Source organism: Pantoea sp. B270 (assembly GCF_018726825.1).
Taxonomy (GTDB): Bacteria; Pseudomonadota; Gammaproteobacteria; order Enterobacterales; family Enterobacteriaceae; genus Pantoea; species Pantoea dispersa.
The window spans coordinates 680,697-904,173 of the sequence record NZ_JAHCSX010000001.1; the positions used below are offsets into that span (position 1 = coordinate 680,697).

General features: G+C 57.5%; 226 protein-coding genes, 3 tRNA genes, 1 other RNA gene, 2 pseudogenes and 1 other annotated feature (2 of these 233 only partly in view). Of the genes and pseudogenes, 122 read left to right on the top strand and 110 right to left on the bottom strand.

What is annotated here, in order from left to right; translation table 11 throughout:
- The 19 genes from KOL70_RS03310 to KOL70_RS03400 all read left to right on the top strand — a co-directional run.
- Window positions 1–915, top strand: partial view of a beta-ketoacyl-ACP synthase III gene (locus tag KOL70_RS03310; protein ID WP_021506407.1) — the 3' portion only. It extends 39 nt beyond the left edge of the window; the window shows 915 of its 954 coding nt (coding positions 40–954); its start codon lies off the left edge, out of view; the stop codon is at window positions 913–915.
- Window positions 916–931: 16 nt separating this feature from the next.
- Window positions 932–1,864 (top strand): ACP S-malonyltransferase, encoded by a 933-nt coding sequence (gene fabD / locus KOL70_RS03315; protein WP_215480203.1) that lies wholly within the window; start codon window positions 932–934, stop codon window positions 1,862–1,864.
- 10 nt (window positions 1,865–1,874) lie between these two features.
- Entirely contained in the window at window positions 1,875–2,609 is a 735-nt protein-coding gene (fabG, locus tag KOL70_RS03320) for a 3-oxoacyl-ACP reductase FabG (protein ID WP_021506405.1), read from the top strand.
- Window positions 2,610–2,762: 153 nt separating this feature from the next.
- Window positions 2,763–2,999: an acyl carrier protein gene (gene acpP, locus KOL70_RS03325; RefSeq protein WP_010617251.1), complete on the top strand. Its 237-nt coding sequence runs from the start codon at window positions 2,763–2,765 to the stop codon at window positions 2,997–2,999.
- Between the two features lie 85 nt (window positions 3,000–3,084).
- Entirely contained in the window at window positions 3,085–4,326 is a 1,242-nt protein-coding gene (gene fabF, locus KOL70_RS03330; protein WP_058769628.1) for a beta-ketoacyl-ACP synthase II, read from the top strand.
- A gap of 123 nt (window positions 4,327–4,449) precedes the next feature.
- Window positions 4,450–5,262, top strand: a complete 813-nt coding sequence (gene pabC, locus KOL70_RS03335) for an aminodeoxychorismate lyase (RefSeq protein WP_215480204.1) — start codon at window positions 4,450–4,452, stop codon at window positions 5,260–5,262.
- Entirely contained in the window at window positions 5,259–6,278 is a 1,020-nt protein-coding gene (gene mltG, locus KOL70_RS03340; RefSeq protein WP_058769629.1) for an endolytic transglycosylase MltG, read from the top strand. Before pabC ends, mltG begins: the two co-directional genes overlap by 4 nt.
- Window positions 6,268–6,903: a dTMP kinase gene (gene tmk, locus KOL70_RS03345; RefSeq protein ID WP_104092814.1), complete on the top strand. Its 636-nt coding sequence runs from the start codon at window positions 6,268–6,270 to the stop codon at window positions 6,901–6,903. Before mltG ends, tmk begins: the two co-directional genes overlap by 11 nt.
- A complete protein-coding gene (gene holB, locus KOL70_RS03350) occupies window positions 6,900–7,889 on the top strand; it encodes a DNA polymerase III subunit delta' (protein ID WP_215480205.1) in 990 nt (329 codons plus the stop codon). Before tmk ends, holB begins: the two co-directional genes overlap by 4 nt.
- Window positions 7,890–7,906: 17 nt before the next feature.
- On the top strand, window positions 7,907–8,698 hold the full coding sequence (locus KOL70_RS03355) for a metal-dependent hydrolase (protein WP_215480206.1): 792 nt from the start codon (window positions 7,907–7,909) through the stop codon (window positions 8,696–8,698).
- A 286-nt stretch (window positions 8,699–8,984) separates the two neighbouring features.
- On the top strand, window positions 8,985–10,418 hold the full coding sequence (gene ptsG / locus KOL70_RS03360) for a PTS glucose transporter subunit IIBC (RefSeq protein WP_021506398.1): 1,434 nt from the start codon (window positions 8,985–8,987) through the stop codon (window positions 10,416–10,418).
- A gap of 333 nt (window positions 10,419–10,751) precedes the next feature.
- Window positions 10,752–11,102 carry a purine nucleoside phosphoramidase gene (hinT, locus tag KOL70_RS03365; RefSeq protein WP_021506397.1) on the top strand — a complete coding sequence of 117 codons (351 nt, stop codon included), beginning with the start codon at window positions 10,752–10,754 and terminating at the stop codon, window positions 11,100–11,102.
- Window positions 11,103–11,120: 18 nt separating this feature from the next.
- Complete coding sequence (locus tag KOL70_RS03370; RefSeq protein WP_021506396.1) at window positions 11,121–11,486, top strand: YcfL family protein; 366 nt, start codon at window positions 11,121–11,123, stop codon at window positions 11,484–11,486.
- Window positions 11,487–11,496: 10 nt separating this feature from the next.
- A complete protein-coding gene (gene lpoB, locus KOL70_RS03375; RefSeq protein ID WP_021506395.1) occupies window positions 11,497–12,093 on the top strand; it encodes a penicillin-binding protein activator LpoB in 597 nt (198 codons plus the stop codon).
- A complete protein-coding gene (thiK, locus tag KOL70_RS03380; RefSeq protein WP_058780745.1) occupies window positions 12,080–12,895 on the top strand; it encodes a thiamine kinase in 816 nt (271 codons plus the stop codon). Before lpoB ends, thiK begins: the two co-directional genes overlap by 14 nt.
- Window positions 12,896–12,910: 15 nt before the next feature.
- Window positions 12,911–13,954, top strand: a complete 1,044-nt coding sequence (gene nagZ / locus KOL70_RS03385; RefSeq protein ID WP_215480207.1) for a beta-N-acetylhexosaminidase — start codon at window positions 12,911–12,913, stop codon at window positions 13,952–13,954.
- A 39-nt stretch (window positions 13,955–13,993) separates the two neighbouring features.
- Window positions 13,994–14,536 carry an alpha/beta hydrolase YcfP gene (gene ycfP / locus KOL70_RS03390; protein WP_021506392.1) on the top strand — a complete coding sequence of 181 codons (543 nt, stop codon included), beginning with the start codon at window positions 13,994–13,996 and terminating at the stop codon, window positions 14,534–14,536.
- A 212-nt stretch (window positions 14,537–14,748) separates the two neighbouring features.
- A complete protein-coding gene (locus KOL70_RS03395; protein WP_215480208.1) occupies window positions 14,749–16,053 on the top strand; it encodes an NAD(P)/FAD-dependent oxidoreductase in 1,305 nt (434 codons plus the stop codon).
- A gap of 293 nt (window positions 16,054–16,346) precedes the next feature.
- Entirely contained in the window at window positions 16,347–16,889 is a 543-nt protein-coding gene (locus KOL70_RS03400) for a glycine zipper 2TM domain-containing protein (RefSeq protein WP_031279257.1), read from the top strand.
- A 177-nt stretch (window positions 16,890–17,066) separates the two neighbouring features.
- Here the strand turns inward: KOL70_RS03400 and KOL70_RS03405 are convergent, their stop codons facing one another.
- The 4 genes from KOL70_RS03405 to KOL70_RS03420 all read right to left on the bottom strand — a co-directional run bounded on the left by KOL70_RS03405 (window position 17,067) and on the right by KOL70_RS03420 (window position 22,135).
- Window positions 17,067–17,495: a hypothetical protein gene (locus KOL70_RS03405; protein WP_215480209.1), complete on the bottom strand. Its 429-nt coding sequence runs from the start codon at window positions 17,493–17,495 to the stop codon at window positions 17,067–17,069.
- Window positions 17,492–18,193, bottom strand: coding sequence for a hypothetical protein (locus tag KOL70_RS03410; RefSeq protein ID WP_215480931.1), 702 nt, complete (start codon window positions 18,191–18,193; stop codon window positions 17,492–17,494). The genes KOL70_RS03405 and KOL70_RS03410 overlap by 4 nt, the downstream gene beginning before the upstream one ends.
- A gap of 102 nt (window positions 18,194–18,295) precedes the next feature.
- Entirely contained in the window at window positions 18,296–21,739 is a 3,444-nt protein-coding gene (gene mfd, locus KOL70_RS03415; protein WP_021506389.1) for a transcription-repair coupling factor, read from the bottom strand.
- Window positions 21,740–21,925: 186 nt separating this feature from the next.
- A complete protein-coding gene (locus tag KOL70_RS03420; protein ID WP_021506388.1) occupies window positions 21,926–22,135 on the bottom strand; it encodes a hypothetical protein in 210 nt (69 codons plus the stop codon).
- 248 nt (window positions 22,136–22,383) lie between these two features.
- Between KOL70_RS03420 and lolC the strand changes: the two genes are divergently transcribed.
- The 4 genes from lolC (at window position 22,384) to cobB (ending at window position 26,502) form a co-directional block, all read left to right on the top strand.
- The gene (gene lolC / locus KOL70_RS03425; RefSeq protein WP_132465185.1) at window positions 22,384–23,583 is read left to right on the top strand and encodes a lipoprotein-releasing ABC transporter permease subunit LolC; all 1,200 of its coding nucleotides are present in this window, start codon (window positions 22,384–22,386) and stop codon (window positions 23,581–23,583) included.
- Complete coding sequence (lolD, locus tag KOL70_RS03430; protein WP_021506386.1) at window positions 23,576–24,277, top strand: lipoprotein-releasing ABC transporter ATP-binding protein LolD; 702 nt, start codon at window positions 23,576–23,578, stop codon at window positions 24,275–24,277. The genes lolC and lolD overlap by 8 nt, the downstream gene beginning before the upstream one ends.
- The gene (gene lolE, locus KOL70_RS03435; RefSeq protein ID WP_021506385.1) at window positions 24,277–25,521 is read left to right on the top strand and encodes a lipoprotein-releasing ABC transporter permease subunit LolE; all 1,245 of its coding nucleotides are present in this window, start codon (window positions 24,277–24,279) and stop codon (window positions 25,519–25,521) included. Before lolD ends, lolE begins: the two co-directional genes overlap by 1 nt.
- 147 nt (window positions 25,522–25,668) lie before the next feature.
- Window positions 25,669–26,502: a Sir2 family NAD+-dependent deacetylase gene (cobB, locus tag KOL70_RS03440; protein ID WP_010617227.1), complete on the top strand. Its 834-nt coding sequence runs from the start codon at window positions 25,669–25,671 to the stop codon at window positions 26,500–26,502.
- 291 nt (window positions 26,503–26,793) lie between these two features.
- Here the strand turns inward: cobB and potD are convergent, their stop codons facing one another.
- From potD to potA, 4 genes are read right to left on the bottom strand one after another with little or no spacing between them, the layout of a single operon-like run.
- Entirely contained in the window at window positions 26,794–27,837 is a 1,044-nt protein-coding gene (potD, locus tag KOL70_RS03445; RefSeq protein ID WP_058759488.1) for a spermidine/putrescine ABC transporter substrate-binding protein PotD, read from the bottom strand.
- Between the two features lie 10 nt (window positions 27,838–27,847).
- Complete coding sequence (gene potC, locus KOL70_RS03450; protein WP_215480210.1) at window positions 27,848–28,621, bottom strand: spermidine/putrescine ABC transporter permease PotC; 774 nt, start codon at window positions 28,619–28,621, stop codon at window positions 27,848–27,850.
- The gene (gene potB, locus KOL70_RS03455) at window positions 28,618–29,469 is read right to left on the bottom strand and encodes a spermidine/putrescine ABC transporter permease PotB (protein WP_104092825.1); all 852 of its coding nucleotides are present in this window, start codon (window positions 29,467–29,469) and stop codon (window positions 28,618–28,620) included. Before potB ends, potC begins: the two co-directional genes overlap by 4 nt.
- Complete coding sequence (potA, locus tag KOL70_RS03460; protein ID WP_141495555.1) at window positions 29,462–30,577, bottom strand: spermidine/putrescine ABC transporter ATP-binding protein PotA; 1,116 nt, start codon at window positions 30,575–30,577, stop codon at window positions 29,462–29,464. Before potA ends, potB begins: the two co-directional genes overlap by 8 nt.
- A gap of 300 nt (window positions 30,578–30,877) precedes the next feature.
- On the opposite strand from potA, the gene pepT reads away from it, so the two are divergent.
- Window positions 30,878–32,104: a peptidase T gene (gene pepT, locus KOL70_RS03465; protein ID WP_021506380.1), complete on the top strand. Its 1,227-nt coding sequence runs from the start codon at window positions 30,878–30,880 to the stop codon at window positions 32,102–32,104.
- Between the two features lie 193 nt (window positions 32,105–32,297).
- Here the strand turns inward: pepT and KOL70_RS03470 are convergent, their stop codons facing one another.
- The 8 genes from KOL70_RS03470 to rluE all read right to left on the bottom strand — a co-directional run bounded on the left by KOL70_RS03470 (window position 32,298) and on the right by rluE (window position 40,184).
- The gene (locus tag KOL70_RS03470; protein WP_215480211.1) at window positions 32,298–33,419 is read right to left on the bottom strand and encodes a cupin domain-containing protein; all 1,122 of its coding nucleotides are present in this window, start codon (window positions 33,417–33,419) and stop codon (window positions 32,298–32,300) included.
- Between the two features lie 57 nt (window positions 33,420–33,476).
- Window positions 33,477–34,937 (bottom strand): two-component system sensor histidine kinase PhoQ, encoded by a 1,461-nt coding sequence (gene phoQ / locus KOL70_RS03475; RefSeq protein WP_021506378.1) that lies wholly within the window; start codon window positions 34,935–34,937, stop codon window positions 33,477–33,479.
- Window positions 34,938–34,940: 3 nt separating this feature from the next.
- Complete coding sequence (phoP, locus tag KOL70_RS03480; protein WP_010617222.1) at window positions 34,941–35,609, bottom strand: two-component system response regulator PhoP; 669 nt, start codon at window positions 35,607–35,609, stop codon at window positions 34,941–34,943.
- Between the two features lie 173 nt (window positions 35,610–35,782).
- The gene (gene purB, locus KOL70_RS03485; protein WP_215480212.1) at window positions 35,783–37,153 is read right to left on the bottom strand and encodes an adenylosuccinate lyase; all 1,371 of its coding nucleotides are present in this window, start codon (window positions 37,151–37,153) and stop codon (window positions 35,783–35,785) included.
- Window positions 37,154–37,197: 44 nt separating this feature from the next.
- Window positions 37,198–37,839, bottom strand: coding sequence for a high frequency lysogenization protein HflD (hflD, locus tag KOL70_RS03490; protein WP_021506376.1), 642 nt, complete (start codon window positions 37,837–37,839; stop codon window positions 37,198–37,200).
- 34 nt (window positions 37,840–37,873) lie between these two features.
- Window positions 37,874–38,986: a tRNA 2-thiouridine(34) synthase MnmA gene (gene mnmA, locus KOL70_RS03495; protein WP_021506375.1), complete on the bottom strand. Its 1,113-nt coding sequence runs from the start codon at window positions 38,984–38,986 to the stop codon at window positions 37,874–37,876.
- A gap of 41 nt (window positions 38,987–39,027) precedes the next feature.
- A complete protein-coding gene (locus tag KOL70_RS03500) occupies window positions 39,028–39,501 on the bottom strand; it encodes an NUDIX domain-containing protein (RefSeq protein WP_031279253.1) in 474 nt (157 codons plus the stop codon).
- Between the two features lie 44 nt (window positions 39,502–39,545).
- Window positions 39,546–40,184: a 23S rRNA pseudouridine(2457) synthase RluE gene (gene rluE, locus KOL70_RS03505; protein WP_215480213.1), complete on the bottom strand. Its 639-nt coding sequence runs from the start codon at window positions 40,182–40,184 to the stop codon at window positions 39,546–39,548.
- Window positions 40,185–40,315: 131 nt separating this feature from the next.
- Between rluE and icd the strand changes: the two genes are divergently transcribed.
- Window positions 40,316–41,566: an NADP-dependent isocitrate dehydrogenase gene (icd, locus tag KOL70_RS03510; RefSeq protein WP_010617214.1), complete on the top strand. Its 1,251-nt coding sequence runs from the start codon at window positions 40,316–40,318 to the stop codon at window positions 41,564–41,566.
- Between the two features lie 121 nt (window positions 41,567–41,687).
- Here the strand turns inward: icd and KOL70_RS03515 are convergent, their stop codons facing one another.
- The 3 genes from KOL70_RS03515 to KOL70_RS03525 all read right to left on the bottom strand — a co-directional run bounded on the left by KOL70_RS03515 (window position 41,688) and on the right by KOL70_RS03525 (window position 43,643).
- Window positions 41,688–42,944 (bottom strand): mechanosensitive ion channel family protein, encoded by a 1,257-nt coding sequence (locus KOL70_RS03515; protein ID WP_021506372.1) that lies wholly within the window; start codon window positions 42,942–42,944, stop codon window positions 41,688–41,690.
- Between the two features lie 84 nt (window positions 42,945–43,028).
- Window positions 43,029–43,421, bottom strand: coding sequence for a type II toxin-antitoxin system HicB family antitoxin (locus KOL70_RS03520; RefSeq protein ID WP_022548759.1), 393 nt, complete (start codon window positions 43,419–43,421; stop codon window positions 43,029–43,031).
- 39 nt (window positions 43,422–43,460) lie between these two features.
- Window positions 43,461–43,643 carry a type II toxin-antitoxin system HicA family toxin gene (locus KOL70_RS03525; RefSeq protein WP_058757609.1) on the bottom strand — a complete coding sequence of 61 codons (183 nt, stop codon included), beginning with the start codon at window positions 43,641–43,643 and terminating at the stop codon, window positions 43,461–43,463.
- A gap of 268 nt (window positions 43,644–43,911) precedes the next feature.
- On the opposite strand from KOL70_RS03525, the gene KOL70_RS03530 reads away from it, so the two are divergent.
- The gene (locus tag KOL70_RS03530) at window positions 43,912–44,109 is read left to right on the top strand and encodes a DUF6404 family protein (protein WP_215480214.1); all 198 of its coding nucleotides are present in this window, start codon (window positions 43,912–43,914) and stop codon (window positions 44,107–44,109) included.
- A 332-nt stretch (window positions 44,110–44,441) separates the two neighbouring features.
- Here the strand turns inward: KOL70_RS03530 and KOL70_RS03535 are convergent, their stop codons facing one another.
- Complete coding sequence (locus KOL70_RS03535; protein ID WP_021506368.1) at window positions 44,442–44,690, bottom strand: DUF883 family protein; 249 nt, start codon at window positions 44,688–44,690, stop codon at window positions 44,442–44,444.
- A 180-nt stretch (window positions 44,691–44,870) separates the two neighbouring features.
- On the opposite strand from KOL70_RS03535, the gene KOL70_RS03540 reads away from it, so the two are divergent.
- The gene (locus KOL70_RS03540; RefSeq protein ID WP_021506367.1) at window positions 44,871–45,077 is read left to right on the top strand and encodes a DUF2767 family protein; all 207 of its coding nucleotides are present in this window, start codon (window positions 44,871–44,873) and stop codon (window positions 45,075–45,077) included.
- Between the two features lie 24 nt (window positions 45,078–45,101).
- Here KOL70_RS03540 and KOL70_RS03545 read toward each other — a convergent pair whose 3' ends face one another.
- Window positions 45,102–45,650, bottom strand: a complete 549-nt coding sequence (locus KOL70_RS03545) for a hypothetical protein (RefSeq protein WP_215480215.1) — start codon at window positions 45,648–45,650, stop codon at window positions 45,102–45,104.
- 61 nt (window positions 45,651–45,711) lie between these two features.
- Window positions 45,712–46,041: a hypothetical protein gene (locus tag KOL70_RS03550; RefSeq protein WP_215480216.1), complete on the bottom strand. Its 330-nt coding sequence runs from the start codon at window positions 46,039–46,041 to the stop codon at window positions 45,712–45,714.
- Window positions 46,042–46,244: 203 nt separating this feature from the next.
- Here KOL70_RS03550 and KOL70_RS03555 point away from each other — a divergent pair, with 203 nt between their 5' ends.
- A complete protein-coding gene (locus tag KOL70_RS03555; protein ID WP_031279245.1) occupies window positions 46,245–46,424 on the top strand; it encodes a hypothetical protein in 180 nt (59 codons plus the stop codon).
- An 18-nt stretch (window positions 46,425–46,442) separates the two neighbouring features.
- Here the strand turns inward: KOL70_RS03555 and KOL70_RS03560 are convergent, their stop codons facing one another.
- Window positions 46,443–46,799, bottom strand: coding sequence for a DUF4186 domain-containing protein (locus KOL70_RS03560; protein WP_010617204.1), 357 nt, complete (start codon window positions 46,797–46,799; stop codon window positions 46,443–46,445).
- Between the two features lie 217 nt (window positions 46,800–47,016).
- Between KOL70_RS03560 and KOL70_RS03565 the strand changes: the two genes are divergently transcribed.
- The gene (locus KOL70_RS03565; protein ID WP_058780734.1) at window positions 47,017–47,400 is read left to right on the top strand and encodes a hypothetical protein; all 384 of its coding nucleotides are present in this window, start codon (window positions 47,017–47,019) and stop codon (window positions 47,398–47,400) included.
- 21 nt (window positions 47,401–47,421) lie between these two features.
- On the top strand, window positions 47,422–47,835 hold the full coding sequence (locus KOL70_RS03570) for a GNAT family N-acetyltransferase (protein WP_058757613.1): 414 nt from the start codon (window positions 47,422–47,424) through the stop codon (window positions 47,833–47,835).
- Here the strand turns inward: KOL70_RS03570 and KOL70_RS03575 are convergent, their stop codons facing one another.
- Together KOL70_RS03575 and ldcA are read right to left on the bottom strand one after the other, a co-directional pair.
- Entirely contained in the window at window positions 47,836–48,498 is a 663-nt protein-coding gene (locus KOL70_RS03575; protein WP_215480217.1) for an MBL fold metallo-hydrolase, read from the bottom strand.
- Window positions 48,499–48,521: 23 nt separating this feature from the next.
- Complete coding sequence (ldcA, locus tag KOL70_RS03580; RefSeq protein ID WP_215480218.1) at window positions 48,522–49,445, bottom strand: muramoyltetrapeptide carboxypeptidase; 924 nt, start codon at window positions 49,443–49,445, stop codon at window positions 48,522–48,524.
- A 163-nt stretch (window positions 49,446–49,608) separates the two neighbouring features.
- On the opposite strand from ldcA, the gene emtA reads away from it, so the two are divergent.
- Window positions 49,609–50,238, top strand: a complete 630-nt coding sequence (gene emtA / locus KOL70_RS03585) for a membrane-bound lytic murein transglycosylase EmtA (protein ID WP_072208977.1) — start codon at window positions 49,609–49,611, stop codon at window positions 50,236–50,238.
- 14 nt (window positions 50,239–50,252) lie between these two features.
- Here emtA and KOL70_RS03590 read toward each other — a convergent pair whose 3' ends face one another.
- Together KOL70_RS03590 and KOL70_RS03595 are read right to left on the bottom strand one after the other, a co-directional pair.
- Window positions 50,253–51,380, bottom strand: coding sequence for a mechanosensitive ion channel family protein (locus KOL70_RS03590; protein WP_215480219.1), 1,128 nt, complete (start codon window positions 51,378–51,380; stop codon window positions 50,253–50,255).
- An 89-nt stretch (window positions 51,381–51,469) separates the two neighbouring features.
- Window positions 51,470–52,204 carry a flagellar brake protein gene (locus KOL70_RS03595; protein ID WP_166709972.1) on the bottom strand — a complete coding sequence of 245 codons (735 nt, stop codon included), beginning with the start codon at window positions 52,202–52,204 and terminating at the stop codon, window positions 51,470–51,472.
- A 184-nt stretch (window positions 52,205–52,388) separates the two neighbouring features.
- On the opposite strand from KOL70_RS03595, the gene KOL70_RS03600 reads away from it, so the two are divergent.
- Complete coding sequence (locus tag KOL70_RS03600; RefSeq protein ID WP_021506355.1) at window positions 52,389–52,637, top strand: GlsB/YeaQ/YmgE family stress response membrane protein; 249 nt, start codon at window positions 52,389–52,391, stop codon at window positions 52,635–52,637.
- Between the two features lie 62 nt (window positions 52,638–52,699).
- On the opposite strand, the gene KOL70_RS03605 is transcribed toward KOL70_RS03600, so the two are convergent.
- Entirely contained in the window at window positions 52,700–54,796 is a 2,097-nt protein-coding gene (locus KOL70_RS03605) for a TonB-dependent siderophore receptor (protein ID WP_215480220.1), read from the bottom strand.
- Window positions 54,797–55,040: 244 nt separating this feature from the next.
- Entirely contained in the window at window positions 55,041–56,717 is a 1,677-nt protein-coding gene (gene treA, locus KOL70_RS03610; RefSeq protein WP_215480221.1) for an alpha,alpha-trehalase TreA, read from the bottom strand.
- 206 nt (window positions 56,718–56,923) lie between these two features.
- Here treA and ghrA point away from each other — a divergent pair, with 206 nt between their 5' ends.
- The 3 genes from ghrA to KOL70_RS03625 are packed head-to-tail and all read left to right on the top strand — an operon-like array spanning window position 56,924 to window position 59,204.
- Window positions 56,924–57,862: a glyoxylate/hydroxypyruvate reductase GhrA gene (gene ghrA / locus KOL70_RS03615; protein ID WP_125309314.1), complete on the top strand. Its 939-nt coding sequence runs from the start codon at window positions 56,924–56,926 to the stop codon at window positions 57,860–57,862.
- Between the two features lie 19 nt (window positions 57,863–57,881).
- Window positions 57,882–58,619, top strand: coding sequence for a phosphatase (locus KOL70_RS03620; RefSeq protein ID WP_021506351.1), 738 nt, complete (start codon window positions 57,882–57,884; stop codon window positions 58,617–58,619).
- A gap of 27 nt (window positions 58,620–58,646) precedes the next feature.
- Window positions 58,647–59,204: a molecular chaperone gene (locus KOL70_RS03625; RefSeq protein ID WP_021506350.1), complete on the top strand. Its 558-nt coding sequence runs from the start codon at window positions 58,647–58,649 to the stop codon at window positions 59,202–59,204.
- A 4-nt stretch (window positions 59,205–59,208) separates the two neighbouring features.
- Here the strand turns inward: KOL70_RS03625 and KOL70_RS03630 are convergent, their stop codons facing one another.
- On the bottom strand, window positions 59,209–60,570 hold the full coding sequence (locus KOL70_RS03630) for a CoA transferase (RefSeq protein ID WP_215480222.1): 1,362 nt from the start codon (window positions 60,568–60,570) through the stop codon (window positions 59,209–59,211).
- A 46-nt stretch (window positions 60,571–60,616) separates the two neighbouring features.
- Entirely contained in the window at window positions 60,617–61,501 is an 885-nt protein-coding gene (locus KOL70_RS03635) for a DMT family transporter (protein WP_166710260.1), read from the bottom strand.
- A gap of 186 nt (window positions 61,502–61,687) precedes the next feature.
- Between KOL70_RS03635 and KOL70_RS03640 the strand changes: the two genes are divergently transcribed.
- The gene (locus KOL70_RS03640; RefSeq protein ID WP_058780727.1) at window positions 61,688–62,401 is read left to right on the top strand and encodes a glutamine amidotransferase; all 714 of its coding nucleotides are present in this window, start codon (window positions 61,688–61,690) and stop codon (window positions 62,399–62,401) included.
- Here the strand turns inward: KOL70_RS03640 and KOL70_RS03645 are convergent.
- On the bottom strand, window positions 62,389–62,952 hold the full coding sequence (locus tag KOL70_RS03645; RefSeq protein WP_021506346.1) for a class I SAM-dependent methyltransferase: 564 nt from the start codon (window positions 62,950–62,952) through the stop codon (window positions 62,389–62,391). The genes KOL70_RS03640 and KOL70_RS03645 overlap by 13 nt on opposite strands.
- A 272-nt stretch (window positions 62,953–63,224) precedes the next feature.
- Here KOL70_RS03645 and KOL70_RS03650 point away from each other — a divergent pair, with 272 nt between their 5' ends.
- Window positions 63,225–64,745, top strand: coding sequence for an aldehyde dehydrogenase family protein (locus KOL70_RS03650; RefSeq protein WP_104092836.1), 1,521 nt, complete (start codon window positions 63,225–63,227; stop codon window positions 64,743–64,745).
- A 167-nt stretch (window positions 64,746–64,912) separates the two neighbouring features.
- Window positions 64,913–65,077 (top strand): hypothetical protein, encoded by a 165-nt coding sequence (locus KOL70_RS03655; protein ID WP_021506344.1) that lies wholly within the window; start codon window positions 64,913–64,915, stop codon window positions 65,075–65,077.
- Window positions 65,078–65,148: 71 nt separating this feature from the next.
- Here the strand turns inward: KOL70_RS03655 and fumA are convergent, their stop codons facing one another.
- Complete coding sequence (gene fumA, locus KOL70_RS03660) at window positions 65,149–66,792, bottom strand: class I fumarate hydratase FumA (protein ID WP_058769655.1); 1,644 nt, start codon at window positions 66,790–66,792, stop codon at window positions 65,149–65,151.
- Window positions 66,793–66,956: 164 nt separating this feature from the next.
- Window positions 66,957–68,468, bottom strand: coding sequence for an anion permease (locus KOL70_RS03665; RefSeq protein ID WP_058769656.1), 1,512 nt, complete (start codon window positions 68,466–68,468; stop codon window positions 66,957–66,959).
- A gap of 164 nt (window positions 68,469–68,632) precedes the next feature.
- On the opposite strand from KOL70_RS03665, the gene KOL70_RS03670 reads away from it, so the two are divergent.
- The 3 genes from KOL70_RS03670 to KOL70_RS03680 all read left to right on the top strand — a co-directional run bounded on the left by KOL70_RS03670 (window position 68,633) and on the right by KOL70_RS03680 (window position 72,870).
- Window positions 68,633–68,812: a hypothetical protein gene (locus KOL70_RS03670; protein WP_125309308.1), complete on the top strand. Its 180-nt coding sequence runs from the start codon at window positions 68,633–68,635 to the stop codon at window positions 68,810–68,812.
- A gap of 261 nt (window positions 68,813–69,073) precedes the next feature.
- A complete protein-coding gene (locus KOL70_RS03675) occupies window positions 69,074–71,854 on the top strand; it encodes a flavocytochrome c (RefSeq protein ID WP_021506341.1) in 2,781 nt (926 codons plus the stop codon).
- Between the two features lie 50 nt (window positions 71,855–71,904).
- Window positions 71,905–72,870 (top strand): FAD:protein FMN transferase, encoded by a 966-nt coding sequence (locus tag KOL70_RS03680; protein WP_215480223.1) that lies wholly within the window; start codon window positions 71,905–71,907, stop codon window positions 72,868–72,870.
- Here the strand turns inward: KOL70_RS03680 and dcuR are convergent.
- The 10 genes from dcuR to KOL70_RS03730 form a co-directional block, all read right to left on the bottom strand.
- Window positions 72,864–73,583: a two-component system response regulator DcuR gene (gene dcuR, locus KOL70_RS03685; RefSeq protein WP_021506339.1), complete on the bottom strand. Its 720-nt coding sequence runs from the start codon at window positions 73,581–73,583 to the stop codon at window positions 72,864–72,866. The two genes, KOL70_RS03680 and dcuR, sit on opposite strands and share 7 nt — an antisense overlap.
- A complete protein-coding gene (locus KOL70_RS03690) occupies window positions 73,576–75,210 on the bottom strand; it encodes a sensor histidine kinase (RefSeq protein WP_132462880.1) in 1,635 nt (544 codons plus the stop codon). Before KOL70_RS03690 ends, dcuR begins: the two co-directional genes overlap by 8 nt.
- 114 nt (window positions 75,211–75,324) lie before the next feature.
- Window positions 75,325–75,861 (bottom strand): peptide-methionine (S)-S-oxide reductase MsrA, encoded by a 537-nt coding sequence (msrA, locus tag KOL70_RS03695; protein ID WP_021506337.1) that lies wholly within the window; start codon window positions 75,859–75,861, stop codon window positions 75,325–75,327.
- A 333-nt stretch (window positions 75,862–76,194) separates the two neighbouring features.
- Entirely contained in the window at window positions 76,195–76,620 is a 426-nt protein-coding gene (locus tag KOL70_RS03700) for a hypothetical protein (protein WP_223815622.1), read from the bottom strand.
- 388 nt (window positions 76,621–77,008) lie between these two features.
- Window positions 77,009–78,277 carry a translesion error-prone DNA polymerase V subunit UmuC gene (gene umuC, locus KOL70_RS03705; protein WP_215480932.1) on the bottom strand — a complete coding sequence of 423 codons (1,269 nt, stop codon included), beginning with the start codon at window positions 78,275–78,277 and terminating at the stop codon, window positions 77,009–77,011.
- 227 nt (window positions 78,278–78,504) lie between these two features.
- Window positions 78,505–79,374, bottom strand: coding sequence for a manganese catalase family protein (locus tag KOL70_RS03710; protein WP_058757631.1), 870 nt, complete (start codon window positions 79,372–79,374; stop codon window positions 78,505–78,507).
- 36 nt (window positions 79,375–79,410) lie between these two features.
- Window positions 79,411–79,926, bottom strand: a complete 516-nt coding sequence (locus KOL70_RS03715; protein WP_058776506.1) for a ferritin-like domain-containing protein — start codon at window positions 79,924–79,926, stop codon at window positions 79,411–79,413.
- Between the two features lie 27 nt (window positions 79,927–79,953).
- The gene (locus KOL70_RS03720; RefSeq protein WP_215480224.1) at window positions 79,954–80,427 is read right to left on the bottom strand and encodes a ferritin-like domain-containing protein; all 474 of its coding nucleotides are present in this window, start codon (window positions 80,425–80,427) and stop codon (window positions 79,954–79,956) included.
- Between the two features lie 158 nt (window positions 80,428–80,585).
- Entirely contained in the window at window positions 80,586–80,753 is a 168-nt protein-coding gene (locus KOL70_RS03725) for a general stress protein (protein WP_021506330.1), read from the bottom strand.
- A gap of 317 nt (window positions 80,754–81,070) precedes the next feature.
- Complete coding sequence (locus KOL70_RS03730; RefSeq protein ID WP_215480225.1) at window positions 81,071–81,562, bottom strand: nicotinamide-nucleotide amidohydrolase family protein; 492 nt, start codon at window positions 81,560–81,562, stop codon at window positions 81,071–81,073.
- Window positions 81,563–81,794: 232 nt separating this feature from the next.
- Here KOL70_RS03730 and KOL70_RS03735 point away from each other — a divergent pair, with 232 nt between their 5' ends.
- From KOL70_RS03735 to KOL70_RS03760, 6 genes are all read left to right on the top strand, one after another.
- On the top strand, window positions 81,795–82,301 hold the full coding sequence (locus KOL70_RS03735; RefSeq protein WP_104186837.1) for a hypothetical protein: 507 nt from the start codon (window positions 81,795–81,797) through the stop codon (window positions 82,299–82,301).
- A gap of 12 nt (window positions 82,302–82,313) precedes the next feature.
- Window positions 82,314–82,775: a DUF421 domain-containing protein gene (locus KOL70_RS03740; protein WP_021506327.1), complete on the top strand. Its 462-nt coding sequence runs from the start codon at window positions 82,314–82,316 to the stop codon at window positions 82,773–82,775.
- 276 nt (window positions 82,776–83,051) lie between these two features.
- Complete coding sequence (locus tag KOL70_RS03745) at window positions 83,052–83,237, top strand: general stress protein (protein ID WP_071813571.1); 186 nt, start codon at window positions 83,052–83,054, stop codon at window positions 83,235–83,237.
- 473 nt (window positions 83,238–83,710) lie between these two features.
- Entirely contained in the window at window positions 83,711–83,956 is a 246-nt protein-coding gene (gene ycgZ / locus KOL70_RS03750) for a regulatory protein YcgZ (RefSeq protein ID WP_021506325.1), read from the top strand.
- Window positions 83,957–84,120: 164 nt separating this feature from the next.
- A complete protein-coding gene (locus tag KOL70_RS03755; protein WP_058769661.1) occupies window positions 84,121–84,411 on the top strand; it encodes a hypothetical protein in 291 nt (96 codons plus the stop codon).
- A 53-nt stretch (window positions 84,412–84,464) separates the two neighbouring features.
- Window positions 84,465–84,731: a biofilm development regulator YmgB/AriR family protein gene (locus KOL70_RS03760; RefSeq protein ID WP_021506323.1), complete on the top strand. Its 267-nt coding sequence runs from the start codon at window positions 84,465–84,467 to the stop codon at window positions 84,729–84,731.
- A gap of 31 nt (window positions 84,732–84,762) precedes the next feature.
- Here KOL70_RS03760 and KOL70_RS03765 read toward each other — a convergent pair whose 3' ends face one another.
- Both KOL70_RS03765 and KOL70_RS03770 read right to left on the bottom strand, forming a co-directional pair.
- The gene (locus KOL70_RS03765) at window positions 84,763–84,963 is read right to left on the bottom strand and encodes a hypothetical protein (RefSeq protein WP_104186835.1); all 201 of its coding nucleotides are present in this window, start codon (window positions 84,961–84,963) and stop codon (window positions 84,763–84,765) included.
- A 193-nt stretch (window positions 84,964–85,156) separates the two neighbouring features.
- Complete coding sequence (locus tag KOL70_RS03770; RefSeq protein ID WP_072208616.1) at window positions 85,157–85,456, bottom strand: hypothetical protein; 300 nt, start codon at window positions 85,454–85,456, stop codon at window positions 85,157–85,159.
- Window positions 85,457–85,737: 281 nt separating this feature from the next.
- Between KOL70_RS03770 and KOL70_RS03775 the strand changes: the two genes are divergently transcribed.
- Entirely contained in the window at window positions 85,738–88,089 is a 2,352-nt protein-coding gene (locus KOL70_RS03775; protein ID WP_215480226.1) for a phosphoketolase, read from the top strand.
- Window positions 88,090–88,136: 47 nt separating this feature from the next.
- Here the strand turns inward: KOL70_RS03775 and KOL70_RS23735 are convergent, their stop codons facing one another.
- The 6 genes from KOL70_RS23735 to KOL70_RS03800 form a co-directional block, all read right to left on the bottom strand.
- A complete protein-coding gene (locus tag KOL70_RS23735) occupies window positions 88,137–88,259 on the bottom strand; it encodes a hypothetical protein (RefSeq protein WP_255412066.1) in 123 nt (40 codons plus the stop codon).
- Window positions 88,260–88,337: 78 nt separating this feature from the next.
- Window positions 88,338–89,123 (bottom strand): hypothetical protein, encoded by a 786-nt coding sequence (locus tag KOL70_RS03780; RefSeq protein ID WP_058776510.1) that lies wholly within the window; start codon window positions 89,121–89,123, stop codon window positions 88,338–88,340.
- Window positions 89,123–89,320: a hypothetical protein gene (locus KOL70_RS03785; RefSeq protein ID WP_215480933.1), complete on the bottom strand. Its 198-nt coding sequence runs from the start codon at window positions 89,318–89,320 to the stop codon at window positions 89,123–89,125. Before KOL70_RS03785 ends, KOL70_RS03780 begins: the two co-directional genes overlap by 1 nt.
- Window positions 89,321–89,506: 186 nt before the next feature.
- Window positions 89,507–89,674 carry a general stress protein gene (locus KOL70_RS03790; RefSeq protein ID WP_021506316.1) on the bottom strand — a complete coding sequence of 56 codons (168 nt, stop codon included), beginning with the start codon at window positions 89,672–89,674 and terminating at the stop codon, window positions 89,507–89,509.
- 287 nt (window positions 89,675–89,961) lie between these two features.
- On the bottom strand, window positions 89,962–90,474 hold the full coding sequence (locus tag KOL70_RS03795) for a GNAT family N-acetyltransferase (RefSeq protein WP_021506315.1): 513 nt from the start codon (window positions 90,472–90,474) through the stop codon (window positions 89,962–89,964).
- A 228-nt stretch (window positions 90,475–90,702) separates the two neighbouring features.
- The gene (locus KOL70_RS03800) at window positions 90,703–91,278 is read right to left on the bottom strand and encodes a LuxR C-terminal-related transcriptional regulator (RefSeq protein WP_021506314.1); all 576 of its coding nucleotides are present in this window, start codon (window positions 91,276–91,278) and stop codon (window positions 90,703–90,705) included.
- A 287-nt stretch (window positions 91,279–91,565) separates the two neighbouring features.
- On the opposite strand from KOL70_RS03800, the gene KOL70_RS03805 reads away from it, so the two are divergent.
- Window positions 91,566–92,927, top strand: a complete 1,362-nt coding sequence (locus KOL70_RS03805; protein WP_215480227.1) for an esterase-like activity of phytase family protein — start codon at window positions 91,566–91,568, stop codon at window positions 92,925–92,927.
- 128 nt (window positions 92,928–93,055) lie between these two features.
- On the opposite strand, the gene attM is transcribed toward KOL70_RS03805, so the two are convergent.
- On the bottom strand, window positions 93,056–93,847 hold the full coding sequence (gene attM / locus KOL70_RS03810) for an N-acyl homoserine lactonase AttM (protein WP_150361704.1): 792 nt from the start codon (window positions 93,845–93,847) through the stop codon (window positions 93,056–93,058).
- Window positions 93,848–94,008: 161 nt separating this feature from the next.
- Here attM and KOL70_RS03815 point away from each other — a divergent pair, with 161 nt between their 5' ends.
- Complete coding sequence (locus tag KOL70_RS03815) at window positions 94,009–94,902, top strand: LysR family transcriptional regulator (RefSeq protein WP_141495618.1); 894 nt, start codon at window positions 94,009–94,011, stop codon at window positions 94,900–94,902.
- A 198-nt stretch (window positions 94,903–95,100) separates the two neighbouring features.
- On the opposite strand, the gene KOL70_RS03820 is transcribed toward KOL70_RS03815, so the two are convergent.
- Window positions 95,101–95,994, bottom strand: a complete 894-nt coding sequence (locus tag KOL70_RS03820; protein ID WP_215480228.1) for a dihydrodipicolinate synthase family protein — start codon at window positions 95,992–95,994, stop codon at window positions 95,101–95,103.
- 29 nt (window positions 95,995–96,023) lie between these two features.
- Window positions 96,024–96,710, bottom strand: a complete 687-nt coding sequence (locus KOL70_RS03825; RefSeq protein WP_215480229.1) for a phenylalanine--tRNA ligase beta subunit-related protein — start codon at window positions 96,708–96,710, stop codon at window positions 96,024–96,026.
- A gap of 44 nt (window positions 96,711–96,754) precedes the next feature.
- Between KOL70_RS03825 and KOL70_RS03830 the strand changes: the two genes are divergently transcribed.
- Window positions 96,755–97,357 (top strand): helix-turn-helix transcriptional regulator, encoded by a 603-nt coding sequence (locus KOL70_RS03830; RefSeq protein WP_059010376.1) that lies wholly within the window; start codon window positions 96,755–96,757, stop codon window positions 97,355–97,357.
- A 266-nt stretch (window positions 97,358–97,623) separates the two neighbouring features.
- Here the strand turns inward: KOL70_RS03830 and KOL70_RS03835 are convergent, their stop codons facing one another.
- Complete coding sequence (locus KOL70_RS03835) at window positions 97,624–98,403, bottom strand: SDR family oxidoreductase (RefSeq protein ID WP_058769672.1); 780 nt, start codon at window positions 98,401–98,403, stop codon at window positions 97,624–97,626.
- A 205-nt stretch (window positions 98,404–98,608) separates the two neighbouring features.
- Here KOL70_RS03835 and KOL70_RS03840 point away from each other — a divergent pair, with 205 nt between their 5' ends.
- Both KOL70_RS03840 and KOL70_RS03845 read left to right on the top strand, forming a co-directional pair.
- Window positions 98,609–98,935: a helix-turn-helix domain-containing protein gene (locus tag KOL70_RS03840; RefSeq protein WP_104186817.1), complete on the top strand. Its 327-nt coding sequence runs from the start codon at window positions 98,609–98,611 to the stop codon at window positions 98,933–98,935.
- A gap of 192 nt (window positions 98,936–99,127) precedes the next feature.
- Window positions 99,128–99,658, top strand: a complete 531-nt coding sequence (locus tag KOL70_RS03845; protein WP_141495529.1) for a GNAT family N-acetyltransferase — start codon at window positions 99,128–99,130, stop codon at window positions 99,656–99,658.
- A gap of 87 nt (window positions 99,659–99,745) precedes the next feature.
- On the opposite strand, the gene KOL70_RS03850 is transcribed toward KOL70_RS03845, so the two are convergent.
- The 4 genes and pseudogenes from KOL70_RS03850 to KOL70_RS03860 all read right to left on the bottom strand — a co-directional run bounded on the left by KOL70_RS03850 (window position 99,746) and on the right by KOL70_RS03860 (window position 102,410).
- On the bottom strand, window positions 99,746–100,225 hold the full coding sequence (locus KOL70_RS03850; RefSeq protein WP_215480934.1) for a glutathione peroxidase: 480 nt from the start codon (window positions 100,223–100,225) through the stop codon (window positions 99,746–99,748).
- 179 nt (window positions 100,226–100,404) lie between these two features.
- Window positions 100,405–100,500 (bottom strand): annotated as a pseudogene (locus KOL70_RS23545) (glutathione transferase GstA); the annotation flags it as partial.
- A gap of 203 nt (window positions 100,501–100,703) precedes the next feature.
- Entirely contained in the window at window positions 100,704–101,399 is a 696-nt protein-coding gene (locus KOL70_RS03855) for a penicillin-binding transpeptidase domain-containing protein (RefSeq protein WP_215480230.1), read from the bottom strand.
- Between the two features lie 720 nt (window positions 101,400–102,119).
- Window positions 102,120–102,410, bottom strand: coding sequence for a hypothetical protein (locus tag KOL70_RS03860; RefSeq protein ID WP_031279201.1), 291 nt, complete (start codon window positions 102,408–102,410; stop codon window positions 102,120–102,122).
- 374 nt (window positions 102,411–102,784) lie between these two features.
- On the opposite strand from KOL70_RS03860, the gene KOL70_RS03865 reads away from it, so the two are divergent.
- On the top strand, window positions 102,785–103,438 hold the full coding sequence (locus KOL70_RS03865) for a hypothetical protein (protein ID WP_058769674.1): 654 nt from the start codon (window positions 102,785–102,787) through the stop codon (window positions 103,436–103,438).
- A gap of 105 nt (window positions 103,439–103,543) precedes the next feature.
- Here the strand turns inward: KOL70_RS03865 and KOL70_RS03870 are convergent, their stop codons facing one another.
- Window positions 103,544–104,368 (bottom strand): DeoR/GlpR family DNA-binding transcription regulator, encoded by an 825-nt coding sequence (locus tag KOL70_RS03870; RefSeq protein WP_254185831.1) that lies wholly within the window; start codon window positions 104,366–104,368, stop codon window positions 103,544–103,546.
- An 84-nt stretch (window positions 104,369–104,452) separates the two neighbouring features.
- Here KOL70_RS03870 and KOL70_RS03875 point away from each other — a divergent pair, with 84 nt between their 5' ends.
- Complete coding sequence (locus KOL70_RS03875) at window positions 104,453–105,358, top strand: LysR family transcriptional regulator (RefSeq protein ID WP_058769675.1); 906 nt, start codon at window positions 104,453–104,455, stop codon at window positions 105,356–105,358.
- On the opposite strand, the gene umuD is transcribed toward KOL70_RS03875, so the two are convergent.
- Window positions 105,355–105,786: a translesion error-prone DNA polymerase V autoproteolytic subunit gene (gene umuD / locus KOL70_RS03880; protein ID WP_021506286.1), complete on the bottom strand. Its 432-nt coding sequence runs from the start codon at window positions 105,784–105,786 to the stop codon at window positions 105,355–105,357. The two genes, KOL70_RS03875 and umuD, sit on opposite strands and share 4 nt — an antisense overlap.
- A 358-nt stretch (window positions 105,787–106,144) precedes the next feature.
- On the opposite strand from umuD, the gene otsB reads away from it, so the two are divergent.
- From otsB to KOL70_RS03960, 16 genes are all read left to right on the top strand, one after another.
- Window positions 106,145–106,933 (top strand): trehalose-phosphatase, encoded by a 789-nt coding sequence (otsB, locus tag KOL70_RS03885; RefSeq protein ID WP_021506285.1) that lies wholly within the window; start codon window positions 106,145–106,147, stop codon window positions 106,931–106,933.
- Window positions 106,930–108,366, top strand: a complete 1,437-nt coding sequence (otsA, locus tag KOL70_RS03890; protein WP_021506284.1) for an alpha,alpha-trehalose-phosphate synthase — start codon at window positions 106,930–106,932, stop codon at window positions 108,364–108,366. Before otsB ends, otsA begins: the two co-directional genes overlap by 4 nt.
- 1,028 nt (window positions 108,367–109,394) lie before the next feature.
- Window positions 109,395–109,745, top strand: a complete 351-nt coding sequence (flhD, locus tag KOL70_RS03895) for a flagellar transcriptional regulator FlhD (protein ID WP_058769677.1) — start codon at window positions 109,395–109,397, stop codon at window positions 109,743–109,745.
- A complete protein-coding gene (flhC, locus tag KOL70_RS03900) occupies window positions 109,745–110,323 on the top strand; it encodes a flagellar transcriptional regulator FlhC (protein ID WP_021506282.1) in 579 nt (192 codons plus the stop codon). The genes flhD and flhC overlap by 1 nt, the downstream gene beginning before the upstream one ends.
- A 133-nt stretch (window positions 110,324–110,456) precedes the next feature.
- Window positions 110,457–111,344: a flagellar motor stator protein MotA gene (gene motA / locus KOL70_RS03905; RefSeq protein ID WP_021506281.1), complete on the top strand. Its 888-nt coding sequence runs from the start codon at window positions 110,457–110,459 to the stop codon at window positions 111,342–111,344.
- Complete coding sequence (gene motB / locus KOL70_RS03910; RefSeq protein ID WP_021506280.1) at window positions 111,341–112,372, top strand: flagellar motor protein MotB; 1,032 nt, start codon at window positions 111,341–111,343, stop codon at window positions 112,370–112,372. The genes motA and motB overlap by 4 nt, the downstream gene beginning before the upstream one ends.
- Window positions 112,373–112,382: 10 nt before the next feature.
- On the top strand, window positions 112,383–114,374 hold the full coding sequence (gene cheA, locus KOL70_RS03915) for a chemotaxis protein CheA (protein WP_168714941.1): 1,992 nt from the start codon (window positions 112,383–112,385) through the stop codon (window positions 114,372–114,374).
- A gap of 22 nt (window positions 114,375–114,396) precedes the next feature.
- Window positions 114,397–114,894: a chemotaxis protein CheW gene (gene cheW, locus KOL70_RS03920; protein ID WP_021506278.1), complete on the top strand. Its 498-nt coding sequence runs from the start codon at window positions 114,397–114,399 to the stop codon at window positions 114,892–114,894.
- Window positions 114,895–115,066: 172 nt separating this feature from the next.
- The gene (locus KOL70_RS03925) at window positions 115,067–116,740 is read left to right on the top strand and encodes a methyl-accepting chemotaxis protein (protein WP_021506277.1); all 1,674 of its coding nucleotides are present in this window, start codon (window positions 115,067–115,069) and stop codon (window positions 116,738–116,740) included.
- Between the two features lie 172 nt (window positions 116,741–116,912).
- On the top strand, window positions 116,913–118,574 hold the full coding sequence (locus KOL70_RS03930; RefSeq protein ID WP_215480231.1) for a methyl-accepting chemotaxis protein: 1,662 nt from the start codon (window positions 116,913–116,915) through the stop codon (window positions 118,572–118,574).
- A gap of 153 nt (window positions 118,575–118,727) precedes the next feature.
- Window positions 118,728–120,407 carry a methyl-accepting chemotaxis protein gene (locus KOL70_RS03935; RefSeq protein ID WP_058785637.1) on the top strand — a complete coding sequence of 560 codons (1,680 nt, stop codon included), beginning with the start codon at window positions 118,728–118,730 and terminating at the stop codon, window positions 120,405–120,407.
- A 104-nt stretch (window positions 120,408–120,511) separates the two neighbouring features.
- Window positions 120,512–121,387: a protein-glutamate O-methyltransferase CheR gene (cheR, locus tag KOL70_RS03940; RefSeq protein ID WP_031279190.1), complete on the top strand. Its 876-nt coding sequence runs from the start codon at window positions 120,512–120,514 to the stop codon at window positions 121,385–121,387.
- Window positions 121,384–122,433, top strand: a complete 1,050-nt coding sequence (locus KOL70_RS03945) for a chemotaxis response regulator protein-glutamate methylesterase (RefSeq protein ID WP_021506273.1) — start codon at window positions 121,384–121,386, stop codon at window positions 122,431–122,433. The genes cheR and KOL70_RS03945 overlap by 4 nt, the downstream gene beginning before the upstream one ends.
- Window positions 122,434–122,472: 39 nt before the next feature.
- Window positions 122,473–122,862, top strand: coding sequence for a chemotaxis response regulator CheY (cheY, locus tag KOL70_RS03950; protein WP_021506272.1), 390 nt, complete (start codon window positions 122,473–122,475; stop codon window positions 122,860–122,862).
- A 9-nt stretch (window positions 122,863–122,871) separates the two neighbouring features.
- The gene (gene cheZ / locus KOL70_RS03955; protein ID WP_058757663.1) at window positions 122,872–123,513 is read left to right on the top strand and encodes a protein phosphatase CheZ; all 642 of its coding nucleotides are present in this window, start codon (window positions 122,872–122,874) and stop codon (window positions 123,511–123,513) included.
- A 220-nt stretch (window positions 123,514–123,733) separates the two neighbouring features.
- Window positions 123,734–125,173, top strand: coding sequence for a YchO/YchP family invasin (locus KOL70_RS03960; protein ID WP_215480232.1), 1,440 nt, complete (start codon window positions 123,734–123,736; stop codon window positions 125,171–125,173).
- 93 nt (window positions 125,174–125,266) lie between these two features.
- On the opposite strand, the gene KOL70_RS03965 is transcribed toward KOL70_RS03960, so the two are convergent.
- Window positions 125,267–126,355: a porin gene (locus KOL70_RS03965; RefSeq protein WP_136547202.1), complete on the bottom strand. Its 1,089-nt coding sequence runs from the start codon at window positions 126,353–126,355 to the stop codon at window positions 125,267–125,269.
- A gap of 870 nt (window positions 126,356–127,225) precedes the next feature.
- Between KOL70_RS03965 and KOL70_RS03970 the strand changes: the two genes are divergently transcribed.
- From KOL70_RS03970 to spy, 6 genes are all read left to right on the top strand, one after another.
- Complete coding sequence (locus KOL70_RS03970) at window positions 127,226–128,446, top strand: aspartate aminotransferase family protein (RefSeq protein WP_215480233.1); 1,221 nt, start codon at window positions 127,226–127,228, stop codon at window positions 128,444–128,446.
- On the top strand, window positions 128,443–129,474 hold the full coding sequence (gene astA, locus KOL70_RS03975; RefSeq protein ID WP_215480234.1) for an arginine N-succinyltransferase: 1,032 nt from the start codon (window positions 128,443–128,445) through the stop codon (window positions 129,472–129,474). The genes KOL70_RS03970 and astA overlap by 4 nt, the downstream gene beginning before the upstream one ends.
- Window positions 129,471–130,940: a succinylglutamate-semialdehyde dehydrogenase gene (astD, locus tag KOL70_RS03980; protein WP_215480235.1), complete on the top strand. Its 1,470-nt coding sequence runs from the start codon at window positions 129,471–129,473 to the stop codon at window positions 130,938–130,940. Before astA ends, astD begins: the two co-directional genes overlap by 4 nt.
- The gene (gene astB / locus KOL70_RS03985; RefSeq protein WP_166710014.1) at window positions 130,937–132,265 is read left to right on the top strand and encodes an N-succinylarginine dihydrolase; all 1,329 of its coding nucleotides are present in this window, start codon (window positions 130,937–130,939) and stop codon (window positions 132,263–132,265) included. The genes astD and astB overlap by 4 nt, the downstream gene beginning before the upstream one ends.
- A gap of 45 nt (window positions 132,266–132,310) precedes the next feature.
- Entirely contained in the window at window positions 132,311–133,306 is a 996-nt protein-coding gene (astE, locus tag KOL70_RS03990) for a succinylglutamate desuccinylase (RefSeq protein ID WP_215480236.1), read from the top strand.
- Window positions 133,307–133,640: 334 nt separating this feature from the next.
- The gene (spy, locus tag KOL70_RS03995) at window positions 133,641–134,135 is read left to right on the top strand and encodes an ATP-independent periplasmic protein-refolding chaperone Spy (RefSeq protein WP_215480237.1); all 495 of its coding nucleotides are present in this window, start codon (window positions 133,641–133,643) and stop codon (window positions 134,133–134,135) included.
- Between the two features lie 78 nt (window positions 134,136–134,213).
- Here the strand turns inward: spy and cho are convergent, their stop codons facing one another.
- The 3 genes and pseudogenes from cho to KOL70_RS04010 all read right to left on the bottom strand — a co-directional run bounded on the left by cho (window position 134,214) and on the right by KOL70_RS04010 (window position 137,322).
- Window positions 134,214–135,074, bottom strand: coding sequence for an excinuclease Cho (gene cho, locus KOL70_RS04000; protein WP_088515872.1), 861 nt, complete (start codon window positions 135,072–135,074; stop codon window positions 134,214–134,216).
- Window positions 135,075–135,186: 112 nt separating this feature from the next.
- Entirely contained in the window at window positions 135,187–136,014 is an 828-nt protein-coding gene (nadE, locus tag KOL70_RS04005) for an ammonia-dependent NAD(+) synthetase (protein ID WP_021506261.1), read from the bottom strand.
- 117 nt (window positions 136,015–136,131) lie between these two features.
- Window positions 136,132–137,322, bottom strand: a pseudogene (locus KOL70_RS04010) (multidrug effflux MFS transporter).
- Between the two features lie 192 nt (window positions 137,323–137,514).
- On the opposite strand from KOL70_RS04010, the gene osmE reads away from it, so the two are divergent.
- On the top strand, window positions 137,515–137,850 hold the full coding sequence (osmE, locus tag KOL70_RS04015) for an osmotically-inducible lipoprotein OsmE (protein ID WP_021506259.1): 336 nt from the start codon (window positions 137,515–137,517) through the stop codon (window positions 137,848–137,850).
- Window positions 137,851–137,904: 54 nt separating this feature from the next.
- Here the strand turns inward: osmE and KOL70_RS04020 are convergent, their stop codons facing one another.
- From KOL70_RS04020 to hxpB, 4 genes are all read right to left on the bottom strand, one after another.
- Complete coding sequence (locus KOL70_RS04020) at window positions 137,905–138,291, bottom strand: DUF6515 family protein (protein ID WP_215480238.1); 387 nt, start codon at window positions 138,289–138,291, stop codon at window positions 137,905–137,907.
- A 197-nt stretch (window positions 138,292–138,488) separates the two neighbouring features.
- Window positions 138,489–139,880, bottom strand: coding sequence for an L-cystine transporter (locus KOL70_RS04025; protein ID WP_021506257.1), 1,392 nt, complete (start codon window positions 139,878–139,880; stop codon window positions 138,489–138,491).
- Window positions 139,881–140,066: 186 nt separating this feature from the next.
- Window positions 140,067–140,654 carry a metal-dependent hydrolase gene (locus KOL70_RS04030; RefSeq protein WP_021506256.1) on the bottom strand — a complete coding sequence of 196 codons (588 nt, stop codon included), beginning with the start codon at window positions 140,652–140,654 and terminating at the stop codon, window positions 140,067–140,069.
- Between the two features lie 201 nt (window positions 140,655–140,855).
- Window positions 140,856–141,524, bottom strand: coding sequence for a hexitol phosphatase HxpB (hxpB, locus tag KOL70_RS04035; RefSeq protein WP_058757670.1), 669 nt, complete (start codon window positions 141,522–141,524; stop codon window positions 140,856–140,858).
- A 144-nt stretch (window positions 141,525–141,668) separates the two neighbouring features.
- Between hxpB and KOL70_RS04040 the strand changes: the two genes are divergently transcribed.
- Window positions 141,669–142,205, top strand: a complete 537-nt coding sequence (locus KOL70_RS04040; protein ID WP_021506254.1) for a YniB family protein — start codon at window positions 141,669–141,671, stop codon at window positions 142,203–142,205.
- A gap of 4 nt (window positions 142,206–142,209) precedes the next feature.
- Here KOL70_RS04040 and KOL70_RS04045 read toward each other — a convergent pair whose 3' ends face one another.
- Together KOL70_RS04045 and ghoS are read right to left on the bottom strand one after the other, a co-directional pair.
- Entirely contained in the window at window positions 142,210–143,103 is an 894-nt protein-coding gene (locus KOL70_RS04045; RefSeq protein ID WP_058757671.1) for a fructosamine kinase family protein, read from the bottom strand.
- A gap of 90 nt (window positions 143,104–143,193) precedes the next feature.
- Window positions 143,194–143,484, bottom strand: coding sequence for a type V toxin-antitoxin system endoribonuclease antitoxin GhoS (gene ghoS / locus KOL70_RS04050; protein ID WP_215480239.1), 291 nt, complete (start codon window positions 143,482–143,484; stop codon window positions 143,194–143,196).
- A gap of 332 nt (window positions 143,485–143,816) precedes the next feature.
- Here ghoS and KOL70_RS04055 point away from each other — a divergent pair, with 332 nt between their 5' ends.
- The 15 genes from KOL70_RS04055 (at window position 143,817) to KOL70_RS04125 (ending at window position 157,695) form a co-directional block, all read left to right on the top strand.
- The gene (locus tag KOL70_RS04055; RefSeq protein ID WP_031279185.1) at window positions 143,817–144,578 is read left to right on the top strand and encodes a YdiY family protein; all 762 of its coding nucleotides are present in this window, start codon (window positions 143,817–143,819) and stop codon (window positions 144,576–144,578) included.
- A 246-nt stretch (window positions 144,579–144,824) separates the two neighbouring features.
- Window positions 144,825–146,753, top strand: coding sequence for a threonine--tRNA ligase (gene thrS, locus KOL70_RS04060; protein ID WP_021506250.1), 1,929 nt, complete (start codon window positions 144,825–144,827; stop codon window positions 146,751–146,753).
- 4 nt (window positions 146,754–146,757) lie between these two features.
- Window positions 146,758–147,300, top strand: a complete 543-nt coding sequence (gene infC, locus KOL70_RS04065) for a translation initiation factor IF-3 (protein ID WP_058757673.1) — start codon at window positions 146,758–146,760, stop codon at window positions 147,298–147,300.
- Between the two features lie 99 nt (window positions 147,301–147,399).
- Window positions 147,400–147,597, top strand: a complete 198-nt coding sequence (gene rpmI, locus KOL70_RS04070) for a 50S ribosomal protein L35 (RefSeq protein WP_006118955.1) — start codon at window positions 147,400–147,402, stop codon at window positions 147,595–147,597.
- Between the two features lie 168 nt (window positions 147,598–147,765).
- Window positions 147,766–148,122 (top strand): 50S ribosomal protein L20, encoded by a 357-nt coding sequence (gene rplT / locus KOL70_RS04075; RefSeq protein WP_010616241.1) that lies wholly within the window; start codon window positions 147,766–147,768, stop codon window positions 148,120–148,122.
- Window positions 148,123–148,237: 115 nt separating this feature from the next.
- Window positions 148,238–148,363: a sequence feature (Phe leader region), on the top strand.
- Window positions 148,243–148,287 carry a pheST operon leader peptide PheM gene (gene pheM, locus KOL70_RS04080; protein ID WP_121626058.1) on the top strand — a complete coding sequence of 15 codons (45 nt, stop codon included), beginning with the start codon at window positions 148,243–148,245 and terminating at the stop codon, window positions 148,285–148,287. (Overlaps the previous feature by 45 nt.)
- A 71-nt stretch (window positions 148,364–148,434) precedes the next feature.
- Window positions 148,435–149,418 carry a phenylalanine--tRNA ligase subunit alpha gene (gene pheS / locus KOL70_RS04085; RefSeq protein ID WP_021506248.1) on the top strand — a complete coding sequence of 328 codons (984 nt, stop codon included), beginning with the start codon at window positions 148,435–148,437 and terminating at the stop codon, window positions 149,416–149,418.
- A gap of 14 nt (window positions 149,419–149,432) precedes the next feature.
- Window positions 149,433–151,820: a phenylalanine--tRNA ligase subunit beta gene (pheT, locus tag KOL70_RS04090; RefSeq protein ID WP_215480240.1), complete on the top strand. Its 2,388-nt coding sequence runs from the start codon at window positions 149,433–149,435 to the stop codon at window positions 151,818–151,820.
- 4 nt (window positions 151,821–151,824) lie between these two features.
- The gene (ihfA, locus tag KOL70_RS04095; RefSeq protein ID WP_021506246.1) at window positions 151,825–152,127 is read left to right on the top strand and encodes an integration host factor subunit alpha; all 303 of its coding nucleotides are present in this window, start codon (window positions 151,825–151,827) and stop codon (window positions 152,125–152,127) included.
- Window positions 152,128–152,260: 133 nt separating this feature from the next.
- Complete coding sequence (gene btuC, locus KOL70_RS04100) at window positions 152,261–153,244, top strand: vitamin B12 ABC transporter permease BtuC (RefSeq protein WP_215480241.1); 984 nt, start codon at window positions 152,261–152,263, stop codon at window positions 153,242–153,244.
- A 39-nt stretch (window positions 153,245–153,283) separates the two neighbouring features.
- Window positions 153,284–153,829, top strand: a complete 546-nt coding sequence (locus KOL70_RS04105; protein WP_021506243.1) for a glutathione peroxidase — start codon at window positions 153,284–153,286, stop codon at window positions 153,827–153,829.
- On the top strand, window positions 153,829–154,575 hold the full coding sequence (btuD, locus tag KOL70_RS04110) for a vitamin B12 ABC transporter ATP-binding protein BtuD (RefSeq protein WP_058776255.1): 747 nt from the start codon (window positions 153,829–153,831) through the stop codon (window positions 154,573–154,575). The genes KOL70_RS04105 and btuD overlap by 1 nt, the downstream gene beginning before the upstream one ends.
- 64 nt (window positions 154,576–154,639) lie before the next feature.
- Window positions 154,640–155,098, top strand: coding sequence for an NlpC/P60 family protein (locus KOL70_RS04115; protein WP_021506241.1), 459 nt, complete (start codon window positions 154,640–154,642; stop codon window positions 155,096–155,098).
- Window positions 155,099–155,414: 316 nt separating this feature from the next.
- On the top strand, window positions 155,415–156,158 hold the full coding sequence (locus KOL70_RS04120) for an EAL domain-containing protein (RefSeq protein ID WP_021506240.1): 744 nt from the start codon (window positions 155,415–155,417) through the stop codon (window positions 156,156–156,158).
- 97 nt (window positions 156,159–156,255) lie between these two features.
- Window positions 156,256–157,695: a YdiU family protein gene (locus tag KOL70_RS04125; RefSeq protein WP_215480242.1), complete on the top strand. Its 1,440-nt coding sequence runs from the start codon at window positions 156,256–156,258 to the stop codon at window positions 157,693–157,695.
- Window positions 157,696–157,701: 6 nt separating this feature from the next.
- On the opposite strand, the gene KOL70_RS04130 is transcribed toward KOL70_RS04125, so the two are convergent.
- Window positions 157,702–158,748 carry a 3-deoxy-7-phosphoheptulonate synthase gene (locus KOL70_RS04130; protein ID WP_021506238.1) on the bottom strand — a complete coding sequence of 349 codons (1,047 nt, stop codon included), beginning with the start codon at window positions 158,746–158,748 and terminating at the stop codon, window positions 157,702–157,704.
- Window positions 158,749–158,898: 150 nt separating this feature from the next.
- Window positions 158,899–159,726 carry a pyruvate, water dikinase regulatory protein gene (locus KOL70_RS04135; protein WP_021506237.1) on the bottom strand — a complete coding sequence of 276 codons (828 nt, stop codon included), beginning with the start codon at window positions 159,724–159,726 and terminating at the stop codon, window positions 158,899–158,901.
- 448 nt (window positions 159,727–160,174) lie between these two features.
- Here KOL70_RS04135 and ppsA point away from each other — a divergent pair, with 448 nt between their 5' ends.
- Complete coding sequence (gene ppsA, locus KOL70_RS04140) at window positions 160,175–162,562, top strand: phosphoenolpyruvate synthase (protein ID WP_215480243.1); 2,388 nt, start codon at window positions 160,175–160,177, stop codon at window positions 162,560–162,562.
- A gap of 140 nt (window positions 162,563–162,702) precedes the next feature.
- Here ppsA and rprA read toward each other — a convergent pair.
- Window positions 162,703–162,810, bottom strand: an RNA gene (rprA, locus tag KOL70_RS04145) — antisense sRNA RprA.
- Window positions 162,811–163,140: 330 nt separating this feature from the next.
- Window positions 163,141–164,253: an AI-2E family transporter YdiK gene (gene ydiK / locus KOL70_RS04150; RefSeq protein WP_021506235.1), complete on the bottom strand. Its 1,113-nt coding sequence runs from the start codon at window positions 164,251–164,253 to the stop codon at window positions 163,141–163,143.
- A gap of 204 nt (window positions 164,254–164,457) precedes the next feature.
- Between ydiK and KOL70_RS04155 the strand changes: the two genes are divergently transcribed.
- On the top strand, window positions 164,458–167,511 hold the full coding sequence (locus tag KOL70_RS04155) for an FAD-binding and (Fe-S)-binding domain-containing protein (protein ID WP_141495510.1): 3,054 nt from the start codon (window positions 164,458–164,460) through the stop codon (window positions 167,509–167,511).
- Window positions 167,512–167,541: 30 nt separating this feature from the next.
- Here KOL70_RS04155 and KOL70_RS04160 read toward each other — a convergent pair whose 3' ends face one another.
- Window positions 167,542–167,946 carry a hypothetical protein gene (locus KOL70_RS04160; protein WP_021506233.1) on the bottom strand — a complete coding sequence of 135 codons (405 nt, stop codon included), beginning with the start codon at window positions 167,944–167,946 and terminating at the stop codon, window positions 167,542–167,544.
- Between the two features lie 390 nt (window positions 167,947–168,336).
- Here KOL70_RS04160 and sufA point away from each other — a divergent pair, with 390 nt between their 5' ends.
- The 7 genes from sufA to KOL70_RS04195 all read left to right on the top strand — a co-directional run bounded on the left by sufA (window position 168,337) and on the right by KOL70_RS04195 (window position 175,007).
- Window positions 168,337–168,711 carry a Fe-S cluster assembly scaffold SufA gene (sufA, locus tag KOL70_RS04165; protein ID WP_058776260.1) on the top strand — a complete coding sequence of 125 codons (375 nt, stop codon included), beginning with the start codon at window positions 168,337–168,339 and terminating at the stop codon, window positions 168,709–168,711.
- A 7-nt stretch (window positions 168,712–168,718) separates the two neighbouring features.
- Entirely contained in the window at window positions 168,719–170,212 is a 1,494-nt protein-coding gene (gene sufB / locus KOL70_RS04170; protein ID WP_021506232.1) for a Fe-S cluster assembly protein SufB, read from the top strand.
- A 39-nt stretch (window positions 170,213–170,251) separates the two neighbouring features.
- A complete protein-coding gene (gene sufC / locus KOL70_RS04175; RefSeq protein WP_021506231.1) occupies window positions 170,252–170,998 on the top strand; it encodes a Fe-S cluster assembly ATPase SufC in 747 nt (248 codons plus the stop codon).
- Window positions 170,973–172,250 carry a Fe-S cluster assembly protein SufD gene (gene sufD / locus KOL70_RS04180; RefSeq protein ID WP_215480244.1) on the top strand — a complete coding sequence of 426 codons (1,278 nt, stop codon included), beginning with the start codon at window positions 170,973–170,975 and terminating at the stop codon, window positions 172,248–172,250. Before sufC ends, sufD begins: the two co-directional genes overlap by 26 nt.
- Window positions 172,247–173,470, top strand: a complete 1,224-nt coding sequence (sufS, locus tag KOL70_RS04185) for a cysteine desulfurase SufS (RefSeq protein WP_021506229.1) — start codon at window positions 172,247–172,249, stop codon at window positions 173,468–173,470. Before sufD ends, sufS begins: the two co-directional genes overlap by 4 nt.
- Window positions 173,471–173,490: 20 nt before the next feature.
- Window positions 173,491–173,907, top strand: a complete 417-nt coding sequence (gene sufE, locus KOL70_RS04190; RefSeq protein WP_058780650.1) for a cysteine desulfuration protein SufE — start codon at window positions 173,491–173,493, stop codon at window positions 173,905–173,907.
- Window positions 173,908–173,969: 62 nt separating this feature from the next.
- Window positions 173,970–175,007 (top strand): L,D-transpeptidase family protein, encoded by a 1,038-nt coding sequence (locus tag KOL70_RS04195; protein ID WP_215480245.1) that lies wholly within the window; start codon window positions 173,970–173,972, stop codon window positions 175,005–175,007.
- A gap of 75 nt (window positions 175,008–175,082) precedes the next feature.
- Here KOL70_RS04195 and KOL70_RS04200 read toward each other — a convergent pair whose 3' ends face one another.
- From KOL70_RS04200 to KOL70_RS04225, 6 genes are all read right to left on the bottom strand, one after another.
- The gene (locus KOL70_RS04200) at window positions 175,083–175,319 is read right to left on the bottom strand and encodes a major outer membrane lipoprotein (protein WP_007374746.1); all 237 of its coding nucleotides are present in this window, start codon (window positions 175,317–175,319) and stop codon (window positions 175,083–175,085) included.
- A 305-nt stretch (window positions 175,320–175,624) separates the two neighbouring features.
- The gene (gene pykF, locus KOL70_RS04205) at window positions 175,625–177,037 is read right to left on the bottom strand and encodes a pyruvate kinase PykF (protein ID WP_215480246.1); all 1,413 of its coding nucleotides are present in this window, start codon (window positions 177,035–177,037) and stop codon (window positions 175,625–175,627) included.
- Between the two features lie 344 nt (window positions 177,038–177,381).
- Window positions 177,382–177,458: transfer RNA gene (locus tag KOL70_RS04210), tRNA-Val, on the bottom strand.
- 12 nt (window positions 177,459–177,470) lie between these two features.
- Window positions 177,471–177,547, bottom strand: a tRNA-Val gene (locus tag KOL70_RS04215).
- A gap of 3 nt (window positions 177,548–177,550) precedes the next feature.
- Window positions 177,551–177,627 (bottom strand) — tRNA-Val (locus tag KOL70_RS04220).
- Window positions 177,628–177,780: 153 nt separating this feature from the next.
- The gene (locus KOL70_RS04225) at window positions 177,781–179,154 is read right to left on the bottom strand and encodes an MATE family efflux transporter (protein WP_058769700.1); all 1,374 of its coding nucleotides are present in this window, start codon (window positions 179,152–179,154) and stop codon (window positions 177,781–177,783) included.
- A gap of 198 nt (window positions 179,155–179,352) precedes the next feature.
- Between KOL70_RS04225 and KOL70_RS04230 the strand changes: the two genes are divergently transcribed.
- Window positions 179,353–180,006, top strand: a complete 654-nt coding sequence (locus KOL70_RS04230) for a riboflavin synthase subunit alpha (RefSeq protein WP_104092871.1) — start codon at window positions 179,353–179,355, stop codon at window positions 180,004–180,006.
- A gap of 48 nt (window positions 180,007–180,054) precedes the next feature.
- On the opposite strand, the gene cfa is transcribed toward KOL70_RS04230, so the two are convergent.
- The gene (gene cfa, locus KOL70_RS04235; RefSeq protein ID WP_059011030.1) at window positions 180,055–181,203 is read right to left on the bottom strand and encodes a cyclopropane fatty acyl phospholipid synthase; all 1,149 of its coding nucleotides are present in this window, start codon (window positions 181,201–181,203) and stop codon (window positions 180,055–180,057) included.
- Between the two features lie 310 nt (window positions 181,204–181,513).
- On the bottom strand, window positions 181,514–182,716 hold the full coding sequence (punC, locus tag KOL70_RS04240) for a purine nucleoside transporter PunC (RefSeq protein ID WP_215480247.1): 1,203 nt from the start codon (window positions 182,714–182,716) through the stop codon (window positions 181,514–181,516).
- A gap of 109 nt (window positions 182,717–182,825) precedes the next feature.
- On the opposite strand from punC, the gene punR reads away from it, so the two are divergent.
- Window positions 182,826–183,737: a DNA-binding transcriptional activator PunR gene (gene punR, locus KOL70_RS04245; protein WP_059011034.1), complete on the top strand. Its 912-nt coding sequence runs from the start codon at window positions 182,826–182,828 to the stop codon at window positions 183,735–183,737.
- Here the strand turns inward: punR and purR are convergent.
- On the bottom strand, window positions 183,734–184,759 hold the full coding sequence (gene purR / locus KOL70_RS04250; protein ID WP_021506220.1) for an HTH-type transcriptional repressor PurR: 1,026 nt from the start codon (window positions 184,757–184,759) through the stop codon (window positions 183,734–183,736). The genes punR and purR overlap by 4 nt on opposite strands.
- A gap of 273 nt (window positions 184,760–185,032) precedes the next feature.
- Here purR and KOL70_RS04255 point away from each other — a divergent pair, with 273 nt between their 5' ends.
- Window positions 185,033–185,122, top strand: a complete 90-nt coding sequence (locus KOL70_RS04255; RefSeq protein WP_021506219.1) for a YnhF family membrane protein — start codon at window positions 185,033–185,035, stop codon at window positions 185,120–185,122.
- A gap of 56 nt (window positions 185,123–185,178) precedes the next feature.
- Here the strand turns inward: KOL70_RS04255 and KOL70_RS04260 are convergent, their stop codons facing one another.
- Window positions 185,179–185,970, bottom strand: coding sequence for a C40 family peptidase (locus KOL70_RS04260; RefSeq protein ID WP_215480248.1), 792 nt, complete (start codon window positions 185,968–185,970; stop codon window positions 185,179–185,181).
- A gap of 366 nt (window positions 185,971–186,336) precedes the next feature.
- Between KOL70_RS04260 and KOL70_RS04265 the strand changes: the two genes are divergently transcribed.
- The gene (locus KOL70_RS04265) at window positions 186,337–186,669 is read left to right on the top strand and encodes a Grx4 family monothiol glutaredoxin (RefSeq protein ID WP_021506217.1); all 333 of its coding nucleotides are present in this window, start codon (window positions 186,337–186,339) and stop codon (window positions 186,667–186,669) included.
- A 53-nt stretch (window positions 186,670–186,722) separates the two neighbouring features.
- Here the strand turns inward: KOL70_RS04265 and rnt are convergent, their stop codons facing one another.
- The 5 genes from rnt to eptA form a co-directional block, all read right to left on the bottom strand.
- Window positions 186,723–187,391, bottom strand: coding sequence for a ribonuclease T (gene rnt / locus KOL70_RS04270; protein WP_021506216.1), 669 nt, complete (start codon window positions 187,389–187,391; stop codon window positions 186,723–186,725).
- Between the two features lie 108 nt (window positions 187,392–187,499).
- Entirely contained in the window at window positions 187,500–187,907 is a 408-nt protein-coding gene (gene gloA, locus KOL70_RS04275; protein WP_215480249.1) for a lactoylglutathione lyase, read from the bottom strand.
- 101 nt (window positions 187,908–188,008) lie between these two features.
- On the bottom strand, window positions 188,009–189,106 hold the full coding sequence (locus tag KOL70_RS04280; RefSeq protein WP_215480250.1) for an alkene reductase: 1,098 nt from the start codon (window positions 189,104–189,106) through the stop codon (window positions 188,009–188,011).
- 49 nt (window positions 189,107–189,155) lie between these two features.
- Entirely contained in the window at window positions 189,156–189,752 is a 597-nt protein-coding gene (locus tag KOL70_RS04285; RefSeq protein WP_031279165.1) for a TetR/AcrR family transcriptional regulator, read from the bottom strand.
- Window positions 189,753–189,791: 39 nt separating this feature from the next.
- Window positions 189,792–191,429: a phosphoethanolamine transferase EptA gene (gene eptA / locus KOL70_RS04290; RefSeq protein ID WP_215480251.1), complete on the bottom strand. Its 1,638-nt coding sequence runs from the start codon at window positions 191,427–191,429 to the stop codon at window positions 189,792–189,794.
- Window positions 191,430–191,649: 220 nt separating this feature from the next.
- Here eptA and KOL70_RS04295 point away from each other — a divergent pair, with 220 nt between their 5' ends.
- The 4 genes from KOL70_RS04295 (at window position 191,650) to KOL70_RS04310 (ending at window position 194,047) form a co-directional block, all read left to right on the top strand.
- Window positions 191,650–191,889 (top strand): DUF1289 domain-containing protein, encoded by a 240-nt coding sequence (locus tag KOL70_RS04295; RefSeq protein WP_021506211.1) that lies wholly within the window; start codon window positions 191,650–191,652, stop codon window positions 191,887–191,889.
- A gap of 65 nt (window positions 191,890–191,954) precedes the next feature.
- Window positions 191,955–192,851: an aldo/keto reductase family oxidoreductase gene (locus tag KOL70_RS04300; RefSeq protein WP_021506210.1), complete on the top strand. Its 897-nt coding sequence runs from the start codon at window positions 191,955–191,957 to the stop codon at window positions 192,849–192,851.
- An 81-nt stretch (window positions 192,852–192,932) separates the two neighbouring features.
- Window positions 192,933–193,451 carry a superoxide dismutase family protein gene (gene sodC / locus KOL70_RS04305; protein ID WP_021506209.1) on the top strand — a complete coding sequence of 173 codons (519 nt, stop codon included), beginning with the start codon at window positions 192,933–192,935 and terminating at the stop codon, window positions 193,449–193,451.
- A 128-nt stretch (window positions 193,452–193,579) separates the two neighbouring features.
- Window positions 193,580–194,047: a hypothetical protein gene (locus KOL70_RS04310; RefSeq protein WP_021506208.1), complete on the top strand. Its 468-nt coding sequence runs from the start codon at window positions 193,580–193,582 to the stop codon at window positions 194,045–194,047.
- On the opposite strand, the gene KOL70_RS04315 is transcribed toward KOL70_RS04310, so the two are convergent.
- The 3 genes from KOL70_RS04315 to KOL70_RS04325 are packed head-to-tail and all read right to left on the bottom strand — an operon-like array spanning window position 194,048 to window position 197,156.
- Complete coding sequence (locus KOL70_RS04315; protein ID WP_215480252.1) at window positions 194,048–196,048, bottom strand: FUSC family protein; 2,001 nt, start codon at window positions 196,046–196,048, stop codon at window positions 194,048–194,050.
- 7 nt (window positions 196,049–196,055) lie between these two features.
- Complete coding sequence (locus tag KOL70_RS04320) at window positions 196,056–196,913, bottom strand: HlyD family secretion protein (protein ID WP_215480253.1); 858 nt, start codon at window positions 196,911–196,913, stop codon at window positions 196,056–196,058.
- Window positions 196,914–196,919: 6 nt separating this feature from the next.
- Entirely contained in the window at window positions 196,920–197,156 is a 237-nt protein-coding gene (locus tag KOL70_RS04325) for a DUF1656 domain-containing protein (protein WP_021506205.1), read from the bottom strand.
- A gap of 150 nt (window positions 197,157–197,306) precedes the next feature.
- Here KOL70_RS04325 and slyA point away from each other — a divergent pair, with 150 nt between their 5' ends.
- Complete coding sequence (gene slyA / locus KOL70_RS04330) at window positions 197,307–197,744, top strand: transcriptional regulator SlyA (RefSeq protein WP_010618966.1); 438 nt, start codon at window positions 197,307–197,309, stop codon at window positions 197,742–197,744.
- A gap of 41 nt (window positions 197,745–197,785) precedes the next feature.
- On the opposite strand, the gene slyB is transcribed toward slyA, so the two are convergent.
- On the bottom strand, window positions 197,786–198,253 hold the full coding sequence (gene slyB / locus KOL70_RS04335) for an outer membrane lipoprotein SlyB (RefSeq protein WP_021506204.1): 468 nt from the start codon (window positions 198,251–198,253) through the stop codon (window positions 197,786–197,788).
- A 285-nt stretch (window positions 198,254–198,538) separates the two neighbouring features.
- On the opposite strand from slyB, the gene anmK reads away from it, so the two are divergent.
- The 5 genes from anmK (at window position 198,539) to pdxY (ending at window position 203,004) form a co-directional block, all read left to right on the top strand.
- Window positions 198,539–199,660: an anhydro-N-acetylmuramic acid kinase gene (gene anmK / locus KOL70_RS04340; RefSeq protein WP_215480254.1), complete on the top strand. Its 1,122-nt coding sequence runs from the start codon at window positions 198,539–198,541 to the stop codon at window positions 199,658–199,660.
- Between the two features lie 9 nt (window positions 199,661–199,669).
- On the top strand, window positions 199,670–199,999 hold the full coding sequence (locus KOL70_RS04345) for an MliC family protein (protein WP_021506202.1): 330 nt from the start codon (window positions 199,670–199,672) through the stop codon (window positions 199,997–199,999).
- 20 nt (window positions 200,000–200,019) lie between these two features.
- The gene (pdxH, locus tag KOL70_RS04350; RefSeq protein WP_058769709.1) at window positions 200,020–200,676 is read left to right on the top strand and encodes a pyridoxamine 5'-phosphate oxidase; all 657 of its coding nucleotides are present in this window, start codon (window positions 200,020–200,022) and stop codon (window positions 200,674–200,676) included.
- 139 nt (window positions 200,677–200,815) lie between these two features.
- Window positions 200,816–202,090: a tyrosine--tRNA ligase gene (tyrS, locus tag KOL70_RS04355; protein ID WP_059011053.1), complete on the top strand. Its 1,275-nt coding sequence runs from the start codon at window positions 200,816–200,818 to the stop codon at window positions 202,088–202,090.
- A 53-nt stretch (window positions 202,091–202,143) separates the two neighbouring features.
- A complete protein-coding gene (gene pdxY, locus KOL70_RS04360; protein ID WP_058776274.1) occupies window positions 202,144–203,004 on the top strand; it encodes a pyridoxal kinase PdxY in 861 nt (286 codons plus the stop codon).
- A gap of 43 nt (window positions 203,005–203,047) precedes the next feature.
- Here the strand turns inward: pdxY and gstA are convergent, their stop codons facing one another.
- The 3 genes from gstA to dtpA form a co-directional block, all read right to left on the bottom strand.
- The gene (gstA, locus tag KOL70_RS04365) at window positions 203,048–203,653 is read right to left on the bottom strand and encodes a glutathione transferase GstA (protein WP_031279159.1); all 606 of its coding nucleotides are present in this window, start codon (window positions 203,651–203,653) and stop codon (window positions 203,048–203,050) included.
- A 73-nt stretch (window positions 203,654–203,726) separates the two neighbouring features.
- Complete coding sequence (locus tag KOL70_RS04370; RefSeq protein ID WP_058776276.1) at window positions 203,727–204,635, bottom strand: LysR family transcriptional regulator; 909 nt, start codon at window positions 204,633–204,635, stop codon at window positions 203,727–203,729.
- 122 nt (window positions 204,636–204,757) lie between these two features.
- A complete protein-coding gene (gene dtpA / locus KOL70_RS04375; protein WP_058757699.1) occupies window positions 204,758–206,263 on the bottom strand; it encodes a dipeptide/tripeptide permease DtpA in 1,506 nt (501 codons plus the stop codon).
- Window positions 206,264–206,927: 664 nt separating this feature from the next.
- On the opposite strand from dtpA, the gene KOL70_RS04380 reads away from it, so the two are divergent.
- On the top strand, window positions 206,928–207,614 hold the full coding sequence (locus KOL70_RS04380; protein WP_104186764.1) for a CTP synthase: 687 nt from the start codon (window positions 206,928–206,930) through the stop codon (window positions 207,612–207,614).
- A gap of 45 nt (window positions 207,615–207,659) precedes the next feature.
- On the opposite strand, the gene nth is transcribed toward KOL70_RS04380, so the two are convergent.
- The 9 genes from nth to ydgT all read right to left on the bottom strand — a co-directional run bounded on the left by nth (window position 207,660) and on the right by ydgT (window position 215,024).
- Window positions 207,660–208,292 carry an endonuclease III gene (nth, locus tag KOL70_RS04385; RefSeq protein ID WP_059011060.1) on the bottom strand — a complete coding sequence of 211 codons (633 nt, stop codon included), beginning with the start codon at window positions 208,290–208,292 and terminating at the stop codon, window positions 207,660–207,662.
- The gene (locus KOL70_RS04390) at window positions 208,289–208,990 is read right to left on the bottom strand and encodes an electron transport complex subunit E (RefSeq protein ID WP_058757701.1); all 702 of its coding nucleotides are present in this window, start codon (window positions 208,988–208,990) and stop codon (window positions 208,289–208,291) included. The genes nth and KOL70_RS04390 overlap by 4 nt, the downstream gene beginning before the upstream one ends.
- Window positions 208,987–209,619: an electron transport complex subunit RsxG gene (gene rsxG / locus KOL70_RS04395; RefSeq protein ID WP_127834759.1), complete on the bottom strand. Its 633-nt coding sequence runs from the start codon at window positions 209,617–209,619 to the stop codon at window positions 208,987–208,989. Before rsxG ends, KOL70_RS04390 begins: the two co-directional genes overlap by 4 nt.
- Window positions 209,620–209,621: 2 nt before the next feature.
- Window positions 209,622–210,680 carry an electron transport complex subunit RsxD gene (gene rsxD / locus KOL70_RS04400; protein WP_215480255.1) on the bottom strand — a complete coding sequence of 353 codons (1,059 nt, stop codon included), beginning with the start codon at window positions 210,678–210,680 and terminating at the stop codon, window positions 209,622–209,624.
- Window positions 210,681–212,978 (bottom strand): electron transport complex subunit RsxC, encoded by a 2,298-nt coding sequence (rsxC, locus tag KOL70_RS04405; protein ID WP_215480256.1) that lies wholly within the window; start codon window positions 212,976–212,978, stop codon window positions 210,681–210,683.
- Window positions 212,971–213,549, bottom strand: a complete 579-nt coding sequence (rsxB, locus tag KOL70_RS04410; RefSeq protein ID WP_021506189.1) for an electron transport complex subunit RsxB — start codon at window positions 213,547–213,549, stop codon at window positions 212,971–212,973. Before rsxB ends, rsxC begins: the two co-directional genes overlap by 8 nt.
- A gap of 1 nt (window position 213,550) precedes the next feature.
- A complete protein-coding gene (rsxA, locus tag KOL70_RS04415) occupies window positions 213,551–214,132 on the bottom strand; it encodes an electron transport complex subunit RsxA (protein WP_010618951.1) in 582 nt (193 codons plus the stop codon).
- 123 nt (window positions 214,133–214,255) lie between these two features.
- Entirely contained in the window at window positions 214,256–214,699 is a 444-nt protein-coding gene (locus KOL70_RS04420; RefSeq protein WP_058758460.1) for a DUF2569 domain-containing protein, read from the bottom strand.
- Between the two features lie 109 nt (window positions 214,700–214,808).
- Window positions 214,809–215,024 (bottom strand): transcription modulator YdgT, encoded by a 216-nt coding sequence (ydgT, locus tag KOL70_RS04425; RefSeq protein WP_010618950.1) that lies wholly within the window; start codon window positions 215,022–215,024, stop codon window positions 214,809–214,811.
- A gap of 674 nt (window positions 215,025–215,698) precedes the next feature.
- Between ydgT and ytfQ the strand changes: the two genes are divergently transcribed.
- The 4 genes from ytfQ to yjfF are packed head-to-tail and all read left to right on the top strand — an operon-like array spanning window position 215,699 to window position 220,222.
- Window positions 215,699–216,655 carry a galactofuranose ABC transporter, galactofuranose-binding protein YtfQ gene (gene ytfQ / locus KOL70_RS04430; protein WP_021506185.1) on the top strand — a complete coding sequence of 319 codons (957 nt, stop codon included), beginning with the start codon at window positions 215,699–215,701 and terminating at the stop codon, window positions 216,653–216,655.
- 54 nt (window positions 216,656–216,709) lie between these two features.
- A complete protein-coding gene (locus KOL70_RS04435) occupies window positions 216,710–218,230 on the top strand; it encodes a sugar ABC transporter ATP-binding protein (protein WP_021506184.1) in 1,521 nt (506 codons plus the stop codon).
- Complete coding sequence (gene ytfT, locus KOL70_RS04440) at window positions 218,223–219,239, top strand: galactofuranose ABC transporter, ATP-binding protein YtfT (RefSeq protein WP_058758461.1); 1,017 nt, start codon at window positions 218,223–218,225, stop codon at window positions 219,237–219,239. The genes KOL70_RS04435 and ytfT overlap by 8 nt, the downstream gene beginning before the upstream one ends.
- On the top strand, window positions 219,236–220,222 hold the full coding sequence (gene yjfF / locus KOL70_RS04445) for a galactofuranose ABC transporter, permease protein YjfF (RefSeq protein WP_021506182.1): 987 nt from the start codon (window positions 219,236–219,238) through the stop codon (window positions 220,220–220,222). Before ytfT ends, yjfF begins: the two co-directional genes overlap by 4 nt.
- A gap of 472 nt (window positions 220,223–220,694) precedes the next feature.
- Here yjfF and araA read toward each other — a convergent pair whose 3' ends face one another.
- Complete coding sequence (araA, locus tag KOL70_RS04450) at window positions 220,695–222,185, bottom strand: L-arabinose isomerase (protein WP_215480257.1); 1,491 nt, start codon at window positions 222,183–222,185, stop codon at window positions 220,695–220,697.
- Between the two features lie 11 nt (window positions 222,186–222,196).
- Window positions 222,197–223,477: the 3' portion of a ribulokinase gene (locus KOL70_RS04455; RefSeq protein ID WP_021506180.1), read on the bottom strand. It continues 405 nt past the right edge of the window; 1,281 of the gene's 1,686 nt are visible here — the last part of the coding sequence; its start codon lies off the right edge, out of view; its stop codon occupies window positions 222,197–222,199.

Consider the following 223,477-nt stretch of genomic DNA (forward strand, 5'->3'; position numbering starts at 1 on the left):
GAGCAGGTTCGCAGCAACGCGGACCTGGAAAAAATGGTGGAGACTTCGGACGAGTGGATTGTCACCCGGACCGGTATTCGTGAACGTCGCATTGCGGCACCGGATGAAACGGTGGCCAGCATGGGCTTCACCGCGGCCCAGCGTGCGCTGGAAATGGCGGGCGTAGCTGCCAGCGACGTTGGCCTGATCATCGTGGCAACTACTTCTTCCAGCCACGCCTTCCCGAGCTCAGCGTGCATGATTCAGCAGATGCTGGAAATCAACGACTGCGCCGCCTTCGATCTCGCAGCCGCCTGTGCCGGCTTTACCTATGCACTGAGCGTGGCCGATCAATACATCAAAAACGGTGCGGTGAAGCACGCGCTGGTGATCGGCGCGGATGTGCTGGCTCGCACCCTCGATCCTGACGATCGCGGCACCATCATCCTGTTTGGTGATGGCGCGGGTGCCGTGGTGCTCGGCGCAAGCGAAGAAGCGGGCATCCTCTCCACGCATCTGCATGCCGATGGCCGCTACGGTAAGCTGCTGACGCTGCCGTACCAGGATCGCGCGCATCAGGATGAGCCGGCTTACCTCACCATGGCCGGCAACGAAGTGTTTAAGGTCGCGGTCACTGAGCTGGCGCATATCGTCGATGAAACGCTGCAGGCGAATAATCTCGATCGTGAACAGCTTGACTGGCTGGTGCCGCATCAGGCCAACCTGCGCATCATCAGCGCCACCGCCAAAAAGCTCGGCATGGGCATGGATAAAGTGGTGGTGACGCTGGATCGACACGGCAACACCTCGGCAGCGTCGGTGCCAAGCGCGCTGGACGAAGCGGTACGTGATGGCCGCATCAAGCCCGGACACCTGATTTTGCTCGAGGCCTTTGGTGGCGGTTTCACCTGGGGCTCGGCGCTGGTTCGCTTTTGATTGACAGGAACGCAAGATGACGCAAATTGCTTTTGTTTTCCCGGGACAGGGATCGCAGACCGTCGGCATGCTGGCCGATCTGGCAGCGGAAAATCCACAGGTTGAAGCCACTTTCCGTGAAGCTTCTGACGCGCTGGGTTACGACTTATGGCAGCTGGTCCAGCAGGGCCCGGCTGAAGAGCTGAACAAAACCTGGCAGACCCAGCCGGCACTGCTGGCAGCCTCGGTCGCGATTTATCGCGTCTGGCAAAGCAAAAATGGCGCGCAGCCCGCGCTGATGGCCGGACACAGCCTCGGTGAATACTCTGCGCTGGTGTGTGCGGGCGTGCTGAATTTTGCTGACGCCATCAAGCTGGTTGAACTGCGCGGCAAACTGATGCAGGAAGCGGTGCCGGAAGGCACGGGCGCCATGCAGGCGATTATCGGTCTCGACGACGCGGCAATTCGCAAAGCCTGTGAAGAGAGCGCGCAGGGCCAGGTGGTTTCGCCGGTCAACTTCAACTCGCCGGGTCAGGTAGTTATCGCCGGCAATAAAGAAGCGGTTGAACGTGCTGGTGCCGCCTGTAAAGCGGCCGGCGCCAAGCGCGCGCTGCCGCTGCCGGTCAGCGTGCCGTCACACTGCGCGCTGATGAAACCTGCGGCGGATAAGCTGGCGGTGGCGCTGGAAAGCGTGATCTTCAATGCGCCGTCGGTACCGGTGGTCAATAACGTTGACGTTAAGTGCGAAAGCGACGCCGCGGCGATTCGCAGCGCGCTGGTGCGTCAGCTGTACAGCCCGGTGCGCTGGACTGAGGCGGTTGAGTTTATTGCTGCACAGGGCGTGACTGAACTGCTGGAAATCGGTCCGGGTAAAGTGCTGACCGGCCTGACCAAACGAATTGTGGACAGCCTGACGGCTGCAGCGGTGAACGATCCGTCGTCACTGGCTGCGGCGCCTGGCCAGGAATAAGAGGAAAATCATGAGCTTTGAAGGTAAAGTAGCGCTGGTGACCGGCGCCAGCCGCGGTATCGGACGTGCCATCGCGGAAACGCTGGCGGCACGCGGTGCAAAAGTGGTGGGTACTGCCACCAGCGAAAGCGGCGCGGAAGCCATCAGTGCTTACCTCGGCGACAAGGGCAAAGGTCTGCTGCTGAACGTGACCGATGCGGCCTCTATTGAGAGCGTGCTCGAGAAAGTTCGCGCCGAATTTGGCGAAGTTGACATTTTGGTCAATAATGCAGGCATTACGCGTGACAATCTGCTGATGCGCATGAAAGACGATGAGTGGGCGGATATCCTCGATACCAACCTGACATCGGTGTTCCGCCTGTCGAAGGCGGTCATGCGTGCCATGATGAAAAAGCGCGTGGGCCGTATCATTACCATCGGTTCGGTAGTTGGAACCATGGGTAACGCGGGTCAGGCAAACTATGCGGCAGCAAAAGCAGGTTTGATTGGCTTTAGCAAATCACTGGCGCGAGAAGTTGCGTCACGTGGCATTACCGTAAACGTCGTGGCTCCGGGCTTTATTGAGACGGACATGACGCGTGCACTGAACGAAGATCAGCGCTCGGGCATTCTGGCAGAAGTGCCGGCAGGTCGTTTAGGCGACCCGCAGGAGATTGCCAATGCTGTTGCATTCTTAGCCTCTGACGAAGCCGCCTACATCACGGGTGAGACGCTGCACGTCAATGGCGGCATGTACATGGTCTGATAATCACGAAATCATTTGCATTATCTGCGGTAAACACCGCAGAATAACGCAAAATCGTGGTTCGACCAGCCGGGATTTTGTTGCATCTTTTTCAACATTTTATACACTACGAAAACCATCGCGAAAGCGAGTTTTGATAGGAAATTAAATAGTATGAGCGATATCGAACAACGCGTTAAGAAAATCGTAGCTGAGCAGCTGGGCGTTAAAGAAGACGAAGTGGTTAACGGCGCTTCTTTCGTTGAAGACCTGGGTGCAGATTCTCTTGACACCGTTGAGCTGGTAATGGCTCTGGAAGAAGAGTTTGATACTGAAATTCCAGACGAAGAAGCTGAGAAAATCACTACCGTTCAGGCAGCGATCGACTATATCAATAACCATAAAGGTTAATGAATATCTTCAGGCGGTCATTCGACCGCCTGAGTTTTATGTTTGCCCCACATAGCGTCATTATTTCCCTCCCTGGAGGACGAACGTGTCTAAGCGTCGTGTAGTTGTGACCGGTCTTGGCATGTTGTCTCCTGTCGGCAATACCGTAGAGTCTACCTGGCGTGCTCTCCTTGCCGGTCAGAGCGGCATTAACCTGATCGACCATTTTGATACCAGTGCCTACGCAACGCGTTTTGCGGGTCTGGTGAAAGATTTTAACTGCGATGAATACATCTCGCGCAAAGATCAACGCAAGATGGATGACTTCATCCAGTACGGCATTGTGGCCGGTATTCAGGCTATGGCGGACTCCGGTCTGGTCGTAACCGACGAGAATGCCGGACGCATCGGTGCGGCTATCGGTTCCGGCATCGGCGGTCTGGGTTTGATCGAAGATAACCATACCTCGCTGGTCAATGGCGGTCCGCGCAAAATCAGCCCATTCTTTGTGCCTTCAACCATCGTTAACATGGTCGCTGGCCACCTGACCATTATGTACGGCCTGAAAGGCCCGAGCATCTCGATTGCGACCGCCTGTACGTCTGGCGTGCACAATATTGGTCACGCTGCCCGTATCATCGCGTACAACGACGCGGATGTGATGCTGGCCGGCGGTGCTGAAAAAGCCAGTACGCCACTGGGCGTGGGCGGTTTCGGCGCGGCGCGTGCGCTCTCTACCCGTAACGACAATCCGCAGGCGGCAAGCCGTCCGTGGGATAAAGATCGTGACGGTTTCGTGCTGGGCGACGGTGCCGGTATCGTGGTGCTGGAAGAGTACGAACACGCGAAGAAACGCGGTGCGAAGATTTATGCGGAAATCGTCGGTTTCGGCATGAGCAGCGACGCTTACCACATGACATCTCCACCGGAAGACGGTTCAGGTGCAGCCGCAGCGATGGTCAACGCGCTGCGTGATGCGCAGCTGGACCCGGCGCAGATTGGCTATGTTAACGCGCACGGCACCTCAACGCCGGCCGGTGACAAAGCCGAAGCGCAGGCGGTGAAGTCGGTGTTTGGTGCGGCCGCGCACAGCGTAATGGTCAGCTCGACCAAATCGATGACCGGTCACCTGCTGGGTGCGGCGGGCGCGGTAGAAGCGATTTACTCGATTCTTGCGCTGCGCGACCAGGCGGTTCCGCCCACCATCAACCTCGACAATCCTGACGAAGGTTGCGATCTGGACTTTGTGCCTCACACGGCGCGCCAGGTCAGCGGACTGGAGTACACGCTGTGTAACTCTTTCGGTTTCGGCGGCACCAACGGCTCGCTGATCTTCCGCAAGGTATAAGCGCTATCCAGCCGAACAGAGGCCCGCAATGCGGGCCTTTTTTATATTTTGTCACGCAGTGGCGTGGAATGTTACGCGCCACAGTGCTATTCAACGCTGACGCCAGCGGCAGAGGAGAAGCGCATGTGGATTAACGGAGTGGCACAGGACACCCTTTCTGCCCGCGATCGCGCGGTGCAGTTTGGTGACGGCTGTTTCACCACCGCGGCAGTCAGAGAGGGCCGTATCCAGCTGCTGGAGGCGCATCTGCAGCGTCTGCAGGACGGCTGCCAGCGTTTGCTGATGGCCGCGCCGGATCGCGCCTTACTGGCGGAGGAGATGCGCCGCGCGGCGGCGGGCCAGCGCGAAGCAGTGCTCAAAGTGATTCTGACGCCCGGCGCGGGCAGACGCGGCTACAGTCGCGCCGGCTGCACGCAACCCACGCGTATCATCGCGCTCGCACCCTGGCCACAGCACTACGCCACGTTGCAGCAGCAGGGCGCGCGGCTGGTGACCAGCCCGGTGCGGCTGGCGCAGAACCCGCTGCTGGCCGGCATCAAACACCTCAACCGGCTGGAGCAGGTGCTGATTCGCCAGCAGCTGGATGCGTGCGACGCAGACGAAGCGCTGGTGCTTGACACCGCCGGGACGGTAGTGGAATGCTGTGCGGCCAATTTATTCTGGCGCAGCGGTGAGGCCATTTTCACGCCGCGCCTCGCGCAGGCCGGCGTTGATGGCATCATGCGTCGTTATCTGCTGGCACAGCTGGCACAGGCCGGTTACGACTGCCAGCAGGTGGAGGCCAGCCGATCGGCGGTGTTAAGCGCCGATGAAGTGGTGATCTGTAACGCGCTGATGCCAGTATTACCCGTGCGGCAAATTGACGACGTCATCTTTTCCGCACGCACGCTGTACCAGCAACTGCTCGCCAGTTGCCAGACGATGGAAGCATCATGACCCGAATGAAAAAAATAGTTGCCGGCGCCGTAGTCATCGCTGGCCTGGCTGCCGCATTGAGCTACTGGCAGATTAAACGCTTTGCCGCGACGCCATTAACCATTCACCAGGAAACCCTGTATACCCTGCCGGCCGGTAGCGGTCGCGTGGTGCTGGAAGCGCAGCTTGAGAGCCAGCACATCATTCCGCAAAGCATCTGGTTTGGCCCGTTGCTGAAGCTGGAGCCCGATCTGGCTAACTTCAAAGCCGGGACGTATCGCCTTGAGACCGGCATGACGGTGCGCCAGCTACTGCAGTTGCTGGCCAGCGGCAAAGAGGCGCAATTTCCGCTGCGCTTTGTCGAGGGTTCCCGACTGAAAGAGTGGCTGGCTGAGCTGCGTAAAGCGCCATACCTTAAACACACGCTGCCGGATGATGAATTTGCCAGCGTTGCGGCCGCGCTTAAGCTTGATGTCAGCCAGCTGGAAGGCGGTTTCTATCCGGATACCTATCTGTATACTGCCAACACCAGCGATGTGGCACTGCTGGAGCGGGCGCACACGCGCATGAACAAGCTGGTGGATGAGATCTGGCAGGGGCGGATGGCCAGTCTGCCGTATAAAACACCGCAGCAGATGGTCACCATGGCGTCGATTATCGAAAAAGAGACCGGCGTCAGCGAAGAGCGCGCGCGCGTTGCTTCGGTATTCATCAATCGCCTGCGCACCGGTATGAAACTGCAGACCGATCCCACGGTGATCTACGGCATGGGCGACAGCTATACCGGTACGCTGACGCGCAAGGATCTTGAGACCCCGACCGCGTACAATACCTATACCATCAGCGGCCTGCCGCCGGGACCGATTGCCATGCCGGGGCGCGCCTCGCTGGAAGCGGCGGCTCATCCCGAGAAGACCAATTACCTCTATTTCGTCGCGGATGGCAAAGGCGGTCACACCTTTACCACCAATCTGGCCAGTCATAATAAAGCCGTGCAGGTTTACCGGCTGGCGATGAAGGAAAAAAATGAAAAGTAAGTTTATCGTCATCGAAGGGCTGGAAGGCGCCGGCAAAACCACCGCGCGTGAGGCGGTGGTTGCGGTCCTGCATGAGCAGGGCATTGAAGACGTGGTCTTTACCCGTGAGCCGGGCGGCACGCCTTTGGCCGAACAGCTGCGCGTGCTGGTGAAACAGGGCATTGATGGCGAACAGGTGAGTGATAAAGCCGAGCTGCTGATGCTGTATGCCGCGCGGGTGCAGCTGGTAGAAAACGTCATCAAACCGGCGCTGGCACGCGGTGCCTGGGTGGTGGGCGACCGTCACGATCTTTCGTCGCAGGCGTATCAGGGCGGTGGTCGCGGGCTCGATACCCAGCTGATGACCACGCTGCGCGATGCGGTGCTGGGCGATTTTCGTCCCGACCTGACGCTCTATCTCGACGTCACGCCGGAGATTGGCCTGCAGCGTGCCCGGGCGCGCGGCGAACTGGATCGCATTGAGCAGGAGTCGCTGAACTTTTTTACCCGCACGCGCGAACGCTATCAGGCGCTGGCCGCTGCCGATCCAACCATCAAAACCATCGATGCGACACAGCCGATTGAGAATGTGACAGCGTCACTTAAAGCCGTGCTGCGTCAGTGGCTGGCTGGTCAGGCGGCATGAACTGGTATCCGTGGCTGAACCGGCCGTACCGACAGATCATTGCCCGCCATCAGAGTGGACAGGCACATCATGCGCTGCTGATTCAGGCCATTGAGGGCATGGGCGACGATGCGCTGGTGTGGGGCGTCAGCCGCTGGCTGATGTGTCAGCAGCCGCAGGGACTGAAAAGCTGCGGTCAGTGTCACGGCTGCCAGCTGATGCAGGCGCACACCCATCCGGACTGGTATCGGCTGGAAGCGGAAAAGGGAAAAGCCTCGCTCGGCATTGATGCGGTTCGCGACGTCAGTGAGAAGCTGTACCATTTTGCCCAGCAGGGTGGCGCGAAAATTGTCTGGCTGCCGGATGCGACGCAACTGACCGAAGCCGCCGCCAACGCGCTACTAAAAACGCTGGAAGAGCCGCCCGCCAACTGCTGGTTTTTCCTCAGCGTGCGCGAGCCGTCGCGACTGCTGGCCACGCTGCGCAGCCGCTGTATGACATGGCATCTTTCGCCGCCGGAAGAGACGCACAGCCTGCAATGGCTGCAGAAACAGCAGCCGCAGCCGGAAGCGATTCTGCGCGCGGCGCTGCGTCTGAGCAACGGGGCACCTGCTGCGGCGCTGGCCTTGTTACAGCCGGACCGCTGGCAGGCACGGCAAACGCTGTGCGACAGCCTGAACAGCGCACTGAGCGGCGATATTCTGCAGCTATTGCCGGCGCTCAACAGCGACGATGTGGCGGTTCGCCTCGGCTGGCTGCTTTCGCTACTGGTGGATGCGATGAAGGTGCAGCAGGGCGCCAGCAACTGGCTGAGTAATGGCGATCGCCCGGACGTGGTGACGCAGCTGGCGCAGCAGTTCAGCAGCAGCGCGCTGAATGCGAGCGTGCAGCAGTGGCTGCAGTGTCGCGAGCAGCTGCTGCACGTGGCGGCGCTTAATCGTGAACTGATTCTGACCGACTGTCTGCTTGCCTGGGGACGTTTGCTGTCTCCCGCGACGGTCGGCTAAGGGTAAAAGAGAGATCTATGTTTATTGTTGATTCGCACTGCCATCTTGATGGCCTTGATTATGAAACCCAGCACCGCGATCTGGATGACGTGATTGCCAAAGCGGCGGCGCGGGATGTGAAATTCATGCTGGCGATTGCCACCACGCTGCCGGATTACTACAAAATCAAACAGCTGGTTGGCGATCGTGACAACATCGCGCTGGCCTGCGGCGTGCATCCGCTCAATCAGGAAACGCCGTATGACGTGGAAGAGTTTCGCCGTCTGGCGGCGGAAGAGCAGGTGATTGCACTGGGCGAAACCGGGCTGGATTATTTTTACCAGCAGGAGACCAAAGCCCAGCAGCAGGCCTCGTTCCGTGAGCATATCCGCACCGGCATTGCGCTGAACAAGCCGATTATTGTCCACACCCGCGATGCGCGCGAAGACACGCTGGCCATTCTGCGTGAAGAGCAGGCAGAGCGATGCGGCGGCGTGCTGCACTGTTTCACCGAAGACAAAGAGACGGCAGCGCAGCTGCTGGATCTTGGGTTCTACATCTCCTTCTCCGGCATTGTGACCTTCCGCAACGCTGAACAGATTCGCGAAGCAGCGCGCTATGTACCGCTGGATCGCATTCTGGTTGAAACCGATTCACCCTATCTGGCGCCGGTACCGCATCGCGGCAAAGAAAATCAGCCTGCCTTCACCCGCGACGTGGCTGAGTATATGGCCGTGGTGAAGGGCGTCGATCTTGCGACCCTGGCGGCCGCCACCACGGAAAACTTCTCCCGCCTGTTTAAGGTGCCGATGAGCCGACTCGGCGGCTAACGCGCTTTATTTCAAACTCTGTAATTAATCTGAAATCACTCATCTGCGCTGCGTGTTTCGCGGCGCAGGCAGTGATTTATTGCTGTTTATAGCAGCAAGTCAGTAAGAAATGACTGAAATTTCAGCGCTGTGTTTGGTGAAACGTGATAGCCGTCAAAGTAACGTGTCGTCATTTATTTTACCCTTCGTAATAAATCAAAAGACGCTCAGCGTCACCCCGGCTAAGGATCCTCCCCCTTTGCCATGCGCACTGCGCTAAAAAATGCACTCATACTCAGGAGCTTCTATGTTCAAGAACGCATTTGCGAACCTGCAAAAGGTAGGTAAATCGCTGATGTTGCCGGTATCGGTTCTGCCGATTGCCGGTATTTTGTTAGGTGTTGGTTCTGCTAACTTCAGCTGGCTGCCGGAAGTGGTTTCCCACGTGATGGCCGAAGCGGGTGGTTCGGTGTTTGCTAACATGCCGCTGATCTTTGCGATCGGTGTGGCACTGGGCTTTACCAATAACGATGGCGTGTCGGCGCTGGCCGCCGTGGTCGCCTACGGCATTATGGTGAAAACCCTGGCTGTGGTCGCGCCGCTGGTGCTGCATCTGCCGGCGGCCGAGATCGAAGCCAAACACCTCGCCGATACCGGGGTGCTGGGCGGCATTATTGCCGGTTCGATTGCAGCCTACATGTTCAACCGTTTCTACCGCATCAAGCTGCCGGAATACCTCGGTTTCTTCGCCGGTAAGCGCTTTGTGCCAATCATTTCCGGTCTGACCGCGATTTTCACCGGTGTGGTGCTGTCCTTCATCTGGCCACCTATTGGTACCGCGATTCAGGACTTCTCCCAGTGGGCGGCCTATCAGAACCCGGTGGTGGCGTTCGGTATTTACGGTGTGGTTGAGCGTGCGCTGGTGCCGTTTGGTCTGCATCACATCTGGAACGTTCCTTTCCAGATGCAGATTGGTGAATTCACCAACGCGGCCGGTCAGGTCTTCCACGGTGACATTCCGCGCTACATGGCGGGTGACCCGACTGCCGGTAAACTGTCTGGCGGCTTCCTGTTCAAGATGTACGGTCTGCCGGCTGCGGCTATCGCCATCTGGCATTCTGCTAAACCTGAAAACCGCGCCAAAGTGGGCGGCATCATGATCTCCGCCGCGCTGACCTCGTTCCTGACCGGTATCACCGAGCCGATCGAGTTCTCGTTCATGTTCGTGGCACCGATCCTGTACGTGATCCATGCCATCCTGGCGGGCCTGGCGTTCCCAATCTGTATTCTGCTGGGCATGCGTGATGGCACCAGCTTCTCACACGGTCTGATCGACTTCATCGTGCTGAGCGGCAACAGCAGCAAAATCTGGCTGTTCCCGATTGTCGGTATCATCTACGGTCTGGTGTACTACACCGTGTTCCGCGTGCTGATCGCAAAACTGAATCTGAAAACCCCGGGTCGTGAAGACACGGCGATGGAGCAGAGCAGCGCGACCGGCAGTGAAATGGCGGGCAAGCTGGTCACTGCGTTCGGTGGCAAAGAGAACATCACTAACCTTGATGCCTGTATTACCCGTCTGCGCGTCAGCGTGGCGGACGTAGCGAAGGTGGATCAGGCTGAACTGAAAAACCTCGGCGCGCGTGGTGTGGTGGTGGCCGGTTCCGGTGTGCAGGCGATTTTCGGCACCAAGTCCGATAACCTGAAAACCGAGATGGATGATTATATCCGCAGTATGTAAGTGACATGACGGCAGGCCGGGCCGGTGCGGTGAAGCGGCGTCAGATCGTAAAGACGCCAAAACCATCCCTGGGGCTCGGCCCGCGACATCCCTGTCGCGGGACGCTTTACTCCTCTACCGCCGCTTCACCGCACTGCAACTTCGGTGCGACAAAACCCCTCATCCGAGGGGTTTTTTATTTTACTGCCGCCAGACACCGCCGGCCGCGCCGCGCCAGCGTGAAAAAGTGATGCAAAGGCAGCCATTTAATGAAGAAAAGTGGTCCTGAGGTTGAAAGAAACGGAATTCCTCACGCATACTGCCTGACTGAACTCAGGCTTAAGGAACTGCACCATGGCTGAAGAAACCATTTTCAGTAAAATCATTCGTCGCGAAATTCCCGCCGACGTGGTTTATCAGGACGAACTGGTCACCGCCTTCCGCGATATCGCGCCCAAAGCGCCTACCCATATACTGATTGTCCCCAATGTACTGATTCCGACCGCCAACGATGTACAGGCGGCGCATGAGCAGGCGCTGGGCCGCATGGTTACCGCCGCCGCAAAAATTGCCCGTGATGAAGGCATCGCCGAGGATGGCTATCGCCTGATCATCAACTGCAACCGTCACGGTGGGCAGGAGGTTTACCACATTCATATGCACCTGGTCGGCGGACAGCCGCTGGGCCCGATGCTGGCCATCTAACCTCAGGCGGACCTTGTGATGCGTCAATGGCTGAGCGGCTTGCTGTTGCTGACCCTGGTGGGCTGCAGCAGCGATAAGCCGATGATCAACACCTCCCAGTCGCTGGTGATGGAGTCTGCCGTACTGTCGGCGGGCATCATCACCGATGAGCCCGCGCTGACCAGCCGCGACGGCCAGCAGCGCGCCGCCAGCGTGCTGCAAAATCTGCGTGAAACGCCGGTCACCGTGCACTATCGTTTCTACTGGTACGATGACAAAGGGCTGGAGATTGAGCCGCAGGAGCCGGCGCAGACTCAAACCGTACCGGCGCACGGCAGCGTAGAAGTGGCCTCGCAAATGGGTAACCCGACCGCCAGCAAGGTGCGTCTCTATCTTTATCTTTGAGGAGTAACCTGTGATTCGCAGTGTACAACGTTCCGGCGCGCTACTGTTTGCGCTGATGCTCACCGGTTGTGTGGTGAAACAACAAACCCCGGCGCCGGTTGAACCGACGCAGCCGACCACGCCAACCCAGCCAGAACAACCGCCCGCGCAGCCGGTGCCGCCGCCGCAAACTGTGCCGCAGCCGCCGAAGCTGAAAACCATCAACTGGAACGCCAGCGTCCAGCCGTTAGTCGCCAATATGGTGCAGTCGGCGGGCGTCAATCCGGGCAGCGTGCTGCTGGTGGATCGCATCAAAAACAGCACCAACGGCTCGCTGCAAACGGAAAAAGCCACGGCAGCGATTGAGAACGCGCTGGCGAATAACGGCAAGTTCAGCCTGGTCTCAAACGATCAGCTTAATCAGGCGAAGCAAACGCTCGGCCTGTCGCCAGAGGATAGCCTCAACTCGCGCAGCAAAGCGATTGGCCTGGCGCGCATCGTCAACGCGCAGTATGTGCTGTACAGCAACGCGCAGGGCGATGTGAAAGCTCCTGCGCTGCAAATGCAGCTGATGCTGGTGCAGACCGGCGAAATCATCTGGTCGGGCAACGGCGTTGCACAACCCTGATCCCCGGCTGCAGCATCTGGTTCAGCAACAATGGCCGACGGCGCAAGCTGCCGGTCATTTTTTCGCGCTGCCAGGACTGAGCGGTAACAGCGTGCAGGTACGCAGCGAGCAGGGCGATCTGCTGGCGCGCCGGACGCCGTCGCAGCCCATCCCGTTTGTCGATCGTCAGCGCGAATACCGCATCCTGCGTCAGTTGCGTACTACGGCGCTGGCGCCGCAGCCGCTGACGTGGCAGGCGCCGTGGCTGCTGCAGCGCTGGCTGCCGGGCGAGGTGCTTTCGCCGGATCAGTTCAGCGCGCAGCGCGCAGCGGTGCTGACGCTGCTGCTGCGCCTGCATCACCAGCCGCTGACCGGTTATCGCTTACGGCTGGCACCGTTGCTGCAGCGCTACTGGCAGCTGTGTCAGCAGCGGCACTGGCGCTGGCAGCGGCGCTTAAACCAGTTGCTGCAGCGCGGCGAACCGTCGCCGCTGCGGCTGGCACCGCTGCACATGGACGTCCACCCTGGCAATCTGATTGCCACGCCGGATGGCCTGCGTTTAATTGACTGGGAATATGCTGCGGATGGCGACGTGGCGCTGGAGCTGGCCGCTATCGGCGCGGTGGATGGCGCTGAACACGATTACTGGATAACCGACTATGCCGCCGAGGCGCGGCTGTCGGCCACGGCGCTGCGGCGTCAAAGCCGGCGCTGGCAGCCGTGGCTGCAGCTGCTGATGGCCAGCTGGTATCAGCTGCGCGCCGAGCAGAGCCATGACCAAACATTGCAACGGCTGGCGCAGGCCAGCTGGCAGGATCTTTAATTCAGGAACCGAAACATGACGATGACAACGCCCGGACCGCTGATGCTGGACGTCGAAGGCTACGAGCTGGACGCCGAAGAGCGCGAAATTCTGCAACATCCGCTGACAGGCGGACTGATCCTGTTCGCCCGCAACTTCCATGATGTTGCGCAGCTGGCGGAGCTGGTGCGCCAGATTCGCGCGGCGTCGCGCAACCGGCTGCTGGTGGCGGTTGATCAGGAAGGCGGACGCGTGCAGCGCTTCCGCGACGGTTTTACTCAGTTGCCTGCGATGCAATCATTCGCCGCGCTGCATGACATGGCACGCGCCGGCGAGCTGGCGCAGCAGGCCGGCTGGCAAATGGCGGCGGAAATGATCGCCATGGATATCGATATCAGCTTTGCGCCGGTGCTGGATATCGGCCACATCAGCGCGGCCATCGGCGATCGCGCTTTCCACGCCGATCCGGCGATTGCGCTGCAGATGGCGCGCCAGTTTATCCACGGCATGCACGAAGCCGGCATGAAAACCACCGGCAAGCACTTCCCGGGCCACGGCGCGGTCAGCGCGGATTCGCACAAAGAGACGCCGCGCGACACGCGCGATGCGGCCACGCTGCGCCAGCATGACATGGCAATCTTCCAGCAGCTGATTGATGAGCAGCTGCTGGATGCGGTGATGCCCGCGCATGTTATCTATACTGAAGTGGACCCGCTGCCGGCCAGTGGTTCGCCTTACTGGCTGCAAACGGTGCTGCGGCAGGAGCTGGGCTTCAACGGGGTGATCTTCTCAGACGATCTGTCGATGGAGGGCGCGGCGGTGATGGGCAGCTATGCGGAACGGGCTCAGCAGTCGCTGAATGCCGGCTGCGATATGATCCTGTTGTGCAATCAGCGTGCTGGCGCGGTGAGCGTGCTGGATAATTTGACGCCGATCCAGGCGACGCGCGTCACGCAGTTATACCATCAGGGACGTTTTGACCGTCAGAGTCTGCAGGCCAGCGAGCGCTGGCGGCAAAATCAGCGTCAGCTCAGTGACCTGCAGGATCGCTGGCTGGCGCACAAAGCGTCGGGCAGATAATCGCCGCTGCCCGGATCTCACTCCACGCTGAGGATAATCATGATCATCTATCTGCACGGTTTTGATTCCAACAGTCCGGGCAACCATGAAAAGGTGCTGCAGCTGCAGTTTATTGACCCGGACGTCAGACTTATCAGCTACAGCACCCGCCATCCGAAACACGATATGCAGTTTCTGCTGAAAGAGTGCGACAAACTGCTCCAGCAGGGCAGCGATGCGCATCCGTTGATTTGTGGCGTCGGCCTGGGCGGCTACTGGGCAGAACGCATCGGCTTCCTTTGCGGCATGCGCCAGGCGATATTCAATCCCAACCTGTTTCCTGATGAAAACATGGAAGGCAAGATCGACCGGCCGGAAGAGTATCTTGATATCGCCACCAAATGCGTCAGCAACTTCCGTGAAAAGAACCGCGACCGCTGCCTGACCATTTTGTCACGTCACGATGAAGCGCTGGATAATCAGCGCAGCGCGGCCGCCTTGCACCCGTACTACGAGATCGTGTGGGACGAGGAGGCCAGCCACAAATTCAAAAATATTGCCCCGCATCTGCAACGCATCAAAGCGTTCAAAACCCTTGCCTGAGTGCTGCTGCGCCGTGTGATGCGGCGCACAAAACGTGTAACATTCTGATAATGCAGTGCAAAGATTGATGTACATCAATTTTCTTATGTCCGGATGATTATGCCGTGCTATTCTGCCCTCAGCTCGCGATTAAATGTCGCCAACCCTATGTTTATTAAGGTTTTATATAACCATTAATTAACTTTTGGTTTACAACTTTGAGGGGGTCTTCATTGACTACAAGCATGGAAAAAATCGTCATCGTCGGTGGCGGTGCCGGAGGGCTGGAGCTGGCAACACAGCTCGGCCATAAACTCGGCCGCAAAAAAAAGGCGGAGATCATCCTGGTCGATCGTAACCACAGCCATCTGTGGAAACCGCTGCTGCATGAAGTGGCGACCGGTTCGATGGATGAAGGTATTGATGCGCTCAGCTATCTGGCGCATGCGCGCAACCACGGTTTCCAGTTTCAGCTGGGTTCGCTGACGCAAATTAATCGCGAAACAAAAACCATTGAACTGGCGGAGATCCGCGACGCGGAGGGTGGGCTACTGGTACCGCAGCGCGAACTGGCGTATGACCGTCTGATAATGGCGCTGGGCAGCACCTCGAACGATTTCGGCACGCCAGGCGTGAAAGATCACTGCATCTTCCTCGACAACCCGCATCAGGCGCGTCGTTTCCACAATGAGATGCTCAACCTGTTCCTGCGCTTCTCTGCCAGCGAAGGGCAGCTGCAGAAAGTCAATATCGCCATTGTCGGCGGCGGCGCGACCGGCGTCGAGCTGTCGGCAGAACTTTATAACGCAGTGAAACAGCTGCACAGCTACGGCTATAAAGGTCTCGACAGCAGCGCGCTCAACGTCACGCTGGTGGAGGCCGGCGAGCGTATTCTGCCTGCACTGCCACCGCGCATCTCCGCAGCGGCGCACCAGGAACTGAGCAAGCTTGGCGTGCGCGTACTGACGCAAACCATGGTCACCAGCGCAGCAGCCAACGGTCTGAATACCAAAGGGGGCGAATTCATCGAAGCCGATCTGATGGTGTGGGCGGCCGGTATTAAAGCGCCAGACTTCATGAAAGAGATTGGCGGGCTGGAGACCAACCGCATTAATCAGCTGGTGGTCAAAGAGACGCTGCAGACCACGCTGGACGACGACATTTACGCCATCGGCGACTGCGCCTCCTGCGCGCTGCCGGGCGGCGGATTCGTGCCGCCGCGCGCGCAGTCGGCGCACCAGATGGCGTCGCGAGCGCTGGAAAACATCCTCGCCCAGCGCAAAGGCAAGCCGCTCAAAGCCTACGTGTATAAAGATCACGGCTCGCTGGTGTCGCTGTCCCGCTTCAGTACCGTCGGCAGCCTGATGGGGAACCTGATGCGCGGTTCGATGATGGTGGAAGGGCGTATTGCGCGTTTTGTCTACATCTCCTTGTACCGTATGCACCAGATTGCGCTCCATGGATACTTCAAGACCGGTCTGATGATGCTGGTCGGCAGCCTCAACCGCGTGCTGCGTCCGCGTCTCAAACTGCACTGATCGCTGGCGGGCGGTCACCCCCGCCCGCTGCGTGCCCGGCTGCCGTAACCGGCTGATTGCCGTCAATCAGCGCCAGGTTACGGCGCAATGACACTGCCGCTCAGAACTCTCCTAAAAGCTGGTCCTGCTGGCTTTCCGCTGCGTTTCCTCCATTAATCTGATGTTGCATTTTCGGACCATCTGTAAAACTTATGCCAACGAACACGGCGCGGCGCGCACGCCGGTTATGCCTCGGTAACCCGGGATCGGGTTGCGGCAGGAATGCGCGGTAACAACTTCAGGAGGACATTCCTGTGAATAAATCAATGTTAGCGGGTATTGGAATCGGCGTAGCAGCAGCGTTGGGCGTGGCCGCCGTCGCCAGCATGGATGTGTTTGATCGTGGCCCGCAGTATGCTCAGGTGCTTTCGGCAACGCCAATCAAAGAGAGCATCAAGCAGCCGCGTCAGGAGTGCCGCAACGTTACCCTCACGCACCGTCGTCCGGTGCAGGATGAGAACCGCATCGCCGGTTCCGTACTGGGTGCCGTGGCCGGTGGGGTGATTGGTCACCAGTTCGGCGGTGGCCGCGGCCGGGATATCGCGACCGTAGCCGGTGCGCTGGCAGGCGGCTACGGCGGTAACCAGGTACAGGGTGCGCTGCAGGATCGTGACACATACACCACCAGCGAGCAGCGCTGCAAAACCGTGTACGATAAACAGGAAAAAATGCTGGGTTATGACGTGACCTATAAAATAGGCGACCAGCAGGGCAAAATCCGCATGGAGAATGACCCTGGCACCCGCATCCCGCTCGACCGTAATGGTCAGCTGATCCTGAATTCGAATCAGGCCTGATTGGGCAAAGCTACTTCACAGCAGCAGTAACAAAAAAAGCGCCGCAAGGCGCTTTTTTTACGTTGGTTTTTTAATTCAGGATGAAGAAAAGAGATCCGGAGCTTATACCTCATGACGAATTTCATCAGCTATCACCGGTCTGGCTTATTATCTGTTGGCAGGCATGTTATGAGGTAATCAGGTTCGCTTATCTACCATCGAAACGAGAACTGTGCGCGGTTGTTCCTCAATTTCAATCGACACGGTGACAAGCGGATCGTCGCCAGTCCAGCAGTCACCTGCGAAACTGCACGCTTCGCTTTGTTTGAAACCCTTTTCTTTCATAAACGCATTAATTTTATCTGCGTTGGTCGCGCCAATAAACCTCAGCTGAAAAATCAGTGCAGGGTTAGGACCTGATACGTTACTGTAATAAAAGCTATAGTTATCAGTAATGCGCGGCATCTTTTTGAGTAAATCAGGCGTATAAAAGTCGTAATCCAGCGTGTCGTGCTCTGTATAATTAGCGCTATCTGCAAACTCCATACGGAGATAATTCAAGCCATAGGCCATACCGACCACACACGCAATGAGAACGCAAAGTAGAATCCTGAGCGATTTTTTCATAGTTTTGAAATGCCCTTACCAAAATGGATAAAGCCACGGTCCGGGTCTATGATGCCAACATCTTCTGATGTCCACCGATTATAGGGCGTTACGCTTCGCATGAAGATCGGTAACTGACCAAAGTGAGGTTTGGCGTTAGGGAATTGAATAGGGTCAGGGAAAAGCAGTGGCTTAAAGGTTTCGTTTTTCCAGGAGCCAATTTTTCCATAATGGTCCCAGCGTCTTAATGCATCCGCCTGACTCACTGGTTTCAGGTGGCTGAAAATGCCGCTCATGCATGCCACAACCCGGTAAAAACCCAGGAGATCCGATACAAGGTCTTCGCCACTGAATCCGCTGTCAGTAGCCCAGCTAAAAGGGAAAGAATTCTGCAGCCCTTCAAACCTGCGCGCCAGCGTCATCATCATGGCAAGAGCTATGCTTTGCTTTTGGTGATATGACAGACCTTTTTTGAGACGCCAGGTAATTGATTTTCCCACAGTCAGGCGCCTTTTGAGGCCAGCCATTGATTGTTTATAGGTAACGTCATAGGTCAGGCCGCTCTGTGCTTCGCCGCACAGCATTTGCTCCCATAACTGTCTGATGTCATTGCCCTGGGCGTGACCGAGATCTATCCAGCCCAATACTTCTGTGTAAACCAGGCCGTAAGCACTTCTTTCTGCTTTACTGCCGTCAAGAATATCCTCTCGCCTGCTCATCATTGAGCTCCTTCCATGAATAAATCCTGTGATGCCATCCTTGTGATATCACAGGATCAAGCGGTGATTTAATTGTTTCCGCTAAGTTTGCGAGCTCGCTCCTTAAACCCGGTTCTTCGCCAGCTCGGCGACGAAATTCTGCACCCATTCCATGCGCGTTTTGCGTTCGCTGAGATCGCGGGTGAATTTCAGTCGCGTCGGGCCATCCAGCTTCCACTGCTTGGCATCTTTCTGCAGCAGGCCGATCAGCCAGCCGGGATCGACCTGATTCTGCGGCGCGAACTCAAAGAAGCCGCCTTTTTCGCTGGCTTCGATTTTGCGCAGCCCCAGCTGGCGCGCCACCAGGCGCAGCGCGGCGATGTCGAGCAGGTTACGCGCGGCGTCGGGCAGCTTGCCGAAGCGGTCAATCATCTCAATTTTCAGCTCGGCCAGCTCCTGTTCATCGGCCGCACTGGCGATGCGTTTATACAGCGACAGGCGCGTATTGACGTCCGGAATAAAATCATCCGGCAGCAGGGCAGGCATGCGCAGCTCAATCTCGGTCTGATTGCTGGTGAGATCTTCCAGCGACGGTTCACGTCCGGCCTTGAGTGCATCCACCGCGTTTTCCAGCAGCTCCATGTAGAGCGTGAAGCCAATGGTCTCCATCTGACCGCTCTGATCTTCACCCAGCAGCTCACCGGCACCGCGAATCTCCAGATCGTGCGTCGCCAGCGCAAAACCAGCGCCCAGATCCTCCAGCGAGGCAATCGCTTCCAGTCGCTTCTGGGCATCGGTGGTCATCGCTTTCGGGTGCGGCGTCAGCAGCCAGGCATAGGCCTGATGGTGCGAACGGCCGACGCGGCCACGCAGCTGATGCAGCTGCGCCAGACCGAAATGGTCGGCGCGCTCAATGATGATGGTATTGGCACTGGGCACATCGATCCCGGTTTCGATGATGGTGGTGCACACCAGCACGTTGAAACGCTGGTGGTGGAAATCGTTCATCACCCGTTCCAGATCGCGCTCGCGCATCTGACCGTGGCCGATGGCGATGCGCGCTTCCGGCACCAGCTCGGCCAGCCGCTGCGCTGCTTTCTCGATGTTCTCGACGTCGTTGTAGAGATAGTAAACCTGGCCGCCGCGCAGCACTTCACGCAGGATCGCTTCGCGCACCACCAGGCTGTCATACTCGCGCACGAAGGTTTTCACCGCCAGACGGCGCGCCGGTGGCGTGGCGATAATCGACAGATCGCGCATGCCGCTCATCGCCATGTTCAGAGTACGCGGAATCGGCGTTGCGGTGAGCGTCAGAATATCGACGTCAGCGCGCATCGCTTTAATGCGCTCTTTGTGACGCACGCCGAAACGGTGCTCTTCATCGACGATCAGCAAACCGAGATCGCGCCACTTCAAATCGCTCATCAGCAGCTTGTGGGTGCCGATCAGAATATCAATTTTGCCCTCGCTGGCCTGTTCCAGCACCTGCGCCTGCTCTTTGGCGCTGCGGAAGCGCGACAGCATCTCAATGCGCACCGGCCAGTTGGCGAAGCGGTCGCGGAAGTTATCGTAATGCTGCTGCGCCAGCAGGGTAGTTGGCACCAGCACCGCCACCTGTTTGCCGTTCTCCACCGCAAGGAAGGCAGCCCGCATCGCCACTTCGGTTTTACCAAAGCCAACATCGCCGCACACCAGGCGGTCCATGGCCAGCGGCTGGCACATATCGCTGAGCACGGCGTTAATTGCCTGCGCCTGATCCGGCGTGGTTTCAAACGGGAAACCCTCGCAGAACAGCTGATACTGCTCGCGGTCGTGCTTAAAGGCAAAGCCAGCCTTGGCCGCGCGCTGGGCATAGATATCCAGCAGCTCAGCGGCCACGTCGCGGACTTTCTCCGCCGCTTTCTGGCGCGCGCGTGACCAGGCATCGCTGCCCAGTTTGTGCAGCGGCGCATTTTCATCGGCGCCGCCGGCGTAACGGCTGATCAGATGCAGCGATGACACCGGAACGTAAAGTTTGGCATCGCCGGCATAAGAGAGCATCAGATACTCAGCCACGATACCGCCGGCTTCCAGCGTGGTCAGGCCGATGTAGCGCCCCACACCGTGTTCAAGATGCACCACCGGCTGGCCCGGGTGCAGCTCGGCGAGGTTACGAATCAGTACATCCGGATTGATGGTGCGGCGATTGTCCTGACGGCGGCGGCTGACGCGCTCACCCAGCAGATCGCTTTCGCAAATCAGCGCGCGCTGGCGCTGGGTGTCGATAAAACCGCGCTCGCTGGCGCCAATCATCAGGCTGTACGGCTGCTCATCGGCCTGCTCGAAGCGATCGATCGGCTGCGGGCGCAGTTTGATGCGGGACAGCAGCTCCTGCAGGCTTTCGCGGCGACCTTCGCTTTCTACTGAGAAAATCACCTGACCGGTAAACTGCTCGAGGAACTGACGCAGCAGATCGAGCGGCGCTTTGGCCTGCGCCTGCACCGTCAGCTCCGGCAATGGCTGATAGCCCAGATTACTGTTCGCGGCTTTCTCCGGCAGCGTCTCAGCGCTGAGCTGCATGCGCGGCCAGTTTTTCAGCTCGCTCAGCAGCGCATCCGGGCGGAGCCACAACGTGGCCGGTTCCAGCAGCGGGCGCATAGGATCGATGCGACGATTTTCATAGCGTGCGTTAGCATCCTGCCAGAAACGCTCAGCGCTGGCGTGCAGATCGCCGCTGTTCAGCACCAGCGTGCTGGCGGGCAGATAGCTAAACAGGGTAGGCAGTTCCTGCTCGAAAAACAGCGGCTGCCAGTACTCAATTCCGGCCGGCAGCGTGCCTTTGCTCACCTGCTGATAGACGTGCTCAGGTTCGCGCCGCACGTCGAAGGTTTCACGCCAGCGGCTGCGGAACAGCTCAATGGCTGCTTTGTCGGTGGGAAATTCATGCGCCGGCAGCAGGTTGATGGCGCTCACCGCCTCCAGCGTGCGCTGTGAATCGACGTCAAACAGGCGCAGGCTGTCGATCTCATCATCAAAGAAATCGATGCGGTAAGGCTGATCGCTGCCCATCGGGAACAGGTCGAGCAGCGCGCCGCGCGTCGCGTACTCGCCATGCTCCATCACCTGATCGACATGGCGATAACCGGCCTGCTCCAGCTGGTCGCGCAGGGCATCGCGCGACAGTTTCTGGCCCTGCTGCATTACCAGCGCATGGCCGTGCAGGAAGCTGTGCGGGCAAACGCGCTGCATCAGCGTATTGACCGGCAGAATCAGCATGCCGCGCGTCAGGGTGGGCAGCTGGTACAGCGTAGAAAGACGGGCGGAAATAATGTCCTGATGGGGCGAGAAGCTGTCGTAGGGCAGTGTTTCCCAGTCAGCAAGGTTGGTGACCGGCAGATCGGTAAACTGCCTGATCTCCTCCTGCAGCCGCAGGGCCGATTGCATATCCGGGGTGATCATTAACACCGGACCGCTGTGGCGTTCGGTGATGCTGGCACACTCAACCGCCTGCGCGGCGCCGACCAGCTGACCGAGCTGACGATGGTCGCCTGCTTTAGCAGGCAGGGTATAACGACGCTGTTCCGACATAAGGTCCGACATTCTCTCCTCAGTTTCCAGGGCGTCATCATTCCACATTCCGCCGTGAGGATCATCTCTCCTTTCTGAGTTTATGTCAGGGTGCATGAATGCGCACCTTACCTCAGCGGCACCCTGAAGGGCCGCCAGTATGGCCAGTTGCCAGGTCGTCATTGATGGCGACCTGGCCGCGTCACGTTATTTACTGGATTGCTGTGTGTAGTGCATGCGTGGACGATCCACATTGGCCCATGACAGCTCGCGCTCGACATGGTAGCTGTTGTTGCCATCGTCCCACTTCACATAATAACCGGTTAGCGCGTCTCCCTGCTCAAAGACATTGACCACTTCGCCTTTGATCTCGCCAGATTTATGTTTAACGATACTGCCTTTAGGAAACCTGCTCATGGTAAGAACCTCCGTACTGCGCTTACTGTGATGCGAAAACCGGTACTGCAAGCTAAGTCTAACCCACCTGCTGACGAATAATCGTACTAATAGCGTCACTATTTTGTCGTAATTTTGTGCATTGTCGCGCAGGAGGACGCATTTTGACGCAACTTTGCAACTGACTCAGCGGGTTAGAGGTTTCATAAAGCAGACGGCTCCTTTATCATCGCTCTACTTAATTTTGAGCAACGGCCAAGACGGATCTCATGTATCAACCAGTCGCGTTATTCATCGGTTTGCGCTACATGCGTGGACGTGCTTCAGACCGTTTCGGTCGTTTCGTCTCCTGGCTCTCGACTATTGGTATCACGCTCGGCGTACTGGCACTGGTGACGGTGCTGTCGGTGATGAACGGCTTTGAGCGCGAGCTGGAAGGCAACATTCTCGGCCTGATGCCGCAGGCGCTGGTGACCAGCGACACCGGCAGCATCAATCCGCAGCAGATGCGCGCGCAGGATCTCAAACTGCAGGGCGTGACGCGGATCGCACCGCTGACCACCGCCGATGTGGTGTTGCAGAGTGCGCGCAACGTGTCGGTGGGCGTGATGCTGGGCATCAATCCCGACGAACAGGATCCGCTGACGCCTTATCTGGTCAACACCCAGCAGAGCGTGCTGCAGCCGGGGCAGTATAAGGTCATTCTCGGTGAACTGCTGGCCTCGCAGCTGGGCGTGAAGCGCGGCGATCAGCTGCGCCTGATGGTGCCATCGGTCAGTCAGTTTACCCCAGTGGGGCGCGTGCCGAGCCAGCGCATCTTTACCGTTGCCGGTACCTACGCAGCCAATAGCGAAGTCGATGGCTATCAGATTCTGGTGAACCAGCAGGATGCCTCGCGCGTGATGCGCTATCCGCTCGGCAACATTACCGGCTGGCGCCTGTGGCTGGATAAGCCGCTGAATGTCGATGCGCTCAGCCAGCAGCCGCTGCCGCAGGGGCTGACGTGGAAAGACTGGCGCGAACGCAAGGGCGACTTGTTCCAGGCGGTGCGCATGGAGAAAAACATGATGGGGCTGCTGCTCAGCCTGATCATTGCCGTGGCCGCCTTCAATATCATTACCTCGCTGGGCCTGCTGATCATGGAGAAGCAGGCGGAAGTGGCGATCCTGCAAACCCAGGGCTTAACGCGGCGGCAAATCGTCGCGGTATTTATGGTGCAGGGCGCCAGCGCCGGTATTATCGGCGCGCTGCTCGGTACGCTGCTGGGCGTGCTGCTGGCCAGCCAGCTCAACAATTTAATGCCGGTGATCGGCCTGTTCCTTGATGGCGCCGCGCTGCCGGTAGATATCAATGTCTGGCAGGTGATCACTATTGCGCTGGTCTCGATGGCCGTGGCGCTGCTCTCTACCCTCTATCCGTCATGGCGCGCTGCCGCCGTTCAACCCGCTGAGGCTTTACGTTATGAGTAATACCCCTTTGTTGCAGTGTCGTGACCTGTGCAAACGCTATCAGGAAGGCAGCGTGCAGACCGATGTGCTGCGCAATGTGGCTTTTAGCCTGCAGCCGGGCGAACTGACGGCCATCGTCGGCAGCTCCGGCTCCGGCAAAAGTACCTTACTGCACCTGCTGGGCGGGCTGGATGCACCGACCTCCGGTGACGTGGTGTTTGACGGGAAATCGCTCAACGCCATGTCGTCGGCGGCCAAAGCAGAGCTGCGTAACCGTGAACTCGGCTTCATTTATCAGTTTCACCATTTGCTGCCGGACTTCAGCGCGCTGGAGAACGTAGCCATGCCGCTGCTGATTGGCAAAACCGGCAAAGCCGAAGCGGAAGCGCGCGCACGCGAGATGCTGGCGGCGGTTGGCCTGGAAAAGCGCGCGGCGCACCGGCCTTCTGAGCTGTCGGGCGGTGAACGTCAGCGTGTGGCGATCGCCAGGGCGCTGGTGAACCGGCCGCGGCTGGTGATGGCCGATGAGCCTACCGGTAACCTCGATGCGCGCAACGCGGACGCCATTTTTGAACTGCTCGGCGAACTCAACGTGCAGCAGGGCACCGCGTTTCTGGTGGTGACGCACGACCTAAACCTGGCGAAGCGCCTGAGCCGTCAGATGGAAATGCGCGACGGCCAGCTGAGCGATCACCTGACGCTGGGAGCGATCTGATGGCGTCCTCTTTATCCCTGCTGCTCGGGCTGCGCTTCAGCCGCGGCCGGCGGCGCGGCGGCATGGTGTCGCTGATCTCCATCATCTCGACCATCGGCATTGCGCTTGGCGTGGCGGTGCTGATCATCGGGCTGAGCGCGATGAACGGTTTTGAGCGGGAGCTCAACAACCGCATTCTGGCCGTGGTGCCGCACGGCGAAATTGAGGCGGTTAACCAGCCCTTTCGCAACTGGCAGCCGATGATTGCGCCCATCGAACAGGTGCCGGGCATCGCCGCAGCGGCGCCTTACGTTAACTTTACCGGATTGATTGAGAGCGGTGCGAAGCTGCAGGCGCTGCAGGTGAAGGGCGTTGATCCGCAGCAGGAGCCGCGCCTCAGCGCGCTGCCGCGTTTTGTCAGCGGCGATGCCTGGTCGCAGTTCAGCGCCGGCAGGCAGCAGATCATTCTGGGCGGCGGCATCGCCAAATCGCTCAACGTGAAGCAGGGCGACTGGATCACCATCATGATCCCGAATAATGATGGCGAGAACAAACTGCTGCAGCCAAAACGCATTCGTCTGCAGGTGAGCGGTATTCTGCAGCTGAGCGGCATGCTGGATCACAGTCTGGCGCTGGTGCCGCTGGCCGATGCGCAAAAATATCTGGATTTGGGCGACAGCGTCAGCGGCATTGCGCTGAAGATGAGCGATCCGTTCCAGGCACAGAAGCTGGTGCGCGATGCCGGCGAAGCCACCCACTCCTATGTCACCATCCGCAGCTGGATTGGCACTTACGGCTACATGTATCGTGATATCCAGATGATTCGCGCCATTATGTATCTGGCGATGGTGCTGGTGATCGGCGTGGCCTGCTTTAATATCGTGTCGACGCTGGTGATGGCGGTGAAGGACAAGAGCAGCGATATCGCCGTGCTGCGCACGCTTGGCGCGAAAGACGGCCTGATTCGTGCCATCTTTATCTGGTATGGCCTGCTGGCCGGGCTGCTGGGCAGCGTCAGCGGTGTGGTGGTCGGCGTGCTGGTGGCGCTCAATCTGACGCCGGTGATGCGCGTAGTGGAGCACCTTACCGGGCATCAGCTGCTGGCGGGCGATATCTATTTTATCGACTTTCTGCCGTCCGAGCTGCACTGGCTGGATGTGGCCATCGTGCTGGCAACGGCGATTGGCCTGAGCCTGATTGCCAGCTGGTATCCGGCGCGGCGCGCCAGCCGCATCGATCCTGCCCGCGTGCTGAGCGGTCAGTAAAGACAAAACACGCAGCCGCCTTCGCGGCTGCGCACATTTTCAGCGTCTGCGGCATGCAGCCGTCATACCCAGCCGCTATTATCGGGTCTGAGTAACCCGGAAAACACCCGCAGCGCGGCGTTCAGCGCCGCAGATTAAGGAGCCTTTATGCGCCAACCGCGCCGCCGCCTTCGACTCGCCCGCTACAAAAAGAACCGCCGCAAAGTGCATCAGCGCTTTCGCCAGCGCATCTTTGAGCGCGATCGTCAGGTCGAACTTGCCGCCCATCCGCAGCCGCACGTGGTGGTGCTGACCGGTGCCGGAATTTCGGCAGAATCCGGCATTCGCACGTTCCGCGCGGAAGATGGCCTGTGGGAAGAGCATCGCGTGGAAGATGTGGCGACGCCCGAAGGCTTTCGCCGCGATCCGGCGCTGGTGCAGGGGTTCTACAATGCGCGCCGGCGTCAGCTGCAGCAGCCAGAAATCCAGCCTAACGCGGCGCACAAAGCGCTGGCTGAACTGGAGCAGGTGCTGGGCGATAATTTCCTGCTGGTTACGCAGAATATCGATAACCTGCACGAGCGCGCCGGCAGCCAGCGCGTGCTGCATATGCACGGTGAGTTACTGAAGGTGCGCTGTGAGCACAGCGGTCAGGTACTGGCGTGGACGGAGGACGTCGGTCCGGACGATCGCTGTACCTGCTGCCAGTTCCCGTCGCGGCTGCGTCCGCACGTGGTGTGGTTTGGTGAAATGCCGCTCGGCATGGAGGAGATTTATCAGGCGCTGGAACAGGCCGATCTGTTTATCGCCATCGGCACCTCAGGCCACGTCTATCCGGCGGCAGGATTTGTGCACGAGGCGAAACTGCAGGGGGCGCATACCGTGGAGCTGAATCTGGCCCCCAGTCAGGTCGGTAACGAATTCGCTGAAGCACATTACGGCTTAGCCAGCGAAGTGGTGCCCGAATTCGTGCATACTTTTTTGCGCGGCTTGTATAAATAGTCAGCGTACTGCGCGTTTCCCCTCATCCCGGCCTTCTCCCGGCGGGAGAAGGGGAAAAACGCGCCGGACTGAAACTCAGGCTGAATCCAGTACGGTCTTTCCCACAGGCCGAATCCAGCACGAATGAACCCTCTCCCACAGGCTGAACCCGGCACGAATGAACCCTCTCCCAATGCCGAAACCAGCACGAATGAACCCTCTCCCAATGCCGAATCCTGCACAAATGAACCCTCTCCCTCTGGGAGAGGGCAGGGTGAGGGCCAGGCCGCACCGAATCCCCACCTCAGAACCTCACCGTCCCGCTTTCAGCTTCTGGAACAGCGTTTCGTACTGCACGCTGGCGGCACCGACATCGTTCTGCCACTCGCCGTTTTTGATCACTTCAGCCGGCGGATAGAGTGACGGATCGCTGGCCACCTCGGGCGGTAGCAGCTTTCTTGCCGCCAGGTTGGGCGTCGGATAACCGATGGTTTCCGCCACTTTAGCCGCCACATCCGGGCGCAGCAGGAAGTTAATCAGCTTCAGCGCGCCCGCTTTATTTTTCGCATTCGCCGGGATCGCCAGGTTATCCATCCAGAAAATCCCGCCCTCTTTCGGCCAGATAATCTGCAGCGGCGTGCCAGCCTGGCGCGCCACCCAGGCGGAGCCATTCCAGATCATGCCGACGTTGACTTCGCCTTCCATAAACGGATTACCGGGATTATCCGAGTTGAACGCCAGTACGTTCGGCATCAGCTTTTTCAGCTCTTCATAGGCGGCTTCAATCTGTTTTGGATCCTGCGTATTACCGGAGTAGCCGAGCTTGAGCAGCGCCATCTGGAACACTTCACGCGCGTCATCGGTCAGCAGCAGGCTCTGCTTATACTGAGGTTTCCACAGATCGGCCCATTGGGTCAGGGTTTTCGCATCCACCTCGTCGGTATTCACGCCAATCGCCGTTGCGCCCCAGATATAGGGAATGGAATAGTCGTTGTTCGGATCAAACGGCTTGTTCAGCAGGTCAGGATCGAGGTTGCGGAAGTTGCTCAGCTGTGACTTGTCGATCTTCTGCAGCATGCCCTCGTTGCGCATTTTGGCGATGAAGTAGGTCGACGGCACCACCAGATCGTAAGCGCCCGCTTTCCAGGTTTTCAGCTTGGCGTACATGCTTTCATTGGATTCATAGGTGGAATAAATCACTTTGATGCCGGTCTCTTTGGTGAACTGCTCCAGCAGCCCGGGCGGCACATATTCGGTCCAGTTATAGAAGTAAAGCGTGTTGTTGTCATCCGCCTGAGCGCTTTGCATACCCAGTGCCAGCGCCCCAGCCGCCAGCCAGTGAGACCACTTTTTCATCGGTTATCCTCTATTTGGTTTTATCACGCAGCAACAGCTGACTGGCTGCCACCAGCAGCAGCGACAGCAGCATCAAAATGGTAGCCAGCGCGTTCACCTCCGGCGACACGCCCACTTTCACCATGGAATAAATTTTCAGCGGCAAAATTTCGAAGCCGGGACCGGTGACAAATGACGACACCACCACATCATCCATCGACAGGGTGAAACTCAGCAGCCAGCCCGCGGCCACTGCCGGCAGCGCCAGCGGCAGCAAAATCTTACGTAGAATAGTCACTTCGCTGGCGCCGAGATCTTTTGCCGCCTCCAGCATGCGCACATCAAAGCCTTTCAGGCGCGAATAGACGGTAATCACCACAAACGGCAGGCAGAAAGTAATGTGTGAAAACAGCAGCGACCAGAAGCCGAGCGAAACCCCCAGCAGCATAAACAGCACCAGCAGCGAAATCGCCATCACGATATCCGGCGACATCATCACCACAAATAGCATACCGCTGACAAACGGCTTGCCGCGAAAACGATAGCGGTACAGCGCCACGGCGGTGAGCGAGCCGATCAGCGTCGCGCAACTGGCCGACAGCACGCCCATGATCAACGAATGCTGCGCCGCCTGAATCAGGCTGTCGTTATTGACCAGCAGGCGATACCACTGGGTGCTTAAGCCCTGCCAGTTGATGCCGAAGCGCGAGGCATTAAAGGAGTTGACGATCAGGATGATGATCGGAATGTAGAACCAGGCATAAATCACGGCCATGAAGCCGTAGCGTAATCCGCGCGCCATCATTGCAATGCCGCCTTGTGATTCAGCAGACGCGCTGCGCGCCAGTAAACCAGCAGCATCAGCCCCATCAGCAGCGTCATGACAATGCTGGTGGCGGCACCAAACGGCCAGTCACGAATATTGAGGAACTGGCTTTTGATTACGTTACCGATCAATAGGTTCTTTGCTCCGCCCATTAAATCCGCTACGTAGAACAACCCCATCGCCGGGATAAATACCAGTAGCGCGCCGGCAACGATACCGGGCAGGGTCAGCGGCAAAATGATACGGATGAAGGTCTGTAGCCTGCTGGCGCCAAGATCGCGCGCCGCTTCCAGGCAGGATTTATCCAGCTTCTCAAGGCTGGAGTAGAGCGGCAGTACCATAAACGGCAGCAGAATATAGATCAGCCCGAGGATCACCGCTTCCGGGGTAAACATGATGCGAAACGGCTTGTCGATGACGCCGAGCCACAGCAGAAATTCATTGAGCCAGCCGCGCGTGCTGAGAAAAATTTTCAGACCATAAATGCGGATCAGAGAGTTGGTCCAGAACGGCACAATCAGCAGAAACAGCATCAGCGGACGCAGACGCGCCGGCAGTCTGGTCAGGCACCAGGCAAAAGGGTAGCCGAGCAGCAGGCAGCACAGCGTGGCGATGCAGGCCATGTTGAGCGAGTGCAGCAGCACGTCGGCATACAGCGGATCGAGTAGCCGGCCGTAGTTGTTCAGGGTGAACACCATGCTGACAAAGTGCGCGTCGTCGCGCGTCAGAAAGCTGGTGACGAAGATCATCAGATTCGGCAGCAACACGAACAGCGTCAGCCAGCCGACGATCAGCGCCACAATGGCTTTCTGCAGACGATTACGCATCCGTTTCATACGGCAGCACCACCTCCCAGTTTGGCACCCAGCTGACCGCCATTTTCTGGTTCAGCGAGTGGTCAAAATCCGGATCATCCTCATTAAAGAACTCGCTGACGGTGAGCAGCTTGCCGTTCTCCAGTTCGACGGTGGATTCCAGCGTCATGCCTTTATAGTTGCGTTCGCGCACATAGCCGATCAGGTTTTCGCTGCGGCTGTCGTGATCGATCTCCTCGACGCGCAAATCTTCCGGTCGCAGCAGCACATGCAGCCGATCGCCGGGTTTGACCGGGAACGGGCAGTGAATATCACACTCGCGGCCTTCGACGCGAGCACGTACCTGCGGCGCGTGCGCGCTGCCGATCACTTCTGCATCAAACACGTTGATTTCGCCAATGAAGCGCGCCACAAACAGGTTCGCGGGCTCTTCGTAGATCTCGCGCGGCGTGCCGTCCTGCTCGATGCGCCCATCGCGCATCACCACGATGCGATCGGACATGGTCAGCGCTTCTTCCTGATCGTGCGTGACAAACACAAACGTGATGCCCAGCTTGCGCTGCAGCGCTTTTAGCTCGTTTTGCATCTGGCGGCGCAGTTTGTAATCCAGCGCGGAGAGCGACTCATCAAGCAGCAGCACTTTGGGCCGGTTGACCACCGCCCGCGCAATCGCCACGCGCTGCTGCTGGCCGCCGGAGAGCTGATGCGGCCGGCGCGCGGCAAAGCTTTCCAGCTGCACCATCGCCAGCGCCTCGTTGACGCGCTGCGTCAGCTCTGGCGTCGGGGTTTTCTGCATGCGCAGGCCAAACGCGACGTTTTCAAACACCGACATGTGCGGAAACAGCGCGTAGCTCTGAAACACGGTATTGATATGGCGATGCTCGGCGGGCGTTTCAGTGATGTCGCTCTCATCCAGATGGATACGTCCGCTGTCGGCGTTTTCCAGCCCGGCGATCAGGCGCAGAATCGTGGTCTTACCGCAGCCGGAGGGGCCAAGCAGGGTGATAAATTCGCCATGACCGATGGTCAGGTCAAAATCCGGGATGATGGTTTTGCCATCGAAAGCTTTACTGATGCCAGAAAGCGTAACCAGCGCCTGCTGCGCGCGTGTTTGCGTCATTTTAGTCACTCAGTCTGATGAGAATCAGGTTACAGCATAGCCGCCGGCGACAGCTTGCCGTGATGAAGGGCGCGATAATACCTGAAAAATGCGCCATTGCCATGTTCAGACACGGAATAACCTTGAAAAGTCTGCAAATTGCTGGAGTATGCTCATCGGGCCAGCCGGACGGGTGGCTGGCAGGGCGAATTTCAGCGCACGATTGGGCTGAGAGGGCTAACCTGAAGGATAATGATTTGACGCAACATGGCGATAATCAGGCCCCATGATAATAATGCAGGTTCTTTAGAGGGATGACAGATGGATCAATTACTTGAGCGTTTTCTCAGTTATGTGGCAGTAGAAACTCAGGCAAAACCTCAGGCGCGGCAGGTGCCGAGCAGCGAAGGGCAGTGGACGCTGGCGCGTCAGTTACAGGAAGAGCTTATTGCGCTGGGTTTTGTGGACGTCACCTTAAGCGATCATTGCTGTGTGATGGGCACCCTGCCGGCAAACGTCGACTGGCCGACGCCGGTGATCGGTTTTATTTCCCACATGGATACCTCGCCGGATTTCACCGCGAAAAATGTCAATCCGCAGATCATTGAAAACTATCGTGGCGGCGACATCGCGCTGGGCAACGGGGATGAAGTGCTCTCACCAGTGATGTTCCCGGTGCTGCACAAGCTGACCGGGCATACGCTGATCACCACCGACGGTAAAACGCTGCTGGGCGCTGATGATAAAGCCGGTATCGCTGAGATCATGACGGCAATGGCCGAGCTGGCCAAAGGGGATGTGCCGCACGGCGCCATTCGCGTGGCCTTTACTCCGGATGAAGAGATAGGTCGCGGCACGTCGCACTTCGACGTTGAAGGATTCGCGGCTGACTGGGCTTATACCGTTGACGGCAGCGATCTCGGCGAGTTTGAGTTCGAAAACTTTAATGCCGCGACGGCGCTGGTCAAAATCACCGGCAACAACGTGCATCCCGGCAGTGCGAAAAACGTGATGGTGAACGCGCTGGACCTGGCAATGCGTTTCCACGCCGAGCTACCTGCCAAAGAGAAACCGCAGTTTACCGACGGCTATGAAGGCTTTTTCCACCTGCACACTATTAAGGGATCGGTAGAGCACGCCGAGCTGATGTACCTGATTCGTGATTTTGATGCCGACAGCTACGAACAGCGTAAGCAGCTGCTGCAGGAGATTGGTCGCCGCGTCAGTAAAGGTCTGCAGGCTGAGTGCTCCATAAAGGTGGAGATCAGCGACAGCTATCGCAATATGCGGGAGAAGGTGGAACCGCATCCGCACATCATTGAGCTGGCGCTGCAGGCGATGCGCGACTGCGGTATCGAACCGAACGTGAAGCCGATTCGCGGCGGCACCGACGGATCGGCGCTGTCATGGAAAGGACTGCCGTGTCCGAATCTGTTTACCGGCGGCTACAACTATCACGGCAAGCATGAGTTTGCGTCGCTGAATGTGATGGCGAAGTCGGTTGAGGTGATCGTGCGCCTGGCCGCGCTCGCGGCGGAGAAGAAGTAGGGCGGAGAGGGGCTTGCCCTCACCCTAACCCTCTCCCGCCCACGGGAGAGGGGACCGATCGAGCGGGAATCAGGCTCTTCATTTGCCCATGCCGCCGCCGGCGCTTTACTGCAATCGTCGCGCGGTTTTCTCCCTCTCCCGCGGGCGGGAGAGGGCCGGGGTGAGGGAAACCGGCGCAGAGGACCTGATCAACTCAATCAGCAAAAAACCAGTACCCGCTGTTCACCAGTGCCGCCAGCTGAGCCAGCAGCGAAGGATCGTCCAGCGCATCGCCGAAATCTTCCAGCGTCAATACATGCTTGTGTGCCAACGCAGCCAGAACCGACGGATGCGCGCACTCGACGCGTTCACCGTTGACGTACACCGCGTCGCCCAGCGTCAGCACGCGCAGGCCGCCGAGGCGCGTCAGCGCATCACCCTGCTGCAGCGCGTCATAAATCTCATCCGGCTGATACGGCGGTTCCGGCGGTGCCACATCCAGCTCGTGACGCGACTGGGAAATAAATTCGCCAAACCACTGGGTAAACTGCTCCGGCTGATTAATCACATCCAGCATCACTTTGCGGATCCCTTCCACTTCCGACGGCAGAATCTGCGAAGGACAATCGCGCGCTGGCACATCCGGATCGCTGAAGCGGTAGCTGCCCAGCTCATGCGCCAGCATGTAATCCGCAAAGCCGCTGATCAGCTCGCGTCCGTTAGGTGCGCGGAAGCCGACTGAATAGTTGAGCGCGTTCTCCAGCGAATAGCCTTCGTGCGGAAAACCCGGTGGAATATACAGAATGTCGCCTGGTTCCAGCTCTTCATCGATGATGGCGTCGAACGGTTCAACCTGCAGCAGATCCGGATGTGGGCAGTGCTGTTTCATCGGCACTTTTTCGCCTACGCGCCAGCGACGGCGGCCAGTGCCCTGAATAATAAACACATCGTATTGATCAAAGTGCGGGCCTACGCCGCCGCCCGGCACTGCGAACGAGATCATCAGGTCGTCGATACGCCAGTCGGGCAGAAAGCGGAACGGGCGCATCAGCGCAGCAGAAGGTTCATGCCAGTGGTTCACCGCCTGGACCAGCAGCGACCAGTTGCTTTCACCCAAATGATCGTAGCTTTCAAACGGACCATGGCTGACCTGCCATTTGCCGTTGTTGTGGCTGACGAGGCGGCTGTCCACCTCGTTTTCCATTGCCAGACCGGCCAGCTCATCCGGAGAAATCGGATCAATGAAGTTTTTGAAACCCCGTTTCAGCACCACCGGGCGTTTTTGCCAGTAGCGCTGAATAAAGTCGGGCCAGTTGATGTCGAGCTGATAGTCCATGCGAGGATTCCGGTTAGGGCCATAATTGCTGCCAAGTATAACAGCCCGCGTCCGGTTCTACTCGCGGTGATGTTCAACTTCCTGCCGCTGAAAAATCACCTCCATGCGTGCGCCGCCGAGCGGGCTGGTCGTGGCGATTACCTGACCTGCATACTGCTCGAGAATATCGCGCACTACCGCCAGTCCCAGTCCCTGACCGGGACGCAGCGTATCGGCACGCTGGCCGCGCACAAAGATCAGATCGCGCTTGCTTTCGGGAATGCCGGGGCCGTCGTCGTCAATGAACAGATGCAGCGCGTTTTCCGTCTGGCGCGCGCTGACCTCAATAAATTCGAGGCAGTATTTGCAGGCGTTATCCAGCACGTTGCCCAGCACTTCCATAAAGTCATTTTGATCGCCGATAAAGGTCAGCTCCGGCGAAATATCCAGCGTGATCTCAACGCCCTTGCGCTGATACACCTTATTGAGCGCGGAACACAGGCTATCCAGCAGGGCCGAGACCGAATGCAGATCGCGCTGCAGCGGGTTGTGATCCGCCTGCATACTGGCGCGATGCAGGTAGTAGCCAATCTGCTGCGAGATGCGGCTGATCTGTTCGAGCATGACCGGCTCAGCCTGTTCGATGGTCAGCTCTTTGCCACCGCGCAGCGAGCGCAGCGTGCTTTGCAGCACCGCCAGCGGCGTTTTCAGGCTGTGCGTCAAATCCGACAGCGTGGTGCGATAGCGCGTGTAGCGCTGCCGTTCGTTGGTGAGCAACAGATTGAGATTGCGCACCAGGCTGCGCAGCTCCTGCGGCGGGTTGTCGTCGAGATTTTCCCGGTGGCCGGTTTCCAGCTCGCGCACCTGCGAAGTCAGGTGGCCAATCGGACGCAGGCTCCAGTGTGCCGCCAGCCACAGCAGCGGAATCACTAGCAGCAGATTGGCCGCCAGCACATAGCTAAACCACGACCACACCACGTCTGAGTGCTGCAGCTCCTGCGGGATCGAGTCCACCACCACAATGGTCAGCGCCGGGAGATTGGTGGTCGCGTCGTAGCGGTTGACCGCCACCGAGTGGGTGAAGGTGTCATTGCTGTCACTGTCCAGCGCGTGCAGTCGCTGCTGTGCCTGCGGATTGTTACCCATCGCCGCCATACTGGTGCGATTGCTGGTATCGATCTCGTAAAAGTCTGGCTTCATCAGCCAGTCGCGGCGAATGTTTTTACGAATTTCCGGCACGTCGCGCTGCTGCCACAGCAGCTTACCGCGCTCGTCATAGATGAACACCAGCGTCGGGAAATTGAGCGTCATGCGTTCCGGCTGGGCGATGGTGAGCTTGTTGTCTTTCCACTGCGCGAGGGTGAAGAACAGATTGCTCTCGCCGCGCATCACGCGATAGGTATTTTTATCAAAGCTGACGACGTAGCCAATGACCGCCACCATGCCATACGACAGCGACAAAAACAGCACGATCGCCGCCGTCGCCAGCAGGAAACGCGCGCGTAAGGAGAAAGGGCGCTGACGGCGGAGCAGCTTCATAAATCAGAGATCAAAGCGGTATCCCTGGCCACGCACGGTGTTGATCACTTCGGTCGGGTGCAGCGCGAGAATTTTTTTGCGCAGCCGGCCCATCAGTACATCAATGGTGTGGCTTTCGCGCAGTTCCGCATCGGGATACAGCTGCAGCATCAGCGAGTCTTTGCTGACCACTTTACCGGCATTGCGGATCAGTGTTTCAACAATGGTGTACTCAAACGCGGTCAGCTTGACCGGCGCGTCGTTCACCGTAAGCTCGCGGCGCGACAGGTCAACCTGGAACGGCGGCATGGAGATAATTTGCGAGGCGTGTCCGCTGTTGCGACGCATCAGCGCCTGTAAGCGGGCGGCGACCTCTTCAATGTGGAACGGCTTGGTCACGTAGTCATCGGCACCGGCTTCCAGCGCTTCAACTTTCGCCTGCCAGCCTTCGCGCGCGGTCAGCACCAGAATTGGCTGACGAATGGCATCGCCACGCCAGCGGCGAATCAGCGACATGCCGTCTTCGTCGGGCAGGCCAAGATCGACCAGCGCGATATCGGGAATGTGTTCCTGCAGGAAATAGTCGGCTTCTTTGGCGTCTTCGGCGGCATCCACCTGATGACCCATGTCACGTAACTGGACTGCGAGGTGATGGCGCAGCAGGGCATTATCTTCCACAACCAGAACACGCATAGAATTTCCTTACCTTCAACTCAGTGATGATGGCGAAAAGTATACGCTACGCCAGCTAAACCGCAGATTAACACTCCGCTGTGATGCACTGGCAGGGGAACCTCAGCCACCACGTGACGTGCATGACTGAGGTAACACCAACTTGCCATAGCCTGAGTTTTCAGAGCAAGGAATTACTTCAGGTCGTCAACCATCTGAATCGCGCGGCCGAGGTAGTTGGCTGGCGTCATCTGCTTCAGGCGCACTTTCTCTGCTTCCGGCAGTTCCAGGCTGTCGATAAACGCCTGCATACCGGCTGCGTCCACGCGCTTGCCGCGCGTCAGCTCTTTCAGCTTCTCGTACGGCTTTTCAATGCCGTAGCGGCGCATCACGGTCTGGATCGGCTCAGCCAGGACTTCCCAGTTGTGATCCAGCTCGTCCAGCAGGCGATCGCGGTTCACTTCCAGCTTGGAGATACCTTTCAGCGTGGCCTGATAGGCGATCAATGCATAGCCGACGCCGACGCCGAGGTTACGCAGCACGGTAGAATCGGTCAGATCGCGCTGCCAGCGTGATACCGGCAGTTTGCTGGCCAGGTGCTGCATCACCGCATTGGCCAGCCCCAGATTCCCTTCGGAGTTTTCGAAGTCGATAGGGTTAACCTTGTGCGGCATGGTTGAAGAGCCAATTTCGCCAGCAATGGTTTTCTGTTTGAAATGGTTCAGGGCGATGTAACCCCAGATGTCGCGGTCAAAATCAATCAGGATGGTATTGAAGCGCGCGATGCAGTCAAACAGCTCGGCGATGTAGTCATGCGGCTCGATCTGCGTGGTGTACGGGTTCCAGCTGATGCCCAGTGAGGTCACAAACTGCTCGCTCAGCTGATGCCAGTCCACTTCCGGATAAGCGGCGATGTGCGCATTGTAGTTGCCCACCGCGCCGTTGATTTTGCCCAGCACTTCCACCTTGCTAAGCTGACGCAGCTGGCGTTCCATGCGGTAGGCCACGTTGGCCATCTCTTTGCCCATGGTGGACGGCGTTGCCGGCTGACCGTGAGTGCGCGACAGCAGCGGAATGTTGCGATACTCCTGCGCCAGTCCCTTCACGGCGGTGATGATCTGGTTCCAGAACGGCACGATCACGTCGCGGCGTGCGGTTTCCAGCATCAGCGCGTGTGACAGGTTATTGATATCTTCGGAGGTGCAGGCGAAATGGATAAACTCAGACACCGCATGCAGCGCCGGCACGTTGGCCACTTTCTCTTTCAGAAAGTACTCTACGGCTTTCACGTCATGGTTGGTGGTGCGCTCAATGGTTTTGATACGCGCTGCATCTTCTTCGCTAAAACCGGCGACAATTGCATCAAGGAAAGCGTTTGCGTCGGCATCAAATGCAGGAACTTCCTTGATCTCTGCGGTCGCGGCCAGTTTCTGTAACCAGCGAACTTCAACCTCAACGCGGAATTTCAGCAAACCGTACTCGCTGAAAATCGCACGCAGCGGGCTGACTTTATCGCCGTAACGACCATCGACAGGTGAGACGGCGGTCAGAGAGGATAATTCCATCAGTGCAACTCCTGAATCGTTAACAATATAGGGCAGGGCGGCGCTTAATACGCCGGACCCAGCCGGGATAAAAGGGTTTTCGCTTCGCGCAGCAGACGCTGGCGCGCAAACATCAGCTGCAGACGACCGCCGCCGACCTGCTGCCACAGCACCGCCGCGCGGATACCGGCCAGCAGCGCAGCGCGAACTTTGCTCTGCACCTGCGAATTCTGCAGCACCTGCGGTGAGCCGGTCACCTGAATGCGCGGGCCGAGCGGGCTAATCACATCGACGTAAATGCCGGCCATAGCGCTGGTGATGGTGTCTGATTCCAGTTCGTAATGCGCCAGCTGACGATCAAGCTGGCCGATGCGCTGCGCCAGGGTGTTTAGCGCGGTTTTGTTACCGTGCAGTTTACGCTCCAGCACCATCAGGCTCAGGGTATAACGCGTCAGGTCGGCGCTGGCACCCTGCCGGCTGCCGCTGTTCAGCACCGCCATCAGCGCTTCCAGCCCGGGGCGCAGGTTGGCTTCATCGTTGCCAAACACCGCCAGCGTTGAGCCTGGATTTAAATCCAGCAGGCTGCGCAGCGACACCTGCAGCGCCGCGTTGTTGCAGTGCCCCTGGTGTGCCAGCTGCTGCACCAGATGGGCTGCCTGGCAAACGCCGGCCAGCGCCAGCGTTATCTCATAATAGTTTTTAGCCACGCTTCACTCCTGTAGACGCGTCGGCAGTGCCGACTCAGGCCTCTGTCAGCGGCAGGCGCTGTTCAATAATACCGCCACCAAGGCACACGTCACCGAGGTAAAATACCGCGGACTGGCCCGGAGTGACGGCCGCGACCGGCTCATCGAAACGCACTTCAATGCGATCGTCGCCGTGCGGAATGATCTCGCAGGGAATGTCGCTCTGACGATAGCGGGTTTTCACCGTGCAGCGTAGCGCTGCAGTCACTGGCTGGCGATCGACCCAGTGCAGCTGCTGTGCTATCAGGCCCACCGACATCAGGCGCGGATGATCGCCGCCCTGTGCGACAATCAGCGTATTGCGCGCGACATCTTTGTCGACCACATACCACGGATCGTCATTGCTCTCTTTGCGTCCGCCGATGCCCAGCCCTTTACGCTGACCCAGGGTGTGATACATCAGCCCCTGGTGTTCACCGACCACTTCACCGTCAACGGTTTCGATGACGCCCGGCTGGGCCGGCAGGTAACGACCGAGGAAGTCGCGGAATTTACGCTCGCCGATAAAGCAAATACCGGTGGAGTCTTTTTTCTTCGCCGTAATCAGATCGAGCTGTTCGGCGATGCGGCGCACCTCAGGCTTCTCCAGTTCGCCGACCGGGAACAGGCTCTGTGCAATCTGCTGGTGGCTGAGCGTGTAGAGGAAATAGCTCTGATCTTTGTTGCCGTCGAGACCGCGCAGCAGCTGGCTGGTGCCATTGACATCGGCACGGCGCACATAGTGGCCGGTGGCAATGTAGTCTGCGCCGAGATCGTCTGCAGCGAATTCGAGAAACGCTTTGAACTTGATCTCTTTGTTACACAGAATATCCGGGTTCGGCGTGCGTCCGGCCTTGTACTCTTCCAGAAAGTGCTCGAACACGTTGTCCCAGTACTCAGCGGCGAAATTGATTTTGTGCAGTTTGATGCCGAGCTTGTCACACACGGCCTGTGCGTCAGCCAGATCGTCAGCGGCGGTGCAATACTCCTCGCCATCGTCTTCCTCCCAGTTCTTCATGAACAGGCCTTCAACCTGATAGCCCTGCTGCTGCAGTAACCAGGCGGAAACGGAAGAATCGACGCCGCCGGACATCCCGACGATCACTTTTTTCTGGCTGTTGTCAGACATGACGCACTCTTGATTACGATAAAAACAGGCGGCGCATTCTATCACGCGGAAGCGTTGTGCGCACCCTCATGAAACGGCCACTGATACGGGGCTATCAGCTGCAGCGGATAGCGGGCCCCCTGCTGCCACAGCCGCACGCTTTCGGCCACCAGCGGCGAACGCAGCGTCTCTGCGCTGAGAATCTGCGCGGGCGACAGCCACCAGCAGCAGTCAATATCGCTGTCGTGTGGCGTGGTGGTCACGGTGGCAGGCAGATCGAGGCCAAACAGAAAACGCACAAAAGGTGTATGGTCCGGGGCGATCCACTGCTGCACGCCGAGAAAATAGTCGGGCTGCGCGCTGATGCCGGTCTCTTCGTACAGCTCACGTTGCGCGGCTTCCAGCAGCGTTTCATCGGCCTCAAGATGACCGGCCGGCTGATTCCAGGTAACGCGGCCGTCGACGCGCTCTTCTACCACCAGTAATTTGCCCTGCGCGTGCACCATACAGGCGACGGTTACATGAGGTTTAAACATCGTTCCTCCCAAATAGTTAACCTGACGTTATCGAAATGTATAAACTACGTCCGGTCGCTGATGTCGCGCCATTCGCCCGGTGCCAAATCCTGCAGCTGGTAATTACCCATGGCAAAACGGATCAGGCGTAACGTTGGAAAGCCAATGTGCGCCGTCATCCTTCGGACCTGGCGATTGCGCCCTTCATACAGCGTGATTTTCAGCCAGCAGGTGGGGATAGCTTTGCGCTCGCGAATCGGCGGGGTGCGCGGCCACAGCCATGCGGGTTCAGGCACCACTTCTGCGCCCGCCGGCAACGTCGGGCCATCGTTGAGGGTGATGCCACGGCGCAGGCGGGATAAATCTGATTCCTGCGGCACGCCTTCCACCTGAACGTAATAGATTTTGCCGGTGCGCTTGCCCGGCTGCGTCAGCTGCGCCTGCAGTGCGCCATCGTTGGTCAGAATCATCAACCCTTCGCTGTCGCGGTCGAGACGGCCTGCGGCATACACCTCGCTCACCGGCACAAAATCTTTCAGCGTGCGGCGGCCAGCCTCATCGCTGAACTGCGGCAGAACATCGAAAGGTTTGTTAAAGAGTATGACGCGACGCGGACCTTTTGGCCGCGTGTCACGCCGCGCGGGCTGGCGCGCCGGGGCAGCAGGGCGCTTATGCTGGTGAATTCGTTGAGAAGTTTTTCGCATGGGCTTTGCAGTTGGTAACAATCGGCGCATTATAGCGCGAAACTGCGGTGATTGGCGTGGCGGAAATATTCAAGTAGTATTGACGCGCATCTTACAAATCATTAACAAAAAATCGCTCGAAGGAGAGGTTAATGGAAAGCAAAGTAGTTGTTCCGGCGGAAGGTCAAAAAATCACCCTGGATCAGGGCAAACTGAATGTCCCGAATAACCCGATCATCCCCTACATTGAAGGTGACGGTATTGGGGTTGACGTTTCCCCGGTGATGCTGAAAGTGGTTGATGCCGCTGTGAAGAAAGCCTACAACGGCGAGCGAAAAATTTCCTGGATGGAAATTTACACCGGCGAAAAATCCGTCGAACTCTATGGCCAGGATGTCTGGCTGCCGCAGGAAACCCTCGATTTAATCAAAGAGTACCGCGTGGCCATTAAAGGCCCACTGACTACCCCGGTAGGTGGCGGTATTCGTTCCCTGAACGTGGCACTGCGCCAGGAACTGGATCTGTACGTGTGTCTGCGTCCGGTACGTTACTACAAAGGCACGCCAAGCCCGGTTAAACGTCCTGAAGATACCGACATGGTGATCTTCCGTGAAAACTCCGAAGATATCTATGCCGGTATCGAGTGGAAAGCCGGTACGCCGGAAGCGGACAAAGTGATCAAATTCCTGCGTGAAGAGATGGGCGTGAAGAAAATTCGCTTCCCGCAGCAGTGTGGTATTGGCGTGAAGCCGTGTTCAGAAGAGGGCACGAAACGTCTGGTGCGTGCCGCGGTTGAATACACCATCACCAATGACCGTGATTCCCTGACGCTGGTGCACAAAGGCAACATCATGAAGTTCACCGAAGGCTCTTTCAAAGACTGGGGCTACCAGCTGGTGAAAGAAGAGTTCGGCGGCGAGCTGATCGATGGCGGTCCGTGGATGAAGTTCAAAAACCCGAACACCGGTAAAGAGATCATCGTTAAAGATGTGATCGCCGACGCCTTCCTGCAGCAGATCCTGCTGCGTCCAGCCGAGTATGACGTTATCGCCTGTATGAACCTGAACGGTGACTACATTTCTGATGCCCTGGCGGCACAGGTAGGCGGTATTGGTATCGCACCGGGCGCCAACATCGGTGACGAGTGCGCACTGTTCGAAGCTACCCACGGTACGGCACCGAAGTATGCGGGCCAGGATAAAGTGAACCCAGGTTCCGTGATCCTGTCTGCAGAAATGATGCTGCGTCACCTGGAGTGGTTCGAAGCGGCTGACCTGATTGTTAAAGGCATGGAAGGCGCAATCGCTGCCAAAACCGTGACCTACGACTTTGAGCGTCTGATGGACGGCGCTAAGCTGCTGAAATGTTCTGAGTTTGGTGACGCGATCATCGCGAACATGTAATTTGCCCTGAGCAAATGCAACATGAAAGGGAGCCGCAGGGCTCCCTTTTTTTATGCTGGCAGCGGGAAGGACTTCTGTCACCGCCGGTTTGCCATGCATGACGACCGTGCGATGCGTGGCTTTATTCCGCCGGAGGCTGTAACTGACCGATCTGGCTATCGCGCGCCTGCGACAAACGCCAGAAATCATTGCCGGCCGGATGCTGGTAAATCCGCAGCGAAAACTGACCGACAATGGCGTAGATGAATTCAAATATCGCCGACTGGGAATTTTCGTAATCAACCCACAGTACCGAGGAGGTAAAGCAATAAACCTCTACCGGCAATCCCTCCGGTGAGGGTTTCATCGCGCGCACCACGATATACATATCTTTTTTAATATCGTCGCGCTGCGCCAGCCAGGCGGTGAGATAGTGACGGAACACCGTGAGGTTGGTGATGCCGTTTTCCGCAAACCAGCGGTCACCGACCACGCTGCTATCGCGGCCATCCATCAGGATTGAAAGCTGCTCACTGACGCCGCGAATCTGGCTCATCTGCTGCACCATTTGCTGATCGAGAAAGCGAATCGAGGTCTGGTCGAGATGAAAGCTGCGCATGATACGCCGCGCGCCGGAGGAGAACATCGCCTGCCAGTTGGTGTAGGTTTCGGTCAGGAAATTTTTGGTCGGGATCCGCGACAGCGTATTGTCCCAGTTGCGGATGGTAATGGTATGCAGAGCGATATCAATCACTTCACCGCTGATGCCGTTATCCGGCATTTCAATCCAGTCGCCGAGCTGCAGCACATCGTTCGATGACACCTGAATATTGGCCACCAGCGACAGCAGGGTGTGCTGAAACACTAACATCAATACCGCCGCGACCGCACCCAGACTGGAGATGATAATCACCGGCGATTTGTTCGACATGATAGCCAGAATCATGATGGCGGAAATGATGTGCACCAGGATCTTACCGATCTGGATATAGCCTTTTATCGAGTGGTTCTTACGCTTCGACTTACGCGAATAGGAGTTATTAACGATCTCCAGCACTTCGTTAAAGAACAGCGACAGATATACAAAAAACAGAATGCCGCAGATGGTTTTCACCGCGATCAGCAGATGCTCGGGCAGGTCCGGCATAAACTGCAGCAGGTAATAGACGGTGATCACCGGAATAAAATTCGACAGCTTTTCTGAGAGTCGGACGTCTTTATCCAGCGGCACCTGGTTTTTATGCGTGCTAAAGAACACGCGGCGCACCACTTTTACCACGAAGAACTTGCAGATCAGATGGGTGACCATGCCGGCAACCAGTAACAGCAGCAGGCTGAAGGTGGCGGAGAGCACCGTGTTGCCTTCAATAAACGTTTGTATGTCGCGTAAGTAATTCATTTTAACCACATGCCGGCCGGTTGAGGCGGGAATTCAAACATAAAGCGGCCACGGACGATAAGCGACGCGTGCGCAAAAGTGTTGCTACGAGACCAGCGCTTTGCGTGCCGCCTCGGCAAGAAAATGGCTGCGGCTGCTGTAGCGCGCGTTATTACTGACCATCTTATCGATCTTCTCAATCAGCAGATGCGGCATAGTGATATTGATGCGCTCGGATTTGCCCAGATAGCGGGTGACATCAATATCAACGTAGATCCACACGCCGGGCTGGCTAAATTCCTGCTGCCAGTGCTGCGCCGGCTCCGGAATCAATAAGCCTTTCTCCGCCATCAGTTCAAAGTGGGCATGCAGCGCAGATTGCGCATCCTGCAGCGTTTGCTCGGGCGTATCACCGGCAAAATAACAGCCGGTGACATCCGGGAAATAACCACTGGCCGAGCCGTCAGCGTCAATCTCTACCAAAGCGGGAAACAGCATCATGTCACCTCTGAGCAAGCGGAATAAAACCAGCATGGATCAATCCAGCCTGGCGTCTTTCAGAATCTGCATCAGCGTGCCTGTCTTCATGTCCTTCTGCGGATGCGGCACGGTGATCAGATGAGCAAAATCCGGATGTGAGAACTGATGATGACTGCCGCGTATGCGCTCCAGCTTCCAGCCATTCTTTTGCAGCAGTTTAATCAGCGTCGCGCTCTTCATCGGACTTCCTGTAGGTGAAATTATACACACAATACACACTGATGCAAGGCGGTCTCTGCCATCACATCGGCGGGTCATGGCCAAACTAACCGGGACGGCCGTGACAGGCACCCGTTGATGCTGCGTTCTGCGTGCTGTTTTCCACGGCTTTTTCCCGCTGCGATAGTGGTTTGCGTAAAACTTTGAAACAGTTAACATCCCGGCACCGGCGCGCGTGCCATTTGCTGGCTGAACCGCTATCTTCAGCCTTCATCAATCCGGAGGTGCTATGCAAGGTGTAATCAAGTTTGTAAAAGGCTGGCTGATTTTTTCCCTGCTGTGGGGCATTTTTATGTGGTTTGTATCCTGGCAGGCACAGGGCAAAACGCCGGGCATGATGATTGTCATGAGCCTGTATGCCGGTTTGATTTATCAGGCATTAATGACCATGGTGGCGCTTTACAAAGCGCGGCGCGCACAGGCCTGATTATTCACAACTGCCGACATAGCTTTGCGTCGCGCTGACGCTAATTTGCATGACATCCGGCAAGCTGAGCGCTCACTAATCAGCGTGTAAGGCGGGCAGGATGGGAAGAACGTTACTGACGGGATGGTTTTTATTGCTGCTATCACTGGCGGCCAGTGCACAATTACCGGTAGGGCCTGTGGTGATAGCGGGACAGCATGGGCGCCACCTTGCCGGGCACAGCAGTACGGCAGATGTCGCCGAAACGCCGGATGAACATATTCAGGAACGACGGGACGGCGTGCCGCAGCGGCATTGAGTATCGGGGCCGCACGGGCCCCGATCGCCGGGGATTATTTACGGCCCAGCAGGAAACCGACAATCACGCCGATGCTGGCGGCAACGGCCAGCCCGGTCGCCGGGTTGTCGCGTACCGATCTCACCACGCAGTCTGCTGCATCCTGCACCGCATAACTGGCCTGCGCCGGATAGCGTCGAGCGGCACCGCGTGCCTGATGGCGGCGTGAACCGGTGAACTCGCCAAATTTTTCCTGTACGGCACCCGCCGCTTCATTCAATTTTGCTTCCGCTTTATCGGTCATATTGACTCCCTGAGAGTGGTGAATGTCTCTTTCAGCGTAGACAGAGAAGTGCAGACCAGCAACCTGGTGGCTTTTCAGGATGTAACAGTGGTTTGCAGGAATCGGCATTGCTGTCCATACCTGGTAAGGACCACGCTAAGCTGCGCCAACCTCACGCAGCGCTCACTGAACGGAGGAGAAATGAAACGCGATATCCTGAATGAAGACGATTACGATGAAGTTTGCCGGGTGATTGGCGATGCGGTGATTGTCCTTTCCGAGTGCGGTCATGAAACCAGACGGGAGGAGATTGCCCGTTTGCTGCAGCGTACGCGCCACGATCGCGCCCACGACGAACGCGATGAACAGCGTATGCTCGAGCACGCGATTCGTCTGGTACGGCCGTAAGCGCAGGGCGTCACGCGGACGCCCTCACTGCTGGCCGCGATACGCCGGGTACCAGCTCACCAGGAAGTGGCGCAGATGATCAAAACACCATTCGGCATCGTCTGCCTGCTGGCAGTAATAGCGAATGGTGACCTTCTCATAGCGGCGATGGCGCTGCTGCAGCGGCGACCAGCTCCAGTCCAGCACCGCGCGCGCATAGTTGACCAGCGCGTCGCGCGGCATGCTGTGCTGCTGCTCCTGGCGGCGCAGATACATCTCAAAGAACTGATCGAGGCTCTGTGTCTCTTCGCTGCTACAGTCCAGCGTGGGGCGGAACGCCACATCGAGAAAGCCGCACACGCCGTCTGCGCGCTGCTGCCAGTCACAGGCCAGCGTCATAAACAGGCCATCCTGCAGATTGACCTCTTCCAGCAGACGACGCAAATTTTCAGAATGTTTACCGGCGGTGATCTCATCAATGCGATCGGTTTCCAGCGTCAGGTCAAAACCGCACGGGTTGACCGAGCCATCCGCGTCTCGGGTGGCCGGAAAGGGGAAATCGATATAACCGTTATTGTCCAGACTCTTTTCCATAATGCAGGTCCGCAGCATGACAAACGCTGACAATAAACCATCTGCGCGCGCCACGCACGGCTTATGGACACGTCCAGGTAATCATGGTGTTACGCGCCGGGTTGATCAGGCGGAACTGCTTGTCGCTGAGCCGCTGTGCATAAAAGCCTTCGGGCGTCACGGCAGAAGGGACATAGCGGAAACGGTCGGTGGAGTGCAGTGCGCCGCTGCTCATCGTTACGCCATCGCGCGCCACCGAAAACGAATTCACCAAATCGAAAATGCGCCCTTCGGTTTGGCCCAGCGACTGACCATAGAGCGTTGCGACCTCGCCGGGGCAATCGACGCCTTTCGGCGTGGAGCTGCAGCCAGCCAGCAGGATAACTGTGAGTAGAAAACTGAGTCTTAACATGGTCCTGTTCCTGGTGCATTCCCTGATTTATGCTGGCCTGACGATGCGCGCCACTGATCCGATCATAGCATGTCTGACGCCACTGCCCATTTGCCATTTGTTTAATCGTTAAGCGGTAAGCATGTAAAGGGGTGACTTTGCTAGCAGATAAACGTTATTCTTGCCAGCGTTGCGCACCAGGTAAGCAAAACAAGGGTAAATCCATGAGAGAAGAAGAAGCCAGTTTAATGATTCTTCAGCACGCGATTGATAAGTTAGACGCCGACAAAAAACAGCAGGTGATGAACTGCGTGACGGCGATCCATGAAGTTATGCAGCGTTTCGATCCAGACGATGCCGGACTGGCGCTGATGCTGGTGGCCGCGCAGGTCGCGGCAGAGTAGCTCCATCCCATCCCGGTCTTAACCATTTATTTCACCCACCAGCCAGCGGTGAATCACCCGCACCATATATTGCTGCTGCTCTGCCGTTAACGGCTGATGCGCAGCAATGCCATGCCATTTTGCCAGACAGCCGCGGCAGCAGGTTGCCGTGGCGTGCTGGGCGATAAATACCGGATGGCCGCGCATTGGCGTCTGTTTGCCATCATTCTTTGGTTCGGCTGCGGCCAGTCTTTGCTGGATAAAATCGGCCGCATGTTGATCGATCACCGCCGGGCCTTTCTCAATACAGTACTGCCGCTCTTTCGCGCCTAAATGGAAGCGGCGGCGAAACGGCGATTGCGCCAGCCGCGCGAATAATGCCTGTTCATCTCGCATAACATCCTCCTGACGCGATCTTAGCGCATTTTACTTAACTCGTTACAAAGATATCCCGATCGCATAAAACCTCACAAAATCAGCGATGTGGAGGCGTTCTTCCTGCCCGCAGTGGCTGACCCGCGGTCGCAGATTACCGCACCGGCGGCGGTTGTATGTTACCCTCTGGCCAATTAAATTCCTGTAAAATCATGATCTAACCTCAGTGGAGAACCCCATGAAGGCGATAACCCTTGCCGCGCTCCTGATGGCTTGCCAGATTGCCCCCGCGTGGAGCGAAAGCGAATTCCAGATTACCTGCCCGGGCCGCCCCACCATGACGGTATCGCGTGCCGCCTACGGGCTCAGCACGCTGATGTGGCCAACCCGGCATTTCCAGATTGCCGCCGGGCAGCAGCGCACGCATCTGCAGGACGGCGATAAGGTCGCCATTACCCGTTTCCGCAATGGCGATCAGCTGATCGTGAATAAAAACAGCGGCGAAACCTTTTTCGTCTACGCCGACAGCGATAAGCTGTTGCCCTGCAACCGCACGGAAAAACGCGATGCTGATATTCTGTCGCTGGAGCGCTACGACGACCGCCAGCACCCCTCTTCATAATGCCGCCACAAGGAGCCGACCATGCAATTAAGCGTTACGGATAGCGTCACGCATCAGGACCTGGATGAAATGCGCCTCGGCCTGAACGCCTTCAACAGCCGCTTTATTGACATCAATGAGATGAAAGCCATCGGTGTGTTCATTAAAGACGGCGCCGGGAAAAAGCTGGCGGGACTGACGGGCTCAACCTATGGCAACTGGTTACGTATTGATATGCTGTGGGTCAGCGATGGATTACGCGGGCAGGGCGCCGGCAGCCAGCTGATTCAGGCTGCCGAACAGGAAGCCCGCGCACGCGGCTGCCGTTACGCGCAGGTGGATACCGCCAGCTTTCAGGCGCGGCCGTTTTATGAAAAGCTTGGCTATACGCTACGTTTTAGCCTTGATCATTATCCGCGCGAACATCAGCGTCACTATCTGAGCAAGACGCTGTAATCACAGCAGTGGCTGCTGGCGCAGATCCAGCGGCGACTGTTCCGCTTCGTCAATCGCGGCCAGCCAGCTCTGTAAATCGACCTTCGCCCAGGAGAGATGTCCGCGCGTGGTGCTCATCAGCACTACATCCGGACGCAGCGAGCGGTACAGCTCCAGCGACTGCTGCAGCTCCGCAGGATTACTGTCCGGCACCAGCACGCTGATCCAGCGATGGTAATCCCGCGTAAGGGTGTCGCCGACAAACAGGTAGGTCTGGCCGAGCGGTGAGTGATACAGGTAGCTGCAGCTGCCCGGCGTGTGGCCCGGCGTGGGCAGCAGGTGAAAGTCGCCAAAGTGCACGTCCTGATGCGTGAAGGTTTCGTCCGGCTCAATCACCAGGCTCACCGGGCCGAGCGATCGGCTGTGGCAATACAGCGCACTATTGAAGCGCTGCTGAATGGCCCGCGCGCCCGGCGCGGCTTCGTGCCAGTGGGTAAAATAGTGGCGAATCACGCCGCCCGCGTCCGCGAGCACTTCATGATCCAGCAGCTGCTCAACGCGGCCAATTAACAGGTTGCCGCGCGGATGGCGCAGCATAAACCCGTGCATCATTAAATCATTTGCCGTCTCTTCGGCGGGAAATTCCGGCGTGGAGATCCACAAGTCATCGTACAGCGGCTTCAATAGCGGTCTCCTGCGGCAACACGTCAGCGCAACGCCGGATGGCCGGTAAAGGCTAACCGCGCGGCGCCCTGGTCAATCTCAAGCGTGGCGCTGGCGCCGAGCGGCAGCGTCACGGTATCGGCATCATGGCCAAACGGCAGATCGCTGATTACCGCAATCTGGTACTCATCACGCAACCGCTGCCACACCGTGGCGAAATCAAAGCCATTGTCGTAATCGGACAGGGCGGTGCTGGTGAAGCTGCCGGTGACAATGGCTCGCTGGCGCGCCAGAATACCGCTCTGCTGCAGCTGAATCAGCATACGCTCAATGCGGAACGGATGCTCATTCACATCCTCGATCACCAGAATGCCGTCTTCAATCTGCGGCAGCCACGGCGTGCCAATCAGGGAGCAGATCATCGCCAGATTGCCGCCCCACAGCGTGCCCTGCCAGCGGCCGCGATCCGGACTGGCGCTGTGCCACGCCAGATTGACTGTAGGAGATGTTAGCGCCTGCCAAAAGTGGCTGACGGTAAATTCAGATAAAGCCTCCGCGCCAAAATTGCCGGCCAGCATCGGTCCGCTGAAGGTGATCAGCCCGGTCTGCGCCAGCAGCGCCAGCTGAATAGCGGTGAAATCACTGTGGCCGCACAGCGCGACAGGCTGATTAAGCAGGCGACGCTGCAGCGCCACATAGTCGAGGTGATCGAGCAGGCGTGAGGCACCATAGCCGCCGCGCACCGCCAGTACGATATCCGGCAGCGACGCCAGCGACGCCAGTGCATTCACATCCTGCAGGCGCTGCGCGTCATCACCGGCGAAACGCTGCCAGCGGCGCGTAATGGCTTCCGGGTTTTGCAACTGATGGCCTTCCGCCTGCAGGCGCTCCACCGCGCGGCGGGCGGCGTCCTGATTGTGGCAATAACCGGAGGGGGCGATGAGGCGTATTGAACGAGGGGCGAGCATAACTTCCATCCTGCTGTCTGTTGGCCTGCCGATGATGACGAAATGCGTTACCGAAGTCACGGTAGCACAAGGTTTTTTACGTATTTAGGATAAACGGTAATTTTACCTTTTACCGTCATGGTTATGATAGCTTGCGCCAATCTTATAGCGGAACCGAAAATCAGTGAAAATTCGACTACTTATGCTGTCTGCTTTGCTGCTGGCTGGCTGTGCCAGCGAGCCGGAAAAACCGGTGACGCCGGAGAAGAATACGCCATTAACCCAGGCGCCGCCGTCGAAAGTGAATGATGCATGGTCACTGTTTACCGAAGATGCCGCCAGTCATTATGGCGTTGATGAGAAGCTGATCAGCGCCATTATTAGTGTCGAATCCGGGGGCAACCCAACCGTGGTAAGCCGTTCTAACGCGGTCGGGCTGATGCAGATCAAAGCCGCCACCGCCGGGCGCGAGGTGTATCGCGCACAGGGACGCCACGGCCAGCCGAGTAATTCCGAACTGCGCGACCCGGCGAAAAATATTGATATCGGCGCGGCCTATATCCGGATTCTGCAGGATTCCGCACTGGCGGGCATTCGCGATCCGCTGACGCTGCGCTATGCCACCATTGTTTCCTATGCCAACGGCGCCGGCGCGCTGCTGCGCACCTTCTCGCGCGACCGCGATCGCGCCATTGCAATGATCAACGCCATGACGCCGGATGAGTTCTACCAGCACGTGCAGAACAAGCATCCGGCCGCCCAGGCGCCGCGCTATCTGTGGAAAGTCACCACCGCCTATCGCACCATCGGCTAATACCGCTGGCGGGTTCAGTGCTGTGCGCGCTCTGCCGCAGCCTCATTTGAGGCATCGCTGAGGTTAATGCGCGGCAGCACGCCGCCGGTGAACTCCACGCGGCGCATCGGGAAGGCGAAACGAATCTGTTTCTGCTCCAGCTGCGCCATCAGTTGCAGGTTAATCTCCTGCTGGATGTCCATGTATTTGTTGTAATCGGCGCTCAGCACGAAATAGACCACCTCAAACGTCAGCTGCGATTCGTCAAACGACAGGAAATGGGCGCGATCGAAACGCGTGTCCGGCACGCCTTCAATGATGCGTTGCACCATGCCGCCAATCTGCCGCACTTTCTCCGCCGGCGTGCCGTAATTAATCCCGAACTTAAACACGATGCGCCGCTGCTGCATGCGTTTGTAGTTGTGGATGGTTTGCTGCAGCAGAATGGTGTTGGAGCAGACAATCTGTTCGCCGCCGAGACTGCGCAGCCGGGTGGTTTTCAGGCCAATGTGCTCAATGGAGCCAGCGATGTCGCCGAACACAATAAAGTCGCCGTGCTCAAAGGGCTTATCGAAGCCAATCGCCAGCGAAGCGAACACATCGCTCAGCACCGTCTGAATCGCCAGCGCGATGGCGATACCGCCGACGCCGAGGCTGGCCACCAGCGCGGTGATATTGATCCCCATATTGGAGAGGATCGCCAGCAGCATCATCACCCACACCACGACGCGCAGCAGAATACCTAGGATCACCGTGGTGACCGGATTGCGCACGTGCAGCGGATCGCGCAGCAACGAGTGCAGCCACAGGCGAATGCCGCCGTCGATCCACAGCGTGAGCTGCAGAATCAGCGCCAGGAACCAGCCGTGGGCGATGGCGACGCTCCAGCTGTCCGGCAGATCGACAAATTTCAGGGTGATCAGCAGCGAGAAGATCAGCAGCAGCAGCTGACTGGTGCTGCGCAGAATCTCCACCAGAATGCCGGTGAAGCGCACGTGGCGCTGTTCGCTGTAGTGGGCGATACGGTTAGAGACAAAACGAATGACGGTGCGCAGCAGCCAGTAAACAATCAGCGTGCCACACACGATAATGGCGCTATTAATCCAGAAGTTTTGATTGAGAAAGATAAGTTGTAAACGATGGGCAGAAAGCCAGTTTTCCATTGGGGAGAATCTCCTTGCTGGGAGCCGGTGAAAAGAATGTGCAAGGAGAAAGCATAGACTACGCTGGCGTCGCGCGGGACGCCGGCGGTTTACTGGAAGCGATTGGCCTTGTCGCGCGCCAGCCGCTCCAGCGCAAAAATCACCTGCTGCAGCTGACGCTCCTGCACCGGTTCGATGGCGGTAAAACGGAAGCTGAGTCGCGGCGTGATGCGGGTTTCGTTCTTGCTGGTCACGGTGCTGCGCTCGCCGATGTGTAGCAGCTGTGCGGTCACTTCGAACTGGCCATACTCGCCCAGCTCAACGCGCAGCTTTTTGAAGGTATCGCCACGGTTAAGACCTTCCGGCAGCGCCTCATCCAGCAACACGCCGACGCCGCCGAGCGACAGATCCTGCAGGCGAAAGCGCGCGGTGCTGCCGTCCGGCCACTGGCTGTGGCAGTAGAATACTGGTTCGAGCGGCGCGTTGACGCGAAAGAATTCCCGGCGCTGAATCTGCCACACCAGGTCGGGCAGCGCGGCGGCAAAGGCGGGCAGGCCGTCATAATCGATGCGGGTTAATTCCTGCAGCCCAAACTCCACTTTGGCACCGTGGGTTTCGGCCGCAATATTCACTTCGCCACCCTGCAGTGCCAAATCATTGTCCAGCGCGTTGCTGCCGAGATCAAAAATCACCCGATCTTCATCCGCAGCCAGCAGCCGGCTGATGAACTGACCACGGGAGAAATTGACCATCAGCAGGGTTTGATAACGCAACAAATCCTTCATCACGTTCAACACCGCCAGCGTACCGCGCTTGAGATATTGTTCTTTATCGGCGTCTTTCACGTCCTGCTCCACCTGTCCGATTGCTATTTTACGAGTGCCACTGCTCTTCGTCGGTTATCGACCGGGGCGGTAAAAGCTTTAGCCGGCGTGAACGAATTCATCATGATGTTGATGTAGCAGAGAAAAAATTCCCGGCTATACTTAGCGCGATGAACACCTTGATTCATAACGTAAGGAGCAGCAAATGGGTATTCTTTCATGGATTATTTTTGGTCTGATTGCCGGGATTATCGCTAAATGGATCATGCCAGGTAAAGATGGCGGCGGATTTATTTTGACCGTGGTACTCGGGATTGTCGGTGCGGTGGTGGGCGGCTGGATCAGTACCCTGTTCGGCTTTGGCCGGGTTGACGGTTTCAACTTTGGCAGCTTTGTGGTCGCGGTGATCGGTGCCATTGTGGTGCTGTGGATCTACCGTAAAGTCCGCAGCTGACGCCAAATCACGATTCAACAAGATCCGCAGTCCCGTCCGGGGCTGCGGATTTTTTTATGTCGTCAGAAATCGTAGCCGATTGTGGCGGTCAGCGTCCGCTCCGCGCCGCGATAGCAGTAACCGGTGCCGTAGCAGGCTGCCAGATACTTTTTATCCGTCAGATTGCGGGCATTCAGCTGCAGCCAGGCACCTTTCAGGCTCGACTGCCACGCGCCCAGATCGGCGCGCAGCGAGGCGTCAAACAGGGTCACCGACGGCAAACGGGTGGTGTTTTCGTTATCGGCCCACTGGCGGCCAATATAGCGCACCCCGGCACCCGCGCTCAGGCCGTAATCAAACTGATAATGCCCCCACAGCGACGCCATGCTATTTGGCGTGACGTACGGCGTATGGCCATCGTTGCCGTCCACGGAATCCTTAAAGCGCAGATGGTTGAGCGTATAACCGGCGACGGTGCTGAACCGTTCGGTCAGCTGGCTGCGCGCCTCCAGTTCAATGCCCTGTGCATGCACTTTGCCGGACGGGGTGTAGGTGCCGTCCTGCACGTTACGGTTGGCCACATCGTTCTGCGTCAGATCGTACAGGGCCACGCTGTAGAGATCGCGCGTGCCGTTCGGCTGGTATTTCACCCCGGCTTCATACTGTTCTGAGGTGGTCGGTTTTAGCTGATTCCCGTCGGGATCGGTCAGCGAAGCCGGGGTAATCGCCTGGCTCCAGCTGACGTACGGCGACACGCCGTTATCAAAGGCGTACAGCAGCGCGGCGCGGCCGCTGACGTGATCGTCCTGACGACGACTATTGCCATTCTCTGACACGATGCGGTCATAGCGACCAGACAAATCCAGATGCCAGCGCTGCCACGCCATCTCATCCTGCAGATAGAGGCCGCTCTGATAGTAGCGGCGCGTCTGCGCTGTCCAGAGGTAATCCGGCTGGCTGCCGATGGCCTCGCCGCTCCAGGCATTCAGCGGTGAGGCAGCGCCGCTGGCGTCGCTCAGATCATTTTTGTAGCGGTGATACTCCGCGCCGAGCGTGACGCGATGCTGCAGCGCACCGCTGGCAAACTCCGCCTGCAGCTGGTTATCAGTCGCCCACGCGCTGAGCGAAGAGCGCTCACCGGAGTAGTAGCGATTGAGCAGGTCCGGATTGTCGCTGTTCCAGCCAATCTGGTACACCTGGTCGAGCGCCACGTTGGAATGGCTGTAGCTGCCGGTGCTGTGCACCGACCATACCTCATCGAAACGGTGCGAAAAGTCGTAGCCGTAAATCTGCTCATGACGTTTGAACTGATCCAGCGCGCTGTCGCCCTCATAAAAGCCGTCGCTCAGCCAGCGGCCATTGTGGCTGTACAGCGTGCCTTCCGCCGGCACCGAGCCGTGATAGCCGCCTGAGGGATCTTTTTGCAGATAAGCACGCAGCAGCAGGCTGGTGTCTTCATCCGGCTGCCACAGCAGCTGGGGTGACAGCGCATATTTCTCTTCGCGCGTGTGGTCGTACTGGGTATCGCTGTTGCGCGTGATGCCGGTCAGGCGGTACGCCCATTGATCGTTAATCGCATCGGTGTAATCAAAGGCGGCGCTGTTGCTGGCATTGCTACCGGTGGCGAAGCGTAAATGGCCCTGTGAAGCAAACTGCGGTCGCTTCGTGACCATGTTCACCAGTCCGCCCGGCACCGTCTGACCATAAAGGGCAGAAGAGGGGCCTTTAATTACGTCGATGCGGTCAAGGAACCAGTTATCCACCTGCAGGATGTTGAAGCTGCCGCCGTCGCTCATCACGCGCAGACCGTCAAGGAAGGTGTTGTCGACGTCACCGCCGTGGAAACCGCGCAGCGAAATGGTGTCGTAACGCGTGGCCGCGCCACCAAAGTTGGTGAAAACCCCCGGGGTATAGCCCAGCGCCTGGTTCAGATCCTGCGCGCCCTGATCGTCAATCTGCTGACGCGTCACCACGGAAATGGACTGCGGCGTGGTGACGAGTGGACGATCGCTTTTCGTGGCGCCGCTGCGGGTGGCGAGATAGCCCGCCGTAGGCGAGGTGGCGCTCTCCTGCGGCTGTGCGGTGACCACCAGAGAGGGTTCGGCTACGCCGAGTGCCGGAAACGCCAGCGCCAGCGTGCACAGCAGCCGGCCACGGTTAAGGGGGAACAGCGCGGTCATAATGATTCCTTTGGCTGAGAACAAAAGCCGCACCATACCAGCGCGGCGGTTAATGATGAGAAAAAGAGTCATTTTAAGATTGAGAATTATTATCTTTTAGCAAGGGGTGTTTCAAGATGTAAAAGATAAGTAATGGAAAAGTGTGATGCGCAGGGGGATGCCGCAGCGCCGGGCGTGGTCATCGCCTGGCTGTGGCATCGGGCCTGAGAAGCAGGTGCGCACGGCGGCGCACCTGACGTCAGGGTTATTTCGCCGCGTTTAGCGTCGGCATTGAGGGGATGTCACGTGTGCTGTTACAGGTTTTATCTTTCGGACAATACTTATCCAGCAGCTTCAGCGTTACGCCGTTAGTCCAGCCAAAACCGTCCTGCAGCGGATACTCGCCACCGCCACCACCGCCCAGTTGGGCACCGTCGACCACATACTTCTCGACCAGTTTGTGCTCGCGATCGTAAGTCTGCTGCACATTTTGCAGGAAGCGCAGACCAATCTGCTGCGCCAGCTGGTTCTGCTTATAGTGCTCCAGACCTTCGACCGCTACCCACTGCAGCGGGGCCCAGCCGTTAGGCGCATCCCACTGCTGGCCGTTGTTTACCGTCGTGGTGACCAGCCCGCCCGGTTTCAGCAGCTGTTTTTCCACGGCGGCGGCGGTACGTTCCGCCTGTTTGTCGCCCGCCAGCTGCATATACAGCGGGAACAGCGTGGCGGCGGTGAGCTGATTGTGCACCTGCTTTTTCTGGAAATCGTAGTCGGCATACCAGCCCTGTTTGTCATCCCACAGGTAACGATTGATCGCCGCCTGGCGCTTCTCTGCATCCGCCGCAAACTGCTGCGCTTTATCATTCTGTTTTGCCAGCTTCGCGGCTTTCGCCAGCGTCTGCTCCAGGTGGAACAGCAGGCTGTTGAGGTCAACCGGGGCCAACTGGGTGGTGCGAATCGAGGCCAGATTGTGCGCATCGGTGAACCAGCGTGAGCTGAAGTCCCAGCCCGAGGCGGCGCCCGCGCGCAGATCGCGATACACCTGCTGTTTATTGCGCTCAGGCGCTTTTTTCGCGGTGTTGACATCGTCCAGCCAGGATTCGGTGCGCGGCACGTCACGGTCATCCCAGTAGCGATTGAGCAGGGTGCCGTCGCTCAGTTTCACCACGCGCTTGCTCGCCTGGCCGGCAGCCACCTTGTCGCTGTCCGCCATCCAGTAGTCATACTCTTTTTGCAGCTGTGGCAGATACTGGCGGTAGACATCGTCTCCCTTGTGGCTGGCCAGCAAATCCACCATCAGGCTGAAGAACGGCGGCTGCGAGCGGCTGAGATAATAGCTGCGGTTGCCGTTGGGGATGTGGCCGTACTTGTCCAGCTCGCTGGCGAAGTTGTCCACCATATCCTGCACCCGATCCCAGTGGCCGCTCTCTGCCAGCCCGAGCATGGTGAAGTAGCTGTCCCAGTAATAGACTTCGCGGAAACGCCCGCCTGGCACCACGTACGGTTTCGGCAGTGGCAGCAGCGAATCGTACTGGCTGGCCGTTGGCGTGCTGCGCGTCAGCACCGGCCACAGACCATTGATGTGCGCGCGCAGGCTCTGGCCGGCGGGCGGCACGTATTTATCCTGCGCTTTGGGCAGGGTGAAGTTGGTATCCACGAAGCGCCTGAGATCGAAATTACGCTGATTTTTCTGCATCTGCCAGTCGGCGAGAATCGACGCCGGGTCATATTTGGGGACCGCATCGGCAAAGGTTTTCTGGTCCGGATAAAATCTGGCCTGCTGCACGGCACTGAATAGTGGGCCGAGTCGCACATCCGGCGGCTGCGGCTGGGCGCTGAGCATGCGGCTGTTATCCTCAGCGTGCACAGCAGACGCGCTCAGCAGCGACGCGCTGAGCAATAGGGTAAGACGCGCAGGCGTAAACACTACATTTTTTATCATCGGTTTTTCTCCTTGTCCGAAAAGGTGGTGCGCTAACGCATTGACCACCCGAACAACTTTAGACGTTAACGCGCCGCTTAGCCTTTTGCAGCGGCGGAAATGTGAAGCCTTCGCGATTAATCGCCGGAAAATTGCGGTGCCGCGCGGGTTTTTACTTGCCCTGCGCCGCTATTTGACTGAGGCTGAAAGAAAAAAAGGAGAGCAGTATGGAGATCATCTGGTATCACCCGTCACTGAATCCGCAGCCGTGGCTGGACGGCATGCGCCAGCGACTGCCGGAAGTGCGCATCCGCCAGTGGCAGCCGGGCGACAGTGCGCCTGCCGACTACGCCATTGTGCGATCGCCGCCGGTGGAGATGCTGGCGGGACGGGCGTTGTGTGGCGTATTCGCCATGGGGGCCGGCGTGGACGAAATTTTGCGGCAGCTGCGCACGCACCCTGAGATGCTGGCTGACGCGGTGCCGCTCTACCGGCTGGAAGACACCGGCATGGCACGCCAGATGCAGGAGTATGCGAACTGGTGCGTGCTGGGCTGGTTCCGCCGCTTCGCCGACTATCACCAGCAGCAGCGACAGGCGCTATGGCAGCCGCTGCCGGACCGCGAACGTGCTAATTTTACCATTGGCGTGCTGGGGGCAGGCGTGCTCGGCCGCAGCGTGCTGGAGAGCCTGCGCCAGTGGGGCTTTCCGCTGCGCTGCTGGAGCCGCTCGCCGAAGCAGATAGCCGGTGTCACCACCTTTCACGGCCGCGACCAGCTGGCGGATTTTCTCGCTGACAGTCAGGTATTAATTGATTTGCTGCCCGCTACGCCGGAAACCAGCAATCTGATCGATAGCGCGTTTCTTAGCGCGCTACCGCGCGGTGCCTGTTTCCTCAATCTCGCGCGCGGTGCGCACGTGGTGGAGGCCGATCTGCTGGCGGCGCTGGAGAGCGGTCAGCTGGCCGCCGCAGCGCTGGACGTATTCCAGGTGGAACCGCTGCCGGCCGCGAGTCCGCTGTGGTCTCATCCGCGTGTCATGATTACCCCGCATAATGCCGCCACCACCTTGCCGCATGAGGCGATGGACTATATCGCCGGTGCCATCACGGCACTGGAGCAGGGCCAACAGCCGCGCGGTCTGGTCGATCGCCAGCGCGGCTATTAATTCAGCAGAGGAGAAGAGGATGTATCCCGTCGATTTACATATGCACACCGTGGCCAGCACCCATGCGTACAGCACGCTGCACGATTACGTCGCTCAGGCGAAACAGAACGGCCTGAAGCTGTTCGCCATTACCGATCACGGTCCGGACATGGCCGATGCGCCGCACTACTGGCATTTTGTCAATATGCGCATCTGGCCGCGCGTGATTGACGGCGTCGGCGTGCTGCGCGGCATTGAAGCCAACATCAAAAATCAGCAGGGTGAGATTGATTGCAGCGGGCCGATGCTGGATGCGCTGGATTTGATCGTCGCCGGCTTCCATGAGCCGGTCTATGCGCCGCGCGACAAGGCTCACCACACCGAAGCGATGATCGCCACCATGGCCAGCGGACTGGTGCACATCATCAGTCATCCGGGCAACCCAAAATTTCCGGTGGATATTCGCGCCATCGCGGAAGCCGCCGCGCACTACGATGTGGCGCTGGAGATCAACAACTCGTCATTTACCCATTCGCGTCCGGGCAGTGAACCTAACTGCCGTGCGATTGCGGAAGCGGTGCGTGACGCCGGTGGCCGGCTGGCGTTTGGCTCCGATTCGCACACCGCCTTTACCCTCGGTGATTTCGAACACTGCCTGCGTATTACGCGCGAAGTGGATTTTCCGCAGGATCGCGTGTTAAATGTCACGCCGCGTCGCCTGCTCGACTTTCTCGAACAGCGCACCGGCAAACACATTGCGGAATTTGCCGACTTTTAACTTTTTTGCCTCAAGGAATTCTGTTGCATGAATGAGTTTTCCATTCTCTGCCGCGTCATCGGCTCGCTGTTTAATCGCCAGCCGCAGGACCCGCTGCTGGTGCCGCTGTTCACCCTGCTGCGCGAAGGCAAACTGAAAGATCAGTGGCCGCTGGAGCAGGATGAACTGCTGACCCGGCTGCAGCAGAATAGCGATCCGCAGGCGCTGGCGGCGGATTACAACGCGCTGTTCGTCGGCAGCGACTGCAGCGTACCGCCGTACGCCTCACAGTGGCCGAACGGACCGCAGGAAGCCGAGGTGCGGGCGTTTTTAACCTCACGCGGTATGCCACTGAGCGAGTCGCCGGCCGATCACTTTGGCGTGCTGCTGCTGGCGGCCTCCTGGCTGGAAGATCAGTCTGCAGAAGATGAGGCGGCGGCCCAGCTGGCGCTGTTCGATGACTACCTGCTGCCGTGGTGCGGCGCCTTCCTCGGTAAAGTGGAAGCCCACGCCACCACCGCGTTTTATCGCACGCTGGCGGCGCTGAGCCGTGAGGCGATTCAGGCGATGTATGACGAACTGCGTGAAGAGGGCGACGACGCCTGAGTCGTCACCAGCAGGGATGGCTGCTGCCGGGCAGCTGCGCCGGTGAAGCGCACAGCATCGGCGTACCGGGCAGATAAGCCGCGGCGCGCAGGCGCTCGCCAATCCCCCAGCGATTGATCTCCAGCGCGCTCAGCGCATCGTGCGGCTGCGGCGTAATGCCGCGCTGTTCGCCTTGTGGCGCTGCGCCGTGCTGCTGAAGCAACAGCGCGGTGCGCGCCAGCGACAAACGCGCCTGCCAGCCGGTGCCGTTAACGTGGCGCTGGCGTAATCCTTCCAGCACCGCGGCCGCCATCATATAGCCGGTGGCGTGATCCAGCGCCTGCACCGGCAGCGGCGTCGGTTTAACGCCGGCCTGCCAGCGCATGCCCTGTTCGGCGATGCCGCAGGCCATCTGCACCAGGCTGTCAAAACCGCGCCGGTTGCGCCACGGCCCGTGCCAGCCCCAGGCGTTGAGGCTGACATCCACCAGCCCCGGCGCCAGCCGCTGACGGCTCTCCGCATCCAGCCCCAGCTTTTCCAGTGCGTCCGCGCGATAGCCGTGCACCAGCACATCCGCATGCTGCAGCAGCGTAATCAACTGATCGCGCCCGGCGCGGGTTGTGATATCCAGCTGCGCGCAGCGTTTGCCGCAGTTGATCTCCTCTTCCAGCGTCGGTTCACGCCAGCCGGGCGGATCGATGCGCAGCACCTGCGCGCCGAGGCTGGCCAGAAAGCGGGTCGCTACCGGTCCGGCAATGATGCGCGTCAGATCCAGCACCCGCACGCCCAGCAGCGGTCGCGCCGGCAGCAGCGCCCAGCCCGGCGTGGGCGCTTCGCCGGTTGCCCGTTGGGCAATCAGCGCTTCTTCGCTTACCGCCAGCCCCTGCGCGTGCTGCTGCCACTGCTGTGCGCTGCGCATCCAGGCGGCACAGCCGCCGGCGTCGACCACGGCCTGCTCCAGCGCGTGTCCCTGCCAGCGTGCCACCCCCGCCGCCAGCGATGACCGATCGGCGTGCTCGCCCAGCACGCTTGCCATGGCGGCGCGATGATGCGGTGCGTTGGTGTGCAGGCGGATCCAGCCATCCTCGCACGGATAGTCACCGGCCAGCGCGTCCCACTGGTCGGCTGGCGGACGGTTTAGCGGCGTCAGGCTGTGCTGAAACCAGCGCGAGGCCAGCCGGGCGTTGACGCTGACCGGGGCCGGACGCTCCAGCAGATCGCTCAGCGCCTGGCTGGCGAGGCCGATGCTGGTGGCGGCGAGTTCGCTAACGGCAAAAGCCGAGGGGAAGCTGTCGGTCTGAAGAAAGTGGATCGTCGGCGCGTGTTCCGCACCCCGCAATCCCTGCCACAGTTGCTGCCACAATGCGGCAGCGCGTTGAGAATCCATGCTAAACCTCCGGAAAACACGCGAGCTTCAAGCATAGCAGAGTGGATTAGCGGCGGCGCAGGCGCGGAAAGCGGGCATGCATGCGCAGGTTACGCAGGTTAATCACCGCAATCGCCGTCCCCAGCACCACCAGCGAGGCTCCAAGGATTTTGAAGCTGTTCATGCTGTCACCCAGCACCAGCACGCCCATCAGTACCGCCAGCACCGGCGTCAGCAGCGAGTAGGGCATGATCAGGTTGACGTTATATTTTTTCAGCAGCGCGTACCACAGCGTGTAGGCGACAATCGACGAGGCGAGGGCGCTGTACAGGATGCCAAACCAGCCGCGCCAGCCGGCCTGACTCAGCGCGGTAAACTGCTGCGATTCGGTCAGCCACGAGGCCGCGCCGACAATCGGCACTGCAAGGAAGGAGATCCAGCCGGTGAGCGTCAGCGGTTTAATCGGCGGCGACTTTTTCACAATCATGTTGCTCACCGCCCAGCCGGTGGCGCTGCACAGCAGAATACACAGCACCCACCACGCCGGAATTGTCGGGCTGCCGGAGAGCACCACCACGCCGGCCAGCGAGATGGCGATACCGCACAGCTGCACCAGCCGCAGTTTCTCCTTCAGCACCACCATCGCCAGCAGCATGGCAATCGGCGTGCCCAGCTGGACCACAATGGCGCCGGTGCCGGCATCGGTATAGCGCATGCCGACAAACAGCAGCGAAAAGTGCATGAAGCCAAAGGTAAACGCCAGCGTCAGCAGCCACGGCAGCTGGGCGCGCGTGATGCGGCAAAACGGCACCAGCACGATAGCCACCACCACAAAGCGCATCCAGGTCAGAAACAGCGGCGGAAGCTCCAGCAATCCCCACTTTATCGCCACGTTATTGAACGCCCAGATGCACACCACCATCAGAACCAGAAAAAAATGCCGCACCGCCACGCTGCTGTCCTTTGTTTTATTGATGTTGTCACCGTCTAATGATGGCACGAAGGCGATCGGTTGGCGCACGCGGGCGACGCTTTTTTTCGTAATGGCATTAGCTTATGCCGAAAAATCCAGGACAGGGGGCAAATTTACTGTCAGAGTGGATGTCCGAAACACGATCATTTGAGGACCGTATTCGGCATGACACAGACCCGCACCTTACCCCTTGCTTTAATTCAACTCGAAACGCCGCCGCCGCAGGTGGTGGCAAAAATTGGTGAACAACCACAGTGGTTTATTGCAGCCCTGGCGCTACAGCCGGATGATTATGTCATTGTGCGGCCGCATCTCGGGGAAGAGCTGCCGGCTTTCTCTGGCATCAGCGGTGCGATTTTCAGCGGTTCGTGGGCGATGGTGACCGATCACGCCGACTGGAGCGAGCGCACCGCCGCCTGGATTCGTGCGGCCATCGACGCGCAACTGCCGCTGCTCGGCGTTTGCTATGGTCATCAGCTGATGGCCTATGCGCTGGGCGGTAAAGTGGGCGATAACCCGAACGGCTGGGAGCGCGGGCTGAAAACCCTGACGCGCACCCCGCACCGCGATCCGTGGCTGGCACAGTTGCCGGAGGCCTTCCCGGCGTGGTTGTCGCACCGCCAGTCGGTGCTGGTACCGCCGCCGCAGGCGCAGGTGCTGGCGCGTTCAGCGCTGGATGGTTGCCAGATCCTGCGCTATTCGCCGCAGGCGCTGTCGGTGCAGTTCCATCCGGAGTTCGACCATAACATCATGACCGCCTGTCTGCCTTCCGGCGTCAGCGATGATGGCGCGCAGCTGTCTGGCGAAGACTGGGCGCGCGAGCTGCTGCAGCGTTTCTGGCAGCAGACGCGCCCGCAGGCGCAGGCTCAGGGCGCGTAATGCCGCGTGCAGCGATAAACCCAGGCGGGTGGCATATTTTTCAGCACCCGCTGGCGCTGCCAGGTGAAGTAGCGTGACAGGCTGGGCTGGGTCAGCGAGGTGTACTGAAACTGGACAAACACGCCGCGCGGTCCCAGTCCTTCATGTACCGCGCTGAGAATGGCGTCGCGTGTTGCGGGCGGCAGCGACAGCAGCGGCAGGCCGGAAAAAATCACGTCGTACTCTCCGGACAGATACTCTGCGGAGCAGGCGCGCACCTGCATGCGCGCATCGTTCCAGCGGCGTAACCCTTTTACCAGTTCGGGACTGATTTCAAACACATCCAGCTGCGCCTGCGGTGCCATATGTGCCAGCAGATGACGAGTCAGCACGCCGTCGCCGGCGCCCAGCTCGGCAATGCGCAGGCTGTGCTCCCAGTTGACCGTTTCACACATGGCGCGACACAGGGCGGCTGAAGAGGGCGTGATGCTGCCCATTTTGCGCGGATTGCGGATAAATTGCTGAACGAAGTTCGCTTTGGCGCGCATTACCATCAGGGCTGAAGCCAGCATCTTGTTCTCCTGTTCACGGGTCTGCTTCATATTGACCGCACAAATCGCACATGTTCCGCTTTTCCTCACGCTTATGGCCAAACTCGGAATTATCTGTCTGTGACAGGCGCAGGTTATGACGTGACGGCAGGACAGTTTCTTAACGCCCTATTTTCCTTCGATGCGGTCACAGTTTCCCGCTGAGCGATCTGACAGGCTGGCATTGTTCGCTCAATGTTAATAACAAGTTTAAATGTTGTTAATCGCCACTCTGTCCCGCAAGGAGAAACACCATGCGTTACGCTGCTCCGGGAGAAACCGGTTCTCTCATCCACCTGCAATCGCGTTATGGCAACTTCATCAACGGCGAATTTGTTCCGCCGGTAAACGGTAACTATTTTGTTAACACCACGCCGATCAACGGCTCGACCATCGGCGAATTTCCGCGCTCGGATAAACAGGATATCGACAACGCCGTCGCCGCCGCACAGGCCGCTGCGGACGCATGGGGCAAAACCTCGCCGCAGGCGCGTTCGCTGCTGCTGCTGAAAATTGCCGACCGGCTGGAAGCCAATCTGGAAGCCATCGCGGTCAATGAAACCTGGGATAACGGTAAGCCGGTGCGTGAAACCCTGGCGGCTGATTTGCCGCTGGCGGTTGACCACTTCCGCTACTTTGCCGGCTGCGTGCGCGCCCAGGAAGGCACCGCGGCAGAGATTGACGAGTTCACCGCCGCCTACCACTTTCATGAGCCGCTTGGGGTCGTCGGACAAATTATCCCGTGGAACTTCCCGCTGCTGATGGCGGCGTGGAAACTGGCGCCGGCGCTGGGTGCCGGTAACTGCGTGGTGCTGAAGCCCGCCGAACAGACGCCGCTCTCCATTACCCTGTTGATGGAGCTGATTAAAGACCTGGTGCCGCCGGGCGTGATTAACGTGGTGCACGGCTACGGCAAAGAGGCCGGCGAGGCGCTGGCTTCGCATCCGGGTATCGCCAAAATCGCTTTTACCGGATCGACCGCCACCGGCGGCCACATTCTTGAGCTGGCGGCAAAAAGCCTGATCCCGTCCACCGTCGAGCTGGGCGGCAAGTCGCCCAACATTTTCTTCGAAGACATCATGCGGGCGGAGGAGAGCTTCATCGAAAAAGCGGCCGAAGGCGTGGTGCTGGGCTTCCTCAATCAGGGCGAAGTCTGTACCTGTCCGTCACGCGCGCTGGTGCAGGAGTCGATTTTTGAGCCGTTTATGGCGGCGGTGATGAAGCGCATCCAGACCATTAAACGTGGCGATCCGCTCGACACTGAGACCATGATCGGCGCGCAGGCGTCGCAGCAGCAGTTCGACAAAATTCTCTCTTACCTGGAGATTGCGCAGCAGGAGGGCGCGCAGGTGCTGCACGGCGGTGGGGTGGAGAAAATCGGTGAAGCGTTTGCCAGCGGTTACTACATTCAGCCGACGCTGCTGAAAGGTGATAACAGCATGCGCGTCTTCCAGGAGGAGATTTTCGGACCGGTGGTCGGCGTGCTGACCTTTAAAGATGAAGCGGAAGCGATTGCCATCGCCAACGATTCGATTTACGGCCTCGGTGCGGGCGTGTGGACGCGCGATATCAACCGTGCTTACCGCGTAGGTCGCGCGATCAAAGCCGGTCGCGTCTGGACCAACTGCTATCACCTCTATCCGGCGCACGCCGCGTTTGGCGGCTATAAAAAATCCGGTATTGGCCGTGAAACCCACAAAATGATGCTCGATCACTATCAGCAGACCAAAAATTTGCTGGTCAGCTACAGCACGCAACCTCTCGGCTTTTTCTGATTTAACCGGCAGCGGTGCGCGCCGCTGCCGCCTTCATGGCAACGTCACACAGCCCTGTCACAGTGCTGACAGAAAAAACAGATTATTCCCCCTGTTATTAAGACGCGTCTTGTCGATATTAAGAGACGTGAGTTTATACAGTAACGCACCGTTTTTAAGGAGAGAAGATGAACACCCTGTACCACTTTCAGGAGCAGCACGACGAAGTGCTGGATGCGGTCGAAGAGAATATCATTACCGTAAATCTGCCGGGCCGCCAGGCAATCTACGTGATTGGCCAGAACGACGACGATGCCGATCTGTTGCTGGACGTGCAGCTGCGCGGTGTGTGAGCGCCGCAGGGTCTGGCAGACAAAAAAAATCCGCAGCTTTTACGCCGCGGATTTTTTTATAGCTGGCCGGCTTATTTCACGCAGGCAGCACACTGGTTGTGGATTTGCTGGAAGAAGTCGTTGCCTTTGTCATCCACCAGGATGAACGCCGGGAAGTTCTCCACTTCAATTTTCCAGATCGCTTCCATGCCCAGTTCAGCATACTCCACGCACTCCAGACTCTTAATGCTTTGCTGCGCCAGCACCGCCGCCGGGCCGCCAATACTGCCCAGATAGAAGCCGCCGTGTTTATGGCAGGCATCCGTGACCTGCTGGCTGCGGTTACCTTTGGCCAGCATCACCATGCTGCCGCCGTTAGCCTGCAGCAGATCGACGTAGGAGTCCATGCGGCCGGCGGTGGTCGGACCGAGTGAACCGGACGCGTAACCTTCCGGCGTTTTCGCCGGGCCTGCATAGTACACCGGGTGATCTTTGATGTACTGCGGCAGACCTTCGCCGTTGTCGATGCGCTCTTTCAGTTTGGCGTGCGCAATATCACGCGCCACGATGATGGTGCCGTTCAGCGACAGACGCGTCGCCACCGGGTAAGCGGAAAGCTGGGCGAGGATCTCGCTCATCGGGCGATTGAGATCGACGCTGACCACTTCGCCTTCGCCCTGCTGACGCAGCGCTTCCGGGATATAGCGACCCGGATTGTCTTCCAGCTTCTCGATCCAGATGCCTTCGCGGTTAATTTTGGCTTTGATGTTGCGGTCAGCCGAGCAGGAAACGCCCATGCCTACCGGGCAGGATGCGCCGTGACGCGGCAGACGCACCACGCGGATATCGTGAGCAAAATATTTACCACCAAACTGCGCGCCCAGGCCGAGTTTCTGCGAGGCTTCCAGCAGTTCCTGTTCCAGCTGCACGTCACGGAACGCCTGACCGTGTTCGTTACCTTCGGTCGGCAGCGAATCATAATAGTGGGTTGACGCCAGTTTCACGGTTTTCAGCGTGCTCTCAGCGGAAGTGCCGCCGATGACAAACGCAATGTGGTACGGCGGACAGGCCGCAGTGCCGAGCGACATCATTTTATCGATCAGGTAGTTTTTCAGCTTCGCTGGTGTGATCAGCGCTTTGGTTTCCTGATACAGATAAGTTTTGTTAGCAGAACCGCCACCTTTGGCGATGCACAGGAATTTGTATTCGTCGCCGTCAACGCTGTAGAGATCGATCTGCGCCGGCAGGTTGGTGCCGGTGTTGACCTCTTTGTACATATCGAGCGGCGCATTCTGCGAGTAGCGCAGGTTATCTTCGATAAAGGTGTTGTAAACGCCCTGAGACAGCGCAGCTTCATCGCCACCGCCGGTCCAGACGCGCTGGCCTTTTTTACCCATGATGATGGCGGTACCGGTGTCCTGGCAGGTCGGCAGCACGCCTTTGGCGGCGATTTCCGAGTTGCGCAGGAACTGCAGCGCCACGTATTTGTCGTTCTGACTGGCTTCATCGTCCGCCAGAATCGACGCCACCTGCTGCTGATGTGAGGCGCGCAGCATAAAAGAGGCATCGTGGAACGCCTGCTGTGCCAGCAGCGTCAGCGCTTTCGGGTCGACTTTCAGGACTTCTTCGCCGTCAAAGTTGGCCACCGAAACATGGTCGCGGCTCAGCAGATAGTACTCGGTATCATCTTTGGCGAGAGGAAAGGGATTCTGGTAGTAGAAGGGTTTGTTCGACATGTTGGCTCACTTAGCTTCGTGTTGCCCGCCAGCATGACGGGCGACAAATTAGGCGATCTGTTATTCGATTTTCTCTCGCCAGTCCGCGGCAAGAGCTGACTGGCGAGTATCATACCACTTTAACGTTGTTACGCGGCTGCGTTTTTAACATCAAAGCAACATCATCAGAACATCATCACCATCCACGGGTAGGCAATGACCATCAGCGCCACCAGGAACAGGGCACCAAAGATGGTACCGAGACGCCAGTAGTCTTTGGTTGGCAGGTAGCCGCTACCGTAGTAAATCGGGCTTGGGCCCGTGCCGTACGGGGTGATAATGCCCATCACACCCAGTGAGGTACACATCATCAGGCAGAACACCGGCATGTTGATGCCCGGAATCGAGGCGGCAATGGTCAGCATGGCAGGCAGCAGGGCGGTGGTGTGCGCCGTGGTGCTGGCGAACAGATAGTGCAGCAGGTAGAAGGCCACCAGCAGTACCACCGCGGAAACCTGCGGGTCGTAGCCGTGCAGCAGCAGCGCACCTTCTTTACCCAGCCAGGCGATGAAGCCTACGCGCGCCAGTCCATCAGCCAGCGCGACCAGCGTGGCAAACCAGGCAAAGGTGTTCCAGGCGGCTTTGTTGCTGGTGATGTCGTTCCAGTTCAGCACGCCGGTCCACAGCATCAGCACGATAACCAGCAGAGCGGCCATCGCCGGTTCAATCCACGCAGTGGCGAAGATCCACATCATCAGCGCGGCGACCACGAACACCAGCAGCAGAATTTCATTGCGCGACAGCGGACCCAGTTTCTCCAGCTCGGCTTTAGCCCAGCGTGGCACTTCGTCATTCACTTTTACTTCTGGTGGATAGAGCCAGTAAGCCAGCAGCGGCATGGTAAGAATCAGCAGGATCCCCAGCGGCAGGAAGGCGAGGAACCACATGCCCCACGAGATATCAAAGCCAACCACGCTTTTAACCAGCGCCAGCGCCAGCAGGTTAGGAGCCAGCGCGGAGAGGAACATTGAGCTGGTGATACAGGCGGCGGTGATAGCAACCCACATCAGGTAAGAACCAATTTTGCGTGCGCTTGGATCGTTAGGTTTAGAACCGTACAGCGGCGGCAGGTTGGCAATGATGGGATAGATCGTCCCGCCGCTGCGCGCGGTGTTGGACGGCGTAAACGGTGCCAGCAGCAGGTCGGCAAAGGTGATGGCATAGCCGAGCGTCAGGCTGCGACGGCCGAGATATTTCACCAGAATCAGCGCCAGGCGGCGACCGAACTGGGTTTTATCGTAGCCGGCGGCAAACATGAAGGCGCCGAAAATCAGCCACACGGTGGAGTTGCCGAAGCCGCTCACCGCCCATTTAAACGCCTGTCCAGCCGTTTTGAACTTCGGATCGGCCAGTTCTGCCGGGCTGAACAGCACGTACTGGCTGAACAGCGCGATGATCACCACGCCGGTCAGGCCGATGACCGCGCCCGGCAGCGGTTCGAAGATCAGGCCGACAATCACCCCGACGAAGATGGCGAAGAAGTGCCATGCATACGGTTCCAGCCCGGCAGGGGTGGGCACCAGCAGCAACAGCACGGCAACCACGATCGGCAGGCACAACATGACTAGCCGGTTCTTTTTCCCCGGTGCGGCAGGTGGCGCCTTTAGGGGTTCACTCTGGGTTGTTTGTGTATTCATAGTTTTGGTCTGCAAGTTATGGGAATGCGATTGACGGCCCGGTCGGGTTGATTTTTTTAGTTACGAAACGCTTGTAGCAGATCAACCGGGACGTTTTAAAGTGTCTTTTACATGAATCTTCGTTATTGCAATTTTGCTTCGCGAATTATCAATTGAATGACGCTATGATGCGATTAATTAAAATATCTATTTTGATCTGGATCAATAAAATTATTAGCGGGTTTTTTGTTTTAACCTTTTGCGCCGTAATAAATGAACCAACAGGTGTAAAATATGTGTTAAAAATGAACGGAGCGGCAAAAATACCGCCAGAATCGGGCGAAGGGCGCTTTTTATCTCTTTGATATTACGTCATTTGTTTTAAATGTAAGGAAAAAGTTGATTTTTGTCAAGTATTGGTTAAAACTTAGCGGAGCGCGGATTTCAGCAATGAGCAATAAAAAGTATTTTCACGCGTAAAACTTATATAACTAACATTCTGGGTTATGTAACTAAATAAAATGGTATATTTATGCCATGAAGTCGGACCACTTAAATTAATTATAAAGACCTCCGAACTGCCAAAGAATTGAATACACGATTTCTTAATTCTGGAGTTGCTCATCATGAATACGCTCACCCCGATTCTTAATCCGCTGACATTACCGAAAGGGGCGGTGCTGAAAAACCGCCTGGTGATGGCCCCGATGACCACCTGTACCGGCTATTACGACGGCGGCGTGACCAGCGATCTCGTTGAGTATTATCGCGTGCGTGCCGGCAGCATCGGCACCGTGATCGTCGAGTGCGCCTTTATCGATAACCGCGGTCCGGCGTTCCCGGGCGCTATCGGCATCGACAGCGACAACAAAATTCCTGGCCTGGCCAGAATCGCGCACGCCATCAAGTCTCAGGGTTCCAAAGCCATTCTGCAGATTTACCACGGCGGCCGCATGGTTGAGCCCGCGCTGATCGGCGGGAAAACCCCGGTCGCGCCCAGCGCTATCGCCGCGCCGCGTGAAGGTGCCAGCACCCCGCAGGCGCTGACGGCGGAAGAAGTGGAGGTGATGATCACCAAGTTTGGTGATGCGGTGAACCGCGCCATCAAAGCCGGCTTCGACGGCGTGGAGATCCACGGCGCTAACACCTACCTGATTCAGCAGTTCTACTCGCCGAACTCTAACCAGCGCGACGACAAATGGGGCGGCAGCCGCGACAACCGCGCGCGCTTCCCGCTGGAAGTGCTAGAAATCACCCACAAAATGGCGGAGCGCTTCGCCGCAGCGGATTTCATCATCGGCTATCGCTTCTCGCCGGAAGAGCTGGAAGTGCCCGGTATCCGCTGGGACGACACGCTGTACCTGCTGGAAAAACTGGCGGCGCGCGGGCTGGATTACGTGCACTTCTCCGTCGGCCAGCTGCTGCGTCCGTCGATTGTCGACACCCAGGATCCGACGCCGTTAATCAGCAAATACATTGAACAGCGCTCGGCGACGCTGGCGAAAGTGCCGGTGATTGGCGTTGGCGGCGTGGTGAACAAAGAGGATGCCGAACTGGCGCTGGCCTCGGGCTTCGATCTGGTGGCGATTGGTAAAGCCTGTATTGCCTATCCAGACTGGGCCGATCGCATCATCAAAAATGAGCACATGGATCTGTACATCGACAGCACCAAACGCGAAGCGCTGACCATTCCGGAACCGCTGTGGCGCTTCTCGCTGGTGGATGCGATGATCCGTGACGTCAGCGATGGCCATCGTAAGTACAAAGCCGGCGTTTACCAGGCGAAAGTGGAAGCCGAAGCGCTGAAGCTGAAAATCAACGTAACGCTCGACACCGACCGTATCACCGACATTTCGCTGGTGCCGGATCCTAACCTCGACGTCGATTTCACCAGCACCTTTGAAAGCCTGCGTGAACGTATTCTGGTGGCGAACAGCCCGCACGTCGATGCCATTACCGGCGCTACCACGCAGAGTGAGGCGCTGAAGAAAGCGGTATCGCGCGCGCTCACCACCTCCAGCAAAGAGTATGTGATTGAAGAGGGCGGCAATCCGAATGCGCCGGTCAATTACGATGTGGTGGTGGTGGGTACCGGCGGGGCCGGTCTGGCGGCGGCGATTCAGGCGCACGATGACGGCGCACGCGTGGTGATCATTGAGAAGATGCCCACCATTGGCGGTAACACCATCAAAGCGTCGGTGGGGATGAACGCCGCGGAAACCCGTTATCAGAAACTGAAAGGCATCGAAGACAGCAAAGAGCTGTTCTACGAGGAAACGCTGAAAGGCGGCAAGTTCAAAAACAACCCGGTGCTGCTGCGTGAGTTCGTTGAGCGTGCGCCAGAAGCCATTGAGTGGCTGGCGGCGAAAGACATTGAGCTGAGCGATATCACCATCACCGGCGGCATGAGCATTGACCGTACGCACCGTCCGGAAGATCGCTCGGCGGTGGGCGGCTTCCTGATTAGCGGCCTGGTGAAAAATGTTAACCAGCGCAACATCGAAGTGCTGCTGGAAACCTCGGTGGCCGAGATCCTGTTTGAAAACGGTGCGGTGACCGGCGTGAAAGTGGTTGATGAGTACAACGACAGCCGCATCCTGAATGCGAAAAGCGTGATTGTGGCCACCGGTGGTTTTAGCGCCAACCGCGAGATGGTGGTGAAATACCGTCCGGAGCTGGATGGTTTCGTTACCACCAACCACAAAGGCGCCACCGGCAGCGGTATCGCCATGCTGCAGAAAATTGGCGCCGAGACTGTCGACATGGGCGAAATCCAAATCCACCCAACCGTTGAGCAGACCACCTCGTACCTGATTTCCGAAGCGATGCGCGGCGGCGGGGCGATTCTGGTCAGCCAGGCCGGTAAGCGTTTCTACAATGAAATGGAAACCCGTGACAAAGTTTCTGCCGAGATTATCGCGCTGCCGGAAAAAAGCGCGTGGATCGTGTTCGATGAGCAGGTGCGTGCCAACAACAAAGCGGCGGACGAATACATCGCCAAAGGCTTTGTGATTAGCGCGCCGACGCCACACGAGCTGGCGGTGAAACTCAACATGGATCAGGAAACGCTGCAAAGCACGCTGGGCCGTTACAATGAGTTTGTGATTAACCAGAAAGACGAAGACTTTGGCCGTGCCACCGCGCTGCGTCATCCGCTCAATCAGGGGCCGTTCTTCGCGATTCGTATCGCACCGGGCGTGCACCACACCATGGGCGGCGTGACCATCAACACCGAGACCGCGGTGCTTGACGCGCAGAAACAGGTGATTCCTGGGGCCTGGGCGGCGGGTGAAGTGGTTGGCGGCATCCACGGTGCGAACCGCATCGGCGGTAACGCCGTCGCCGATATCATTATCTTTGGTATCAAAGCGGGCCGTAATGCCGCTAAACTGGCGTTAGGTAACTAAGCTATCACGATGCCCGCGCCCTGCGGGCATCGTTCTCTTGCGGGGCCACAATGACAAGCGACGCTGGCGTCCATTCCTATTCTGCCGTCCTCATGGGTTCGCCCATTCTGCTCAAACTGTTCGAAGACAATCCTACGCTGGCCAGCCAGGTCTTTCGCCTGATCAAACAGCAGGAAAACCTGTTTACCGTCAACCGCGCCGAATCCGAAGTGATGGCCATTAATCAGGCCGCCGGACGCCATCCGGTGGTGGTGAGCGCGCCGGTTTTTGCGCTGATTAGCGTGGCGCACGCGGTGAGCATCCTGCCGGACAGCGCGTTTAACTTCACCATCGGTCCGGTGGTGAAACGCTGGAAGATTGGTTTTCAGGGGCGTGAAGTGCCGCCCGCAGCGGAGATTGAGGCGCTGCTGCGCCTGACCGATCCGCATCAGGTGGTGCTCGATGCTGAACAGCGCTCGGTGTTTCTGCCGCTGCCGGGCATGGAGATCGATCTGGGCGCCATTGCGAAAGGCTACATCGCCGATGTGGTGCAGGCATTTCTGCGTCAGCAGGGTGTTGCGCAGGCGCTGATTAATCTCGGTGGCAATGTGCAGACGCTCGGCAGCCCGCCGCATCAGCCGCAGGGCTGGGGCATCGGGCTCAAAAAACCGTTTGGCCGGGACGATGAGCTGCTGGGTACGCTGCAGGTGCAGGGCAAATCGGTGGTGACGTCCGGGATTTATGAGCGCTACTTTGAACGCGACGGCCGCTGCTGGCATCACATCTTTGATCCGCGCACCGGTTATCCGCTGGACAATGCGTTATTGAGCGTGACGGTGATTGCCGATCGCTCGCTGGATGGCGATATCTATACCACGCTGCTGTACGGCATGGGCGTAGAGCAGGGACTGGCGTATCTCGCCGGCCAGCCTGATATCGACGCGGTGTTTGTCACCCGCGATCGGCAGATTATCTGCTCGCCGGCGCGCCATTTCCGCTTCAGCCAGCTGGATTTCAGCTGGCAGCTGCGTCACTGACAGTACTGCTGCAGCAGCGAATGGTACTCCGGCTGCAGGCGATAGCGATACACCGGGCGGCCGGTGGCACCGTAGTGAATGCTGGTAAACAGGATATTAATCTGCGCCAGCCAGATCAGGTATTTGCGACACGAAACGCGCGAAATGTTCACCTCTGCCGCCAGCTCGTCGGTGGAAAACTCATGGCCGGGATGGGCGTCAATCCACTGACATAGCGTGCGCAGCGTCTGCGGCGTTAAGCCTTTCGGCAGCCGTTTGTTGTCGTGCTGGGTGGCCGGGCTGCCGTGCATCAGCAGATCGAGGTCCGACTGCTGATAGTAGTGCTGGTTGTCCATCAGCGATTTTTTCTGCCGCCAGCCGGTCAGCGCCTCTTCAAAACGCGGGAACTGGAACGGTTTGATCAGGTAGTCGACTACGCCGTAGTGCAGCGAGGTTTTGATGTTCTCCGCGTCGGCCGCTGACGAAATGATGATCACTTCCACTGAACTCTGCGCCTGGCGCAGCTCTGGCAGCAGATCGAGCCCGTTCTCCTGCTGCATATAGATATCCAGCAGCACCAGGTCGATCGGCGTTTCGCTATTAAACAGGAACTCGCGCGCCTGCTGCAGCGTCGCGGCGGTACCCACGCAGTGAAAGCCCGGCACCTGGCCGATAAAGCTGCGGTTCAGCTCGGCCACCATGGCGTCATCGTCGACCACTAACACGTTAATCATGCGGTTTGGTTCCTCCATCCCACGGAAGTTGGACTAAAAATTGGGTGAACACGCCGGGCTCGGACTCCACGCTGACGCTGCCGCCGAGGTGCTCCGTCTGCTGTTTCAGCAGAAACAGGCCGACCCCGCGATCCTCGCCTTTGGTGGAGAAGCCCTTGTCGAACACGGTTGCCAGATGCTGCGGCGCAATGCCCGGTCCGTCATCGCTCACTTCACAGGTCAGCCAGCCGTTCTGGTAGTGCAGCATGACGTGGATTTCGCCCTCGGTCTGCTCACTCATCGCATCCAGCGCATTCTCCACCAGGTTGCCGACCACGGTGATCAGCGCCGCCATCTGCTGCTCGTTGCCGCTGTCCGGCAGGTAACTGGCATCGCTGATGGTCAGACGATGGCCGCAATCAGAGGCGCGGTTAATTTTGCTGAGCAGAAAACCGGCAATCACCGGTGATTTGATCTTCTCCAGCAGGAAGCCGATTTCCGTCTGATAGTTATTAGCGGTCTTCAGAATATAGGCTTCTACCTGCGCATAATTTTTCATGTGCAGCAGGCCGAGGATCACATGCAGCTTATTCATGAACTCGTGCGAGCGCTCACGCAGGGCATCAACATAGTTTACCATGCCGGTCAGACGCTGCATCAGCTGGCTGATTTCGGTCTTGTCCCTGAAGGTGCAGACCGCGCCGATAATGCGTCCCTGACTGCGCACCGGCACGGTGTTGCTCAGCAGCAGTCGGCCATTGACGTTGAGCTCCTCATCGCGCCGTGCGCGACCGCCGTTGAGCACTTCCTGCAGATGCTGGTCGATCACTGAGGCATCATAAATGCGCGCGGTACTCACTACGCTGCTGCCCATTTTATCGCTCAGCAGCTGGCGCGCCGCCTGATTGACCAGCGTCACCTCGCCCTGATCGTCCATCGCCACCACGCCTTCCTTGACGGAGTTAAGGATCGCCTGGCGCTGCTCAAACAGGGTGGAAATTTCGTATGGCTCGAGGCCGAACAGGATACGCTTCAGCACGCGCACCAGAATGAAGGTGCCAACCGCGCCGGCAAAAGTGCCGATCAGAATGGTCCACAGAATGCTCCAGCGACTCTGGTTGATCTGGTCGGTGACCGCCTCCAGCGAGATGCCGATAGCCACCACGCCAATCTGCCGCTGCTGGGCGTCATACACCGGGGTAAACACGCGCAGCGATTTGGCCAGCGAGCCCTGATTCACGGAGACATTCTCGTTGCCGCGCAGCGCCGGTTCGATGTCCGGGCCGATAAAGTGTTTGCCCACCAGCTCCGGATTACGGTGCGAGTAGCGGATGCCATCCATGTTGGTGATGCTGATAAACAGCAGATGGTTGCTCTCTTCCACCGCTTTGGCGATGGGCTGGATAGCGGCCCGATCGGGCGGCAGGCGCAGCGCCTGCTGAATTTCGGGGGATTTCGCCAGCGTGCGCGCTACCGCCATGGCTTTATCCTCCAGCTGGCTGCGCGTCGCGGCCCCAATCTGGAAGAAATAAAACATGTGTACGCTCAGCAGCACCAGCACAATCACCGCGCTGAGCATTAGCGTCACCAGGGTGTTGAGCTTCATCGGTCGCCTGCGCGCCGGCGTGGCTTGCTGTGGAGAGGTCATGATCGTGCTCTGCGGAAAACGGGGGGCTATTATGACGGATAATCCGCAGCGGGTCGCGCTAAATGCAGGAAGGCCGTCAGCGATGACGACCTTCCGTGGGGGAGAGCGGGCGGGTTAACCCTGTTTCACCCGGTTAGCGAAGCTTTTACGCAGTTTCTGCAGCTTCGGCGGGATCACCGCCAGGCAGTAACCGTTGCGCTGGCCGGCACCGTCCCAGTAATCCTGATGATAATCTTCTGCCGGGTACCAGGCTTTCAGCGGCTCGATGGTGGTCACCACCGGCACGCTGTGATCTTCCTGCGCGCGGGCAATTGCCGCAATCGCTTCGGCTTCCTGTTCCGCGTTAGCCGGGAAAATCGCCGAACGGTACTGGGTGCCGACATCATTACCCTGACGGTTCAGCTGGGTAGGATCGTGGGTGGCAAAGCTGATGTCCAGCAGATCGCCGTAGCTCACTTTCTCCGGATCGAAGCCTACGCGAATCGCTTCGGCGTGGCCGGTCGCACCGCTGCACACCTGCTCGTAGGTAGGATTAGGACGTTCACCGCCGGTGTAACCACTTTCGACTGACTCGACGCCAATCACATCTTTGAATACTGCTTCGGTGCACCAGAAACAGCCACCCGCGATAATCGCATATTCGGTTGCCATTGTTTTACTCCTGTCAGGGCGAAAGCGTTAGAGTGGGGGTTCAGCACGCTGAATTCAAGCCGCTTTCTGTTAACATTTCTGGCGCAACCCGGCGCGGCTTAGCCCGTAGCGCCTTGCCATTGCGCGCAGACGATCTGCGCCGCACGGGAAACGCCAGCCGATCTGCCAGCGGCGCTTTTACCTGCGTGATTAAACGTTATTCAGCGGTGAGATGTCGTGGTTTATTTTGCGCGTAATAGCCCGGATGATACGAAGCAGATAATATTCTTGTTTAAATAGAATAACGCGGCTCAGCTGAGCCGCATCAGGTAAATGACTTTCTGTCGGTGTGGATTAACGGATACTCCAGTAATCTACAATATCGCTATTATTAAAAGTGATATAGAGTCTATTACCGTGTATTTCAGTATTCCCACTACGTTTATCTGCCATTTTGCCTGCCGTAGAGGATACTTCACTTGCTGAGTTTGCCATACCTAACGCGCCGGATACGGCTCCCGCTCCCGGGATGTAGCCCAGCAGCGAAGAGGCGCTGCTGTAATCCGCATTTTTCTCGTAAATCCAGGTAGTGCCCTGAGAGGATTTTTGATTATCATCCGGGACACCATAAAGCTGCTGCACTTCCGCCTTGGTGGTTTTCCCTTCTTTAATGTGTGACTGAACGTAGGTCGCGCTGTATTTATCCTCACCCCCCGTCGACGAACATCCACTTAACAGGATAACGAGCATCACCATCAAACCCATAAGGTTAATTTTCATTTTTCCCTCTTTGTAAGTTTATTGTAAAGTCCAGATTTAAATATCACGGCCTTAATGGTTGCGCAATATTATAATGGTGCGCTTTATCTCATTTTGCTGATGCGGCAATTTTAATTATGGCTAACCTTTTGATATGGATTTGTTTTTGTTGTGATGCGCCGGCAATAAATTTTCATTGATTTTAAAATAGCGTCGGCCATTTAGGGCAGTGAAGTTTAAGCATTAAGTGCTGTATTCGTCAGCGCCCGATATTGATCAATTATCTGTAAATTAATTTCATCATTAATCGCGTATCGATTGGTGTGAATTATCAATTTTCTCTCCCGCCGCCTTGCGATTATTCCGCGCAGCGTGACAGGTTCAGGGTCGCCGCGGGAGAGAGATTAAGTCACTTTGCCTTCACGCGCGGCACGTCACTAATACGCGTGGTGTAAGCCGGAGACAGCATGTCGCGTTTCATCGCCCAGGGTTTCTGAATGCCCTGACCGGCAAACCACAAGGCACCGCGCTGGTGGGCGTTGATCTTATCCATCAGCGCCATCAGCTGATCGCTGTTACGGCGCGGCTGATAGTCAGCAAACATATCAAGCTGCGCCACCCCGTCGCTGAAAAAGTCGCCCAGCATTACGCCGCCTTTCAGGTAGCGCTTGCCGGGGATCCAGATGCGATCCAGGCAGTTGAGCGTGGCCTGAATGATGTCGCGGCTGTCGGCGGTAGGGGTAATCAGAGTCTGGCTGGCGGCATTGGCATAGTAGGGCTGATGCGGATCGTGCGGACTGGTGCGGATAAAGGTGCCGATGTAGCGGCAATACTGACGCTCGCTGCGCAGTTTTTCCGCTGCGCGTGCCGCATAGCTGGCGATGGCTTCGCGCATATCCTGATAATCGGTAATGCGATCGCCAAACGAGCGCGAGCAGAGGATATTTTGCCGGTGCGGAATCACCTCTTCAAACGCCAGGCACGGTTCGCCGCGCAGCTCGCGCACGGTGCGCTCCAGCACCACGCCAAAATGCTTGCGGATCAGCGCTGTGGGCGTCTCCGCCAGCTGCAGGGCGGTTTGAATGCCCATCAGGTTCAGCTTGTTCGATAAACGGCGGCCGACGCCCCACACTTCCTCTACGCCCACCCGCTGCATCAGGCCGCGCTGGCGCGCCGGATCAGAGAGGTCCATGACGTTTTCGGCTTTGGTCCAGCGTTTGGCCGCCCAGTTAGCCAGCTTGGCGAGGGTTTTCGTTGGCGCGATGCCGACGCCCACTTTCAGGTGCGTCTCTTTCCACAGGCAGTCACGTACCTGCTGTCCAAAGCGCGTCAGCGAGGTGTAGCCTTCAATTCCGCTGACATCAAGAAAGGCCTCGTCAATCGAGTAGACATCCACGCGCGGTGCCAGCCGGTCGAGCGTCTCCATCACGCGCGCCGACATGTTGCCGTACAGCGCATAGTTAGATGAAAACACCACCACCTGATGACGCATCAGCTCGTCGCGATGTTTAAACCAGGGCGCACCCATTTTGATGCCGAGCGCCTTCGCTTCGCGGCTCAGCGAGATAATGCAGCCATCATTGTTTGACAGCACCACGATCGGCCTGCCGCGCAGATCCGGGCGAAACACGGTTTCGCAGCTGGCGTAGAAAGAGTTTACGTCGACCAATGCATACATCATCGGCACCCTGAAAATACTGTATATAAAAACAGTATAGGTCAGATGCAGGAAAAATGAGAAGCAGAAATCGATCTGTCCGGCCAGGTTGCTGGTGGGGGAAAAGAACAGGGTGGGTACAGACATCAGGACGAAAAAAACGGCGTTCCCGTCAGGGGAAACGCCGTGGGCCAGGGGCCAGTTACTGCGCGAGAAAAAAACGTGTCACTGCCTGGTCTGACTGAACGTCAGGGCGCCTTCTTGCTGCCCGCTTCTGCTCCGGTAATCGGATCGATCAGCGGATCGGACGCGGTGCGTGCGGCCAGCGCATCGATGTCGCGCTGCTCATCCGGCGACAGCGTCACGGAGGGCAGACCATCGCCGCCATCCACCGCCGGCTGCGGATCGGCCACATAATCGAAGTTGTCATCGGAGTTCCAGCTACCGCGCACGTCATCACCTTCTGACATGTTGTAGTAGTTGTGCGCATACTGCTCAATTGGCGGCAGCTTGCCCGGTGGGAAGTTGTCGCGAATGGAGTACAGCGCTTTCTCAAACGAAAGCTGGTGCGCGGCTTCACGCGTCATCAGGAAGCCTAACGCATCCTTCACGCCGACATCGTCAGTGACGTTGATCAGGCGTTCATAGATGATTTTGGCGCGCGCTTCGGCGGCGATATTTGAACGCAGATCGGCCGTCACCTCCCCGATAGTATCCACGTAAGCCGCGGTCCACGGCACGCCGCCGGAGTTGGTCAGCGGCGGACCACCGCCATAAAGAATCGAAGTCAGATGGCTATCGTTACCGGCACCCGTGATTGAGCGATACAGTTCGCCTTCCTCTTCAGTGCCTTCGGCCAGCTTGCCTTTGGCGCCTTTATTGAGCATGCCAACCAGCGAGCCGATAATCTCAAGATGGCTGAGCTCCTCGGTAGCGATATCCATCAGCAGGTCGCGGCGTCCTAAATCCTCATCGCCCAGGCCCTGGGTAAAATAGCGCATGGCCGCAGCCAGTTCGCCCTGCGGACCGCCAAACTGCTCTAGCAGCAGATTGGCCAGGCCCGGGTTCGGTGCACTGACGCGCACCGTATACTGCAATTTCTTAACGTGTCGAAACATAGCTCACCTCAAAAAGTCTCTTACGAAAAGAGAAAATCAGCGTTTCGCTTTCGCGTCCGGGTCTTCGCTGCGCAGCAGGAACTGATCGGTCAGTTCAGGCATGTGCGTTAACATCCAGTCCGCCATCGCGATCTCCTGTTCACAGATCTGTTTGAGAATGGCCACGCTCTCCTGATCCCCGGCACGCGTGGCGGCGCTAATCAGGCTGGTGTAGCTGCCAATCTCGGCATTCTCGAACACGTAGCCGCTGATAGCGCCTTTCACCACTTCGTCTTCCGCGAAGGTACCGCCAAACGCCTGGCCCATGGCGGCCATTTTCCCCATCACGTCTTTCACGCTGGAGTGGGAAATACCGTGGCGGTCGAGAATGGATTCCAGCATAGACTGCTGCTGACGGGTTTCTTCGATATGCTGCTCAATGCGGGCCCGCAGCTGCGGGTAGTTTTCCAGGCGTTTTGCCATCTGCTCGAGCATGGTTTCGGCCTGTTTTTCCATGGCGTGAGCGTCGCGCAGCCAGTCGTGATAATGTGAGAGTGCGGATGTGGTCGTCATATCTACCTCCGTTGTACGGCAGTCGCGTTACTGTTTTTCCGCGATATCCGTGAGTTTTTCATCGGTGGATTTTTCTTCTGCCAGCGTGGCAGCCAGCAACTCTGCGGCCTGGTTCAGCTCCAGCTTTTTCGCCATGGCCACCAGCGTGCCGTAAGTGGCAATTTCGTAGTGCTCAACCTTCTGCGCTGCGCCGATCAGGCCAGCATCGCGCACCGGGCCGGCTTCGGTGGATTCAATCAGCTCCTGCGCTTCTTCGACCAGGCCTTCCAGCGCGTGGCACTTCATACGCATGATGCGCAGCTCATTGTGGCTTTCTACGACCTGATCGAGGCGCTCAATTTGTCCCTGGGTCTCTTCCAGATGTTGCTGAAAAGCGTTTTTTAAACTTTCATCGGAGGCTGCCCGGACCAGTTTGGGTAACGCACGGGTGATCTGTTTCTCCGCGCTGTAAACGTCCGAAAGATCGTGAATAAAAAGATCAAGTAGCGATTTAACTTTCATGGAATATTCTCCGAATCGGTGATTAACGGGAGGCTGAAGCCATTAAGTGATAACGCGATTAAAGAGAGGGAATGAAACGAAGCAATAAATCCCTGTCATCCTGTTGATGACGGAGCATTCCCTGCTCCGAGACATTCCTTACTCTGCGTTACAGCGCATCAGGAATCGCGATGGCTATTCTGTCCGCCTTTTTTGCCGGCTTCGGACGCTTTCTCACGGTCGTTTTTGAAATTACCACCGCTGTTTTGTCCGCCTTTTTTACCCGCTTCAGATGCTTTCTCTTTGTCTTCTGCGAAATTACCTGAACCGCCTCTATGCTCTGTCATACTATTACCTCGTGATGAGTAATAAATAACATGACGCATCTGCCGCCATGCATGTTTTGCACACTTAATACTAATGCAGGCTGCCTCACTGACAAGCGCGACGGCTTTATTTTTCACGCCTCGCTAACGCTATATTGATGAGAAGGCTGGAGATTGTGGTGTAAAATAACCACGCTATTTTTAGCGAGCCGGCCAATATTACGGTCTCGCTTTTAACCTGCCTGATGATTATTTATGCTCAACACATTTTCCTCCGGTGGGAATTTTATCCGCCCGTCTTATTTATTTACGTTTAATCATTGAACGGCGAAGCGGCGCTAAATAGCGTCGAGCAGACGGTTCAATTCCGCCAGACTAAAAAGGGTTGCTTTGCGCACCACTTCTTCACCTTCACCTGAAAACCACTGCCGGCTGGTGTGCACGCTGCCATCTGCCAGACACCATGCAAACCACACGGTGCCGGCTGGCGTGCCGTCCTCACCGCCGTCCGGGCCGGCATAGCCACTGACGGCAATAGCCAGCGTATCCCCGGAGAGCTTTTTCGCGCCGCAGGCCATCTCCCGTACCGCGGCTTCACTGACGGCGGTATCACGCGCCAGCGTCTCTGCGTTGACGCCCAGCACGCGCTGCTTCGCCTGATTGGTGTAAGTAATAAAGCCGCTGCTGTAAAAGCGGCTGCTGTCGCTGGCGGCCGCCAGCGCGGAACCGACCCAGCCAGAGGTGCAGGATTCGGCGGTGGTGACGCTCAGGCCGGCGGCCAGTAATTTATTACCCACTTCGGTCGCTAAATTAACCAGTTCTTCATCCATATTCTGTATCCCTTGTCAGAGTGAAATTAATAAACCCCGTCTCTGCCGCTGCTCATATGCATTGCCAGCGGCGTGCATCCGAATTATAGGAGTAATTTCTGCACCGCTGCTCAGCCGAATTAAACTGTTACCGAAGCTCCCGGCGTTTACCGCTAAGCTTAAAACTCAGAACGAAGAGGGAATAACCGGAGCGACATGATGTCAGCTAATTAATTGCAAGAGGAATAACACCATGAAGAAAGATGAGTTAGCCAGCCGTGATTATCCGGTACAGGAGGATATGCGCTGGCAACGCAGGGAGAGCGTTATACAGCGTATCGGTGAATACGTGCTGATAGTGATTGTGATCCTGGGTGCCTGCGGGCTGTTTTCCAAAGGCATATTAAGTGACGGGCAGGCGCAGTCGGCTGATGGTTCCGTCAGCCTGCGCTATGAACGTTTTGGTCGCATCGACAGCAATATGAACCTGCGGATTCGCGTGGCACCGCAGAGCGGCGAACGTTTCACCGTCACGCTGGGCAGCGGCGCGTTAGACGATTTGCAGATCCAGACGCTACAGCCACAGCCACAACAGGCCATTACGCGGGATAACACGCTGCAGCTGACTTACGCCGGCGAGGCGGCAGAAGGTCATGTGATCTGGCTGGGGATTCAGCCGCAGGCGGCGGGGCGGGTGGCGCTGAGTGTGCACGTCAATCATCAGGTACCGGTAAAGGTATCGCAGTGGATTTACCCGTAAAAGGAGAACGTTATGGAAACGGTATTACGCGCAGCCGCCATTTATCTGTTGTTAATGGTGGTATTTAAAATTGCTGGTCGACGCACGCTGCTGCAAATGACCTCATTCGATTTGATTCTGCTGCTGATTATTAGCGAAGCCACACAGCAGGCGTTGCTGGGTGATGACTTTTCCGTTACCGGTGCCAGCCTCACCATCATTACCTTAATCACTATTGATATTGTGCTGGGCAAACTCAAAGCGCGCTTTCCGCTATTCGAACAAATGGCGGAGGGAGGACCGCTGATTTTGGTGGAGCATGGCCGGATATTAACGCAGCGGCTAAAAATGTCGGGCATCAGTCGGGAAGATATCCTCGAGGCCGCGCGTTCAGGTCAGGGGCTGGAACGCATCGATCAAATTAAATACGCGGTGCTGGAAGTGAGCGGTCATATTTCCATCATCCCGGAAAATTCAGATAAAACTGAAAAATAGCAACAATCTCTCAATACTTGTTTGTGACAAAGATCACACTTTTGTTAATTAATTGATTTTATACCACTAAAATTATTTTGTACAAGTTTGAAAAAAAAATCTTTACAAGCAACCCGCTATAAGCGCAGCGGTGAAAATAACCATTTGCGCATGGCTTTTTGTCAGCGCAAATATGCATATTAAATGTTGTTTTATCTCCAATCCCATCCATATTGTTCCTGTGTGGAGATATTCTGTCGTTTAACTACTTAATTATTTTTATCAATGGGGTGACATATGACACAACGACGTGGTGGTGCAGGTAATTTTGCAGAAAATACCGAGCGTGCTCGCGAAGCGGGTAAAAAAGGCGGCAGCGTCAGCAGCGGGAATTTTAAAAACTGTCCTGAAAGGGCAGTAGAAGCGGGCAGACGCGGTGGAAAAGTAAGTCGTCGCGGCAAAACCGCAGCGGCGGAAGCTTAAACCGCCGTCTTTAATATAAATGCAGTCAGCGTAATCAGTTAGGCTACCCTGAGGCGGCTTAATCGGTAACGCAGCGGCGCAATTCAGGGAGTGGTCCATTGCGCCGCACGCATTTTATATCACCAGCTGCCGTGCTGCAGGGAACGAAAAAATGACGCGCGGTAATATCTGATAAGCGCAGCGGCTGCAACCACCAATAACGATTGTTAGCGCGAGAGGAAATAAGTAACAGGCAGATTAGGTGGCACTGATAACGAAGCGATACGTTATCGACTCATTATTAATGTGGACCTGATCGGGCGTTGACGATGTTAAAAAATTTCAATTTATGCATGGGTTAATAACTTTTCGGTAGCACTTTTTGCAACAAAAAAACCCCATTCTCTTGTTTATCCTCTTGTACAGATTTTGAAAAACTTGTACAACTTAGCCAGAACATTTTTCTGACAATTTAATGTTAACGGGAGTCACTTATGCGCCAGAACGGATACACTCCGAACTCAGTCGAGGCGATTGCCAACTATTTTAGCAAAGCCACGCTGCCTTCGCAGCAGGAGACGCTGGGCCAGGTCGTGGTCGAAATCCTGCGTGAAGGCCGTAATCTGAACCGTAAATCGCTGTGTACTAAGCTGCTGCGTCGTCTGGAGCTCGCTTCTACCACGGAAGAAGAGCACCATTATCACCAGCTGATTGGCCTGCTATTTGAACGCGAGAGCTGAGAGCGAAGCGAAAGCGTCCAGGTTGTACACACGAAAACGCCATTCTGATAACGTATCACTGCATGTATGACTTGTGACGGGCTGTATCGCGCCGCAGGATAGCGGCGCTGTTTTTCTGTCGCGTTCCCGGTCGGGGCAGGCAGCATGCAGAGATTTATTATGTTATGAACAGAAGCGAACACCAGACTCTTATTGATGAGATCATCGGCGAAGCGGCGTTAACGCTGCTGCAGCGCTCCGGGCCGGTCACCACCCAGGCGTTGCTTGATGAGCTCCACATTATGCAGCAGCAGGCCAGCGATGATGCGCAGGCGGCTGCGATTCGCACTGCAATCGATGAAGTCCGGTCGAGCATGACGGCTGGACAAAAGCGGCGTGGCGAACAATCGGATCGCGATAATGTGCATCCGCTGTTTGGCCACAACGGTCAGGGTGGCGGCAGCCGCAAGCACTGACTGACAGTTAAATTATAATCTGACTGTATTGCTCACAGTACGGGAAAAGAACGATGTCGGAGAATCACTCTCTCTATTCTGCGCTGCCGGACACGGAACTGGCGGCGCATTTTCGCGATGCCGGAGTGGCATTGAGTGAAGAGGCCGCGGTACTGAATGATGTCATTCGTAGCGTGCTGGCCAGCGAAGGCCGCGTCAGTAACAAATCCATCATTCTATGTCTGATTATGGCGCTGGAAGCGACACAGGACGAAGCGCAGGCAAGTGTGCTGCGCAGAACGCTGGAAATTGTGGTGGGTTATACGCCAGACGACGCCTGAGGTAGTGGTCCCCGCGCAGGCGGGGATCGGTTCAGTGCATAAGATCTGCCAGTAGCCTTATTGCGGCATCGCAGCGATGCCGGAAATCCTCATCACGCGCGTCTGCTTTCATCGTATGCAGCACCTGCGTCACGTCATGTATCCTGAACACGCTACCTTCCCTGATAAATTCCGTCACCGCGCTGCCTATCAGCGCATACAGATCCGGTGCAGGACGGTTAACTTGTTTCACGTCACCTCCGGGACTTGTATATCCGTACAGTGTTACACAGATGATAACAACCCAACACCTTTTTCTGCTGTGAGTGAAAATGGCACAGGTTATTAGTCAGACAGATTGCCAGGTGTTATCACGCTGCGCGAATAGTAATACGCTGCTGAAGCAGATTCATGCAACTAAAAAATGGTTGAGCATACCGATAACTCTATTTTAACGCTGCGCTTATTGCGCCCGGAACATTCACCGACACGCTGCGCGGCGGGCGGGAATTATCGCGCCTGCTGCGACCGAGATTAAATTTATGCAGCCAGCTGCGATACTGTCTGATTAATTCCTGTGCATTTTTTTCATCACTGGCGCGACAAATAAACAGCTGGCTCATGGTCTGGTGCTCAGCCGCCGTGGCGTAGATCTCGCAGGTCATCTCGCGTTGCTGCAGTTCAATCGCCGTAAAATGTAACTGCGGCCACTGCTGCAGTCGGTTAGCGAACATTTTGTAGTCCATTTTAGGATCCTTTTATTTTTCTATTTTCTACTGGTATTACCTGTAGAAGGCACAATAGACCAAAAGTGAAAAAGCGCCAGTTTTGCGGGTCACGACCCATTAAATAGTGCACAAAATGGAAAAAATATTTACGTGTACAGCTTTTACCGCTGCGCTTATATTTTCGTGAAAGATTGAATAAGCGCAGCGGTTAATAGCAACAGTGCAGAAATACCGTCTGGCTCGCAGCATCGCCTATCCTCTATTAGGGTTAACTGATGGCTAACCAAAGGAGAAGAGGCATGACCAATCCGAGTGCCGCCGATGAACTGGCGCTGATCGATCGCTACTGGCGCGCCGCCAATTATCTGTCCGTCGGGCAAATCTACCTGATGGCCAACCCGCTGTTACGCGAACCACTGCAGCCCGGGCATATCAAGCCACGTCTGCTCGGCCACTGGGGTACCACGCCCGGCCTGAACTTTATCTATGCGCACCTCAACCGCATCATCCGCCAGCGCGAGGTGGATCTGCTGTACGTCTGCGGCCCGGGGCACGGCGGGCCGGGGATGGTGGCGAACAGCTGGCTCGAAGGCAGCTACAGCGAAATCTATCCGCACGTCAGTGAAGATGCCGCCGGTATGCAGCGGCTGTTTAAGCAGTTTTCGTTTCCCGGCGGCATTCCCAGCCATGCGGCACCAGAAACGCCGGGCTCGATTAATGAAGGCGGCGAGCTGGGCTATTCGCTGTCGCATGCGTTTGGCGCGGTTTTCGATCATCCGCAGCTGATCGTACCCTGCGTGATTGGTGACGGCGAAGCCGAAACCGGGCCGCTTGCCGCCAGCTGGCACGGCATCAAATACCTCAATCCGCAGCGTGATGGTGCAGTGCTACCCATTCTGCATCTGAACGGCTACAAAATTGCCAACCCGACGCTGCTGGGGCGCAGCAGTGATGACGATCTGCAGCAGCTGTTCAGCGGTTACGGTTATGAGCCGCTGTTTGTCTGCGGGCACGATCCGGCCGACATGCACCAGCAGATGGCGGCAGCGCTGGATAACGCGTTTGATAAGATTGCCACTTATCAGCAGCAGGCGCGCAGCGGCCAGACAGAGCAGGCGATCCCGCGCTGGCCGATGATTGTACTGCGCAGCCCGAAGGGCTGGACCGGCCCGAAAGAGGTGGACGGTAAAAAGGTGGAAGATTTCTGGCGTGCGCATCAGGTGCCGGTGGCGGCGTGTCGCGAAGACGTGTCGCATCGGCAGGTGTTAGAGCAGTGGCTGCGCAGCTATCAGCCGGAAGATCTGTTTGACGAGGTGGGTAAACTCAGGCCGGAACTGCGTGCGCTGGCGCCGCAGGGGGATAAACGCATGAGCGCCTCGCCCTATGCCAACGGTGGCCGGCTGCGACGCACGCTCAACACGCCGGACATCCGCGAGTTTGCGCTCGACACCGGCGCGCCGGGCAGCCAGCGCGGCGAAGCCACTAAACAGTTCGGCCACTACCTCAGCGCGATTTTTCAGCGCAACGCCGATAACTTCCGGCTGTTCGGGCCAGATGAGACCGCCTCGAATCGCCTGACGCCGGTTTTTGACGTCACCAGCCGCAGCTGGATGGCAGATATCGAACCGTATGATGAGCAGCTGGCGCGTGACGGTCGGGTGATGGAAATTCTCAGCGAGCATCAGTGTCAGAGCTGGCTGGAGGGCTATCTGCTCACCGGTCGACACGGGCTGTTCAACTGCTATGAAGCCTTTATCCATATTGTCGACTCGATGTTTAACCAGCACGCCAAATGGCTGAAGGTGACGCGCAAGCTGGGCTGGCGTCAGCCGATCTCGTCGCTCAACTATCTGTTGTCTTCACATGTCTGGCGTCAGGATCACAACGGTTACAGCCATCAGGATCCCGGTTTTATCGATCACGTGGCGAACAAAAAGGCGGATATCGTGCGCATCTATCTGCCGCCAGACGCGAACACCCTGCTGTGGGTGGGTGATCACTGTCTGCGCACCTGGCATCGCATCAACGTGATTGTCGCCGGCAAGCAGCCGTCACCGCAGTGGCTGGACATCGACAGCGCCATTGCCCACTGCGAGGCGGGTATGGGCGAATGGCGCTGGGCGAGCGATGACGGCGAGCCGGACGTGGTGATGGCCTGCGCCGGCGATGTGCCCACCATGGAGACGCTGGCGGCGGTAGATCTGCTGCGAAACTATCTGCCCACGCTGCGCATTCGCGTGGTCAACGTGGTGGATCTGCTGGCGCTGCAGACGCAGCAGCAGCACCCGCACGGCAAGTCGGAAGAGGATTTCGATGCGCTGTTTACCCGCGACAAACCGGTAATTTTCGCCTTTCATGGCTATCCCAGCCTGATTCATCGTCTGACCTATCAGCGCAGCAATCACGCCAATTTCCACGTGCACGGCTTCAACGAAGAGGGCACCACCACCACGCCGTTTGATATGACGGTGCTCAACGAGCTGGACCGCTATCATCTGGCGCAGGCGGCGATTTTGCATGTGCCGGGCCTGGCCGATCGCCATCCTGAATTGCTCGACGACCTGCAGCAGCGCATCGCGGAGCACCATCGCTATGTGCGCGAATACGGTGAAGACGTGCCGGAAGTACGTAACTGGCTGTGGCCGGGCTAACCCGACCCGGGCGCGAAAAAAAACCGCCTGAAAAGGCGGTTTATGGTTTATTCGGCCTGTTTATCCCCGGATTCAGGCGCGCTGGTTTCGTCATCTTTCGGCTTCTGGTCGGGGCTGTTTTTACGCGGATCGTAATCCGGCTGGTCGCCGTGAACGGGACGATCGGTCATTGTATACTCCTTAACGGTTACCATGTGAACCCGCGCCACCGTTGCCAGCTGCGCGGATGTAAAGGGTGGCTGCGCGGCTCAGCCCGGAACATTCTGCCGCTTCTCTGTGTGCTGATGTTTCCCCATAGCCAGTGCGCTGGCGCTGGCCGGATCGAACAGCGACAGGCTTTCAATCTGGTCGACCATCAGCACCTTACGGAACTCCAGCGCGCTTTTGGGTTTGGAGACAAAGCTAATCTCGTGCTGGTGATACCAGCGACTGTAGTTATGCTCAATCGCCAGATTCAGCGTGCGCGAATCGCGGTAGCCGCTGAGCATCGGAATCAGCACGATATTGGCGGTGCTGGGATATTCAAAGGTGGCAGCGTGAATCATGCCGATGTAGATACGGCGCGATTTCAGCGTGACCCAGGCCAGTTCGCCTTCTTCCATGCAGTGCAGCAGCAGTTGTTCAATACCGTTAGAGCGGGACAGGCGCTGATATAGCTCTTTGCGACTGCCGGCGGTCAGCCGCGCGCTGCCGGAATTGGAACGATACACACAAAACAGCACGGCAAACGCCAGCATGATCACCACCGGTGCCTGAATGCCGAGAAAACTCCATGTCATGAAATCGACGTGCCAGCGCGCATGGAGATCGGCAGACAGCGCCAGGCTGTTATTGATGGCCGATGCCGCCAGCAGCAGCAGCCAGACCAGGCCGGTGGCGACCACGCCCTGAACGACAAAAATGCAGCCGTACAGCGCAATGAGAAAATAGACGTCCCAGCCAAAGGAGCGTTTTATTTTCAGGCGGCTGGACATATCGCGACTGGTGTACCAGTAGCCGCAGACCATCAGCACCATAAATATCGCGGTTCCCATCAGATATCCTTTAAGCGCTTAATATGATCGGCGAAGTCCTGCTGTACCTGCGGACTGAGGGGATTAACCGAAGCGTTACCGTCTTCGTCAATAATAATCCGGTCACCTTCCTGAATGGATTCACAAATATCCTGGCGGCTCATCACCTGCAGTAATGATTCCGGACTGGAAAAAAGAGAGGTAAAATAGTGCAATATCACGTCAGGCTGTTCCTGTAAGGCAATAAATAGTTAATTGATCATATAACGTTTTCTGCCAGATTCAGGCGGTTTCAGAGTTATCTGTTAAACGTGAGGAAAGTCAGCGCAGGGTAAGACAATAATCCGGGGGGTAACGGCGCGCTCCCTGCGCCATGGCCGCCTCATCCTGTGCTGGCCGGCTAATCACGAGCCGCGATTGCTGCTCTGACCGCCTTTTTTACCGGCTTCGGACGCTTTTTCGCGGTCGTTTTTAAAGTTGCCGCCGCTGTGCTGTCCGCCTTTTTTACCGGCTTCTGATGCTTTCTGTTTATCTTCTGCGAAATTACCTGAACCGCCTCGATGCTGAGTCATAATATATCCTCTTCATGAGTAATAAATAACATGACGTTGTTGCGCTGTCATGTGCGTGTTGCGTATTTAATAGTAATCGCTGGTGCTATTTCTGCAAGCGTGACGGCGCATAAAAAAGGGCGTTTTTATTTTTTATCTTAGTTTGTTGAAATAACAATAATTCTGCGCTGTCGCTGCGCTGTCGCTGCGCTTATTTAAAACTTTTGCGGCGGTGAAGTAATAAAATGAAACACTCCAGTGCACCCAACCGGCCGGGCCAGACAGCTGACCCGGCGCCGTGAGCCACGCTAAATAACCATGCCTAAAATCTGCAGGATGCTCTGTTGCGAAGCAGTAATAAAAGGAATGTCTTTGATGTGCTGCATGCCAAAGGCTTCATAAAATTTGCGTGCGCGCACGTTCTCGCCCATCACTTCCAGCCACAGATAGCCTTCCTGCTTATCGCGTGCGGCGTGGATAATGCTTTCGAACATGCGCCGGCCATAGTTTTTACCGGTTTCCTGCGGATTGAGGTAGAGCTTATTCAGCTGGGCACCGCTCATGCCGGAGTCCGGTACCGGCGTATTCCAGGTCACTTTGGCAAAGCCGATGGGTTTGTTGGTTTCGGCAATCAGCCAGCTTTCGTTGGGGGCCACCAGGCTGCTGCGCAGTTCGGCCAGGCCGTACTCTTTGTCGATGAATTCATCCAGCTCGGCTTCGGAGACCCACATATGTTTGAAGTGGGCGCTGTAGGTCATGCGCCCCAGCTGATGCAGCAGTTCGGCATCATCAGGCTGCGCGTTGCGTATGGTGAATTCCATGCCAGTCTTCCTTCAGTTTTTATGTTTTATCCTGCGTTACGGCAGAGTGGGGGTGTCAGCGGGCATCCTGCCCGTACAGGTGACCCGTCATTATGCGCGAATCAAACCGGGTGTCATCCCTTTTGCGGTAAGGATGTTGGCTGAATGTCTTGATTTTTTAACAGGAAAGGAGGCAGGCGCAGGATGTCCAGCGAGCTGAACATCCTGAATTGAGGCGGGAGGCGCGAATCAAAAGCCGTAGCTGGTGAGGCGATGGTAAAAATCCATGTGGTTTTTACAGCCCAGCTTGCGTGAGATGGTGTTCTTGTAGTGGCTGATGGTCTTATTGCTGAGGTGCAGCGCATGCCCGATCTCCGTCATGCGGCGCGGACCCGCCAGCCAGCGCAGCAACGTGAACTCGCGCTCGGTCAGCACATCGGCGTTGCCGTGCGGTGCGGCGGCAACGTTTTCCGGCGTCAGCACCGCACTGACCAGCGTCGCCAGCGGGCATTTTTTACTCAGGATCAGCGCTTTCTTCAGGTGGCGGGCCACGTAATTCAGCACGGCTTCATCGCTGATGTCGGTGAGAATCACCAGCTCGACGCCCGGTGTTTTGAGCTGCATCAGCAGCAGGCTACGCAGCGTCTCTTCCAGGTTTTTATTGGCAAAATGCAGCTCGCTGATCACCACGTTACGCCCGCGTCCGGTGGGGATCGGGTCATCCGGCGAGGTGAGCGTCAGGCAGCTTATCATCTGCCCGGAAAAGTAGAGGCGCAGACCTTCAGTAATCCAGCGGTCGCTATCCATAGTGAAGATGTTCAGCATTGTTTCCTCCTGTGCTCGCGGTTAACCCATTTGAACGGAAACCTCGCGGAGCCGATATCAGACGGCCTGCGTCAGGTTGTAGGAAAAGGCTGAGAAATGTCCGGGATGGCTGAGCTGCAGGGGGACAACATGAAAGCTGGTTCCTGATGAATGAAGCAAAATCGGTACGGTGGCGAACCGGGGAGATCGCCCGGGATGATGTCAGCTGCCACTGTTGCTCTGCAATTTCATTTTCCTGTCATTTTTAGTCTTTAGGGTGTCAGCTCCTCTGTATGGACATGAATAATATGAAAAGAAAAACGCTTCCCCTGGTTCTCGGTTGTACCCTCTCGTTATCCACGCTGGCGGCGCAGCCGCCAACCGAACGCTATAGCGTCACTTTTCCTCAGGGGACGCGCGTCAGCTACAGCGGTGCGTTCGCCAGCGCGTTTCCGGAGGGTTTGCCGGTGGGCATCGGTTCCGGTTTGCTGTTTACCGGCAGGCAGGGAGATACGCTCAACTTTGTGACCGTCACCGATCGCGGACCGAATGCCGACTCGCCTGACATGGGTAAACAGGAGTCGAAAATTTTCGTCACGCCGGACTTCGCGCCGCTGCTGATGAATATCCAGGTGAAGAACGGCAAAGCGCAGGCGACGGACGCCCGACCGCTGCACGACGCAAAGGGCAATATTAACGGCTTGCCGCTGCAGAATGGCGTCATCGGGTCAACCAATGAAATCGCGCTAAGCGATAAGTTGCACGTGCTGCAGGGCGATAACCGGGGTCTGGATACGGAAGGCATTACGCTGGACGGGAAGGGCGGATACTGGCTGTGCGATGAGTATGGTCCGTTCCTGATTAACGTTGATAAGCAGGGCAGGATCCTGGCGATTCACGGGCCGCAGGCCATGGAAGGGGAAAAATCGATCGCGGGTGGTCTGCCGAACGTTCTTAAATGGCGCCAGCCAAATCGTGGCTTTGAAGGGATCACGCGCATGCCGGATGGACGCATCATCGCCGCGGTGCAGAGTACGCTGGATATCAACGGGAAAAGTAAAAAGCAGGCACGCTTTACCCGCCTGGTGAGCTTCGATCCGGCCACCGGTAAAACCGCGATGTATGGTTACCCTATCGACAGCGAGGCGTACAGTAAAAACAGCGACGCGAAAATTGGCGATATCGTGGCGATCGATAATCAGCACATCCTGCTGATTGAGCAGGGCAGCGACAAAGACGACGCGATGCGTAACCTTATCTATAAGGTGGATCTCAGTCAGGCCACCGATCTGGCCACATTCGATAAGGCCGGTGACTACCCAGAGTTTGACGACGCAAAAACGCTGGCGCAGCGCGGCATCGTGCTGGCAACGAAAACGCGGGTGGTGGATCTGCGTCAACTCGGCTGGCAGCAGGAGAAGGCCGAAGGGCTGGCACTGATCGACAGCAACACGCTGGCGGTCATCAATGACAATGACTTCGGCGTGAAAATGGTGCTGCAAAATCCGGTGGAAGGTAAGAAGCGCAAGGATTATCGGGTCAACGACCAGGGGAAGCTGACGGTAGATGATAAGCCGGTTGCCACCACCATCAGCGTGAAGCCGCTGGATAAAGCCAGCTCGGACAGTGAGTTGTTTATCATAACGCTGGCGGAACCGCTGCAACCCTAGAGGCTGCCTTGCTGGCGCTGAACACCGGTGCCAGCACGAAAATGCTAATGGCTGAATGCCCCCCTTGCTTCATCGGGGGGGCATCGCGGACCCGGGTTTAATATGTAAAAGAATGAGTGAGCAATAATTCAACTGTACCAGGCTGGAGCAAGCCTGATTTTTCCCCACTCTTCAGGGTCATGACCGGGTATTAATGTCGCGTTAAATCGTTCGGTTAGCTGACGCAGTTTTCGGACGGACTGAGCGACATCCGTGGCTGACGTCATCAGTCCAGGGAGCGCCCTCTCATGGTAATGATCTAAGGTATAAGCCGCATCAATCGCCAGCATAAAATGTTTACCGCTGGGTAAGCTGATAAGAAAAGATTGATGCCCCGGGGAATGCCCTGGCGTGAAAACACACTTTATCGTGCCATCACCGTAAAGGTCATAGTTATCTTCAGGCAATCCGTTGAGAAAAAGCCAGTTGAGTTCAGGACGATCGTAATCGTGTCGGCAATAGGCGTCCGATGTAAACCAGTCAGGAGCTAAGGCATATTCAAACTCTCGCTTCTGAACCACATGAGTGGCATGGGGGAAGTGACCGATTGCGCCAGTGTGATCAGCGTGCAAATGGGACAGCACCACATAGCGGATCTTCTCTGGAGCGATGCCAAGCCTTTTAAGCTGTTCCAGACAGCCCTGTTCTTCTGACATCACCGGTTTAAACTGCTCTATACCCTTTCCCCAATAGGCAGCAGGGTTTTTCAATCCTGCTACAGCCAGACCACCGTCAATCAGGGTAAAACCCTCCGGATGGGTCAGCAGAAACCAGGGAACCGGAATTTCATAACGTTCGCCTGCGCCCTGATTCATCCGAATATGCTGATATTTACATTGCTGCGTTCCTGACTGGAACATGAAAAGTTTGATATCTGACATGGTTGTATTCCATCTAAAAATCAATTTTATAGATCAACATTTGCTGAATCCTTACCTGAACGATGAGTTTTCATCATCTCGTAGAAGAGCAGTAGATACCTGTATCGAATTACATTTATCGGCAAAACCAATATAATCGCTACATGGATCTCTTCTCTGCAATGCGCATATTCATCAGGGTGGTTGAGCGGGGCAGCATGTCGGCTGCAGCCCGCGATCTCGGCATTGGCCAGCCTGCCGTCAGTGAAAGAATTGAAAAACTGGAAGCACATCTTGGTACGCGTTTACTAAGGCGCAACACGCGGAATATGTCTCTGACACATAGCGGTAATGTGTTTTATGAGCGAAGTAAAACAGCGATTCAGGCGGCAGAGCACGCTCTTTCTGTGAATGAAGAAAATCAGGCTTTGCAAGGCAAAATCCGTATCGCGGCGCCTTATTCTGCCGGAGAAAGCTTGCTGATGCCTGCGTTGTTACAGCTTCAGATCAAACATCCGGAGCTGCAGATCGATGTCATTTTTAACGACCGTATCATCGATCCCGTCACTGAGGGGGTGGATATATCCCTGAGGCTGGGAGAGATCTCAGAAGGATTTTTTGTCGCACGTCCACTTGGTAGCGTGCACAGAGTGTTGCTGGCCTCTCCATCTTTGCTGGCTAAAATCGGTTATCCACGCTCTCCGGATGCGCTGGCTGATTATCCATTTGCTGCTGTTTCTGGTGTATTTGCCAGTAATCGCATTCCAATGCTCACCTCTGAAGCCCAACTCGTTAATGTTCCCGTCAACGTTAAATTTCAGTCCACGCACTGGAGAAGTGTACTCTCCTATTTATTAGCAGGACATGCCATTGGTGTTTTGCAATTTCCGGTATGCAGAAATGAAATTGCACAGGGTTCGCTCATCCCCATTTTAAGTCACTATCCGATCCCGCCTTTTAACGCCTGGTTGCTCCATCCACCGGCTGGCATGATGTCATATGAAACGCGAATTTGTGCAGGTCTGCTGGAGCGTTATCTAAAAACTTCTCTGTCTGAAATGATGGAATATGAATAACGTCTGCGCCTGGCACAAAGCAGATATGCTGGCAGGATAAGGTTCCGCTTTGAGCGGGAAGCAGTCATAACAACCTCACGCGTTGCACGGGTGAGTAAACCCACCCGGTCAGTGGCGGTAATGATCAAAGACCATCATCAAGGTTTTGGCCCTGCCAGATATTCAACTGCTCGGCGCAGGACCGATTCCGCCGGCGCGTTACTTCAGGTCCAGAGCGGCTATCACTGCTGCTACTTCTGCCACCTCTGCGGCCGATAAGGGTAACAGGGGACGAGGCAGGCAGTCGGCTTCGGTCAGCCGCAGTATGCCTGCTGCCGCTGCGATCACGCGGATACTTCCGCCATGCTTACGGAACAAATCCCATAAAGGTTTCAGGCGGTGAGTTAGGGCAGTAACGCGTTCAGCGTCGTTAATGGCTGCGGCTTGCGTAATTTGTTTAGCGGTTTCCGGGAAGATACCGCCGCAAACGGAATACCAGACTTCGCAACCGGCATTCAGCCCCAGCCCGGCACTGGCGTCACCACTAATACCCAGGGTCACGCCAGGACGAAGATGTTGTCGTAATGCAGCAACGCGTTCAGCTGCAGCGATGGGGGTATCCGGTACTCCCGGAATTTTAACTGAGCGAATCCCTTTTAGTGACGACAGCTGCCCGAGCAGTTCGTCGGTAAAGCGGAAATGCGTGGTTCCGGGGTTGTCATAAACACAAACCGGTACTGAAGCATGGCGGGTAACCGTCTCAAAGAGGGCATACACCTCTTCATTACGCAGCGGCTGGTAACTCATCGCCGGCAGCAGCAGCGCATCCGCGCCTGCGGACTGCGCATCTTCAGCCAGATGCAGTACGGCATCGGTGCTGATAGCACCCACGCAAACCATCACGGGAATCTCCCCGGCAACCTGACACGCCAGCGTTGCGCTGCGTTTGCGCTGTTCCCTGCTCAGGTAAGCATAGCTGCCGGTTGAACCCAGAACACCCAACGAATCGACACGGGCTGCCGTCAGGCGCGCCAGGATCTTCGTGAATCCCTGTTCATCGACACCACGCGCGGTGACAGGCGTTAACGGGAAAGCAGACAAGCCGGTGAACATGCAGAGACTCCAGAACTGAGTTAAAGGTGTTACTCGCCGATGAGGGTGACGTTACACTGCCGTCCGGGCATCATTTCTTCAAGGCCGTCGGTCAGCATCTTTCCAGCTTCATGCAGCTGCTCAGGCGGCATCTGCGGCAGACTTTCCAGAATAAACCACATGTGTTGCGCTTCAACGCTTAAGCGAGTCCTGATTCCCTGCCGCCAGTTCCAGCGACGGCAGGTTACGCCGGCATCATCACACCAGACGACTTCGCCAGGCGCAGGATATTCCACCGCCATAACCCCTTCTTTCATGGTATCAAAGGGTTCCGTGCCTGTTGCCACCGTCAGGCGAGGTGCACCCTTGTACGCGGCAATATTTTCTCCCCCTACGGGCACGGCATAACGCAGACTGACAGCGTTATAAAGATCAACGACCGGATCGAGCGCGGGCAGGGTGCCATCGCGAAGCACGCGTTTGCGTAGCGCCTCAGCAGAACAGGGCGTGCGTTTGGGTTTGGCACCAAATTTCTGAAACACATCGGCCCATGCGGCCAGATGGGATTCAGCCCAGTTGGGGGAATCTGACAGCACCGCCTCACAGGCCGCCTTCAGTGCCGTTACCCCGACGTGCGGATTCACGACAGGCGCTGCCTGTACACTGATGCTGAGCGCCCGAAAACCGGGGGCGATTTGATAGATTTCAGGGGAAATTGACGCAGATACGATTAACACGCGATAATCCTGTAATGACCATTTTATTTCATAATATCGACCCAATGACCAAAAAAGTCAATTTAGTGACCTTTGCCGGCGCAGATGTCAACACGGTTAACGAAGCCGTATCCCTGCGGATTAAGCAGTTTCGTAAACAAAGAAAAATTTCTCTCGATGAGCTATCCCGCAAAGCCAGTGTCAGTAAGGGGATGCTGGTAGAAATAGAAGGGTGTAAGGCTAACCCCAGCATTGCGCTGCTATGTCGGCTTGCTGCTGCCATGGGCGTGTCCGTGGCGGATTTTGTTGATGTCAGCGCCAGGCCTGATGTGCACATCATCGCTGATACGGACATCCCCGAACTCTGGACAGGAGACAAAGGGGGAAGCGCCAGGCTGCTGGCCGGCTCAGGTGGACCCGATATGCTTGAGCTGTGGCTGTGGGAAATGCGGCCAGGCGAAAAGTTTGAATCACCCGGGCATACCTCAGGCACGCTGGAGCTACTGCACGTAAAATCCGGAACCCTCACGCTTGGCGTGAAAGAGAGCGTATTTCAGGTAACGGCGGGATTTTCCGTTACAGCCAAAACCGATGTTCCACATTTCTACGCAAACCAGGGAGAAAACACGCTGAACTTTATCATGACGGTGAATGAAAAAGCGTCATAAGCGTTTTTTCAATAAACGGCCAAAGAAGCCCTGATTTGTGCGCAAATAATCATCCTTTGTTGTCGCTATTCATGTCCGTTTCTGCCACCAGGCGGACTGTGTATTCGCCATGAGCGAGGAGCGGATATTTGCGACAAAGAGTCGGGGAATATCACACAGCGGCCAGGTCGATATCGCACATGGCTTGATCTCATAGCCGCTGGCGCCTTATTAAGGTATATAAAATATCCGGATCGCTACCCGAATGGGTCGATGAGGATATCTGACTACACCGTTGGAATAGTGCCGCCATCGATGACAAATTCAGTACCGGTGATCGCGGCAGCATAAGAAGATGCGAGGAAGACAATGAGATTAGCTACCTCAATGGGTTGAGAAGGGCGTCCCAGCGGAATACCGCCAAGTGCCTTCATGATGATCTGCTTACCGCCTTCGTAATCTGTTCCTGCCTGCTGCGCCAGCCGTTCCGCCATGGCCACTGAAGCTTCGGTTTCGATCCAGCCGGGTGCCACGCGAACCACCCGAACCCCCTGCGACGCAACCTCTTTCGACAGGCTTTTACTGTAGGCTGACAGCGCCGCTTTCGCTGCTGCATAACCCGTGGTTGATTCTGGTAAGGGCAGTTCTCGCTGGATAGAAGTGACATGGATGATCACTCCGCCCCCCTGCTGCAGCATGGCAGGCAACAACGCACGATCTAAACGTACTGCGGGCAACAGATTAAGATTGAGCTCCTGTTGCCACTCCTCTTCACCCAATGCTGCAAAGCCACCACCGGGTGCGGTAGAACCGCCGGCCACATGAACAATGATGTCGACGCCTCCCAGATGTGTCTGAACGGCTTCCGCGACTGAGGTACACCCTGTAACCGTGGTCAGGTCTGCCGTTACGAAGGCGTCTGCCCTACATTCTGCGGATGCGTGGCGTGCGGTTGTTAATACTGTTGCACCCAGCTGTTTGAATAGCCCAACTACCGCTTTACCCACACCTTTGGTACCCGCAGTGACCAATATGCGTTTACCGTGGAAATCGAGATCACATGGCATTGGAGAATCTCCGGTCTGTTGATGTGGCAGTACCATAATCAGTAATGCTGGCAATATCGCCACCCTTGCTGAGCGCGAAGTCGTCATAAATAGCGAGCGGTAATGTGAATGGCATAGACCTGTACTCCCTTTGTTTACAGTACGGTCATATTCCACATAGACTGTTAAATTGACAAGTACGCACAAAAAAGTGAGTTACTGAATGATGAGTAAGTTATACAGTCCGGAATCAGCCGCAAGCGGAGTGGAGCAGGTTATTCAACTGCTGGAAGGGCGCTGGAAATTAATCATCCTTTTTCATCTGTTCGACGGCAAAGTACAGCGCTATTCAGATTTTGAAAAATTAATTCCCGGTATTTCGCAGAAGATGCTGGCGCAACAACTGAGACAGCTGGAAGCCGACGGTATAGTGTCGCGGATGGTGTATCCTCAGGTGCCACCAAAAGTGGAATATCGACTCACTGAATGGGGACAGGCACTTTGTCCTGCTCTTGATGCCATGCTGAAATGGGCGGAAAAACGCCCGACTTAACCGGCCAGGACGCTGATTCTGATCAAATTTAACCTGTTCAGGCTGGTGTTTAAGGTATAAAGCGTGCTTTTATTCGTAGTGACTGAGAATTTCATAAAATTAAATTTAACGTCCCTGTTATGAACCCGGGATTGCCCCGCGATAAAATAGTAAGAAAACGTGGTTTATAAACGGTAAGTTCAGGAGGTTTCTTTGCAGGCAGATACGACACGACTTCATCTACGAACGGTAATTGAATCTGACGCTGATGATCTTTTCAGAATTTATGGCGACCCTGCTACAAATACCTTCAATCCCGCAGGTCCGTATCCCGATATTGATTATGCACGTCAGGTGTTGGCTCGCTGGCTTCAGCACTGGGAAACGTACGGTTTCGGTAATTGGGCTATCGCGCTGACGGACAATCCGGGGAGAGTCATTGGTTTTGGCGGACTCAGCATCAGGAGCTATGCCGATTTATCAATCAATAACCTTGGATATCGCTTCTCTACAGAGGCATGGGGAAAAGGGCTGGCGACAGAGTTTGCTAAGTATACGGTCGACTATGGTTTTGGTGAAATAAAGTTGGCTGAAATATCTGCTGTAGTACGGGCAAATCATCTGGCCTCGCAAAAAGTTCTGACCAGGGCAGGATTGCAGTACTTACGAGAAATTCATGATGTGAAAAGTGCGCCCCCAAGCTTGCTTTTCACCTTGACTCAGGACAAGTGGAATAACAAATAAATATGCGGGGCACACTGTCTCCCGCCGGATACCATCAATTTCCGCTGTGCTCTAAAATTAATGCTGCGAATCCGGCAACGCTCCACCTTAAAGTGCAGCGATTATCGCGGCTTCCATTTTTTCCGGGGGCGTGATCGGTGCAAAGCGTTTCAGCGGCTGGCCGTCGCGTCCGATGAGAAACTTGGTGAAATTCCACTTAATCCGTCCGCCCAGCACGCCGGGTAGTTCCGCTTTCAGATAGCGAAATATCGGGTGCGCTGCGCTGCCGTTAACCTCGACTTTGCCGAACATCGGGAAGCTTACCCCGTAATTAACATGACAGATTTGTGAGATTTCATCAGCGTTTCCCGGTTCCTGCTTACCGAATTGATTGCAGGGATAGCCAAGCACCACCAGACCCTGTGCGGCATATTTCTGATAGAGCGCTTCAAGGCCGGCGTACTGGGGCGTAAAGCCGCAATGACTGGCGGTATTCACCACCAGAACCACCTTGCCAGCGTAGTCGGCCATAGAGATAGGTTGACCGGTCAGGCTGGTGGCCGAAAACTGATAAAAAGAAGGGGGCATGTCAGTGTCCTCAAAACAGCACAGGTTCGATGTTGATGTTGCCACGCGAGCCCGATAGCGGGCTTCATAGCCTGGCGCGCACAGCATAACTTTCTGCGCGTCGTTGTCACAATAACACTGACATCTAACCTTGCAGACAGAGCCTGATCGCCGGCACAAAACTCTGCCTGCCAGTCTCACTAAGACGCCTCTGCCAGCAACGCCGCCTGCACAGCTGGGCGCGCATTGATCCGTGCCATATACGCCAGTAGCGCAGGCCAGCGATTCAGCGTGAGTTTGGACTGGTGTGTTCGCCATCCGGTCAGTCTTCTGTTGCCGCGCAGTCACTGCTGACGACGCTGCGTAAAGAAAGATAAGCCACGGTCCAGAGGTCACTTTATTTGCTGGCTAACCGTCAGTTTCATAATGAAGGGCCTCGGCGCAATCTGTCAGCCGCATGAAAACCGGGAGGTTAATAAAAATCCGTGGCATCCGTGTGTTATGCCATCATGGCGCAATGACCGCCGACATACCAGCCATAGGCATGGTGCGGATCGTATTGATTCTTTTTCCCCGGTGAGCCGGTTCCTGTTTTGCCGTGCACTGTCCAGCCCTTAACGCTGACGTCGTAGCGGGTAATATTATCTGTCATGTCATAGGCATGCTTGTTTACGTGCAGCTCACGGTTAACGACTTTCCTTAAAAAGCCAATCTGCTGAACAGGTGAAATCTGCAGGGATGACATAACCCACACCCCATTCTGACCGGGGGCGCTGACGTCAACGGCGGAAACATCTTCGTTTCCGTAAGCAAACGCCTTTACATAGCCTTCAAAGCGATGTTGCCCAATCTTTTTAACAACCTGCTGCGAATACCAGAAGACCGAATATTTTAGCCACGCCGTAGGATCGATTTTATTCATCCAGTTTTTACCGCCCCAGTCCGGGTATCCTTGTTGGTAATCCCAGGCGGGTTCCTTTTCATTTTTCAGCACGCCGGCATCAAATCCCATCAGGCTAATGGCTATTTTAAAGGTGGATGCGGGTGTGACTTCTCTACTGCAGTCGTTGCCACTCTCCAGCAGGACTTTGCCTGATTCAGCGTCAACAATCAGGGTGCACAGGTTTTTGGCGAATGCCTGCTGTGAAAATAATATCGCAGCAACAGAGGCCATAACGGCCAGACGGGTTTTCATTGATGATTGAATCCAAAGTTAAATGCTAACGTAATTTACAACATGAGAAAGGGCACTGAACGCGGTCAGGCCGTGCATCAAGAGACTGGTCACGCCACATCCCTTTATTATCTGCAAATTATCGCGTCCGGTGTGCTTATTAATAACCCTGAGCAGGGGTAAATAAAAACGATTTAATCTGCGCCTGTTTTTTAGGAAAACTAAACGATGCGAAACCGCATTTCCGCGAGACAAGCGGTCCGAAACGACACTATTGCGGTCTGCATACCTGCGGCGTTTTTCGTCTCGACGGCGATATAAGCGGTAATTAATGGATTGTAGTCCTGCGCCTACATAACCGGTAAGCACATCCGATGGTCAGAGATATTAATACGTGACAAGCTTATCCGCAGTTCACGGCAATCCTCTGCCAGGCATAATGAGAATGTATTTTCAGGAGTGGTTATGCAGCCGGTTAAACGTTGGCAACGCGATGTCTGTCATTTAAATACCCGGGCGTTAACCTGGGTGGCGGCGGGCGCATTTTGCGCGGGCTGCTGGTTATTGATCAGCGTGCTGGTGCTAACCCTGTAACGCGTAGCCAGTGCGAAGAGAATTAGCGCCAGCCGGAAGGGAATCCGCACCAGGGCGTCAGGGATGAAATTTTTGTAGTGGTTGGGGGCGCGTTGCCCCCTTTTTTTTGCCTGCAGACAGGGGTAATGCAATGCGCAGCGCGTGCGATTACGGCCCGAGACGCAACGTTTCGGCGCGTTTTGCTGTCTCGTAAACGTATTGCAGCATCGGTTCTAAATCGGCATCCGGTCCGGCGCTGATAATTTTGCCGCGCAGCCATTCAATTTCACTGGTGATATCAGGATGAAAGATGGTGTTGTTTTGCGCGTTGCGTAACCACTTCAGCAAAAAGTTATTTTTCCCGCGTACGCCGCCGGACTTCTTGCTGTTCACATAGAGTTTTAACGCAACCAGAATGCAGTAATAGAAATGGACGCGCTGACTATAATTCTGCAACATCTCTTGGCTCTTCATCTGCCGTTTTTCACGCCCGCCAGTGTGCATTGATGTGAAAAGCAGGTCAAACATAATTGGCCGCGCGCCTGTCACAATTGCGAGCGCAACCAACATTTTAAGAATTTCTTTAGCAGCAGATAAATTGCGTCCGCCAGCAGCTGGATGCTTTACCGGGCAGAATAGCCTGTGATTATTTGTTAATAATCACAAAAAAGCACAGCCGTATCTGATAATTAGATAGATCCGATTCTCTAAATGAATTTCCCCTCCGCATCGCCATCTGCAACTCTGTTCTCCGCGCTGGCCACCCTTGCGTTTTACCGGCCGGTGAAATTTTTATTTGCATCAACATGGCTGTCATAAACAGGAGGTGAATTATGACAAAACCTGCTCTGGCGTTCGCTGCGGCCTTACTGGCGCTCAATGCCACCGCATCCGTTGCGGCTCAGCCGCATCACGTTTATACCAATAAAGATTTCTATAAAAATGGTGTCTTCCAGAAAGAGGTGGCGAAAGATGCAATAGCGCAACTGCTCGCTTCTTACGGTCATACGCTGACGCCGGCCATGCGCCAGCAGCTGTGGGTCAATGATTTCGGGCTGGGCGATTATCAGCATGTTGGCCTGGCCAGCATCACCTGGGTCAATAATCTGGATTACGGTTATTACGCTATGACCATGTATCTGTTGCCGAATCAGATGATTCCGGAGCATCGACACATGCCGATTAGCGCGCCGCCGGCACGTCCGGCAAAACATGAATCATGGCGCGTCCTCGATGGCTGGGTATATAACTTCTCAGAAATTGGCGCCGCATCAGCGGATATTCCGCCGACGCCGAAAAGTTTTGGTCCGGTGCAAAGCCACAATGTCGTCATTCAGCATCAGGGCGAAACGCTGTCGCTGAAAAAACTGGAAAGCTATCATTTCCTGATGGCCAACAGCAAAGGGGCGATTGTGGATGAATATGGCAACTGGCAGGATCGCCGCGGCTGGTTCAGCTCCAATCCTAAAGTCGCCCCTACGCCGTAAACCGTGCCCTGCGAGAGATAGTCGATGTGATTTCCCTGTAGCCACCGGAGGCGTTCGCGCCTCCTTTTTAATTAATGCTCTTTACCGGGATGCGCAGAGAGCCGCTCAGCCGCGGCGATTTACCCGGTGCAGACGAATACCACGCTGTTTCATCTCCTCAACGGCAGCACAGGGGCAATCGTCATCGGTGATCACACCGTCCAGCTGCTGCAGCTTACATACGGAATACACGCTGTAACGACCATATTTGCTGCTGTCAGCCACCAGATAACGCTGCGCTGAGGCGGCCAGCACCGCCTGATTCATCAGCAAGGTGTCTTCGTCGGGTGTCGAGAGGCCGTGCGTGACATCCCACGCGCTGGCGCTGAGGAAAGCCAGATCAATATTGAACGCGGCAAGGGCGGTCGCCGCCATGGCACCCACGCTGGCAATATGCCGTTTATCAACTTTGCCACCCGTATGAAATAGCGTGATGTGGCTGTGACGCATCAGCCAGGCGGCAATCGTAAAGTCGTTAGTCAGCACGGTGAGACTTACCTGATCGCCTAATGCACGCGCAATTTCATAGCTGGTGGTACCGGCATCGAGGTAGACCACCTGGCCATCCTGTACCAGCGATGCGGCATAACGGCCAAGGCTTTGTTTGGCGTGCACGTTCAGCTGTGCCTTCTCCACATACGGCAATGCCTGATGAACCACGGCAGGCAGCCTGGCGCCGCCGTGTATGCCGACCACCAAACCGGCATCCTGCAGGAATTTAATATCGCGGCGGATGGTCATCGCCGACACCGCCATCAGCGTGGCCAGTTCGTGAATGGTGGCCGATCGTTTCGCAAACAGGTAGCGATAAATAGCATCTTTTCGGTCTTCGGGCAGCATGATGAGCTCGGGGTTAAAAGTGACGTTTTGCCTGCCATGCCACGCGTGCATAGCATCCGGTACGGCAGCTTCGCTATGATAGCTCATCTGAAGTTGAATCAGATTCAACGTGGCAATGAGTCAGGAGATACGAAAATGCCCGCCCTGCAACGTAATGAACTGGCCGATCTGAATGTTTTTCTGCTGATTTGCCGGCGCAAGAGCTTCCGCCTCGCCGCGCTGGAACTGGGGGTCACCACGTCGGCCATCAGCCACACGTTGCGCAGTCTTGAAGCGCGTCTTGGCGTGCGCCTGCTCAACCGCACCAGCCGGGCGGTGGTGCCGACGGACGCCGGTGCCGCTTTTTTGCGCCATCTGGAAACCGGCTTTGCGCAGATTGAGCTGGCGCTGAACGATCTGCACCTGTACCGCGAATCACCCAGCGGCCGACTGCGGCTGAACATCCCGCGTGATGCCGGGCAGCTGCTGTTTCGGCCGATCCTGGCGCGCTTTATGGCGACCTATCCGGAGCTCAGTCTGGAAATTACGGTGGATAACAATCTGGTGGATATCATCGGCAGCGGCTATGACGCCGGGATCCGCTACGGCGCCAGCGTACCGAAAGATATGATCGCCATGCCGCTGACGCCCAAACTGCGCTGGATCGTGGTGGCGTCACCCGATTACCTGCGCGACGCGCCGCCGCTGCAGCATCCGGACGATCTGCGCAACCATCGCTGTATTCGCATGCGCCTTGGCAATGGCACGCTGTATAAGTGGCCGCTGGCGCAGGGCAAGGTGGCGTATGAGGTCGATGTGCCGGGCACGCTGACGCTCAATGAGAGCGACATGATTATTGATGCGGTCGCCGGCGGTTACGGTCTCGGCTACTGCCCGGAGCGCTATGTACAGGCGCAGCTGGCGAGCGGGCAGCTGGTGCGCGTGCTGACGGACTGGTGCAGTGAAGACGAACCGCTGGTGATGTATTACCCCGACCGTCGCCAGCTGCACCCGGGTTTACGCCGGCTGATTGAGATGATCCGCGCCGAAACGATGCGCTAACGCTGGACGCGTGCGGCGTAAATAATAAACGTCACCACGCCAAAAATTTCCAGCTCCTCCTCTTCACGCAGCCGGATGGGCTGATAGCGCGGATTCATCGGCATCAGCTGTACGCAGGGATGCGTCTGCAGCCGCTTGACGGTGAACTCGCCGTTGATGGCGGCGATCACGATGTCGTCGTGCCGGGCATTGAGTGAGCTGTCGACCACCAGCAGGTCACCTTCGCGGATATTGGCATCGCGCATTGAGTCGCCTTCGACGCGTACAAAATAGGTGGCGCTGGGGCGGGTCACCAGCAGCTCATTGAGATCAATCTGGCGCTCAATGTAGTCCTGAGCGGGCGAGGGGAAACCGCCGTGCACCGCGTCAAGGAATAGCGGGCGGGAGCGCGAAGGCGGTGAAAGCTGTGGCAAAAAGAAACGCGTCATAGCGAACATTCCATAGATACTGTTTTTATATACAGTATCAGGCGATTTTTGCTATGATCAAGTCTGCCCGCGGTAAAAAAAGCGAAGCGTATGAAAAACAGCAGAATTCAGTTTTTTGCCGCGCAAACCGCTGAAAAGTGCACTCTTCGCTAAGCACTCTGTGCGCCCGTCTGGCGAAACTTCAATTGTTGTCTACACTTAATGTTGCCGATGTTCGTAGTGCGGTTGCAGTGTTGATGAAAATTTCGTTTAGTTCTGGAGCGTTACCCTTTCGATTCCCGTGTTTACGGAAAAACCTCCTCACTTCCTGCCTGCCTGCGAACAGACTGCCCGTTTACGTTCAGATACAGGAGGAGACGTGACCCCTGCGGTTAATGAGAACAGCACCCTGCCGTCGCTAAGTGGCGGACTTTACGCCTTCTTTTTTGATGTTGACGGCACGCTGGCCGCGCTTCAGTCGCAGCCCGAGTCGGTTTCCATCCCCGCATCGGTGCGCCAGCATCTGCAACAAATTTCTAATTTAAGTCACGGCGCGCTGGCGCTGGTTTCCGGCCGTCCGATCAGCCAGCTGGATGAGCTGGTCGCGCCGCTGGAAGCCCCGGCAGCGGGCGTGCATGGCGCTGAGCGCCGCGATGCCAGCGGACATCTGCATCGTCAGTCGCTGCCCGATGAGGTGGCGCAAACGCTGCAGGTTGAACTGCAGCAGACGCTTGACCAGTGGCCCGGTACGCTGCTGGAAGTGAAAGGCATGGCCTTTGCGCTGCACTACCGCAACGCGCCAGAATATGAAAACGCCATCATGCAGCTGGCCGAAGAGGCGGTAACCCGCTTTCCGGCGCTGGCGCTGCAGCCAGGTAAATGTGTGGTGGAACTGAAACCGCAGGGCATCGATAAAGGTGCTGCGGTACGCGAATTTATGCAGGAAGCGCCATTTACCGGTCGCATTCCGGTATTTGTGGGCGACGATCTGACCGATGAGAAAGGCTTTCTTGCAGTCAATGCCATGCACGGCATCTCGGTCAAGGTCGGTGAAGGTCCAAGCCAGGCGCGCTATCGTCTGCCCGATGTGGCAGCGGTCTGGCACTGGCTGGAACAACTATTATTACAACTAGAACATGACAACGTCGGTAAGGAGTTTAGGTTATGAGTCGTTTAGTCGTCGTATCTAACCGTATCGCTATTCCTGATGGAAGCAAAACCAACGCAGGCGGTCTCGCCGTCGGCATTCTGGATGCGCTGCAGACCACCGGAGGATTGTGGTTTGGCTGGAACGGAGAGATCAGTGAGTTTTCCGGTGAAGAAGATGAGGAACTTACCCAGATCGAACAAGACGGCATTACCTATGCCTCATTCCCCCTCAATCAAAACGATTACGATCAGTACTACTGCCAGTTTTCGAATACGGTGATCTGGCCCGCGTTCCACTATCGCCTCGATCTGGTGCAGTATCAGCGTGAAGCCTGGGAAGGCTACTGCCGCGTGAATACCCTGCTGGCGCAGCGGCTGAAACCGCTGATCAAGCCGGACGATATCCTGTGGATCCACGATTACCACCTGCTGCCGTTTGCCGCTGAACTGCGTAAACAGGGCATCAATAACCGAATCGGATTCTTTCTGCATATCCCGTTCCCGACGCCGGAAATTTTCAATGCGCTGCCGCCGCATCAGGAACTGCTGGAAATGCTGTGTGAATACGATCTGCTGGGTTTCCAGACAGAATCCGATCGCGTGGCGTTTCTCGACAGCCTGAGCCAGCTGACGCAGCTGCAGAATAAAGGCGAGAAGAAGCATCGCGCCTTTGGCAACACCTTTATGACCGAGGTTTACCCCATCGGTATCGAGCCGGACAGCATTAAAGAGATGGCGGAAGGGCCGCTGCCACCGAAGATGGCCGCGATGAAGCGTGAGCTGGGCGATTTGCAGAATATTATCGCCTGTGAGCGTCTCGACTATTCCAAAGGCTTGCCGGAGCGTTTCCTTGCCTATGAAGCGCTGCTGGAAAACTTCCCGCAGCACCGCGGCAAAATCCGCTACTCACAGATTGCGCCGACCTCGCGCGGCGACGTGCAGGCCTATCAGGATATTCGTCACCAGCTGGAGACGGAAGCGGGGCGCATTAACGGTAAATACGGCACGCTGGGCTGGACGCCGCTCTATTATCTCAACCAGCATTTTGACCGCCGTCTGCTGATGAAGATTTTCCGCCTGACCGACGTGGGGCTGGTTACGCCGCTGCGTGACGGCATGAACCTGGTGGCGAAAGAGTATGTCGCGGCGCAGGATCCGGACGATCCGGGCGTGCTGGTGCTGTCGCGCTTTGCCGGAGCGGCCAACGAGCTGACTTCTGCGCTAATCGTCAACCCGTACGATCGTGATGATGTGGCGGCGGCGCTGGACCGCGCACTGACCATGCCGCGCACCGAGCGTATCTCGCGCTATAACGACATGATGGCCGTACTGCGTAAGCAGGACATTTCGCACTGGCGGGAAAGCTTCCTGAACGATCTGAACACGCTGCCGGCACGCAGCGCCAGCCACGGTAGCGATAACAAGGTCGCGACGTTTCAGAAGCTGGCGTAATTAGCCCCGCAAGGCGCGATTTTCCCCTCAGGCAATGCCTCTCCCGTACGCGGGAGAGGTATCCGTCAGACGACGCAGGCAGGACCATGCTGCGTAGCGTTTTCACGCGATACCCTCACCGGATGAAATCGATTTCATTTTGTTAAGCGCTAACCCGCTGACCCGGCACCAAAAAACGCACGAATTGGTTAAAATTAAGTCAGTTAATCACTGAAACGCTGAATTTTTTCTTCCGACCCTAAAGATTTGGCTGGCCAGGCCGATAGTTCTAATACATCAGTGTGTTAGTTAGTCAATTCATTCATATTGCTAATGTAACGTGCTGTTACATCCCTTGTGACTCGCTAAACCCTCCCTACAAACTCTTTACACACCACAAGCGCGCTGCATCCACTCTTCACGCTTCGCTAGCACAGCGCCATTAGTCCTGCATGGCAATATTCCCTGTAAGTGATTAATTTAAAAGCGAATAATTACAGCGATTTTTGGTGTTTTATGCTGCCTTTTTGGTTTATTTTGGGGCCTTGTCTTTGCCTAAAGCTAACGTAGCAGATAAAAGATCGTCCCATGGCGGCGATCTGCGACACACTTCAAAATTCAGACTTTTCCTGTGAAATATTAGCGAAACGTTTCAAAATCGCTCAAAAAAAGAACAACAGAAAAGCATTACTGAAGCTTCACTTGAAAAATTTGCCTTAAAAGTGTGACACAGATCACACTTTATCTAAAATTTCATACCAATCACGTTGTATGTCGAAATCAGACGATATAGATTTGCCTTGTTTTCAGATTAGTCTTAAAAAACTGTAAGCAGACGTCACGGAAGATGGTTACAACTCAAGAAAAGATTGGCCTGGAGTTTTGACTACTACTGATCAATATCCCGGTGGGAAGTGAAACAGTTCAGTACGCGTTGGCTTATGCCTGATTATTTTTTGCCATCTTTAGATTTACCAACCAGCAACCCGAACCATAGAACACTTAATTCTGTGGCCGTATATATGTCGCGTCTATCAGGATGGAAAAAAATGGGTACATCAGAATTACTAAAACACATATATGACATCAATCTGTCATATTTATTGCTTGCACAGCGTTTGATAAACCAGGAAAAAGCTTCAGCAATGTTTCGTTTAGGTATCGATGAGCCAATGGCGGATGCATTGCAGCAATTGACTTTACCTGAGATGGTAAAATTAGCGGAAACCAATCAACTGGTTTGCCAGTTCCGCTTTACCGATCACAATCTTATTAACCGTTTAACGCAGGAATCACGTGTGGATGATTTGCAGCAAATCCACACCGGTATTTTATTATCCAGCCGTTTATTGCGCAGCGCATCGAAAGACGATGCCTCTGCTAAAAAGAGGGCGGTATAATGACCGAAAAAAGTATCGTTCAGGAAGCGCGTGATATTCAGCTGGCAATGGAGCTGATTACATTGGGCGCACGACTGCAGATGCTGGAAAGTGAAACCCAGCTGAGCCGCGGTCGCCTGATTAAACTGTACAAAGAGCTGCGTGGTGCACCACCACCGAAAGGCATGCTGCCATTCTCTACCGACTGGTTCATGACCTGGGAACAAAATATTCATGCGTCGATGTTCTGCAACGCCTGGCAGTTTCTGCTGAAAACCCGGCTGAGCAGTGGCGTAGAGGCGGTTATCAAAGCGTATCGCCTGTATCTTGAGCAGTGTCCGCAATCGGACGAGGGCCCGCTGTTGGCGCTGACCCGCGCCTGGACCCTGGTGCGATTTGTTGAAAGTGGCATGCTGGAATTGTCTGACTGTAAATGCTGTGGCGGAAGCTTCATCAACCACGCGCATCAGCCGCCGGGCAGCTTTGTTTGCAGCCTGTGCCAGCCGCCATCACGTGCCGTAAAAAGACGTAAACTTTCTGCAGATTCTGCCGATACCTTTCCACAACTGCTGGATGAACAGGTTAAACGCGCCGTTTAAGTTTGTTCGCATCGTGGAAAGCATCCAGCAGCGGTTAATACCGCTGCTTTTTTTTTGCCCACACCCTGCGAATAACACCTGCGGCTCTCTGGCTTAACTTCCACCAACACGTTACGGACGTAAGGATGTTTTTGTGCTGATTATTGTGGGTTATATCGTAGTCCTCGGTTCCGTGCTGGGCGGTTACATGATGGTAGGCGGCCATCTGGGCGCGCTTTACCAGCCGTCGGAGTTGCTGATTATTGGCGGCGCCGGCATTGGTGCGTTTCTGGTGGGCAACAACGGCAAATCGATTAAAAAGACGCTAAAAGCGCTGCCTTTGTTAATGCGCGGCTCAAAATATAACAAAGCCGTATACATGGATTTAATGGCGCTGCTGTATCGCCTGATGGCGAAATCACGTCAGCAGGGCATGCTGTCGCTGGAACGCGATATTGAAGATCCCAGCCAGAGCGAAATTTTCGCTAACTATCCGCGTATTTTGTCCGATAAACCTTTAGTGGATTTTATTACCGACTATTTACGGCTGATGGTGAGCGGAAATATGAATGCTTTCGAGATCGAAGCCCTGATGGATGAAGAGATCGAAACCTATGAACACGAGTGCGAAGTACCAGCACAAAGCTTAGCGGCAGTCGGTGATGGCCTGCCGGCGTTTGGTATCGTCGCCGCGGTAATGGGCGTGGTGCACGCGCTGGCCTCCGCGGACCGCCCGGCGGCAGAACTGGGCGCGCTGATTGCGCACGCCATGGTGGGAACCTTCCTCGGTATTCTGCTGGCTTACGGCTTCATTTCGCCGCTGGCATCCGTGCTGCGCCAGAAGTGCGCGGAAACCACCAAGATGATGCAGTGCGTCAAAGTCACGCTGCTCTCCAGCCTGAACGGTTATGCGCCGCAGATCGCCGTCGAGTTTGGTCGTAAAACCCTATATTCCACCGAGCGTCCGTCCTTTACCGAGCTGGAAGAGCACGTGCGCAACGCGAAAAACCCGGCTAAGCAGACTTCGGATACGCCTTCATGAAGCACGGTAATCGCCCGATTGTGCTGGTCAAACGGCGCAAACATAAAAAGCATGAAGGCAGCCATGGCTCATGGAAGATTGCCTATGCCGACTTTATGACGGCGATGATGGCGTTCTTCATGGTGATGTGGCTGATCTCGATCGCCAATCCGCAGGAGCTGGTGCAGATTGCCGAATATTTTAAAACGCCGCTCAAGGTCGCCCTGACCGGCGGTCAGCGTAGCAGCGACAGCGAAAGTCCGATTCCCGGCGGCGGCGATGATCCGACGCAGAAGAAAGGCGAAGTGCAAAAACAGGTCGATATGGATGCGCAAAAACGCCAGCTGGATGACATTCGCCTGAACCGGCTGCGTGAAAAACTCGACCAGCTGATTGAGGCCGATCCGCGCCTGAAAGCGCTGCGTCCGCATCTGATCATCAACATGGTGGAAGAGGGGCTGCGCATTCAGATTATCGATAGCCAGAACCGCCCGATGTTTAAAACCGGCAGCGCCGAAGTAGAGCCGTACATGCGCGATATCCTGCGCGCCATTGCGCCGCTGCTGAATGATATTCCTAACAAAATCAGTTTGTCCGGCCATACCGATGACTTCCAGTACGCCAGCGGCGATCGCGGCTACAGCAACTGGGAACTGTCGGCGGATCGTGCCAATGCCTCCCGCCGTGAGCTGGTGGCGGGCGGGCTGGACGGCGGCAAAATGCTGCGCGTGGTCGGCATGGCCGACACCATGAAACTGAAAAACCGCGGCGCCAACGACGCGGTGAACCGTCGTATCAGCCTGCTGGTGTTGAACCATGACACCGAAGCGGCGATTGAAAAAGAGAATGCCGAGAGCGATGCCGTTCAGGTGAGTGACCCGGCGCAGATTTTACCTAGCATTACCGCACCGGCTGGTCCGGCGGCGCCAACTGCCCCCACGGGTTCTACCGCAGCACCGGCCACACCGGCAGCCGCGGCGAATCCGCCGGCAGCGGCACCGCCCGCCGCCAGCGCGGTGACACCAGACCAACCCTCACAGCCGAGGTGATCCCGTGAGCATGGACATCAGCGATTTTTACCAGACGTTTTTTGATGAAGCCGATGAGCTGTTAGCGGATATGGAGCAACACCTGTTGGGACTGGATCCCCAGGAGCCCGATTCCGAGCAGTTGAATGCCATCTTCCGCGCCGCCCACTCCATTAAGGGCGGAGCCGGTACGTTTGGCTTTACGGTTTTACAGGAAACCACCCACATCCTGGAAAACATTCTGGATGGTGCGCGCCGTGGCGAAATGCAGCTCAGCACCGACATCATCAACCTGTTTTTGGAAACCAAAGATATTATGCAGGAACAGCTCGATGCCTATAAAACCGCGCAGGAGCCAAACGCAGAAAGCTTTAACTACATCTGTGAAGCCCTGCGCCAGCTGGCGCTGGAAGCCAAAGGAATAGCCCCGCAAGCCGCCGCACCGGTGGTGGCGCTCGCCGACGTGGCAGCACCTGCCGCGCCCGCCAGCAGCGGCCTGCGCCTGCAGCTGATCAATCTGAAAGAGAAAGAGCCGGATCTGCTGCTGGAAGAGCTGGGCAACCTCGGCACCCTGACCGATGTGGTGAAAGGCGCCAGCTCGCTGGAAGCCACCATCGATGGTGTCGGCAAAGACGATATCGTGGCGGTGCTGTGTTTCGTGATTGATGAAGCGCAGATTCAGTTCCCGCAGGACGCCGCACCCGCCGCCGTTGCCGCCGCGCCAGTCGCAGAGGCCGAAGCCGCAGCGCCGGTGCAGCAAACGGCGACCGTCACCGACATTACCCCGGCGGTGAAGCGTGAGAGCAAGCGTGCTGCCGCGCCCGCCAAAAGCAGCGAATCCAGCAGTATTCGCGTGGCGGTGGAAAAAGTTGACCAGCTGATCAACCTGGTCGGCGAGCTGGTGATTACCCAGTCGATGCTGGCGCAGCGCTCCGGTGCGCTGGATCCGGTGGCACATGGTGACCTGCTCAACAGCATGGGTCAGCTGGAGCGTAACGCCCGCGACCTACAGGAATCGGTGATGTCGATTCGTATGATGCCGATGGAGTACGTGTTCAGCCGCTTCCCGCGTCTGGTGCGCGATCTGGCCAGCAAGCTGGGCAAAGAGGTTGAACTGACGCTGCTCGGCAGCTCAACCGAACTGGATAAGAGCCTGATCGAACGCATCATCGATCCGTTAACGCACCTGGTGCGTAACAGCCTCGACCACGGCATCGAAACCCCGGAAAAACGGCTGGCCGCCAGCAAAACGGCGGTCGGCAATCTGACGCTGTCCGCGGAACATCAGGGCGGCAACATCTGTATCGAAGTGATCGATGACGGTGCCGGCCTCAACCGTGAACGTATCCTGGCGAAAGCGCTCTCGTCCGGCCTGCCGGTCAGCGACAGCATGAGCGATGAAGAAGTCGGCATGCTGATCTTCGCGCCAGGCTTCTCGACCGCCGAACAGGTGACCGACGTATCAGGCCGCGGCGTCGGCATGGACGTGGTGAAACGTAATATCCAGGAGATGGGCGGTCACGTCGAAATCTCCTCGAAGCAGGGCAAAGGCACCACCATTCGCATTCTGCTGCCGCTGACGCTGGCGATCCTCGACGGGATGTCGGTGCGCGTGGCAGACGAAGTGTTCATCCTGCCGCTGAACGCGGTGATGGAGTCACTGCAGCCCACGGCTGAAGAGCTGAAACCGCTGGCCGGTGGCGAGCGCGTACTGGAAGTGCGCGGCGAGTACCTGCCGCTGGTTGAGCTGTGGAACGTGTTTGACGTGCAGAACGCCAAAACCGACGCCACGCAGGGCATCGTGGTGATCCTGCAGAGCGCAGGACGTCGCTATGCGCTGCTGGTCGATCAGCTGATTGGTCAGCATCAGGTGGTGGTGAAGAACCTGGAAAGCAACTACCGCAAAGTGCCGGGCATTTCCGCCGCCACCATCCTCGGCGATGGCAGCGTTGCGCTGATTGTCGACGTATCGGCACTGCAATCATTGAACCGTGAGAAGCGTGTGGCCGGTGCCGCAGCGTAACAGATAACGAAAGGGTAAAAAAATGACTGACATGGCAACCGTGACGAAAATCGCCGGCGAAACCGTCGGCCAGGAGTTCCTGGTTTTCACCCTCGGTGACGAAGAGTACGGCATCGATATCCTTAAAGTGCAGGAGATTCGTGGTTACGATCAGGTAACGCGTATCGCTAACACGCCGGAGTTCATCAAGGGCGTAACTAACCTGCGTGGCGTGATTGTGCCGATTATCGACCTGCGCGTGAAGTTCTCGCAGCCGGACGTGGAGTACAACGAAAACACCGTGGTGATCGTGCTGAATCTTGAGCATCGCGTGGTCGGCATCGTGGTGGATGGCGTGTCTGACGTGCTGTCGCTGACGCAGGATCAGATCCGTCCGGCACCGGAATTTGCCGTCACCATGTCGACTGAGTACCTCACTGGTCTCGGTGCGCTGGGCGAGCGTATGCTGATTCTGGTCGACATCGAAAAACTGCTGAGCAGTGAAGAGATGGCGCTGGTGGATACGCTGCGTAGCGCATAATCGTTCGCAGAGAGTCACGGGTCGCTGATGCGGCCCGTGACTATTACATCCTTTATTAAACCGTTATAAATCAATAGCAAAGCCCACAAATATTTCCTGCCCTCGCTCAATATTCCCGCCGCCAGGTCGATAACTGTATTGCACGATTTTTCTTCATTTCCCAGGGCAAACTATGTTTACGAAAATCCGCGTTGTGACCAGCCTGTTGCTGGTGTTGTTGGTGTTTGGCGTACTGCAGCTGGCTTCCGGCTCGCTGTTTTTCAAAGCGCTGAGTGACGACAAAAAAAGTTTCAATACCTCTCAGCTGGCGAGCAAAAACATTGCCGCCATCAATGATGCTTACATGAGCCTTAACCAAAGCCGCGTGATCCTGACGCGTATCCAGCTGCGTATTGCCACCAGTAAACTGACCGGCACCGAAGCTGACATCAGTACGCTGTTCGGGCAGAGCAGGACGTTCCAGCAGACGGCGCAGGACAAATTCACGCTGTTTAAAAACACGCCGGACACGCCGGGCCAGAATCTGCAGCTCAATCAGCAGCTGGAACAGACCTATAAAGCTTACGCCAGCGCACTGGCTGAGATGCAGCAGGTACTGCAGCACAACGATACCGCCGCAGCCGGAAAAGTACCGGTGGCCCCGACGCAAAGTGCCTTTCTGGAAAACTACACCCAATGGCGCGCCGATCAGGATCGTCTGACGGCGGCCGGCGTGGCGGCGAACAGCGCCGCTTACGAGCACATGATGTGGTTGCTGGGGCTGGTACTGGCGCTGGTGGTGGGCGTGATCGTGCTGTGCTGGTTCGGCCTGCGTAAGGTGCTGATTAAGCCGCTCAACGACAGCATCCAGCACATTGAACACATTGCGCAGGGCGATTTAACCCAGACCATCACCGTCGAAGGACGTAATGAAATGAGCCAGCTGGCGAGCAAGCTGCAGGAGATGCAGCAGGCGCTGGTGCGCACCGTCAGCAACGTGCGCGACGGCTCGGACGCCATTTTTACCGGCGCCAGCGAAATCTCCGCCGGCAATAACGATCTCTCGGCGCGTACCGAACAGCAGGCGGCGTCGCTGGAGCAGACTGCGGCCAGCATGGAGCAGCTCACCGCCACGGTGAAGCAGAACGCCGAGAACGCGCGGCAGGCCTCGCAGCTGGCGCTCAGTGCATCGGAAACCGCGCAGAAAGGCGGAGAAGTGGTCGAAGGCGTGGTGCGCACCATGCACGATATCGCCGGCAGTTCGAAGAAGATTGCCGACATTACCAGCGTGATTGACGGTATCGCTTTCCAGACCAACATCCTCGCGCTCAACGCCGCAGTCGAAGCGGCGCGCGCCGGGGAACAGGGCCGCGGCTTCGCGGTGGTGGCCGGTGAAGTGCGCAACCTTGCCCAGCGCAGCGCGCAGGCGGCGAAGGAGATCAAAGGGCTGATTGAAGACTCGGTGCGTCGCGTTGACAGCGGCTCACAGCTGGTCGGCACGGCGGGCAATACCATGGGCGAAATCGTCAATGCGGTGACGCGCGTCACTGACATCATGGGCGAGATCGCTTCGGCATCGGACGAGCAGAGTCGCGGTATCGATCAGGTCGGCCAGGCGGTGACCGAGATGGACCGCGTCACGCAGCAAAACGCCTCGCTGGTGGAAGAGTCGGCGGCGGCGGCGGCCTCGCTGGAGGAGCAGGCCAGCCGTCTCAGCCAGTCGGTGGCGGTGTTCCGCATTCCACGTGGCGCTCAGCCTGTCAGCAGCACGGGCGTGCGCCATCCGCAGATCGCCCCCCCGCAGGCCAGTGCGCCACGCAAAGCGCTGACCGCGCCGGTCAGCGACGCCAACTGGGAAACGTTCTAAGCTGAAACGGGAGCGGACAACGCGCCGCTCCCTCATCTCCTGCTTTTTTTACTTATAAAACGCTGTAAAAAAGCTTTAATTCAGCATTATCCCTCGTAAAGTCCGGTAAACCCTCTCAAATATTTAGCGCAGCGGTCGATAAACAGGGCGTAACCCCCTTTTTGGAGACACCATGTTAAAACGAATCAACGTCGTCACCAGCCTGATCGCAGTCCTGCTGGTGTTCGGTGCTATGCAATTACTGTCCGGCGGGCTGTTCTGGTCGGCATTACAAAAAGATAAAGAGGCGTTTGCTGTGGCACAAACGTCAAGTAATAACGTCGCTGCCATGTCCGATGCCTGGATTGAACTCAATCAAACCCGTACCGTGCTCAACCGCGCCATGCTGCGCATGCAGGGCAGCATGGCATCACAGACCAACGGCGGTCAGCTTAATGCACTGATCGCGCAGACGGAGAAACAGCTCGACACCGCGGCCGGCCACTATCAGCGTTATTACGATTTGCCAGCGACGCCGGGACTGTCTGATGCGCTGCGCGACCGGCTGGAAGCGGATTATGCCGCATTCAATAACGGCCTGAAGGCGATGCTGGCCCGGCTGAAAGCCAACGATCTGCAGGGCATGTTTGATCAGAACATCGAAGCCAAACAGGTCAAAATGAAAGCCACCTATGAAGAGTGGCGCAGCGCGCAGAGTGCTTTAGCCGCTGAGGGCGTGGCGCAGAACCAGCGTGCCTTCCACACCATGATGTGGCTGCTGGCGATTGTCGCAGTGATGGTGATCGCGGTAATCGTCGCCTGCTGGTTTGGCCTGAGCACGGTGCTGATTCAGCCGCTGCATCAGTTGCTCGGCCACATTCGCCATATCGCCGCAGGCGATCTGACGCAGACCATCACCGTTGAAGGGCGTAACGAAATGAGCCAGCTGGCCAGCAGTCTGCATGAAATGCAGCAGTCGCTGGTGCACACCGTCGGCAACGTACGCGACGGTTCGGACGCCATCTTTACCGGCGCCAGCGAAATTTCCGCCGGCAACAACGATCTCTCGGCGCGTACCGAACAGCAGGCGGCGTCGCTGGAGCAGACCGCGGCCAGCATGGAGCAGCTCACCGCCACGGTGAAGCAGAACGCCGAGAATGCCCGGCAGGCCTCGCAGCTGGCGCTCAGCGCGTCGGAGACCGCACGCAAAGGTGGCGACGTGGTCGAAGGCGTGGTGCGCACCATGCATGACATCGCCGGCAGTTCGAAGAAGATCGCGGATATCACCAGCGTGATCGACGGCATTGCCTTCCAGACCAACATCCTCGCGCTTAACGCGGCGGTCGAAGCGGCGCGCGCCGGTGAGCAGGGCCGTGGTTTTGCCGTGGTAGCGGGCGAGGTGCGCAACCTGGCGCAGCGCAGCGCGCAGGCGGCGAAGGAGATCAAAGGACTGATTGACGATTCGGTCAGCCGGGTTAACGCCGGTTCGCAGCTGGTCGGCACCGCAGGTGACACCATGCAGGATATCGTCGGTGCGGTGACGCGCGTGACTGACATCATGGGCGAAATCGCTTCGGCCTCGGATGAGCAGAGCCGTGGCATCGACCAGGTGGGCCAGGCGGTGACCGAGATGGACCGCGTCACGCAGCAGAACGCCTCGCTGGTAGAAGAGTCGGCCGCCGCCGCGGCCTCGCTGGAGGAGCAGGCCAGCCGCCTGAGCCAGTCGGTGGCGGTGTTCCGCATTCCGCGCGCGTCGGCAGCGGCCCCTGTGCGTCCCCCGCTGACCACGACACCGCCGGCGGCGCGCAAAGCCGCTGCGGCCCCGGTGAGTGACGGAAACTGGGAAACGTTTTAATCACTGCCTGAATCGTCCCCTCTCCCGCAGCGGGAGAGGGTCGCGTGGCTGGCCCTTCCCCGGTTTGCTGCTGGTCTTACCCCTTTCACCTCACATAAAGATCCGCGCCTGCGCGCCGATAACACCAGCGATCCGCCAATTAATGAGGTGTTTATGTTTAGTCGTGTTCGAGTGGTGTCCGGCCTGCTGTGCGTGCTGGCGTTATTTGCCTTACTGCAGCTGTTTTCCGGAGGAATGTTTTTTTCAACGGTGAAAGCCGATAAAGATAATTTTGCGTACAACCAACGTCTTAGCACCCTGCAGCGGGCGATGGGCACCTCATGGGTTTCGCTGGTACAGGCGCGTAACACGCTGAACCGTGCCGGTATCCGCTATCTGCTGGACAGTCAGCAGGCTGGCTCCGGTGCCACGGTAAAAGATCTGGTGGCGCTGGCCAATACGGAGCTGAAAACCGCCGATCAGAGCTTTGCCGAGTTCAACGCTAACCTGTCGGAAAAGGGCAAAAGCGCGGAGAACGTGCTGACGCTGCAGGCCAACTACAACGCGTTTCGCGGGGCGCTGGCCGAGCTGATTGATTTTCTCAGTGCCGGTAACTTTAAAGGCTTTGTCGATCAGCCAACGCAGGGTTTTCAGGACAAATTTGAAAAGGATTACAACGCCTGGCTCGCCTACAACATTGTGCTGGCAAAACAGGGCATCGACGCCAACGAGAGCGCTTACCAACACGCGATTATGCTGGTGGTCGGTACGCTGCTGGTGACGCTGCTGGTGATTGCGCTGGTGTGGAGCGGTATGCGTACGGCGCTGATCCGTCCGCTGCAGCAGAGCATTGAGCACATCCGCCATATTGCGCGCGGCGATCTGACCCAGCCGGTCGATCTCAGCGTGCGCAACGAAATGGGCGACCTGCTCAGTTCGCTGCAGCACATGCAGCAGGAGCTGGCGCGCACCGTACGTATCGTGCGCGACGGCTCGGACGCCATCTACACAGGCGCCAGCGAAATCGCCATGGGCAACAACGATCTCTCTTCGCGTACCGAACAGCAGGCCGCATCGCTGGAGCAGACCGCGGCCAGCATGGAGCAGTTGACCGCCACCGTGAAGCAGAACGCGGAAAACGCCCGTCAGGCGTCGCAGCTGGCGCTGAACGCGTCCGAAACGGCGCAGCAGGGCGGCAAAGTGGTCGATGGCGTGGTCAGTACCATGAAGGACATCGCCGGCAGCTCGAAGAAGATTGCCGATATCACCAGCGTGATTGACGGTATCGCCTTCCAGACCAATATCCTCGCGCTGAACGCCGCGGTGGAAGCGGCACGCGCCGGTGAGCAGGGGCGTGGTTTCGCTGTGGTCGCGGGCGAGGTGCGCAGTCTGGCCCAGCGCAGCGCGCAGGCGGCGAAGGAGATCAAAGGCCTGATTGAAGATTCGGTCAGCCGCGTCAATACCGGCTCGGTGCTGGTAGAGAGCGCGGGCGAAACCATGAGCGAGATCGTCAACGCGGTGACCCGCGTGACCGACATCATGGGCGAAATCGCCTCGGCTTCCGATGAGCAGAGCCGCGGTATCGACCAGGTTGGCCTGGCGGTGAACGAGATGGACCGCGTCACCCAGCAGAACGCCGCGCTGGTGGAAGAGTCCGCGACGGCGGCAGCGGCGCTGGAAGATCAGGCCAGCCGACTGAAACAGTCGGTGGCGGTGTTCAATATTGGTAAAGAATTTGTCGCCCAGGCCGTTAACGTAACTACAGCGCCAAAAATTGCGCGTCCGTCTGCACCGCAGGCGCTGGCGCCAGCGGCAGGAGCTCGTGGCGCTGACGATAACTGGGAAACCTTTTAACCCTTGTGGCCGCCGCAGGGCGGCCCGTGTGAATGGTGTGCACTGGCAGCACAGTAGCAACCGCAGTATCACAATTTAATCAGTTTGTTGCCGGGTGACCCGAAATGAAGAAATCGACGTTATTGGATCAAAATGAAGCCACGACGCTGCTCTCACAAATGGTGCAGCGCCTGCCGCTTTCCGATACACATTTTCGTCGTATCAGCCAGCTGATCTATCAGCGCGCGGGCATCGTGCTGGCCGACCACAAACGCGAGATGGTTTACAACCGTCTGGTACGTCGGCTGCGCATGCTGAATATTGATGATTTTGGTCGCTATCTGGCGCTGCTGGAGCAGGACCCGAACAGTGCCGAGTGGCAGGCGTTTATTAACGCACTGACCACCAACCTGACCTCATTTTTCCGTGAGGCGCACCACTTCCCGATTCTGGCAGAGCATGCGCGCAAACGCAGCGGCAACTACAGCGTGTGGAGCACCGCCGCCTCAACCGGTGAAGAGCCGTACTCGATTGCCATGACGCTGGCGGAAACGCTGGGCACCGGACCGGGGAAATTTTCCGTCCACGCCAGTGATATTGATACCCAGGTGCTGGAGAAAGCGGTAGCGGGCGTTTATCGCCAGGAGGAGCTGCGCACCTTATCGCAGTCGCAGCTGCAGCGCTTCTTCCTGCGCGGCACCGGTCCGCACGCCGGTATGGTGCGCGTGCGCAGCGAGTTGGCCAACATGGTGAACTATGCGCAGCTCAATTTACTGGCGCACGACTGGGCGTTGCCGGGGCCGTTCGACGCGATTTTCTGTCGTAACGTGATGATCTATTTCGATAAAGAGACGCAGGAACAAATTCTGCGCCGTTTTGTTCCCCTGCTGAAGCCGGGCGGTCTGTTGTTTGCCGGGCATTCGGAAAACTTCAGTCAGATCAGTAAAGAGTTCTGGCTGCGTGGACAGACTGTCTATGGACTGACCAAGGAAAGACGATGAGCAAAATCACCGTGATGTGCGTGGATGACTCCGCGCTGATGCGCCAGTTGATGACGGAGATCATCAACAGCCATCCCGATATGGAGATGGTCGCGACGGCGCCGGACCCGCTGGTGGCGCGGGATTTGATCAAACAGTACAACCCGCAGGTGCTGACGCTGGATGTCGAAATGCCGCGTATGGATGGCCTCGACTTCCTTGAAAAACTGATGCGCCTGCGGCCGATGCCGGTGGTGATGGTTTCGTCGCTGACCGGTAAAGGATCGGAAGTGACGCTGCGTGCGCTGGAGTTAGGCGCGGTAGATTTCGTCACCAAGCCGCAGCTCGGCATCCGTGAAGGCATGCTGGCCTACAGCCAGATGATTGCCGACAAGATTCGCGCCGCCGCGCGCGCCAAACTGCATGCGCGTGCCGCCACGCCGCAGCCGGTGATGCTGAAAGCGGGACCGCTGCTGAGCAGTGAAAAGCTGATTGCTATCGGCTCTTCAACCGGCGGCACCGAGGCGATTCGCCATGTGCTGCAGCCGCTGCCGGCCACCAGTCCGGCGCTGCTGATTACGCAGCATATGCCGCCCGGTTTTACCCGCTCGTTTGCCGAGCGGCTGAACAAGCTGTGCCAGATTACCGTGAAAGAGGCGGAAGACGGCGAGCGTATTTTGCCCGGTCACGCCTATATCGCGCCGGGCGCGATGCACATGGAGCTGGCGCGCAGCGGTGCCAACTACGTGGTGAAACTGAACGACGGACCGCCGGTGAACCGCCATAAACCGTCGGTGGACGTCCTGTTCCGCTCGGTTGCGGTCAACGCCGGGCGAAATGCAGTGGGGGTCATTCTGACCGGCATGGGCAACGACGGCGCGGCCGGGATGCTGGAAATGCACCGCGCCGGCGCGTGGACCATCGCCCAGGATGAAGCCAGCTGTGTGGTATTTGGTATGCCGCGCGAAGCGATAGCGATGGGCGGCACCAGTGAAGTGGTCGATCTGGGCCACATCAGCCAGCATATGCTGGCCAAAATTAGCGCCGGACAGGCATTGCGAATTTAACGAGCCGGTCCTGCCGGACAAGACAACACAGGAGTAGATATGGCTGATAAAAACATGCGCTTTTTGGTAGTGGACGACTTCAACACGATGCGTCGTATCGTCCGTAACCTGCTGAAAGAGCTGGGATTCAATAACGTGGAAGAGGCCGAGGATGGCGTCGACGCCCTGACCAAACTGCGTGCAGGCGGCTTCGATTTCGTTATCTCTGACTGGAACATGCCGAACATGGACGGTCTGGAACTGCTGCAGACCATTCGTGCTGACGCCACGCTGGGCAAACTGCCGGTGCTGATGGTCACTGCCGAAGCCAAGAAAGAGAACATCATCGCCGCCGCGCAGGCCGGTGCCAGCGGTTACGTGGTGAAGCCTTTCACCGCCGCCACGCTGGAAGAGAAGTTGGGCAAAATCTTCGAAAAACTGGGTATGTAAGGAGATGTGATGAGCGACCTTCCGAAACCAACTGAAGAAGCTTCGGCACACGAGATTATTGCCCGGATTGGCTCTCTGACACGTATGCTGCGTGACAGCCTGCGCGAACTAGGGCTGGATCAGGCCATTGCCGAAGCGGCAGAAGCGATTCCGGACGCGCGTGACCGTCTGGATTATGTGGTGCAGATGACCGCACAGGCAGCGGAACGTGCGCTGAACTGTGTGGAAGCGGCGCAGCCACACCAGGACCAGATGGAAGCCGGCGCCACCCAGCTGAAAGGCCGCTGGGATGCCTGGTTTGAAAACCCGATCGAGCTGGCGGATGCACGCGAGTTGGTTTCGGATACGCGCCAGTTCCTTGACGACGTTCCGTCTCACACGGCGTACACCAACAAGCAGCTGCTGGAAATCATGATGGCGCAGGATTTCCAGGACCTGACCGGTCAGGTAATCAAGCGCATGATGGATGTGATCCAGGAGATCGAACGCCAGCTGCTGATGGTACTGCTGGAGAACATGCCGGAAGCCAATGCGGCGGCACGTAAAGAGGGCAACAGCCTGCTGAACGGTCCGCAGATCCATGCTAACGCGCCAGGTGTGGTTTCCAGCCAGGACCAGGTTGACGACCTGCTGGACAGTTTAGGTTTTTAATGCTGATCGGGTGTTCAACCCGCATCCGAACCCTCTCCCGCCCGGGAGAGGGGACCGCACGACGTGTTTTCCCGTCTGATCGCCCTGCATGCCCTTGGGTGGCGTAAATTCTGAAACATAGCAAGACAAGTCCTACGTTGGCGCGAGGATATGTTAAGGTAACCTCGTACAGTTTTGTGAGCTACTTCAAATTCTAAACTGAAACGACTACTCTTTTGCTATGCTGCCATTGGTTCTGACCCGCAAAATTTTCGCTGCTGTAACCTTCGGGGCCCCTGTACTGGTGGCCGTTGCGCCTGCGCAGGCCTTCACTGGCAACAGCGACGTCTCCGCAACACCGTTTGCCGATCCGGCACGTTTCCAGAAAATCGCTGATGGATTACCGGCGCTGGGCTATCAGGACGATACATCGGCGTTCAGTAAAAAGCTGGCGGGCATTGCCAAAAGCATCGGCGAGGCCAGCCAGAACAGCGACAGCGATACCACGCTGGGTCAGCAGGCCGGTATCTGGGCGTTTAACCATTTTCGTGATGAGGTTGCCACCCGGGTGGCGGATGAAGGGCAGTCGCTGCTGTCGCCTTATGGCCAGGCACAGATCGATCTCAACGTCGATATGGAGGGCAACTTCAGCGGCAGCGGGGCTTCGCTGCTGACGCCATGGGCCGATCGCTACAATTACCTCACGTTCAGCCAGCTGGGCGTACACCAGACCGATGACGGGCTGGTGGGCAATGCCGGGCTGGGACAGCGCTGGGTGGCCGGCAGCTGGCTGCTGGGCTATAACGGCTTCGTTGATCGGCTGTTTGACAGCGGCTTGCAGCGCGCTTCGCTGGGCACCGAGGCCTGGAGCGACTACCTGCGCTTATCCGCCAACTACTACACGCCGTTGTCCGGCTGGCGCAATCGCAACCCGTTCCAGCAGCAGCGGCTGGCGCGTGGGTATGATGTCACTACCCAGGGCTATCTGCCGTTTTACCGCCAGCTGGGCGTGTCGGTCAGCTGGCAGCAGTATCTCGGCAACAATGTCGATCTGTTTAATTCCGGCAACAGCTACCACAATCCTTCAGCGCTGACGCTGGGCGTCTCCTACACGCCAGTGCCGCTGGTCACCGTATCGGCCAGCCACAAAACCAGTAATGAAGGCGAGAGCCAGGATCAGCTCGGCTTACGTCTCAACTACCGCTTTGGCGTGGCGCTCAGTCAGCAGCTCAATCCGGATAACGTCGCCGCCGCGCGTTCGCTGCGCGGTAGTCGCTATGATTTGGTCACGCGCAGCAATACGCCGGTGCTGGAGTTCCGCCAGCGTAAAACCCTGTCGGTATTCCTCGCCACGCCGCCGTGGCAGCTCAATGCGGGCGAGAGTTTGCCGCTGAAACTGCAGATCCGCAGTGCACATCCAATCAGTAAAGTCAGCTGGCAGGGCGATACGCAGGCGCTGAGCCTGACGCCGGGTGCCGATCCCAACGATCCACAGGGCTGGAGTATCATTATGCCGGCGTGGGATGCGTCGCCTGAGGCGAACAACAGTTATCGCCTGTCGGTGACGCTGGAGGACAGCAAGCAAAATCGCGTGACTTCCAACTGGATTACGCTGCAGGTGCAGCCGCCGGTGATGCTGGAGCAGGGGGGCGAAAACCGCTTCGACCTACTGGCGCCATAATCAGCGCGGCACCAGAGAAAAAGGGCAGCCGGAGCTGCCCTTTGCTGCATCCTCAGCCGACACTTGCCGGGATGCCATGAGGGTAAATCATCATCAGAACTGGTACACCAGACCGACCGCGGTAATATCGTCGGTTTTCAGGCGCAGCGCGTTGTCATCTTTCAGCAGGTTGATGCGGTATTCGCTGTAGACCGACATGTTCTTGTTGAAGTAGTAGGTGGCACCCACGGACGCGTATTTGAACAGCCAGGCGTCGCCGACGTTTTCAATATTTTTGCCCTTTGAGCTCACGTAGCCCAGCGACGGACGGAAACCGTTCAGGAACTGATACTGCGCCACGGCTTCAAAATTCACCGCTTTGTTGGCGAACCCGATGTTACCGATTGGCGTAGCGTTGTGGGATTCGCCGTAGATGGTCGCCAGATAGAGCTGGTTAGCATCATATTTCACCCCGGTTTCCCAGTGTTCGGCTTTCTCACCTCTGCCGTAAGTGGCAAGGTTTTGCGCGCTGACGCGATTGAGGCTGGCATAGGCGGCAACCGCGCTCAGGCCAAAGTCGGTGTCATACGAGGTGGAAAGGGCGAAACCATCACCGTTGGAGCGGCGTACCGCCAGGTTTGGCGTTGCCGCGCTGTCGCTGCGCTCGTTCTTGCCTTCGTACTGCGCTGCGACGTTCCAGCCTTTAACCAGACCGAAGAAATCTTTGTTACGCCAGGTCAGCACGCCGGTGGAGCGACCGGACAGGAAAGCATCGACATAACCGGAATCACCGCCGAAGAAAGGCAGCATATCGGTATAGCCCAGCACGTCATAAATCAGACCATAGTTACGGCCATAGTCGATCGAACCAAACTGCGCAAACTTCAGACCCGCATAGCCGAGGCGGGTTTTGTTACCGGCCTGGGCATCGGCACCTTCCGTGTTACGCAGGCTGAACTGCGATTGCCAGAAACCGTAGCCGGTCAGCTGATCGGTAATTTTGGTTTCGCCCTTAAAACCGATACGGACATACGATGAGGTATCACCATCATTGGTGGTGTCATCGGAGAACAGGTGCGACACGTTGATTTTGCCGACCAGATCCAGCTTGTTACCATCCTTATTATAGATTTCAGCGGCCTGAGCCACAGAAAATCCCAGCAGCAATGGCATGACCGCTGCCAGTAAAGTGCGCTTCATCATTTATATTTTTACCCTGTGTTATTTTTTAATTTTTTAAGCCCCTGGTGGGGTGACAAGAAAATGACACAAAAGGATAAAGATCAGTAGTGCAATAGTTGTAACAAATAATTTCTTATTGGCTATTTGTGCGATTTTTATACGCCAATTCCATTATTCGGAAATGGGGATCGCTTTTACTTATCATGATTAAGTGAGCGTTTAATCGACGATTAATATTTATATTATTGATAAGTAATGATTAAAGTAAGAGGGGTATGACTTAATAAAAATAGCGTTTTATTGCCTTAAATAGCACAAGCCTATGCCTTAAAGTTCAATGCTTATGAATCAAAGCAGGCTGATAGTCACCCCGTAAATTATCCGCATTGACGCACTGTGTCGTTTTATTTCAGGCTAAATAATATCCCGATCTTTAATACGTTTAATTACCGGCCAGCCTGGCGCAAGGTAGCCAAAATAAGTTAATCAGTTGTTACTTATAAGCGGCCGACCTGCACCACGCCGATGCCTGAACCGGGCTGTCACTTGCACCCGTTAAGCGCAGTGCGCCCCAAAATGGCGCAGCAGACGCCTCATTTTGGCGAAATATCTGCTGTGCGATCACAAAAGCAATATTTCATTTTGCGAATGCATAAATCTGCTAAACAAATTACTACGGTGCCGCTGTCATCGGATGGTTATTCACTTTTTATGCATTAAATGTGCATAGTGAAAGGGTGTAAATCATTGATATTTCGTTGTCTAACCTGATTTATGCATTTTTTCCTCTGGCTGGCACGTTAACTGCACTCTATAGTCGAGCTGCAACTCAGCAACTTTTAACAATTTTAAAACAAAAGCTTCACCCGAAGTGAGGCAGGAGAAATGGCTATGTCACTGCAGGTTTCACGTCACGATTTCGATCAATGGATGATGCCGGTTTATGCCCCTGCGGCTTTTGTGCCGGTGCGTGCCGAAGGTTCTACGCTGTGGGATCAGCAGGGCAAAGAGTACATCGATTTTGCCGGTGGCATCGCGGTGAACGCGCTTGGCCATGCCCATCCCGCGCTGCAGCAGGCACTGACCGAGCAGGCCGGTAAACTGTGGCACACCGGCAACGGCTACACCAACGAACCAATACTGCGCCTGGCGAAGCAGCTGATTGATGCCACCTTTGCCGACCGCGTGTTCTTTTGTAACTCCGGGGCGGAAGCCAACGAGGCCGCGCTGAAGCTGGCGCGTAAAGTAGCGCACGATCGTTTCGGTGCCGAAAAAAACGGTATCGTCGCCTTCACCAATGCCTTCCACGGCCGCACCCTGTTCACCGTTTCAGCCGGCGGACAGCCCGCCTATTCGCGCGATTTCGCCCCGTTACCGCCAGCCATTCAGCATGCCACCTTTAACGATCTGGCCTCGGCGGCGGCCTTAATTAATGACCAGACCTGCGCGGTCATCGTCGAGCCAATTCAGGGCGAGGGCGGTGTATTACCGGCCGATCCGGCGTTCCTGCGCGGACTGCGCGAACTGTGCGACCGCCATCAGGCGCTGCTGATTTTTGATGAAGTGCAGAGCGGCGTCGGCCGTACCGGCTCGCTGTATGCCTATATGCATTACGGCGTCACGCCTGATGTGCTGAGCACCGCCAAGGCGCTGGGCGGCGGTTTCCCCATCGGTGCGATGCTGACGCGTGAAGATCTGGCGCAGGTGATGGGCGTCGGCACGCACGGCACCACCTACGGCGGCAACCCGCTGGCCGGTGCGGTGGCCGGTAAAGTGATGGAGCTGATCAATCAGCCTGAGTTTATGGCTGGCGTTGCCGAGCGGCACCAGTGGTTTGTCACGGCGCTGCAGGAGATCAACCAGCGGCTGCCGGTGTTTAAAGAGATTCGTGGCCTGGGCCTGCTGATTGGCGCGGTGCTGAATGACGATTTTGCCGGTAAAGCCAAACAGTTCAACCTGACGGCGGCGGAAGAGGGCGTGATGGTACTGATCGCCGGTGCCAGCGTGGTGCGCTTTGCCCCGGCGCTGAACATCAGCGAGCATGAAGTAAAAGAAGGGCTGGCGCGCTTCGAACGCGCCTGCGCACGCGTGCTCAAAGGAGCCACATCATGATGGTGATTCGCCCCGTCGAACGTGACGATCTGCCGCAGCTGCTGGCGCTGGCGGGGAAAACCGGCGGCGGTCTGACCTCGCTGCCCGCTGACAGCGAGACGCTGAAGGCGCGCATTGAGCGCTCGCTGCAAACCTGGCAGGACGCGCTGCCGCGCGCCGAACAGGGCTACGTATTTGTGCTGGCGGATAGCAGTGACAATCGTGCCGTCGGCATCTGCGCCATTGAAGTGGCGGTAGGTTTGCAGGATCCCTGGTACAACTTCCGCGTCGGTACCCAGGTGCACGCCTCGAAAGAGCTGAACGTCTACGCCAGTTTGCCGACGCTGTCGCTGAGTAACGATCACACCGGCAGCAGCGAACTGTGCACGCTGTTCCTCGATCCTGACTACCGCGACGGTAAAAACGGTCATCTGCTGTCCAAGTCGCGCTTTCTGTTTATGGCGAATTTCCGCGAGCGCTTCATGAAGCACGTGGTTGCGGAGATGCGCGGCGTCAGCGACGAGCAGGGACATTCGCCATTCTGGGACAGCGTGGGCAGCCGTTTCTTCTCTATGGAGTTTCGCCAGGCCGATTTTCTCAGCGGCACCGGGCAAAAAGCCTTTATCGCTGAACTGATGCCCAAGCATCCGCTGTATATCCACTATCTGTCGGAAGCGGCACAGCAGGTGATTGGTGAAGTCCACCCGAAAACCGCGCCGGCGCGCGCGGTGCTGGAAGCCGAGGGTTTCCGCTATCTCAACTATATCGACATCTTTGACGGCGGCCCGACGCTGGAGTGTGAGATCGACCGCATCCGCGCCATCCGCAAGAGCAAAGTGCTGACCGCCAGCGAAGGCGAAGCTGAGGCGCACTGGCCGCTGTGTCTGGTGGCGAACTGCGACTATCAGCAGTTCCGCGTGGCGATGCTGCCGGTCGATATCGCATCCGGTCAGGTTCTGATTAATCAGCAGCAGCGCACCGCGCTGCGCTGCGACTATGGCGATTCGCTGCGGGTGGTTACCCTGGGTCGCGAGGAGAATAACGCATGACGCATTTTATCAACGGTGAATGGCAGCCGGGCAGCGCGGAGACGCTGAGTAAACACAATCCGGTGAGCGGCGAGATCTTATGGCAGGGCAACGCTGCTTCTGCGGCGCAGGTGGCGGCGGCCTGTGAGGCGGCTCGCGCGGCATTCCCGGCATGGGCACGTCTGCCGTTTGCTGCCCGCCAGGCGCGGGTAGAGGACTTTGCCCGTCTGCTGGAGCGGGATAAAACCGAGCTGGCGGCGATCATCGCACGTGAGACCGGCAAGCCGCGCTGGGAAACGCTGACCGAAGTGCAGGCGATGATCAATAAAGTGGCCATTTCGGTTAAGGCTTATCACACGCGCACCGGCGAACAGGCCGAAGGTGAGAGTTCACTGCGCCACCGGCCGCACGGCGTGCTGGCGGTGTTCGGCCCGTATAACTTCCCCGGCCATCTGCCGAACGGACATATCGTGCCGGCGCTGCTGGCGGGCAACTGCGTGTTGTTTAAACCGAGCGAACTGACCCCCGCCACCGCAGAGAAAACCGTGCAGCTGTGGCATGAAGCGGGCCTGCCGGCGGGTACGCTGGCGCTGTTACAGGGCGGACGTGATACCGGCCAGGCGCTGGCGCAGGCGGAGCAGATTGATGGCCTGCTGTTTACCGGTAGCGCGGCCACCGGCTATCACCTGCATCGCCAGTTCGCCGGACAGCCGGAGAAAATGCTGGCGCTGGAGATGGGCGGCAACAATGCGCTGATTGTGGAAGATCCGGCCGACATTGATGGCGCGGTGCATATCGCTATTCAGTCGGCGTTCATTACCGCCGGCCAGCGCTGCACCTGCGCGCGTCGTTTGCTGGTGAAACGCGGTGCGGCAGGCGATGCCTTCCTGCAGCGCCTGGTCGAGGTGAGTGCGCGCCTCAAACCGGCAGCGTGGGACGCCGAACCGCAGCCGTTTATGGGCAGCGTGATTTCGCCCGCCGCCGCCGGACAGATCTTCGCCGCCTGGCAGCAGCGGGTTGCGCTGGGTGGCAAGGTGCTGCTGGCGATGCACTGGCCGGATCGCGACAGCGCGATTATTACGCCCGGCATCATCGACATGACCGGCGTCGCCGGACTGCCTGACGAAGAGGTGTTCGGACCGCTGCTGCAGGTCATCCGCTACGACCATTACGCGCAGGCGATTGGCCTCGCCAACGACACGCGCTACGGATTGTCGTGCGGGCTGGTGTCACCACAGCGTGACCAGTTTGATCAGCTGTTGCTGGAAGCGCGCGCCGGCATCGTGAACTGGAATAAACCGCTGACCGGCGCCGCCAGTTCGGCACCGTTTGGCGGCGTGGGCGCTTCCGGTAATCACCGTGCCAGCGCCTGGTACGCGGCAGATTACTGCGCCTGGCCGATGGCCTCGCTGGAGAGCAGCAGCTTAGCGCTGCCGGGCAGCCTGTCGCCGGGGCTCGATTTTGCTGCTTCAGGAGCGACATCATGAAGGCGTTTGAAGCAAACTTTGATGGTCTGGTCGGCCTGACGCACCACTACGCTGGCCTGTCGTTTGGCAACGAAGCCTCCACGCGCAATCAGCTGCAGCCCTCCAATCCGCGGCTGGCGGCCAAACAGGGGCTGCTGAAAATGAAGGCGCTGGCCGACATGGGCTATGTGCAGGGGGTTATCCCTCCGCACGAGCGGCCTAATCTGCCGCTGCTGCGCCAGCTGGGATTCAGCGGCAGCGATGCGCAGGTACTGGCCAAAGCGGCGCAGCAGGCACCGCAGCTGCTGTCAGCGGCCAGTTCGGCGTCGGCGATGTGGGTGGCCAATGCGGCCACGGTTTCGCCATCGGCCGACAGCGCCGACGGCAAAGTGCATTTTACCGTAGCCAACCTCAACAATAAGTTCCACCGGGCGATCGAAGCGCCGGAAACCGCCGACCTGCTGCGCGCCATCTTCCGCGATGGCCGCCACTTCAGCGTGCACGACGCGCTGCCGCAGGTGGCGCTGTTTGGTGACGAAGGCGCAGCCAACCATAACCGCTTCGGTGCTGACTATAGCGCGCCCGGCGTTCAGCTGTTTGTTTACGGCCGCGATGGCCAGCAGCAAGGCAGCGCACCGGCGCGCTATCCGGCGCGCCAGACGCGTGAAGCCAGCGCGGCGGTGGCGAGACTGCATCAGCTGGATGACGCGCGCACGCTGTTTGCTCAGCAAAATCCGGCGGTGATCGATCAGGGGGTGTTCCACAACGACGTAATCGCCGTCAGCAATCAGCAGGTGTTTTTCTGCCACGAAGAGGCGTTTGTCGACCAGCCCCAGCTGCTGCAACAGCTGGCGGATCAGGTGCCGGGCTTCCAGCCGGTTGTGGTGCCGCGCGATCGGGTGTCAGTGGCTGATGCGGTGAACACCTATCTGTTTAACAGCCAGCTCTTGCAGCATCCGGATGGCGGCATGCGGCTGGTGCTGCCGGAAGAGTCGCGCCAGCATCCCGGCGTGTGGCGCTACCTGAGCGAGCTGGTGGAGAGCGGCGGCCCGATTCGCGCGCTGCAGGTGTTCGATCTGCGTGAAAGCATGTGCAACGGCGGCGGACCGGCCTGCCTGCGTCTGCGCGTGGTGTTAACCGAGGCGGAGCGTCAGGCCGTCAATCCGGCGGTGCTGATGAACGATCGCCTGTTTACGCGTCTGAATGACTGGGTGGATCGTCACTATCGCGACCGCCTGACGCAGGCCGATCTTGCCGATCCGCAGCTGCTGAGCGAAGGGCGAAGCGCGCTGGACGAGCTGACACAGCTGCTAGACTTAGGCAGTGTCTACGCGTTTCAGCGTTAACGCCGGGGGCAAATGTGTTGCCCCCTGTGTCAGAAAGGAGTGAACATGCAGGACTTTTTACAGCAAACCCTGTCAGGCAGGCCGCCCGCGCAGCGGCAGGGCAGTAACGCCCACCTGCACTGGCAGTGGCATGATGAGGGCATACTATCCCTGACACCGCATACGTCCACGCAGCAGGCGCTGGTTCTCTCCGCCGGGATTCACGGCAACGAGACCGCCCCGGTGGAGATCCTCAATCTGTTGCTGACGCCGCTGCTGCAGGGGGAAAAACCGCTGGCCGTGCGCCTGCTGGTGATCCTCGGCAACCCGGCGGCGCTGCGCAGCGGCAAACGCTACCAGCATTATGATATCAACCGGCTGTTCGGTGGACGCTGGCAACAGGTGGCCGACGTACCGGAGGCGCAGCGCGCGCTGCAACTGGAGCAGGCGCTGGAAAACTTCTGGTGCGAGTGTCTCGATCACGAAATTCGCTGGCATCTCGATTTGCACACCGCGATTCGCGGTTCGTGGCATACGCGCTTTGGCGTGATGCCGCTCAACAGCCAGCCGTGGCCAGCGGATTTTTTACACTGGCTGGCAGCGGCCGAGCTGGAGGCGCTGGTGTTTCACCGTGCGCCGGGCGGCACTTTTACCCACTTCAGCTGTGAACACTACGCCGCTGCCAGCTGTACGCTGGAGCTGGGAAAGGCGCTGCCGTTTGGCGAGAACGATCTTACTCAGTTCAGCGGCGTGCAGCGTGCGCTGGCGGCGCTGCTGTACGGTGAGGCGCTGCCGGCGGTGCGCGAGACGCCGCGCCATTATCGCGTAGCGCAGCAAATCACCCGGCACGGCGAGCAGTTTGTTCTGCATATGGGCCCGGAAACTCTCAACTTCACGGCTTTCCCGCAGGGCACGCTGCTGGCGGAAGAGGGTGAGCGGCGCTATTACGTGCAGCAGGCGCGTGAATATGTGCTGTTCCCCAATCCCAACGTGGCACCGGGCCTGCGCGCCGGGCTGATGCTGGTGGAGGAGAGTGAGCAGACCCAGGTGCTGGAGTTGTAATCGAAAGCTTTACCCGGCAATCCCTCCTCTCCCTGTGACGGGAGAGGTCACGGGTGAGCAGAGAACGTGCCCAAATTAACGACATTTTCCCTTCCGCAAAACCGACAAAGCCATTACACTCCTCCTTAATTCCTGCGCTTTCCCCTTGAACGTCATACTCTTTTGCAATTCCTCACGCATTTCTTCGCAATCTCTCCATGATTGCCCGATATCTGTCTTTTATGCTTGCAGGGCTTTACTCAGCCTCTGAGTAGTTGACGTTCAGCGTCGTATGCTTGTTTCCGAAGACGCGACACAGGCTGTCGTCATTAAACTGAAAAGTAAGGACAATATTATGCGTAAACTGACCTCCCTGTTTCTGGCTACCGCAATGGCTTTCGGCGCCGCCAATATCGTCCATGCTGCGGCTGACAACCTGACGCCGCCGCCAGCGGGCAGTGAAAAACCGATGCACAAGCCGATGCGCCACCACGGCATGGACATGATGTTCAAAGACCTCAACCTGACCGACGCGCAGAAAGCCCAGATTCGCGACATCCTGCGTGACAGCCACAAAGACATGAAGCGTCCATCGCTGGAAGAGCGTCGTGCTAACCACAGCATCATTGCATCCGACACCTTTGACCGTGCCAAAGCAGAAGCGCAGGCAGACAAAATGAGCGCCAATGCGAAAGAGCATGCGCTGAAGATGCTGGAAACCCAGAACAAGATCTATAACGTGCTGACGCCAGACCAGAAGAAGCAGTACAACGCTAACTTTGAGAAACGTCTGACAGAAAAAGGCCCGCATGACGGTAAAATGCCGCCATCGCCGGCTGATGGCGAATAAGCCGTTTAGCTCACCGGTTTGAGACCGCCGACGTTGTCCATGGCACACTGTGCTTTGGGCAGCGTCGGCGGTTTTGCGTTACAGCTCGATCAGCGGATAAACGCCGGACAGCAGTGGGCGGCAGAGAATTTTGTAGCCATCATGGTCGAAGCCGTGACGCGCCCGCTGCAGCTGACGCGCTTCCTGCTCACTGCTGACCGATCCCAGCCAGAACCAGTGATCGATGACGTGAATCTGCGTCATCTCCGTCCCGCGCTCCACCATACCCACCGGGCCCTGCCACGGCCAGCACACCACGCGCAGCTGCTCCAGCCCTGCCAGCAGGCGCTCCTGATGCGCCGCCAGCGGTTCCGCCCCGCAGCAGGCACCGGCACAGCGTTTAAGCGCCGCGCGGAAACAGCCGCGTCCCGGCTGCAGGCGCTCTAATCCCAGCAGGCCGTGACACAGGCGCAGCTCATCGGCAAGGCTTTTCAGCTTCTCTAACGCGGCAAAGCGGCTGCGGAATAACCCGTACAGGTCAGGCGAGGAGGAGAAATCGAGATCGCGTGCGTACACCACCTGCGGTGCGCCGTCGCCCAGCTGCAGCGAGCACAGCTGGCGGTTTTTGCGCAGGCGCTTATTGAACAGTGGCTGCTGCGTTTTGATCATCTGCGCTTCGAGCAGCTGTGCGCCCACGTCCCCGGCGGTGGGGATCCAGCTGACGCGTCGCGCCTGGCGCAGCATACTGGCTTCATCCGCCGTGCGAAAATGGGCCATCACCCGGCTGCGCAGGTTGATACTCTTGCCGATGTACAGCGGCAGGTTGTCGTTATCACCGTGGAAAGTGTAAACGCCCGGCTGATTAGGCAAGCCTTCCAGCCACTGACGCAGATGTTCGGGATATTGATAGATAGCCGCCGCATCAAATTCGAGGCGATGGCGGTTTGCTCGTCTGACCAAAGAACGCTCCGCTTACTGGTTGTGCATACAGTATATCAGCGTGCGCGTTTTCCCGCCAGCGGGGACGTGAAGAGGCTGGCTTCCCGCCGGGGGAGCGGGAAGCCGCAGGGGATTACTTCTTCCAGAAATCGTCGAACACGGTGATCGGCGGACGACGTTTATGCTCGGTTTTGGTATACCAGCCTTCAATGATTTTCGCCGCGTCGGCGTCGATGGTTTTGCCTTCGAGGAAATCATCAATCTGCTGATAGGTCACGCCCAGCGCGACTTCATCCTGCAGACCGGGACGATCGTCCTCCAGATCGGCGGTGGGGTGCTTGAGATAGAGGTGTTCCGGGCAGCCGAGCGCTTTCAGCAGCTGTTTGCCCTGGCCCTTGTTGAGGCGGAAAATCGGGTTAATGTCGCTGCCGCCGTCGCCGTACTTGGTAAAGAAGCCGGTCACTGCTTCTGCGGCGTGATCGGTGCCGACCACGACGCCTTTGGTCATGCCGGCAATGCTGTACTGGGCTTTCATGCGTTCGCGCGCTTTCTCGTTGCCGCGCACAAAATCCGACAGGGCAATGCCCGCCTCCTGCAGCGCGCGCTCGCTGGCCAGTACCGCTTCTTTGATGTTGACCACCAGCGTGCGATCCGGCTGGATAAATGCCAGCGCATCCTGGCAATCCTGCTCGTCAGCCTGCACGCCATATGGCAGGCGCACGGCGATAAAGCTGTAGTCGTGATCGCCGGTCTCTTCACGCAGTTCAGTAATGGCAGTCTGCGCCAGCTTGCCGGTCAGCGTTGAGTCCTGACCGCCGCTGATGCCGAGCACCAGGGTTTTGATAAACGGATGGGCTTTCAGATAGGACTTCAGAAAATCGACGCTGACGCGGATCTCCTGCTGCGGGTCGATAACCGGTTTAACACCCAGGGCCTGAATGATTTCCTGCTGCAGTGACATGAACCTCTCCTCAAGTCGGTAGCCTGACGGCACAATGCGAATCATGTGCTAAAGCTAACGCCTCCGCAGAAAAACAACAAGCCGAACGGCTTGTTGTCCGGTGTTTCTGTTGGCAATTCAGGCGCTTTTTGGTTTCTGCGCCAGCAGCATGAACATCACGATGGCCAGCATAAAGCAGCCAAAGATGGTGGCCGTCATGCTGATTACCGAGGTGCCGCCAAGGCCGGTGATCGGTACGCTGAGCGCGCCGAGCGAGAACATCGCAACACCGATTACCGCCGAGGCGCTGCCGGCGCGGTGGCCCTGGCTCTGCATCGCCAGCGATGACGCGGTGGTGGCGATCACGCCGTTACTGGCGATGGTGAAGAACAGCGCCACCAGCACCAGCGGCAGCGGCGCGCCGCTCACGCCGGCCAGTAGCAGGCAGCTGGAGGCGACAAACGCCAGCGTCAGGCCGCCCTTCAGCACGCGATATTCGCCCCACAGCGGACAGAGCCGGGCGCTGGTCTGGGAAGCAATCACCAGGCCAATACCGTTCGCCGCAAAGCACAAGCTGAACGCCTGCGGTGACAGGCCGTAAATCTGCTGCAGCACAAACGGCGAGGCGCCGATATAAGCAAACATGCCGGACATCATGAAGCCCTGCGTCAGGCAGAAGCCCATAAACGGCCGGTGGGTGATGACCTGGCCGAGCGCCGCCCAGGCGGAGAGGATCGATCCCTGGCTACGGCGTTCGGCCGGCAGGGTTTCGCGCAGCTTTCAGCGCGCCAGCAGAATCAGCAGCACGGCAATCGCGCCCAGCACTACAAAGATGCCGCGCCAGTTCAGCACCGTCATCAGCGCACCGCCCAGCACCGGCGCACCAATCGGCGCCAGGCCATTCACCAGCATCAGCAGGGCAAAAAAGCGCGTCAGCTCATGGCCGCTATACATATCGCGGGCAATGGCACGCGACAGCACCGCGCCGCCGGCACCGGCCAGCCCTTCAAACAGGCGCGCCACCAGCAGAGCGTGAATATCCTTCGCCAGCGCACAGCCAATTGAGGCGATGAACAGCAGCGCCAGCGACAGCAGCAGCGGACGAATACGGCCAAACTTATCGCTCATCGGACCAAACAGCAGCTGTCCGGCGCCCAGCCCCAGCAGACCGGCGGTCAGACTTAGCTGGGCGGTGGCGGTTTCGCTACCGAGGTCGCGCGCCAGTTCAGGCAGGGCAGGTAGATAGAGATCGATACAAAGCGGCCCGAGCGCGGCGAGCAGGCCGAGCGTGATGGCATAAACCAGCCGGTTAGGGTGTGCAGGTGTCATTGATCCTCTGTGGTATTTTTGACTTTAAGATGTATCTTGCGCCGCGATTATACGGAGCCGGTGACGGCAACACAGCATCTTTACGTAATCCTGACGCTTCAGAACTGACCGAAAGCACCGCCATTGAGTTGATAAATCTGGAATTATGTTCCAGGCTTAGTGGGACATGGACAAAGTATGAGGAACAACAAGATGAATAAAGTGCTGGGATGTATCGCTGCCGCTATGACGCTGGCAGCCCTGTCTGGTTGTACAACTTACGATCGTGCGGAAAGCTACGTGACTAAGCCTGTGGTGAAGGATGTGAAAAAAGGCATGACGCGTGAACAGGTGCGCCAGATTGCCGGACCGGCGTCAACCGAGATCACCATGGTTCACGCACGGGGTACCTGCCAGACCTACGTGATTGGTGAGCGTGATGGCAAACAGCAGACTTACTTTGTGAGCTATAACGACACCGGTCGCGTCATGAACTACGGCTTCCAGAGCTGTAAGGATTACGATACCGATCCGCAAGCCGCGCAGTAACGGCAGCAGAATAACAAACGGCCCGTCTCAGACGGGCCGTTTTTCTTTGTGCGCTTACAGCCCATACGGCCGCGGCACCTCAATGTAGCTGCCGCTGATCTCGCGCTGATAGTAGTGACCATCCTGCACGTAGTAGCGTTTGCCGTTGTAATCCAGAACGCGCATGGCGCTGGCCGGTGGGCCATCCGGTGGCTGGACCACCACGTAGGTGTCGCCCTGCCGCTGGTAGTAGCTACCGTTCAGCAGGTAGTAGGTCAGTCCGCCAATCAGCACGGCGGTTGAGGCCTCCGGCAGAAAACGCAGCGGTCCGGGATGGCCCCAGCGGGGTCCCGGACCACCCCAGTGCGGGCCGGGGCCCGGACCCCAGCCATACGGATGAGCAAAACTTACAGTTGGCGCTATCAGGGTTAACGCCAGCATTGAGGCGATAACGTTTCTCATGAGGGTTCTCCTGCGGTAACTCCCCGCAGCATTCGCCTTTCAGCACGCAAACTCAAGCAAAAAACCGTCGATTTTGCCTCCGTTTACCATGCTTAACGTTTTCCTGACGTTAGCGCCATGATTGCGGAAAAAAGTGCAGAAAACGGCAAAAAAAAACGGCAGGCTTTGCGGCCTGCCGTTACGGGAAAACGGGTTAATTAGCGGTGCGCCAGTTCCGCGTGTTCGTCGCTCTCCAGCACTTTTTTGTCGGTCATACCCAGCCAGCGGCTGGTCAGTGAACCGGCGGTCATCGAGCCGTTAACGTTGAGCGCGGTACGGCCCATATCAATCAGCGGTTCGATGGAGATCAGCAATGCCACCAGCGTGACCGGCAGTCCCATCGCCGGCAGGACGATCAGCGCGGCAAAGGTCGCGCCGCCACCGACGCCCGCCACACCGGCTGAACTCAGCGTGACAATACCGACCAGCGTGGCGATCCATACCGGGTCAAACGGGTTGATGCCCACGGTCGGCGCTACCATCACCGCCAGCATGGTGGGATAGAGGCCGGCACAGCCGTTCTGGCCGATGGTCGCGCCAAATGAGGCCGAGAAGCTGGCGATGGATTCCGGTACGCCCAGACGACGCGTCTGTGTCTCCACGTTCAGCGGAATACTGGCGGCGCTGGAACGGCTGGTGAAGGCAAAGGTTATCACCGGCCAGACTTTACGGAAGAAGCGCAGCGGGTTGATACCGTTGATTGACAGCAGCAGCGCGTGAACGCCAAACATAATCGCGAGGCCGAGATACGAGGCCACCACAAAACCGCCCAGCTTGATGATGTCCTGCAGGTTGGAACCGGCAACCACTTTGGTCATCAGCGCCAGCACGCCGTACGGTGTCAGCTTCATGATCAGACGGACCAGCTTCATCACCCAGGATTGCAGGGTATCAATCGCCACCAGAACGCGCTCGCCTTTGGCTTTGTCATCTTTCAGCAGCTGCAGCGCCGCCACGCCGAGGAAAGCAGCGAAAATCACTACGCTGATGATTGACGTAGGATTGGCACCGGCCAGATCGGCAAACGGGTTTTTCGGGATAAAGGAGAGCAGCAGCTGCGGCGTACTCAGATCCGCGACTTTACCAACGTAGTTGCTCTGAATGGCGCTCAGACGCGCGGTTTCCTGCGCGCCCTGTACCAGTCCCTCGGCGCTGAGGTGGAACAGGCCGGTCACCAGCACGCCCACCAGTGCGGAAATGGCGGTGGTAAACAGCAGCACGCCGATGGTCAGCACGCTGATTTTGCCCAGCGACGAGGCGTTATGCAGCCGCGCCACCGCACTGAGGATCGAGGCAAACACCAGTGGCATGACAATCATCTGCAGCAGCTGAACATAACCGTTGCCGACGATGTTAAACCAGCCAATCGACTCTTTCACCACCGGGCTGTTTTCGCCATAAATGGCCTGCAGTGCCAGGCCAAAGATCACCCCCAGCACCAGGCCGGTCAGCACGCGCTTCGACAGGCTCCAGCTCTGGTTGCCGACGCGGTTTAACGCAATCAGCAGCGCGACAAATGCTACGATATTGATGATCAGAGGAATATTCATTGTTAACTCCTGAAGGTCGCCACGCGATCGCGCCGCGTAACCGAAAATAGCAGAGGGATCCTCTGTAACTGTCGCGGCATGGTACCAGTTGGCCCTGCGGGAACAATATATCTAAATCGTCTGGGTTATAACTAAATGGAATTTAAGGCGATTATTTCAGCAATGTCTGGCAGAAGGAAAAACACTTCAGCGCGTACTGCCGTTCACCAGCCGGCCAATGCCGTTCTGCAGGTTGTTGAACAGCTGCTCCGGCCAGCCGTTGGCGCCAAACGACGGCATACCGGGCGGAAACCACAGCGCATAGCCCACCAGAGCGAGGCACAGCGCGCGCTCCAGTTGATTACCTTGCTGGCTGTTGAGGATAGGCAGGCGAAAGCGCCAGCGGCACGGCCACAGCAGCGGCACGCCGGCGGGCGTCAGCATATCGGCGACAATGTGGCTCAGATAGCCGAGCGTCATGCCCTGCAGGACATCCGCTGGCAGGAACCAGTCGGCCGGCACGTTAATCTGAAACAGCCACAGGCTGACCGCCACCGCCAGAAGGCTATGGGTAAAGCCGCGATGGCCAAAAGCGCGGGCTATCGGCTGCGACAGCCACTTTAGCCGCTGGCCCAGCACCGATTTAGGGTGATCGATATCCGGCAGCAGGCAGGTCAGCAGCGCAGCCGGCACCAGATGCCACCAGTCGGCACTGGCCATCACCGGCGTCAGTTCGGCGCGTTTGGCAAATATCGCACTGGCGATGGCAAAAATGATATGGCCTTCGGCCGTCATGATGGAACCTGGCTGCAAAAACTGTCGATGCATCCAGTATAGGGATTTATCCAGTAAATGAGAACGGTGACGCTGTAACGAAGAGTGAATTTTTTGCTGACCCGCGCCTGAAAAAAGCGCGGGAAATTAACGGTCTGACTTACTTTTGCGCCTGGCAACCGGGCGAAACCTCAGCCAGGCGTAACGCGCGATGCACACCGATCAGTTAAACAGATGTTCCGCCTGCAGCTGCGTCAGGTTTTCCAGTTGCACATTGGCCAGTGCCCAGCGCGCATCGTGGCGATGTTCGGCGGCAGGCACCACGATGGAACGCATACGCGCAGCTTTGCTGGCGATCATGCCGTTGAACGAGTCTTCCAGCGCCACGCAGTTGAGCGGATCAACCCCCAGCTTTGCCGCAGCATCCAGATACACCTGCGGATGCGGTTTGCTGTAAGGCAGCGCTTCAGCCGAGGCGAGGGCGCTAAAGTAGTGACGCAGATTGAACATCTCCAGCACGCGCTCCAGCATCGCCAGCGGAGACGCCGAGGCCAGCGCAATCGCCAGGCCCTGTTGCTGACACAGCTGCAGCGCCTGCTCTACGCCAGGCAACAGCGGCCGCGTCTCTTCGACCAGCGCCAGCGCGCGGGCAATAATGCGCTGAGTGACTTCGGCCTGATCCGGTCCGTTCCACGGCAGCGCCTCGTACCACATGCGTACGGTTTGATCGATGCGCAGGCCGAGCGTATCCGGCAGCTCGTGGCGGCGGCTAATATCCACATTCAGGCTGGCAAACACCTCCAGCTCGGCGCGATCCCATAGCGGTTCAGAATCAATCAGTAGGCCATCCATATCAAAAATAGCGGCCAGCACAGGGCGACGATAGGTCATACAACAGCTCCATTGACAGTTTGCCCTACCTTAACATGGGCTGCGGCGAAAACCGACTTACGGCAGGTTACGCATTTTTCAGGAAAATTTGCTGTAGTGCAGGTAGACTTAGGGCAAAACTACTGTTTGTGAAGGGAAGACACCATGACGTATCAACAGGCTGGCCGCATCGCCATCCTCAAGCGAGTGGCTGGCTGGGTGATTTTTATTCCGGCGCTGTTATCCACCCTTATCTCCATCTTAGGCTTCATGTTTAAACACAGCGAAAAGCAGCCCGGCATCGACGCCGTGATGCTCGACTTCGTGCATGTGATGGTGGATATGATTAAGTTCAACACGCCGTTTCTCAATGTGTTCTGGAACAATTCGCCGGTACCGGAGTTCAACGGCGGGGCCAATATTGGTTTCTGGCTGATCTATATCCTGATATTCGTGGGCATCGCTTTGCAGGCCTCGGGCGCACGCATGTGGCGTCAGGCGCGCCATATCAAAGAAGGCATTGAAGACCAGATGATTCTGGAACAGGCGAAGGGCAGCGAAGGGCGCACGCGGGCGCAGCTGGAAGAGAAAATCCATGTGCCGCGCCACACCATTTTGCTGCAGATTTTTCCGCTGTATATTCTGCCGGTGATCATCGCCGTGGCCGGTTACTTCGTGTTGAAACTGCTCGGCATGCTGTAAGGCGTCAGGCCGGTCTGACCTGGCGCTGGCCCAGCGCATCCTCCTCCAGCAACTGGCCGATAGCGAACTGCGCTTCGCCGGCCCAGTTGCCGCCAAAGACGTTGGCGCGGTTGAGCAGATAGTAGAGCTGATACACCGGCTGACGCTGCGAGAAGCCTTCCGGCAGCGGCCAAACCGCATGATACCCTTCGTAAATCTGGCGCGGCAGATCGGCGTAATAGCTGAGCATCGCCAGGTCGCATTCGCGATCGCCCCAGTAGCAGGCGGGATCGAACAGCCACGGGCCGCTGGCGCTGCCGGCGCAGTTGGCTGGCCACAAATCACCATGCAATAACGACGGTTGCGGATGGTGATTAGCGAGGCTGCGCTGCACGCAATCCACGATCAGCTCCATGTCACCGTAGTGCACGCCTTTCTCCGCCGCCAGCTGCAACTGCCAGCCGATGCGCTGTTCGGCGAAAAATACCGACCATTTGCGTAACCAGCTGTTGGGTTGCGGCGTGGTGGTAATGTTGTTGTCGAAGTCGAGACCAAACTGCGGTTGCTCGCTCCACTGGTGCAGATGGGCCAGCTGCTGGCCGAGCTGGAATGCGCTTTGGGCGTCGAGTGGCTGCGGGGGAATGTATTCCAGTAGCAGAAAGCTGGTGTCACGATCGTTACCGACGCCGTAGACCTTCGGCACGCGCACCGTGTGGGTACGCGCCAGCAGATCAAGCTGGTCGGCTTCCCAGCTGAACAGCGTCAGCATGTCGCGCGTATTGCATTTGACGAACACCTCCAGCTCACCGTAGCGCAGGCGCCACGCCGGATGAATATCGCCACCGGGCAACTCATGACGTTCCGTGATTTCGGCATCGCCGGCGTACTCGCTTAACAGACGACTAATGGCTGACCACATTGGGTAATCCTCTTTATTCGCTGCGTAAGGTCGATTGTAACGCGCAAAACTTGCACAACTCCAGCGGCAATGCGCAATTTGCGGATTGCGTCAGGCTTGCGTTTTGAGAAACGCCTCCAGCGTGGTGACGTCAGCGTCCGGCTGCTGATCGAGCGCCACTGCCGCCAGCCCGGCGGCGTGTTCCGCCAGCGCCTGCTCCTCCAGCGCACTGACAATGCCAAAGCTGTTGGTGCCCAGCTCGTGCGGATGGCCGTCCGCATCGTGTAACGTGGTGCTGTAACCACCGTTAACCATCGCGCTATTCAGCGCCTGCAGATCGCCAAGACCCCTTTCCTGATAACGGAAGGTGACAACGTAACGCTTGAGATCATGATCGCTCATCTTTTCACCTCATTGTTATCGAACAGATTTCAGCGTAGACCAGCGCCTGCGATAGAGCGAATTCTGCACAATCGCCCGGCGGCGCACAGCGTAAAGTCCTGTCAGGGGCGGCAGAAAATTCTTGTAGCATTTAAGCTGTTATTTGGTTATTTGCCGCCTATAATGCGCGCCGGAAATGGGAAGATTCCCAATCCACACGCGGTGCCAGCGCAAAACCTGGCGATTCTGGTGCTTTCATACTTTTTTACAAAACTTACCGTAAATTGCATTGATTGCCCGGGAAAATTCTCCAGACTCATCTCTTTTTCAACTGTCGTACGGGTTACCTTTTAATGAAAGCCTTCAATAAGCTGTCCGCTGTTTTGTTGCTCTCCGCCGGAGCATTTTGTCACCAGGCCTTTGCAGATAACGCTGTCTTCACCTCAATGGATGACCCTTCTACGGCAAAAAAACCGTTTGAAGGCACCGCGTCAGCCGGTTACCTGGCACAGACCGGTAACACCACCAGCTCATCGCTGACCGCGTCAACCAGCATGACCTGGTATCAGACCTCAACGGCGTACAGCCTGTGGGGTAACGCCGCGAATACCTCATCCAACGATGAGCGCTCATCGGAAACCTATAACATCGGTGGCCGTAGCCGTTACAACCTCAACAGCGCTGACTACCTGTTCGGTCAGGCGAGCTGGCTGAGCGACCGCCTGAACGGTTATGATTCACGTGATGTCCTGACCGCTGGTTACGGTCGTCAGATCCTCAACGGTCCGGTGCACTCGCTGCGTGCTGAATTCGGTCCGGGTGTACGTTACGATGACTTCCACGATGGCGGCCACGAAACCAAAGCACTGGGCTACGGCGCGCTGAGCTATCAGTGGCAGCTGACTGACACCACCAAATTCATCCAGGGTGTGTCGGTGCTGAGCAGCTTTGGTGAAGACACCACGCTGAACTCCGAAACCGCACTGCAGGTGGCGATCAACGACCACTTCGCGCTGAAACTGGGCTACAACGTCACCTGGAATAACAATCCGCCAGAATCTGCGCCAGACCGTACCGACACCAAAACCACGGTCCAGCTCTCTTACGCGATGTAAACCAGAGCGCATTGTTACACCGTCGCCCGGCCTGTGCCGCGCGGCGGTTTTTTTTGATCTCTCTTTGGCTTAGCGCATTTCTTCGCGGGTTTTGCTCACTGCGGAAAGCTGTTATCATCGTTGCCGCTTTACGCGCCTGGCGTCATTCCGACAGTGTGGGTCTGACATCGCGCCAGGTTAACCAAACAAAACTCAGTGTTGCATGTAGGCTTTCGTGTGGCTTACCACTGCAATTAAGGATATGAAATGCCAGTAATTACTCTTCCTGATGGCAGCCAGCGCGTATTTGACCGTCCGGTCAGCGTGATGGACATTGCGCTGGATATCGGTCCGGGTCTGGCGAAAGCCTGCATCGCCGGTCGCGTCAATGGCGAACTGGTCGATGCGGTTGATCCGATCACCAGCGATGCGCAGGTCGCCATCATCACCGCGAAAGATGAAGCCGGTCTGGAAATTATTCGTCACTCCTGTGCGCACCTGTTAGGGCATGCGATCAAACAGCTGTGGCCGAATACCAAAATGGCCATCGGTCCGGTTATCGATAACGGCTTCTATTATGATGTCGATCTCGACCATACGCTGACCCAGGAAGATCTTGAGCTGCTGGAAAAGCGCATGCACCAGCTGGCTGAGACCAATTACGACGTTGTGAAGAAGAAGGTGAGCTGGCAGGAAGCGCGTGACGTGTTTGCCGCGCGGGGCGAGAGCTACAAAACCACTATTCTCGACGAAAACATCAGCCATGACGATCGTCCTGGCCTGTATCACCATGAAGAATACATCGACATGTGCCGCGGTCCGCACGTGCCGAATATGCGTTTCTGCCATCATTTTAAACTGCAGAAAATCTCCGGAGCCTACTGGCGCGGCAACAGCGACAACAAAATGCTGCAGCGTATTTACGGTACGGCCTGGGCAGATAAGAAACAGCTGGCGGCCTATCTGCAGCGCCTGGAAGAGGCCGCGAAGCGCGATCACCGTAAAATCGGTAAGCAGCTCGATCTCTACCATATGCAGGAAGAAGCACCGGGTATGGTATTCTGGCACAATGACGGCTGGACTATCTTCCGCGAGCTGGAAGTGTTTGTGCGCACCAAGCTTAAAGAGTACGACTACCAGGAAGTGAAAGGTCCGTTCATGATGGACCGCGTGCTGTGGGAAAAAACCGGGCACTGGGACAACTACAAAGAAGCGATGTTCACCACCTCTTCAGAGAACCGTGAATACTGCATCAAACCGATGAACTGTCCGGGTCACGTGCAGATCTTTAACCAGGGTCTGAAATCGTACCGCGACCTGCCGCTGCGTATGGCGGAGTTCGGCAGCTGTCACCGTAACGAACCGTCAGGTGCGCTGCACGGTCTGATGCGCGTGCGCGGCTTTACCCAGGATGACGCCCACATCTTCTGTACTGAAGATCAGGTGCGTGATGAAGTGAACAGCTGCATCCGCATGGTCTATGACATGTACAGCACCTTCGGTTTTGAAAAAATCGTGGTGAAACTGTCGACGCGCCCTGAGAAGCGTATTGGCAGCGATGAGATGTGGGATCGTGCCGAAGTGGACCTCGCCGAAGCGCTGAAAGAGAACAACATTCCGTTCGAATATCAGCCGGGTGAAGGCGCCTTCTACGGCCCGAAAATTGAGTTTACGCTGCACGATTGTCTCGACCGCGCCTGGCAGTGCGGCACCGTTCAGCTAGACTTCTCCCTGCCGAAACGTCTGGACGCCACCTACGTGGGCGAAACCAACGATCGTCAGACGCCAGTGATGATTCACCGTGCGATTCTGGGTTCGATGGAGCGCTTCATCGGGATTCTGACCGAAGAGTTCGCCGGTTTCTTCCCGAGCTGGCTGGCGCCGGTACAGGCAGTGGTGATGAATATCACCGACGGCCAGGCAGAATATGTCAGTGAATTGACAAAGAAATTGCAGAATGCTGGCATTCGTGTCAAAGCAGACTTGAGAAACGAGAAGATAGGCTTTAAAATCCGCGAGCACACATTACGTCGCGTCCCTTACATGCTGGTCTGCGGTGAGAAAGAGGTGGAAGCAGGCAAGGTTGCCGTGCGCACCCGCCGTGGTAAAGACCTCGGGAGCATGGACGTAGATGTGTTTGTTGAGAAGCTGCAACAAGAGATTCGCAGCCGACATCTTCACCAATTAGAGGAATAAGGTTATTAAAGGCGGAAAACGAGTACAACCGACGCGTCCGAACCGTATCAACGGCGAAATCCGTGCCACCGAAGTGCGCTTAACTGGCGTAGACGGCGAGCAACTTGGCATTGTCTCACTGCGCGAAGCGATTGAGAAAGCAGAAGAAGCTGGCGTAGATTTAGTTGAAATTAGCCCGAACGCCGAACCGCCGGTTTGCCGCATTATGGATTACGGCAAGTTCCTTTATGAAAAGAGCAAATCTTCTAAGGAACAGAAGAAGAAGCAAAAAGTTATCCAGGTTAAGGAAATCAAATTCCGTCCTGGTACCGATGAAGGCGACTATCAGGTAAAACTCCGCAGCCTGATTCGTTTTCTGGAAGAGGGCGATAAAGCTAAAATCACGCTGCGTTTCCGTGGTCGTGAGATGGCGCACCAACAGATCGGTATGGAAGTGCTTAACCGCGTGAAAGAAGATCTGAATGAACTGGCAGTGGTCGAATCCTTCCCGACGAAGATCGAAGGCCGCCAGATGATTATGGTGCTCGCACCTAAGAAGAAACAGTAGGCTTTCAAGTAATAATGCCGCGTAGCGTTCGCGCTGCGCGGATTTTTATTCGCCTGTCTGGTTCATTTTATTAACAATGCGAAGTGGATATTTGTAAAAATGCCAAAGATTAAAACTGTACGTGGCGCCGCAAAGCGCTTCAAGAAGACCGCTTCTGGCGGCTTCAAGCGTAAGCACGCAAACCTGCGTCATATTCTGACTAAAAAGTCTACTAAGCGTAAACGTCACCTGCGTCCAAAAGGCATGGTGTCTAAAGGCGATCTGGGTCTGGTTGTTGCCTGCCTGCCGTACGCATAAGTTAACCCTTTTTTAATTCCCCGATAGATTTCGGGTTGCAGTCAGGCGGCAACGGAATGAATCCCGAAGCTTACATCAGTAAGTGACCGGGATGAATGAAGGCAGCCAACGCCACTGCGGCACGAGAGATGATGGGGAAATCACAGAATATGATATAGGAGAGCTCACATGGCTCGCGTAAAACGTGGTGTAATTGCTCGCGCACGTCACAAGAAAATCTTAAAACAAGCTAAAGGCTACTATGGTGCACGTTCACGTGTTTACCGCGTTGCCTTCCAGGCTGTTATCAAAGCTGGTCAGTATGCTTACCGCGACCGTCGTCAGCGTAAGCGTCAGTTCCGTCAGCTGTGGATCGCACGTATCAACGCTGCGGCGCGTCAGAACGGTATCTCTTACAGCCGTTTCATCAATGGCCTGAAAAAAGCGTCCATTGAAATCGACCGTAAAATCCTCGCTGACATCGCTGTATTCGACAAAGTGGCATTCACTGCACTGGTTGAAAAAGCAAAATCAGCTCTGGCGTAAGTCAGGTAAAAAAGGGAGCTTGCTCCCTTTTTTATTGCCTGCAACCCACGCAAATGATTGACATTTTAGCCGCAGGGCATTTCAATAGTGCGGTTTCTATCAAGACAAGGTAACGCAAGCATGCACGCTGCTATTTTCCGTTTCTTTTTTTACTTTAGCGCCTGATCGTCAGGGGCTTTTGCGCATAAGAAAAGAAACGAAAAATCGCGCTGAAAGCCTCCCTCGTGGAGGCTTTTTTGTTTCCGGCGACACTTAATCGGATCGCACGATCCCAACGAGAACTGACCAGCCCGGCTGGAAGAAGAGGAAATCATGTCCCAACTCGCAGACCTGGTGGCCCGTGCCACGGCCGCCATCGACGAGGCGTCGGATATCGCCGCCCTGGACGCCGTGCGCGTCGAATTTCTGGGTAAAAAAGGGCACCTGACGCTGCAAATGACCACCCTGCGTGAACTGCCGGCGGAAGAGCGCCCGGCGGCCGGTGCGGTCATCAACGACGCCAAACAGCAGGTACAGGACCGTCTCAACGCGCGTAAAGATACGCTGGAAAGCGCGGCGCTGAATGCCCGCCTGGCGGCAGAGACTATTGACGTATCGCTGCCGGGACGCCGTATCGAGAACGGCGGTCTGCATCCGGTGACCCGCACCATCGATCGTATCGAAACCTTTTTCGGCGAGTTGGGTTTCGCGGTGGCGACCGGTCCGGAAATTGAAGACGATTATCACAACTTTGATGCGCTGAATATTCCGGGGCATCACCCGGCGCGCGCCGATCACGACACCTTCTGGTTCGATGCCACGCGCCTGCTGCGTACCCAGACGTCGGGCGTGCAGATCCGCACCATGAAAAATCAGCAGCCGCCGATTCGTATCATCGCGCCGGGCCGCGTTTACCGTAACGATTACGATCAGACGCACACCCCGATGTTCCATCAGATGGAAGGTCTGATTGTCGATAAAGACATCAGCTTCACCAATCTGAAAGGCACGCTGCATGACTTCCTGAACAACTTCTTCGAAGAGAACCTGCAGATTCGCTTCCGCCCGTCCTATTTCCCGTTCACCGAACCGTCAGCGGAAGTGGACGTGATGGGTAAAAACGGCAAATGGCTGGAAGTACTGGGTTGCGGCATGGTGCATCCGAACGTACTGCGCAACGTGGGCATCGATCCGGAAATCTACTCCGGCTTCGCCTTCGGTATGGGCATGGAGCGTCTGACCATGCTGCGCTACGGTGTGACCGATCTGCGCGCCTTCTTCGAAAACGATTTACGTTTCCTCAAACAATTTAAATAAGGGCAGGTTATCCAATGAAATTCAGTGAACTCTGGTTACGCGAATGGGTAAATCCAGCCCTGGACAGCGCCGCGCTGTCTGAGCAAATCACCATGGCCGGTCTGGAAGTCGACGGCGTCGACCCGGTGGCAGGCGCGTTTCATGGCGTTGTGGTGGGTGAAGTGGTGGAGTGCGGCCAGCACCCGAACGCCGACAAGCTGCGCGTCACCAAAATCAACGTTGGTGGCGAACGCCTGCTGGATATCGTCTGCGGCGCGCCAAACTGCCGTCAGGGCCTGAAAGTGGCCGTGGCGACCGTTGGTGCCGTGCTGCCGGGCGATTTCAAAATCAAAGCGGCAAAACTGCGCGGTGAGCCGTCAGAAGGCATGCTGTGCTCATTCTCCGAGCTGGGTATTTCTGACGATCACAACGGTATTATCGAGCTGCCAGCCGATGCGCCGGTGGGCACTGATATTCGCCAGTACCTGCAGCTGGATGACAACACCATCGAAATCAGCGTGACGCCAAACCGTGCCGACTGCCTGGGTATCATCGGTATCGCGCGTGACGTGGCGGTGATCAATGGCCTGCCGCTGCAGGCACCGGTCATCGAGCCGGTTAAAGCCACCATTAGCGACACCTTCCCGATTCGCGTTGACGCCACCGATGCCTGCCCGCGCTACCTCGGCCGCGTGGTAAAAGGCGTAAACGTGAAAGCAGAAACGCCGCTGTGGATGCGCGAAAAACTGCGCCGCTGCGGTATCCGCTCGATCGATCCGGTGGTGGATATCACTAACTACGTGCTGCTGGAGCTCGGCCAGCCGATGCACGCCTTCGATCTCGACCGCATTGACGGCGGTATCGTGGTGCGCATGGCGAAAGAGGGGGAAACCCTGACGCTGCTCGACGGCAGCGAAGCGACCCTCCACAGCGATACGCTGGTGATTGCTGATCACCACAAAGCGCTGGCGATGGGGGGCATCTTCGGCGGTGAGCACTCCGGCGTCAACGAAGCGACGCAGAACGTACTGTTTGAGTGCGCCTTCTTCGATCCGCTGGCGATCACCGGTCGTGCGCGTCGTCATGGTCTGCATACCGATGCTTCCCATCGCTACGAGCGCGGTGTCGATCCGGCGCTGCAGCATAAGGCGCTGGAGCGCGCCACTCAGCTGCTGCTGGCGATTTGCGGCGGCGAAGCCGGTCCGGTTATCGATCAGACCGATGCCAGCAAACTGCCGGCGCGCGCCACCATTACGCTGCTCCGTGAGAAGCTGGACCGCCTGATTGGCCACGTCATTGCGGATGAGCAGGTGACCGATATCCTGACCCGTCTCGGCTGTGACGTCACCGTTGGCAACGGCGAATGGCAGGCCGTCGCCCCGAGCTGGCGCTTCGATATGGCCATCGAAGAAGACCTGGTCGAAGAAGTGGCGCGCGTATACGGCTACAACAACATTCCGGATGTGCCGGTGAAAGCCAGCCTGCTGATGACCCAGCACCGTGAAGCCGATCTGTCGCTGAAGCGTGCCAAAAACCTGCTGGTGGATAAAGGCTATCAGGAAGCGATTACCTACAGCTTTGTCGATCCGAAAGTGCAGCAGCTGCTGCATCCGGGCGAAGAAGCGCTGATTCTGCCCAGCCCGATTTCCAGCGATATGTCGGCGATGCGCCTGTCGCTGTGGACCGGTCTGCTCGGCGCCGTGGTGTATAACCAGAACCGTCAGCAGAGCCGCGTGCGCCTTTTTGAGAGCGGTTTACGCTTTGTGCCTGATACGCAGGCCGATCTCGGCATCCGTCAGGATCTTATGCTGGCGGGCGTGCTGAGCGGTAACCGCTACGAAGAGCACTGGGATCTGGCGCGCCAGACGGTTGACTTCTATGATTTGAAAGGCGATTTAGAGTCGCTGCTGGATTTGACCGGTAAACTCGACGCGATTTCGTTCCGTGCAGAAGCCAATCCGGCGCTGCATCCGGGACAGAGTGCAGGCATTTATTTAGCCGGCGAACGAATCGGATTTATCGGGGTGGTTCATCCGGAGCTGGAACGTAAGCTGGATCTTAACGGCCGCACCTTAGTGTTTGAACTGCTTTGGAATAAGGTCGCAGACCGCGTCCTGCCTGACGCGCGCGAGATCTCACGCTTCCCGGCAAACCGCCGTGACATCGCTGTGGTAGTGGCTGAAAATGTGCCCGCAGCAGATATCATCGCGGAGTGTAAGAAAGTTGGCGTAAATCAGGTAGTTGGCGTAAACTTGTTTGACGTGTACCGTGGTAAGGGCGTAAACGAGGGTGAAAAGAGCCTCGCGATTAGCCTGATTTTGCAGGATACCAGCCGGACACTCGAAGAAGAGGAGATTGCTGCGACCGTTGCCAAATGCGTTGCAGCATTAAAAGAGCGATTCCAGGCAACCTTGAGGGATTGAACCTATGGCGCTTACAAAAGCTGAAATGTCAGAGTACCTGTTTGAAAAACTCGGGTTGAGCAAACGCGATGCCAAAGAGTTGGTAGAGCTTTTTTTCGAAGAAGTTCGCCGCGCGTTGGAAAACGGAGAACAGGTAAAACTGTCCGGATTTGGTAATTTTGATCTGCGTGACAAAAACCAGCGTCCGGGCCGTAACCCGAAGACGGGGGAAGATATTCCAATCACCGCCCGCCGCGTGGTGACATTCCGTCCGGGGCAGAAGTTGAAAAGTCGCGTGGAGAACGCGTCACCCAAGGATGCTGACTGATTTCAGTATGACAAAAAGGCCGCTCAGCGGCCTTTTTTATGCGCGCAATCCCGGCACCACGCTGCAGGCGCGGCTTTCTTTTTAGCGTAATCTCTCTACAATCAAATCTCTTTTTTCTCAGCCAATCTTACTTATGACTCTGCTGGATCAGCTGGCCCAACAGGCCGACCGTCGCAGCCGGCGCTGGCTCGGCGCGCTTACTGCCGCAGTGCTGCTGCTGCTGGTGCTCAGTCTGTGCACGGGCGACAGCTGGATATCTCCGCTGCAATGGTTTTCTGCCAGCGGCGATCTGTTCGTCTGGCAACTGCGCCTGCCGCGCACCCTGGCGGTGCTGCTGGTGGGCGCGGCGCTGGCAGTCTGCGGCGTGGTGATGCAGGCGCTGTTCAACAATCCGCTGGCGGAGCCCGGGCTGCTGGGCGTATCGAACGGTGCCGGCATTGGCCTGGTGCTGGCGGTGCTGCTGGGTAACGGCGCACTGTGGAGCCTGGCGCTGGCAGCGATGGCGGGCGCGCTGCTGATCACGCTGATCCTGCTGCATTTTGCCCATCGCCAGCTGTCGGCCAGCCGTCTGCTGCTGACCGGCGTGGCGCTCGGCATTATCTGTAGCGCCATCATGACGTGGGCGGTGTACTTTAGCACTAGCCTCGATCTGCGCCAGCTGATGTACTGGATGATGGGTGGATTTAGCGGTATCGACTGGCGCTACGGCTGGATGATACTGGCGCTGCTGCCGGTGACGCTGGCGCTGCTGGCCAGTGCCCGGACGCTTAATCTGCTGGCGCTGGGGGAGGTGTCGGCGCGGCAGCTCGGCCTGCCACTGCTGCTGTGGCGTAATCTGCTGGTGCTGGCGATGGGCTGGCTGGTGGGCGTCAGCGTGGCGATGGCCGGTGCGATTGGATTTGTCGGACTGGTTATCCCCCATCTGCTGCGCCTCAGCGGCCTGAGCGATCATCGCTACCTGCTGCCGGCCGCGGCGCTGGCGGGCGCGGCGGTACTGCTGGCGGCGGACATTCTGGCACGGCTGGTGCTCACCTCGGCCGAGCTGCCAATTGGGGTGGTCACTGCCACGCTCGGCGCGCCACTGTTTATCATGTTATTAGTGAAGTCTTCGCGCTAGCTGCGGCTGGCACAGTGCAATCAACAACGGGAATCGACGATGAGCCTTTATCAGACAGAACTGGTTACGCTGGACGGTGAAAAAACCACGCTGGCACAGTATCAGGGCAAGGTGCTGCTGGTGGTTAACGTAGCATCAAAATGCGGCCTGACGCCGCAGTATGAACAGCTGGAGTCTCTGCAGAAGGCCTGGCAGGACAAAGATTTCAGCGTGCTGGGCTTCCCCTGCAATCAGTTTCTTGAGCAGGAACCCGGCAGCAACGAAGAGATCAAAACCTTCTGCAGCACCACGTACGGCGTAACCTTCCCGCTGTTCGACAAAACGGACGTTAACGGCGAGCAGCGTCATCCGCTGTACCGTCAACTGGTCGCTGCGCAGCCGGAAGCCGAACGCCCGGCAGGCAGCGGTTTCCTTGAGCGCATGGAGAGCAAAGGCCGCGCGCCGAAAGCGCCGGGCGATATCCTGTGGAATTTCGAAAAGTTCCTCATCAACAAACAGGGTGAGGTGATCGCGCGCTTCTCGCCGGACATGACGCCGGACGATCCGATCATTCTGAAGCGCATTGAGCAGGCGCTGGCGGCGTAATGCTGCTGCAGTGCCACGACCTGCGCGTGCCCGGACGGCTGAGCGCGGGGGAGCTGACGCTCTGCCGCGGTGAGCGCGTGCACGTGGTCGGCCCTAACGGCGCCGGCAAGAGCACGCTGCTGACCGCGCTCGCTGGCCTGCTCGACGCCGAAGGGCAGCTGACGCTGGCCGGCCAGCCGCTGCGAAGCTGGTCGGGGGCCGCACTGGCGCAGCAGCGCGCCTGGCTCCCGCAGCAGCAGCCGGCACCTGCGGCGCTGCCGGTGTGGCACTATCTGCGGCTGCACAGCCCGCCGGGTGGCGACAACGCGCAGGCGACGCTCACTGACCTGCTGCAGCAGCTTGGCTTGCAGGATAAGCTGACGCGTCCGCTGGCGCAGCTCTCCGGCGGTGAGTGGCAGCGGGTGCGTTTAGCGGCGGTGGTGCTGCAGATCCATCCGGCAATTAATCCGCGCGGTGCGTTACTGATTCTGGATGAGCCGCTCACCGCGCTCGACATCGCACAGCAGCGCGCGGTGGATAAGCTGCTGTTGCAGCTCAGCGAGGCCGGCATCGCCATTATCGCCAGCGGACACGATCTCAACCACAGTCTGCGCCATGCCGATCGCGTCTGGCTGATGCATCAGGGCCGCGTAGTCAGTCAGGGCGGGGCGCGCGAGGTGCTGACCGCCGAGCGACTGGAACCGCTTTATCAGGCCGAATTCGTGCAGCTGGAAACGCCACAGGGGCCGCTGCTTTATCTTCCCTGACTTGCGCGCCGCGCCGCTTTGTCGCTACAGTGTCAGCCGGACGACGTTTTTAAGGACTATTCTGATGCGGCTGACCCTGTTTCTCCTCGTGTTGCTGCTGGCGGGCTGTAGCCATCATGCGCCGCCGCCCAATGGCCGTCTGTCTGACTCCATCACCGTGATTGCGCAACTTAACGATCAGCTCAGCCGCTGGCGCGGTACACCTTATCGCTATGGCGGGTTAAGCCGCGGTGGCGTGGATTGCTCGGGTTTTGTCTACCTGACCTTTCGTGACCGCTTTGACCTGCAGCTGCCGCGCTCAACGATTGATCAGACCGATATTGGCACGCGCATCGATAAAAGCGATCTGCTGCCCGGTGATCTGGTATTTTTCAAAACCGGCAGCGGTGAAAATGGCCTGCACGTGGGCATCTATGACACCGACAATACCTTCATTCACGCCTCCACCAGCCAGGGCGTGATCCGCTCCTCGCTGGATAATGTTTACTGGCGCAAAGTATTCTGGCAGGCGCGTCGCATCTAATCCGCTTAACCCATTAGTGTTAAAAAAAGGCGTAATAAACAGATGGGTTTTGATCCGATTTATTTGTTTTTTTCCGCCAGATATAACTCTCATTTAAAATGGCACTTTACCGCAATCGGGTTTGCGACTAAAAATAGACGTCAGTGAATTTAATCAGTATGGACATTAACCTGGATCATTTGGCTTAAGTATTATTTGATGCAGAAAAGTCGGTAATTAGACAGAAAACGGCGTCTCTTCTAACGTTTGGTCCTATTGCCTGACCGTTTTCATTGATATACGATGCGCCAATTGCCACTGCATCTGGCTGTAAAAAATGAAAGTCCATTTATCTGCCGACTATCAGTCGGAAACCTGGTTTTATCCTGCCTATTCTCTGGCGGGCCAGCTGACTGCGGTTGAGCTGGTCACCCAGTTTGTTCACGACAGTGCGCCGATTACGCTGCCGCAGGACTTGCTGTTGCCGCAGCTTGACGATGCCCAGCAATTACGTTTGCTGCAGAGCCAGTTAGTGCTGCTGGAAAAGTACCGTGACTTTTTTGAGTTACATCAAATTATCGCGCTGGTTCGTATTGATGAATCTATGGCCACGACGCTATTGGCCAGTGAGTTTCTCTTAAGGAAATTTAAACAACTTCCCTTTATTGTTTTGGATATCAGTGAAACGTTTCCGCAATTATCGGCTGGTAAAAAGCAGCCGCTGTTAGCACGCCTGCAACAGGAATTTCGCTTATCGCTTTCTCAATTTGGGGCAGGAAAAGCCCCGGCTACGGCAGTATACGAAAATCTGTTTAGCGTGTTAAAAATGGACAAAGCGTTTATTCATGCGCTGGCGAAACGTGCCTCATTTACGCCATTTATTCAGACTGTTATCGATAATTTTTCCGCTTACGCCCCGCAAATAATTATTTGTGGCGTTGACGATAATGCCCTGCTGGAGAAAGTCAGTTCCCTGAGCGGCGCACAGCTGCAGGGCAGTCTGTTCCCGGTGGTTAAAGCGGAACGGTTAAGCGATCTCATCTATCCGCACGTCACGCTCACCACGCCTTCACAGCAGTAACCTTTCATCTGTCTTCTCCGTCACCCCGACGGTAGACTACGCTTTATCTTTAAACGCAATGCGGGTGGCGCACCGTTGCGCACCTTCCGGAGTGTCGATGCAATTTATTAATAGCTGGCAGCAGACGTTGCCGGGATTCTACACCGCGCTGGACCCAACGCCGCTTGCCGGCGGGCGGCTGTGTTATCACAATGCCGCGCTGGCGCAGGAGATGGGCCTGGATGCTGCGCTGTTTGCTGGCAAAGGCCACGGCGTGTGGTATGGCGCAGCGTTGCTTCCCGGCATGTCGCCGCTGGCGCAGGTCTACAGCGGGCACCAGTTTGGCGTGTGGGCCGGTCAATTGGGCGACGGACGCGGTCTGCTGCTGGGCGAACAGCAACTGGCCGACGGCCGCAAACTTGACTGGCATCTGAAAGGCGCGGGCCTTACCCCCTATTCACGCATGGGCGATGGCCGCGCGGTGATCCGTTCCAGCGTGCGCGAGTTTCTCGCCTCGGAAGCGCTGCACCATCTTGGCATCCCGACCACGCGCGCGCTGGCGCTGGCCATTGGCGACGAACCGGTCCAGCGTGAAACCCGCGAGCGCGGCGCGATGCTGATGCGCATCGCCGACAGCCATCTGCGCTTTGGTCACTTCGAGCATTTCTATTACGGCGGCGAGCCGGAGAAAGTGCGCCAGCTGGCGGACTACGCGATTCATCATCACTGGCCGCAGCTGGAGCAGGAGGCCGATCGCTACCTGTTGTGGTTTACCGATATCGTCAAACGCACCGCCAGCCTGATTGCCCAGTGGCAGAGCGTCGGCTTCGCGCATGGCGTGATGAACACCGATAATATGTCGATCCTCGGCCTGACGCTCGATTACGGGCCTTACGGTTTCCTTGATGACTACGATGCGGATTTCATCTGTAATCACAGCGATTATCAGGGGCGCTACGCCTTCAGCAACCAGCCGATGATCGGCTTGTGGAATCTCAACCGCCTGGCGCACGCGCTGTCCGGTTTGCTGAGCACTGAGCAGTTGAAACAAGCGCTCAGCCATTACGAGAGCGAGCTGATGCGGGTGTGGGGCGAGAAAATGCGCGCGAAGCTCGGGCTGCTGACCGCCGATGCGGGGGATAACGCTATTCTCACTGACCTGCTGGCGCTGATGACCGCAGAGCACAGCGATTACACTCTGACGTTCCGTCTGCTGAGCGAGACGCAGCAGGCAGAGACGCGTTCACCGCTGCGCGATGAGTTTATCGACCGTGACGCCTTCGACCGCTGGTATCACGGCTATCGCCAGCGCCTGCTGCAGGATGGCGTCAGCGATGCGCAGCGTCAGGCAGTCATGAAAGCGGCTAACCCGGCGCTGGTGTTGCGCAACTATCTGGCCCAGCAGGTGATCGATGAGGTTGAGCAGGGGAAAACGGCGGCGCTGGCCAGATTACATCTGGCGCTGCAGCAGCCGTTTAACGAGGCGGCCATCAGTCCGGAACTGCGCCAGCGGCCGCCGGAGTGGGGAAAAACGCTGGAGGTAAGCTGCTCCAGCTAGCAGGCATCAGAAGCGGCTGTCCACGGCAGCCGCCAGCAGCGCCAGCACCTCCGCGCTGTCATCCCAGCCGAGGCACGGATCGGTAATCGACTGGCCGTAGGTCAGCGGCTGGCCGCTCACCACTTTCTGATTCCCCTCCTGCAGGAAACTCTCAATCATCACTCCCGCCACTGCCCGCGAACCGGCACGGATCTGCGCCGCCACGTCCTGCGCCACATCGCGCTGGCGGCGATGCTGCTTCAGGCAGTTGCCGTGGCTGAAGTCGATCACCAGCTGTTCCGGCAGGTTGAAGTCGCGCAGGTTGGCGGCCGCAGCGGCGACATCTTCAGCATGATAGTTTGGCTGACGGCCGCCGCGCAGGATCACGTGACCGTGCGGATTGCCGCTGGTCTGATAAATCGTCATCTGCCCGGTTTTGTCAGGTGACAGGAACATATGGCTGACGCGCGCGGCGCGAATCGCATCAACCGCGATCTGCACGTTGCCGTCGGTGCCATTCTTGAAGCCCACCGGGCAGGAGAGCGCCGAGGCCATTTCACGGTGAATCTGGCTCTCGGTAGTGCGCGCGCCAATCGCGCCCCAGCTGATCAGGTCGGCAATAAACTGGCCGATCACCATATCGAGGAATTCCGTGGCGGTTGGCATGCCGATGGCGTTGATATCCAGCAGCAGCTGGCGCGCGATAGCGATGCCGCGGTTGACGTCGAAGCTGCCATCGAGATCCGGATCGGAAATCAGACCCTTCCAGCCGACCACGGTGCGCGGCTTCTCAAAGTAGGCGCGCATCACAATTTCCAGCCGGTCCTTGTGCTGTTCACGCAGCAGATTGAGACGCTCTGCGTACTCCAGCGCGGCCTTGGGATCGTGCAGCGAGCAGGGGCCGATAATCACCAGCAGGCGTGGATCTTCACCGGTCAGGATGCGCGCGATGCGCTGACGCGCGGCGGTAACGTTAGCGGCAATCGCCGCCGAAATGGGGTGTTGTTGCGCCAGCGCGGCTGGCGTCAGCAGCGTGCCGATGCGCGCGGTGCGCAGTTCATCAGTTTTGTTCATTGGGATTCTCAAAAATCTGTTCTTCGCAGCGGTGAAATACCGGGAAGTGATGATGATCACAATAAACCATTAGCCCGTGAATTCAACCAGCTAAATCAAAAGGCTATTCATTACTGACGGCAGCCAGGCTTTACAACCTGGCAGGTGAGGTCAGTACATGCTGCGGCGCAGGCCCATGATGTCGAGGATTTTGGTGGCGATCTCTTCGACAGAGTAATTGGTGCTGTTGAGATAGCGAATCTGATGGGTGCGGAACAGCGCTTCCACTTCACCGACCTCCAGCCGGCACTGACGCATTGACGCATAGCGGGTATTTTCAGCGCGCTCCTGACGAATCGCCGCCAGCCGTTCCGGATCGATGGTCAGGCCAAACAGCTTGTGCTGATGGGCGCGCAGCGCAGGCGGCAGCTTTAGGTTATCCATGTCATCAGCGATGAACGGATAGTTAGCCGCGCGTACACCAAACTGCATCGCCAGGTACAGGCTGGTCGGGGTTTTGCCGCAGCGCGATACCCCCAGCAGAATCACCTGCGCATCTTCCAGCCCGCGCAGCGAAATACCGTCATCGTGCGCCAGGGTGTAATCAATCGCGGCGATGCGGGCATCGTATTTGCCTAAGTTACTGGCGGTCAGGCCGTGGGTACGGTGCGCCACCGGCATCGAGGCCACGCCCAGTTCGCTCTGCAGCGGTGCCACCAGCGCCTGCACGATGTCCTGGCAGAAACCTTCGCTCTCCAGAATGATGTCGCGCACCTCCGGTGTGACAATCGAGAAAAACACCAACGGGCGCACGCCGCTCTGCTGGTAGAGCGCATTGATCTGGGCTTTCACCGCCTGGGCGCGCTGCACATTCTCCACGAACGGCAGCGTCACGCTGTTGGTATTCACCGGAAACTGTGACAGCACCGCGTGGCCCAGCACTTCCGCGGTGATGGCGGTGCCGTCAGAGATATAGAATACGCTGCGTTCAGTGCTCATGGTTGACCTCATGCTTTTGTTTACTTTTGCGTAACATTATCGCCTAAAATATTTCATTTTCACTAAGGGTAAAATGAAATATCCATATCTGCCCGGCGAATAATCTATTTTTACGCTGCGCTGATTACCCATCATAGATGAAATGCCGGGTTATTCAGCGCTAATTTCTCGCTTTTGCCCGCGCGGGCGCAAAATAAAAACGGCAAGCGTTGCGCAACAAAAAACGCGCCTAACCTCATGAAAAAGTGAAAAATATCGCATTGCCAATAGGTTGGCAAAAAATAGCTGCGTTGCGCAACAAGGCGCTTTTCGGGGAGTAATCCGATTTTAACGCTGATTTTCTGCTTTAACGATTCAACACTTAGTCTTTATTAATTGATTGTGCCAGGCTGATTTGGCGAATAGCAAAATGTTCCATGTGCTCCAATCATTTAAAAGGATAATCTCAATGTCCAATCAAGACCAACAGTCGCTAGTGCTCTGGTACAACCAGCTTGGCATGCATGATGTTGATCGGGTAGGGGGCAAGAATGCTTCCCTGGGAGAAATGATTACCAATTTGTCGTCGCTCGGGGTGTCCGTGCCAAACGGCTACGCGACGACATCTTACGCTTTTAATCAGTTTCTCGACCAAAGCGGACTGAACCAGCGTATTTATGCATTGCTGGACAACACGGATATTGATGATGTTGCAGCGCTGGCGCAGGCCGGCAAACAGATTCGTCAATGGGTGGTGGATACGCCTTTCCAGCCAGAGCTGGAAGCGGCGATCCGCAGCGCCTATGAACAACTTTCTGCTGATGACGCCGAAGCCTCCTTTGCGGTGCGCTCTTCGGCCACCGCCGAGGATATGCCCGATGCCTCGTTTGCCGGCCAGCAGGAAACTTTCCTTAACGTGCAGGGCTTCGACGCGGTGCTGGTGGCCGTGAAGCACGTATTCGCCTCGCTGTTTAACGATCGCGCCATTTCATACCGCGTGCATCAGGGCTACGACCACCGTGGCGTGGCGCTCTCGGCCGGTGTACAGCGCATGGTACGTTCCGATCTCGCCTCCTCCGGCGTGATGTTCACCATTGATACCGAATCCGGCTTCGACCAGGTGGTGTTTATCACTTCGGCGTTCGGTCTTGGCGAAATGGTGGTGCAGGGCGCGGTCAACCCGGATGAGTTTTACGTGCACAAACCGACGCTGGCCACTAATCGCCCGGCGATTGTGCGCCGTACGCTGGGCTCGAAGAAGATCCGCATGGTGTATGCCGATTCGCAGGAGCACGGCGAACAGGTGCGCATTGAGGACGTGGAACAGGAACAGCGAGACCGCTTTAGCCTGACCGATGACGAAGTGCAGGCGCTGGCGCGCCAGGCGGTGCTGATTGAGCAGCACTATAAGCGTCCAATGGATATTGAGTGGGCCAAAGATGGCCACACCGGCAAACTGTTCATCGTGCAGGCGCGGCCGGAAACGGTGCGTTCCAACGGACAGGTGATGGAACGCTACAGCCTGCAGGGCAAAGGCAGCGTGCTGGTGGAAGGCCGGGCCATCGGCCATCGCATCGGTGCGGGTGAAGTGAAGGTGATTCACGACATCAGCGAGATGCACCGCATCGAAAAAGGCGATGTGCTGGTCACCGACATGACCGACCCGGACTGGGAACCGATCATGAAGAAGGCGTCGGCGATCGTCACCAACCGCGGCGGCCGGACCTGTCACGCGGCAATCATTGCGCGCGAGCTGGGCATTCCGGCAGTGGTGGGCTGTGGTGACGCCACCGAGCACCTGAAGGACGGTCATAAGGTCACGGTGTCATGCGCTGAAGGCGATACCGGCTATGTGTATAACGATCTGCTGGACTTTGAAGTTACCAGTTCGCAGGTTGATACCATGCCGGATCTGCCGCTGAAAATTATGATGAACGTCGGTAACCCGGATCGCGCGTTTGACTTTGCCTGTCTGCCCAACGAGGGCGTCGGTCTGGCGCGGCTGGAGTTCATCATCAACCGCATGATTGGCGTGCACCCGAAAGCCCTGCTGGAGTTTGATCAGCAGACGCCGGAACTGCAGGCGCAGATTGGTCAGATGATGAAAGGTTTTGACGATCCGGTGGAGTTCTACATCGCGCGGCTGACCGAAGGGATCGCCACGCTGGGTGCGGCATTTGCGCCGAAGCGGGTGATTGTGCGGTTGTCGGATTTCAAAACCAACGAGTATGCCAACCTGGTCGGCGGCGAGCGTTACGAGCCGGAAGAGGAAAACCCGATGCTGGGCTTCCGCGGCGCCGGACGCTACGTGGCGGACAGCTTCCGCGACTGCTTTGCGCTGGAGTGTGAAGCCGTGAAGCGCGTGCGCAACGACATGGGGCTGACCAACGTTGAGATCATGGTGCCGTTTGTACGCACCGTCGATCAGGCCGAAGCCGTGGTAGCCGAGCTGGCGAAGCAGGGCCTGAAACGCGGCGAGAACGGACTGAAGGTGATCATGATGTGCGAGATCCCGTCCAACGCGCTGCTGGCAGAACAGTTCCTGCAGCACTTTGACGGCTTCTCTATCGGCTCCAACGACATGACGCAGCTGGCGCTGGGGCTGGATCGCGACTCCGGCGTGGTGTCGGCGCTGTTTGATGAGCGTAACGATGCGGTGAAGGCATTGCTGTCGATGTCGATTCAGGCAGCGAAGAAGCAGGGCAAATACGTCGGCATCTGCGGCCAGGGGCCTTCAGATCATCAGGACTTTGCTGCCTGGCTGATGGAGCAGGGCATCGACAGCCTGTCGCTCAATCCGGATACCGTGGTGGAAACCTGGCTGAGCCTGGCTGAGCTGGACGCGGCCAAAGCGTAATCTGTTATACCTGCCTGGTGCCCGGCAACCGTCGGGCACCTGTCCCATATCCCATTCCACTTTTCATCACTTAAGATTGCCATAAACCCAGCGCTGACGGCGTTCGCCGCCGGGCCGCTCTGTTTATCGCTGAATTACAGGCAAAAAAAAGCCCATCACAGGGGATGGGCAAAGACTACACACAGCAATTCTTCACTTTACTCAGGGGAAAAAGGTTGTTTAAAAATCAGTGGCTTGATTTAAAACATAGTGAACATGTTATTCACCGCCGCCGCTGGCGTCTTTAAGAATCCTCTTATTAGTTTAAAGCTGATAATCTTTCATTACGTTTTATGACCCATCCGGCACAGGAATCAGTGCGAAAAATAATCATTTTATCGGTGCGATCGGGCTTAAACGCTGAAAAGTGCGTTTTTTCTTAAAAATCACTAATGGAAAAAATTATTGTGCCGCGAAATTAAGTGGTACGGATTAATGAGTGTTAACCACGGCTGACTAATGCAAATCGCGATGGGTGCGGAGAGGGAAAAGCGGATAAGCAAACCGGGCCTGGGGCCCGGTTATGCGCCGGAAGCGCGTTACGGCTGCGGTTCTTCGTGTTCAGCTAGTGCTTCGATGGCCGTTTCCGGATCGTCATCCGGCGCCGGCGCTTCATGCATCCACACCGAAACCAGCCGGTAAGAGACCGCCAGCACGACCGGACCGATAAACAGTCCAATCATACCGAAGGCGATCAGCCCGCCGATGACGCCGGAAAGTATCAGAATCATCGGTAAATCAGCGCCCATGCGAATCAGCATCGGACGCAGCACGTTATCCAGCGTGCCGACCACGCAGCTCCACACTAACAGCACCGTGCCCCAGGTGGTGTCGCCGCTCCAGTAGAGCCAGATAATTGCCGGCACCAGCACAATCAACGGTCCAAGCTGCACCAGGCAGGTAAGAATCATTAATACGGTCAGCAGCGTGGCATACGGAATGCCGGAAATCGCCAGGCCGATGCCGCCCAGCACGCCCTGCACCAGCGCGGTCACCACCACGCCGAGCGCCACGGCGCGGATCGCCTGACCGGCCAGCAGCACGGCGGCGTCACCGCGCCGTCCGCCCATGCGGTAGGCAAAGTGCCGGATGCCGAGACCGACCTGCTCACCGCGCCAGTACAGCAGCACGCTGAACAGCAGCATCAGGGCAAGGTGCAGCATGAAACGGCCAAAGTGTCCGGCCTGGGCGACAAAGAAGCCGGTGGTGCGGCCAATATAAGGCTGGACCTGGCTCATGATCGCTGCGCCGCCACCGTCGATCAGTTTATGGTAGCTGGAATAGAGTTTGCGTCCGGCATAGGGAATATCGCGCAGCCAGGCGAGATCCGGCAGCACCAGATGGCGCTGGGTCGCCCAGGCGATGACCGGCGCGCTGTTATCAATCAGGCTGCTGACCAGCAGCGCGATAGGAATAATAAACAGCAGCAACAGCAGAATCGTCATGGCAATCACCGCCAGCGAACGGCGACCCCACAGCAGTTGCTGCAGACGAATCATCAGCGGCCAGGTGGCAATCACCACCATGCTGGCCCAGGCGAAGCCGAGAATGAACGGCTGCACCACCCAAAGACAGGCAATGATCATCAGCAAAATAAACATCAGCGAGAACAACATTTGCGGTAGATCCACACCGCGTTGCAGGCTTTTCATCACAACACAGACCTCAGTAATCCTTCAGGAGGGCGCTCCGCGGCGCCTTCACAATGATGATCTATTTCCTGAAAATTAAACAGAAAAAGCAGCGCGACGCGGCCGTTTTCCTGAAAAAACAGCGGGCGGCAAAAAAATGTGATACAACCAAGAGCTGAAAAAAATTAACCACGCAAACGTTTACAACATCCCGGTCACGAAATAATGATCCCACAGATTTCTCAGGCGCCAGGCCTCGTTCAACTGGTGCTGACATTCCTGCAGTCGCTGAAAGAACAAGGTTTTACCGGCGACACCGCGACCAGCTATGCCGACCGCCTTACGCTCTCCACCGATAACAGCATCTATCAGCTCCTGCCCGATGCAGCGCTGTTTCCGCGTTCAACGGCGGACGTGGCGCTGATCGCCCGACTGGCCGGTGAGCCACGCTTCAACAGCCTCGTGTTTACCCCGCGCGGCGGCGGTACCGGCACTAACGGGCAGTCACTCAATCAGGGCATTGTGGTCGACATGTCGCGCTACATGAACCGCATCCTTGAGATCAACACCGAACAGGGCTGGGTGCGGGTTGAAGCCGGCGTGGTGAAGGACCAGCTCAACGCCTGGCTCAGGCCGTACGGTTTTTTCTTCTCTCCCGAGCTGTCGACCAGTAACCGCGCCACGCTGGGGGGCATGATCAATACCGATGCCTCCGGTCAGGGCTCGCTGGTGTATGGCAAAACCTCCGATCATGTTGAAGGCCTGCGTGCCGTGCTGCTGGGCGGCGAAATTCTTGATACGCGCGCCATGCCCACCGCGCTGGCGGAACAGCTGGCCACGACGCCGACCGCTGAAGGGCGCATCTATAAAGCAGTGCTTAACCGCTGCCGCGAGCAGCGTGAACTGATTCTGGCAAAATTCCCCAAACTGAACCGCTTTCTCACCGGTTATGACCTGCGTCATGTGTTCAGTGATGATTTGCAAACGTTCGACCTGACGCGCCTGTTATGCGGTGCCGAAGGCACGCTGGCCTTTATCACCGAAGCCCGGCTGGATATCACACCCATTCCCAAAGTGCGCCGGCTGGTGAACATTAAGTACGATTCGTTCGATTCCGCACTGCGCAATGCGCCTTTTATGGTCGAGGCGCAGGCCCTGTCGGTGGAGACGGTGGATTCGAAAGTGCTGAACCTGGCGCGCGAGGATATCGTCTGGCATTCGGTCAGCGAGCTGATCACCGATGTGCCAGGTAAAGAGATGCTCGGCCTGAATATTGTCGAGTTTGCCGGCGACGATGCGGCACTGATTGCGCAGCAGGTGACCACGCTGTGCGCGCGGCTGGATGAGCTGATGGCGCAGCAGCAGGGTGGCGTGATGGGCTATCAGCTGTGTGATGATCTGGCGGGCATTGAGCGTATCTATAACATGCGTAAAAAAGCGGTGGGTCTGCTTGGCAACGCCAAAGGGCGCGCCAAACCGATTCCGTTCGTGGAGGATACCGCCGTGCCGCCGGAGCATCTGGCGGATTACATTGTGGATTTTCGTGCGCTGCTCGACAGCCACGGCCTGAGCTACGGCATGTTTGGTCACGTGGATGCCGGCGTGCTGCACGTGCGTCCGGCGCTGGACATGTGCGATCCGCAGCAGGAGATGTTGATGAAGCAGATCTCGGACGAAGTGGTGGCGCTTACCGCGCGCTACGGCGGTCTGCTGTGGGGCGAGCACGGCAAAGGCTTCCGCGCCCAGTACAGTCCGGCGTTCTTTGGCGAAACGCTGTTTAATGAGCTGCGTCGCATCAAAGCGGCGTTCGATCCGGATAACCGTCTCAACCCCGGCAAAATCTGTACGCCGCTGGGTAACGACGAACCCATGATGCAGGTCGATGCGGCCACGCGCGGCAGCTGGGATCGCCAGATTCCGCTGACGGTACGCAATGACTGGCGCGGCGCGATGGAGTGTAACGGCAACGGACTGTGCTTTAACTTTGACGTGCGCAGCCCGATGTGCCCGTCGATGAAAATCACCCGCAATCGTATCCATTCGCCAAAAGGACGCGCCACGCTAACGCGTGAGTGGCTGCGCCTGCTGGCGGAGCAGGGCGTCGACCCGCTTAAGCTGGAGCAGGCCTTGCCAGCACAGGGCGCCAGCCTGCGCAGTCTGATTCAGCGCACGCGCAATTCGTGGCATGCGAAGCAGGGCGAATATGACTTCTCGCATGAAGTGAAAGAGGCGATGTCCGGCTGCCTGGCGTGTAAAGCCTGTTCGACCCAGTGCCCGATTAAAATCGATGTGCCGAACTTCCGCTCGCGCTTCCTGCAGCTTTATCACACCCGCTATCTGCGCCCGGTCAGCGACCATCTGGTGGCGTCGGTTGAAAGCTATGCGCCGCTGATGGCGAAAGCACCGCGGGTGTTCAACTTCTTCCTGAAACAGCCGTGGATGCGCGACCTCAGCCAGCGCCACATCGGCATGGTGGATCTGCCGCTGCTCTCCTCGCCGAGCCTGAAGCAGCAGCTGAGCGGCCACCCGGCGATGCGGGTCACGCTGGAGCAACTGGAGGCGATGGATGCGGCCCAGCGCGAACAGCACGTGCTGGTGGTGCAGGATCCGTTTACCAGCTATTACGAAGCGCAGCTGGTGACCGATTTCATCCGGCTGATTGAAAAACTCGGCTACCGGCCGGTGCTGCTGCCGTTCTCACCTAACGGGAAAGCGCAGCACGTGAAAGGTTTTCTGCAGCGCTTTGCCCGCACCGCTGGCAAAACCGCTGAGTTCCTCAACCGGGTGGCGCAGCTCGGTGTGCCGATGGTCGGTGTCGATCCGGCCACGGTATTGTGCTATCGCGACGAATATCAGCAGGTGCTGGGCGAGCAGCGCGGCGCGTTCAGTGTGCAGCTGGTGCATGAATGGCTGCACGGCGTGCTGGCCGGGCGCGAGGAGCAGATCGCCAGCGGCGAAGCCTGGTATCTGTTTGCCCACTGCACCGAGGTCACGGCGCTGCCGTCAACGCCCAATCAGTGGCAGGCTATTTTTGCCCGTTTTGGCGCGAAACTGGAGAACATCAACGTGGGCTGCTGTGGCATGGCCGGCACTTATGGTCACGAGAGTAAAAACCTGGCGAACTCGCTGGGCATTTATGAACTGTCGTGGCATCCGCAACTGCAGAAGCTGCCGCGTCAGCGCTGTCTGGCGACCGGCTTCTCCTGCCGCAGCCAGGTGAAACGCGCCGAGGGCAACGGTATGCGCCATCCGCTACAGGCTTTGCTGGAATTGATGTAAACAAATTGTAGGAGCCGTCACAAAGCTGGATTAGAATATCCAGCCTGCGTGGCGGACGAAATCACTTTGCAGGCGGGTCGCCTGGTCCCAGTCGCCGCTGAGCGCCAGTTGATGACACAAACGGGTCAGCGACAGGCGCGCCAGCTGGTAAGCCTGAATACGGAACAGGCGATCGCGATCGGCATTGCCCATCTCCTGCACTAAGCGGTGGTGCAGCTTGCCCATCGCGTGCAGGTAGCTGTGATCGTCGCCGTTCAGCTGGCAGATTTCGGCCATGTCGAGACAGGTATCGTTAAAACGACGCAGTTGTTCAATGGAACAATCGGTGCGGTTGAGCTTTGCCTGAGCCAGATAGAAGTCGACGGTGATATCGCGGACCGAAAACTTATATTCGTCGATTTTGTGTTGTAACCAGGCTGAGACGGAAAGCGTCATGTCGCCACCCAAAGTAGGTTAATGATAATCATTATCATATTAAACCGCGCCAGGAATGCAATTCCCGCCGTGAAATTTTATTGATTTCCTTTGCCTGTTACAAAAATCGGCAATAACAATCTCTTTACATTCAGCAAAGGCGTAACCTATCAATCAGAGCATAAACGTAAAAAGCGAACTGGAAAATTTACGGCTTATGAACAGGTTACGTTCTGACGGCGCGCGCAGGAATGGCGCGCACAAGCTGGTGGGAAGGGACTATGCTTAATAAAGCAGCAGTAAAAAACAGCACGAGATGATTATCCCTGCAAAACAAGAGGTTGAAGTGATATCTGATATCACTACCATAGGGGGATAGCCTGAAAAGGCCCAGACTTACGAGGTAGCACTATGTCATCAGTAAATGCAGCGTCTTTTTCACCTGACGATTTCGTCTGGAAAGGGCTCACGCTGACCGAATCGGCAGCGAAACAGATTCTCAGCCTGGTGGAACAGGACCCGGAAGTTAAGGGCCTGAAACTGGGTGTGAAACAGTCCGGCTGTGCCGGTTTTGGGTACGTTATGGATCTGGTGAAAGCGCCTGCCGATGACGACCTGCAGTTCGAGCAATATGGCGCAAAACTGTTTGTGCCGCTTCAGGCGATGCCGTTTGTTGACGGTACCGAGCTGGATTATGTCCGCGAAGGCCTGAACCAGATTTTTAAATTCAACAACCCTAAAGCTCAGCACGCCTGCGGGTGCGGTGAAAGCTTTGGCGTCGAGTAAGTGAAATATGTCACGACACAGCGAAGCATCTGACGATGTACAAACCTGGGAAGGCAGCCTGAACTACAAAGAAGGCTTCTTCACCCAGCTGCAAACCGACGAACTGGCACACGGCATCAATGAAGATGTGGTGCGTGCCATTTCGGCCAAACGTAACGAACCCGAGTGGATGCTGGAGTTCCGTCTCAAGGCGTTTCGCGCCTGGCTGGAGATGGAAGAGCCACACTGGCTGAAAGCGCACTACGACAAGCTCGATTATCAGGATTACAGCTACTATTCCGCGCCGTCCTGCGGCAATTGCGATGACAGCTGTGCCTCTGAACCGGGTGCCACCCAGACGTCCGGCAGCGTCGCCTCCAGCGATTACCTGACCAAAGAAGTGGAAGACGCGTTTAATCAGCTGGGCGTGCCGGTGCGTGAAGGCAGAGAAGTGGCGGTGGACGCCATTTTCGACTCGGTGTCCGTGTCGACCACTTATCGCGACAAGCTGGCTGAGCAGGGCATTATTTTCTGCTCCTTCGGTGAAGCGATCCACGATCATCCTGAGCTGGTACAGAAGTATCTTGGCACCGTGGTGCCGCACAACGATAACTTCTTTGCTGCGCTCAACTCGGCGGTGGCGTCCGACGGTACCTTCGTTTACATCCCGAAAGGCGTGCGTTGCCCGATGGAGCTGTCGACCTATTTCCGCATCAACGCGGCGAAAACCGGCCAGTTCGAACGTACCATTCTGATTGCTGATGAAGACAGCTACGTCAGCTACATCGAAGGCTGTTCAGCGCCGGTGCGCGACACCTACCAGCTGCACGCAGCGGTCGTCGAAGTGATCATCCACAAAAACGCCGAAGTGAAATACTCCACGGTGCAGAACTGGTTCCCGGGCGGAGAAGGCGAGGGCGGTATCCTCAACTTCGTGACCAAGCGTGCGCTGTGTGAAGGCGAGCACAGCAAGATGTCGTGGACGCAGTCCGAGACCGGCTCAGCCATCACCTGGAAATACCCGAGCTGCATCCTGCGCGGTGATTACTCAGTGGGCGAATTCTACTCCGTCGCGCTGACCAGCGGTCGCCAGCAGGCCGATACCGGTACCAAGATGATTCACATTGGTAAAAACACCAAATCGACCATCATCTCGAAAGGTATCTCGGCCGGTAAGAGCCAGAACACCTACCGCGGCCTGGTGAAAATCATGCCGACTGCGACTAACGCGCGTAACTTCACCCAGTGTGACTCGATGCTGATTGGGCCGGACTGCGGTGCGCACACCTTCCCGTATGTGGAAACGCGCAACAACAGCGCGCAGCTTGAGCACGAAGCCACGACGTCGCGCATCGGTGAAGATCAGATGTTCTACTGCCTGCAGCGCGGCATTAGCGAAGAAGATGCGATCTCGATGATCGTCAACGGCTTCTGTAAAGACGTTTTCTCCGAGCTGCCACTGGAATTCGCCGTGGAAGCGCAAAAACTGTTAGCGATCAGCCTTGAGCACAGTGTCGGCTGATGCCACACGCGTTGCCGGAAGCAATGTGAAGGAAAGAGTATGTTAAGCATTAAAGATTTACAGGTTAGCGTTGAAGACAAAGAGATTTTGCGCGGTCTGAACCTCGAGGTTAAGCCGGGCGAAGTGCATGCCATCATGGGCCCGAACGGTTCCGGCAAGAGCACCCTGTCTGCCACGCTGGCCGGTCGTGAAGATTATGAAATCACCGGCGGTTCCGTGACCTTTAAAGGCAAAGACCTGCTGGAGCTGGAGCCGGAAGAGCGTGCCGGTGAAGGCATCTTCATGGCGTTTCAGTACCCGGTCGAGATCCCGGGCGTCAGCAACCAGTTTTTCCTGCAGACCTCGGTCAATGCGGTGCGTAAATACCGTGAGCAGGAAGAGCTGGACCGTTTCGACTTCCAGGACTTCATCGAAGACAAGATCAAGCTGCTGAAGATGCCGGAAGATCTGCTGACCCGTTCCGTCAACGTCGGTTTCTCCGGCGGTGAGAAGAAGCGTAATGACATCCTGCAGATGGCGGCGCTGGAGCCTGAGCTGTGCATCCTCGATGAAACCGACTCCGGTCTGGATATCGATGCGCTGAAAATTGTTGCAGAAGGCGTGAACAGCCTGCGCGACGGCAAGCGCTCATTCATCATCGTAACGCACTACCAGCGCATCCTGGATTACATCAAGCCAGATCACGTGCACGTGCTGTATCAGGGCAAAATCGTGAAGTCTGGCGACTTTACGCTGGTGAAACAGCTGGAGGAGCAAGGCTATGGCTGGCTTACCGACCAGGAGTGATAACGCGCTGCAGCAGTGGCATCACCTGTTTGAGTCACGCGGCGAACAGCGTTCGCTGCAGGCACAGCAGCACTGGCAGCAGCTGATGCGTGTCGGCCTGCCGACGCGCAAGCATGAAAACTGGAAATACACCGCGCTGGACAGCCTGCTGGCTCAGCAGTTTGTGCAGGCGGAAGCGCCAGGCGTGAGCGCTGAGCAGGTGGCTGCGCTGGCGCTGCCGCTGGACGCGATTTGCCTGGTGTTCGTCGATGGTCGCTTCCAGCCTGAGCTGAGCGCGCGTGATACCGGTCTGTTTGACGTGCAGCACAGCCGTGCCGCTGAGCGACGTCCGTTACCGGCCGCAGTACAGCCGGAGGTGTTCCTGCACCTGACGGAAAGTCTGGCGGAAGAGGTGACCTCGATTCGTCTGCCGCGCGGCAAAGCTGCGGCGCAGCCGCTCTATCTGCTGCACATTACCAGCGGCCAGGCGGATGCGCTGAATACGGTGCATCATCGTCACCATCTGGAGCTGGAGTCCGGTGCGGAAGCGCAGGTAATCGAGCATTACGTGACGCTGAACGCCCGCGCCCACTTCACCGGCGCGCGCTTTACCTTTGCGGTGGGCGACAATGCGCAGCTGAAGCACACCAAGCTGGCGTTTGAAGAGAGCAGCAGCTATCACTTTGCGCACAACGACATCGTGATTGGCCGTGACGCGCAGGTGAGCAGCACCAGCTTCCTGCTGGGTGCCGGTTTGTCGCGTCACAATACCAGCGTGCAGCTGAACGGTGAGAACACCCAGCTGTCGCTGAACAGCCTGGTGCTGCCGGTTGGCAGCGAAGTGGCGGATACGCGCAGCTATCTGGAGCACAACAAAGGCCACTGCCTGAGTCGCCAGCTGCACAAAACCATTTCGCGTGACAAAGGGCGCTCGGTGTTTAACGGCCACATCAAAGTGGCGCAGCACGCGCTGAAAACTGACGGCCAGATGACCAACAACAACCTGTTGCTCGGTCGCCTGGCGGAAGTGGACACCAAGCCGCAGCTGGAAATCTACGCCGATGACGTCAAGTGCAGCCACGGCGCGACTATTGGTCGCATCGACGATGAGCAGATGTTCTACCTGCGCTCGCGCGGCATCGCCGAAGACGCGGCGCAGCAGATGATCATCCATGCTTTCGCCGCTGAACTGACGGAAGCGCTGGAAGATGACGCGCTGCGCCAGGTGGTACTGCAACGTATTACCGACCGTTTCCCGGGAGTTGAGTCATGAGTTTCGATCTCGAACGAGTCAGAGCGGAGTTTCCGATTCTGAGTCGCGAGGTCAACGGACATCCGCTGGCCTACCTTGACAGCGCGGCCAGCGCACAGCGCCCGCTCGCGGTGATCAATGCGGAAAGTCACTTCTATCAGCACGGCTATGCGGCCGTGCACCGTGGCATTCACTCGCTGAGCGCGCAGGCGACCAGCGATATGGAAAACGTGCGCGCCCAGGCGGCGCGTTTTCTGCATGCTGCCGCGCCGGAAGAGATTATCTTCGTGAAAGGCACCACCGAAGGCATCAATCTGGTGGCCAACAGCTGGGGCGGCAGTCAGCTGCAGCCGGGCGATAACCTGATCGTCACTGAGATGGAGCACCACGCCAATATCGTGCCGTGGCAGATGGTGGCCCAGCGTACCGGTGCGGAAATCCGTGTGCTGCCACTTAACGACAACGGCGAGCTGGCGCTGGAACAGCTGGCGGGGCTGATCGACAGCCGTACGCGCCTGCTGGCCGTGACGCACGTTTCCAACGTGCTCGGCACGGTTAACCCGGTGAAAGCCATCGTGGCGCAGGCGAAAGCCGCGGGCGTGGTGACGCTGGTGGACGGTGCCCAGGCTGTGATGCACCACCCCGTTGACGTGCAGGATATCGGCTGCGATTTCTACGTGTTCTCCGGCCATAAAATCTATGGGCCGACCGGGATTGGCGTGCTGTACGCGCGTAAGGCGCTGCAGGAGATCATGCCACCGTGGGAAGGCGGCGGTTCGATGATCGATCAGGTCATGCTGCCCACCGGCACCACCTGGAATGGCGCACCGTGGCGCTTTGAGGCCGGCACGCCGAACACTGGCGGCATCATTGGTCTCGGCGCGGCGCTGACGTGGATCAGCGAACTCGGTCTGGAGACGATCCATCAGCGCGAGAGCCAGCTGATGCGTTACGCGCTAGACAAGCTGGCGTCAGTGCCGGACCTGGTTATTTACGGCCCGGCCGAGCGCAGCGGCGTGGTCGCGTTTAACCTCGGTAAGCACCACGCGTTTGACGTTGGCAGCTTCCTCGACCAGTACGGCATTGCCATCCGCACCGGCCACCACTGTGCCATGCCGCTGATGCGTCATTATGCGGTGCCCGCGATGTGTCGCGCCTCTTTCGCGCTCTACAACAGCGAAGAGGAAGCCGATCGCCTGGCGGCTGGCCTGACGCGCATTCATCGTCTGCTGGGCGGTTGAGCAGATTTCAGGAGTTATGCATGGCAAACCTGCCAGAAAAAGAGAAACTGGTGCGCAACTTCAATCGTTGCGCCAACTGGGAAGAGAAGTACCTCTACATCATTGAACTCGGGGCAAAATTACCAGAATCCTCTGAAAGCTTGCATCAGCCGCAGTACGTCATTTCCGGCTGTCAGAGTCAGGTATGGATTCGCATGACCCCACAGGCAGACGGCACCATTACTTTTGAAGGTGACAGCGATGCCGCCATCGTTAAGGGTTTGATTGCCGTGGTATTTAGCCTGTATCAGGGGCTGAAAGCGCCAGAGATTCTGGCACTGGATGTCGCCCACTGGTTTGGCGAACTGGCCCTGACGCAACACCTCACCCCTTCGCGTTCGCAGGGGCTGGAAGCGATGATTCGCGCGATCCGGCATAACGCACAGTCTCTCAGCTAAGTTACACTCTCCAGACCCCGGCCATGAGCGGGGTCTGTTCCATCCGACAAAGAGAAAATTGCATGAAACCTGCGCTTCGTTTAGCCGGTGCATTGCTGTTGTCCTGTTTCGGACTGTCTGCACCTGCGTTTGCTACGGAATACCCCCTGCCAGCCGCTGATAGCCGTTTGATTGGCGAAAACACCCTGACCACCGTCCCGGATGACAAACGGCCGCTGGAGAGCATTGCCGCGCGTTATAAGATAGGCATGCTTGGCATGCTGGAAGCCAACCCGGGCGTCGACCCCTGGCTGCCGAAAGCCGGAACGCAGCTTACCGTGCCGCTGCAGATGCTGCTGCCGGATGCGCCGCGTGAAGGCATCGTGATCAACCTGGCCGAACTGCGTCTCTACTATTATCCCAAAGGGGAAAATCGCGTCGTGGTTTATCCGATCGGCATCGGCCAGTTGGGTGCTGCCACGCCGAGCATGGTGACAAGTATCAGCCAGAAAATCCCTAACCCCACCTGGACGCCCACCGTCAATATCCGTAAACGCTACGCCAAAGAGGGCATCACGCTGCCCGCGATGGTGCCTGCCGGGCCGGATAACCCGATGGGGCTGTTTGCACTGCGTCTGGCGCGCGGCAGCGGCCAGTATCTGATTCACGGCACCAACGCCGATTTCGGCATCGGGATGCGCGTCAGCTCCGGCTGTATTCGTTTGCGCCCGGACGATATCGAAGCGCTGTTTAACAGCGTGCCGCAGGGTACACGCGTACAGGTGATTAACCAGCCGATCAAATATGCCATCGAACCCGACGGCAAACGCTACATCGAGGTACACCAGCCGCTGTCGCGTAATGAACAGGACGATCCGCAGACCATGCCAATTGCGCTGAGCGCGCCGCTGAAAGCCTTTATAAAGAGTGCGAAGAGCGACAGTGTGCTGATTAAGGCGGCGATTGAACGTCGTTCAGGCATGCCAGTACTGGTGAGCAGTGGGGAACCGGTGAATGAGGCGACGCCGCTGCCGGCAGTGCTGCAGACGCAGCAGGGGGCAACAGGCGGTGCGCAAGCCACCATCAGTCAGGCGCAGGGCGAAGCCGCTGCGACACCGTGATTCAGGGCCAGCGGACGGCAGAATCCGGACAAAAAAAATGGTGCCACAAGGGCACCATTTTTCAAACCAGAACTCTTACTTACGGTAAGAGTGAGCCTGGTTGTCCAGACGCTGGTTAGCGCGAGCTGCGTCGTCTTTAGCAGCCTGAACGTCAGAACGGATTGCGTTCACGTCGTTGCTCAGCTGGTCAACTTTAGCGTTCAGAGTCTGAACGTCTGAAGACAGCTGGTCGATTTTAGCGTTGCTTGAGCAACCAGCCAGCAGAGTTGAACCCAGGATTACCGCGCCCAGTACCAGTTTAGTACGATTCATTATTTATACCCTCTAGATTGAGTTAATCTCCATGTAGCGTTACAAGTATTACACAAAGCTTTTTAAGTTGAGAATAAATTTTTGATGAGAACATGCTTAAATTTGATCGTTCGCTCAAAGAAGCAGCGTTTCGCAGAACATGATGAAAATATTTAGCGAAAACAGAGAGATTTAATCGGATTAACCTTAATTCTGCGGGATATTGAATAGTTATTATCGATTGGAATTTTCCGCTTTCTGTCTCAGGCGCGGAATAAAAAAAGCGCCCCGAAAGGCGCTCTTTTAAATAAACATCACCGGCTCGATCAGAGTACGTGCACCGACGCGGTGTTGGTGGTTCCGCTCGGTACCAGCGCACCCGAAACCATCACCACGACATCGCCTTTCTGCGCGTAGCCGCTCTGCAGCGCCATCTCTTTGCCGATGCGGTAGAAATCATCGGTCGAGGCGATTTCGCTCACCAGACGCGTTTCAATCCCTTTGCTGAGGATCAGCTGACGCGCAGTGGTCTGGTTAGTGGTCAGGGCCAGAATGGTGGCATCCGGGAAGTATTTACGCACGGATTTAGCTGACTTACCGCCTTCGGTCGCCACCACAATCACCGGCGCTTCCAGTTTCTCAGCGGTCTCAACGGCGCCACGGCACACTGCTTCAGTGATACGCAGCTTGCGCGAATCCTGCAGGGAATCGATGCGCGATTTCATCACGCGATCGGTACGCTCGCAGATAGTCGCCATGATGCTGACCGACTCCAGCGGGTATTTACCCTTGGCGCTCTCACCGGACAGCATCACCGCGTCGGTACCGTCGAGGATGGCGTTGGCCACGTCGCCGGCTTCAGCACGGGTAGGGCGCGGGTTCTTGATCATCGAATCCAGCATCTGCGTCGCGGTGATCACCACTTTGCGCGCTTTATTACACTTCTTGATCATCATCTTCTGCGCGAAGATCACTTCTTCAACCGGGATTTCCACACCGAGGTCACCACGCGCGACCATGATGCCGTCAGAGGCTTCCAGGATCTCATCGAAGTTGTTCAGGCCTTCCTGGTTTTCGATCTTGGAGATGATCTGAATGTGCTCACCGCCGTGGGCTTTCAGGTGCTCACGGATTTCCAGCACGTCAGAACGTTTACGGATGAAGGAAGCCGCAACAAAATCCACGCCTTGCTCGCAGCCGAAGATCAGATCGCGCTTGTCTTTTTCCGCCAGTGCCGGCAGCTGAATGGACACGCCTGGCAGGTTGACGCCTTTGTTTTCGCCAAGGTCGCCATTGTTCAGCACTTTACACACCACGGTGTTTTCCGTGACTTCGGTGACTTCCATGCCGATCAGACCATCGTCGACCAGCACGGTGTTACCAATTTTCAGGTCTTCGGTGAAACCGGCGTAAGTAACGGCAACGCGCTCGCTGTTACCAATCACTGACTGATCGGTGGTGAAGGTGAAGGTCTGGCCAGCTTTCAGGGACACATCGTTGCCACCGTCCAGTTTCATGGTACGGATTTCCGGGCCTTTGGTGTCCAGCAGAATCGCGGCCTGGCGACCGGTTTTTTCCATGACGGCACGCATGTTGGTGATGCGCTGACCATGTTCGGCATAATCCCCGTGAGAGAAGTTCAGGCGCATGACGTTCATGCCCGCTTCCAGCAGTTGAGTCAGCATCTCTTCGGATTCGGTTTTCGGACCGATAGTACAAACGATCTTGGTCTTTTTCATGTCAGATTTCTGTAAGTTGTGATGGATGATAAAGGTCGGGGTTCGATGCGTCTGGCACCGAAGTAAAAATCTGTTTGGTGTTGGTACGTTTACCACAGAAGTAAGAATAGGTGACGACGGCTAAGCGTGCAGAGAAGTTATGCGCCGGGCGGAGAGACCGTAGCGACGGCGTTGCGCAAATGATGTAAGTGGCTGGCATAGGCACGTTAGCGCTGAAACCTTTCAGGTGGAACAACGCGGCATAGTATAGTCGCTAAGTATGCGAAAACCAATATAAAAGCAGAGGGAGAAAACCGACTCAGATCAAGGAAAAGCGAGTTGCGCAAGGGAGATAACAGCAAAAGTGGTGCGCTCTAATGGACTCGAACCATCGACCCCCACCATGTCAAGGTGGTGCTCTAACCAACTGAGCTAAGAGCGCATTTCAGAAATCTGGTGCGTCCGAGTGGACTCGAACCACCGACCCCCACCATGTCAAGGTGGTGCTCTAACCAACTGAGCTACGGACGCACTTGGTGCGCTCTAATGGACTCGAACCATCGACCCCCACCATGTCAAGGTGGTGCTCTAACCAACTGAGCTAAGAGCGCAACATGCTGTCAGGGCGACAGCGGGGACGAATATTAACGGCAGGCCGTGATGCTGGCAAGCGGAAAAGTGATTTTTCCTGACGACTGACCAGCAACTGTGCTATGCGTCGTTTTTTTCGCCATTGCGGGCCAAATAAACGCCCGCTCAGCCACTTAGCGCGCGGCGCGCGCCAGAATCACCTGCGCCGGTAAACGCTGCAGACGGCGGATGCGCCAGATCATCATTACCGCCGCCGACGTCAGGCCGACGATAAATCCGCACCAGAAACCGGCCGGCCCCAGTGGTGCCACCACCCAGTCGGTCAGCGCCAGCACGTAACCCACCGGCAGCCCCAGCACCCAGTAGGCGATCAGGGTGATAAAGAAGATCGAGCGCGTGTCCTTATAGCCGCGCAGGATACCGCTGCCGATCACCTGAATCGAATCCGAGAACTGATAGATGGCCGCCAGCAGCATCAGCTGTGCCGCCAGGGTAATCACTTCCGGATTAGCGGTATAGAGCGCGGCAATATCGTGGCGGAAGGTCACGGTAAACAGCGCGGTGATCGCCGCCATGGTAATACCCACGCCCTGGCCGGTCCACGCGGCGATGCGGGCCTGTTCGGCCGAGCCCTGGCCCAGACGGTAGCCGACGCGAATGGTAGTGGCGACGCCGAGCGACAGCGGCAGCACAAACATCAGCGAGCTAAAGTTGAGCGCGATCTGATGACCAGCGACTTTCACAATGCCGAGCGGCGACACCAGCAGCGCCACCACGGCAAACAGCGTGACCTCGAAAAACAGCGCCAGCGCGACCGGTAATCCCAGCGTGAACAGGCGCGTCAGGATGGCGCGCGACGGTGGCGACCAGCGGCTATGCATGCGGATATCGCGCATGGCCGGCATGCGCTTCAGCCAGAAGCGCATCACCAGATACATCACCCAGTAAACCGACGCGGTGGCGACGCCACAGCCCACGCCGCCCAGCGCAGGCATACCGAAATGGCCGTAAATAAACACATAGTTCAGTGGAATGTTGGTCAGCAGGCCGAGGAAACCCAGCAGCATCGCCGGCTTGGTCTTCGACAGCCCTTCACACTGATTACGTGCCACCTGGAAAAACAGGTAGCCCGGTGCGCCCCACAGCAGCGCGTGCAGATAACCTTCTGCTTTGGCCGCCAGCTGAGGATCAATGTCATGCATGGTGTGAATCAGGTAGCCGGCGTTCCACAGCACCACCATAATCAGCAGCGCCACGCCCGCCGCCAGCCAGTAACCCTGGCGCACCTGTTCTGCGATGCGTTCGCGTCGCCCGGATCCGTTGAGTTGCGCAACGGTTGGCGTCAATGCCAGCAGCAGACCATGACCAAACAAAATGGCGGGAAGCCAGATAGAGGTGCCGACAGCAACGGCGGCCATATCCGTGGCGCTCACCGCACCGGCCATTATGGTATCCACAAATCCCATCGCGGTCTGTGCCACCTGAGCAAGGATGACCGGGATCGCGAGGGCCAGCAATTGACGCGCTTCTGTTAAATACTTCTGCACGTATCACCTGCGTAATTTAAGAAGAGAGCGGGGTGAAATCCCCAAAGAATGCGCGACCTAGTGTAGCGGTAGCCCGCACTTCCGCCAAACATTGATCGCATTTGGTTGCGCCATTTGTGTAAAGTTTGCGCGCCGGCAAATTAAACCTTGCGGCGCAAGCTGTGATAAACTGCCACAAACTTCGCAGAGGCTGAAATTATGTTTACCGGAATTGTGCAGGGCACGGCAGAAATTGTCGCCATTGAAGAAAAAGAGTTGTTCCGCACCCACACCGTGCGCTTGCCTGCTGAGCTGTTGCCCGGCCTGGCGCTGGGCGCCTCGGTAGCGCACAACGGGTGCTGCCTGACGGTGACCGCCATTGACGGCGATCGCGTCAGCTTCGATCTCATCAAAGAGACGCTGCGCATCACCAACCTCGGTGAATTACAGGTTGGTGACATCGTGAATATTGAGCGCGCCGCGAAATTCAGCGATGAAATTGGCGGACACCTGATGTCCGGCCATATTATGACCACCGCCGAAATCTGTAAAATTATCCAGTCAGAGAATAACCGCGAAGTGTGGTTTAAATTACAGGACGCTGAGCAGATCAAATATATTCTGCATAAAGGATTCGTCGGCATCGATGGTATCAGCCTGACAGTCGGCGATGTCACCAAAAGTAAGTTCTGCGTGCATCTGATCCCGGAAACGCTGGAGCGCACCACGCTGGGCGCGAAGAAGCTGGGGCATCGGGTCAATATCGAAATCGATCCGCATACCCAGGCGATTGTCGACACCGTCGAACGTGTGCTGGCGCAGCGTGATGCCGCGGCTGCGCTGTTGGCACAAACGCTGCCGGACGCGGAGTAATCGCGAATAAAAAAGGCGCGGTAAGCGCCTTTTAGCATTGCACTGAAATCAACGCGCCACGCGCAAACCGCCTTCAGCGCCGCGGCTGAAAACTACCTGCCACAGCTGAATATCGCGCGCGCGAAACGCACCGGCGCAGGCGTTGAGGTAATAGCTGAACATCCGTTTGAAACGCTCGCCATACTTCTCCGCCAGCTGCGGCCATGCCGCCTGGAACCGCTCATGCCAGGCCATCAGCGTGGTGTCATAATCCGCGCCGAAGTTATGCCAGTCTTCCATGATGAAGTGAGATTCGCTGGCATCGGCAATCTGCCGTACCGACGGTAAACAGCCGTTGGGGAAAATGTATTTATCGATCCACGGGTCGACGTTCATGTCGGTTCTGATCGCCCCAATGGTGTGCAGCAAAAACAGGCCTTCCGGTTTCAGGTTACGATCAACCACATTGAAGTAGGTGGCATAGTTTTTCGGCCCGACGTGTTCGAACATGCCCACCGACACGATGCGGTCAAACTGCTGGTCCAAATCACGGTAATCCTGCAGCAGAATGGTCACATCAAGACCGGCACAGCGCTGCTGCGCCATTTTCTGCTGCTCGGCAGAGATGGTCACGCCATGCACTTTCACCCCATAATGACGCGCGGCGAATTCCGCCAGTCCGCCCCAGCCGCAGCCGATATCCAGTAGCGTCATGCCCGGCTCAAGCTGCAGCTTACGGCAGATCATATCCAGCTTGTCCTGCTGTGCCTGCTCCAGCGTTTCCGCGCTTTTCCAGTAGCCGCAGGAGTACTGCATAAACGGATCGAGCATCAGTGAAAACAGGTCGTTGCCAAGATCGTAGTGCTCTTTACCAACAATCCAGGCGCGTTTCTTTGACTGCAGATTGGTGAGGCGCGCCGCAGCAATGCGCAGCGTGTCTTTAAAATGGTGCGGTAACTGCTTATCCAGATGATGTTTCAGCACGCGGTGGAAGAACATATCCAGACGTTCACACTCCCACCAGCCGTCCATGTAGCTTTCACCGAGGCCCAGCGATCCCTCCTGCAGGACCCGTTTGAAAAAATCCGCATGTCTGACCTGAATATCCCAGGGACGTGTGCCGTTGATGTGAATGTCCGCCCGCTCCAGTAATTCATGGGCGATACGAAACCATTGGTTTTCTTCAAGGCTCACTTCTTCTATACACGATGAACTCATAGCTTCTCCATCACCTTTCCGATTTGAACCTGAGAAAAAGAATAGTCAAATTCCTCAGGCCTGTGAGAGAACTCACGGAAAATCCGTGCGCCAGATAGCCGACGTATTACAGAGGTATGAATCTGAATAGAAATGTCTGCCACAACTCCGGAGGTGAATATCGTGCAGACGCCATCCCAGCGACAGTGTCGCTAAAAAATACGATCATTATGTTATTGATTTGTTGCAGAAATGCTGACCCACTGAGTATATGCTCACGCAAGTCAGTATTCAATGGCTTATCGTTAGTTTGCTAACGATAATCGTTGCCTTAGCAATTATCTTCGCAGGGACGGGAAGCGTGAGCAATATCACTTTGTGCGCTGGCGCTGCGCTGCCACAGGAAACCGGCCCAGGCGAGGATCACCGTGGCGACCATGACCAACGTGGTATGCAACAGCGCATGCTGCAGACCGGCGGAAACAATCAGGCTGGCGAGGAAGCATAAGCCCAGCTGCAGCAGATTCTGCAGGCCGGCCGCTTTGCCGGTGGCCTGCGGGAACGGGGCGAGGGCGCTGGACACCACAATCGGGTAAATCGCGCCATTGGCCAGCGCCATGCCGCAGAACGGCAGCAGCAGAGCCACCAGCGGCGGCGTAGTCATCAGCGCCACCGCAAACAGGCCCAGAATGCTCAGGCTGTAAATCATCAGCAACCACGGCAGCAGCTGCGCACCCTGAAAGCGATTCAGCAGTGCGCGACAGCCAAATCCGCCCAGCAGGAAGGCGATGGTCTGCGGAATATAGCTCAGGCCAATGTCCGCCGGGCTCAGACCCGCGGCGGCGAGGATAAACGGCGAGCCGGTCAGCCAGGCGAAGAAACTGGCGGAGCAGGCGGCATAAATCAGTACGTTACCGCTGTAAATACGCGTCGCCAGCAGCGTCAGCCAGCTGGGCTGCGGCGTGCTTTCGTGGCGCGCACGCGGCGCGCTGGTCAGTTTCAGCGTGCCAAACAGCAGCACCAGCGTCACCAGCGTGAGCGCGAGGAAGATGGCGCGCCAGTGAAAATGGGCCATCAGCCAGGCCCCCAGCAGCGGCGCCAGCGCCGGTGACAACGCCACCAGCGGCATAATCGTGGCAAACACTTTGTTGGCTTTGGCCTGCGGATAGCGATCAACCACCAGCGCCTGCCAGCTCACCGCCGCGGCGCACACGCCTACCGCCTGCACAAAGCGCAGCGCCAGCATCAGCCAGACGTTAGTCACCCACAGCATGGCAAGACAGCTCAGCGCAAACAGGCTCAGGCCGGCCAGTAAAATCGGCTTACGGCCAAAGCGATCCGACAGCACACCCCACAGCACCTGCGCACAGGCAAAGCCGCCCAGAAACAGGCTCAGGCTGGCGCTGATGGTGCCCGGTGCGGAAGCAAAGTCGCGCTGCATGGCGCCGAAGGCGGGTAAATACATATCGGTGGCCAGAAAGCCGAGCATGCTCAGCACGGCAAGGTAAGGCAGAAATCCTTTTGATGACAGCATGGTTTTTCTCATTCGGCAGGTTGAACGGCGGGGAGTGTAAAAGGGTGCAGCGGGCTTTGTGAAACGCTAATATTTGCAGGATGCTGTTAAAATTTTTGATGGGAAAACTATGTGGTCGGAATATGCACTTGAGGTGGTGGACGCGGTAGCGCGCACCGGCAGTTTTAGCGCGGCGGCGCAGGAGTTGCACCGCGTGCCCTCTGCCATCAGCTATACTGTGCGCCAGCTGGAAGGCTGGCTGGCGGTACCGCTGTTTGAGCGGCAGCATCGCGAAGTGGTGCTAACGGCAGCAGGCGAGCATTTTGTGCGTGAAGGGCGTTCTGTTATCAAAAAAATGCTGGCCACGCGCCGTCAGTGTCAGCAGCTGGCCAACGGCTGGCGCGGTCAGCTCAGTATCGCGGTGGATTGCATCGTCAAACCGCAGCGCACCCGCCAGCTGGTAAAGGATTTTTACCGCCATTTTCCCGATATGGAGCTGATCATCAGCTACGAAGTATTTAACGGCGTGTGGGACGCGCTGGCTGATGGGCGTGTCGATGTGGCGATTGGCGCCACCCAGGCCATTCCGGTCGGCGGCCGCTTCGCTTTTCAGGATATGGGCGCGCTCAACTGGCGCTGCGTGGTGAGTCCGCAGCATGCGCTGGCTCACAGCCCGCAGCTGGACGACGAAACTCTGCGCGCCTGGCCGTCGCTGGTGCTGGAAGATACGTCGCGCGCGCTGCCGCGCCGCATGACATGGACGCTGGATAACCAGCGGCGTCTGGTGGTGCCGGAGTGGGAAACCGGGCTGGATTGCCTGCAGGCCGGATTGTGCGTGGGCATGGTGCCGGGGCACCTGGCGCGCCCGCTGCTGGACAGCGGCGCGCTGGTGGAGCTGGCGTTGCCGCAGCCGTTTCCGGACAGCCCGTGTTGCGTCAGCTGGTCTGAGCAGCGCGCGTCACCGGCGCTGGCGTGGTTACTGGAATATCTGGGCGATGCGGAGACGCTGAACCACGAGTGGCTCAGCGAGAAGGCGGCTTAACGGCGGTAATCGCGGAACGGGCCATCGGCCACGGAGCGGCGCTCAATCAGCGTGGGCTGCACTTCAATGGTCTGCGGCTCTTCGCGTTTGCTGGTGATGCGGTCCAGCAGCATCTCCAGTGCCTTTTCCCCCAGCTGCGCTTTCGGCTGGTGCACGGTTGTCAGCGCCGGGGTGAAGTAGCGCGCGTTGCGCACATTGTCGTAGCCAATCACCGAAATATCCTGCGGCACGCGCAGTCCCATCTCGTCGGCCGCGCAAATCGCGCCCATCGCCATGATATCGCCGCCGCAGAACACCGCCGTCGGGCGCTGTTTCTGGTTCAGAATCTGCTGCATCGCCTGATAACCTGACTCCGGTTCGAAGTCACCCTGCACAATCCACTCGGGACGGACGCTGATGCCCGCTTCCTGCATCGCCTGCAGAAAACCCGCATGACGGCCACCACCGGTGTTGCGCTCCATCTGGCCAGGGATAGCACCGATATCGCGATGGCCGCGCTCAATCAGGTATCGTCCGGCGAGGTAACCGCCGTGGAACGCATTGTCCTGCACGGTATCGGTAAAGTCCCCGCGCGATTCGCCCCAGTCCATGACCACCATCGGGATATTGCGGTTCTCTTCCAGCATCTGCAGCAGATCGTCGGGATATTCGGAGCACATGACCAGCAGGCCATCGACGCGCTTTTGCGCCATCATCGACAGATAGGCACGCTGTTTTTGCAGATCGTTATGCGCGTTGCCGAGAATCAGCGTGTAACCACGCTCAAAGCAGTGATTCTCCACGGCTTCAATAATTTCGGCGAAGTAGGGCGCTTCGCTGGAGGTCGCCAGCAGGCCCAGCGTCTTGGTGTGATTCACCTTCAGGCTGCGGGCCACCGCGCTCGGTGAGTAGTGCAGCGCTTTAATCGCTTCCCATACGGCGTTACGCGTCTCTTCCGCGACAAAACGCGTTTTGTTGATGACATGCGAAACCGTGGTAGTTGAGACCCCGGCGCGTTTCGCCACATCTTTAATGGTTGCCATGAAAATGGTACTCCTGGGCTTATCGCAACTTACTGATAAGTATATTGTTAAACGTTTGCGTCTGCTAATGGTTTTGCGCCCTGAATATCAGGGCTAATCTGCTTAATCGGGCAGGGAAACATCCTTCAGCAGGCTGTCAATGCAGCATGCGCTAAATCTGTTGCGCAACGAAAGGCGGCGATTCTAGCAAGCCGGGGCGGATAACACGAGATTTTTGCCCATCACTGTGCGAAAATTATTTAACCATGCAAACTGTGTGACTAAGGAGTTGTGATGAGTACCGATTTAAAACTGGCATTGACCACCACCGCCGCTGCTCTGCTGATGATTATTGCCTTTAGCTTTACCGCCATTCTGCATTAATAAAAAAGCCGGTGCTGCTGAACAGCCACCGGCTTTTTTGTTGCGCAATGCTGAGCTTAGCGCACGGTTTTCGGCGTCATCATACGGCGTGCGCCAACGTAATGCTTCTGCCAGTAATCCTCGCCCAGCGCGCTAATCTGAATGTCCTTACCGGTGCGCGGAGACTGAATGAATTTGCCATTGCCCAGATAAACCCCGACATGGTCGGCGGTACCGCGATTGTTGATGCGGAAGAACACCAGATCGCCTTTCTCCAGCATCTCGCGCTTGATCGGCGCGGCGTCGCGCAGGTGATACATCTCATTGGCGGTGCGGGGAAATTTAAACTTCACCAGGTCTTTGTAGGCGTACCACACTAAACCACTGCAGTCGAAACCGGTGTGCGGTGAGGTGCCTCCCCACTGATACGGTTTACCCAGCTGGCCCATCAGTTTCGTCATCGCGGTTTCGCGCGCTTTTTGATAGCGCAGGCGGTGGGCCTTGCTCATTTTAATGCCGCTCAGCTGCTGCACTTCATCATCAACGGCAACGTCACGCGATTTTTTCGCCAGCCGCTGATGACCGTATTTTTTCGCGCTGAGCTTAAGCGAGGATTTGCGCTGCGTGGTGTGCTGAAGTGCCGTTTCGCTTTTCTGCTGTTTTTTGAGTTTGAACTTTTGCACCGACGTCAGGCGTGACTTTTTGCTGGTGGTTTTCACCGGGCGTCGTTTGCGACGCTCATCTTCACGCGCGTTCTTTTTCTCCGCTTTCTGCAAACTGGCATTAACCGGCGCATGCGGAGAAGCCGCCGCCACATTAAAGAACAGTTGGGCAAAAGCCAGTATGAAAAGCGTAATCAGTAAACGCATAGTCCGGTTACAGGTTAAGCCGTCGGCAGGAAGCCAGACCGCGGTAAAGTTAGAAAAATCTGATCGACGATCAGCACCGGGGCAATTCTAATCCACTTTTTTTGCAAAAGGTAAGGTCTTTTTCCATTAATCTGTCACGGTACTGAAAGTGGGGCAAAAATGAGCGATTTCAGCTGTTTAACCCAGCGGAATTATTGCTAATTATTAATTGATTAATGCTTATTAATGATACGAAAATGTTATTCGTGGCGCGCGAACTTAACAAACATGGCGATATGCGCCGGCTAAGGCAAAATCCCGTTTTCAGTCGCGGGGCGAAGTCGCTACAATAAACAAACACGAAGTGAAGGATTAAGGAAGGCAAAAATGAGTACTGTTGAAAAAATTCAGCGCCAGATCGCAGAAAACCCGATCCTGCTGTACATGAAAGGTTCGCCGAAACTGCCAAGCTGCGGTTTCTCTGCGCAGGCGGTACAGGCGCTGTCTGCCTGTGGTGAGCGCTTTGCGTACGTAGACATTCTGCAAAATCCGGATATCCGCGCTGAGTTACCGAAATACGCCAACTGGCCAACCTTCCCGCAGCTGTGGGTGGATGGCGAGCTGGTCGGCGGCTGTGACATCATCGTTGAGATGTTCCAGCGCGGCGAACTGCAACCGCTGATCAAAGAGACCGCTGAGAAGCACAAAGAAGCAGAATAAGAAAAAGGCCGACAGCAGTGTCGGCCTTTTTTTTGGCTGCGGTCTGACGGGCCTCAGGCCGAGGCATCGTCTTCGGCCGGCTCTTCACTCACCGCCAGCGGCCAGCCGCCGAGGCGTTTCCAGCGATTCACCAGTTCGCAAAACAGCGTGGCGGTCTGTTCGGTATCGTACAGTGCCGAGTGCGCCTGAGTGCTGTCAAAATCTATCCCCGCCGCTTTACAGGCCTTGGCCAGCACCGTTTGTCCCAGCACCAGCCCGCTCAGTGCGGCGGTGTCAAAGGTGGCGAACGGGTGGAACGGGTTACGCTTCATGCCGGTGCGCTCTGCTGCCGCCATCAGAAAATTATGATCAAAGGTGGCATTGTGCGCCACGATAATCGCCCGGTTACAGCCGCTGTCTTTGGTGCCTTTACGCACCATTTTGAAAATGGCGTGCAGCGCCTCATATTCACTCACCGCGCCGCGCAGCGGATTGCTGGGGTCGATACCGGTAAACGCCAGCGCTTCGGGATTGAGAATCGCCCCTTCGAACGGCTCCACGTGGAAATGCAGGGTTTCATCGCGGTGCAGCCAGCCATCCTCATCCATTTTTAACGTAGTGGCGGCGATTTCCAGCAGCGCATCGGTTTGCGCATTGAAACCGGCGGTTTCAACGTCAATCACCACAGGATAAAAACCACGGAAGCGTTGATGGAGTGCGTTTAAGGCGTTCGATTCAGACATCAGGATCTCATTGCAGGAAATGGGGCAGCGCGCATTATGGCAAAAATCGGCGCAGGGTGCAGCAGGAGAGGGAAGTCAGCCCGCAAATTAGCAGGCTGACTAACGGCATTAGTTGCCGAGGCCGTGACCGGCGTGTTTGTTTTCGATCAGCTCGATTTTGTAGCCGTCCGGATCTTCCACGAAAGCGATGATGGTGCTGCCGCCTTTTACCGGGCCGGCTTCACGCGTGACGTTACCGCCCGCCTGACGGATGCGGTCGCAGGTCGCCGCGACATCATCCACGCCCAGCGCGATGTGGCCGTAGGCATTGCCGAGGTGGTATTTATCCACGCCCCAGTTGTAGGTCAGCTCAATGACCGCACCTTCGCTCTCTTCGGTGTAACCCACGAAAGCCAGGGTGTATTTGTATTCGGTGTTTTCGCTCTGACGCAGCACGCGCATGCCCAGCACGCGGGTGTAAAAATCGATGGAGCGCTGCAGATCGCCAACGCGTAACATAGTGTGAAGTAAACGCATAACATCCTCTTTTCAAAAGTCATCAGGGAACCCGCTTAGTATAGCGAGGGAATGCCCTGAAGAAAGCACGCGGCCGCACATCCGCTGCGGCCGCGTTTGACTTACAGTGTCGGGTAGTCGGTGTAACCTTCCCCGCCGCCGCCGTAGAAGCTCTCCGGGCGCTGCGGGTTAAGCGGTGCATCCTGCTGCAGGCGTGCTACCAGATCCGGGTTGGCGATGAAGTCGCGGCCAAAGGCCACCGCGTCAATCAGGCCACGCGCAATCAGATCGTCCGCTTTTTCCACGGTGTAGGCACCGGCACCGATAATCACGCCCGGGAAGGCGGCACGCACTTTCTGGCGGAACTCATCGGTGTAAGGCTTACCGCCCGCCCAGTCTGGCTCAGACAGGTGCAGGTAGGCGAGGCCGCGCTTGCCCAGTTCGCTGATGTACCACAGTGCCGCTTCTTCTTCATCCGGACCGTTTTCCAGATTCTGGAAGGCGCCAATTGGCGAGATGCGGATACCGATGCGATCGGCTGACCAGTTAGCAATCGCCGCATCGACCACTTCCAGCGCGAAACGGCCGCGCTTCTCAATCGAACCGCCGTATTCATCGGTACGCTGGTTAGAACCGGGTGCGAGGAACTGATGCATCAGATAACCGTGCGCAGAGTGCAGCTCCAGCAGGTCAAAATCGGCTTCACGCGCATTGGCTGCCGCCTGACCGAAGTCTTTAACGATCTGCTGAATTTCTGCCACGCTCAGTTCACGCGGCATGGAGGTATCTTCGCGGTATACGCTGCCGTCGGCGGCGCGCAGCGAGGTGCGGGTGCCAGCGGCGATCGCGGACGGTGCAACCGGCGCTTTGCCATCCGGCTGCACGCTATTATGCGAGATGCGGCCGGTGTGCCACAGCTGAACGGCGCTGTGACCGTGCGCGGCGTGAATACCTTCGTTAATCATTTTCCACGCAGCAATCTGCTCCGCGGTGTGCAAACCCGGCGCACCGGCGTAGCCTTTCGCCTGGAACGAAACCTGGGTGGCTTCGGTAATGATCAGACCCGCGCTGGCGCGCTGCTGATAATACTCCGCCATCAGCGGGGTAGGAATATCGCCCGGTTCAATGCTGCGCAGACGCGTCAGCGGCGCCATAAATACACGGTTAGGTACGGTAATCGCGCCCACTTTCAGCGGGGTGAACAGCTGTTTACTCGCCATGATGACTCCTGTAATAGACCGGTCGTCTAGAAATTGCCGTTTTTAAAAATCAGCGGTGATTAAGCCACTGTTCGATGGTGTCGAGCGCCAGGCTAATCGGCCCGGGCTCACGTGAAATCTTGCTCTGCAGGCTGGCACCCAGCCACAGCAGATAACAGCGTTGCGCCAGCTGCTGCGGGCTTTGCCCATAGGGCAGCGGCTGTTCGGCTGCGACCTCCGTCAGACAGCGTGCGTAAGCCGCCGTAATGGCCGTGGCACCGCGCTGCAGCGCATCGCGCATCGGCTCTGACAGATCGCACACTTCGCCGGAAAGCTTAACGCCCAGACAGCCGACGATGTGACCCTGCTCAATAAACAGCCGTTCCGCGTAGCGAAAATGCTGCAATAAGCGTTCGCGTGCAGTAACGCCGGGCTGGGTCAGCTGCTGTTCAACTTGCTGCTGATAGTTGACGAAATAGCGCTCCAGCAGCGCCACACCGAACGCTTCTTTCGAGCGGAAGTAGTGGTAAAACGAGCCTTTCGGCACTTCCGCCAGCGCCAGCATTTCGCTCAATCCCATGCCGGTGAAACCGCGCTGCAGGCAGACCTGCTCGCCGGTGGCGAGCAGATGTTCACGGGTTTCGTTGCGTTGCACTGTCTTGTTCATGGCAGGCAGAGTATTAGACCAGTCGGTCTAATGCAATCCTCAGGCGCGATTCTGGCACGATTTGATCATATCCAGCTGCGGCTGATACTGCTGCGTCTGGATGTTGAACAGGCCGAGCACAGTGTGGAACAGATTATCCTGCGACACCGCTGTCTCTGCCGCCTGCTGGCGCAGACAGGCCTGATCAATGTGATACGCCGCGGCGTAGCCCGGCGACATCCACAGCAGCAGCGGGATGTGCGTCTGCTGCGACGGCGCAAACAGGTACGGCGCGCCGTGCAGATACATGCCGTGTTCGCCCAGCGATTCGCCATGGTCGGACAGGTACACCAGCGCCACGTTAAAGCGATTGCTCAGGCCTTTCAGCTTATCGATGGTGCGACTCAGCATATCGTCGGTATACAGCAGCGAGTTATCGTAGGTGTTGACCAGCGCCTGGTGGTCGCAATCCTGAATCTGATTGCTGTCGCAGGTAGGCGTAAAGCGCTGGAACGCGGCCGGATAGCGCTTAAAGTAAGCCGGACCGTGGCTGCCCATCTGGTGCAGTACGATGATGCCGTCATTGTGCAGGCTGTCGACATAGTTATCAAAGCGATGCAGCAGGACGTCATCGAGGCAGAAGCCATCGTGGCAGTACTGTGGCAGCTGCCACTGCGTCATATCGGTATGCGGCACGCGGTCACAGGCACCTTTGCAGCCGCCGTCGTTTTCGCGCCACAGCACGCTGATTCCGGCATGGGCCAGCACATCCAGCACGCCTTCCTGATGATGGGCGAGGTTCGCGTCATAGTGCTCGCGCGGCATATTCGAGAACATGCACGGCACCGAAATGGCGGTTTCTGTGCCGCAGGAGCTGGCGTTGGGATAATAAATCACCTGCTGCTTTTTCAGCTGTGGGTTGGTGTCGCGCGCATAGCCGCCGAGGGAGAAGTTCTCCGCGCGCGCAGTTTCACCCACCACCAGCACCACCAGCGTCTTCTTCGACCCGGCGGTGATCAGCGGCCCTTTCTTCGCATCTTCGCCAATCTTTACCAGCGCCTGGCTGCCCTGCAGATAGCGCTGATCGACATAATGGCCGGTGCCACTGACAATATTGGCAGGAGTGATCATCTTCACCAGGCCTTTGTTATTGCGGATCAGCGAAGCATAGTCTTTGTAGAACAGCACGGCCATCAGCAGAATCACCAGTACGGCACCGAGCGCACTGGCGAGGCGCTGCAGCAGATTCCACCACCAGCGCTGGCGATTGCTGATACGGACGCTGCACACCAGCGCGACCGGAAGAATGCCCATCAGCAGCATCCAGATGACATAGTTGCGGCTCATCAGCGCGCCGGTTTCCTGCGCATTCGACTCAAACACGTTTTCAATCATGTTGGTGTCGATGACCGTACCAAAGCTGTGCATAAAGTAGTTGGCGGCGGCGCTGGCGAGAATCAGCACAATCAGCAACGGTTTGCGTATCCACGGCCAGGCCAGTAGCGAGAAGAGCAAATAAAACGCCGCGACCAGCACCACCGGCATGCTGGCGGCGAACAGGTAATCATGCACGCGGGTGTAGGGAATAATTTCCCACGCGCGCAATAAAAACAGGGCATTGAGAACAACGGCAAAGAACAACGCGGCCAGTAAATTAAAACTGTTGTCGTGACACTGTAACTTAGAGATCAGTTTCATGGAGACTCATCGGAATAACGGAATATGACAATCGTATGAATTGAAGATGAGGAAAACCTTAACCGCGTCTCCTTACCTGATTGATTCCCTGACTATTGCCACGGTGACGGACGCTGGCGTGGTTGTCGCCGTGTACAGTACCAGCAATAACGGTTTATGCCTTGCACTATGTCACTAAGCTGTTATCAATAAGAGTGGATAGGTTCATTGCGGAGGTGATGTGGCTGAGCAATTAGAGTTTTTTCCGGTTCCGAGCCCTTGTCGCGGTATCTGCCAGAGCGATGCGCGCGGCTATTGCCGTGGCTGTCTGCGCAGCCGGGAGGAGCGCTTCAACTGGATGAAATTCAGCGATGCGCAAAAACGCGAGGTGCTGCGCCTGTGTCGTCAGCGCCTGTTGCGCCTGCAGCGGCAGCAAAAAGTGGATGAAAATCCTGATCCACAGCAACCGGAGCTGTTTTAAGAAAACGCGCCGTGCGCATTTGGTTATACTCGCGCTTTCGCTATTGCGCAGAAGGGAGTTTAACCATGTTACAACCGCACGCTATTGCCCCACAGGGACCCGCTTTTTCGCCGCTGATCGCCGGTTACTGGCGGCTGATGGAGTGGGGCATGACGCCACAGCAACTGGTGCAGTTCATTGAGCATCATCTGGCATTGGGCATCACCACCGTTGACCACGCCGACATCTACGGCGACTATCGCTGTGAAGCCGCGTTCGGCGAAGCGCTGCGCCTGGCACCGCAGCTGCGTCAGCAACTGCAAATCGTCACCAAGTGCGGCATTGCCACCCGCGCGAAACCGGAACATAAAATCGGTCACTACATCACCGAAGCCAGCCACATCCTGCACAGTGCGGAAAATTCGCTGCGCCACTTTGCCACCGATTATCTCGATCTGCTGTTGATTCACCGTCCGGATCCGTTAATGGATGCGGATGAAATCGCCGACGCCTTCCTGCAGCTGCATCAGAGTGGCAAGGTGCGTTATTTTGGCGTGTCCAACTTTACCGCTGCGCAGTTCACGCTGCTGCAATCCCGTCTGCCGTTTAGCCTGGTCACCAATCAGCTGGAAATCTCACCGCTGGAGCAGTCGGCGCTGCTCGACGGCACGCTCGACCAGTGCCAGCAGACGCGTATGCGCCCAATGGCGTGGTCGTGCCTCGGTGGCGGCCGCCTGTTTAACGATCCGCACTACCAGCCGCTGCGCGATGAGCTGGAACAGGTGCGTCAGGAGATCGGTGCCAGCAATATCGAGCAGGTGGTCTATGCCTGGGTAATGAAGCTGCCCAGTCGTCCGCTGCCGATTATCGGTTCCGGTAAAACCGCGCGTGTGAGCGACGCGGTGAAAGCCTGTGAACTGACGCTGGATCGCCAGCAGTGGTTCCGTATTCGCAAGGCGGCACTCGGCTACGATGTGCCCTGAAGCGTAAATCTGCGTCAAACTACGGCAGCCTGGGCAAAAGCGGTCCAGGCTTAGAGGGAATCTGAACCGTAAGGAGACGTTATGAAAAAAACCATTATGGCCGTGCTGACGCTGGTGTGTGCTGCCGGTGCACACGCGGCGTCAGAAGACGTGACGCTGCATCAGGTGACGGCGCAGGGTATCGGTGAGTCGATCGGTAAGGTGACCATCAGCGAAACCCCGTATGGCCTGCAGTTCGCGCCGGCGCTGAGCGGGCTGAAACCCGGCATTCACGGCTTCCACGTCCACGCCAAAGGCAGCTGTGAGCCCGGAGAATCCGCCGGCAAAACCGTGGCGGCCGGCGCGGCGGGCGGTCACCTCGATCCGCACAACAGCGGCAAGCACCTCGGTCCGTACGCTGACGGTCACCTCGGCGATTTGCCCGCGCTGTATGTCACCGACGACGGCAAAGCCAGCTATCCCGTGGTGGCGCCCCGCCTGAAATCGCTGAGCGAGATCAAAGGCAAAGCGTTGATGGTGCACGTCGGCGGCGATAACCATGCTGACCATCCGCAACCGCTTGGCGGTGGCGGGGCGCGTCTGGCCTGCGGCGTGATCTGACCACCGGGCGGCGACGGGCCTGACCCGCCGCCGCCGCGCAGAAAAATTCTGACCCATTTTCCTGCTACTCAGCGGCAACATTCCATCCTATGATGTTGATTCAGGAACGGAACCGCTCAGGGGCAGGCATGAAAACGCGTGGGATTTTGCTGTTGTGTTTAGCGCTGGTGGGCTGCGATCGCCCGAATGATACCCAGCTGCGACTGGAGGCCAGCCGTCAGCTGCAGCGAGATATAGATACCAATCCGCTGCGCGCCAGTTGTGAAAATATTGCCCGCGGCCGCGAATGGCTGACGCAGCATACCCTGCAGCGGCTGCAAGCCAAAGGCTGTCAGAATGTCCTGCGCAGCGCCACCGAAACCAATTTCACCCATACCGAAATCCGCCGTCACAGCATCACCGTGGTGTGCGGCGGCATTCAGGGCACCAGTTTTACCGGCAGCACGCTGGCACGGCGCTTTATCTACTCGTCGGATGAGAAAGCGCTGGTGATCGAACCGATGTCCGAGCAGGATAAAACCCGCTTTGAAGGGCAGAAGACCCTGCAGCAGCTGCACGATGACTTTGATCGGCAGTTTACCCAGTACTGTGAATGATCAATCCGGCACCGCCTGACGCAGCTGCGCCAGCGAACAGCGCAGGCGCCACAAAATACCCGCCAGGGTGTTCGCGTCGCTCTCCGGCTGCCCCTGAAGCTGATCAATGGCCTGCTGCAGCGTATCCAGCGCGGTCTGCAGCGAGTCGTGACGCACACCGCGCAAACTCATAATACGCTGCAAGTCCTGCAGACTGCTGTCGCGCAGCTGCGCCAGCGCCGGTGAGCGGGGTTGCCAGGCGCGCAGCTGCCAGACAATGTGCGAACAGTTCAGCAGCACCACGCCCCAGCGCAGCAGCCACAGGCGCGCCTGCTCATCACGGCTGTGGCTCAGCTGGCTGATGTGATGATAAATCTGCGATTCAAACCGGCTTTCACTCAGACGCGGCTGGCGACGTAGCTGATCGAGAAAAGCGTGGCGCAACGCCCGGATATGGCGCCGGCTGCGGCGCGCATCAGAACCCGGCTGTAACACCTGAAACGCCAGCCACGCCAGCAGGACGCCACACACTTTTGCCAGGTTATCGTTAAGGAAGCTCTGGAAATCCCAGTCTGGCGGATTACTTACCGCGATAAACGATCCCATAAACACAATAAACTGGCCCCAGAGCGCGGCGCGTTGCTTCTGTTGCAGCTTAAACAGTTGCAGCGTCAGCAGCAGCGGGAACAGCAGCAGCAAAAACTGCCACAGCGCGCTGATTTGCACCATCAGACCAAACTGTAGCACAAAGCTGAACAGCGACAGCCACAGCAGCGTTTTCAGCAGCAGCGACACGCTGCCGCCGGGCGAAGGCGATGACGAGTAGAGCACGCAGGCAATAGCGGTAAGCGTCAGCGCGGCGGCGCCAGCGTCCCACTGGGTCCCGATCCAGAACGCGCAGCCCAGCATGATCACGCTAAACGTGCGCAGCGCACTCCAGCCAGCTTCGGCACTGTCGCTGGCACGTGCCAGTGCCGGCGCGTACGGCGGCTGGAAACGGGTGTCAGCGTCGGCGCGCTCAATCAGGCGAATCCAGCGCTCCACATTCAGCCATACCCAGCAGAAGTAGCGCAGCCGCTGGACAAAAGCACGCTGGCGGAAATCACCGTGCACGTCCGGCGTGATGCTGCGCAGAATCTGCGCCAGCCGGTATTTATCACACTGCGGCTGCGCCAGTTCGTGCAGCAGCTGTTGCATTGCGCTGTACAGCGCCGGCGGCGCGTCGGGCCAGTTAAGCAGCATGCGCCGCAGGCTGGAGAGCACGCTGGTCAGGCGCAACTGCTGATGCAGCACGTAATTAAGCACGTTATTTTGCCGGCGGAAGCGATAGTGGCTCCAGAAGGCCTGAATGCGCAGCAGATTCATGGTGAGGATTTGGCTGATCACCGTTTCGTGGGCGGTGCGCACATTTTCCGTGCTGCTCTGCTGCAACAGCAGCACGGCGTGGTCGAGCAGGCGGGTGTGCATCTGGCGCAGCGATAGCATCAGTGCGCTGCCGTCCGAGGTGCTGGGCAGGATCATCATCATCAGCCCGGCGCAGAGAATCCCGACGATCACTTCGCACACGCGCGCCTGGGTGATGTCCCACAGCTGGCTGACGTCGCTAACGTTAACGCTGCTGAAGGCGATAATCGCGGCGGTGTAACCGGCCAGTGAAAAGGCGTAGGCCACATTGTTTTGAAAATGGCTGGCGACCCAGGTGCAGAGCGCCAGCCAGCCGGCCATGAAAAAGGCAAACAGCCACGGTTCGTTGAGCGTATGACCGGCAATCAGCAGCGCGGCGCTGGCACCGAGCAGGCTGCCGACGATGCGGCCCAGGCTTTTGCTGATGGCGCCGCCGACGGTGGGGAAACTCACCACCGCGGCGGACGTCATGGCCCAGTAAGGCTGATCCAGCTGCAGCGCATACGCCAGGGTGAGCGCCAGACACATCGCGATTGCATTACGCAACGCATAGCGCCACTCGCCGCCGGTTGCCTTTATCCACGGCAGATTGTGCCAGGCCAGCCACTGCAGATTCATGCCGGCCTCAGTGCGCGACAGAGATGGTGCAGGTGGTACCGGCCACCAGCGGCACATTATCCGGTACCGCGTTTAGCCGGATACGCACCGGGACGCGCTGCGCCAGCCTGACCCAGGGCACGTTGGGTTTGATATCAGGCACCAGACCGCCGTCGCTGGCGATGCTTTGATCGTAAATGGCCCGCCCGATGCTCTCCACCTTGCCCTGCAGTCGTGCGCCGTTGCTATACAGCACGATTTGCGCCGCCGCGCCGGGCTGGATATGGCGCAGTTTGGTCTCTTCGAAATAGCCCATCACATAGTAAGAGTGGCTGTCGACCAGCGCGAACAGTGGCGTACCAGCGGTCGCGTAATTGCCGGCACGCAGCGTCAGGTTACTGACCCAGCCGTCGGTCGGTGCCGTCACCGTGGTTTGCTGCAGGTTCCAGCGCGCCTGATCGAGCATCGCCTGTGCGGCTTTCGCTGTGGCGGCCGCCGCATTCGCGTTGAGGCGCGCCGCGTCCATATCTTCAGCGGATATCACGTTACGCGGCAGGCTGGCACGGCGATCCGCCTCATGCTGCGCTTTGGCGAGGTCGGCCTGCGCCTTCGCCAGCTGGGCCTGCGCATTGGCCAGCGCAATCTGCCACGGCACCGGATCCAGCGTCAGCAGCACCTCGCCTTTATGCACGAACTGATTGTCGCGCACGGCCAGCGTGCTGATACGGCCGGAGACCTCGGGCGTCACGTCCACCAGTTCAGCGCGCACTTTGCCATCGCGCGTCCACGGGGCCTGCATGTAGTAGTTCCACATCCACCAGCCTGCGAGCAGCGCCAGGGTAAACACCACAAGGGTAGAAAAGTACTTAAAGGGGTTGAATTTCATGGTGATTTATCCGAGGCTCAGTATCCACAGTGCGCCGCTCACGCACAGAACAAACAGTGAGAGATCCATTAAGGTGGGGTGCCAGACATCGCCGGAGTAGATCCAGCCGCGCAGCAGCGGATGAATCAGCAGCCAGAAAAAGAAGCCCAGCAGCACCGCTTTGAACAGCGGCGGGAAGAACAGTGAGGCACCGAACACCAGATCGGTCAGCGGCGCCGTCGCGGTGAGCGCGAAGATTGACACGTGGCATCATCCTTTTTACCCGGGCACGGTTAAATCAAGTGTAGACAGCGGGCGTGCCGTCTGGCCCGGGATTTGTAATTTGTCCTGTAAACTCGCAGAATAGTGTAAAATCTGGCTTGATAGCTAGCAAGCTAATTATAAGGAGATGAAATGGATACGCCGCTTGGAACAGATCTGTCTCGCCTGGTGCGCATCTGGCGCGCGTTGATCGACCAGCGTCTGAAGCCGCTTGAGTTGACACAAACCCACTGGGTGACGTTGCACAATATTCATCAACTCCCGCCAGAGCAGTCGCAGATTCAGCTGGCGAAAGCCATCGGTATTGAGCAGCCGTCGCTGGTGCGTACGCTGGATCAGCTGGAAGAGAAGGGGCTCATCACCCGCGCCACCTGCGCTAACGATCGCCGCGCCAAGCGCATTAAGCTGACCCGTCAGGCTGAGCCGATCATTGAGCAGGTCGAAAACGTGATTGACGCGACGCGTGACGACATCCTCTCCGGCATCAGCCTCGAAGAGATCAATCAGATGGTAACGCTGATTGCCCGGCTGGAAAAAAACATTCTCGAGTTGCAGAACCGCGAGAAATAAAAAAACCGACGCACTGGCGTCGGTTTTTTTTATCTGCGCGCTTAGCGCGGAGAGACGGTGACCTGGCTGCCGTTGGAGGCCATCACCACGCGCTGGCCGACTGAGTAACGGCTGGCGGACTGCTTCTGCACCACCATAATGGTATTGCCGTCATCCTTACGGATCTCCAACTCTACGCCGTCAGATTTGTTGAGCGCACCCTGCACGCCCTGACCGGCTACGCCGCCCAGTACAGCACCGCCGGCCGTTGCCAGACTGCGCCCCGCGCCGCCGCCGATGGTGTTACCGAGGAAACCACCCAGCACCGCACCGCCAATAGCACCGATCACATTACTGTCATCGCCGCCCTGAATTTTTACCGGACGCACGGATACCAGCGTACCGTATGAGACGCTTTGAACCTGCTTGGCTTCGCTGGCGCTGTAAACATCGCCGGAAAGGGTATCGTTATTAACACAGCCAGCCAGCGTGATACCCGCCAGGGCTACGGCTACGAAACGCTTAATCATGAGAAAGCTCCTTAATGCAAAAAAACGCCATATTCTCGTCCTGTACTGCAACAGTATAAGTCAGAAAATGGTCAATTGACGCGATGTCCGAACAATATGCGGCTGGGCCGAAGCATAGACCACCGCCCATCAACAAAAATTCAATTGCCGGATGAAAATAGTTTGCTGCCGGAATGCGTGTCGCAGCGCAGTTGAAAAGCGGAAATTTATCATAGAATTAGCCCCGGTAATTTGCCAGGCTAAACACAGATGCATTGCAGGCCCGCAAACGGGTAAGGAAGCGCTATGAAATCAGGACGCTATATCGGCGTGATGTCCGGCACCAGCCTGGACGGCGTAGACGTCGTGCTGGCCGCGATCGACCAGCATATGGTGGCGCAACAGGCCAGCTACTGCCATCCCATCCCGCTGGCGCTGCGTCAGCAGGTGCTGGCGATTTGTCAGGGACAGACGCTGACGCTGTCGCAGCTCGGTCAGCTCGATACCCGGCTCGGCCAGCTGTTTGCGGAAGCCGTACTGACGCTGATGCAGCAGCAGGCGCTGGAGGCCAGCGATATCATGGCGATTGGCTGCCACGGCCAGACGGTGTGGCACGAGCCGCAGTCGGCGGCACCGAATACGCTGCAAATTGGCGACAATAACCAAATCGCTGCCGCGACCGGCGTTACGGTGGTGGGCGATTTTCGCCGCCGCGACATGGCGCTGGGCGGCCAGGGCGCGCCGCTGGTACCGGCTTTTCACCAGGCGTTGCTGATGGACAGCGTTGAACGGCGCATGGTGCTGAATATTGGCGGCATCGCCAATCTGTCGCTGCTGATCCCCGGTCAGCCGGTGCGCGGCTTTGATACCGGGCCGGGCAATATGCTGATGGATGCGTGGATCTGGCGCCACAAAGGCCTGCCGTTTGATAAAGATGCCGGCTGGGCGCGCAGTGGCCAGGTCGTGCCCGCGCTGCTGGAGCAGATGCTGGGCGATCCGTGGTTTGCGCTGCCGCCACCCAAAAGCACCGGTCGGGAATACTTCAACCTGGGCTGGGTGGAACAGCAGCTGCAGCGCTTCCCGGCGCTGGCCCCGCAGGATGTGCAGGCAACGCTGTGCGAGCTGACAGCGCTGACTATCGCCCATCAGGTACGGCTCAACGATGGCTGCGATCGTCTGCTGGTGTGCGGCGGCGGCAGTTGCAATCCGCTGCTGATGGCGCGGCTGGCCGCGCATCTGTCTGGCACCGAGGTGGGCACCACCGATCAGGCCGGTATCAGCGGTGATGATATGGAGGCGCTGGCCTTTGCCTGGCTGGCGTTCCGCACCCTGTCCGGGCTGCCGGGCAATCTGCCGGCGGTAACCGGCGCGCGCGAAATGAGCGTGCTGGGTGCTATCTATCCCGCCAATCCCCACGCAATACGTTAAGGAGCAAACATGAAAAAGATGATCGTGCTGGCCGGCACCCTGACCTTACTCAGCGGTTGTGGTATCTGGCATAAACCCGCACCCGCGCCAGAGACGTTACATTACCAGTGTGGCACGCTGCCGCTGACGGTCACTCTGGACAACGCGAAGCAGCAGGTGAGCTTTATTCTGGACGGCAAACCACTCACGCTGACCCAGACGGTGTCTGCCTCCGGCGCGCGCTACAGCGATGGGACCTACGTTTTCTGGTCAAAAGGCAATGGCGCCTTTGTTGAACGCAACGATAAAATCGTGATTAATGATTGTGAACTGCAGAACGCGGATGCCTCCGCACAGTAAGAGAGAACCGGGATACCAGCATGAGCGACAGTGACAGCTTGCAACAAATTGCCCACCTGCGCCGGGAGTACACGCGCGGCGGGCTGCGGCGCAAAGATTTGCCAGATACTCCTCTGGCGCTGTTTGAGCAGTGGCTGCAGCAGGCGTGCGCCGCGCAGCTGCCCGATCCCACCGCCATGACGGTGGCGACGGTGGACAGCAGCGGCCAGCCCTATCAGCGCATCGTCCTGCTTAAACACTACGATGAGCAGGGCATGGTGTTTTACACCAACCTCGGCAGCCGTAAAGCGCTGCAGCTGGCGGACAATCCGCGCATTTCCCTGCATTTCCCCTGGCACTTCCTTGAGCGTCAGGTGATGGTGCTGGGCGAAGTGGAAAAGCTGTCGCCGCTGGAAGTGCTGAAGTACTTCCACAGCCGTCCGCGTGACAGCCAGATTGGCGCCTGGGTATCGAAACAGTCGAGCCGGATTTCCGCGCGCGGCGTGCTCGAGGGCAAATTCCTTGAGCTGAAGCAGAAGTTTCAGCAGGGGGAAGTGCCGCTGCCGAGTTTCTGGGGCGGATTCCGCGTCAGATTCCACACCATGGAGTTCTGGCAGGGCGGCGAACATCGCCTGCATGACCGCTTCCTTTATCAGCGTGATGGCAGCGGCTGGACAATCGACCGTTTAGCACCGTAAAACTGCGTTTTATCCCCTTTCAGCGCTGGCGCACGGCTCGTCAGCGCTTTATGCTATAGCCCTCATTTTTTTCGTATCCGCACGTCAGCGGACAGCTGTGTACCAGCATAGGTGCAGTCTGATCAATTTGGAGTCAGTGATGACCAGCAGTAACCTGATACAACAATTGCAAGAGAGAGGCTTAGTAGCCCAGGTAACGGACGAGGAAGCGTTAGCAGAGCGGCTGGCGCAAGGGCCAATTGCACTCTATTGCGGCTTTGATCCCACCGCTGATAGCTTGCACTTGGGCCATCTGGTGCCGCTGCTGTGCCTGAAACGTTTCCAGGATGCCGGCCACAAGCCGGTGGCCCTGGTCGGCGGTGCCACCGGCCTGATCGGCGATCCCAGCTTTAAAGCGGCCGAACGTAAACTCAATACCACGGAAACCGTTAACGAGTGGGTAGAGAAGATCCGCAAACAGGTTGCGCCTTTCCTCGATTTTGACTGCGGCGACAACAGCGCCATCGCGGCCAACAACTATGACTGGTTTGGCGGCATGAACGTGCTGACCTTCCTGCGCGATATCGGTAAGCACTTCTCGGTCAACCAGATGATCAACCGTGAAGCGGTGAAAATGCGCCTGAACCGTGAAGATCAGGGCATCTCCTACACCGAGTTTTCCTACAACCTGCTGCAGGGTTACGACTTTGCCGAACTGAACAAGCGCTACGACGTGGTGCTGCAGATTGGCGGCTCCGACCAGTGGGGGAACATCACCTCCGGCATCGATCTGACGCGTCGTCTGCATCAGCAGCAGGCGTGGGGACTGACGGTGCCACTGATCACCAAGTCGGACGGTACCAAATTTGGTAAAACCGAAGGTGGCGCGGTATGGCTGGATGCGAAGAAAACCAGTCCGTACAAGTTCTACCAGTTCTGGATCAACACCGCCGACGCGGACGTCTATCGCTTCCTGAAGTTCTTCACCTTCATGAGCATTGAGGAGATCAATGCGTTGGAAGAAGAAGACAAAACCAGTGGCAAAGCGCCGCGCGCGCAGTATGTGCTGGCTGAGCAGGTGACGCGTCTGGTGCACGGCGAAAGCGGGCTGAGCGCGGCGAAGCGCATCACCGACAGCCTGTTCTCCGGCAGTCTGAGCGACATGACCGAAGCGGACTTTGAGCAGCTGGCTCAGGATGGCATGCCGACCATTAGCCTGAAGGCGGACGACGATCTGCAACAGGCGCTGGTGGCGGCGGAACTGGTGCCGTCACGCGGCCAGGCGCGCACCATGATTGGCTCCAACGCGGTATCTGTCAACGGTGAGAAACAGTCTGATGCCGAGTATCGTTTCAGCGACAGCGACAAACTGTTTGGTCGTTACACGCTGCTGCGTCGCGGCAAAAAACACTACTGCCTGATTAGCTGGCAGTAAGGTGCAAGGGCCGGTCTCCGGCCCTTTTTTATGGCAAGCAGTACAGGGCAATAATGAAAAATATCCTCGCAATCCAGTCTCACGTGGTTTATGGCCACGCCGGTAACAGCGCGGCTGAATTCCCGATGCGACGCATGGGCGCCAACGTCTGGCCGTTAAACACCGTGCAGTTTTCCAATCACACCCAGTATGGTCACTGGACCGGCACCGTGATGCCCGCCACCCATTTGACCGATATCGTCAGCGGGATCGCCGCCATCGATCGTCTGAAAACCTGCGATGCGGTGCTGAGCGGCTATCTCGGCTCGGCGGAGCAGGGCGAACAGATCCTGGAAATCGTGCGTATGGTGAAGGCGGCGAATCCTGACGCCTGGTATTTCTGTGATCCGGTGATGGGCCATCCGGAAAAAGGCTGCATCGTCGCGCCCGGCGTGGCGGAGTTTCACTGCAAGCAGGCGATGCCGGCCAGCGATCTTATCGCGCCGAACCTGCTGGAGCTGGAGATGCTCAGTGGCCAGACGGTCGCTAACGTGGAACAGGCGGTGGTTGCCGCCCGCGCATTGATTGCGCAGGGGCCGCGCGTGGTGCTGGTGAAACACCTGGCGCGCGCCGGACGCCGTAGCGACCGCTTTGAAATGCTGCTGGTCACCGCCGATCAGTGCTGGCACATCAGCCGTCCGCTGGTGGATTTTGGTGTGCGTCAGCCGGTGGGGGTTGGCGATCTGACCAGTGGTCTGCTGCTGGTTGACCTGCTGCACGGCAAATCGCTGCAGGATGCGCTGGAACATGTCACGGCGGCAGTATATGAAGTGATGCTGAAAACCCACGAGATGGGCGAGTATGAACTGCAACTGGTGGCGGCGCAGGATGCGATTGCGCAACCCACGCAGCACTTTGCGGCAGAACAGCTGTAATCGCTGCTAATCAACAGGCCGGCCAGCACGCCGGCCTGTGGCGTCAGACCAGACCTTCAGCCTTCAGTGCGGCCTGAACCGCCGGCCGCGCGGCCACCCGCGCAAACCATGCCTCCAGCGCGCTCAAACCTTCGAGATTCAGTTTGATGGCTTTTGCCCAGCGCGTAACCACAAACAGATAGACATCGGCGACGGTGAAGCGTAACCCCATCAGCCACTGTTTATCCTGCAGCGCATCGTTAACGCGCTGAAATTTCTGCTCCAGCTGTGCACGCACTATAGCTTTGTACTCTTCCGGCGTATCCGGACGGAACAGCGGGGAAAAGGTTTTGTGCAATTCGCTGCTGATGTAGCTCAGCCACTCCAGCGTGTGATAGCGCGTCAGGCTGCCGGTCGGTGCCAGCAGGTTGCGATCCGGCTTGAGATCCGCCAGATACTGCACAATCGCCACGCCTTCCGTCAGTATGCTGCCGTCATCAAACTGCAGCGCGGGAACCTGTCCTTTGGGGTTTATCTGCCAGTAATCTTCTCCGCGCTCGGTGACTTTCTTCTGCAGATCGACATTGACCTGCGTAAAATCCAGCCCGCATTCGCGCGCAACGATATGCGGCGAGAGCGAACAGGCACCGGGCTTACAATAGAGTTTCATCATGGCCTCTCCTGATGAGTTGTTGTGATGACAGCAGCATAAAACTGCCAGAAATTTTTACCAGTGACAGCGATCAGGAATTGCGGGCGGGCGCGGGAAATTCAGCGGCCGCCTGCAGTCGCGGCGGCAGTGCCGTGAGCGCGAAATCCCAGAAACAGCGTACCTTGGGCGCCATGTTTTTCACCCGCTGCGCCACCAGATGCACCGGCAGCGGTGCCGGCTCCCACTCGCTCAGCAGGCGGATCAGCGTGCCAGCCTGCAGTTCATCTATCACCTGATAAGACAACAGACGGCCAATGCCCTGGCCACTGCGCAATGCATCCAGCTGGCTGGCGATATCATTGACGCGCAGGCGTGGGGTGATGCGCACACGCAGGTCGTGCGCGAAGCGCCACTCACGGGTATGGCGCACGCCTGCCACCAGCGCATGCATGCTGAGTTCAGCCGGATGGGCCGGGATTCCGGCCTGGCGAAGGTAATCCGGGCTGGCGACCAGCATCGAGCGTACGCTGCCGACGTTGCGCGCCACCATCGACGAATCCTGCAGCTCGCCAATGCGAACTGCAATATCCAGCCCGTTTTCAATCAGGTCCTGATAGCTGTCGCTTAGAATCAGTTCGATTTGCATTTCCGGATGCTGTTGCAGAAAGGCATTGACCAGCGGCATCACGTGACGACGGCCACACATCACCGGGGCGGTAATGCGCAGCAGGCCGTGCAGTCCGCTGTGGTGGGCGCTGTCGAGCGCGCTCTGGTAATCGTTAAGCAAGCGCTGCGCCTGCTCAAACAGCTGCCAGCCGCTCTCGGTGGGAGCCAGCTGGCGCGTGGTGCGTTCAATCAGGGTGGTGCCGAAACGTGCTTCCAGCGCATTCAGGGTGCGGGTAATGACCGGCGGCGAACGCTGCAATACGCGCGCCGCGCCAGCCAGGCTGCCCTGCTGAATCACCGCAACAAACACCTGCAGCTCGTCAAATCTGTCCATGAGCCATTCCCGATCTCAGCCGTGCAAGGCGAGCATAAAAAGCGTGTTGCTTAAACTACAGCGGAAAGCGGGGGTTGTGAAGGGGGATAAAAAAAGCCGGGCTTAGCCCGGCTCAGAAACGATTACTGGTTGGCGCTGGCGCGCTTCAGTTCTGCCTGCGCGTCATCCTGCGTCATGCGGTTGAGCAGCGGGGCGGTAATCAGCATCAGCAGGGCGATTACGCCAGTGGCGATACCAATCTGCTGGAACACCTGGCTATACACGGCCAGTGAGGCGTGAGGATCGGTGACGTTTTCCGGCACCGCCATCAGGTTCGCTACCTTACCGGCAATCATCGCGGCGCCGGCGGTGGTGAGGAACCAGGAGCCCATAATAAAGCCCATCAGACGCTGCGGCACCAGCTGCGCCACCATCGCCAGGCCGAGACCGGAGATCATCAGCTCACCGATACTCTGCAGCGCATAGCTCAGAATCAGCCAGTTTACCGAAACGATACCCGCCTGGTTCGCGAATTTCGCGCCAAACGGCAGCACCAGAAACGCTGCAGAGCACAGCACCATGCCAATGGCAAACTTGTGCGGCATCGGCAGTTTATCGCCAAGCTTGTTATAGACTGCCGCCAGAATCGGGCTGGCTACCATGATCCAGAACGGATTGAGCGCCTGGAACTGTTCCGGCTCAAAAGTGATACCGAGAATCGCGTGCTCGACGTTACGGATGGCGAAGAAGTTCAGCGAGGTTGGCATCTGCATGTACAGCACGAAGAACACAATGGCTTCGACCATCAGCAGGAAGGCGACAATCATTTTGCGGCGTGCCGCGCCGTGCAGCGCAAAGGCTTCTTTGGCAAACACCAGCACGATACCGATGGCGATCACGCCCAGCGTCATGCGGGCAATGCTCTGATGATGCAGCAGCCAGGTGGCCAGCGCGATCAGCGCAACCACGCCGACAAGGGTCATCAGAAGTTTACCGACCTGCAGCGGCGCAAAGTCTGGTTTGGAGCCGTAATTCTTCACCAGGCGCTGGCAGAACAGGAAGTTCAGCAGGGTGATCACCAGACCCACCACCGACAGCGAAAACGCCGCGCCCCAGCCATATTTGGCCGCCAGCCACGGAGTCAGCATCATGGAGAACAGCGAACCGATGTTGATCGACATGTAGAACATGGTGAAGGCACCGTCGATGCGCGGATCGTCTTTCTCGTAGCAGGTCGACAGCAGTGAAGAAGGGTTAGCCTTGAACAGCCCGCTACCCACGGCGATGGTCGCCATGCCGACATACACCATGGTGGTGTCATGACCGGAGAAGGCAATCATCGCATAGCCCAGCGCCAGCACAATGACGCCGAGAATAATCACGCGTTTGGTGCCGAGCACTTTGTCGCCCAGCCAGCCGCCAATGGCAACCAGGCCGTAAACCAGTGCGCTGAAGGAGGTGAACAGGGTGATGGAGTCCGCTTCGGACATCCCCAGCTGTTTCACCAGATAGACCGCCATGATGGCTTGCAGACCGTAGTAGCCAAAACGCTCCCACAGTTCGATGGAGAAGATCAAATAGAACGCTTTCGGCTGACGGAAGGCGTTAAGGCTTACCGCCTCATCAGTGTGTTTGTTTGCAGTTGACACGTATACCTCAGTTTATACATCGCCTGTTTTACAACAGGAATTAAGTCTGCGTCGGGCTGGGTAATCCCGCGCAACATTGTTATTAGAAAGGAAAAACGGCGCCTAATTTGGCTGAATCAGGCCAACAGGGCAAGCATTTTCTGCACGCTGAAATACTTGTTACAGGCAGGGTTATAACCAGGATAATAACTTGTAAATCAGTGTTAAATATCACTGCGTGACATTATAGCAGTATAATTGTTCTTGTTGCAGATCGGTTGATGGATTTTCCTGAGATAAACTGCTTTTCCTGCTCCGGGCAGGACATAATATTATCCAGTCTGTTCAGATGGATGATTCCCCTGATTTTTGCCGAAGAAGTAAGCGCAATTGTCTGATTGTTGAGCACAATAAGCAGCTGACGGTTCGCCGCAGGCTAATTTGTTGATCCTGCGCACAAAATTATCAATTAATTAGAAATGTAAAAAAAGAAAACGATTGCCGCTCTCCCGTTTGCCGACAATTTCACCACTTAATCGCGGCTTTCATTGTATAAGCTCTGCAACGCCCCCGGTGGCAGCGACCTGTTGCGCCAGGCAGGGGGAGGATCGATAGCCGATCGCCAGCCCTTAGACAGCCTGAAGAAATTGCTGTAACCTCGTTTTTTCCCTGCAAGGAACTCATCATGAAGCAGTCCGTTCGTGTCGCTCTCGTGGGCGATTACCGTGCCAGTGCTGTCGCGCACCAGGCTATTCCTCCCGCTGTTCAGCTTGCCGCAACCTCTCTCTCACTTAACGTAACCGCCGACTGGATCGCGACGCCGGAAATCGATCTGCCGCGTCTGCACGACTATGATGCCGTCTGGGTGGTGCCTGGCAGTCCCTTCCTGAATGATGCCGGCGTGTTCGACGTCATTCGCTGGGCGCGCGAAAGCGGTAAACCCTTTTTAGGCTCGTGCGCCGGCTTTCAGTATGCGGTGGTGGAGTACGCGCGCAATGTGCTGGGCTGGGAAGATGCTGGTCATGCCGAGACCGACCCTGACGCGCGTTGGGTGATTGCGCCACTGGCCTGCTCGCTGGTCGAGCAGCGCGGTGAGGTCACGTTTGAGCCGGGTTCGCGTATTGCTCAGGCCTACGGCGCGCTGCAGAGTAACGAAGGCTATCACTGCAACTTTGGCGTTAACGCTGAGTTCAGCGAGGCGCTGGCCACGCGCAATCTGCGTATTACCTCATGGGATCTGGAGGGGGATGTGCGCGGGGTAGAGCTGACCGATCATCCGTTCTTTGTCGCCACGCTGTTCCAGTCTGAACGCGCCGCGTTACAAAACCGGCTGTCGCCGCTGGTCGTAGCGTGGCTGCAGGCGGCGCGATAACAGTTAATAAGCGATCTACGGCGCGCAGCGTCGCGCCGTTATTGATCAGTCGGTCTTTTCCGTGAACTCACACAAATCTTCAATCAGGCAGGAGCCGCAGCGCGGTTTACGCGCCACGCAGGTGTAGCGACCGTGCAGAATCAGCCAGTGATGGCAGTCAACCTTAAAGTCGGCCGGCACCACTTTGAGCAGCTTCTGTTCTACTTCCTCAACGTTTTTACCCGGCGCAAAGCGGGTGCGATTGCTGACGCGGAAAATGTGGGTATCCACGGCAATGGTGGGCCAGCCAAAGGCGGTATTGAGCACCACGTTGGCGGTTTTACGCCCGACGCCGGGCAGGGCTTCCAGTGCCGCGCGGTCTTCCGGCACCACACCGTCGTGCTGCTCCAGCAGGATGCGGCAGGTTTTGATGACGTTTTCCGCTTTGCTGTTAAACAGGCCAATGGTCTTGATGTACTCTTTAACGCCTTCCACGCCGAGCGCCAGCATTGCCGCTGGCGTATTGGCCACCGGATAGAGTCGGGCGGTGGCTTTGTTGACGCTGACATCGGTTGCCTGTGCCGACAGCAGCACAGCGATCAGCAGCTCAAACGGTGAGCTGAAATTCAGTTCGGTGGTCGGATGGGGATTGGCGTCACGCAGTCGCGTGAGGATCTGCAGGCGTTTATCCTTATTCACACAGCCTTCCCGGTTTCGCCCTGCGGCGCGGCCGCAGCAGCGTCCAGCTGACGTGCGGCGCGCTGCTTCATTTTCTGATCGATCAGGTATTTGCCGGCCAGCAGCATACCGAGGCCGATAAACGCACCCGGCGGCAGCATCGCCAGCAGCATTGGTGAATCAAAATGCACCACTTCAATGCGCAGCGCTTTAGCCCATGGCCCCAGCAGCTGATCAGCGCCGTTGAACAGCGTGCCGTTACCAATCAGTTCACGAATCGAACCCAGCGTCACCATTGCGCAGGTAGCGCCCATACCGATGGCAAAGCCATCCAGCGCGGAGAGGGGAATGCTGCTTTTCGATGCCACTGCTTCCGCACGTCCCACCACAATGCAGTTGGTGACGATCAGCGGGATAAAGATGCCCAGCGACTGATACAGGCCATAGGCATAGGCGTTGATCAGCATCTGCACGCAGCTCACCACCGAGGCGATGATCATCACGTAGATCGGAATACGAATCTCACCCGGCACCCAGCGGCGCGAAGCGGAAATCGCACTGTTGGTGATGGTCAGTACCAGCGTGGTTGCCAGTCCGAGGCCCAGTGCGTTAGTAGCGGTTGAGGTCACCGCCAGCAGCGGACAGAGCCCCAGCAGCTGCACCAGCGCCGAGTTATTCTTCCACAGTCCGCCAATCAGTAAATTTTTCGCTTCACTCATGGTGCATCTCCACATTCAGGCAGCGAAGCGAGCTTCGCTGGCAGCGTTTCAATCAGCAGCGCCGTGCGTTTGGTGGCGTTGACCACCGCGCGCGGCGTGATGGTCGCGCCGGTAAACTGGTCAAATTCGCCACCGTCTTTTTTCACGGCAAAGGCTTTATCGTCGGCACCGTGCACCACTTTGCCGTTAAAACTGTTGATCCAGTCGGAAATTCGCAGCTCGATTTTATCACCCAGACCCGGCGTTTCATGATGTTCAATCACGCGTACGCCCAGCACTTTGCCGTGGAAATCGGCGCCGACCAGCATCTGTATCGCGCCAGAATAGCCGTCGGGGGCGGTGGTCTCAAGTGCGGCGGCCACCGGTTGATCCCCTTTGCGCGCCACATACAGATGATGCGGTTTGTCGTTGCCGAGCGCGAGGGCATCGGTCACCAGCAGACACTCCTGCTGAATATTGTTGTCGTACAAATCGGTGGGCACCACCTGGTCGAGCAGGTTTTTCTGCTGCAACGCGGTCTGGTGATCGACCGTCGGTTTGGTGACGTAGTTGACCACCGCCGTCACGCCGGTGGTGATCACGGCAAACATGCCCAGCGTGAACGCGTTTTTACGAATGGTTTCGATCATCATCAATCCCTGCGATGTCCATACACGCGCGGCTGCGTGTAGTAGTCAATCAGCGGCACGCAGATGTTGGCGAGCAGCACCGCGAAGGCGACGCCATCCGGATAGCCACCGAAGCTGCGAATCAGCCACACCAGCAGGCCAATCAGCGCACCGTAAATCAGCCGGCCACGGTTGGTGGTGGACGCGGTGACCGGATCGGTAGCAATAAAGAACGCACCGAGCATGGTCGCCCCGGAGAACAGATGCACCAGCGGCGAGTTTAGCGACTGCGGTGCGAACAGCCAGCCGAGCGTGGCGCACAGCGCCAGCGACAGCAGGAAGCTGAGCGGGATATGCCAGCGAATGGCATTCTTCGCCAGCAGCAGCATGCCGCCGAGCAGATAGCCGAGATTGACCCACTGCCAGCCGAGGCCGGCCAGTACGCCGCCATAAATCGGCTGGGCCAGCAGCTGTTCGGCGCTGTGCCCGGCGCGCAGGCCGGTTTTAAAGGTATCGAGCGGCGTGGCCTGGCTCACGCCATCCACTCCCAGCTGCAACTGCTGCATGGTGTCACCAGCCAGCGTGTGGCCGGTAAAAATCATACTGAGTGAGTCCATCAGGCCAGGTTTGATCGCCTGCAGGACATCCGGCGGCAGCCAGCTGGTCATCTGCACCGGGAAGGAGATCAGCAGCACCACATAACCGACCATGGCCGGATTGAACGGATTCTGGCCGAGGCCGCCGTACAGTTGCTTGGCGATAACCACGGCAAATACGGTACCGAGCACCACCAGCCACCACGGCGCCAGCGGCGGCAGGCTGATGCCCAGCAGCAGCGCCGTCAGCAGGGCAGAGTTATCCGCCAGCGTCGGCACTACCGGCGCGTGACGCAGGCGCAGAATCACGCCCTCGGTGATCCATGCGGTAGCGACTGCCAGCAGCACCTGAATCAGGAAACCGATGCCGAAGAAATACCACTGTGCCGCCATGCCGGGCAGCGCGGCCAGCACCACCAGCAGCATGATGTTGCCGGTGCTGCGGCGGTTATGGGTATAAGGCGAACTTGCAATACGAAAAGCCATTTAGTCCTCAGTCGTCGAAGGCTGCTGCTGCGCTTTACGCGCTTTGGCACGGGCGACCGCTGCGGCAATCGCCGCTTTGCGTGGGTCGGCGGAGTCAGGAGAGGCAGCAGCCTCCACTTCAGGGGATGCGGCGGGCGCGTCGGCTGTCTGCTGCGCTGCGGCCGCGGCTTTCTTCGCTTTGGCGCGGGCAATCGCCGCTTCAACCGCTGCTTTGCGCGGATCGACTTCAGCCGCTGGCGTTTCCGCTGCCGGCTCAGCATCAGCCGGCGTCTGCGCGGCCGCAGCTTTCTTCGCTTTGGCACGGGCAATCGCCGCTTCAACCGCCGCTTTGCGCGGATCGACCTCAGCTGCGGGTGTTTCCGCTGCTGGCTCAGCGTCGGCCGGCGTCTGCGCCGCCGCAGCTTTCTTCGCTTTGGCACGGGCGATAGCAGCTTCGACTGCGGCTTTGCGCGGATCGACCTCAGCCGCTGGCGTTTCCGCTGCCGGCTCAGCGTCGGCCGGCGTCTGCGCCGCTGCAGCTTTCTTCGCTTTGGCGCGGGCGATAGCGGCTTCAACCGCCGCTTTGCGCGGATCGCTTTCTGCGGTCGTAGTGTCAGCGGCTGGCTGTGCCGGCGCGGCCACTTTTTTCGCTTTAGCACGCGCAATGGCGGCTTCCACGGCGGCCTTGCGCGGGTCAATGGCCTGGCGGCTTAACGGTTCGGTTTCTGCCTGCTTCTCGGCCTGCTGCGCCAGCGCCTGGGCATGGCGCGCTTCGCGTTCGGCGGCTTCCTGTTCCGGCGTCTTCGCCTGACGCGCTTTCACGCGCCCGGTTGCCGCTTCCAGCTCGGCTTTATCGCTGCGCGCAACCCGCTGTTTGGCCTGCTCGTGGCGCGCTTCCCGCGCCAGTTTTTCCCGCTCAAGGCGTGCCTGACGCGCTTCAAAGCGTGCTTTGGCTTCGGCGGTGCGTTTGGCCTCCAGATCGATGGCGCGCAGTTCGGCTTTTTCCTGACGGTAATACTGCACCAGCGGAATATTGCTGGGACAGACATACGCACAGGCACCGCACTCAATGCAGTCATCAATGTGATGGGCGCGCGCTTTGTCATGATCGCCACCCTGGCTGTACCAGTACAGCTGCTGCGGCAGCAGTTTTGCCGGGCAGGCGTCAGCGCAGGCGCTGCAGCGGATGCAGGACTGTTCTTCCTGCGGTTGCCCCATCTCGCTGGCCGACGGTGCCAGAATACAGTTGGTGATCTTCACCACCGGCACGTTGAGGGACGGCAGGGTAAAGCCCATCAGCGGCCCGCCCATGATCACCATCTGGCGCGCGCCCGGCGTGAAACCGACCTGTTGCAACAGATGGCTTACCGGGGTACCGAGACGACCCCAGACATTACGTGGCCGGGCAATGGCCTCGCCGGTCAGCGTCACCACGCGCTCCGTAATCGGTTCGCCATCGATAATGGCGCGCTTCACCGCCCAGGCGGTGCCGACGTTCTGCATCAGCACGCCAATGTCGGTGGAGCGTCCGCCGTGCGGCACTTCCCGCCCGGTGAGAATTTTGGTCAGCTGTTTGGCACCGCCGGAAGGGTATTTGGTTGGGATCACCCGCAGCTGCAGCTCGCGGTCACCGGCCAGCGCCTGTTTCAGCGCGGCAATCGCCTCCGGCTTATTGTCTTCAATGCCAATCAGCACGCGCTCCGCCTGCAGCACCCAGGCGAGGATGCGGCAGCCCTCCAGCACTTCCGCCGCACAATCCTGCATCAGGCGATCGTCCGCCGTGATGTAAGGTTCGCACTCGGCGGCGTTGATGATCAGCGTGTTGACGCCGCGCAGTCCGCCACGCAGTTTGGTGGCGGTCGGGAAGCCCGCGCCGCCGAGGCCTGCAATACCGGCTTCGTGGATGCGTTTCACTACCGCGTCCCGACCCAGCGCGCGATAGTCCGGCTGCGGATCGAGTGGCATCCAGCGGTCTTCGCCATCGGCGCGCAGGAAAACGCACAGCTCGGACAGGCCGGACGGGTGCGCCGTCATGTGTGGCGCGATGGCTTCAATGGTGCCGGAAGTGGGCGCGTGCACCGGCAGCATCCGGCCGCTGCCAAAGGTCAGCGGCTGGCCGCGCAGTACCTTATCGCCCGGCGCCACACAGATTTCGCCTTCGTGGCCGATATGCTGTTTCAACGGAATAATGAACTGTTCAGGCAGCGGGAGCTGGCTGAGCGGCGTGCCGCTGGACTGGGTTTTCATTTCCGGCGGGTGAATGCCGCCTTCGAAATCCCACAGCTTCTCTTTGCGCAGCAGCGATAACAGATTAAGCATGATGTTCTACCGGGATCACCCGTACAGGTATGGTGTCGAGATCCCACTTCCAGTTGGCGGTGGTGGTGGCAACCGGGCGCATCTCAATACAGTCGGTGGGACAGGGCGCGACGCACAGATCGCAGCCGGTGCAGACATCGCTCAGCACGGTGTGCATGGCGCGCGTGGCACCGACGATGGCGTCAACCGGGCAGGCCTGAATACATTTGGTGCAGCCGATGCAGTTGGCTTCGTCAATCCACGCCACGGTGCGAACCGGCGTCAGCACTTCCGCGCCGCCGTCCAGCGGCTGCGGTTCAACATTGAGCAGTTCGGCCAGCTTCAGCATGGTCTGTTCGCCGCCCGGCGCACATTTATTAATGGCTTCACCGTTATTGCCCACCGCATCGGCGTACGGACGGCAGCCGGGATAGCCACACTGGCCGCACTGGCTCTGCGGCAGAATCGCATCGATCTGCTCAACAATCGGGTCTTCTTCTACTTCAAAGCGGCGCGAGGCGTAGCCCAGCAGGGCACCAAACACCAGTGCCAGCGCCGCCAGAACAGCAATAGCAATCCAAATCGCGGTCATATCAGAATTTCACCAGACCGGTAAAGCCCATGAACGCCAGCGCCATCAGGCCAGCGGTGATCAGGGCAATGGAGTTTCCTTTGAACGGTGCCGGCACGTTGGCCAGCACCAGACGTTCACGCATGCCAGCGAACAGCACCATCACCAGCGAAAAGCCGAGTGACGCACTGAAGCCGTACAGCGCCGCCTGCAGGAACGTGTGGTTGAGGTTGACGCTCAGCAGCGGCACGCCCAGCACCGCGCAGTTGGTGGTGATCAGCGGCAAAAAGATACCGAGCAGGCGATACAGCGACGGGCTGGTTTTACGCACCACCATTTCGGTGAACTGCACTACTACCGCAATCACCAGGATATAGGCCATGGTACGCAGGTACACCAGATCGAGCGGCAGCAGAATCAGGTGATTCACCAGCCAGGCGCAAATCGACGCCAGCGTAATGACGAACGTGGTGGCAAGTCCCATGCCAATGGCCGTTTCCAGTTTTTTTGACACGCCCATAAAAGGGCAAAGGCCGAGGAATTTGACCAACACGAAGTTGTTCACCAGCACTGTGCCAATAAAGAGCAGTAAGTAATCGGTCATTTTTTAACCTGGGAAGCCGAAAGGCGTTTATTATCCGGAATTGAGAGGTGCATCTCAACCTTTGCGCGATTCGTGCGCTGGCTGAGAGCACTCAGAATTAAATTCCTGACGAAAAGAGCGTCATCAGGGCTGAATAAAGGTCTGTTTGACCCGCTGTGAGCGTTTGAAGTAGGGCACAAAGACCGCCGCCGAGAGCAGGGCCAGCAGCAGCGTCTGGATCGCTTTCCCATCGGCCACCGGCGTAAAAGCGAAGGTTTTCAGCGCCAGCAATACGGTCATCAGCAGCCAGAGAATGTAGTGACGTGGCAGACGGCGCGAGCGCTGACAAAAGATCCAGCACACCCAGATGCTGTACAGCCACACCGCGGCGGCGGTGAGTAAGGACACCAGCCACTGCGTCATTAAAATACTGGCGTGAGAAAACAGCGTGGTGCGCAGTTCCGTGTCAAACAGCGGCCGCAGATAGAGCGCCACCACCAGCGCGCTGGTCAGCATCGTCATAATCAGCCAGGCAAGCGGCAGCAGCAGCCAGCCGGCAATACGCGGCGGGTTTACCGATTCGGACATGTTGTTCATCCTGATGTAAGAAAAAAGACGAGGCAGAGCGTACCATGTCCAAACGGGTCACGCCCGATTCGGACAGCGCACCAGGGGCAGAAACAGAGATAAGCGCGCTTTACACCACGTAGCGCCAGACGGATTTCGGCACACAGCCGAGGTCATACAGACGGCCACCTGAGGCGAGTTCAGCACGGCGGTGATCGGCGGCGCGGTACATATTAATGATCTCGTTATCATCAGTGAGCGAATAATTGAGGTGATCGTAGAGTTTTTCCAGACTCTCAAGATTATTCACTTTACGAAATTTCAGCAGGTAATCGAGCGCAGTCATGATTGCCATAAAAGATAGAGAACGGGGAAGTGCTCAAGTATAGGGAGCACGCGGCCAGAGTCCAGACACCGCGGTTAAAAAAATTCAAAATTCAGACAACGTGCGCTAATTCGCTCATCAAAAGGGACTTTTTTACGCTTTTATCTTTTTTAACGCGCATTTTCCTGCGCGTCAGGCGCGTTTTTGGCCCCGTTAACCGGGGGCTGGTGAGAAAATTTAACAGCTGCCTTAAACGGTATTCCAGACGCTATTTTTTGCACTTTTGTTGCGCTTATTTTGAAACGCAGCAGGCGCGAAAAAGCGATTTATCGGTAACGGGTGACGCACAAGGGTGCAGCTGTGATGAAACGTCAAATCGCAAGTGTGCGAATTATCACAAAACAGAACATTGCCTGCCGCCCGCATGAATAACCATTCTTTACGTGTCCGTTGTAATCGTTTCCAGTGCCTGCGGTCATAACCGCTTCTGTTTATTACAGTTATTTAACCTCCGCTGACATAAAGTTCAGGCGTTTTGTCCATAAGCTGAGTCAGCTGTCTGACACGCTGATACGCGTAACCCCTTTAATTCATTCTGTTTTGTGAGGTGTGTCGCGCTTGTTTTAGCGCAATTGCGCCAGGCTTGAAGCGCGTTTGTACCCCTACAGCACACTCCCTTCAGAGGAATGAAAATTATGTGGAAACGTTTACTCTTGACCACCATGGTCAGCGCCGCACTCAGCACATCGGTTCTGGCTGCCGACATGACGGTGGGCTTCTCACAGGTCGGTTCTGAATCTGGCTGGCGTTCAGCCGAAACCAACGTGGCAAAAAGTGAGGCGCAAAAGCGCGGTATCACCCTGAAAATTGCCGATGGTCAGCAGAAGCAGGAGAACCAGATCAAAGCGGTGCGCTCGTTCATCGCTCAGGGCGTTGATGCCATCTTTATCGCGCCAGTGGTACAGACTGGCTGGGAACCGGTGCTGGAAGAGGCCAAAGACGCCAAAATTCCGGTGTTCCTGCTGGACCGCGCCATCGTGGTGAAAGATAAATCGCTGTACATGGCGGTGGTGACGGCCGACAACGTGCTGGAAGGCAAACTGATTGGTGACTGGCTGGTGAAAACCGTCGGTGACAAGCAGTGTAACGTGGTGGAACTGCAGGGTACCGTTGGTGCCAGCGTAGCGATCGACCGTAAGAAAGGCTTTGCCGAAGCCATCGCCGGCCACAACAACATCAAAGTGATTCGCTCGCAGTCCGGTGACTTTACCCGCAGTAAGGGTAAAGAGGTGATGGAGAGCTTCATCAAAGCCGAGAACAACGGCAAAAACATCTGCATGGTGTATGCGCATAACGATGACATGGCGATCGGCGCCATCCAGGCAATTAAAGAAGCCGGCCTGAAACCGGGCAAAGATATTCTCACCGGTTCGATTGATGGCGTGCCGGATATCTATAAAGCGATGCTGGCCGGCGAGGCCAACGCTAACGTTGAGCTGACGCCGGACATGGCTGGCCCGGCGTTTGACGCGCTGGAGAAATTCAAAAAAGACGGCACGCTGCCGCCGAAAATCATCAAAACCGAATCAAAACTGTTCTTACCGGCTGACGCTCAGGCGGAGCTGGATAAGAAAAAGGGCATGGGTTACTGATCCCCGCAACCGCCCTTCGGGGCGGTTTTTATGACGTAAGCGAGGCAGAATCTGATGAGCAGCTACGATGAAACACCCCTGCTGAGCCTCAACGGCATCAGCAAAGGCTTTCCCGGCGTCAAAGCGCTGGATAACGTGTCGTTCAGCATCCGCAAGGGCGAAATCATGGCGCTGCTGGGTGAGAACGGCGCGGGGAAATCCACCCTGATTAAAGTGCTGACCGGCGTCTACACGCGGGATGCCGGCACCATCACCCTCAACGGCGCGGTGATTGCGCCGCACAGTACCGCCGATGCGCAGCAGATGGGCATTGGCACCGTTTATCAGGAAGTGAATCTGCTGCCGAATATGTCGGTGGCGGATAACCTCTACATTGGCCGCGAGCCGCGCCGCTTCGGCATGATCGATCGCAAGCGCATGGTGCGCGACGCCGATGCGCTGATGCGTAACTACGGCTTTGCGCTGGATGTGACGCGTCCGCTCGGCCATTACTCGGTGGCGATGCAGCAGATCATTGCGATCTGCCGCGCAGTCGATCTCTCCGCGCAGGTACTGATTCTGGATGAACCAACTGCCAGCCTTGATGCCAGCGAAGTGGAGATGCTGTTTACCCTAATGGCGCAGCTGAAAGCCAAAGGCATGAGTCTGATTTTCGTCACCCACTTTCTCGACCAGGTGTACCGTATTACCGACCGGATTACCGTACTGCGCAACGGCCAGTTTATCGCCACGCGGGACACCGCCTCGCTGCCGCAGATTGAGCTGATTAAGCTGATGCTGGGGCGAGAGCTGCTGGAAACCGCACTGCAGCGCCAGGGCAGCACGTTACGCAGCAATCAGCCGGTGGTGTCGTTTGAGGATTACGGCAAGAAAGGCACCATTGAACCGTTTAGCCTGCAGGTACGGCCGGGTGAAGTGGTGGGGCTGGCCGGACTGCTCGGCTCCGGGCGCACCGAGACCGCCGAGGTGCTGTTTGGCATCCGCCGCGCCGATCGCGGTACCGCCACCATCAAAGGCAAAGTGCAGCATATCCGCACGCCGGCCAAAGCCTCGCGTCTCGGCATGGGCTTCTGCCCGGAAGATCGTAAAACTGACGGCATCATCGGCGCGGCCTCGGTGCGGGAAAACATCATTCTGGCGCTGCAGGCGCAGCGTGGCTGGCTGCGGCCGATCAAACGCCGTGAGCAGCAGGCGATAGCCGAGCGTTTTATCAAGAGCCTGGGTATTCGCACGCCGCATGCCGACCAGCCGGTGGAGCTGCTGTCGGGTGGCAACCAGCAGAAGGTGCTGCTGTCACGCTGGCTGGTGACTAAACCACAGTTTCTGATTCTGGATGAGCCGACGCGCGGTATCGACGTGGGTGCCCACGCCGAGATCATTCGGCTGATTGAATCCCTGTGCGCCGACGGACTGGCGCTGCTGGTCATCTCCTCTGAACTGGAAGAGCTGGTGGGCTATGCCGATCGCGTGCTGATTATGCGCGATCTGAAGCAGGTCGCCGAAATTCCGCTGGAGCAGCTGTCGGTGGCGTCGATCGTCAACGCCATCGCGGACGGAGGAGCACAACATGCTTGAATCGCCTATGACACACGAAAAACCGGAACGGCGGAAGCCGAAGCTGCCGCCGGGCATGCCGCAGATCGTCGCGCTGATTCTGGTGCTGCTGATCGACAGCCTGGTGGCGAATAACTTTTTTGCTATTCACATTCAGGATGGCCGGCTGTTCGGCAGCCCGATTGACATTCTCAACCGCGCCGCACCGGTGGCGCTGCTGGCGATTGGTATGACGCTGGTGATCGCCACCGGCGGGATCGATCTGTCGGTGGGTGCGGTAATGGCGATTGCCGGCGCGACAGCGGCGACGCTGACGGTGGCGGGGCACAGCCTGAGTTTTATTATTCTGGCCACGCTCGGCACCGGGCTGCTGTGCGGCCTGTGGAACGGCGTGCTGGTGGCGCTGCTGAAGATTCAGCCGTTTGTCGCCACGCTGATTCTGATGGTAGCCGGGCGCGGCATCGCGCAGCTGATTACCCAGGGACAGATCGTCACCTTTAACAGTGACAGCCTCGCGTGGTTTGGCAGCGGTTCGCTGTGGCTGCTGCCGGTACCGGTGTGGATTACCCTGCTGGTGGCGGTAGCGGTATGGCTGCTGACGCGCAAAACCGCGCTTGGCCTGTTCATCGAAGCGGTAGGCATCAACCTGCGTGCGGCGCGTAATGCCGGGGTGACCGGCTGGCTGGTGGTGATGTCCACCTATGCCATCAGCGGCGTGTGCGCGGCGGTAGCCGGGCTGATTGTCGCCGCCGATATTCGCGGTGCCGATGCCAATAATGCCGGGTTGTGGCTGGAGCTGGACGCCATTCTGGCGGTGGTGATTGGTGGCGCCTCGCTGATGGGCGGGCGTTTTAACCTGGTGCTGTCGCTGGTTGGCGCGCTGATAATCCAGTCAATGAATACCGGAATACTGCTGTCAGGTTTTCCGCCGGAGCTGAACCAGGTGGTGAAAGCGGTGGTGGTGATGTGCGTACTGCTGCTGCAGTCGCCGCGCTTTATCGCCATGCTGAAGGGGAGACGTAAACCATGATCAAGCGTCATTTACCGTTAATGATTACCCTGCTGGTGTTTGTCGCGGGTTACCTGTTCTGCCTCAGCCAGTTTCCCGGCTTTGCCTCAACGCGGGTGATTTGCAACATCCTCACTGATAATGCGTTTCTCGGCATCATCGCCGTCGGCATGACGTTTGTGATTTTGTCCGGCGGCATCGATCTGTCCGTTGGCGCGGTGATCGCTTTCACCGGCGTGTTTCTGGCGCGCATCATCGGTGACTACCATGTCGACCCGCTGCTGGCCTTTGCGCTGATTCTGGCGGCAGGCGCACTGTTTGGTGCCATGATGGGCTGGCTGATTGATGCGTTAAAAATCCCGGCCTTTATCATCACGCTCGCCGGGATGTTTTTCCTGCGCGGCTGCAGCTATCTGGTGTCGGAGAACTCGATTCCTATCGATCATCCGCTGTATACCACGTTGTCTAGCCTGGCGTGGAAAATTCCCGGCGGCGGACGTCTCAGCCTGCTGGCGGTGATTATGCTGGTGGTGGTGGCGGGGGGCATTCTGCTGGCGCACCGTACGCGCTTCGGTAATCAGGTGTACGCCATTGGCGGCAATCTGACGTCGGCTCAGCTGATGGGCGTGTCGACGCGCGCCACCACGATTAAGATTTATATGCTGTCGACCACGCTGGCGACGCTGGCAGGCATCGTATTTTCCATTTACACCTCGGCCGGCTACGCGCTGGCCGGGCTGGGCGTCGAGCTGGATGCCATCGCTTCGGTGGTGATTGGCGGCACGCTGCTGTCGGGTGGCGTCGGTACGGTGCTGGGCACGCTGTTTGGGGTGCTGATTCAGGGGTTGATTCAGACATGGATTAACTTCGACGGCACGCTGAGTTCGTGGTGGACCAAAATCGCCATCGGTATTCTGCTGTTTGCCTTCATTGCGCTGCAGCGTCTGCTGACGGTGATGTGGGACCGCCAGCAGAACGCGCCGGTTAAGCGTTTAACGTCTTAGTCGTCATCGCATGTGTGTGTTAAAAGGTGCGCAAACTGGCGCACCTTTTTTTATGCACAGATTCGTGGATGTTGGGTGGGGTTGCTGTTTTAGCGCTCAGAGTCGTGAAAGTTTGGTGGGTTTGCTGTTAATTGGGTGCCCGGCCCCATTAAGGCCAGCCCGATCGCAAAGAAACCCCGCATCCATGCCGATCGGCCGCGCCATCCCTGGCGCGGACGCTTTGCTATTCGGGCTGGTCTTGATGGGGCAAGTGGGACTGTCATTGCTGTAGTCAGTACGACGCTTAATGGCTGATGCAAATTCGGCTCCGGTAAAAGCGCAACCAACCAGCATTAAGGAGATCAAGGCGGCCGGGGCGACAGGGAGGTATTCACGCTGGCTTTACGTAACGCCTGCCGTTGTTGACTGGACCGCAGTTTCGCCATAAAAAAAGCCGCGATACCCTCGCGGCTTGCTTCAACATTTCAGGCTATTAACGTTTCAGGCGGTAGTACGCATCGTTCCAGCGCAGCGCATCTTTGAAGGCCGGCAGGCGCGTCTCGTCATCAATCACCAGCACTTCAATGCCGTGCAGTTCACCGTACAGGTACATGTCCTCGACATCCAGCGCCTGGCTGAACACCGTATGGTGTGCGCCGCCCGCCAGGATCCACGCTTCAGAAGCGGTGGCCAGCGACGGCTGTGCGCGCCACAGCGCACGTGCCACCGGCAGCTTCGGCAGCGCCTGCGGCTGTTCAATGGTATCGACCACGTTGACCAGCAGACGGAAGCGGTCGCCCATGTCGATGACGCTGGCGTTCACCGCGCGACCCGCCGGCGTCGAGAAAATCAGACGCGCCGGGTCGGCTTTACCGCCAATGCCGAGGAACTGCACATCAATCAGCGGCTTCTCCTCTTTGGCGATCGACGGGCACACTTCCAGCATGTGCGAGCCCAGTACCAGCTCGTTGCCCGGCGCGAAGTGGTAGGTGTAATCCTCCATAAATGAGGTGCCACCGGCGCGCGTGCCGGCCTGTACTTTCAGGATGTGCAGCAGCGCGGCGGTTTTCCAGTCGCCTTCACCGGCGAAACCGTAGCCCTGAGCCATCAGGCGCTGAACCGCCAGACCGGGCAGCTGGGTCATACCGTGCAGCGTCTGGAAATTGGTGGTAAAGGCTTTACAGCCTTCGCTATCGAGGAAGCGCTTCAGGCCCAGTTCGATGCGTGCGGCATCCAGCACATTCTGCCGCTTGCCGCCGTTTACTGACGCCGCCGCGCTGAACAGATACTGGCTCTCATATTCGTCGACCAGCGCGTTGACATCACCGTCGCTGACGCTGTTCACCACCTCAACCAGATCGCCGACGCCCCAGCCGTTAACCGCATAGCCAAACTGAATCTGCGCTGCCACTTTATCGCCTTCGGTGACCGCCACTTCGCGCATATTGTCACCGAAGCGCGCCACTTTCAGCTGCTGGCTGGCCTGCTTCGCCAGGGCGGCATTGATCCAGCGCGCAATACGCTGCTGGCTGGTTTTATCCTGCCAGTGACCGGTCACCACGCTGTGCTGCAGACCCATGCGCGCGCCAATGAAGCCGAACTCACGGCCGCCGTGCGCGGTCTGGTTCAGGTTCATGAAGTCCATGTCCATGCTGTCCCACGGAATTTCCGCATTGAACTGGGTGTGAAACTGCAGCAGCGGCTTATGCAAAATACTCAGTCCGCCAATCCACATTTTTGCCGGCGAAAAGGTATGCAGCCAGGTAATGATACCGACGCACTGGCTGTCGTGATTGGCCTCGCGGCACAGCGCCAGCGCTTCATCCGGTGATTTCACCAGCGGCTTCAGCTCAAGCGGCACCGGCAGCGTACCGGCCTGGTTGAGGCCGTCCATCACCTGGCGCGCATGCTGCTCAACCTGGCGCAGGGTTTCCGCTCCGTAGAGATGCTGTGTACCAATCACAAACCAGACTTTCTGTTCCATTCATCGCTCCTTTACTTAGCGGATGCGGCGCGCGCGGCGTACTGCGGTTCAGCCGCCTGGCACCAGTGTTGATAACGTTGATAAAGCTGCTGATAAGTCGCCACGCGCGCGCTGTCCGGCTGCAGGGTGACGGCAATCGGACTGGCCATCACCTGCTGCGCCGCCGGCACATCGGGGTAAACGCCGGCGGCAACGGCGGCAAAAATCGCCGCGCCCAGCGCGCAGCACTCATCGGAAGCGACAATGTCCAGCGGCCGGTTCATCACATCGCAGCAGGCCTGCATGATGGCAGGGGATTTGCGCGCAATGCCGCCGAGCGTCAGGATGTTCTGCACCGGAATCTGCTGCTGCTCGAAGCACTCCATGATGGCGCGAGCGCCGAAGGCGGTGGCGGCAATCAGGCCACCGAACAGCGCCGGCGCATCGGTGCCGAGGTTAAGGTCGGTAATCACGCCTTTCAGGCGCTGGTTGGCGTCCGGCGTGCGGCGACCGTTAAACCAGTCCAGCACCACCGGCAGGTGATCGAGTTGCGGATTTGCCGCCCAGGCGTCGGTCAGCTGGCGGATCAAATCCTGCTGCAGCGCGGCCAGCTGCGGCTGTAATTCAGGATGGCGCTGCGCCGCCTGCTGCAAAGGCCAGCCGAGCAGGCGACTGAACCAGGCATAGATGTCGCCGAACGCCGATTGTCCGGCTTCACAGCCGATGGCGCCCGGCATTACGCTGCCGTCGACCTGACCGCAGATGCCTTTGATCGCGCGATCGCCCACCTGTTCGCTGTCGGCGATCAGGATGTCGCAGGTCGAGGTGCCGATGACTTTCACCAGCGTGTACGGCTGTGCGCCCGCGCCAACCGCGCCCATGTGGCAGTCAAAGGCGCCACCGGACAGCACCACCTGTTCTGACAGGCCAAGACGCTGCGCCCATTCGCCCGACAGCGTGCCGACCGGCACATCGGCGGTAAAAGTATCGCTGAACAGCGGCGAATCGAGCTGTTCCACCAGCATGGGATCGAGCGCGCGAAAGAACGCCGCCGGCGGTAAACCCTGCCACTCCGGATGCCACAGTGATTTGTGCCCTGCGGCGCAGCGTCCGCGCCGCAGATCGGCCGGTGCGGTGGTACCGCTCAGCAGCGCGGGCACCCAGTCGCACAGCTCTACCCACGAAACCGCCGCCTCACGCACCGCGGCATCGGCACGCGATACGTGCAAGATTTTGGCCCAGAACCATTCGGAGGAGTAAACGCCGCCGATGTAGCGGGTATAGTCGGTGAACTGGCCGCTGCGGCACAGGCG

What these genes read in the sequence shown, in the direction of transcription:
- fabD (WP_215480203.1), top strand. Translation starts at nt 932, where the DNA reads ATGACGCAAATTGCTTTTGTTTTCCCGGGACAGGGATCGCAGACCGTC.
- fabG (WP_021506405.1), top strand. Translation starts at nt 1,875, where the DNA reads ATGAGCTTTGAAGGTAAAGTAGCGCTGGTGACCGGCGCCAGCCGCGGT.
- acpP (WP_010617251.1), top strand. Translation starts at nt 2,763, where the DNA reads ATGAGCGATATCGAACAACGCGTTAAGAAAATCGTAGCTGAGCAGCTG.
- pabC (WP_215480204.1), top strand. Translation starts at nt 4,450, where the DNA reads ATGTGGATTAACGGAGTGGCACAGGACACCCTTTCTGCCCGCGATCGC.
- mltG (WP_058769629.1), top strand. Translation starts at nt 5,259, where the DNA reads ATGACCCGAATGAAAAAAATAGTTGCCGGCGCCGTAGTCATCGCTGGC.
- tmk (WP_104092814.1), top strand. Translation starts at nt 6,268, where the DNA reads ATGAAAAGTAAGTTTATCGTCATCGAAGGGCTGGAAGGCGCCGGCAAA.
- holB (WP_215480205.1), top strand. Translation starts at nt 6,900, where the DNA reads ATGAACTGGTATCCGTGGCTGAACCGGCCGTACCGACAGATCATTGCC.
- KOL70_RS03355 (WP_215480206.1), top strand. Translation starts at nt 7,907, where the DNA reads ATGTTTATTGTTGATTCGCACTGCCATCTTGATGGCCTTGATTATGAA.
- ptsG (WP_021506398.1), top strand. Translation starts at nt 8,985, where the DNA reads ATGTTCAAGAACGCATTTGCGAACCTGCAAAAGGTAGGTAAATCGCTG.
- hinT (WP_021506397.1), top strand. Translation starts at nt 10,752, where the DNA reads ATGGCTGAAGAAACCATTTTCAGTAAAATCATTCGTCGCGAAATTCCC.
- KOL70_RS03370 (WP_021506396.1), top strand. Translation starts at nt 11,121, where the DNA reads ATGCGTCAATGGCTGAGCGGCTTGCTGTTGCTGACCCTGGTGGGCTGC.
- nagZ (WP_215480207.1), top strand. Translation starts at nt 12,911, where the DNA reads ATGACGATGACAACGCCCGGACCGCTGATGCTGGACGTCGAAGGCTAC.
- ycfP (WP_021506392.1), top strand. Translation starts at nt 13,994, where the DNA reads ATGATCATCTATCTGCACGGTTTTGATTCCAACAGTCCGGGCAACCAT.
- KOL70_RS03405 (WP_215480209.1), bottom strand. Translation starts at nt 17,495, where the DNA reads ATGAAAAAATCGCTCAGGATTCTACTTTGCGTTCTCATTGCGTGTGTG.
- KOL70_RS03410 (WP_215480931.1), bottom strand. Translation starts at nt 18,193, where the DNA reads ATGAGCAGGCGAGAGGATATTCTTGACGGCAGTAAAGCAGAAAGAAGT.
- mfd (WP_021506389.1), bottom strand. Translation starts at nt 21,739, where the DNA reads ATGTCGGAACAGCGTCGTTATACCCTGCCTGCTAAAGCAGGCGACCAT.
- KOL70_RS03420 (WP_021506388.1), bottom strand. Translation starts at nt 22,135, where the DNA reads ATGAGCAGGTTTCCTAAAGGCAGTATCGTTAAACATAAATCTGGCGAG.
- lolC (WP_132465185.1), top strand. Translation starts at nt 22,384, where the DNA reads ATGTATCAACCAGTCGCGTTATTCATCGGTTTGCGCTACATGCGTGGA.
- lolD (WP_021506386.1), top strand. Translation starts at nt 23,576, where the DNA reads ATGAGTAATACCCCTTTGTTGCAGTGTCGTGACCTGTGCAAACGCTAT.
- lolE (WP_021506385.1), top strand. Translation starts at nt 24,277, where the DNA reads ATGGCGTCCTCTTTATCCCTGCTGCTCGGGCTGCGCTTCAGCCGCGGC.
- cobB (WP_010617227.1), top strand. Translation starts at nt 25,669, where the DNA reads ATGCGCCAACCGCGCCGCCGCCTTCGACTCGCCCGCTACAAAAAGAAC.
- potD (WP_058759488.1), bottom strand. Translation starts at nt 27,837, where the DNA reads ATGAAAAAGTGGTCTCACTGGCTGGCGGCTGGGGCGCTGGCACTGGGT.
- potC (WP_215480210.1), bottom strand. Translation starts at nt 28,621, where the DNA reads ATGATGGCGCGCGGATTACGCTACGGCTTCATGGCCGTGATTTATGCC.
- potB (WP_104092825.1), bottom strand. Translation starts at nt 29,469, where the DNA reads ATGCGTAATCGTCTGCAGAAAGCCATTGTGGCGCTGATCGTCGGCTGG.
- potA (WP_141495555.1), bottom strand. Translation starts at nt 30,577, where the DNA reads ATGACGCAAACACGCGCGCAGCAGGCGCTGGTTACGCTTTCTGGCATC.
- pepT (WP_021506380.1), top strand. Translation starts at nt 30,878, where the DNA reads ATGGATCAATTACTTGAGCGTTTTCTCAGTTATGTGGCAGTAGAAACT.
- KOL70_RS03470 (WP_215480211.1), bottom strand. Translation starts at nt 33,419, where the DNA reads ATGGACTATCAGCTCGACATCAACTGGCCCGACTTTATTCAGCGCTAC.
- phoQ (WP_021506378.1), bottom strand. Translation starts at nt 34,937, where the DNA reads ATGAAGCTGCTCCGCCGTCAGCGCCCTTTCTCCTTACGCGCGCGTTTC.
- phoP (WP_010617222.1), bottom strand. Translation starts at nt 35,609, where the DNA reads ATGCGTGTTCTGGTTGTGGAAGATAATGCCCTGCTGCGCCATCACCTC.
- purB (WP_215480212.1), bottom strand. Translation starts at nt 37,153, where the DNA reads ATGGAATTATCCTCTCTGACCGCCGTCTCACCTGTCGATGGTCGTTAC.
- mnmA (WP_021506375.1), bottom strand. Translation starts at nt 38,986, where the DNA reads ATGTCTGACAACAGCCAGAAAAAAGTGATCGTCGGGATGTCCGGCGGC.
- KOL70_RS03500 (WP_031279253.1), bottom strand. Translation starts at nt 39,501, where the DNA reads ATGTTTAAACCTCATGTAACCGTCGCCTGTATGGTGCACGCGCAGGGC.
- rluE (WP_215480213.1), bottom strand. Translation starts at nt 40,184, where the DNA reads ATGCGAAAAACTTCTCAACGAATTCACCAGCATAAGCGCCCTGCTGCC.
- icd (WP_010617214.1), top strand. Translation starts at nt 40,316, where the DNA reads ATGGAAAGCAAAGTAGTTGTTCCGGCGGAAGGTCAAAAAATCACCCTG.
- KOL70_RS03515 (WP_021506372.1), bottom strand. Translation starts at nt 42,944, where the DNA reads ATGAATTACTTACGCGACATACAAACGTTTATTGAAGGCAACACGGTG.
- KOL70_RS03520 (WP_022548759.1), bottom strand. Translation starts at nt 43,421, where the DNA reads ATGCTGTTTCCCGCTTTGGTAGAGATTGACGCTGACGGCTCGGCCAGT.
- KOL70_RS03525 (WP_058757609.1), bottom strand. Translation starts at nt 43,643, where the DNA reads ATGAAGAGCGCGACGCTGATTAAACTGCTGCAAAAGAATGGCTGGAAG.
- KOL70_RS03530 (WP_215480214.1), top strand. Translation starts at nt 43,912, where the DNA reads ATGCAAGGTGTAATCAAGTTTGTAAAAGGCTGGCTGATTTTTTCCCTG.
- KOL70_RS03535 (WP_021506368.1), bottom strand. Translation starts at nt 44,690, where the DNA reads ATGACCGATAAAGCGGAAGCAAAATTGAATGAAGCGGCGGGTGCCGTA.
- KOL70_RS03540 (WP_021506367.1), top strand. Translation starts at nt 44,871, where the DNA reads ATGAAACGCGATATCCTGAATGAAGACGATTACGATGAAGTTTGCCGG.
- KOL70_RS03545 (WP_215480215.1), bottom strand. Translation starts at nt 45,650, where the DNA reads ATGGAAAAGAGTCTGGACAATAACGGTTATATCGATTTCCCCTTTCCG.
- KOL70_RS03550 (WP_215480216.1), bottom strand. Translation starts at nt 46,041, where the DNA reads ATGTTAAGACTCAGTTTTCTACTCACAGTTATCCTGCTGGCTGGCTGC.
- KOL70_RS03555 (WP_031279245.1), top strand. Translation starts at nt 46,245, where the DNA reads ATGAGAGAAGAAGAAGCCAGTTTAATGATTCTTCAGCACGCGATTGAT.
- KOL70_RS03560 (WP_010617204.1), bottom strand. Translation starts at nt 46,799, where the DNA reads ATGCGAGATGAACAGGCATTATTCGCGCGGCTGGCGCAATCGCCGTTT.
- KOL70_RS03565 (WP_058780734.1), top strand. Translation starts at nt 47,017, where the DNA reads ATGAAGGCGATAACCCTTGCCGCGCTCCTGATGGCTTGCCAGATTGCC.
- KOL70_RS03570 (WP_058757613.1), top strand. Translation starts at nt 47,422, where the DNA reads ATGCAATTAAGCGTTACGGATAGCGTCACGCATCAGGACCTGGATGAA.
- ldcA (WP_215480218.1), bottom strand. Translation starts at nt 49,445, where the DNA reads ATGCTCGCCCCTCGTTCAATACGCCTCATCGCCCCCTCCGGTTATTGC.
- KOL70_RS03590 (WP_215480219.1), bottom strand. Translation starts at nt 51,380, where the DNA reads ATGGAAAACTGGCTTTCTGCCCATCGTTTACAACTTATCTTTCTCAAT.
- KOL70_RS03600 (WP_021506355.1), top strand. Translation starts at nt 52,389, where the DNA reads ATGGGTATTCTTTCATGGATTATTTTTGGTCTGATTGCCGGGATTATC.
- KOL70_RS03605 (WP_215480220.1), bottom strand. Translation starts at nt 54,796, where the DNA reads ATGACCGCGCTGTTCCCCCTTAACCGTGGCCGGCTGCTGTGCACGCTG.
- treA (WP_215480221.1), bottom strand. Translation starts at nt 56,717, where the DNA reads ATGATAAAAAATGTAGTGTTTACGCCTGCGCGTCTTACCCTATTGCTC.
- ghrA (WP_125309314.1), top strand. Translation starts at nt 56,924, where the DNA reads ATGGAGATCATCTGGTATCACCCGTCACTGAATCCGCAGCCGTGGCTG.
- KOL70_RS03620 (WP_021506351.1), top strand. Translation starts at nt 57,882, where the DNA reads ATGTATCCCGTCGATTTACATATGCACACCGTGGCCAGCACCCATGCG.
- KOL70_RS03625 (WP_021506350.1), top strand. Translation starts at nt 58,647, where the DNA reads ATGAATGAGTTTTCCATTCTCTGCCGCGTCATCGGCTCGCTGTTTAAT.
- KOL70_RS03630 (WP_215480222.1), bottom strand. Translation starts at nt 60,570, where the DNA reads ATGGATTCTCAACGCGCTGCCGCATTGTGGCAGCAACTGTGGCAGGGA.
- KOL70_RS03640 (WP_058780727.1), top strand. Translation starts at nt 61,688, where the DNA reads ATGACACAGACCCGCACCTTACCCCTTGCTTTAATTCAACTCGAAACG.
- KOL70_RS03645 (WP_021506346.1), bottom strand. Translation starts at nt 62,952, where the DNA reads ATGCTGGCTTCAGCCCTGATGGTAATGCGCGCCAAAGCGAACTTCGTT.
- KOL70_RS03650 (WP_104092836.1), top strand. Translation starts at nt 63,225, where the DNA reads ATGCGTTACGCTGCTCCGGGAGAAACCGGTTCTCTCATCCACCTGCAA.
- KOL70_RS03655 (WP_021506344.1), top strand. Translation starts at nt 64,913, where the DNA reads ATGAACACCCTGTACCACTTTCAGGAGCAGCACGACGAAGTGCTGGAT.
- fumA (WP_058769655.1), bottom strand. Translation starts at nt 66,792, where the DNA reads ATGTCGAACAAACCCTTCTACTACCAGAATCCCTTTCCTCTCGCCAAA.
- KOL70_RS03665 (WP_058769656.1), bottom strand. Translation starts at nt 68,468, where the DNA reads ATGAATACACAAACAACCCAGAGTGAACCCCTAAAGGCGCCACCTGCC.
- KOL70_RS03670 (WP_125309308.1), top strand. Translation starts at nt 68,633, where the DNA reads ATGATGCGATTAATTAAAATATCTATTTTGATCTGGATCAATAAAATT.
- KOL70_RS03675 (WP_021506341.1), top strand. Translation starts at nt 69,074, where the DNA reads ATGAATACGCTCACCCCGATTCTTAATCCGCTGACATTACCGAAAGGG.
- KOL70_RS03680 (WP_215480223.1), top strand. Translation starts at nt 71,905, where the DNA reads ATGACAAGCGACGCTGGCGTCCATTCCTATTCTGCCGTCCTCATGGGT.
- dcuR (WP_021506339.1), bottom strand. Translation starts at nt 73,583, where the DNA reads ATGATTAACGTGTTAGTGGTCGACGATGACGCCATGGTGGCCGAGCTG.
- KOL70_RS03690 (WP_132462880.1), bottom strand. Translation starts at nt 75,210, where the DNA reads ATGACCTCTCCACAGCAAGCCACGCCGGCGCGCAGGCGACCGATGAAG.
- msrA (WP_021506337.1), bottom strand. Translation starts at nt 75,861, where the DNA reads ATGGCAACCGAATATGCGATTATCGCGGGTGGCTGTTTCTGGTGCACC.
- KOL70_RS03700 (WP_223815622.1), bottom strand. Translation starts at nt 76,620, where the DNA reads ATGAAAATTAACCTTATGGGTTTGATGGTGATGCTCGTTATCCTGTTA.
- umuC (WP_215480932.1), bottom strand. Translation starts at nt 78,277, where the DNA reads ATGTATGCATTGGTCGACGTAAACTCTTTCTACGCCAGCTGCGAAACC.
- KOL70_RS03710 (WP_058757631.1), bottom strand. Translation starts at nt 79,374, where the DNA reads ATGTTTCGACACGTTAAGAAATTGCAGTATACGGTGCGCGTCAGTGCA.
- KOL70_RS03715 (WP_058776506.1), bottom strand. Translation starts at nt 79,926, where the DNA reads ATGACGACCACATCCGCACTCTCACATTATCACGACTGGCTGCGCGAC.
- KOL70_RS03720 (WP_215480224.1), bottom strand. Translation starts at nt 80,427, where the DNA reads ATGAAAGTTAAATCGCTACTTGATCTTTTTATTCACGATCTTTCGGAC.
- KOL70_RS03725 (WP_021506330.1), bottom strand. Translation starts at nt 80,753, where the DNA reads ATGACAGAGCATAGAGGCGGTTCAGGTAATTTCGCAGAAGACAAAGAG.
- KOL70_RS03730 (WP_215480225.1), bottom strand. Translation starts at nt 81,562, where the DNA reads ATGGATGAAGAACTGGTTAATTTAGCGACCGAAGTGGGTAATAAATTA.
- KOL70_RS03735 (WP_104186837.1), top strand. Translation starts at nt 81,795, where the DNA reads ATGAAGAAAGATGAGTTAGCCAGCCGTGATTATCCGGTACAGGAGGAT.
- KOL70_RS03740 (WP_021506327.1), top strand. Translation starts at nt 82,314, where the DNA reads ATGGAAACGGTATTACGCGCAGCCGCCATTTATCTGTTGTTAATGGTG.
- KOL70_RS03745 (WP_071813571.1), top strand. Translation starts at nt 83,052, where the DNA reads ATGACACAACGACGTGGTGGTGCAGGTAATTTTGCAGAAAATACCGAG.
- ycgZ (WP_021506325.1), top strand. Translation starts at nt 83,711, where the DNA reads ATGCGCCAGAACGGATACACTCCGAACTCAGTCGAGGCGATTGCCAAC.
- KOL70_RS03755 (WP_058769661.1), top strand. Translation starts at nt 84,121, where the DNA reads ATGAACAGAAGCGAACACCAGACTCTTATTGATGAGATCATCGGCGAA.
- KOL70_RS03760 (WP_021506323.1), top strand. Translation starts at nt 84,465, where the DNA reads ATGTCGGAGAATCACTCTCTCTATTCTGCGCTGCCGGACACGGAACTG.
- KOL70_RS03770 (WP_072208616.1), bottom strand. Translation starts at nt 85,456, where the DNA reads ATGGACTACAAAATGTTCGCTAACCGACTGCAGCAGTGGCCGCAGTTA.
- KOL70_RS03775 (WP_215480226.1), top strand. Translation starts at nt 85,738, where the DNA reads ATGACCAATCCGAGTGCCGCCGATGAACTGGCGCTGATCGATCGCTAC.
- KOL70_RS23735 (WP_255412066.1), bottom strand. Translation starts at nt 88,259, where the DNA reads ATGACCGATCGTCCCGTTCACGGCGACCAGCCGGATTACGATCCGCGT.
- KOL70_RS03780 (WP_058776510.1), bottom strand. Translation starts at nt 89,123, where the DNA reads ATGGGAACCGCGATATTTATGGTGCTGATGGTCTGCGGCTACTGGTAC.
- KOL70_RS03790 (WP_021506316.1), bottom strand. Translation starts at nt 89,674, where the DNA reads ATGACTCAGCATCGAGGCGGTTCAGGTAATTTCGCAGAAGATAAACAG.
- KOL70_RS03795 (WP_021506315.1), bottom strand. Translation starts at nt 90,474, where the DNA reads ATGGAATTCACCATACGCAACGCGCAGCCTGATGATGCCGAACTGCTG.
- KOL70_RS03800 (WP_021506314.1), bottom strand. Translation starts at nt 91,278, where the DNA reads ATGCTGAACATCTTCACTATGGATAGCGACCGCTGGATTACTGAAGGT.
- KOL70_RS03805 (WP_215480227.1), top strand. Translation starts at nt 91,566, where the DNA reads ATGAAAAGAAAAACGCTTCCCCTGGTTCTCGGTTGTACCCTCTCGTTA.
- attM (WP_150361704.1), bottom strand. Translation starts at nt 93,847, where the DNA reads ATGTCAGATATCAAACTTTTCATGTTCCAGTCAGGAACGCAGCAATGT.
- KOL70_RS03815 (WP_141495618.1), top strand. Translation starts at nt 94,009, where the DNA reads ATGCGCATATTCATCAGGGTGGTTGAGCGGGGCAGCATGTCGGCTGCA.
- KOL70_RS03820 (WP_215480228.1), bottom strand. Translation starts at nt 95,994, where the DNA reads ATGTTCACCGGCTTGTCTGCTTTCCCGTTAACGCCTGTCACCGCGCGT.
- KOL70_RS03830 (WP_059010376.1), top strand. Translation starts at nt 96,755, where the DNA reads ATGACCAAAAAAGTCAATTTAGTGACCTTTGCCGGCGCAGATGTCAAC.
- KOL70_RS03835 (WP_058769672.1), bottom strand. Translation starts at nt 98,403, where the DNA reads ATGCCATGTGATCTCGATTTCCACGGTAAACGCATATTGGTCACTGCG.
- KOL70_RS03840 (WP_104186817.1), top strand. Translation starts at nt 98,609, where the DNA reads ATGAGTAAGTTATACAGTCCGGAATCAGCCGCAAGCGGAGTGGAGCAG.
- KOL70_RS03850 (WP_215480934.1), bottom strand. Translation starts at nt 100,225, where the DNA reads ATGCCCCCTTCTTTTTATCAGTTTTCGGCCACCAGCCTGACCGGTCAA.
- KOL70_RS03855 (WP_215480230.1), bottom strand. Translation starts at nt 101,399, where the DNA reads ATGAAAACCCGTCTGGCCGTTATGGCCTCTGTTGCTGCGATATTATTT.
- KOL70_RS03860 (WP_031279201.1), bottom strand. Translation starts at nt 102,410, where the DNA reads ATGTTGCAGAATTATAGTCAGCGCGTCCATTTCTATTACTGCATTCTG.
- KOL70_RS03865 (WP_058769674.1), top strand. Translation starts at nt 102,785, where the DNA reads ATGACAAAACCTGCTCTGGCGTTCGCTGCGGCCTTACTGGCGCTCAAT.
- KOL70_RS03870 (WP_254185831.1), bottom strand. Translation starts at nt 104,368, where the DNA reads ATGCACGCGTGGCATGGCAGGCAAAACGTCACTTTTAACCCCGAGCTC.
- KOL70_RS03875 (WP_058769675.1), top strand. Translation starts at nt 104,453, where the DNA reads ATGCCCGCCCTGCAACGTAATGAACTGGCCGATCTGAATGTTTTTCTG.
- umuD (WP_021506286.1), bottom strand. Translation starts at nt 105,786, where the DNA reads ATGACGCGTTTCTTTTTGCCACAGCTTTCACCGCCTTCGCGCTCCCGC.
- otsA (WP_021506284.1), top strand. Translation starts at nt 106,930, where the DNA reads ATGAGTCGTTTAGTCGTCGTATCTAACCGTATCGCTATTCCTGATGGA.
- flhD (WP_058769677.1), top strand. Translation starts at nt 109,395, where the DNA reads ATGGGTACATCAGAATTACTAAAACACATATATGACATCAATCTGTCA.
- flhC (WP_021506282.1), top strand. Translation starts at nt 109,745, where the DNA reads ATGACCGAAAAAAGTATCGTTCAGGAAGCGCGTGATATTCAGCTGGCA.
- motB (WP_021506280.1), top strand. Translation starts at nt 111,341, where the DNA reads ATGAAGCACGGTAATCGCCCGATTGTGCTGGTCAAACGGCGCAAACAT.
- cheA (WP_168714941.1), top strand. Translation starts at nt 112,383, where the DNA reads ATGGACATCAGCGATTTTTACCAGACGTTTTTTGATGAAGCCGATGAG.
- cheW (WP_021506278.1), top strand. Translation starts at nt 114,397, where the DNA reads ATGACTGACATGGCAACCGTGACGAAAATCGCCGGCGAAACCGTCGGC.
- KOL70_RS03925 (WP_021506277.1), top strand. Translation starts at nt 115,067, where the DNA reads ATGTTTACGAAAATCCGCGTTGTGACCAGCCTGTTGCTGGTGTTGTTG.
- KOL70_RS03930 (WP_215480231.1), top strand. Translation starts at nt 116,913, where the DNA reads ATGTTAAAACGAATCAACGTCGTCACCAGCCTGATCGCAGTCCTGCTG.
- KOL70_RS03935 (WP_058785637.1), top strand. Translation starts at nt 118,728, where the DNA reads ATGTTTAGTCGTGTTCGAGTGGTGTCCGGCCTGCTGTGCGTGCTGGCG.
- cheR (WP_031279190.1), top strand. Translation starts at nt 120,512, where the DNA reads ATGAAGAAATCGACGTTATTGGATCAAAATGAAGCCACGACGCTGCTC.
- KOL70_RS03945 (WP_021506273.1), top strand. Translation starts at nt 121,384, where the DNA reads ATGAGCAAAATCACCGTGATGTGCGTGGATGACTCCGCGCTGATGCGC.
- cheY (WP_021506272.1), top strand. Translation starts at nt 122,473, where the DNA reads ATGGCTGATAAAAACATGCGCTTTTTGGTAGTGGACGACTTCAACACG.
- cheZ (WP_058757663.1), top strand. Translation starts at nt 122,872, where the DNA reads ATGAGCGACCTTCCGAAACCAACTGAAGAAGCTTCGGCACACGAGATT.
- KOL70_RS03960 (WP_215480232.1), top strand. Translation starts at nt 123,734, where the DNA reads ATGCTGCCATTGGTTCTGACCCGCAAAATTTTCGCTGCTGTAACCTTC.
- KOL70_RS03965 (WP_136547202.1), bottom strand. Translation starts at nt 126,355, where the DNA reads ATGATGAAGCGCACTTTACTGGCAGCGGTCATGCCATTGCTGCTGGGA.
- KOL70_RS03970 (WP_215480233.1), top strand. Translation starts at nt 127,226, where the DNA reads ATGTCACTGCAGGTTTCACGTCACGATTTCGATCAATGGATGATGCCG.
- astA (WP_215480234.1), top strand. Translation starts at nt 128,443, where the DNA reads ATGATGGTGATTCGCCCCGTCGAACGTGACGATCTGCCGCAGCTGCTG.
- astD (WP_215480235.1), top strand. Translation starts at nt 129,471, where the DNA reads ATGACGCATTTTATCAACGGTGAATGGCAGCCGGGCAGCGCGGAGACG.
- astB (WP_166710014.1), top strand. Translation starts at nt 130,937, where the DNA reads ATGAAGGCGTTTGAAGCAAACTTTGATGGTCTGGTCGGCCTGACGCAC.
- astE (WP_215480236.1), top strand. Translation starts at nt 132,311, where the DNA reads ATGCAGGACTTTTTACAGCAAACCCTGTCAGGCAGGCCGCCCGCGCAG.
- spy (WP_215480237.1), top strand. Translation starts at nt 133,641, where the DNA reads ATGCGTAAACTGACCTCCCTGTTTCTGGCTACCGCAATGGCTTTCGGC.
- nadE (WP_021506261.1), bottom strand. Translation starts at nt 136,014, where the DNA reads ATGTCACTGCAGCAGGAAATCATTCAGGCCCTGGGTGTTAAACCGGTT.
- osmE (WP_021506259.1), top strand. Translation starts at nt 137,515, where the DNA reads ATGAATAAAGTGCTGGGATGTATCGCTGCCGCTATGACGCTGGCAGCC.
- KOL70_RS04020 (WP_215480238.1), bottom strand. Translation starts at nt 138,291, where the DNA reads ATGAGAAACGTTATCGCCTCAATGCTGGCGTTAACCCTGATAGCGCCA.
- KOL70_RS04025 (WP_021506257.1), bottom strand. Translation starts at nt 139,880, where the DNA reads ATGAATATTCCTCTGATCATCAATATCGTAGCATTTGTCGCGCTGCTG.
- KOL70_RS04030 (WP_021506256.1), bottom strand. Translation starts at nt 140,654, where the DNA reads ATGACGGCCGAAGGCCATATCATTTTTGCCATCGCCAGTGCGATATTT.
- hxpB (WP_058757670.1), bottom strand. Translation starts at nt 141,524, where the DNA reads ATGACCTATCGTCGCCCTGTGCTGGCCGCTATTTTTGATATGGATGGC.
- KOL70_RS04040 (WP_021506254.1), top strand. Translation starts at nt 141,669, where the DNA reads ATGACGTATCAACAGGCTGGCCGCATCGCCATCCTCAAGCGAGTGGCT.
- KOL70_RS04045 (WP_058757671.1), bottom strand. Translation starts at nt 143,103, where the DNA reads ATGTGGTCAGCCATTAGTCGTCTGTTAAGCGAGTACGCCGGCGATGCC.
- ghoS (WP_215480239.1), bottom strand. Translation starts at nt 143,484, where the DNA reads ATGAGCGATCATGATCTCAAGCGTTACGTTGTCACCTTCCGTTATCAG.
- KOL70_RS04055 (WP_031279185.1), top strand. Translation starts at nt 143,817, where the DNA reads ATGAAAGCCTTCAATAAGCTGTCCGCTGTTTTGTTGCTCTCCGCCGGA.
- thrS (WP_021506250.1), top strand. Translation starts at nt 144,825, where the DNA reads ATGCCAGTAATTACTCTTCCTGATGGCAGCCAGCGCGTATTTGACCGT.
- rpmI (WP_006118955.1), top strand. Translation starts at nt 147,400, where the DNA reads ATGCCAAAGATTAAAACTGTACGTGGCGCCGCAAAGCGCTTCAAGAAG.
- rplT (WP_010616241.1), top strand. Translation starts at nt 147,766, where the DNA reads ATGGCTCGCGTAAAACGTGGTGTAATTGCTCGCGCACGTCACAAGAAA.
- pheS (WP_021506248.1), top strand. Translation starts at nt 148,435, where the DNA reads ATGTCCCAACTCGCAGACCTGGTGGCCCGTGCCACGGCCGCCATCGAC.
- pheT (WP_215480240.1), top strand. Translation starts at nt 149,433, where the DNA reads ATGAAATTCAGTGAACTCTGGTTACGCGAATGGGTAAATCCAGCCCTG.
- ihfA (WP_021506246.1), top strand. Translation starts at nt 151,825, where the DNA reads ATGGCGCTTACAAAAGCTGAAATGTCAGAGTACCTGTTTGAAAAACTC.
- btuC (WP_215480241.1), top strand. Translation starts at nt 152,261, where the DNA reads ATGACTCTGCTGGATCAGCTGGCCCAACAGGCCGACCGTCGCAGCCGG.
- KOL70_RS04105 (WP_021506243.1), top strand. Translation starts at nt 153,284, where the DNA reads ATGAGCCTTTATCAGACAGAACTGGTTACGCTGGACGGTGAAAAAACC.
- btuD (WP_058776255.1), top strand. Translation starts at nt 153,829, where the DNA reads ATGCTGCTGCAGTGCCACGACCTGCGCGTGCCCGGACGGCTGAGCGCG.
- KOL70_RS04115 (WP_021506241.1), top strand. Translation starts at nt 154,640, where the DNA reads ATGCGGCTGACCCTGTTTCTCCTCGTGTTGCTGCTGGCGGGCTGTAGC.
- KOL70_RS04120 (WP_021506240.1), top strand. Translation starts at nt 155,415, where the DNA reads ATGAAAGTCCATTTATCTGCCGACTATCAGTCGGAAACCTGGTTTTAT.
- KOL70_RS04125 (WP_215480242.1), top strand. Translation starts at nt 156,256, where the DNA reads ATGCAATTTATTAATAGCTGGCAGCAGACGTTGCCGGGATTCTACACC.
- KOL70_RS04130 (WP_021506238.1), bottom strand. Translation starts at nt 158,748, where the DNA reads ATGAACAAAACTGATGAACTGCGCACCGCGCGCATCGGCACGCTGCTG.
- KOL70_RS04135 (WP_021506237.1), bottom strand. Translation starts at nt 159,726, where the DNA reads ATGAGCACTGAACGCAGCGTATTCTATATCTCTGACGGCACCGCCATC.
- ppsA (WP_215480243.1), top strand. Translation starts at nt 160,175, where the DNA reads ATGTCCAATCAAGACCAACAGTCGCTAGTGCTCTGGTACAACCAGCTT.
- ydiK (WP_021506235.1), bottom strand. Translation starts at nt 164,253, where the DNA reads ATGAAAAGCCTGCAACGCGGTGTGGATCTACCGCAAATGTTGTTCTCG.
- KOL70_RS04155 (WP_141495510.1), top strand. Translation starts at nt 164,458, where the DNA reads ATGATCCCACAGATTTCTCAGGCGCCAGGCCTCGTTCAACTGGTGCTG.
- KOL70_RS04160 (WP_021506233.1), bottom strand. Translation starts at nt 167,946, where the DNA reads ATGACGCTTTCCGTCTCAGCCTGGTTACAACACAAAATCGACGAATAT.
- sufA (WP_058776260.1), top strand. Translation starts at nt 168,337, where the DNA reads ATGTCATCAGTAAATGCAGCGTCTTTTTCACCTGACGATTTCGTCTGG.
- sufB (WP_021506232.1), top strand. Translation starts at nt 168,719, where the DNA reads ATGTCACGACACAGCGAAGCATCTGACGATGTACAAACCTGGGAAGGC.
- sufC (WP_021506231.1), top strand. Translation starts at nt 170,252, where the DNA reads ATGTTAAGCATTAAAGATTTACAGGTTAGCGTTGAAGACAAAGAGATT.
- sufD (WP_215480244.1), top strand. Translation starts at nt 170,973, where the DNA reads ATGGCTGGCTTACCGACCAGGAGTGATAACGCGCTGCAGCAGTGGCAT.
- sufS (WP_021506229.1), top strand. Translation starts at nt 172,247, where the DNA reads ATGAGTTTCGATCTCGAACGAGTCAGAGCGGAGTTTCCGATTCTGAGT.
- sufE (WP_058780650.1), top strand. Translation starts at nt 173,491, where the DNA reads ATGGCAAACCTGCCAGAAAAAGAGAAACTGGTGCGCAACTTCAATCGT.
- KOL70_RS04195 (WP_215480245.1), top strand. Translation starts at nt 173,970, where the DNA reads ATGAAACCTGCGCTTCGTTTAGCCGGTGCATTGCTGTTGTCCTGTTTC.
- KOL70_RS04200 (WP_007374746.1), bottom strand. Translation starts at nt 175,319, where the DNA reads ATGAATCGTACTAAACTGGTACTGGGCGCGGTAATCCTGGGTTCAACT.
- pykF (WP_215480246.1), bottom strand. Translation starts at nt 177,037, where the DNA reads ATGAAAAAGACCAAGATCGTTTGTACTATCGGTCCGAAAACCGAATCC.
- KOL70_RS04230 (WP_104092871.1), top strand. Translation starts at nt 179,353, where the DNA reads ATGTTTACCGGAATTGTGCAGGGCACGGCAGAAATTGTCGCCATTGAA.
- cfa (WP_059011030.1), bottom strand. Translation starts at nt 181,203, where the DNA reads ATGAGTTCATCGTGTATAGAAGAAGTGAGCCTTGAAGAAAACCAATGG.
- punC (WP_215480247.1), bottom strand. Translation starts at nt 182,716, where the DNA reads ATGCTGTCATCAAAAGGATTTCTGCCTTACCTTGCCGTGCTGAGCATG.
- punR (WP_059011034.1), top strand. Translation starts at nt 182,826, where the DNA reads ATGTGGTCGGAATATGCACTTGAGGTGGTGGACGCGGTAGCGCGCACC.
- purR (WP_021506220.1), bottom strand. Translation starts at nt 184,759, where the DNA reads ATGGCAACCATTAAAGATGTGGCGAAACGCGCCGGGGTCTCAACTACC.
- KOL70_RS04255 (WP_021506219.1), top strand. Translation starts at nt 185,033, where the DNA reads ATGAGTACCGATTTAAAACTGGCATTGACCACCACCGCCGCTGCTCTG.
- KOL70_RS04260 (WP_215480248.1), bottom strand. Translation starts at nt 185,970, where the DNA reads ATGCGTTTACTGATTACGCTTTTCATACTGGCTTTTGCCCAACTGTTC.
- KOL70_RS04265 (WP_021506217.1), top strand. Translation starts at nt 186,337, where the DNA reads ATGAGTACTGTTGAAAAAATTCAGCGCCAGATCGCAGAAAACCCGATC.
- rnt (WP_021506216.1), bottom strand. Translation starts at nt 187,391, where the DNA reads ATGTCTGAATCGAACGCCTTAAACGCACTCCATCAACGCTTCCGTGGT.
- gloA (WP_215480249.1), bottom strand. Translation starts at nt 187,907, where the DNA reads ATGCGTTTACTTCACACTATGTTACGCGTTGGCGATCTGCAGCGCTCC.
- KOL70_RS04280 (WP_215480250.1), bottom strand. Translation starts at nt 189,106, where the DNA reads ATGGCGAGTAAACAGCTGTTCACCCCGCTGAAAGTGGGCGCGATTACC.
- KOL70_RS04285 (WP_031279165.1), bottom strand. Translation starts at nt 189,752, where the DNA reads ATGAACAAGACAGTGCAACGCAACGAAACCCGTGAACATCTGCTCGCC.
- eptA (WP_215480251.1), bottom strand. Translation starts at nt 191,429, where the DNA reads ATGAAACTGATCTCTAAGTTACAGTGTCACGACAACAGTTTTAATTTA.
- KOL70_RS04300 (WP_021506210.1), top strand. Translation starts at nt 191,955, where the DNA reads ATGTTACAACCGCACGCTATTGCCCCACAGGGACCCGCTTTTTCGCCG.
- sodC (WP_021506209.1), top strand. Translation starts at nt 192,933, where the DNA reads ATGAAAAAAACCATTATGGCCGTGCTGACGCTGGTGTGTGCTGCCGGT.
- KOL70_RS04310 (WP_021506208.1), top strand. Translation starts at nt 193,580, where the DNA reads ATGAAAACGCGTGGGATTTTGCTGTTGTGTTTAGCGCTGGTGGGCTGC.
- KOL70_RS04315 (WP_215480252.1), bottom strand. Translation starts at nt 196,048, where the DNA reads ATGAATCTGCAGTGGCTGGCCTGGCACAATCTGCCGTGGATAAAGGCA.
- KOL70_RS04320 (WP_215480253.1), bottom strand. Translation starts at nt 196,913, where the DNA reads ATGAAATTCAACCCCTTTAAGTACTTTTCTACCCTTGTGGTGTTTACC.
- slyA (WP_010618966.1), top strand. Translation starts at nt 197,307, where the DNA reads ATGGATACGCCGCTTGGAACAGATCTGTCTCGCCTGGTGCGCATCTGG.
- slyB (WP_021506204.1), bottom strand. Translation starts at nt 198,253, where the DNA reads ATGATTAAGCGTTTCGTAGCCGTAGCCCTGGCGGGTATCACGCTGGCT.
- anmK (WP_215480254.1), top strand. Translation starts at nt 198,539, where the DNA reads ATGAAATCAGGACGCTATATCGGCGTGATGTCCGGCACCAGCCTGGAC.
- KOL70_RS04345 (WP_021506202.1), top strand. Translation starts at nt 199,670, where the DNA reads ATGAAAAAGATGATCGTGCTGGCCGGCACCCTGACCTTACTCAGCGGT.
- pdxH (WP_058769709.1), top strand. Translation starts at nt 200,020, where the DNA reads ATGAGCGACAGTGACAGCTTGCAACAAATTGCCCACCTGCGCCGGGAG.
- tyrS (WP_059011053.1), top strand. Translation starts at nt 200,816, where the DNA reads ATGACCAGCAGTAACCTGATACAACAATTGCAAGAGAGAGGCTTAGTA.
- pdxY (WP_058776274.1), top strand. Translation starts at nt 202,144, where the DNA reads ATGAAAAATATCCTCGCAATCCAGTCTCACGTGGTTTATGGCCACGCC.
- gstA (WP_031279159.1), bottom strand. Translation starts at nt 203,653, where the DNA reads ATGAAACTCTATTGTAAGCCCGGTGCCTGTTCGCTCTCGCCGCATATC.
- KOL70_RS04370 (WP_058776276.1), bottom strand. Translation starts at nt 204,635, where the DNA reads ATGGACAGATTTGACGAGCTGCAGGTGTTTGTTGCGGTGATTCAGCAG.
- KOL70_RS04380 (WP_104186764.1), top strand. Translation starts at nt 206,928, where the DNA reads ATGAAGCAGTCCGTTCGTGTCGCTCTCGTGGGCGATTACCGTGCCAGT.
- KOL70_RS04390 (WP_058757701.1), bottom strand. Translation starts at nt 208,990, where the DNA reads ATGAGTGAAGCGAAAAATTTACTGATTGGCGGACTGTGGAAGAATAAC.
- rsxG (WP_127834759.1), bottom strand. Translation starts at nt 209,619, where the DNA reads ATGATCGAAACCATTCGTAAAAACGCGTTCACGCTGGGCATGTTTGCC.
- rsxD (WP_215480255.1), bottom strand. Translation starts at nt 210,680, where the DNA reads ATGGCTTTTCGTATTGCAAGTTCGCCTTATACCCATAACCGCCGCAGC.
- rsxC (WP_215480256.1), bottom strand. Translation starts at nt 212,978, where the DNA reads ATGCTTAATCTGTTATCGCTGCTGCGCAAAGAGAAGCTGTGGGATTTC.
- rsxB (WP_021506189.1), bottom strand. Translation starts at nt 213,549, where the DNA reads ATGACCGCGATTTGGATTGCTATTGCTGTTCTGGCGGCGCTGGCACTG.
- rsxA (WP_010618951.1), bottom strand. Translation starts at nt 214,132, where the DNA reads ATGACCGATTACTTACTGCTCTTTATTGGCACAGTGCTGGTGAACAAC.
- KOL70_RS04420 (WP_058758460.1), bottom strand. Translation starts at nt 214,699, where the DNA reads ATGTCCGAATCGGTAAACCCGCCGCGTATTGCCGGCTGGCTGCTGCTG.
- ydgT (WP_010618950.1), bottom strand. Translation starts at nt 215,024, where the DNA reads ATGACTGCGCTCGATTACCTGCTGAAATTTCGTAAAGTGAATAATCTT.
- ytfQ (WP_021506185.1), top strand. Translation starts at nt 215,699, where the DNA reads ATGTGGAAACGTTTACTCTTGACCACCATGGTCAGCGCCGCACTCAGC.
- KOL70_RS04435 (WP_021506184.1), top strand. Translation starts at nt 216,710, where the DNA reads ATGAGCAGCTACGATGAAACACCCCTGCTGAGCCTCAACGGCATCAGC.
- ytfT (WP_058758461.1), top strand. Translation starts at nt 218,223, where the DNA reads ATGCTTGAATCGCCTATGACACACGAAAAACCGGAACGGCGGAAGCCG.
- yjfF (WP_021506182.1), top strand. Translation starts at nt 219,236, where the DNA reads ATGATCAAGCGTCATTTACCGTTAATGATTACCCTGCTGGTGTTTGTC.
- araA (WP_215480257.1), bottom strand. Translation starts at nt 222,185, where the DNA reads ATGGAACAGAAAGTCTGGTTTGTGATTGGTACACAGCATCTCTACGGA.